The 230686-nt window shown below is 61.4% G+C and carries 221 protein-coding genes (2 of these 221 cut by a window edge); 112 read left to right on the top strand and 109 right to left on the bottom strand.

Translation table 11 applies throughout. The features are described from left to right. Positions 1-171 carry the end of an alpha/beta fold hydrolase gene (locus tag AB7951_RS10820; protein WP_439062667.1) on the top strand. Its footprint begins 834 nt before the window's first position, so 171 of the gene's 1005 nt are visible here — the last part of the coding sequence; its start codon lies off the left edge, out of view; its stop codon occupies positions 169-171. 10 nt (positions 172-181) lie between these two features. Beyond that, positions 182-688, top strand: a complete 507-nt coding sequence (locus AB7951_RS10825) for a cytochrome P460 family protein (RefSeq protein WP_120292234.1) — start codon at positions 182-184, stop codon at positions 686-688. Between the two features lie 9 nt (positions 689-697). Here AB7951_RS10825 and AB7951_RS10830 read toward each other — a convergent pair whose 3' ends face one another. Continuing rightward, on the bottom strand, positions 698-1360 hold the full coding sequence (locus AB7951_RS10830; protein ID WP_120292236.1) for an HD domain-containing protein: 663 nt from the start codon (positions 1358-1360) through the stop codon (positions 698-700). A gap of 140 nt (positions 1361-1500) precedes the next feature. Here AB7951_RS10830 and AB7951_RS10835 point away from each other — a divergent pair, with 140 nt between their 5' ends. Beyond that, a complete protein-coding gene (locus tag AB7951_RS10835) occupies positions 1501-2415 on the top strand; it encodes a hypothetical protein (RefSeq protein WP_199712119.1) in 915 nt (304 codons plus the stop codon). Between the two features lie 56 nt (positions 2416-2471). On the opposite strand, the gene AB7951_RS10840 is transcribed toward AB7951_RS10835, so the two are convergent. The 3 genes from AB7951_RS10840 to AB7951_RS10850 all read right to left on the bottom strand — a co-directional run bounded on the left by AB7951_RS10840 (position 2472) and on the right by AB7951_RS10850 (position 3672). After that, the gene (locus AB7951_RS10840) at positions 2472-3020 is read right to left on the bottom strand and encodes a disulfide bond formation protein B (RefSeq protein WP_120292238.1); all 549 of its coding nucleotides are present in this window, start codon (positions 3018-3020) and stop codon (positions 2472-2474) included. 7 nt (positions 3021-3027) lie between these two features. Next, the gene (locus AB7951_RS10845; protein WP_176454532.1) at positions 3028-3186 is read right to left on the bottom strand and encodes a DUF5993 family protein; all 159 of its coding nucleotides are present in this window, start codon (positions 3184-3186) and stop codon (positions 3028-3030) included. A gap of 72 nt (positions 3187-3258) precedes the next feature. Then, a complete protein-coding gene (locus AB7951_RS10850) occupies positions 3259-3672 on the bottom strand; it encodes a MarR family winged helix-turn-helix transcriptional regulator (protein WP_439062666.1) in 414 nt (137 codons plus the stop codon). 238 nt (positions 3673-3910) lie between these two features. Between AB7951_RS10850 and AB7951_RS10855 the strand changes: the two genes are divergently transcribed. Both AB7951_RS10855 and AB7951_RS10860 read left to right on the top strand, forming a co-directional pair. Continuing rightward, entirely contained in the window at positions 3911-4486 is a 576-nt protein-coding gene (locus AB7951_RS10855; RefSeq protein ID WP_120292543.1) for a DUF308 domain-containing protein, read from the top strand. 143 nt (positions 4487-4629) lie between these two features. Then, positions 4630-4977 carry an ArsC family reductase gene (locus tag AB7951_RS10860; RefSeq protein WP_120292243.1) on the top strand — a complete coding sequence of 116 codons (348 nt, stop codon included), beginning with the start codon at positions 4630-4632 and terminating at the stop codon, positions 4975-4977. Positions 4978-4980: 3 nt separating this feature from the next. On the opposite strand, the gene AB7951_RS10865 is transcribed toward AB7951_RS10860, so the two are convergent. Then, complete coding sequence (locus tag AB7951_RS10865; RefSeq protein WP_120292245.1) at positions 4981-5583, bottom strand: hypothetical protein; 603 nt, start codon at positions 5581-5583, stop codon at positions 4981-4983. Positions 5584-5987: 404 nt separating this feature from the next. Between AB7951_RS10865 and AB7951_RS10870 the strand changes: the two genes are divergently transcribed. From AB7951_RS10870 to AB7951_RS10905, 8 genes are all read left to right on the top strand, one after another. Further along, positions 5988-6743, top strand: coding sequence for an ABC transporter ATP-binding protein (locus AB7951_RS10870; RefSeq protein WP_089263895.1), 756 nt, complete (start codon positions 5988-5990; stop codon positions 6741-6743). Then, positions 6736-7482, top strand: a complete 747-nt coding sequence (locus AB7951_RS10875) for an ABC transporter ATP-binding protein (protein WP_089263896.1) — start codon at positions 6736-6738, stop codon at positions 7480-7482. The genes AB7951_RS10870 and AB7951_RS10875 overlap by 8 nt, the downstream gene beginning before the upstream one ends. 69 nt (positions 7483-7551) lie before the next feature. Further along, positions 7552-8775, top strand: a complete 1224-nt coding sequence (locus AB7951_RS10880) for an ABC transporter substrate-binding protein (RefSeq protein ID WP_120292247.1) — start codon at positions 7552-7554, stop codon at positions 8773-8775. 37 nt (positions 8776-8812) lie between these two features. Then, positions 8813-10033 (top strand): ABC transporter substrate-binding protein, encoded by a 1221-nt coding sequence (locus AB7951_RS10885; protein ID WP_120292249.1) that lies wholly within the window; start codon positions 8813-8815, stop codon positions 10031-10033. A 66-nt stretch (positions 10034-10099) separates the two neighbouring features. Further along, positions 10100-10975, top strand: coding sequence for a branched-chain amino acid ABC transporter permease (locus tag AB7951_RS10890; RefSeq protein WP_089263899.1), 876 nt, complete (start codon positions 10100-10102; stop codon positions 10973-10975). A gap of 1 nt (position 10976) precedes the next feature. Further along, positions 10977-11945 carry a branched-chain amino acid ABC transporter permease gene (locus AB7951_RS10895; RefSeq protein ID WP_093758258.1) on the top strand — a complete coding sequence of 323 codons (969 nt, stop codon included), beginning with the start codon at positions 10977-10979 and terminating at the stop codon, positions 11943-11945. A gap of 198 nt (positions 11946-12143) precedes the next feature. Continuing rightward, positions 12144-12788, top strand: a complete 645-nt coding sequence (locus AB7951_RS10900; RefSeq protein ID WP_089264630.1) for a DUF47 domain-containing protein — start codon at positions 12144-12146, stop codon at positions 12786-12788. Between the two features lie 14 nt (positions 12789-12802). Next, positions 12803-13819, top strand: a complete 1017-nt coding sequence (locus tag AB7951_RS10905; protein ID WP_089263901.1) for an inorganic phosphate transporter — start codon at positions 12803-12805, stop codon at positions 13817-13819. Positions 13820-13825: 6 nt separating this feature from the next. Here AB7951_RS10905 and sugE read toward each other — a convergent pair whose 3' ends face one another. Beyond that, positions 13826-14140, bottom strand: a complete 315-nt coding sequence (gene sugE / locus AB7951_RS10910) for a quaternary ammonium compound efflux SMR transporter SugE (RefSeq protein WP_093758260.1) — start codon at positions 14138-14140, stop codon at positions 13826-13828. A 183-nt stretch (positions 14141-14323) separates the two neighbouring features. On the opposite strand from sugE, the gene AB7951_RS10915 reads away from it, so the two are divergent. Both AB7951_RS10915 and AB7951_RS10920 read left to right on the top strand, forming a co-directional pair. Continuing rightward, positions 14324-15943 carry a peptide chain release factor 3 gene (locus AB7951_RS10915; RefSeq protein WP_120292545.1) on the top strand — a complete coding sequence of 540 codons (1620 nt, stop codon included), beginning with the start codon at positions 14324-14326 and terminating at the stop codon, positions 15941-15943. 148 nt (positions 15944-16091) lie between these two features. Beyond that, positions 16092-17684: a reverse transcriptase domain-containing protein gene (locus AB7951_RS10920; protein WP_441255774.1), complete on the top strand. Its 1593-nt coding sequence runs from the start codon at positions 16092-16094 to the stop codon at positions 17682-17684. Positions 17685-18380: 696 nt separating this feature from the next. Here the strand turns inward: AB7951_RS10920 and AB7951_RS10925 are convergent. Further along, a complete protein-coding gene (locus AB7951_RS10925) occupies positions 18381-18839 on the bottom strand; it encodes an SRPBCC family protein (protein WP_120292253.1) in 459 nt (152 codons plus the stop codon). Between the two features lie 200 nt (positions 18840-19039). On the opposite strand from AB7951_RS10925, the gene AB7951_RS10930 reads away from it, so the two are divergent. After that, entirely contained in the window at positions 19040-20479 is a 1440-nt protein-coding gene (locus AB7951_RS10930; protein WP_439061688.1) for a GGDEF domain-containing protein, read from the top strand. A 98-nt stretch (positions 20480-20577) separates the two neighbouring features. Here AB7951_RS10930 and AB7951_RS10935 read toward each other — a convergent pair whose 3' ends face one another. Then, positions 20578-21243, bottom strand: a complete 666-nt coding sequence (locus tag AB7951_RS10935; RefSeq protein ID WP_120292257.1) for a VOC family protein — start codon at positions 21241-21243, stop codon at positions 20578-20580. 195 nt (positions 21244-21438) lie between these two features. Here AB7951_RS10935 and AB7951_RS10940 point away from each other — a divergent pair, with 195 nt between their 5' ends. Both AB7951_RS10940 and AB7951_RS10945 read left to right on the top strand, forming a co-directional pair. After that, positions 21439-22044, top strand: a complete 606-nt coding sequence (locus AB7951_RS10940; protein ID WP_120292259.1) for a hypothetical protein — start codon at positions 21439-21441, stop codon at positions 22042-22044. A gap of 288 nt (positions 22045-22332) precedes the next feature. Then, positions 22333-22710, top strand: coding sequence for a hypothetical protein (locus AB7951_RS10945; protein ID WP_120292261.1), 378 nt, complete (start codon positions 22333-22335; stop codon positions 22708-22710). A 225-nt stretch (positions 22711-22935) separates the two neighbouring features. Here AB7951_RS10945 and AB7951_RS10950 read toward each other — a convergent pair whose 3' ends face one another. After that, positions 22936-23931: a Bug family tripartite tricarboxylate transporter substrate binding protein gene (locus AB7951_RS10950; protein ID WP_120292263.1), complete on the bottom strand. Its 996-nt coding sequence runs from the start codon at positions 23929-23931 to the stop codon at positions 22936-22938. A gap of 150 nt (positions 23932-24081) precedes the next feature. Between AB7951_RS10950 and AB7951_RS10955 the strand changes: the two genes are divergently transcribed. From AB7951_RS10955 to der, 6 genes are all read left to right on the top strand, one after another. Continuing rightward, positions 24082-24666 carry an NnrU family protein gene (locus tag AB7951_RS10955; protein ID WP_441255775.1) on the top strand — a complete coding sequence of 195 codons (585 nt, stop codon included), beginning with the start codon at positions 24082-24084 and terminating at the stop codon, positions 24664-24666. Between the two features lie 4 nt (positions 24667-24670). Beyond that, on the top strand, positions 24671-25519 hold the full coding sequence (panB, locus tag AB7951_RS10960; protein WP_120292267.1) for a 3-methyl-2-oxobutanoate hydroxymethyltransferase: 849 nt from the start codon (positions 24671-24673) through the stop codon (positions 25517-25519). Between the two features lie 95 nt (positions 25520-25614). Further along, positions 25615-25869, top strand: a complete 255-nt coding sequence (locus tag AB7951_RS10965; protein WP_147421720.1) for a hypothetical protein — start codon at positions 25615-25617, stop codon at positions 25867-25869. A 167-nt stretch (positions 25870-26036) separates the two neighbouring features. After that, complete coding sequence (locus tag AB7951_RS10970) at positions 26037-26690, top strand: tetratricopeptide repeat protein (protein ID WP_120292271.1); 654 nt, start codon at positions 26037-26039, stop codon at positions 26688-26690. Positions 26691-26762: 72 nt separating this feature from the next. Further along, positions 26763-27314 (top strand): hypothetical protein, encoded by a 552-nt coding sequence (locus AB7951_RS10975; RefSeq protein ID WP_120292273.1) that lies wholly within the window; start codon positions 26763-26765, stop codon positions 27312-27314. Positions 27315-27367: 53 nt separating this feature from the next. Continuing rightward, on the top strand, positions 27368-28753 hold the full coding sequence (gene der / locus AB7951_RS10980; RefSeq protein ID WP_089263911.1) for a ribosome biogenesis GTPase Der: 1386 nt from the start codon (positions 27368-27370) through the stop codon (positions 28751-28753). Positions 28754-28816: 63 nt separating this feature from the next. On the opposite strand, the gene mddA is transcribed toward der, so the two are convergent. Together mddA and AB7951_RS10990 are read right to left on the bottom strand one after the other, a co-directional pair. After that, positions 28817-29599 (bottom strand): methanethiol S-methyltransferase, encoded by a 783-nt coding sequence (mddA, locus tag AB7951_RS10985; RefSeq protein WP_120292275.1) that lies wholly within the window; start codon positions 29597-29599, stop codon positions 28817-28819. A gap of 54 nt (positions 29600-29653) precedes the next feature. After that, positions 29654-30289: a hypothetical protein gene (locus tag AB7951_RS10990; protein WP_147421721.1), complete on the bottom strand. Its 636-nt coding sequence runs from the start codon at positions 30287-30289 to the stop codon at positions 29654-29656. Between the two features lie 81 nt (positions 30290-30370). On the opposite strand from AB7951_RS10990, the gene AB7951_RS10995 reads away from it, so the two are divergent. Further along, complete coding sequence (locus tag AB7951_RS10995) at positions 30371-31411, top strand: AraC family transcriptional regulator (protein ID WP_158596850.1); 1041 nt, start codon at positions 30371-30373, stop codon at positions 31409-31411. Between the two features lie 16 nt (positions 31412-31427). Here the strand turns inward: AB7951_RS10995 and AB7951_RS11000 are convergent, their stop codons facing one another. The 15 genes from AB7951_RS11000 to radA form a co-directional block, all read right to left on the bottom strand. Continuing rightward, entirely contained in the window at positions 31428-32738 is a 1311-nt protein-coding gene (locus AB7951_RS11000) for an HlyD family type I secretion periplasmic adaptor subunit (RefSeq protein WP_120292281.1), read from the bottom strand. Beyond that, entirely contained in the window at positions 32728-34572 is a 1845-nt protein-coding gene (locus tag AB7951_RS11005; RefSeq protein WP_439062665.1) for a type I secretion system permease/ATPase, read from the bottom strand. The genes AB7951_RS11000 and AB7951_RS11005 overlap by 11 nt, the downstream gene beginning before the upstream one ends. A 14-nt stretch (positions 34573-34586) precedes the next feature. Further along, on the bottom strand, positions 34587-35342 hold the full coding sequence (locus tag AB7951_RS11010) for a hypothetical protein (RefSeq protein WP_120292285.1): 756 nt from the start codon (positions 35340-35342) through the stop codon (positions 34587-34589). 145 nt (positions 35343-35487) lie between these two features. Next, positions 35488-36303: a hypothetical protein gene (locus AB7951_RS11015; protein WP_089263918.1), complete on the bottom strand. Its 816-nt coding sequence runs from the start codon at positions 36301-36303 to the stop codon at positions 35488-35490. Positions 36304-36376: 73 nt separating this feature from the next. Next, positions 36377-38959: a TonB-dependent hemoglobin/transferrin/lactoferrin family receptor gene (locus AB7951_RS11020; protein ID WP_441255776.1), complete on the bottom strand. Its 2583-nt coding sequence runs from the start codon at positions 38957-38959 to the stop codon at positions 36377-36379. Positions 38960-39179: 220 nt separating this feature from the next. Then, complete coding sequence (locus tag AB7951_RS11025) at positions 39180-40124, bottom strand: FecR domain-containing protein (protein WP_158596854.1); 945 nt, start codon at positions 40122-40124, stop codon at positions 39180-39182. A 112-nt stretch (positions 40125-40236) separates the two neighbouring features. Continuing rightward, positions 40237-40767: an RNA polymerase sigma factor gene (locus tag AB7951_RS11030; protein ID WP_120292291.1), complete on the bottom strand. Its 531-nt coding sequence runs from the start codon at positions 40765-40767 to the stop codon at positions 40237-40239. Between the two features lie 4 nt (positions 40768-40771). After that, the gene (locus AB7951_RS11035) at positions 40772-40924 is read right to left on the bottom strand and encodes a hypothetical protein (RefSeq protein WP_176454537.1); all 153 of its coding nucleotides are present in this window, start codon (positions 40922-40924) and stop codon (positions 40772-40774) included. A 154-nt stretch (positions 40925-41078) separates the two neighbouring features. After that, positions 41079-41891 (bottom strand): methyltransferase domain-containing protein, encoded by an 813-nt coding sequence (locus AB7951_RS11040; RefSeq protein ID WP_120292293.1) that lies wholly within the window; start codon positions 41889-41891, stop codon positions 41079-41081. Positions 41892-42140: 249 nt separating this feature from the next. Continuing rightward, on the bottom strand, positions 42141-43274 hold the full coding sequence (locus AB7951_RS11045) for a hypothetical protein (RefSeq protein ID WP_120292295.1): 1134 nt from the start codon (positions 43272-43274) through the stop codon (positions 42141-42143). 124 nt (positions 43275-43398) lie between these two features. Then, positions 43399-44040: an HAD family hydrolase gene (locus AB7951_RS11050; protein WP_120292297.1), complete on the bottom strand. Its 642-nt coding sequence runs from the start codon at positions 44038-44040 to the stop codon at positions 43399-43401. Positions 44041-44143: 103 nt separating this feature from the next. After that, positions 44144-44887 (bottom strand): SDR family NAD(P)-dependent oxidoreductase, encoded by a 744-nt coding sequence (locus AB7951_RS11055; RefSeq protein WP_439061686.1) that lies wholly within the window; start codon positions 44885-44887, stop codon positions 44144-44146. Positions 44888-45050: 163 nt separating this feature from the next. Beyond that, on the bottom strand, positions 45051-46544 hold the full coding sequence (purF, locus tag AB7951_RS11060) for an amidophosphoribosyltransferase (RefSeq protein WP_081421779.1): 1494 nt from the start codon (positions 46542-46544) through the stop codon (positions 45051-45053). Positions 46545-46579: 35 nt separating this feature from the next. Beyond that, complete coding sequence (locus tag AB7951_RS11065; protein ID WP_093758276.1) at positions 46580-47212, bottom strand: CvpA family protein; 633 nt, start codon at positions 47210-47212, stop codon at positions 46580-46582. Positions 47213-47450: 238 nt separating this feature from the next. Beyond that, positions 47451-48911 carry a DNA repair protein RadA gene (gene radA / locus AB7951_RS11070; RefSeq protein WP_120292301.1) on the bottom strand — a complete coding sequence of 487 codons (1461 nt, stop codon included), beginning with the start codon at positions 48909-48911 and terminating at the stop codon, positions 47451-47453. 129 nt (positions 48912-49040) lie between these two features. On the opposite strand from radA, the gene AB7951_RS11075 reads away from it, so the two are divergent. From AB7951_RS11075 to map, 5 genes are all read left to right on the top strand, one after another. Beyond that, positions 49041-49298: a hypothetical protein gene (locus AB7951_RS11075; protein WP_120292303.1), complete on the top strand. Its 258-nt coding sequence runs from the start codon at positions 49041-49043 to the stop codon at positions 49296-49298. An 85-nt stretch (positions 49299-49383) separates the two neighbouring features. Beyond that, entirely contained in the window at positions 49384-49650 is a 267-nt protein-coding gene (locus AB7951_RS11080; RefSeq protein ID WP_147421723.1) for a hypothetical protein, read from the top strand. Positions 49651-49926: 276 nt separating this feature from the next. Continuing rightward, positions 49927-50265, top strand: a complete 339-nt coding sequence (locus AB7951_RS11085) for a hypothetical protein (RefSeq protein WP_120292547.1) — start codon at positions 49927-49929, stop codon at positions 50263-50265. Positions 50266-50423: 158 nt separating this feature from the next. Further along, complete coding sequence (locus tag AB7951_RS11090; protein WP_120292307.1) at positions 50424-50636, top strand: ParD-like family protein; 213 nt, start codon at positions 50424-50426, stop codon at positions 50634-50636. After that, positions 50633-51412 carry a type I methionyl aminopeptidase gene (gene map / locus AB7951_RS11095; protein ID WP_120292309.1) on the top strand — a complete coding sequence of 260 codons (780 nt, stop codon included), beginning with the start codon at positions 50633-50635 and terminating at the stop codon, positions 51410-51412. The genes AB7951_RS11090 and map overlap by 4 nt, the downstream gene beginning before the upstream one ends. Before the next feature lie 94 nt (positions 51413-51506). On the opposite strand, the gene AB7951_RS11100 is transcribed toward map, so the two are convergent. Together AB7951_RS11100 and AB7951_RS11105 are read right to left on the bottom strand one after the other, a co-directional pair. Then, positions 51507-54983, bottom strand: a complete 3477-nt coding sequence (locus AB7951_RS11100; RefSeq protein WP_120292311.1) for a PAS-domain containing protein — start codon at positions 54981-54983, stop codon at positions 51507-51509. A gap of 369 nt (positions 54984-55352) precedes the next feature. Further along, positions 55353-56081 carry a sulfite exporter TauE/SafE family protein gene (locus tag AB7951_RS11105; protein WP_120292313.1) on the bottom strand — a complete coding sequence of 243 codons (729 nt, stop codon included), beginning with the start codon at positions 56079-56081 and terminating at the stop codon, positions 55353-55355. Between the two features lie 77 nt (positions 56082-56158). On the opposite strand from AB7951_RS11105, the gene AB7951_RS11110 reads away from it, so the two are divergent. Continuing rightward, a complete protein-coding gene (locus tag AB7951_RS11110; protein ID WP_120292315.1) occupies positions 56159-56545 on the top strand; it encodes a tautomerase family protein in 387 nt (128 codons plus the stop codon). On the opposite strand, the gene alr is transcribed toward AB7951_RS11110, so the two are convergent. Beyond that, the gene (alr, locus tag AB7951_RS11115) at positions 56542-57717 is read right to left on the bottom strand and encodes an alanine racemase (RefSeq protein ID WP_120292317.1); all 1176 of its coding nucleotides are present in this window, start codon (positions 57715-57717) and stop codon (positions 56542-56544) included. The genes AB7951_RS11110 and alr overlap by 4 nt on opposite strands. Before the next feature lie 98 nt (positions 57718-57815). Beyond that, entirely contained in the window at positions 57816-59315 is a 1500-nt protein-coding gene (locus AB7951_RS11120; protein WP_068731048.1) for a replicative DNA helicase, read from the bottom strand. Positions 59316-59672: 357 nt separating this feature from the next. On the opposite strand from AB7951_RS11120, the gene AB7951_RS11125 reads away from it, so the two are divergent. After that, positions 59673-59903, top strand: a complete 231-nt coding sequence (locus AB7951_RS11125; protein ID WP_120292319.1) for a hypothetical protein — start codon at positions 59673-59675, stop codon at positions 59901-59903. A 6-nt stretch (positions 59904-59909) separates the two neighbouring features. Here AB7951_RS11125 and AB7951_RS11130 read toward each other — a convergent pair whose 3' ends face one another. Further along, positions 59910-61160, bottom strand: a complete 1251-nt coding sequence (locus AB7951_RS11130) for an SAM-dependent methyltransferase (RefSeq protein ID WP_120292321.1) — start codon at positions 61158-61160, stop codon at positions 59910-59912. Between the two features lie 289 nt (positions 61161-61449). On the opposite strand from AB7951_RS11130, the gene AB7951_RS11135 reads away from it, so the two are divergent. Next, positions 61450-62541, top strand: coding sequence for a hypothetical protein (locus AB7951_RS11135; protein ID WP_439067362.1), 1092 nt, complete (start codon positions 61450-61452; stop codon positions 62539-62541). An 89-nt stretch (positions 62542-62630) separates the two neighbouring features. Here AB7951_RS11135 and rplI read toward each other — a convergent pair whose 3' ends face one another. From rplI to rpsF, 4 genes are all read right to left on the bottom strand, one after another. Further along, the gene (rplI, locus tag AB7951_RS11140; protein WP_089263933.1) at positions 62631-63215 is read right to left on the bottom strand and encodes a 50S ribosomal protein L9; all 585 of its coding nucleotides are present in this window, start codon (positions 63213-63215) and stop codon (positions 62631-62633) included. A 49-nt stretch (positions 63216-63264) separates the two neighbouring features. Next, the gene (locus AB7951_RS11145; protein WP_120292325.1) at positions 63265-64233 is read right to left on the bottom strand and encodes a hypothetical protein; all 969 of its coding nucleotides are present in this window, start codon (positions 64231-64233) and stop codon (positions 63265-63267) included. 124 nt (positions 64234-64357) lie between these two features. After that, positions 64358-64597 carry a 30S ribosomal protein S18 gene (rpsR, locus tag AB7951_RS11150; RefSeq protein WP_002711478.1) on the bottom strand — a complete coding sequence of 80 codons (240 nt, stop codon included), beginning with the start codon at positions 64595-64597 and terminating at the stop codon, positions 64358-64360. Positions 64598-64602: 5 nt separating this feature from the next. Beyond that, the gene (gene rpsF, locus AB7951_RS11155; protein WP_068731054.1) at positions 64603-65076 is read right to left on the bottom strand and encodes a 30S ribosomal protein S6; all 474 of its coding nucleotides are present in this window, start codon (positions 65074-65076) and stop codon (positions 64603-64605) included. 369 nt (positions 65077-65445) lie between these two features. Between rpsF and fabD the strand changes: the two genes are divergently transcribed. From fabD to AB7951_RS11215, 12 genes are all read left to right on the top strand, one after another. Further along, complete coding sequence (fabD, locus tag AB7951_RS11160; protein WP_120292327.1) at positions 65446-66405, top strand: ACP S-malonyltransferase; 960 nt, start codon at positions 65446-65448, stop codon at positions 66403-66405. Positions 66406-66426: 21 nt separating this feature from the next. After that, on the top strand, positions 66427-67164 hold the full coding sequence (gene fabG / locus AB7951_RS11165) for a 3-oxoacyl-[acyl-carrier-protein] reductase (RefSeq protein ID WP_120292329.1): 738 nt from the start codon (positions 66427-66429) through the stop codon (positions 67162-67164). Between the two features lie 297 nt (positions 67165-67461). After that, a complete protein-coding gene (locus AB7951_RS11170) occupies positions 67462-67701 on the top strand; it encodes an acyl carrier protein (protein ID WP_006020277.1) in 240 nt (79 codons plus the stop codon). A 124-nt stretch (positions 67702-67825) separates the two neighbouring features. Next, entirely contained in the window at positions 67826-69091 is a 1266-nt protein-coding gene (fabF, locus tag AB7951_RS11175; RefSeq protein WP_120292331.1) for a beta-ketoacyl-ACP synthase II, read from the top strand. Positions 69092-69205: 114 nt separating this feature from the next. Beyond that, positions 69206-70489 carry an endolytic transglycosylase MltG gene (gene mltG / locus AB7951_RS11180; protein ID WP_120292333.1) on the top strand — a complete coding sequence of 428 codons (1284 nt, stop codon included), beginning with the start codon at positions 69206-69208 and terminating at the stop codon, positions 70487-70489. A gap of 120 nt (positions 70490-70609) precedes the next feature. Beyond that, positions 70610-71497 (top strand): YicC/YloC family endoribonuclease, encoded by an 888-nt coding sequence (locus AB7951_RS11185; RefSeq protein ID WP_120292335.1) that lies wholly within the window; start codon positions 70610-70612, stop codon positions 71495-71497. A gap of 2 nt (positions 71498-71499) precedes the next feature. Further along, positions 71500-72174 (top strand): guanylate kinase, encoded by a 675-nt coding sequence (gmk, locus tag AB7951_RS11190; RefSeq protein WP_093758293.1) that lies wholly within the window; start codon positions 71500-71502, stop codon positions 72172-72174. A gap of 4 nt (positions 72175-72178) precedes the next feature. Next, positions 72179-72802 carry a TIGR00725 family protein gene (locus tag AB7951_RS11195; RefSeq protein WP_120292337.1) on the top strand — a complete coding sequence of 208 codons (624 nt, stop codon included), beginning with the start codon at positions 72179-72181 and terminating at the stop codon, positions 72800-72802. Between the two features lie 85 nt (positions 72803-72887). Further along, positions 72888-73676: an ABC transporter permease gene (locus AB7951_RS11200; RefSeq protein WP_089263942.1), complete on the top strand. Its 789-nt coding sequence runs from the start codon at positions 72888-72890 to the stop codon at positions 73674-73676. Continuing rightward, a complete protein-coding gene (locus AB7951_RS11205) occupies positions 73673-74713 on the top strand; it encodes an ABC transporter ATP-binding protein (RefSeq protein WP_120292339.1) in 1041 nt (346 codons plus the stop codon). Before AB7951_RS11200 ends, AB7951_RS11205 begins: the two co-directional genes overlap by 4 nt. An 11-nt stretch (positions 74714-74724) precedes the next feature. Then, positions 74725-75804: an extracellular solute-binding protein gene (locus AB7951_RS11210; RefSeq protein WP_120292341.1), complete on the top strand. Its 1080-nt coding sequence runs from the start codon at positions 74725-74727 to the stop codon at positions 75802-75804. Between the two features lie 72 nt (positions 75805-75876). Continuing rightward, positions 75877-76701: an ABC transporter permease gene (locus AB7951_RS11215; RefSeq protein WP_439061682.1), complete on the top strand. Its 825-nt coding sequence runs from the start codon at positions 75877-75879 to the stop codon at positions 76699-76701. A gap of 13 nt (positions 76702-76714) precedes the next feature. Here the strand turns inward: AB7951_RS11215 and AB7951_RS11220 are convergent, their stop codons facing one another. From AB7951_RS11220 to lptF, 11 genes are all read right to left on the bottom strand, one after another. Further along, positions 76715-77191: a hypothetical protein gene (locus tag AB7951_RS11220; RefSeq protein ID WP_147421725.1), complete on the bottom strand. Its 477-nt coding sequence runs from the start codon at positions 77189-77191 to the stop codon at positions 76715-76717. 27 nt (positions 77192-77218) lie between these two features. Then, entirely contained in the window at positions 77219-77716 is a 498-nt protein-coding gene (locus AB7951_RS11225) for a hypothetical protein (protein WP_120292355.1), read from the bottom strand. 29 nt (positions 77717-77745) lie between these two features. Then, entirely contained in the window at positions 77746-79125 is a 1380-nt protein-coding gene (locus tag AB7951_RS11230; RefSeq protein WP_120292551.1) for a caspase family protein, read from the bottom strand. Positions 79126-79206: 81 nt separating this feature from the next. Then, positions 79207-80265: an alcohol dehydrogenase gene (locus AB7951_RS11235; protein ID WP_120292357.1), complete on the bottom strand. Its 1059-nt coding sequence runs from the start codon at positions 80263-80265 to the stop codon at positions 79207-79209. 106 nt (positions 80266-80371) lie between these two features. Continuing rightward, positions 80372-81685 carry a DUF308 domain-containing protein gene (locus AB7951_RS11240; protein WP_120292359.1) on the bottom strand — a complete coding sequence of 438 codons (1314 nt, stop codon included), beginning with the start codon at positions 81683-81685 and terminating at the stop codon, positions 80372-80374. A gap of 246 nt (positions 81686-81931) precedes the next feature. Continuing rightward, entirely contained in the window at positions 81932-82804 is an 873-nt protein-coding gene (rsmA, locus tag AB7951_RS11245) for a 16S rRNA (adenine(1518)-N(6)/adenine(1519)-N(6))-dimethyltransferase RsmA (RefSeq protein ID WP_089263949.1), read from the bottom strand. Beyond that, positions 82801-83805: a 4-hydroxythreonine-4-phosphate dehydrogenase PdxA gene (gene pdxA / locus AB7951_RS11250; protein ID WP_441255777.1), complete on the bottom strand. Its 1005-nt coding sequence runs from the start codon at positions 83803-83805 to the stop codon at positions 82801-82803. Before pdxA ends, rsmA begins: the two co-directional genes overlap by 4 nt. A 42-nt stretch (positions 83806-83847) precedes the next feature. Continuing rightward, complete coding sequence (locus tag AB7951_RS11255) at positions 83848-84777, bottom strand: SurA N-terminal domain-containing protein (protein WP_439062664.1); 930 nt, start codon at positions 84775-84777, stop codon at positions 83848-83850. Positions 84778-84871: 94 nt separating this feature from the next. Further along, complete coding sequence (locus AB7951_RS11260) at positions 84872-87313, bottom strand: LPS-assembly protein LptD (RefSeq protein ID WP_120292556.1); 2442 nt, start codon at positions 87311-87313, stop codon at positions 84872-84874. A 50-nt stretch (positions 87314-87363) separates the two neighbouring features. Further along, positions 87364-88461: an LPS export ABC transporter permease LptG gene (lptG, locus tag AB7951_RS11265; RefSeq protein ID WP_093758303.1), complete on the bottom strand. Its 1098-nt coding sequence runs from the start codon at positions 88459-88461 to the stop codon at positions 87364-87366. Further along, complete coding sequence (gene lptF / locus AB7951_RS11270; protein ID WP_089263952.1) at positions 88458-89627, bottom strand: LPS export ABC transporter permease LptF; 1170 nt, start codon at positions 89625-89627, stop codon at positions 88458-88460. The genes lptG and lptF overlap by 4 nt, the downstream gene beginning before the upstream one ends. Positions 89628-90125: 498 nt before the next feature. Here lptF and AB7951_RS11275 point away from each other — a divergent pair, with 498 nt between their 5' ends. The 3 genes from AB7951_RS11275 (at position 90126) to AB7951_RS11285 (ending at position 92768) form a co-directional block, all read left to right on the top strand. Continuing rightward, the gene (locus tag AB7951_RS11275) at positions 90126-91628 is read left to right on the top strand and encodes a leucyl aminopeptidase (RefSeq protein ID WP_120292558.1); all 1503 of its coding nucleotides are present in this window, start codon (positions 90126-90128) and stop codon (positions 91626-91628) included. A gap of 9 nt (positions 91629-91637) precedes the next feature. Continuing rightward, positions 91638-92090, top strand: a complete 453-nt coding sequence (locus AB7951_RS11280) for a DNA polymerase III subunit chi (protein ID WP_120292365.1) — start codon at positions 91638-91640, stop codon at positions 92088-92090. An 84-nt stretch (positions 92091-92174) separates the two neighbouring features. After that, positions 92175-92768, top strand: coding sequence for a hypothetical protein (locus AB7951_RS11285; protein ID WP_439061680.1), 594 nt, complete (start codon positions 92175-92177; stop codon positions 92766-92768). Between the two features lie 40 nt (positions 92769-92808). On the opposite strand, the gene AB7951_RS11290 is transcribed toward AB7951_RS11285, so the two are convergent. From AB7951_RS11290 to AB7951_RS11300, 3 genes are all read right to left on the bottom strand, one after another. After that, positions 92809-94671 (bottom strand): ABC-F family ATP-binding cassette domain-containing protein, encoded by a 1863-nt coding sequence (locus AB7951_RS11290; protein WP_120292367.1) that lies wholly within the window; start codon positions 94669-94671, stop codon positions 92809-92811. Between the two features lie 85 nt (positions 94672-94756). Continuing rightward, entirely contained in the window at positions 94757-94933 is a 177-nt protein-coding gene (locus tag AB7951_RS11295; protein ID WP_175366131.1) for a hypothetical protein, read from the bottom strand. A 179-nt stretch (positions 94934-95112) separates the two neighbouring features. Further along, a complete protein-coding gene (locus tag AB7951_RS11300) occupies positions 95113-95376 on the bottom strand; it encodes a sulfur globule protein precursor (protein ID WP_068731077.1) in 264 nt (87 codons plus the stop codon). 279 nt (positions 95377-95655) lie between these two features. Between AB7951_RS11300 and ndk the strand changes: the two genes are divergently transcribed. Both ndk and AB7951_RS11310 read left to right on the top strand, forming a co-directional pair. Next, positions 95656-96078, top strand: a complete 423-nt coding sequence (gene ndk / locus AB7951_RS11305; RefSeq protein ID WP_068731078.1) for a nucleoside-diphosphate kinase — start codon at positions 95656-95658, stop codon at positions 96076-96078. Positions 96079-96161: 83 nt separating this feature from the next. Continuing rightward, positions 96162-96995, top strand: a complete 834-nt coding sequence (locus tag AB7951_RS11310) for a TerC family protein (RefSeq protein WP_093758307.1) — start codon at positions 96162-96164, stop codon at positions 96993-96995. A 74-nt stretch (positions 96996-97069) separates the two neighbouring features. Here the strand turns inward: AB7951_RS11310 and AB7951_RS11315 are convergent, their stop codons facing one another. Beyond that, complete coding sequence (locus AB7951_RS11315) at positions 97070-98236, bottom strand: autotransporter domain-containing protein (protein ID WP_441255778.1); 1167 nt, start codon at positions 98234-98236, stop codon at positions 97070-97072. Between the two features lie 463 nt (positions 98237-98699). Between AB7951_RS11315 and AB7951_RS11320 the strand changes: the two genes are divergently transcribed. Next, positions 98700-98903 carry a cold-shock protein gene (locus AB7951_RS11320; protein ID WP_089263958.1) on the top strand — a complete coding sequence of 68 codons (204 nt, stop codon included), beginning with the start codon at positions 98700-98702 and terminating at the stop codon, positions 98901-98903. Between the two features lie 124 nt (positions 98904-99027). On the opposite strand, the gene AB7951_RS11325 is transcribed toward AB7951_RS11320, so the two are convergent. Beyond that, entirely contained in the window at positions 99028-99411 is a 384-nt protein-coding gene (locus tag AB7951_RS11325; RefSeq protein ID WP_093758309.1) for a hypothetical protein, read from the bottom strand. Positions 99412-99696: 285 nt separating this feature from the next. Here AB7951_RS11325 and AB7951_RS11330 point away from each other — a divergent pair, with 285 nt between their 5' ends. Together AB7951_RS11330 and AB7951_RS11335 are read left to right on the top strand one after the other, a co-directional pair. Next, positions 99697-101664 (top strand): adenylate/guanylate cyclase domain-containing protein, encoded by a 1968-nt coding sequence (locus AB7951_RS11330; RefSeq protein ID WP_120292369.1) that lies wholly within the window; start codon positions 99697-99699, stop codon positions 101662-101664. A gap of 57 nt (positions 101665-101721) precedes the next feature. Continuing rightward, positions 101722-102303: a TetR/AcrR family transcriptional regulator gene (locus AB7951_RS11335; protein ID WP_120292371.1), complete on the top strand. Its 582-nt coding sequence runs from the start codon at positions 101722-101724 to the stop codon at positions 102301-102303. Here AB7951_RS11335 and AB7951_RS11340 read toward each other — a convergent pair whose 3' ends face one another. After that, positions 102304-103254 carry a fatty acid desaturase gene (locus AB7951_RS11340; RefSeq protein WP_309945689.1) on the bottom strand — a complete coding sequence of 317 codons (951 nt, stop codon included), beginning with the start codon at positions 103252-103254 and terminating at the stop codon, positions 102304-102306. A gap of 20 nt (positions 103255-103274) precedes the next feature. Further along, positions 103275-104312 carry an alpha/beta fold hydrolase gene (locus AB7951_RS11345; protein ID WP_120292375.1) on the bottom strand — a complete coding sequence of 346 codons (1038 nt, stop codon included), beginning with the start codon at positions 104310-104312 and terminating at the stop codon, positions 103275-103277. Between the two features lie 337 nt (positions 104313-104649). Between AB7951_RS11345 and AB7951_RS11350 the strand changes: the two genes are divergently transcribed. After that, complete coding sequence (locus AB7951_RS11350) at positions 104650-105474, top strand: alpha/beta fold hydrolase (protein WP_120292377.1); 825 nt, start codon at positions 104650-104652, stop codon at positions 105472-105474. Between the two features lie 195 nt (positions 105475-105669). Here AB7951_RS11350 and purN read toward each other — a convergent pair whose 3' ends face one another. Next, positions 105670-106323, bottom strand: coding sequence for a phosphoribosylglycinamide formyltransferase (gene purN, locus AB7951_RS11355; protein WP_199712126.1), 654 nt, complete (start codon positions 106321-106323; stop codon positions 105670-105672). A 4-nt stretch (positions 106324-106327) separates the two neighbouring features. Further along, positions 106328-107401, bottom strand: coding sequence for a phosphoribosylformylglycinamidine cyclo-ligase (gene purM, locus AB7951_RS11360; protein ID WP_120292381.1), 1074 nt, complete (start codon positions 107399-107401; stop codon positions 106328-106330). A gap of 168 nt (positions 107402-107569) precedes the next feature. On the opposite strand from purM, the gene AB7951_RS11365 reads away from it, so the two are divergent. The 5 genes from AB7951_RS11365 to AB7951_RS11385 all read left to right on the top strand — a co-directional run bounded on the left by AB7951_RS11365 (position 107570) and on the right by AB7951_RS11385 (position 113156). Continuing rightward, a complete protein-coding gene (locus AB7951_RS11365; protein ID WP_068731090.1) occupies positions 107570-108124 on the top strand; it encodes a CDP-alcohol phosphatidyltransferase family protein in 555 nt (184 codons plus the stop codon). A gap of 46 nt (positions 108125-108170) precedes the next feature. After that, positions 108171-108848, top strand: coding sequence for a DnaA ATPase domain-containing protein (locus AB7951_RS11370; protein WP_089263968.1), 678 nt, complete (start codon positions 108171-108173; stop codon positions 108846-108848). Positions 108849-109004: 156 nt separating this feature from the next. Beyond that, entirely contained in the window at positions 109005-111206 is a 2202-nt protein-coding gene (locus tag AB7951_RS11375) for an RNA degradosome polyphosphate kinase (RefSeq protein ID WP_120292383.1), read from the top strand. A gap of 12 nt (positions 111207-111218) precedes the next feature. Then, a complete protein-coding gene (ppx, locus tag AB7951_RS11380; protein WP_120292385.1) occupies positions 111219-112724 on the top strand; it encodes an exopolyphosphatase in 1506 nt (501 codons plus the stop codon). 138 nt (positions 112725-112862) lie between these two features. Further along, positions 112863-113156 (top strand): hypothetical protein, encoded by a 294-nt coding sequence (locus AB7951_RS11385; RefSeq protein ID WP_089263970.1) that lies wholly within the window; start codon positions 112863-112865, stop codon positions 113154-113156. A gap of 87 nt (positions 113157-113243) precedes the next feature. Here AB7951_RS11385 and rnd read toward each other — a convergent pair whose 3' ends face one another. From rnd to AB7951_RS11400, 3 genes are all read right to left on the bottom strand, one after another. Continuing rightward, positions 113244-114392, bottom strand: coding sequence for a ribonuclease D (gene rnd, locus AB7951_RS11390; protein ID WP_120292387.1), 1149 nt, complete (start codon positions 114390-114392; stop codon positions 113244-113246). Positions 114393-114493: 101 nt separating this feature from the next. Then, positions 114494-115969: a protein adenylyltransferase SelO gene (locus tag AB7951_RS11395; protein ID WP_120292389.1), complete on the bottom strand. Its 1476-nt coding sequence runs from the start codon at positions 115967-115969 to the stop codon at positions 114494-114496. Between the two features lie 50 nt (positions 115970-116019). Beyond that, entirely contained in the window at positions 116020-117699 is a 1680-nt protein-coding gene (locus AB7951_RS11400; RefSeq protein WP_120292564.1) for a methyl-accepting chemotaxis protein, read from the bottom strand. On the opposite strand from AB7951_RS11400, the gene AB7951_RS11405 reads away from it, so the two are divergent. The 4 genes from AB7951_RS11405 (at position 117671) to AB7951_RS11420 (ending at position 123010) form a co-directional block, all read left to right on the top strand. Next, positions 117671-117898 carry a hypothetical protein gene (locus tag AB7951_RS11405; RefSeq protein WP_158596856.1) on the top strand — a complete coding sequence of 76 codons (228 nt, stop codon included), beginning with the start codon at positions 117671-117673 and terminating at the stop codon, positions 117896-117898. The two genes, AB7951_RS11400 and AB7951_RS11405, sit on opposite strands and share 29 nt — an antisense overlap. A 309-nt stretch (positions 117899-118207) precedes the next feature. Then, positions 118208-119980: an aspartate--tRNA ligase gene (gene aspS / locus AB7951_RS11410; RefSeq protein WP_120292391.1), complete on the top strand. Its 1773-nt coding sequence runs from the start codon at positions 118208-118210 to the stop codon at positions 119978-119980. A 67-nt stretch (positions 119981-120047) separates the two neighbouring features. Then, on the top strand, positions 120048-122357 hold the full coding sequence (locus AB7951_RS11415) for an NADP-dependent malic enzyme (RefSeq protein WP_089263974.1): 2310 nt from the start codon (positions 120048-120050) through the stop codon (positions 122355-122357). 197 nt (positions 122358-122554) lie between these two features. Then, a complete protein-coding gene (locus AB7951_RS11420) occupies positions 122555-123010 on the top strand; it encodes a DoxX family protein (RefSeq protein ID WP_089263975.1) in 456 nt (151 codons plus the stop codon). Between the two features lie 7 nt (positions 123011-123017). Here AB7951_RS11420 and AB7951_RS11425 read toward each other — a convergent pair whose 3' ends face one another. The 4 genes from AB7951_RS11425 to AB7951_RS11440 all read right to left on the bottom strand — a co-directional run bounded on the left by AB7951_RS11425 (position 123018) and on the right by AB7951_RS11440 (position 126982). Next, a complete protein-coding gene (locus tag AB7951_RS11425) occupies positions 123018-123575 on the bottom strand; it encodes a dihydrofolate reductase (RefSeq protein ID WP_120292393.1) in 558 nt (185 codons plus the stop codon). Between the two features lie 22 nt (positions 123576-123597). Further along, on the bottom strand, positions 123598-124542 hold the full coding sequence (locus AB7951_RS11430) for a polysaccharide deacetylase family protein (protein WP_068731103.1): 945 nt from the start codon (positions 124540-124542) through the stop codon (positions 123598-123600). A gap of 150 nt (positions 124543-124692) precedes the next feature. Continuing rightward, positions 124693-125268 (bottom strand): glutathione peroxidase, encoded by a 576-nt coding sequence (locus AB7951_RS11435; protein WP_120292566.1) that lies wholly within the window; start codon positions 125266-125268, stop codon positions 124693-124695. 97 nt (positions 125269-125365) lie between these two features. Then, the gene (locus tag AB7951_RS11440) at positions 125366-126982 is read right to left on the bottom strand and encodes a L,D-transpeptidase (protein WP_439061679.1); all 1617 of its coding nucleotides are present in this window, start codon (positions 126980-126982) and stop codon (positions 125366-125368) included. Positions 126983-127211: 229 nt separating this feature from the next. Here AB7951_RS11440 and AB7951_RS11445 point away from each other — a divergent pair, with 229 nt between their 5' ends. From AB7951_RS11445 to AB7951_RS11465, 5 genes are all read left to right on the top strand, one after another. Continuing rightward, entirely contained in the window at positions 127212-127727 is a 516-nt protein-coding gene (locus AB7951_RS11445; protein WP_120292570.1) for a CreA family protein, read from the top strand. A 615-nt stretch (positions 127728-128342) separates the two neighbouring features. Continuing rightward, positions 128343-128504, top strand: a complete 162-nt coding sequence (locus AB7951_RS11450; protein WP_175366113.1) for a hypothetical protein — start codon at positions 128343-128345, stop codon at positions 128502-128504. A 47-nt stretch (positions 128505-128551) separates the two neighbouring features. Continuing rightward, entirely contained in the window at positions 128552-128938 is a 387-nt protein-coding gene (locus AB7951_RS11455) for a hypothetical protein (protein ID WP_120292397.1), read from the top strand. Positions 128939-129113: 175 nt separating this feature from the next. Beyond that, positions 129114-129563, top strand: coding sequence for a nuclear transport factor 2 family protein (locus AB7951_RS11460; protein ID WP_120292399.1), 450 nt, complete (start codon positions 129114-129116; stop codon positions 129561-129563). Further along, positions 129563-130399 (top strand): SDR family NAD(P)-dependent oxidoreductase, encoded by an 837-nt coding sequence (locus AB7951_RS11465; RefSeq protein WP_244558278.1) that lies wholly within the window; start codon positions 129563-129565, stop codon positions 130397-130399. The genes AB7951_RS11460 and AB7951_RS11465 overlap by 1 nt, the downstream gene beginning before the upstream one ends. Positions 130400-130414: 15 nt before the next feature. Here AB7951_RS11465 and AB7951_RS11470 read toward each other — a convergent pair whose 3' ends face one another. The 3 genes from AB7951_RS11470 to pdxR all read right to left on the bottom strand — a co-directional run bounded on the left by AB7951_RS11470 (position 130415) and on the right by pdxR (position 132441). Continuing rightward, complete coding sequence (locus AB7951_RS11470; RefSeq protein WP_089263984.1) at positions 130415-130660, bottom strand: DUF6719 family protein; 246 nt, start codon at positions 130658-130660, stop codon at positions 130415-130417. A 13-nt stretch (positions 130661-130673) separates the two neighbouring features. Then, a complete protein-coding gene (locus AB7951_RS11475; RefSeq protein ID WP_165826841.1) occupies positions 130674-130826 on the bottom strand; it encodes a hypothetical protein in 153 nt (50 codons plus the stop codon). A gap of 121 nt (positions 130827-130947) precedes the next feature. Then, positions 130948-132441 carry a MocR-like pyridoxine biosynthesis transcription factor PdxR gene (pdxR, locus tag AB7951_RS11480; protein ID WP_120292401.1) on the bottom strand — a complete coding sequence of 498 codons (1494 nt, stop codon included), beginning with the start codon at positions 132439-132441 and terminating at the stop codon, positions 130948-130950. A 118-nt stretch (positions 132442-132559) separates the two neighbouring features. Between pdxR and AB7951_RS11485 the strand changes: the two genes are divergently transcribed. Then, positions 132560-133267 (top strand): pyridoxamine 5'-phosphate oxidase family protein, encoded by a 708-nt coding sequence (locus AB7951_RS11485; RefSeq protein WP_441256114.1) that lies wholly within the window; start codon positions 132560-132562, stop codon positions 133265-133267. A 41-nt stretch (positions 133268-133308) separates the two neighbouring features. Here the strand turns inward: AB7951_RS11485 and AB7951_RS11490 are convergent, their stop codons facing one another. Continuing rightward, positions 133309-134091 (bottom strand): cobalamin-binding protein, encoded by a 783-nt coding sequence (locus AB7951_RS11490; RefSeq protein WP_120292403.1) that lies wholly within the window; start codon positions 134089-134091, stop codon positions 133309-133311. A 113-nt stretch (positions 134092-134204) separates the two neighbouring features. Between AB7951_RS11490 and AB7951_RS11495 the strand changes: the two genes are divergently transcribed. Both AB7951_RS11495 and AB7951_RS11500 read left to right on the top strand, forming a co-directional pair. Next, positions 134205-134603: a PaaI family thioesterase gene (locus tag AB7951_RS11495; protein ID WP_093759062.1), complete on the top strand. Its 399-nt coding sequence runs from the start codon at positions 134205-134207 to the stop codon at positions 134601-134603. Positions 134604-134776: 173 nt separating this feature from the next. Then, positions 134777-135409, top strand: a complete 633-nt coding sequence (locus AB7951_RS11500; protein ID WP_120292405.1) for a GNAT family N-acetyltransferase — start codon at positions 134777-134779, stop codon at positions 135407-135409. Between the two features lie 89 nt (positions 135410-135498). Here AB7951_RS11500 and AB7951_RS11505 read toward each other — a convergent pair whose 3' ends face one another. Both AB7951_RS11505 and AB7951_RS11510 read right to left on the bottom strand, forming a co-directional pair. Next, positions 135499-135798, bottom strand: coding sequence for a hypothetical protein (locus AB7951_RS11505; RefSeq protein ID WP_089263988.1), 300 nt, complete (start codon positions 135796-135798; stop codon positions 135499-135501). Positions 135799-135924: 126 nt separating this feature from the next. After that, positions 135925-136608 carry a DUF2161 family putative PD-(D/E)XK-type phosphodiesterase gene (locus AB7951_RS11510; protein ID WP_120292574.1) on the bottom strand — a complete coding sequence of 228 codons (684 nt, stop codon included), beginning with the start codon at positions 136606-136608 and terminating at the stop codon, positions 135925-135927. A 126-nt stretch (positions 136609-136734) separates the two neighbouring features. Between AB7951_RS11510 and AB7951_RS11515 the strand changes: the two genes are divergently transcribed. Beyond that, positions 136735-137214 (top strand): MgtC/SapB family protein, encoded by a 480-nt coding sequence (locus AB7951_RS11515; RefSeq protein WP_093758331.1) that lies wholly within the window; start codon positions 136735-136737, stop codon positions 137212-137214. Between the two features lie 264 nt (positions 137215-137478). Next, positions 137479-139584 (top strand): DEAD/DEAH box helicase, encoded by a 2106-nt coding sequence (locus AB7951_RS11520; protein WP_093758332.1) that lies wholly within the window; start codon positions 137479-137481, stop codon positions 139582-139584. A 141-nt stretch (positions 139585-139725) separates the two neighbouring features. Here AB7951_RS11520 and fabG (AB7951_RS11525) read toward each other — a convergent pair whose 3' ends face one another. The 3 genes from fabG (AB7951_RS11525) to AB7951_RS11535 form a co-directional block, all read right to left on the bottom strand. After that, positions 139726-140406 (bottom strand): 3-oxoacyl-ACP reductase FabG, encoded by a 681-nt coding sequence (gene fabG / locus AB7951_RS11525; RefSeq protein ID WP_120292407.1) that lies wholly within the window; start codon positions 140404-140406, stop codon positions 139726-139728. 12 nt (positions 140407-140418) lie between these two features. After that, a complete protein-coding gene (locus tag AB7951_RS11530; RefSeq protein WP_158596858.1) occupies positions 140419-141636 on the bottom strand; it encodes a multidrug effflux MFS transporter in 1218 nt (405 codons plus the stop codon). Between the two features lie 223 nt (positions 141637-141859). Further along, positions 141860-142447 (bottom strand): TetR/AcrR family transcriptional regulator, encoded by a 588-nt coding sequence (locus AB7951_RS11535; RefSeq protein ID WP_068736841.1) that lies wholly within the window; start codon positions 142445-142447, stop codon positions 141860-141862. Positions 142448-142646: 199 nt separating this feature from the next. Here AB7951_RS11535 and AB7951_RS11540 point away from each other — a divergent pair, with 199 nt between their 5' ends. The 4 genes from AB7951_RS11540 to AB7951_RS11555 all read left to right on the top strand — a co-directional run bounded on the left by AB7951_RS11540 (position 142647) and on the right by AB7951_RS11555 (position 149047). Next, positions 142647-143855 carry an efflux RND transporter periplasmic adaptor subunit gene (locus tag AB7951_RS11540; protein ID WP_093758336.1) on the top strand — a complete coding sequence of 403 codons (1209 nt, stop codon included), beginning with the start codon at positions 142647-142649 and terminating at the stop codon, positions 143853-143855. Between the two features lie 126 nt (positions 143856-143981). Then, a complete protein-coding gene (locus AB7951_RS11545; protein WP_120292411.1) occupies positions 143982-147212 on the top strand; it encodes a multidrug efflux RND transporter permease subunit in 3231 nt (1076 codons plus the stop codon). Positions 147213-147406: 194 nt separating this feature from the next. Continuing rightward, positions 147407-148114 carry a GrlR family regulatory protein gene (locus AB7951_RS11550; RefSeq protein WP_199712121.1) on the top strand — a complete coding sequence of 236 codons (708 nt, stop codon included), beginning with the start codon at positions 147407-147409 and terminating at the stop codon, positions 148112-148114. Positions 148115-148195: 81 nt separating this feature from the next. Beyond that, positions 148196-149047: a tetratricopeptide repeat protein gene (locus AB7951_RS11555; protein WP_120292576.1), complete on the top strand. Its 852-nt coding sequence runs from the start codon at positions 148196-148198 to the stop codon at positions 149045-149047. A gap of 5 nt (positions 149048-149052) precedes the next feature. Here the strand turns inward: AB7951_RS11555 and AB7951_RS11560 are convergent, their stop codons facing one another. Then, positions 149053-149526 carry a ClpXP protease specificity-enhancing factor SspB gene (locus AB7951_RS11560; RefSeq protein WP_120292415.1) on the bottom strand — a complete coding sequence of 158 codons (474 nt, stop codon included), beginning with the start codon at positions 149524-149526 and terminating at the stop codon, positions 149053-149055. Between the two features lie 148 nt (positions 149527-149674). Between AB7951_RS11560 and AB7951_RS11565 the strand changes: the two genes are divergently transcribed. Then, positions 149675-149956, top strand: coding sequence for a hypothetical protein (locus AB7951_RS11565; protein ID WP_089263998.1), 282 nt, complete (start codon positions 149675-149677; stop codon positions 149954-149956). A gap of 17 nt (positions 149957-149973) precedes the next feature. On the opposite strand, the gene AB7951_RS11570 is transcribed toward AB7951_RS11565, so the two are convergent. The 7 genes from AB7951_RS11570 to AB7951_RS11600 all read right to left on the bottom strand — a co-directional run bounded on the left by AB7951_RS11570 (position 149974) and on the right by AB7951_RS11600 (position 156970). Continuing rightward, positions 149974-150591, bottom strand: coding sequence for a CPBP family intramembrane glutamic endopeptidase (locus AB7951_RS11570; protein WP_120292417.1), 618 nt, complete (start codon positions 150589-150591; stop codon positions 149974-149976). Positions 150592-150753: 162 nt separating this feature from the next. Next, on the bottom strand, positions 150754-151782 hold the full coding sequence (locus AB7951_RS11575) for a tripartite tricarboxylate transporter substrate binding protein (protein ID WP_120292419.1): 1029 nt from the start codon (positions 151780-151782) through the stop codon (positions 150754-150756). Further along, positions 151775-152914, bottom strand: coding sequence for a mandelate racemase/muconate lactonizing enzyme family protein (locus AB7951_RS11580; protein ID WP_120292421.1), 1140 nt, complete (start codon positions 152912-152914; stop codon positions 151775-151777). Before AB7951_RS11580 ends, AB7951_RS11575 begins: the two co-directional genes overlap by 8 nt. A 7-nt stretch (positions 152915-152921) precedes the next feature. Next, on the bottom strand, positions 152922-153875 hold the full coding sequence (locus AB7951_RS11585; protein WP_309945745.1) for a hydroxyacid dehydrogenase: 954 nt from the start codon (positions 153873-153875) through the stop codon (positions 152922-152924). A 1-nt stretch (position 153876) separates the two neighbouring features. Beyond that, complete coding sequence (locus AB7951_RS11590; protein ID WP_120292425.1) at positions 153877-154782, bottom strand: fumarylacetoacetate hydrolase family protein; 906 nt, start codon at positions 154780-154782, stop codon at positions 153877-153879. Between the two features lie 16 nt (positions 154783-154798). Further along, positions 154799-155938 (bottom strand): mandelate racemase/muconate lactonizing enzyme family protein, encoded by a 1140-nt coding sequence (locus AB7951_RS11595; protein WP_120292427.1) that lies wholly within the window; start codon positions 155936-155938, stop codon positions 154799-154801. Positions 155939-155995: 57 nt separating this feature from the next. After that, on the bottom strand, positions 155996-156970 hold the full coding sequence (locus AB7951_RS11600; protein ID WP_120292429.1) for a tripartite tricarboxylate transporter substrate binding protein: 975 nt from the start codon (positions 156968-156970) through the stop codon (positions 155996-155998). A gap of 121 nt (positions 156971-157091) precedes the next feature. On the opposite strand from AB7951_RS11600, the gene AB7951_RS11605 reads away from it, so the two are divergent. After that, on the top strand, positions 157092-157796 hold the full coding sequence (locus AB7951_RS11605) for a GntR family transcriptional regulator (protein ID WP_439061677.1): 705 nt from the start codon (positions 157092-157094) through the stop codon (positions 157794-157796). 9 nt (positions 157797-157805) lie between these two features. On the opposite strand, the gene AB7951_RS11610 is transcribed toward AB7951_RS11605, so the two are convergent. Next, entirely contained in the window at positions 157806-158267 is a 462-nt protein-coding gene (locus tag AB7951_RS11610; protein ID WP_120292431.1) for an MEKHLA domain-containing protein, read from the bottom strand. A gap of 328 nt (positions 158268-158595) precedes the next feature. Here AB7951_RS11610 and AB7951_RS11615 point away from each other — a divergent pair, with 328 nt between their 5' ends. Together AB7951_RS11615 and AB7951_RS11620 are read left to right on the top strand one after the other, a co-directional pair. Then, positions 158596-159579 (top strand): tripartite tricarboxylate transporter substrate binding protein, encoded by a 984-nt coding sequence (locus tag AB7951_RS11615; RefSeq protein WP_199712122.1) that lies wholly within the window; start codon positions 158596-158598, stop codon positions 159577-159579. 30 nt (positions 159580-159609) lie between these two features. Further along, positions 159610-160404 (top strand): class II aldolase/adducin family protein, encoded by a 795-nt coding sequence (locus AB7951_RS11620; RefSeq protein ID WP_120292435.1) that lies wholly within the window; start codon positions 159610-159612, stop codon positions 160402-160404. A gap of 232 nt (positions 160405-160636) precedes the next feature. On the opposite strand, the gene AB7951_RS11625 is transcribed toward AB7951_RS11620, so the two are convergent. The 3 genes from AB7951_RS11625 to AB7951_RS11635 all read right to left on the bottom strand — a co-directional run bounded on the left by AB7951_RS11625 (position 160637) and on the right by AB7951_RS11635 (position 163080). Further along, a complete protein-coding gene (locus tag AB7951_RS11625; protein ID WP_120292437.1) occupies positions 160637-160954 on the bottom strand; it encodes an NIPSNAP family protein in 318 nt (105 codons plus the stop codon). Positions 160955-160987: 33 nt separating this feature from the next. Then, positions 160988-161962: a tripartite tricarboxylate transporter substrate binding protein gene (locus tag AB7951_RS11630; protein ID WP_120292439.1), complete on the bottom strand. Its 975-nt coding sequence runs from the start codon at positions 161960-161962 to the stop codon at positions 160988-160990. Positions 161963-162180: 218 nt separating this feature from the next. Then, positions 162181-163080 carry a helix-turn-helix domain-containing protein gene (locus AB7951_RS11635; protein WP_089264011.1) on the bottom strand — a complete coding sequence of 300 codons (900 nt, stop codon included), beginning with the start codon at positions 163078-163080 and terminating at the stop codon, positions 162181-162183. A gap of 334 nt (positions 163081-163414) precedes the next feature. On the opposite strand from AB7951_RS11635, the gene AB7951_RS11640 reads away from it, so the two are divergent. Together AB7951_RS11640 and AB7951_RS11645 are read left to right on the top strand one after the other, a co-directional pair. After that, on the top strand, positions 163415-163837 hold the full coding sequence (locus tag AB7951_RS11640; protein ID WP_120292443.1) for a group III truncated hemoglobin: 423 nt from the start codon (positions 163415-163417) through the stop codon (positions 163835-163837). Between the two features lie 85 nt (positions 163838-163922). Next, positions 163923-164144, top strand: coding sequence for a hypothetical protein (locus AB7951_RS11645; protein ID WP_120292445.1), 222 nt, complete (start codon positions 163923-163925; stop codon positions 164142-164144). 94 nt (positions 164145-164238) lie between these two features. Here the strand turns inward: AB7951_RS11645 and yghU are convergent, their stop codons facing one another. After that, positions 164239-165111, bottom strand: a complete 873-nt coding sequence (yghU, locus tag AB7951_RS11650) for a glutathione-dependent disulfide-bond oxidoreductase (protein WP_120292447.1) — start codon at positions 165109-165111, stop codon at positions 164239-164241. A gap of 197 nt (positions 165112-165308) precedes the next feature. Between yghU and AB7951_RS11655 the strand changes: the two genes are divergently transcribed. Further along, a complete protein-coding gene (locus tag AB7951_RS11655; RefSeq protein WP_120292449.1) occupies positions 165309-166556 on the top strand; it encodes an MFS transporter in 1248 nt (415 codons plus the stop codon). A gap of 20 nt (positions 166557-166576) precedes the next feature. Here the strand turns inward: AB7951_RS11655 and AB7951_RS11660 are convergent, their stop codons facing one another. Both AB7951_RS11660 and blaBJP read right to left on the bottom strand, forming a co-directional pair. After that, on the bottom strand, positions 166577-166981 hold the full coding sequence (locus tag AB7951_RS11660) for a GFA family protein (protein ID WP_120292451.1): 405 nt from the start codon (positions 166979-166981) through the stop codon (positions 166577-166579). Between the two features lie 96 nt (positions 166982-167077). Then, positions 167078-167965 (bottom strand): BJP family subclass B3 metallo-beta-lactamase, encoded by an 888-nt coding sequence (gene blaBJP, locus AB7951_RS11665; protein WP_120292453.1) that lies wholly within the window; start codon positions 167963-167965, stop codon positions 167078-167080. Positions 167966-168142: 177 nt separating this feature from the next. Between blaBJP and AB7951_RS11670 the strand changes: the two genes are divergently transcribed. Further along, positions 168143-169126 (top strand): putative zinc-binding metallopeptidase, encoded by a 984-nt coding sequence (locus AB7951_RS11670; protein WP_120292455.1) that lies wholly within the window; start codon positions 168143-168145, stop codon positions 169124-169126. 75 nt (positions 169127-169201) lie between these two features. On the opposite strand, the gene AB7951_RS11675 is transcribed toward AB7951_RS11670, so the two are convergent. Further along, positions 169202-170182, bottom strand: coding sequence for a tripartite tricarboxylate transporter substrate binding protein (locus AB7951_RS11675; RefSeq protein WP_120292580.1), 981 nt, complete (start codon positions 170180-170182; stop codon positions 169202-169204). A gap of 826 nt (positions 170183-171008) precedes the next feature. Next, complete coding sequence (locus AB7951_RS11680) at positions 171009-171758, bottom strand: cation transporter (protein ID WP_120292457.1); 750 nt, start codon at positions 171756-171758, stop codon at positions 171009-171011. Between the two features lie 61 nt (positions 171759-171819). Between AB7951_RS11680 and AB7951_RS11685 the strand changes: the two genes are divergently transcribed. Next, positions 171820-172212 (top strand): MerR family transcriptional regulator, encoded by a 393-nt coding sequence (locus AB7951_RS11685; RefSeq protein ID WP_120292459.1) that lies wholly within the window; start codon positions 171820-171822, stop codon positions 172210-172212. A 459-nt stretch (positions 172213-172671) separates the two neighbouring features. On the opposite strand, the gene fabA is transcribed toward AB7951_RS11685, so the two are convergent. Further along, positions 172672-173205 carry a bifunctional 3-hydroxydecanoyl-ACP dehydratase/trans-2-decenoyl-ACP isomerase gene (gene fabA / locus AB7951_RS11690; protein WP_120292461.1) on the bottom strand — a complete coding sequence of 178 codons (534 nt, stop codon included), beginning with the start codon at positions 173203-173205 and terminating at the stop codon, positions 172672-172674. A 407-nt stretch (positions 173206-173612) separates the two neighbouring features. Here fabA and AB7951_RS11695 point away from each other — a divergent pair, with 407 nt between their 5' ends. Beyond that, positions 173613-173903 carry a hypothetical protein gene (locus AB7951_RS11695; RefSeq protein ID WP_089264020.1) on the top strand — a complete coding sequence of 97 codons (291 nt, stop codon included), beginning with the start codon at positions 173613-173615 and terminating at the stop codon, positions 173901-173903. Between the two features lie 84 nt (positions 173904-173987). Here AB7951_RS11695 and AB7951_RS11700 read toward each other — a convergent pair whose 3' ends face one another. Then, positions 173988-175319: an aspartate aminotransferase family protein gene (locus AB7951_RS11700; protein WP_439061675.1), complete on the bottom strand. Its 1332-nt coding sequence runs from the start codon at positions 175317-175319 to the stop codon at positions 173988-173990. A 147-nt stretch (positions 175320-175466) separates the two neighbouring features. On the opposite strand from AB7951_RS11700, the gene AB7951_RS11705 reads away from it, so the two are divergent. Continuing rightward, positions 175467-176015, top strand: a complete 549-nt coding sequence (locus AB7951_RS11705) for a cupin domain-containing protein (protein ID WP_089264656.1) — start codon at positions 175467-175469, stop codon at positions 176013-176015. A 20-nt stretch (positions 176016-176035) separates the two neighbouring features. Here AB7951_RS11705 and AB7951_RS11710 read toward each other — a convergent pair whose 3' ends face one another. After that, on the bottom strand, positions 176036-176662 hold the full coding sequence (locus tag AB7951_RS11710) for a TetR/AcrR family transcriptional regulator (protein ID WP_120292463.1): 627 nt from the start codon (positions 176660-176662) through the stop codon (positions 176036-176038). 236 nt (positions 176663-176898) lie between these two features. Between AB7951_RS11710 and AB7951_RS11715 the strand changes: the two genes are divergently transcribed. The 3 genes from AB7951_RS11715 to AB7951_RS11725 are packed head-to-tail and all read left to right on the top strand — an operon-like array spanning position 176899 to position 178967. Further along, positions 176899-177177, top strand: coding sequence for a hypothetical protein (locus AB7951_RS11715; protein ID WP_439061674.1), 279 nt, complete (start codon positions 176899-176901; stop codon positions 177175-177177). 23 nt (positions 177178-177200) lie between these two features. Next, a complete protein-coding gene (locus AB7951_RS11720) occupies positions 177201-178412 on the top strand; it encodes a patatin-like phospholipase family protein (protein WP_120292585.1) in 1212 nt (403 codons plus the stop codon). Between the two features lie 54 nt (positions 178413-178466). Beyond that, positions 178467-178967 (top strand): hypothetical protein, encoded by a 501-nt coding sequence (locus AB7951_RS11725; RefSeq protein WP_244558284.1) that lies wholly within the window; start codon positions 178467-178469, stop codon positions 178965-178967. A 36-nt stretch (positions 178968-179003) separates the two neighbouring features. Here AB7951_RS11725 and AB7951_RS11730 read toward each other — a convergent pair whose 3' ends face one another. Together AB7951_RS11730 and AB7951_RS11735 are read right to left on the bottom strand one after the other, a co-directional pair. Further along, entirely contained in the window at positions 179004-179300 is a 297-nt protein-coding gene (locus AB7951_RS11730) for a type II toxin-antitoxin system RelE/ParE family toxin (RefSeq protein ID WP_120292466.1), read from the bottom strand. Continuing rightward, positions 179300-179533, bottom strand: coding sequence for a hypothetical protein (locus AB7951_RS11735; RefSeq protein WP_089264025.1), 234 nt, complete (start codon positions 179531-179533; stop codon positions 179300-179302). Before AB7951_RS11735 ends, AB7951_RS11730 begins: the two co-directional genes overlap by 1 nt. 112 nt (positions 179534-179645) lie before the next feature. Between AB7951_RS11735 and AB7951_RS11740 the strand changes: the two genes are divergently transcribed. From AB7951_RS11740 to AB7951_RS11760, 5 genes are all read left to right on the top strand, one after another. Next, the gene (locus tag AB7951_RS11740) at positions 179646-180005 is read left to right on the top strand and encodes a hypothetical protein (RefSeq protein ID WP_089264657.1); all 360 of its coding nucleotides are present in this window, start codon (positions 179646-179648) and stop codon (positions 180003-180005) included. 215 nt (positions 180006-180220) lie between these two features. Beyond that, on the top strand, positions 180221-181477 hold the full coding sequence (locus AB7951_RS11745; RefSeq protein ID WP_120292468.1) for an amidohydrolase/deacetylase family metallohydrolase: 1257 nt from the start codon (positions 180221-180223) through the stop codon (positions 181475-181477). Positions 181478-181722: 245 nt separating this feature from the next. Further along, positions 181723-183195: an amidase gene (locus AB7951_RS11750; RefSeq protein ID WP_120292470.1), complete on the top strand. Its 1473-nt coding sequence runs from the start codon at positions 181723-181725 to the stop codon at positions 183193-183195. Between the two features lie 69 nt (positions 183196-183264). Then, positions 183265-184212, top strand: coding sequence for a Dyp-type peroxidase (locus AB7951_RS11755; protein ID WP_120292472.1), 948 nt, complete (start codon positions 183265-183267; stop codon positions 184210-184212). Between the two features lie 48 nt (positions 184213-184260). After that, positions 184261-184662 (top strand): DUF1330 domain-containing protein, encoded by a 402-nt coding sequence (locus AB7951_RS11760; protein ID WP_120292474.1) that lies wholly within the window; start codon positions 184261-184263, stop codon positions 184660-184662. Between the two features lie 49 nt (positions 184663-184711). On the opposite strand, the gene AB7951_RS11765 is transcribed toward AB7951_RS11760, so the two are convergent. After that, a complete protein-coding gene (locus tag AB7951_RS11765; protein WP_120292476.1) occupies positions 184712-186175 on the bottom strand; it encodes an L-lactate permease in 1464 nt (487 codons plus the stop codon). Positions 186176-186371: 196 nt separating this feature from the next. Between AB7951_RS11765 and AB7951_RS11770 the strand changes: the two genes are divergently transcribed. Continuing rightward, on the top strand, positions 186372-186710 hold the full coding sequence (locus AB7951_RS11770; protein ID WP_147421730.1) for a hypothetical protein: 339 nt from the start codon (positions 186372-186374) through the stop codon (positions 186708-186710). 8 nt (positions 186711-186718) lie between these two features. On the opposite strand, the gene AB7951_RS11775 is transcribed toward AB7951_RS11770, so the two are convergent. Then, a complete protein-coding gene (locus AB7951_RS11775; RefSeq protein WP_120292480.1) occupies positions 186719-187396 on the bottom strand; it encodes a nitroreductase in 678 nt (225 codons plus the stop codon). A gap of 265 nt (positions 187397-187661) precedes the next feature. Here AB7951_RS11775 and AB7951_RS11780 point away from each other — a divergent pair, with 265 nt between their 5' ends. The 6 genes from AB7951_RS11780 to AB7951_RS11805 all read left to right on the top strand — a co-directional run bounded on the left by AB7951_RS11780 (position 187662) and on the right by AB7951_RS11805 (position 194668). Then, on the top strand, positions 187662-188120 hold the full coding sequence (locus AB7951_RS11780; RefSeq protein WP_120292587.1) for an ester cyclase: 459 nt from the start codon (positions 187662-187664) through the stop codon (positions 188118-188120). 172 nt (positions 188121-188292) lie between these two features. Beyond that, positions 188293-188721: a hypothetical protein gene (locus tag AB7951_RS11785; protein WP_439068461.1), complete on the top strand. Its 429-nt coding sequence runs from the start codon at positions 188293-188295 to the stop codon at positions 188719-188721. Positions 188722-188775: 54 nt separating this feature from the next. Then, a complete protein-coding gene (ihpA, locus tag AB7951_RS11790) occupies positions 188776-190047 on the top strand; it encodes a divalent metal ion exporter subunit IhpA (RefSeq protein WP_120292482.1) in 1272 nt (423 codons plus the stop codon). Further along, on the top strand, positions 190044-191054 hold the full coding sequence (gene ihpB, locus AB7951_RS11795; RefSeq protein ID WP_120292484.1) for a divalent metal ion exporter adaptor subunit IhpB: 1011 nt from the start codon (positions 190044-190046) through the stop codon (positions 191052-191054). The genes ihpA and ihpB overlap by 4 nt, the downstream gene beginning before the upstream one ends. A 21-nt stretch (positions 191055-191075) precedes the next feature. Further along, positions 191076-194300, top strand: coding sequence for a CusA/CzcA family heavy metal efflux RND transporter (locus AB7951_RS11800; protein WP_120292486.1), 3225 nt, complete (start codon positions 191076-191078; stop codon positions 194298-194300). Then, a complete protein-coding gene (locus tag AB7951_RS11805) occupies positions 194300-194668 on the top strand; it encodes a hypothetical protein (protein WP_120292488.1) in 369 nt (122 codons plus the stop codon). The genes AB7951_RS11800 and AB7951_RS11805 overlap by 1 nt, the downstream gene beginning before the upstream one ends. Before the next feature lie 65 nt (positions 194669-194733). Here AB7951_RS11805 and AB7951_RS11810 read toward each other — a convergent pair whose 3' ends face one another. The 3 genes from AB7951_RS11810 to AB7951_RS11820 all read right to left on the bottom strand — a co-directional run bounded on the left by AB7951_RS11810 (position 194734) and on the right by AB7951_RS11820 (position 196381). Continuing rightward, positions 194734-195531: a lytic transglycosylase domain-containing protein gene (locus AB7951_RS11810; RefSeq protein WP_439066557.1), complete on the bottom strand. Its 798-nt coding sequence runs from the start codon at positions 195529-195531 to the stop codon at positions 194734-194736. 16 nt (positions 195532-195547) lie between these two features. Continuing rightward, a complete protein-coding gene (locus AB7951_RS11815; RefSeq protein WP_158596860.1) occupies positions 195548-195724 on the bottom strand; it encodes a hypothetical protein in 177 nt (58 codons plus the stop codon). A gap of 210 nt (positions 195725-195934) precedes the next feature. Beyond that, positions 195935-196381 carry a hypothetical protein gene (locus tag AB7951_RS11820; protein WP_089264036.1) on the bottom strand — a complete coding sequence of 149 codons (447 nt, stop codon included), beginning with the start codon at positions 196379-196381 and terminating at the stop codon, positions 195935-195937. A gap of 447 nt (positions 196382-196828) precedes the next feature. Between AB7951_RS11820 and AB7951_RS11825 the strand changes: the two genes are divergently transcribed. From AB7951_RS11825 to AB7951_RS11850, 6 genes are all read left to right on the top strand, one after another. Then, positions 196829-198097 (top strand): alpha-hydroxy acid oxidase, encoded by a 1269-nt coding sequence (locus AB7951_RS11825; RefSeq protein ID WP_120292593.1) that lies wholly within the window; start codon positions 196829-196831, stop codon positions 198095-198097. Positions 198098-198243: 146 nt separating this feature from the next. Beyond that, positions 198244-198498 (top strand): ester cyclase, encoded by a 255-nt coding sequence (locus AB7951_RS11830; protein ID WP_147421732.1) that lies wholly within the window; start codon positions 198244-198246, stop codon positions 198496-198498. A 114-nt stretch (positions 198499-198612) separates the two neighbouring features. Beyond that, positions 198613-198753 carry a helix-turn-helix domain-containing protein gene (locus AB7951_RS11835; RefSeq protein ID WP_309946277.1) on the top strand — a complete coding sequence of 47 codons (141 nt, stop codon included), beginning with the start codon at positions 198613-198615 and terminating at the stop codon, positions 198751-198753. A 255-nt stretch (positions 198754-199008) separates the two neighbouring features. Continuing rightward, positions 199009-199839, top strand: coding sequence for an alpha/beta fold hydrolase (locus tag AB7951_RS11840; protein WP_120292494.1), 831 nt, complete (start codon positions 199009-199011; stop codon positions 199837-199839). A 149-nt stretch (positions 199840-199988) separates the two neighbouring features. Further along, positions 199989-201644, top strand: a complete 1656-nt coding sequence (locus tag AB7951_RS11845; protein ID WP_439068460.1) for an acetolactate synthase large subunit — start codon at positions 199989-199991, stop codon at positions 201642-201644. Positions 201645-202350: 706 nt separating this feature from the next. Next, complete coding sequence (locus AB7951_RS11850; protein ID WP_244528224.1) at positions 202351-202458, top strand: alpha-hydroxy-acid oxidizing protein; 108 nt, start codon at positions 202351-202353, stop codon at positions 202456-202458. Between the two features lie 242 nt (positions 202459-202700). Here AB7951_RS11850 and AB7951_RS11855 read toward each other — a convergent pair whose 3' ends face one another. The 9 genes from AB7951_RS11855 to AB7951_RS11895 form a co-directional block, all read right to left on the bottom strand. Beyond that, positions 202701-203738: a hypothetical protein gene (locus AB7951_RS11855; protein WP_120289320.1), complete on the bottom strand. Its 1038-nt coding sequence runs from the start codon at positions 203736-203738 to the stop codon at positions 202701-202703. Between the two features lie 260 nt (positions 203739-203998). Beyond that, positions 203999-205060: a hypothetical protein gene (locus AB7951_RS11860; protein ID WP_120289322.1), complete on the bottom strand. Its 1062-nt coding sequence runs from the start codon at positions 205058-205060 to the stop codon at positions 203999-204001. 309 nt (positions 205061-205369) lie between these two features. Further along, on the bottom strand, positions 205370-207187 hold the full coding sequence (locus tag AB7951_RS11865; RefSeq protein ID WP_441255779.1) for a TniQ family protein: 1818 nt from the start codon (positions 207185-207187) through the stop codon (positions 205370-205372). Then, positions 207184-208245: a TniB family NTP-binding protein gene (locus AB7951_RS11870; RefSeq protein ID WP_441255780.1), complete on the bottom strand. Its 1062-nt coding sequence runs from the start codon at positions 208243-208245 to the stop codon at positions 207184-207186. Before AB7951_RS11870 ends, AB7951_RS11865 begins: the two co-directional genes overlap by 4 nt. A gap of 2 nt (positions 208246-208247) precedes the next feature. After that, positions 208248-210440 (bottom strand): Mu transposase C-terminal domain-containing protein, encoded by a 2193-nt coding sequence (locus AB7951_RS11875; protein WP_441255781.1) that lies wholly within the window; start codon positions 210438-210440, stop codon positions 208248-208250. A 220-nt stretch (positions 210441-210660) separates the two neighbouring features. After that, on the bottom strand, positions 210661-211407 hold the full coding sequence (locus tag AB7951_RS11880; RefSeq protein ID WP_441255782.1) for a hypothetical protein: 747 nt from the start codon (positions 211405-211407) through the stop codon (positions 210661-210663). A gap of 626 nt (positions 211408-212033) precedes the next feature. Further along, positions 212034-212300, bottom strand: coding sequence for a hypothetical protein (locus AB7951_RS11885; protein WP_441255783.1), 267 nt, complete (start codon positions 212298-212300; stop codon positions 212034-212036). Further along, positions 212297-212878, bottom strand: a complete 582-nt coding sequence (locus AB7951_RS11890; protein ID WP_441255784.1) for a hypothetical protein — start codon at positions 212876-212878, stop codon at positions 212297-212299. The genes AB7951_RS11885 and AB7951_RS11890 overlap by 4 nt, the downstream gene beginning before the upstream one ends. A 150-nt stretch (positions 212879-213028) precedes the next feature. Continuing rightward, positions 213029-213475, bottom strand: a complete 447-nt coding sequence (locus tag AB7951_RS11895; RefSeq protein ID WP_441255785.1) for a hypothetical protein — start codon at positions 213473-213475, stop codon at positions 213029-213031. Positions 213476-213851: 376 nt separating this feature from the next. Between AB7951_RS11895 and AB7951_RS11900 the strand changes: the two genes are divergently transcribed. After that, positions 213852-214100 (top strand): helix-turn-helix domain-containing protein, encoded by a 249-nt coding sequence (locus tag AB7951_RS11900; RefSeq protein WP_441255786.1) that lies wholly within the window; start codon positions 213852-213854, stop codon positions 214098-214100. 2 nt (positions 214101-214102) lie between these two features. On the opposite strand, the gene AB7951_RS11905 is transcribed toward AB7951_RS11900, so the two are convergent. After that, positions 214103-214273, bottom strand: coding sequence for a hypothetical protein (locus AB7951_RS11905; protein WP_441255787.1), 171 nt, complete (start codon positions 214271-214273; stop codon positions 214103-214105). Positions 214274-214764: 491 nt separating this feature from the next. Further along, a complete protein-coding gene (locus AB7951_RS11910; protein WP_441255788.1) occupies positions 214765-215058 on the bottom strand; it encodes a hypothetical protein in 294 nt (97 codons plus the stop codon). Between the two features lie 347 nt (positions 215059-215405). Between AB7951_RS11910 and AB7951_RS11915 the strand changes: the two genes are divergently transcribed. Beyond that, positions 215406-216539 (top strand): hypothetical protein, encoded by a 1134-nt coding sequence (locus AB7951_RS11915; protein ID WP_441255789.1) that lies wholly within the window; start codon positions 215406-215408, stop codon positions 216537-216539. Continuing rightward, positions 216536-230686: the 5' portion of a calcium-binding protein gene (locus tag AB7951_RS11920; protein ID WP_441255790.1), read on the top strand. The gene runs 2205 nt beyond the window's last position; 14151 of the gene's 16356 nt are visible here — the first part of the coding sequence; its start codon is at positions 216536-216538; the stop codon falls past the right edge of the window. Before AB7951_RS11915 ends, AB7951_RS11920 begins: the two co-directional genes overlap by 4 nt.

Consider the following 230686-nt stretch of genomic DNA (forward strand, 5'->3'; position numbering starts at 1 on the left):
GAAGGCGACGCCAATGGCGCGCCGCATCCCGATCCCAAGGCCTATGCGAAGAAGTTCACCGGCAAGTACGAGCATCGCACGGTGAATGGTGGCATCGGTCACAACCTGCCGCAGGAAGCACCGCGTGAATTCGCCCAGGCCGTCATCGACGCCGACGCGATGGCACGCTGAGGGATCCGCGATGCGATGGATTCTTGCAGCGAGCCTCGCGGCAGGTGTGGTGTCATCCGGGGTGGTGGCGGCCCTTGCCGCCAATACCGCCAATCCGGAAAACCTGTCGCCGATCTATGGCATCGCGCTTCCGGATGACTACCGCAAATGGGAGCTGATCGCGCCGGCGCAGGAGGCCGAGCCTCTGAATGAATTGCGCGCGGTGGTCGGCAACGACATCGCGGTCAAGGCCTATCGGGATAGCAAGCTGCCGTTCCCCGATGGCACGGTGCTGGTGAAACTCGCCTGGAAGCACACCCAATCGCCTGAATTCGAATCTGCCTCGATCCCCGGCGCCGCGACCACGGTTCAGGTCATGGCGAAGGATTCGAAGAAATACCCCGCGTCAGGCGGCTGGGGCTTCGGCCGCTTCATCGACGGCAAGCCGGTGGATCAGGCGCAGCACGAAACCTGCTTTGCGTGTCACGAGGCACGCGTGAAGGAGCGGGATTACGTGTTCACGAAGTGGGCGCCGTAAGCGCCCATTTCACGAAACGCCGACCTCGGCCAGAAACGCCGTGAGGAAAGCCTCGGTCCGCGCGTGGCGTTCTTGTGCCATGCGTCGGCCGGTGGCGGTGTTGAAGCCTTCCGCGAGCGTCAGCAGTTTGGCCGGCAGATGGTCGATCGCATAGTTGCGATCGTCGAATGGGCGATGGCGCGCAGCGGGATCTTCCGGATCGTACAGAAAGGACTGCATCCGCCCGGCGGTGTAAAAACAGCGCGCGATGCCGATGGCGCCCATGGCGTCCAGCCGGTCCGCGTCCTGCAGGATCTGCGCTTCGATCGTTTCAGGTGTGATCTTCGCCGAGAAACTATGCGCCGCGATGGCATGGGCAACACGCTCGAGCCGCTCGGTCGTCCAGCCGAACGGGGCGAGCAGGGTCACCGCGTGTTCGGCAGCGAGGCGCGAGGCGCTGGCGCGGAGCGGTGAGCTCTTCTCGACGGCGACGCAGTCGTGCAGCAGCGTCGCTGCCGCCAAGATCTCGGGATGGCCGCCTTCGGCTTGCTGGATGGTGCGGACGTTGGACCAGACGCGCGCCAGATGCGCGACGTCATGCGATCCGTCATCGGTCTTGACGTGATGTAGAAGTGAAGAGGCCAGCGTTTCGAACGGAGCGAAGGCGGCAGCGATACCGGTGATCTCAGTCATGGCGTCGTTGTTAGATTGGCCGCCGGGCGTTGCCAAGCGTGTTTTGATGTCATTAGATTCGGATTGCGAACGGGTAGAACTCAGGCGGCAAGGCTGAGTGTGTATGCCGTTTTATCGCCGAAGCAGCATCATGAGGAATTGTGGCCAATAACCCCGTCAACAGCCTTAGCGCCTTGCTTGAGCAGAGCAGCGATAATTTGGCTCTGATCATCGGAAACGGCATCCACCGATACGTAGAATCGAAACGTGTAAATTCCTGGGATCAGCTGCTCGTCGAGATTGCTCAAGAGTGCTCGCCCGGGCTTGTCGAGGTACCACCTGGCACGACGCTTACAGAATTTTATGATGTGCTAGAGCTCTTGTCCGGGAGTAAGATCGGTGCTCTGCAGGAGCAATTTTGTGCGCTCCTGGACGGTTGGGATGTACTCCCACATCACCGGAAGATCATGAACTGGGCAGTACGACACTGCACTCCAGTGCTCACGACGAACTTCGATCAAGTGTTGAGCGATGCCGTCAATGCACAGTTCTGGCGTCCGCAAAATCCGAAATTTACGAGCTACTACCCGTGGGAGTGTCACTTTAGCCAAACAGCTATCACTGATCCGTGCGCTTCTTTCGGCGTTTGGCACATTAACGGAATGGTAAAATACAAGCGAAGCATTCGCTTGGGACTTAGCCACTATATGGGGTCGGTTCAGCGAGCCCGGACTTGGCTTCATCGCAGCGGCGCCGCCCCTCTCTTTGGAGCAAAGGATCGTCGCATTTGGGCAGGTGCGAATACCTGGATTCATGTTGTATTCAATAAGCCCTTGCTCATCTTTGGTTTGGCTCTTGAAGAAAACGAAGTCTTTCTGCGCTGGCTTCTGATTGAGCGTGCCAAGTACTTCAAGAAGTTTCGCGAGCGCTTTCATCCAGCTTGGTATGTTTACAAAAACGACATGTCTGACGACAGGCAGGCCGGAAAGCTCTTTTTCTTGGAGTCGATGGGAGTCAACTGTATCGCGGTTCAGACGTTCGGAGAGATCTACGACAATACAGGTTGGTTGTCCTGACGTGCCAGCTCTCAACCGCACTTGTAAGGTCGCTCGCTCCCGGGGAACGAGTGCCGCTATCGCTTCAATAGCTCATACACTACCGGATCATCCGCGCAGGCCTTGAAGCCGCATTCGAGCAAGGTCGAGGCGATGTTCGCAGCCGTCAGGCCGATCACGAGCCAGACGGCAACATGCGCGATCACGCTGGGCGCCGAGTGAGCAGCGGGGTCCTTCTCGAATTGCCGGTCGAACAGCAGCACCAGCGACAGCAGCACGATCGCCGCGACGAAGCCGATCAGTGCCCAGGTGTAATAGTGATAGCCGAACAGCGCGGTGCCGAAGCCGGGATCGCCGGGCGTGATGTGCAGCAGCACCTGCCGCGTTGAGACGGCGGCGCCGACCACGGCGGCGAGCAGTGATAGCGCATAGTGGCTGGGGCGCGGGCCGAAGCGAATGTTGAGGATCGGGCCGATGGCGAGCAGCGCGAACATGATCCGCTGCAGCAGGCATAGCGGGCAGGGCAGTTCGCCCAAAATGAACTGTGCGGCAAAGGCGGCCGCGAGCAGCGCGGCGAGGGCGTAGAGTGCGAGGACGTTGAGGGCGATAGCGCGCTGTGAGGTCATGATGGCCTCAGAACGACAGTTTCAGCGCGTCGGTGGCGTGGTGCAGGAAGGTCGCCACGCAGGCAATCAGCACAACGGCGAACAGAGAGAATGCGAGCGTGCGGCTGCCATACCATGCGACGAGCATGGTGATGGCGATCGCCAGGAAAAGTGCGGTGAACTCCATGGTCGCTCCGGCGCTGAATGTGTCCGGTATCTTACGACAGATTCGCTGGCGCCCTGTCGCGTGTCATCTGCGTCAGTCGGCGGTCTCCGCCACGGTCGCACCTGTCTTGCCGGTGTAGTTGGTCACGGCATCCCGAAAGGCATGGACCTCGCTGTTCAGGGCGATCAGCCGTTCCGGCGTCATGCCGGCCGCGGCGAACAACGTCTCGCCGAGGCAGCGTGCCTTCTCGCGCAGCGCCGTGCCTTTGGCTGTGAGGCTGACGACGACCTGCCGCTCATCGTCCGGATTTCGCCTGCGCGCGACGAAGCCGGCCTGTTCGAGCCGCTTCACCAGCGGCGTGACCGTGCTCGATTCCAGCGCCAGCCGGTCGGCGATGCCGCCGACGCTCTGTGCGCCGCCCTCCCACAATGTGCTCAGCACGAGATATTGCGGGTAGGTGATCTTGAGCGCGTCGAGCAGCGGCTTGTAGGCCCGGCCGATGGCCATGCTGGCGCTGTAGAGCGAAAAACAGAGCTGGTGATCCAGCGGAATGTCGGCGGGCACCACGGCAACTCTCCTCACGTCGATATCACAATAATGTATATCGCGATAAATAAATATGGACAAGGCGGTGATCGAGCCAATAAACATATCGCGATATTAGTTATCGTAATATGTAATTTGACCAAGGTTCTTCCGCCAGCCCGGTGGAGAGCGCCCGGTCCAAGCTTCGATGGAGACCAGCATGACCGTCCCACAGGGAACCGCCAGCCTGCCGGCCGTAGCGAGCGGAGACCTCGCACGTTATTACCTCGTCCGCGGCATCGTCGCGGCGGCCTGGGTGGCCGCCGCCTTCACCGTTGGCGTCTCGTCGCCCGGGGCCGCCGCCATCCTGCTGGTCAGCTATCCCGCCTGGGATGCACTTGCGAACTGGTTCGATGCCCAGGGCAGCGGCGGCTTGCTGGCCAATCCCTCGCAGGCGCTGAATGTGGGGGTGAGCCTCATTGCCGCACTGGCCGTGGCCATCGCCTTGCGCACGGGGATGAATGCCGTACTCGCGGTGTTCGGCGTCTGGGCGGCATTGGCGGGCCTCGCGCAACTGGTCACCGGCGTTCGACGCTGGCGCGCATTCGGTGCGCAGTGGGCGATGATCCTGAGCGGAGCGCAGTCGACCGCGGCCGGCCTGTTCTTTGTCAAGCAGGCGGGCGGCGCCACAGTGCCGACGATCGTGGATATCGCGCCCTATGCCGGTTTCGGCGCCTTCTATTTCCTGGTGTCGGCGCTGTGGTTGATCTTCGCGAACCGCGGGCGTACGGCCTGAGATCTGAGGACAAACCGATGATGTCGGCCCCAGCATCATCGGTGGCCTCTGTGGATGATCGCGGATTTGCTGTCAGCCGCTGCTGCCTGATCTGCTAGTCAGGTGAGAACGACGATCACTCTTGGCAGGCACGGCGACATCTCATGGCCATCACCATCTACGGTATCAAGAATTGCGATACGATGAAGAAAGCGCGCGTCTGGCTCGACAGCCATGGCGTCGCCTACAGCTTCCATGACTACAAGGCCGAAGGCATCGACAAGGCGCGGCTGCAGCGCTGGGCCAAGGAGGTCGGCTGGGAGACGCTGCTCAATCGCGCCGGCACCACGTTTCGCAAGCTCGATGACGCTGCCAAGGAAGGTCTGAACGAGAGCAAGGCAATCGCGCTGATGCTCGAGCAGCCCTCGATGATCAAGCGGCCTGTGCTCGATCTTGGCGGCAAGCTTGTGGTTGGTTTCAAGCCGGAGATTTACGCAAAAGACGTAAAATAGCGATCAGTCGATCTCGACGACGTCGCCGGCTGCGAGCCGGTGCGGCGCACGATAGGACAGGCTGCGATCGATCACCGCGCGGAGTTTCGGCACCGGCACGCTGTGATGGCCGCGCATCAGATTTTTGATTTCGAATCCACCGTCCTCGCTGATCGTCTTGAGCGACGCGATGATATGGGTGACGCCATTGCCTGATGAGAACGGCATCAGCATCCGCTCATAGGCGACAACACGACCGTTGACATCGTCGATCATCGAGACGGTGTAAGTCGGCAACTCGCGTGCGATACATTCATGATAGGCCGGCAGCACGACAGGACCGAGGATCGGACCGAGATAGTCGTCGAGATAGCGGCCCTTGCCGGTGGTACCATAGGCGCTCGCCATGCGGGTGCCGTTGCTGTCGATGATGAGCCGCGGCGGTGCCGTGCTGTGATTAACAATGTAGTCGACGAGATCAGGACGTTCGTCGTCCATCCGATCCGGGCGATAGTTGGCGATATCGGGCAGGGCCTGTTGCGGCGCATAGAGCCGTAGCCAGCAGTTCAGCAGATCGCGCTGCCGAATGGACTTCACCACGGACGCGTCGGCGCTCTGGAAGTCCACGGCAACGATCCCCCTGATATCGATCGAGGGTAGTATGAGTACAGTGAGCAAATAATCAATGAACGCGGGAAGTCGCCTCGCAATACAATTAACGAGCGATTTTCAAAGCTCCTTGCGGCGCAAACAGATGGTGCGTTCTGCACGGTGGACCGATCGCAGGCGGACTCTGCTTTTTGCATGCGCAGGGGGCTAACTGCCTACGACTAAGGGCGAAGTCAGTGCGACAGGCAGTCCACCCAATTCTGCCGCATTGCACCTTGCGTTCGCCGTCGCGTTGACGGCATATTCGCGCCACTCGATGTGGCCGCGCGGGGATGACTTTCAGTTTTCCCCGAAATGCGGCTGCGCAAAAAGTTGGCCACTGGCGGAGACACACGCCGGGAAGGTCGATGGGGGAAATTTGCTTGACCGATGAGTTCATTCTCGAAACCAACGGATTGACCAAGGAATTTGCGGGCTTTTTCGCAGTCCGCGATGTCAGTCTCAAAGTTCGCCGCGGCACCATTCACGCATTGATCGGCCCTAACGGCGCCGGCAAGACGACGTGTTTCAATCTGCTGACCAAGTTCATGCAGCCGTCCGCCGGCCAGATTTTCTACAAGGGCAAGGACATCACCGCGACGGCGCCCGCCGACGTGGCGCGCCTTGGCCTCGTACGTTCGTTCCAGATTTCCGCAGTGTTTCCGCATCTGACGGCGCTGGAGAATGTCCGTGTTGCACTGCAGCGTCAGCATGGATCGTCGTTTGACTTCTGGCGGTCCAAGAGCGTGCTGGATCAGTACAATCAACGCGCCGCTGAACTGCTCGACGACGTCGGCCTCAGCGAATTTGCCAATACGCCCGCCGTGGAAATGCCCTATGGCCGCAAGCGGGCATTAGAGATCGCCACTACGCTGGCGCTCGATCCCGAGATGATGCTGCTCGACGAGCCGATGGCCGGCATGGGCCACGAGGACATCGACAAGATCGCAGCGCTGATCAAGCGCATCTCGGCGAAGTATACCATCCTGATGGTCGAACATAACCTCAGCGTCGTGTCCAATCTGTCGGACATCATTACCGTTCTGACTCGCGGAAAGGTTCTTGCGGAAGGCAGCTACGCCGATCTGACCAAGGACGAGCGCGTCAAGGAAGCTTATCTGGGAGCCGGGCATGGCTGAGATCACAATGGCCGCACCGGCAACGACTGCAGCAACCGGCAATCCAATTCTCAGCATTGAGAATCTCGAAGCCTGGTATGGCGAGTCGCACATTCTTCACGGCATCAATTTCAACGTGAAGCCGGGCGAAGTCGTCACGCTGCTCGGTCGCAACGGCGCCGGCAAGACTACGACGCTGAAGTCCATCATGGGCATCATCGGCAAGCGCACCGGCTCGATAAAGTTCGAAGGCAACGAGATCATCAAGACCTCGTCGGACAAGATCGCGAAGCAGGGCATCGCATTCTGTCCGGAAGAACGCGGCATCTTCTCCAGCCTCGACGTGAAAGAGAATCTGATGCTGCCGCCGACGATCCGGCCGGGCGGGTTGTCTCTGGATCAGATCTTCGAGCTGTTTCCAAATCTGAAAGAGCGTCTCAACAGCCAAGGGACAAAACTCTCCGGCGGTGAGCAACAAATGCTGGCGATCGGCCGCATCCTGCGCACCGGCGCGCGCTTCCTGATGCTGGACGAGCCGACCGAAGGTCTCGCACCTGTCATCATCCAGCAGATCGGCCACACCATTGCGCGGCTGAAGTCGGAGGGCTTCACCATCCTGCTGGTCGAGCAGAACTTCCGTTTCGCTGCCACGGTGGCGGATCGTTACTACATCGTCGAGCACGGCAAGATCATCGATGGCTTCGCCAATTCCGAGCTCTCGGCGAATATGGACAAGCTGCATACGTATCTCGGCGTCTAATATCGAATAACGGACCGAGCCAACGGTCCGACGATAGACACAACCATCAATACGGGTAGGGAGCACAGAATGAATAAAGTCGTTTCGACGTCGCTGCTGGGTTTTGCGCTGATGATGAGCGCAAGCTCGCTTGCGTTCGCCCAGGACAAGACCGCCAAGATCGGCGTGCTGAACGACCAGTCCGGCCTCTATGCCGATATCACCGGACAGGGCTCGGTGCTTGCCGCGCAGATGGCGGTCGAGGACTCCGGTCTGGTCGCCAAGGGCTGGAAGATCGACGTGCTGGTCGGAGATCACCAGAACAAGCCCGATATCGGCGTCAACATCGTGCGTCAGTGGTACGATCGCGACAAGCTCGACGTCGTCGTCGACGTGCCGACCTCGTCGGTCGGTCTCGCCGTCAACAACGTGGTCAAGGAAAAGAACGGCGTCTACCTGAATTCGGGTTCGGGAACGTCGGACCTGTCCAACGCACAGTGCTCGCCGAACACCATTCACTGGGCTTACGATACCTATCAGCTCGCCAACGGCACCGGCACGGCGCTGACCAAGTCCGGCGGCGATACCTGGTTCTTCCTGACCGCGGACTACGCCTTCGGGACGGCGCTCGAGCGCGACACCACCAACGCCGTCAACGCTGTCGGCGGCAAGGTGCTGGGCAGCGTTCGTCCGCCGCTCAACACCGCCGACTTCTCGTCGTTCCTGCTGCAGGCACAGACATCCAAGGCCAAGGTCATTGGCCTCGCCAATGCCGGCGGCGACACCATCAATTCGATCAAGCAGGCGTCAGAATTCGGCATCGTTAAGGGTGGCCAGAAGCTGGCCGGCCTTCTGATGTTCATCACCGACGTCCATTCGCTCGGTCTGCCGGTTGCCAACGGCCTGAACCTGACCGAGACCTTCTATTGGGATCTCAACGACGGTACCCGTGCATTCTCCAAGCGATTCCAGGACCGCGCGAAGAACAAGGCCATGCCGACCACGGTGCAGGCTGGCGTCTACTCATCGCTGATCCACTACTTCAAGACCCTCGACGCGATGGGCGGCAACTCCCATGACGGATTGAAGATCGTCGACAAGATGAAGGCGACCCCGACCGACGACATCATCTTCGGCAAGGGCACGATCCAGCCGAACGGTCGCAAGCTGCACCCGGCCTATCTGTTCGAGGTGAAGAAGCCCGAGGAGTCAAAGGGGCCCTGGGATTACTACAAGCTGGTGGCGACGATCCCTGCCGATCAGGCCTTCACGCCGCTCGACAAGAGTGCTTGTCCGCTTTTGAAGAAGACCTAATTTAGAAGCCCGTCGTCCAAATCATTGAGAGGAAGCCATGAAAAACAAGATTTCAACCGCACTTCTTGGCACGGCGCTTTCGCTGGCCATGGCGGGCATCGCCATGGCCCAGGACAAGACCGTCAAGATCGGCGCACTCAGCGATCAGTCCGGTCTCTATGCCGATCTCGGCGGCCCGGGTTCGACCCTGGCTGCGCAGATGGCGGCGGAGGACTCCGGTCTGATGGCCAAGGGCTGGAAGATCGACATCATCTCCGGCGATCACCAGAACAAGCCGGACATCGGCTCCAACATCGCGCGGCAGTGGTTCGACGTCGACAAGGTCGACACCATCGTCGACGTACCGAATTCCGGCGTGGCACTGGCGGTGAACAACATCGTCAAGGAGAAGAACGGCGTCTACATCAATTCGGGCGCCGCGACGTCGGATCTCACCAATGCGCAGTGTTCGCCGAACACCGTGCACTGGACCTACGACACCTACATGCTCGCCCATTCGACCGGGCAGGCGATGGTCAAAGCCGGCGGTGACAGCTGGTTCTTCCTCACCGCCGACTACGCCTTCGGTGCCGCGCTGGAGCGCGATACCTCGGAAGTCGTCAAATCCTCGGGCGGCAAGGTGGTCGGCGGCGTCAAGCATCCGCTCAACACCGCGGACTTCTCCTCCTTCCTGCTGCAGGCGCAGTCGTCGAAGGCCAAGGTCATCGGCCTGGCCAATGCCGGCGGCGACACCACCAACTCGATCAAGCAGGCGGCTGAATTCGGCATCGCCAAGGGCGGTCAGAAGCTCGCGGCGTTGCTGCTGTTCATCACCGACGTCAAGGCGATCGGTCTTGAAACCGCACAGGGCCTCAGCTTCACCGAGACTTTCTACTGGGACCTGAACGACAAGACCCGCGACTTCTCCAAGAAGTTCGCAGCGCGCATGAAGAACGGCGCTCCGCCGTCGATGGTGCAGGCGGGCGTGTATGCCGGCTTGATCCACTACTTCAAGGCGCTGGAAGCGCTCGGCAGCAATCCACATGATGGCGCGAAGATCGTTGCCAAGATGAAGGAATTGCCGACCGATGATCCGCTGTTCGGGCAGGGCAAGATCGAAGCCAATGGCCGCAAGATTCACCCGGGCTATCTGTTCGAAGTGAAGAAGCCGTCGGAATCGAAGGCGCCGTGGGATTTCTACAAGCTTGCCGGTACAGTGCCAGCCGATCAGGCCTTTACACCGATCGAGAAGAGCACCTGTGCGCTGCTGAAGAAATAAGATCGTTGGCCCGGCGGCGCCGCGCTGCCGGGCCAAGACTTTCCTGCGATAAGAGTTGAGAACAACATGTCGATCAATCTACAGGCCCTGTCTGCGCAATTGCTGGTCGGACTCATCAACGGCTCGTTCTATGCGCTGTTAAGTCTCGGCCTCGCCGTGATCTTCGGCATGCTGAACATCATTAATTTCGCCCATGGCGCCGTCTATATGATGGGCGCGTTTGCGGCATACTTCCTGCTCAATCTGGCTGGCATCGGCTACTGGCCGGCGCTGATCCTGGCGCCGCTGGCGGTCGGCCTGTTCGGCATGGTGATGGAACGCACCATGCTGAAATGGATCGCCAATCTCGACCATCTCTATGGCCTGTTGCTGACATTCGGTCTGGCGCTGATCATCCAGGGCGTGTTCCAGAATTATTTCGGCTCGTCGGGTCTGCCTTACGCGATCCCGGATGCGCTCAAGGGCGGCATGAATCTCGGCTTCATGTTCCTGCCAATCTATCGCGGCTGGGTCGTTATCTTCTCGCTGGTGGTCTGTATCGCGACCTGGTTCCTGATCGAGCGTACGCGGCTCGGCGCCTATCTGCGCGCCGCGACGGAAAACCCCACGCTGGTCCGCGCCTTCGGCATCAACGTGCCGCTGATGATCACGCTGACCTACGGGCTCGGCGTCGGTCTGGCGGCACTCGCGGGCGTGCTGTCGGCGCCGATCAACCAGGTTCGCCCGCTGATGGGTGCGGACCTGATCATCGTCGTGTTCGCGGTCGTCGTGATCGGCGGCATGGGCTCGATCATGGGCTCCATCATCACCGGTTTCGCCCTCGGCATCATCGAGGGTCTGACCAAGTATTTTTACCCCGAGGCCTCCAACACTGTCGTCTTCGTGCTGATGGTGCTGGTGCTCCTTGTGAAACCTTCCGGACTGACGGGACGGGCTGCCTGATATGACAACGATCACTGAAAACGCCATTCCGTCACCCCGCCGCACCGTCAAAGACGAGATGGTCGCCTTTGCGATCATGACCGCGCTGTTGCTGGTCGTGCCGCTCACTGGCGTCTATCCGTTCTTCGTGATGCAGGCGCTCTGCTTCGCGCTACTCGCCTGTGCCTTCAACCTTTTGATCGGCTATGGCGGTCTGCTGTCCTTCGGCCACGCGATGTTCCTGGGCACCGCCGGCTACTGCACGGCGCATGCGCTGAAAGTGTGGGGCCTGACGCCCGAACTCGGCATCGTCGTCGGTGTCGTCGCGGCCGCTGCGCTCAGCGTCGTCACCGGCCTGATCGCCATTCGTCGTCAGGGCATCTACTTCGCCATGATCACGCTGGCGCTGTCGCAGCTCCTGTACTTCGTTTATCTGCAGACGCCGTTCACCCACGGTGAAGACGGTATCCAGGGCATTCCGCAGGGCACGCTGTTCGGCCTGTTCAATCTCTCGAAGCCGATCACGCTGTATTACGTGATCCTCGCCGGCTTCACGCTGGGCTTCCTGATCATCTACCGCGCCATCAACTCGCCGTTCGGCGAGGTGCTCAAGGCGATCCGTGAGAACGAGCCGCGTGCGGTGTCGCTCGGCTACAAGACCGACCAGTACAAGCTCTTGGCCTATATCCTGTCCGGCACGCTGGCCGGTTTCGCCGGCGCGCTGAAGGTGTTTGTGGCGCAGAACGCTTCGCTCACCGACGTGCACTGGAGCATGTCCGGTGAAATCGTGCTGATCACCCTGGTCGGCGGCCTCGGTACGCTGTTCGGTCCCGTGGTCGGCGCCTTCGTGATCATCGCCATGCAGCAATACCTCGCCGGCTTCGGCCAGTGGGTAACGGTGATCCAGGGCGTGATCTTTGTGGTCTGCGTGCTGACCTTCCGCCGCGGCGTCATCGGCGAAATCGCGCATTACTTCAAGCGGTCGCTCTAAATCCAGGCACTGCCTCAGGAAAAGCAGGCTGTCATAAAGCGGTGGATGATCGGGCCTAAAAGGTGCGCGATTGCCCGTCTTGGCCGGAAATGCTTTATGACATCCGTGTGACACAGGGCCGCCGGCGGTGGCCCCGCGGGACCATGTCCGCCATCTGGCGGTCCGGTCGCTGCGTTTTCCTGACAGTTGGATGAGATGATGCTGCGTTGGTTCCGGTCCTTTCTGCCCCGGGAGGAAAGGTTTTTCGACCTGTTCGCCCGCCATTCAGTGACCGTGGTCGAGGGCTCCAAGGCGCTTGCGGGGATGCTGGAAGGCGGCGACGAGACGCCGGTCTACTGTCAGCGCGTCAACCAGTTCGAGAACGACGCCGACGCCATCACCCGCGAGGTGCTGACCGCCGTTCGCCGCACTTTCATCACGCCGTTCGATCGCGTCGACATCAAGAACCTCATCACGGCGATGGATGATTCCATCGACCAGATGCAGCAGACGGCGAAAGCGGTGATGCTGTTCGAGGTACGCCAGTTCGAGCCGCCGATGCGCGAAATCGGCACGCTGCTGGTGGAATGCGCCAACCTTGTCGGTCGCGCCGTGCCGCTGATGAGCGCCATCGGCGATAATGTCGGCCTGCTCACGGCGATCACCGAGGAAGTCGGCAAGCTCGAAGGCCGCGTCGACGATCTGCACGACATCGGGCTCAAGGAGCTCTTTCTCAAGCATCGTGACGCCAACACCATGGATTTCGTGGTCGGCGCCGAGATCTACAAGCACCTTGAAAAGGTGGCCGACCGCTTCGACGACGTCGCGAACGAGATCAACAGCATCGTCATCGAACAAGTATAAGGCAGGGCCATCAGGTGGACGCCACGCTCGCCTTTCCGGTGCTGATCGGCCTCATCGCCATCGCATTGCTGTTCGACTTTCTCAACGGCTTGCATGACGCTGCCAATTCGATCGCGACGATCGTCTCGACGCGCGTGCTGCGGCCGCAATATGCCGTGCTGTGGGCGGCATTCTTCAACTTCATCGCCTTCCTGGTATTCGGTCTGCATGTCGCCAACACCATCGGCACCGGGATCATCGAGCCCAGCGTCATCGATCCCGCGGTGATCTTTGCGGCCCTGATGGGCGCCATCGTCTGGAACGTGATCACCTGGGGCCTCGGCATTCCCTCAAGCTCGTCGCATGCGTTGATCGGTGGCTTGCTCGGGGCAGGTGTCGCCAAGGCAGGACTCTCGGCAGCCTTGTGGACCGGGCTGTCCAAGGCGCTGCTGGCCATTGTGCTGTCGCCGCTGGTGGGCTTCCTGCTGGCGCTGGTGCTGGTGGCCATCGTGTCATGGGCCTCGGTGCGCTCGACGCCCTTCGCCGTGGACCGCGCCTTCCGCATCCTGCAATTCGTCTCGGCTTCGCTGTATTCGCTCGGCCATGGCGGCAATGATGCGCAGAAGACCATGGGCATCATCGCTGTGCTGCTGTACTCGCAGGGCCATCTCGGGACGGAGTTTTCCGTGCCGTTCTGGGTCGTGCTGTCATGTCAGGCGGCGATGGCGCTGGGCACGCTGATGGGCGGCTGGCGCATTGTCCGCACCATGGGCCTGCGCATCACCAAGCTCACGCCGATGCAGGGCTTCTGCGCCGAGACCGGCGGTGCCGCGACGCTATTTGCGGCGACGTTCCTCGGCGTTCCCGTCTCGACCACGCACACCATCACCGGCGCGATCGTCGGTGTCGGCGCGGCACGTCGTGTGTCAGCGGTGCGCTGGAACGTGGCGAGTTCGATCGTCTATGCCTGGGTGATCACGATCCCGGCCGCGGCGATCGTTGCCGCCGCGACCTGGTGGATCGTGAAGCTGCTGCATCTGAGCTTTATCTGACGCAGGTCATGACACCAGCTTCAGCCCGGCAATGCCTGCCACGATCAGCCCGATACAGGTGATCCGCGCGACGGTGGCCGGGTCGCCGAATAGGTACATGCCCAGCGCTGCGGTGCCGACCGCGCCGATGCCGGTCCACACCGCATAGGCGGTTCCCATCGGCAGTTCCTTGAGGGCGAGGGCAAGCATGCCGACTGACGCGGTCATGCTGATGAGGGTGAGGACGGAGGGAACGAGGCGGGTGAAGCCTTCGGTATATTTGAGCCCGACGGCCCAGCCGACTTCAAGCAGACCCGCAACGAACAACAATAGCCAAGCCATGGGATGACCCCTGTAAACAGGCAGGGCCGTCCCTGCGGATGATGATGATTTGGAGGTCGTCCTCGCAGGGGTTATATGGGACCCACGCAGCCGGATCGCAACGCGGCCGATGGTCGCCACTTCGGCCAGTTTCCCGCCCAAAATCCCTTGATTGCGCCCGTTTTCCCTGCCACAGGCACGTTTATGTCCGATATCGCCCTTTCCGCCGACTCAGCCGCGCGTTCCCCGCTTGCCAATGAGGTCGCCCGCCGCCGCACTTTCGCGATCATCTCGCATCCTGACGCCGGCAAGACCACGCTGACCGAAAAGCTGCTGCTGTTCGGCGGCGCCATCAATCTGGCGGGCCAGGTCAAGGCCAAGGGCGAGCGCCGCAACACGCGCTCCGACTGGATGAAGATCGAGCGCGACCGCGGCATCTCCGTCGTCACCTCGGTGATGACCTTCGAATTCCAGGGCCACGTCTTCAACCTGCTCGACACGCCGGGCCATGAAGACTTCTCGGAAGACACCTATCGCACGCTCACCGCGGTCGACAGCGCCGTCATGGTGATCGACGCCGCCAAAGGTATCGAGGCGCGCACGCTGAAGCTGATCGAGGTTTGTCGTCTCCGCGACATCCCGATCATCACCTTCATCAACAAGATGGACCGCGAGAGCCGCGATGTGTTCGATCTCCTGGACGAGATCGAGAAGACGCTGGCGCTCGACACCACGCCAATCAACTGGCCGGTCGGCCGCGGCCGCGATTTCATGGGCACCTATGACATCGAGACCGGTGGCATCCGCCTGCTCGAGGGCGGCGGCGCCAAGACCGGCGCAGCCGAGAAGATCAAGATTGCCGATCTGGCCGGCCGCAACCCCAATCTCGATGCCAGCGAGGTCGCCGACGAACTCGAACTGGTGAAGGAAGCCTCGAAGCCGTTCGACCTGCAGTCGTTCCGCGAAGGCCATATGACGCCAGTCTATTTCGGCAGTGCGCTGCGCAATTTCGGCGTCGGCGATCTGCTCGAAGGTCTCGGCCGTTTTGCGCCATCGCCGCGCGCGCAGGAATCTAATTTGCGCAAGGTCGAGGCCGACGAGCCCCGGATGTCGGCCTTCGTGTTCAAGATCCAGGCGAACATGGACCCCAACCATCGCGACCGTATCGCCTTTGCGCGGCTGTGCTCCGGCAAGCTGACAAGGGGCATGAAGGCCAAGCTGGTGCGCACCGGCAAGAACATGTCGCTGTCGTCGCCGCAATTCTTCTTCGCGCAGGACCGCGCCATCGCGGACGAAGCCTATGCCGGCGACGTGGTCGGCATCCCCAATCACGGCACGTTGCGCATCGGCGATACGCTGACCGATGGCGAGGACATCACCTTTATCGGCGTGCCGTCCTTCGCGCCGGAAATCGTGCGCCGCGTGCGTCTCGGCGATGCGATGAAGGCGAAGAAGCTGAAGGAAGCCTTGCAGCAGATGTCGGAAGAGGGCGTCGTTCAGGTGTTCCGCCCGCGCGACGGCGCGCCGGCGCTGGTCGGCGTCGTCGGCCCGCTGCAGCTCGATGTGCTGAAGGCGCGGCTCGATGCGGAATATCAGTTGCCCGTGAGTTTCGAAGTCTCGGAATTCTCGCTGGCGCGCTGGATCTCGTCGGAGGACAAGAAGAAGCTCGAGACCTTCATGTCGAACAACAATTCCGGCGTCGCGGATGACGTCGACGGCGATCCGGTATTCCTGGCGAAGAACGATTTCTATCTGAACTACACCAAGGAACGCGCCGAGGGGATTGTGTTCTCTGATATCAAGGACGTGAAGAAGCAGGGGTGAGGGGTGGTGAGGTCGAGATTGCTGTAAGGCCCGGATTCAATCGAAGACTGTCGTCGGCAGTCGATTAAAAATTAAGAATAGAACTTCGGTTGAATTCTACTTTTAGGTGTGAATAAGTAGTCGCACCCAAAAATGTGGCTCTGCTGATATGGCGACCAAACTTTCCATAAAATCTCTAAGAAGAGCAGTTGCTCACATTTGTAAGTTTGGGGATACCGATGTTTTTCCTCATTTGTGCGAATTGTCATTTCTAGAAGAGTGTGCGGAAGACATTGTTGCAGAACTAGCCTCGCTCGATCTTGATACATTTCAACCTGCGCAGGCTATCGAGGCTCTATCCCCTAAGAGTCGGTACGGATTCCGCATCGTTCATCAGCTTCAGCTACTTGAAGCGCTACTGCTCACAGCATCGGCTATCGAGATTGGCGCCGATCTGGAGAAGTCTAAAGCATCCGCTGATGGCTTTGGGCCATTCGCTTATAGATTTGAGGATTCTGCGGAGGCGTCACTCTTCGTTGCGGAGCACACCTATCGTGATTGGCTTGACTGGCAGGTCAATGTTGATGAACAGGACTATAAAGCCGTTATTTTCACCGACATCGCCGATTTCTATCAGCGAATTTATATACACCGCGTTGAGAACATGCTCGATTCTGTGTGTTCAAATAAAGGAGTAACCCGCTTCGTAGTTAAGTCGATCAACAATATACGTTCCAAGCAGTCATACGGCATTCCCGTAGGATGTTCTGCGTCACGGATATTGGCGGAGGCAGTCTTGGCAGATTCCGACGCTGCTTTGCTCAACGAAAGCATCGAATTTACTCGCTTCGTGGATGACTACCGAATTTTTGTACGGCTTGATCAAGATCCGTATGAGATCCTATCGCTACTCGCTGAACAGTTGTTTCTTAGTGAGGGATTGACACTCAATGGTCAGAAGACCCGCGTCCTTACGATAAAGAGCTATCGCGAAGACCTCGAAGACAAGCTGCCCCAAGCCTTCGACAAAGCTGACGGAATGGCTCTTCAGGCTTTGTCGAATTCAATCTATTTTGATGAGGATCCCGATCCCGACGAGTTGGAACAGCTAAGAAGCATGAATTTAGTCGGAATGCTTGAGGGCGCGGTTGAGAAGGAGGTATGGGATTTCGGCTACATAAAATCTCTCTTCAGGGCGCTTAGATTAGCGTCCTCAAGTGGTGCCACCGACTACATCATGGAGAATCTTGAAATATTGCTCCCTTTTGCGAAGGAGATACTTCTATATTTCCACGGCCTCAAGGAGGTGGGGGAGCAGATTGATGCTTCTCACAAGGAGCGAGTGCTGGCTGTACTAAAAACAGGTGCCGCTCGAGCTGTGCCGACGATTCACGCATGGTTACTCGAATTCTTCGTTCGTGGAGTCTTTGTGATCGACCATAGAGAATTAAAGACGGTCGGTTTGGAAAATCCCGTGTCAGAAAGGCAAATAAGTCTTATTCGCGGATTGAACGCGGATATAAACCACTTCAGGCGAAACAAAACCAAGTTCGATGGAATAGGTGTGTTCTCCAAATTGCCTTTTATCCTCGGGGCCTCCTGTCTTCCAAAGGACGAATACGAGACATGGATTAATGCTATTAAGGGGCGCATGAATCGGCCGCTGGATTCTTTGTTTTGTCAGTGGGCGAAGTCAAAGGCCGGTAAGCTTGACAAGCTGTTGGTAGCTAGCGTTCCGAAAGTCGATGAAGCTGCCGATTGATTAGCTATTCTTTGCGACGTGCGTTTTTCTTCTCCACAATCCTCTTGATATTCGCCAGCCCCAACTCCGCCTCCGCATCGATCCTCGCAATGATCTCCGCGGTCGGAGCCTCCGGCCGCGCCGGGTTGCGCACCGTGCGGGTGAATTCGTCCCGCCATCGACGACGGCGCAGACATATTGCACCATGATCGGGCCGGTGACGCTCATATGGGTCAGGCCAATCCAGAGCCGCGGGCGCTCGCAAGCGATCACCAGCCAGTCCAGCGCGACCGGGCCCGACCGCGTCGACCAGTGTTCGTGAAACGTGTCGCCGAAGCGCATCGGGCGGTCCTCGCACTTGATGTCGTGCGAGGAGGGCAGCCATTGCGGCCATGACTGGGGATTGGTGACGTAATCGAACACCGGCAGGGGGTGAGGGGACGCGTTGGATCTCGGCCTTTCGTAGGCCGACGCAGCCGTCTCCCGACAGAGCCAGGACGATCCGCCGGGTCGCTCCGGCGGATCTTGACCTGCTAGCGGTACGCAATACATGAACCGCTTGAGAAGACCGTATCGCTGAATTCTTAAAGAAAGATTCCTGACCGCGAAGCGTGTCCGCAACTATCGTCAGTCAAGGCAACAGAGAATCGGCCGCTGGTCCTACATAGTTAAGTCGTGGAATGGATATGAAGTTTGTGCGGCCTTCAGGCCACGGCCTTAGGCACGAGATTCCACGATCCTCTTGATATTCGCCAGACCCAACTCCGCTTCTTCATCGATCCGCGCAATCATCTCCGGCGTCGGCGCCTTCGGCCGCGCCGGGTTGCGCACGGTGCGGGTGAACTTCGTTCCGCCTTCGACCTCGGCGCAGACATATTGCACCACGATCGGGCCGGTGACGCTCATATGTGTCAGGCCGATCCAGAGTCGCGGACGCTCGCAGGCGATCACCAGCCAGTCCAGCGCGACTGGGCCCGACCGCGTCGACCAGTGTTCGTGAAACGTGTCGCCGAACCGCATCGGGCGATCCTCGCAGTCGATGTCGTGCGAGGAGGGCAGCCATTGCGGCCATGTTTTCGGATTGGTGACGTAGTCGAACACAGCTTCGGGCGCAGCCGCAATCACGATGGAGTGGCTGCGCTCGAACGGATGCGTCGGTGTCTTGGGTGTGGTCATGGCTGGCAGTTCCTCCGCGGTCTGTTCGCGCAGTTGTGAACGGTCTTGTTCTTGATGAGTGCGCAACGGCGCTGCGTATTGTGTGGAGGCTTTGTCGGGGAAGATGGGTACGTGGGTCAAGCCCGTGTATGACGTATGAGTTGGGCGGTAGACTCTCCCCACGTCTTGGCTGTGCAAAGCGCGAAGCGCGGCTTCGCGAGATGACCGGCCATCCATCTGCCCTTGTGAGCCGGGCGGCTGACGATGTATTCGCGGCCTTTGACGTCGGGCGTGACGAACCCAGTTCCCGTCATCGACTCGCATTTGAGGCATTTCCGGTCAAATTTGATAGTGTTCTCTGGCTACGAGGTACCGGTGCCCAAGCCGTGCGTCACGACGACCTGGGCCTATTGGAAAGTTTGAGCGAGATGGATGGGGTCATCGTCAGGACTACGCTCCAACTGATCACGCCCGGAATACTGTTCGTCTTCGGGGCTGCCTTCGTCTGCGCGTGGCTCGTCGAGAAGAAGCGCAACTACCTGCTTTTGCTGGCCGGCGCGTGCGTTCTGTTTGCCCTCGGCGCGACGTCGCAGATCTTGGGTTTGCCGCCCGGCGCGGGGCCCAATGCCATCGTCTCGGGCGCGCTCTACACGTCGGCGGTTATCGCCGCCGTGGAGGGCATCCTGGTGCGTTCGGGGAAGGGGCTCGGTCCGGTCATCGATATGGCGATCCTTGCCGGCTTCGTTCTTCTGCTCGCCTATTTCTTTTATATCGATCGCAGTCTCATCGCCCGGGTCTACATCCAGAATTTCGGCTACGGCCTCCTGATGCTGATCGCAGCGGGGCGGCTCACCGCATTGGCGCGCGGGCCCTATATCGATCGGGCTCTGTTCTGGGTGCTGTTGCTGTTTGGTTTGCATTTTTTTCCGCGAACCCTGCTCACGGTCGGATTTTCCGCGCCGGTCGACAGAAGCGCGTTCAGCAATTCGATGTTTTGGCAAGCACTCCAGCTTTCGCTCGCCGTGCTCGGCGCCGGCCTGGCGCTGGCCATCCTCGCCGCGGCGGTGTCCGACATGATCGACGATCTTCGTCGCGAACGCGATCTCGATCTGTTGACCGGCATCCTGAACCGGCGCGGCTTTCAAGAACGGGTATCCGCCCATCTGCGCAAACACGGACCGAGCCGTGCTGCGCTCGCTCTGTGCGACATCGACAACTTCAAGAGCATCAATGACACCCTCGGCCATGACGTCGGGGACGATGTCCTCGGAGAGGTGGGGCGCATGCTGCGCAACGCGTCGCGCAAACGCGACATCGTCGGGCGGCTGGGCGGCGAGGAATTTGCGGTGTTCCTTCCGGATACGGACGAACAGGAAGCGGTTGATTATGCCGAACGGTTGAGGATCGCGATCGAGCAGAACAGCTTTGCCGTCCCGGGTGGAGCGAGGCAGGTCACTGCGAGCTTCGGCGTGGGGACGTTGCAGCCGGGAGATAGCTGGCCGAGCCTGTACAAGCGGGTCGATGGGCGACTTTACGAAGCGAAGCGGACCGGCCGCAACCGCACAATTTCCCGCACGCTAAGCGCCTCTGCCGACGCGCCAGTCGCTGGATCCGGATACGCGCTTCCGCAGCTGCAGAGCCAGGACGGCGCCCGGCTCTGACGTCGAATTCGGTTTCGCAAAGATGGGTGCGCGAGTCATCCAGCTTTGCGTCAGACGATTCAGTTGCAACGTATTCCATGTGCAGCGCGATGGCGTCACTATGTGGGTAACGGCTCGCCGGTCTGCTCACGCACCAGGTAATCGGCATACCAGTCCGGCCAGTTCTCGTCATGCTGGCCGCCAGTGCGCTTCTCGTGCGCGCCATGGGCGATCGCCGCCCGCCGCAATGCGGCTGCGAGGTCAGTGGATGAGTTGAAAGTCGTGGCGCTGGCATCGATGCGTCCGGGCAGTCGCGCGGTGATCTCCTGAAACAGCCAGCCGTTGCCGTCCGGGTCGCTGAATGATGCGAAGGAGCGATAGCTGGCCCGCGCGGGATCCGGGCCATTCACCCGAAGCCGTCCAAACAAATAGGGCTCGTCCGGCCCGACATTGACATCTCCGGCGTGGAAGGCGTCGCTCACCTTGATGCCGCGGCCGAGCAGGTCTGCACGGGCGGCCTCGATGTCGGAGACGATCAGATACAGGCCCTGTGCCGAGCCGGGCGTTGCGGCAGTGACGTTCTTGCCGAAGATGACCGAGCAATCCGAACCCGGCGGCGTGAACTGGATCACGCGATAGTCGTCGCCGACCACGAAGTCGGCGTCGAGTCTCCAGCCGAGGCTTGCGTAAAAGCTCTTGGCTGTGTCGACATTCGACACGGGAATGACGACGATTTCGAGCTTCATGGTGACGGACGTATCACGATGCACCTGGGGACTGCTCATGTCGGTCTCCTGAGGTTGGGGTGTGACGACGACGTGTGGTGCCGGGCTGCGCACAGGCGCAACAATGTCTGCAATCGGTCGTTCGGCCGGCGTTCCGTTTGTTGGTCTGCTCGTGCGGTTGTGACCCATCCCGATCTTGATGACGCCACACGCCTGTATCATTTCAGGTGAGGGAGCATTTGCAAAGGTGTCCGGATGACACGGAACCTCACGTTGCTGTTGATCGTCGGCGTGTTGGCGGCATTCGCCGGGCAGGCGGAGGCGCGGCGGCTACGCGCCGGCGATGCAGTGCCGTTTTCGCACAGGCCGTGCAGCGTGCTCGATGGCGAGCCGTGCACGCCGTCCACCTGCAGCGTGTTCGATCACGGGCCGTGCATTCCCGAGATCGATTATCCGATCGGGCAAAACCTGCAGGTCACGGTGCTAAGCGTGCCGCCGGGTGATCAGCAGGCTCTCTACCGCCGGCCTGATCATGATCTCGATACGATCGGTGACCTGTTCGCCACCTTGCGGTCGTGCTGGTCGCCGCCCGCGGTGGAGAGTGCGCGTGCGGGCATGCAGATGTCGGTGATGTTTTCGTTCAACACGGCCGGCACGCCGATCGCGCCGCCGCGCGTGACCTTTGCCAGCAAGGATGCGCCGCAGGACACGCGCGACACCTATCTCAAGGCCATCAATGCCTCGCTCCATAGCTGCCTGCCGCTAAAACTCACCAAGGGTCTTGGCGGCGCGGTCGCCGGGCGGCCGATCATGATCCGCTATGTCGATAACCGGGAGTTGGAGAAGCAGTCCGGGAAGTAAGCTGCTTCCTAACCTCGCCCCGCATTTGCGGGGAGAGGTCGGAGTCGGCGCGTAGCGACGGCTCCGGGTGAGGGGCCTTGAATGGCGGGGGGAGGACGCGGAATCTCGGGTCTGCAGTATCGAGATCCGAGGGTGCTTCTTGGTGGCTGGCTTTGTGGCATGCCCCTCACCCGAAACACGCGCTGCGCACGCGTTTCGACCTCTCCCCGCGCAGAGCGGGGAGAGGTTAAGAGAGTGAACCGCTGCGCCACCCGCTGCGACGAAGGGGAAACCACTCCGGAGGCGGCGATGTTTGGACGCAGGTTCGTGTTGATTGCGACGATTGTTTGCGCTGTCGGCGCGCTCACCGGCGGCAGCGCGCTGTTGTTCTGGCCGGAGGCCGACAACTGGACCGAGGAAGCCAAGGCCTGCATCGGCGACAAGTATGTCGGGTTCTGGCAGGACAACGGCAAGTATTCGTTCAAGATGGATTTCGAGAACAATTGCGCCCGCAAGATCGCCTGCGGTATCGACGTCACGGTAACCAACGCCAAGGGCTCGGTGAAGGACCACGGCACGGTGATCATCCCCGCACGCGGCCAAACGCCGAGCGAGGCGAGCTACAGCATTCCGACCTCGTCGTCGTCCGGCATGGCGCAAACCGCGCGAAACTGCCGGTTCGTGTGAGGGTCTTTCTTACCTCGCCCCGCATTTGCGGGGAGAGGTCGACCGGCGAAGCCGGGCGGGTGAGGGGCCTTGTCTGGTGGTGAGGCAAACGCGGATTCTCGGGTTGGTCACGCGAGATCCCGGGGGCAGCATATATATGTGGCTGGTATCGTGCCATGCCCCTCACCCGCCGCGAAGACGCGGCGACCTCTCCCCGTAAAGAACGGGGAGAGGTTAGGAAGTCCCTCAATCGATCCTGATCTTCGCGGCCTTGATCACCTCGGCCCACAGCGCTTTCTCGTCGGCCATGCGCTTGCGGAGTTGATCCGGCGTGGTCGGTGACGGCGTGATGAGCTGCAGCTTCAGTTTCTCGATCACGGCGGGCTCGGCCAGCGTCTGCGTCACTTCGGCATTGATCGTCGCCACCACTTCCTTCGACAGCCCGCCCGGGCCGACCAGCGCATTCCAGGCGTCGGACTGCACGTCGATGCCGCTCTCGGTAAGCGTCGGCACATCCGGCAGGAACGGCGAGCGTTTCGCGGTGGTGACGGCGAGGATTTTTACGGCGCCCGTCGCAAGCTGCGGCGTAACGCCGATGGCGGGCAGGCACGCGACCTGCACATCGCCGCGGATCAGCGCGGTGGTCGCCGCGGGGGACGACGGATAGGGGATGTGCACCATATTGGCGCCGGCCTTCTGCGCGATCGCTTCCATGCAGAGCTGCGACAGCGTGCCGACGCCGATCGAGCCGTAGCCGAGGCCCTTCGGATCGGCTTTGGCCTTGGCGAGGAATTCCGCGACCGTATTGACGCCGAGGCTGGTCGGCACTGCGAGCACGCTGGGGAGCTGCGTCAGCAAAGTGATCGGTGCGATGTCGGTGTCGGGATTGTAGGGCAGCTTGGCAAACAGCAGCGTGTTGATGGCGAGCGGGCCGCCGAGCGAGATGCCGATGGTCGAACCATCCGGCGTGGATTTGGCGATGGCGTCGGTGCCGATATTGCCGGAGGCGCCGGGCTTATTCTCCACCACGAAATTGGTGCCGGGATGCCGCGTCTGCAGACTGTCGGCGAGCACGCGGCCCACGATGTCCGGGCTCGCGCCTGCGCCGAACGGCACGATGATGCGAACAAGCTTGGGCGGCCAGACGGGCGCCTGCGCGTGCGCTGCGAAGGGCAGCGTCGCGAACAACAGCGCTGCGAGCGCAAGGTGAAGGCGGGTAGGTGTCGTGTCGTTTCGCAGCATTGCGTGCGTCCCCTGAAAAGTGATACCCGGAAACCCTCTGACCGGCGCCAAAGGCGGTTAAAATCCGCTGGCCGGGCGGGACCATAGTGGGAATTTCAGGGCGGGCAACCCATCCGGCACGCAACCGCCCGGGCGAGAGGACTGAACATCATGGGACTGAGTGTGATGATCCTCGGCCTCGTGCTGTTTCTCGGCATTCACCTGTTCATTGTCAGGCGCGAGGCGCGCGCGCAGTTGATCGCGCGTCTGGGCGAGAGCGTCTACAAGCTCGGCTTTGCGCTGATCTCCGCCGTCGGCCTCGCGCTGATCATCTGGGGCTTCGCGCAATATCGCGCGACCGGCTGGATCAATGTCTGGACGCCGCCGCTGGCGATGAAGCACATCACCGTCGCCCTGATGCTGCCGGCGGTGATCATGGTCACCGCGTCCTATATCCGCGGCCGCATTTACACGACGCTGAAACATCCGATGCTTGCCGGCATCAAATTGTGGGCCGCGGCGCATCTGCTCGCCAATGGCGATCTCGGCTCGATCATCCTGTTCGGATCGTTCCTGGCCTGGGCGGTGGTCGATCGTATCTCGATGAAACATCGCACTGACGCCGGCGGTCCACCGATCCCGGTGGGCGGTCCGATGAATGACGCGATTGCGGTGGCGGTCGGCCTCGTCGCGTATCTCGCTTTGGGTTTCGCCTTCCACCCGGTGGTGATCGGCGTTCCCGTGTTCGGAGCTTAAGTTCATGTCAGTTCAGTCAGCCATCAAGCGCAAGACCGCACCGGATATTCTTGCGCGCAAGAACGGCGAGCCGATCGTGATGCTCACCTCGTATCATGCGCACACGGCCTCATTGGTCGATCGCTATTGCGACGTCATCCTTGTCGGGGACTCGCTTGGCAATGTGATGCACGGTTTCGAGACCACGATCCCCGTGACGCTCGAGATGATGATCCTGCAGGGCCATGCGGTGATGCGCGGCTCCAAGCAGTCGCTGGTCGTCGTCGATATGCCGTTCGGCTCCTATGAAGCCTCGAAAGAGCAGGCGTTTCATTCTGCCGCGCGCATCCTGAAAGAGACTCATTGCGGCGCCGTGAAGCTGGAAGGCGGCGCGCGGATGGCCGAGACCATCGCCTTCCTCACCGAGCGCGGCATCCCGGTGATGGCGCATATCGGCCTGACGCCGCAGTCGATCGCAGCGCTCGGTTCGTTCCGTTCGCAAGGTAAGGCCGAGGCCGAGGCACTGGCGCGGGGCGATAACGCGCCGGGTCCGATTCAGAACGATGCGATTGCTATCGCGCAAGCCGGCGCGTTCTCCGTCGTCATTGAAGCAGTCGCCGAACCACTCGCGCGAAAGATCACCGAGACGATTCCGATCCCGACCATCGGCATCGGCGCGAGCCCGGCTTGTGACGGTCAGGTGCTGGTGCTCGAAGACATGCTCGGCCTGTCGGCGCGGGTGCCGAAATTCGTCAAGCGCTACGGCAATCTTGGACCGATGATCGAGGCCGCCATCGAGGGCTACGCAACCGATGTGCGTTCGCGCGCGTTTCCGGGGCCGGAACATGTCTATGGCGGCAAGCCGAAGGGCTGACGCAGGTTTGACGCAAGACGAACGCAGGATTTCCGCAGGAATTTTGCGGCCCGGCCGGGGTTGAAAGAGCAGGGGCAATGCGAAGGATGTTGATGATGAAGGCCTTGAAATTCCTGAGCTTTGTCGCCGTTTTGGCGCTGCTTCCCGCGGTTTCGCACGCGGATCCGGCCAAAAAGGAGCGCAAGCCCCATTATCGCGTCGAGGAGCCGCGCCCGATCGTCGGCCCGCTCAACGACACGCGCGGCAATGCGGCGCTGGGTGGCAACAACGCCAATTCGGCCTTCGGCGACAACAGCGCCGGGTCCAATGCCAATGGCCGCACCAGCGGCGGCGCCGGCGGTATGAACTGACGCCTTCAGGCGCCAGCCAAATTAAGCATTTCGGGATAACGCTTTGATCGCGCTGGCTTTGCCTTGCCAGCGCCATAACGCTAGGGTATCGCCGCCGCCATGCCGGAGCGTATATGCCCGGCGCCGCTCGGGGTGAGCGCGGCCCATCGGGGACAGGATACCTTTAAGTGTCTGAATTATTTAATGAAGTCGACGAAGACCTGCGTCGCGAGCAGCTCAAGAAGATCTGGGAGAAGTATTCGCTCCTGATCATCGCAGTCGCGATTCTGATCGTGGTCGGCGTCGGCGGCTGGCGTGGCTACAGCTATCTCGAGGCCAAGAAGGCCGCCGTGGCCGGTGCGGCGTTCGACCGCGCGGTCGAGCTTGCCGAGCAGAACAAGCATGCCGAGGCAGAAGCCGCCTTTACGAAGCTCGCTGTCGAGGCGCCGTCCGGCTATCGCACGCTGGCGCGCCTGCGCGCTGCTGCCGAGGCTGCTTCGCGCGACCCGCAGGCTGCCGTGAAGCTCTATGACGACATCATCGCCGACCGCACCGTTCCAGCACCCGAGCAGGATCTCGCGCGTATCCGCGCCGGCAGCCTGCTGCTGGAGACCACGCCTTATGAGGCGATGCAGACCCGCCTGGAGCCGGCGACGACCAATACCAGCACCTATCGTCATTCGGCGCGTGAACTGCTGGCGCTGTCGGCATGGAAGGCCAACAACGCCGTGGCGACGCGGCAGTGGCTGGACATGATGTCCAACGATGCGGAGACGCCGGCGAGCCTGCGCACCCGTGCCGAAGCACTGCAGGCGCTGCTGCCGCCCGCGGCGAAAAGCTGAGCAAGACAAGAGCCGAATTAAAGCTGACCTGAAGCCGATCGTTCAGATCACGAGTTGAGTGAGAAGTCGTCCATGCGCCCGATGCAACGCCTCGTTTCCGCCGCCGTCCTGATCGCGCTGTCCAGCGCGCTCTCGGGCTGCGGCAGTATGACCGGCTGGGACCCGTCCGACATGCTCGACTTCCTGGACACCAAGAAGAAGCTGCCCGGCGACCGCAAGCCGGTGTTCCCGGACGGCGTCCCCGGTCTTGAGCAGGGCGTGCCGCGCGATCTCTACAAGGAGAATGTCGAGCGCCAGCGCGCGCAGGAGGCTGCGCCCGTCGCAGCCGCCCCACTGCAGCCGCCGCCGGGCGCGCCAGAGCCGAAGGGCCGCAAGGCGAAGAGCCGCGGCTCTGTTCAGGTCGGCACCGTCCGTCAGGACGGCGCAGCTCCCGCCGATCCCGATGCCGCGCCGACAGAGGAAGGCAGCACGGCTGCCGCACCGCCTCCGCCGCAAGGCAAGAAAGTCGCCCGCCGCCGCAGCACCACCGCGCCGCCGCCGGATGAGCCGGCAGCAGCCGCGCCGGCCCAGCAGGCCACCACACCATTCCCGGCACCAGTGCCGTCGGGTAGTTTCTCGCGCTGAGTTCGCGCGCCCTCTCATTGACAGGCTGTCCGTAAAGGGCGCACGGATCACCTATGTCTTATACCATTGCCATCATCGGCCGACCCAATGTCGGCAAGTCCACGCTGTTCAACCGTCTGGTCGGGCAGAAGCTTGCGCTGGTCGATGACACCCCGGGCGTCACCCGCGACCGCCGCGAGGGCGAGGGCAAGCTTGGCGATCTCGAATTCACTTTGGTCGACACCGCCGGTCTCGATGAAGGCCCGAAGGGCTCGCTGACCGCACGCATGCAGGAACAGACCGAGACGGCGATTGCGCTGGCCGATGCGCTGTTCTTCGTCATCGATGCGCGCATGGGCCTGACGCCGAACGACCGCGCCTTTGCGGATTTCGCGCGCCGCGCCAACAAGCCGGTGCTGTTGCTCGCCAACAAGAGCGAGGGCAAGCACGGCGAAGTCGGCGCGATGGAATCCTATGCGCTGGGTCTCGGTGATCCCATCCAGGTCTCCGCCGAACACGGCGAAGGCCTTGGCGAGCTCTATGACGCGCTGCGCGTGCTGATGCCGGAGCCGGTCGAAGAGCCTGAAGAATTCGACGATGACGACGTCATCATTCCCGAAGAAGAGATCGAGACGCGGCCGATCCGCGTCGCTATCGTCGGCCGCCCCAATGCCGGCAAGTCGACGACCATCAACTATCTGCTCGGCGAAGAGCGCCTGCTGACCTCGCCGGAAGCCGGCACCACACGCGACAGCATTTCGGTCGAGCTCAACTACAAGGGCCGCGACTTCCGCATCTTCGATACCGCGGGTCTACGCCGCCGTTCGCGCATCGAGGAGAAGCTGGAGAAGCTCTCCGTCGCCGATACGCTGCGCGCGGTGCGTTTCGCCGAAGTCGTCGTGCTGATGATGGACTCGCAGAACAAGTTCGAGGAACAGGATCTGCGCATCGCCGATCTGGTCGAGCGTGAGGGACGCGCGCTGGTGCTTGCGGTCAACAAATGGGATCTGGTCGAGAAGCAGGGCGGCCAGATTGGCGCGCTGCGCACCGATGCCGATCACTTGTTGCCGCAGATCAGGGGGGTGCCGGTCGTAGCGATCTCCGGGCTGATGGGAGAGGGTGTAGAACGGCTGATGAAGGCGATACAGGATGCCTACGCGGTCTGGAATCGCCGTATTCCCACCGCAGGCCTCAATCGCTGGTTCGAGGATGCGATCGACAAGAATCCGCCGCCGTCGGTATCGGGTCGCCGGCTGAAACTGAACTACGTCACCCAGAACAAGGCACGGCCGCCAAGCTTCGTGGTGTTCTGCTCGCGCGCCGATGCGGTGCCGACGAGCTATCTGCGCTATCTCACCAATACGCTGCGCGAAGCCTTCGACCTGCCGGGCACGCCGATCCGCATCACGTTGCGCGAGAAGGCGAACCCGTTCGCGCACAAGCGCAAGCGGCCGAACTGATCGACCAGCAGGAAAAAAACGCCGGATCGCGGTGCACGCGATCCGGCGTTTTTATTTTGTGTCCTATCGCTCGCCGGTGAGTCCGAACGGATTGGCGTGCCTCTGCGTCGGCAGACGCTCTGATTTGCGCCACGGCAGGATCATCGACACCCGATCGCGGTAGCGGCGATAGTCATCGCCGAACAGCTCGACCAGATCGCGCTCTTCCAGAAAGATCCCGACGAAGATGTAGGCGGTGGTGACGGCCGCAAACAACAGATGTCCGACCGTCATGAGCGGCGTCGCCCAGAAGGCGATGATGAAGCCGAGATAGATCGGGTGGCGCACAAAGTTGTAGTAGAGCGGCGTGCGAAACGCCGGCGCAGACGGCTTCTGGTCAGACAAATTCTGCACTACCTGCTGCACGCCGAACAACTCGAAATGGTTGATCAGGAACGTGCTGGTGAAGACGAGGACCCATCCGAACAGGGAAAGCCCTGTCATCGTCATGGCCAATTGTGGATTGTTGATCTGCCAGACGACCGCCGGCATTGGGCGCCACTGCCAGAACAGCAGCAGAAGGCTCAGGCTCGCGAACAGCACATAGGTGCTGCGCTCGACCGAAGCCGGGACATATTGCGTCCACCACTGCTTGAACGACTTCCGCGCCATGACGCTGTGCTGGATTGCAAACAGCGACATCAGAGCGAGATTGACGAGCCCAGCTTCCAGCCACGGAACCTGCGTTCCGGTGTTGATGTCTTTTGGTACCATCATTCCGTCGACGAAACCGATGGCATAGAGGATCGTGATGAAGAAGATCGCGTAGGACGCGAGCCCGTAGAGGAGTGCAATGATGCGGGTCATGGAACTATCCTTTGCTGGTTGTCTTGTCGATTTGAACCAAGCGTAAGCGTTGTCTCAGCTGGCCCGTCCGGGAGGACCCGCGCGCGCTTCGGGTTGCTTGGCGCGGGGCTTCCCGGGGAGAAGGGATGCCTCGGCCACGCGCACGATCGGCCGCATGATCGGCGCTAACGGAATGGCATCGGGCTGCAGCCGACAACGCGCGGGGTGATCACGGCGGATTTGTGCCGCATTGTGATCGGGCAGGCTGCCGGAGCAGGCACTCAGGGCGCCGACGGCGACGAGCACGCCAGCTGTAAGTATCCGAATGCGGAAGCTCACCATTTGTCGGATCGCACGCATGATGGTTTCCCGGTGCAGCGTATCGATCTGCGCGCGATGGCTGTCGAAAGCGATCGATTCATCTGCGAGATTTTGAGTCGGGTCCGGTTGGGGCAGCGACACTTGACCCGACTCAAGAGCGGTATCGACGTCTTGCACATCGCGCTGCGCATGCTTGCTACCAAAGAAGCGGTGCGGGTCGGTTTGAAGCGGACTCTCGAGGAACTCGGCCACCGCGGCGCGTGATAATCCTGCCTTGGATAGCGATCTGTCGTCGATGCTGATCAGCCGCGCAATGGCGCGCCGCATCAACAGTGCTGCAATCAACCGGAAGCTACGATCGGCGGCTTTGGACAGCCGTTTCTTGATCATCATCGTCTCCATCGGATACAATGCGCCACATGCCGCGCATGGTTGGGGCTGCGGACGATGATCGGAGGTTCAGGACCTCGCATGATCGAGACACCGCCATCATTTGCAGCGACGCCGGATATCGATCGCGGTGGGGATTTGCTCGCAGATATGCTGCGGTCGATCCGGCTCAGCGGATCGGTATTTCTGAACGCCAGCCTGACCGAGCCCTTCGGCCTCATTAGTCCGAAACATTTCGACGAACGCACTCCGATGGCGCATTTGCGCCATGTCAGCATTTTTCATTTGATCGCGGCGGGCGAATGCACCGTCGAACTCGCCAGTGGCGAGCGAGGCACCATTGCCGCGGGCGACGTTCTGCTGATGCCGTTCGCCGACACGCACAGGTTCTACAGCGGCGATGGCGCGGAGTTGTGTTCCGCGATGGAACTGGTGCGGGCCGGTCCACTATCCGGCATGTGGACGATCGAGCATGGCGGCGGAGGGCGGGAGACCCGCATGGTCTGCGGCTTCATCGAATCGTCGGAGCTGCTGCATTCTCCGGTCTTTCGGACCCTGCCGCCGATGCTCATCGATCGCGCCGGCGACGACAAGGTGAGCGCGATTCTCGCCACGACGGTGCGCGAAATTCTCTCACTGACCGAAGATGCGACGCCCGGCAGCGAGATCATGCTCGGCCGACTGATGGAGCTGCTATTCGTCGAGGTGCTGCGTCGCTACGCTGCGGGATTGCCGCCCAGCGCGCATGGCTGGTTCGCAGCACTGAACGATCCCGTGCTCGGACGTGCGATGTGGCATGTCCACGGAAATCCCGGTCATCGCTGGACGGTTGACGATCTGGCCCGCGAATGCGGCACGTCGCGCACGGTGCTCGCCGAGCGCTTCAACGAGGTGTTGGGCCAAGCTCCGATCGAATATGTGACCAGCTGGCGGATGCAGTTGGCAGCGGAGCGCATGCGAACGGGTGGCGACAGTCTTGCTGTCATCGCCAGCGATGTCGGCTACGACTCCGAGGCGGCCTTCAATCGCGCCTTCAAGCGCGTGACCGGAATAGCACCGGGTCGCTGGCGTGACGGCGCGAAGTCGGCGAAGCCGTATCCGAGCCCCATGCGCAGAGGCTGACCTCGACTTAAACTGGCTATTCCTCGCGAAATGATCGTGCGATCTGGTCACCGATCGGCTTGATCAGAAAAGACAGGACTGTGCGTTCGCCGGTCTGAATGAAGGCTTCCGCAGGCATTCCGGGAACGAGGGCGAGTTTGCCGAGGCGCGCCAGTTGCTGCGGCGGGATGGTGATCCGCACGATGTAATGGGAAAGCCCGGACTTCTGATCCAGCGTCAGGTCGGCGGCGATGCGGCTGACGCTGCCGTTCAGTTCGGGCGTGGTGCGCTGGTTGAAGGCCGACATGCGCAGCACGGCCGGCTGGCCGAGCCGTATCTGGTCGATGTCCTGCGGGTTGATCTGTACTTCGAGTGCCAGCCTGTCGCTGTCGGGCACGATCAGCATGACGGTGTCGGCTGGCGAAATCACGCCGCCAACGGTGTGCACCGCGAGCTCGTGGACCAGTCCGCTTTGCGGAGCGATAATATCGATCCGCTTGAGCTGATCTTCTGCAGTCACCTTCCGTTCGACATATTCCGCCGTCTGGCCCTCGATGTCGCGCAGGCTGCTGGCGACTTCGCTGCGGAGGTCCTGGTCGACCTGAATCATCTGCAACTGTGTTTCGGAAATCTTGCCGCCCGATTGCGCCTGGGCTTCAACGAGCCGGCCGCGTTCGCCGTCGAGGTTTGCCGCTTCGCGTTCCAGCGCCATCATCCGCTGAATGGGCACCAGCCCTTTCTCCCAGAGTTCGCGCACGCCTGTCAGTTCGCGTTGGATCAGGCCGATGCCGCGAATTTTCGCTTCCTCCTGAGCCACCAGGCCGCGCACTTCCTTGCCGTATTGAAGGGCGCGTTCGCGAAGCTGCGCTTTCTGGCCGAGGCGGGCGTCGCGGCGCAGTTCAAACAGTCTGTTCTCGCCGGCCGTGAGCTGTGCGATTTCCGGATCGGCGGCGCGTGATACTAGTTCGTCGGGGAAGGCGATGACGCCAGCCTCGTCGCGCTCGGCGCGGAGTCGCGCACGTCGCACTGCGAATTCGTCGAGCCGTTTGGTAACGATGGCGAGATTGGCGCGCGTCTGCGTCGCGTCGAGGCGCATTATAATGTCGCCCGCGGCAACGCGTTGCCCTTCGCGGACCAGAATTTCGCCGACCACACCGCCGGTCGGGTGCTGGACCTTCTTGACGTTGGTATCCACGACGAAGTGTCCCGCGGCGACGACCGCACCGGCCAGATTGGTCGCCGCGGCCCATCCGCCGATGCCGCCGACCAGCACAACACCCGCCAGCGTGGCGATGCCGAGGTGGCGCAGGATCGAGTGGGAGACCGCCGAGACATTGCTATCGGGCATCGCGATCTTCCATATCGTCATGAGGATGGGTGCTCACTCCCGACTTGTCGGCGGGATTGGCGATCACCCGCAGCGGCGTCAGAGACCGCGCGGTGGCCGTATGGCCGGTCGTCGTGCCGCTGCCATGTGCTGCGGGGGCGGGAGCCTTCAGCGCTTTGCTGAGGACGTCCGCGCGCGGACCGAATGCCTTGGCGCGACCGCCTTCCATCACCATGACGAGGTCGACGGCGCCGATCGCACTCGGACGATGCGCGATGACGATGGCAATGCCCTTGCGCTCGCGGATGGCAGCGATGGCACGGATGACCGCCGCTTCGCCCTCGACGTCGAGATTGGCGTTGGGCTCGTCGAGAACGACCAGGAACGGATCGCCATACAGCGCGCGTGCCAGCCCGACGCGCTGGCGCTGGCCGGCGGACAGGGCGGAGCCGGCTTCGCCGATCCGCGTCTGGTAGCCATGTTCCAGCCGCAGGATGAGATCGTGCACGCCGGCAGCCTTGGCGGCAGCGACGATGGCCTCAGAGTCCGGGTCATCTTCGAAGCGGGAGATATTCTCGGCAATGGTGCCATCGAACAGTTCGACGCCCTGCGGCAGATAACCGATATCGCGACCGAGCATCTCGCGGTCCCACTGGTCGAAGCTGGCGCCGTCGATGCGTACCTTGCCGCTGGCGGGTCGCCAGGCGCCGACCAGTGCGCGTGCCAGTGTGGACTTGCCGCTGCCGCTATGGCCGATGATGCCAAGAGCGCTTCCGGCGGAGACGGTAAAGCTCAGCCCCGTGACGCTCGGCCGTTTCTCTCCGGGCGGCGCGATGGTCATCGCTTCGACGCGCAGATCGATATGGGCACGCGGCAGTGCCATCGTCTTGGTGGCTTCCGGCATGCGCGTCAGCAATTCATCGAGCCGTGCCCAGCTCTGCCGTGCCATCAGGAACGGCTTCCATGTCGAGATGGCCAGATCCACGGGAGCAAGCGCGCGGCCCATCATGATCGAACTCGCCACCATCACGCCGGCGCTGGCTTCCTGCCTGATCACGAGATAGGTGCCGACGCCGAGCATGGTCGACTGCAGCAGCGCACGCAGCGCGCGGGCTACGCCACCGAGGCCTCCTGCCACATCGCCAGCTCGTCGATTGGCCGCCAGATAATCCGAGTTGGTGCGATGCCAGCGCGCGGCCATCCGGCCGCCGAGGCCCATCGCGCGCACCACTTCGGCATTGCGACGGCTGGCCTCCATCAGCGCGTTGCGAAACATGCCGTGTTGCACGGTGTCGCGGGCGGGTCCCCTGGAGCTGGTATTGGTGAGAAGGGTGAGGGATACGAGGATGACGGCGCCCACGAGGGCCGTGATGCCGATCCAGAAGTGAAACACGAAGCAGATGGCGAGGTAGAATGGCATCCACGGCAGGTCGAAAAAGGCGGTCGGGCCGGGGCCGGACAGGAAGCCGCGCACATTGTCGAGATCGCGCAAGGGCTGCAGGCCATCGCCCGGCAAAGGCATCTCAAGCGGCAGGCCGACAACGGCATCATGCACACGGCCGGACAACTGATGATCGAAGCGCTCGCCGATGCGCAGCAGAATGCGCGATCGAATGATGTCGAAAAGGGACTGAAAAGCGTAGAGCGTGGCCGCCAGCACACCTAGGCCGATCAACGTCGAAACGCTGCGGCTGGCCAGCACACGGTCATAGACCTGCAGCATGAACAGCGGCGCAGTCAGCGCGAGCACGTTCACGATGCCGCTGATCACGGCGATCCCCGCGATGGCGGGCTTGAGTGGCGAGATGGCCGCCGCAGCCAATGGCTGCGACGGACTTCGCTGCGGAGCTTTCACCACGACAGCTCTGCTCAGACGGTGAAGTGGCCGTCCAGGATCAGACCAAGCATGTCTGTCCCGACATAGCCATCGAGCTGGATCGAGTTGGCGCCATCGGTGATGGTGAGCACGTTGCTCTGATCCCACCAGTTGCTGTGGTTGAAGAACAGATCGACATAGTTCGAGATGTTGGTCACGCCCTGCAGGTCGAGGACGTCGAAATCGCCGGTGGCCGCGTGAAAATCCAGCACGACGTCATTGGCCCATCCGTCGGCGAAAACGAGCGTATCGTTGCCAAGGCCGCCAGTGAAGCTGTCATTGCCACCGAAGCTCAGCATGACATCGTCGCCGGCGGTGCCGGTCTGGATGGTGCCTTGTTCGGCAAAATAGCCGTAGAGGCCGTTCAGGCTGCCATTCTGCGACAGATCAGTGATCGCAGCATCGAAGGCCGGCGTCAGCGTTGCGCCGCTGAATCCAATCGACAGACCGGGATCCTGGACCCACAGGTCGGTCGATGAGACATAAGCCAGATTGCTGCCGAGTGTCAGGTTGGTGACCGTGCCATCGATGACGCCCGGCGTATAGGAGAAGTCATCGCCGTTCGCGATGACCGACGATTTGTCATTGTCGACGCCGCCGACGATGCGTGTGCCGGCATACCATTGGTCGGTGGTGTTCTTCACGGCGTTGAAATTTCCGGTGCCGCGATATTCGAAATTGTCGATCCAGTTGTCCAGATAAGCGGGCAGGTTGCTGCTTGCTTCGCTGTAGGTGATAGTCAGTGCCATTGTCGTTCCTCAGGATTTGGGTTGTCGGGACGTCGTGATCCGGCGGCGCGTCGTGATCACTGCAGGCGATCCCGATGCAGGGAGCTGACGCGACATCAGCGTCGCGTCAGCAGGTTGCGTGGCCGCCAGTTCGCAGCGAAGTCTGTTAGACGAAGGCGATATCGCTCCAGTCCAGCGTGCCGCCGCCGTCGAAGTTCACGGTGATGGTGCTGGTCAGTCCGTTGGTTGCATCGGCATAGGTGATGACATTGCCGGACAGGCTGCCGCCCGCACTCTGGAATGCCGCGGCATTTGCCCAGCCGAAACCTGCGAACTGAATCTGGTCGGCGTCGTCGAAGAAGTCGGTGATGACGTCGTTGCCCCAGCCCTGGGCAGCGGTGCCCGCGGCGGTGTCGTAATAGTCAGCGCTCCAGAGGAACGTATCGACCAGCACGGCTCCATTTCCGCTCAGCACGTCGTTGCCCGCGAAGCTGAGGAGAACGTCGTCGCTCGTCGTGCCGGTCTGGTTCGTCCCCTGTTCGGCGAAGTAGTCGGTCAGACCCGCGAACGACTGACCGAAGAACGTCCCGCCATCGACCAGCCCGCCATGCGACAGCGAATAGATCGCCTGATTGAAGGTGGTGGTGACGGGCATGTAGCCGCTGCTATTGGTGATGATCAGTTCCTGATCCTGCACCCACAGATCCGTGGCTGGCACATATTCAAGATTATGGCCGAGCGTGAGCGATTCCACGTCGCCGTTGAAGGTGCCTGGCGTGTAGGTGTAGTCATGGATGTTCATGATGACGGAAGGCAGATTGTTGTCGGTGCCTTCGGTATCGACACCGGCCGACCATTGATCCTGGCCAGTGAACGAGGTGGAGAACCAGCCGTTTCCGTTGTAGGTGAAGTTGGCGTCATACGACGCCAGATATGTGGCGAGGTCGCTGCTTGCTGCCGTAAGCTGAAGATTGAGTGCCATTCTCGAAACCCTTCTCTGCTTGTTTTGCCCGCCTTGTGGTGGGCCTCCATCCACGCCAATGGGCGGGGAATTTCTAGAACTTGTAGTTCAGCGACACCGTCGCTGTACGGCCCGGCGCGGCGTAGAAATTGGCACCGACCGCCGGCGCATAAGCGAGATCGGTGACATTGTTCACGGCGAAGCGTAGCTTGGTCGTTTCGTCGAAGCTGTAGGATCCGTAGATGTCGTAGACGCGGTAGCCCGACATCTCGTAGCCGCTGCGCAGCGAGCCGAGGGCAGGGACGGTCTTCGACACGTCGACGATGCGTGTGCCCAGCGTCAGTTTCTCGTCGAGCAGCCGGATGCCGGCATCGAGCGTCACGCGCAGCTTCGGCTGCTCGAAGATGACGGCGGCGCCACGGCCGGCATTGATAGGCATGTTCCTGCCTGACGGGGTCGTAAAGCTGTCGGCGAAGTCGGTGTCGATGCGCGTCACCGTGCCGCCGATATAGAAGAATCGCGCGTCGTAATTGGCCTCGATCTCGACGCCCTTCATGCGCGTGATGCCATCGAGATTTACGAATGAATCATATTGCCTGGTGTTCACCGCCGGGTTCAGGATGTAGCCGAAGCTGATGTAATCGGTGATCTCCCGATAGAAACCGACGGCCTTGAAGCGGATGGCGTCGCGCTCGGTCAGGATGCCGTTGGCCAAAACATTGAAGCCGGCTTCGTAGGTGTCGCCGCGCTCCGGACGCAGGAACGGGTTCGGCGCGTAGCCATTGATTTCATTTGCATCGTGGCCGCCGTTCAGGAACGATTCCATCACGGTCGGTGGCCGATAGCTCTTGGAATATTTGGCAAAGGGTTGCAGCCACTCGACCGGCTGGAAGGCGACCGTGAAGCTTGGCAGCCACGCGCCGCCGGACTTGTCGATATCGACATCATAGGGGGTGTAATAAGCCGGACCGTAGATCGGCTCCGTTACAGCAGCCGACCCGAGGGAGCAGCCGCGCCGATTGCAGAATGGCGCCACTGCGGCCTTGATGATTCTCACGCCGATCTGGTCGTACTGCGGGTCACCAATGACCGTGGTCTTGCCATAGAGATGATGCCAGTCGTAGCGGATGCCGCCGGTCAGCGTGACCCATTCCGCTGGCTTGAGAGTTGCGCTGCCGAAGCCGCTGACCACATCGCGGTTTCCGCTCGGCGTGCCGCCGGTCAGCAGGCTGGAATAATCGACACCGTTGGGGCCGAGGAATCCGCGCTGCAGCGTCGTCTTGCCGTCGTCGGTGAAGGCCTCCAGCCCGTAATTGAGCGCCAGCGCGCCGATGCCGGTCTCGAAACGGCTGGTATTCTCGACGCTGCCGCCCAGCGTCGAGAATACGAAGTTCGATGGTCCGGTCAGCGCAACGGCGCCGTCGGAGACCGTGTCGTTCTTGAGGTGGTTGTAGTAGAGCTTGGCCTTCAGATCGACGATGTCATTGCCCGGATTCCAGTCGAGCGCTGATGTGAACGTATCGTTGGCGACCTGCTCACTGGACTTCAGGATGCCGCCGCGAGCGATCGTGTTGTCATAGTTTCCGGTATTGTACCGGGAATCGTTATGCAGCCAGCCGATCGTGATCTTCACGTCTTCGGTCGTCAGCGCCTCGGCCTTGAGGATCGTCGAGAACACCTCCTGGCCGGAGAACAGGAAGACATTGCCATCATAGGCCGTCGTGCCGCCGCCGATGGTGCCGTTCTTGCCGATATCGTAGGCTCCGATGTTCTTGTAGCTGACGCCGCCGAGCACCGAGAAGCGCTCCGACACGCGGACGGCTGCCGCCGTCGAGCCATCGAAATTGTACGCATTGGTACCCGTAGTGGCATTCACCACGCCGCCATATTGATTGCCGGGCTTGATCAGGTCGTCGGCGATGAAGGTGCGGAAATTGACAAGGCCGCCGAGTGCGCCGGCGCTTCCAACGCCCGACTTCGTACTTTTCTCCACGTCGATCTGGCGCAGGAAGGCGGTGTCGACATAGGTCCGCTGCGTCGCACCGTGGCCGCTGCGCTGGAAGTTCTGCCGCGCGCCATCGATCATGGTGGCAATGCGGTCCTGGTCCTGCAGGCCGCGGATATTGACGCTGATGCCAGGGTTCTGCGCCGCCGAGCGATTGGCATAGACGCCGGCTACATTGTCCAGGAGATCGCGCGCGTTGCGCGTCGGGCTGCTCTCGATCGCCTCGCGGGAAATCACGCTGACCGCGGCCGGTCGCTGATAGACCCAGTCCGGCGTTCCCTGATAGCCGGAGCCCGTCGTATTATCGCTCCTGGCCGCATCGACGACGATCGTATCGAGCTGGACGCCGTCGCCCGAAGGGACGGGCCCCGCGCGGCTCTGCGACGGATCGATCAGTAACGCGGCTTTCGGGCCGGTGATGCGATACGTAATTCCCGTGCCGGCCAGCAGTTGTCCCAGCGCTTGCGCGACCGTGTAATTGCCGTGCAACGGCTGGCTGCGGATGTCTGGCGCGAGCTGGATCGTGTAGAGGATGCGCCATCCGCTGCTGGCGCCGAGATCGGCAATTGCTGCTGCAAGAGGTTTGGCGGAAATGTTGAGCGGGTAGGTCGTAGGGGTGGTCGCTGTTGCTTCGACATTGTTTTGGCCAAAGGCCGGTACTGTCGTGATCAACGGCAATATGCCGATCAGCCCGCTCGCCACATGGCGAGCGACGCTCCGTCTACCCCCGAACCGCATTACGCACGAACTCCGCTGTCTCGTTGTTTGCTGTGCGCCGCCCCAGCGCCGCGAAGAGCTTCTGCTCTTCACCCAGTTCAACGAGTCACGAAATCAAACCCACATCAGGTCGGTACGTGTTGCGGTTTAGAATTCCGGTAAACAGCGGAGGAATTCAGTAGATAACGGTCACCCAGGGGGTGATCTGGGCGACGTTGCCCTCGATCATGCCGGCAATGGCTGTGAGGCTTTCATCGACATTGGTGGTCGGAAACGTGCCGGAGACGAGCAGATCGCTGAAGCGACCGCGGATGACGATGCGGCTCGATGTCTGACGCTGCAGCGCTTCGACGACCCGATGCAGCGGGACACGGTCGAAGACCAGACGGCCGGATATCCACGCGAGCCTCGCCTCAATGTCTCCGGTTTCGACGGTGCCGAGTTTTCCGTCGGACACGCGCATATGCTGGTTTGCGGATAGCTTGACGGTCGCATCGCGGTCATGGCCGGCGACCGACACCAGTCCGCGCTGAACTGTCACCTCGACACCATCAGCCGTGCGGTCGATATTGAAGGCAGTCCCGAGCACGCGGATTTCGCCTGCGCCGCTGTCGACCGTAAAGGCGGTCTGGTCGGGCTTTACATCGAAAAAGGCCTGGCCATGGCGCAGGACGACCCGGCGTCGACCATCCTTGAAGTCCAGGTCCAGCGCAGTGTCGGCACCGATGTTGAGGCGGGAGCCGTCCGGCAGGTCGCGGGCGACCACCTGACCACGCGCCGTGACAATATCTGCCTGCCAGTTCTCGAGCATCGATGGATTGATGAACCAGATGACGCAGGCTGCAGCGATCGCTGCGGGCAATGCCGGCCACCATCTCATCTGGCGCCGGGCAGCGATGTTGCCGAGACGATGGCCGGATGCAGCCAGCCGAATGGCAGGCTCCTCAAGCTGCTGCCAGATCGCCGCTGCTTCGCGATAGGCAAGTTGATGACGATGATCCTCATTGAGCCATTGCCGAAAGGACGCTTCGTCGGCCTCGGTTGTCGTCCCGTCGCGTCGGATGAGCCAGAGATCAGCGGCGGCGCACTGTGCTTTCGTTGGCCGGTCGCCAGGTTTCATCAGCAATTCCTTCGATCGATCGAAAAGGCGACGCGGGAATGCTCCTGCCGTTAGAAGCGTTCCAGCTACTCCTACCTTTACAACGAGCGACGAGAAAGAACCCACATCCATTTTAGCGGAAATCTTTGCTGGCGAGGTTGAGATGATCGTTCACAGCGGCGCGGCAGTGTTGCATGGCGCGTAGCAGATGTTTTTCGACGGCACTCACGGAAATGCCGAACCGCTGTCCGATCTCGGCATTGGATTCGCCATTGACACGTCGGCGAATGAAGATCTCGCGGGTTCGGGCGGGAAGCTGCGCGAGCGTGCGATCCAGCGCGGCAACGGCCTCGCGCGCCTGCAGTGCTGCGTCTTCCGATGGCTGCCCGGGACTGAGCTGTTCAGGCAATACATCGGCGAGCATATGATGCCGCCGCGATGCCGTCAGGTTATGATCGATCGCGGCGTTCCGGGCTGCAGCGTAGAGAACGCGCTTGTTGTCTTCGTCCGAGCCATTGGTGCCGGCGGCAAGTACCCGGGCGAAGACGTCCTGGACGATCTCCGAAGCCGCTTCACGATCGCGGACCCGGCGACGTACCAGCGTTTCGAGATGAGCGCGATGTGACGTAAAGAGCCTCGCGATCGTGCTCTTCCAGAGGGTCATGATGTCACGCGTTCGAACAAGACGGGATTCGATGCGTTGCGGTGATCATTGAGAACGGGACGATAGCTGACCCATACAGACGATAGGTTGTCTGCATGACGAGATCGTCGACCATGTCACCGACGGCGCCAATGTCGCTATCGGAAATCTCGCTCATCACCGGTTCCTGTGGTCAGGATGCTCCTGATCTTCCGGCAGAGATAGACGGTACCACCGTCCAGCTCAAGTTGTTGATGAGGACGTGATATAGAACGGTTCGAAATTCACGGAAGCCTGGCCCCGCGAAGTGCCGGTACGGGATATTCCGACACTCAGGCCACAGCCACAATCACGTGCGCCTGAATTTTAGCAGCAACCTCGCCGTTGCCATGTCTGCGCGCAATTTCAGATGCGGCGTAGTCGGTTGCAGCTTCCAGTTTTCCCGCGTCTCTGGCTTCGATTTCGGTGCGAAGAACAGTTCCCTGACAATAAGCAACGGCCGGAAGGCACGGCGAGGATGCGCGGCTTTGTTCGGCTCTCGTCTCGATCATCACATGGGAGAAACCTGCGTCCTCCAGCTCGCGACGGATCAGTGCCGTATCGTGGTAGCCGTGCGGCGTGCGCGCCAGAAAGCGCGGCGGATCGTCCGGGAAAATCTTTGCGAGAGCATTCGTCACATCGTCAGCAAATACATTGTCCTCGATGCGATCCCATACATTGAATAAAAGATGTCCTCCGGGCTTCAGAACTCGCTTCGCTTCGCGGTAGGCAGATGGGCGATTAGGAAAGAACATCGCACCGAACTGACAACACACGAGATCGAAGGCCGCATTTTCAAACGGGAGCGCCAGAGCGTCCGCTTGTCGCCATGTGATGCGATTGTCTGGAGCTTGTCGCGACGCGGCGTAGTCGAGCATCGGCTGGTTGAGGTCGGTGACAATATAGCTTGCGCCGGGGGGCAATCTTGGCACCAACGCGCGGGTGACGACTCCGGTGCCCGCGGCGATTTCCAGAACGGAGCCCGGCGCGAAAGACGCTGCGCGTTGTGCAAGATCTGCGGCGTAGGGCTCGAAAATCAACGGCACCATATAGCGGTCGTAGTTTTCCGGAATCGAGCCAGCGAATAACTTGTCCGTTTCCAGCATTGCTATCACCCGTCGTCCGTTTGATGGCGCGCGAGACTAGCATGGATTGTCGGCTTCGTCCCGAAGGGCGAGAGCCGGGCCAAGGGCCATTGCGTTTGGCCGGACGTCAGCGATTCAAATTCCCAGACCGGGAGCGCGAACGATGCGGCTGTCCAGATGATGGACGGCTCCATTGTTCGCATGCATCAGCATGGGGCGTGCATCGTCGGGACCGGAAACAGACGATCTGGCTATAACTCTTAGCGACAGCTACTTCAGCGCATCCGAGACCAGCCTGAATTTCTGGATGCGCTTTCCGGTGTCGACTTCGGCTGTGTAGACATTGCCCTTGGCATCGACAGCCATGGCGTGAATCCAGTGGAACTGGCCGGCTTGGCGGCCATTCCGGCCGAAGGTGCCGACGACCTTGCCGTCGTCGCGATTGATGACGCGGATCTCGTTGTTCTCGCCGTCGGCGGTCAAGAGCCAGCTCTGTTTCGGGTCGGGCCACACCGCGAGATCCCACACCGCGCCATTTCCGAGCGTGGCCTTCTCGTAGAACCACTCCTTCACGAAGCTGCCGTCCTTCTTGAACACCTGCACGCGGTTGTTGATGCGGTCGCAGACATAGACAAGGCCGTCGTTGGCGAGCTTCACGCAATGCACGGGATTGCCGAATTGTTGTGCCACCGGCGCGTTCGGATCATAGGCCGCCTGCTTGTCGTCATTCGGCTTGTTGCCGTAGGCACCCCAGTGCCGCTTGTAGGCGCCGGTGGTGGCGTCGAACACGATGACGCGGCGATTGCCGTAGCCGTCTGCGACATAGATCTCGTTGGCATCCTTGTCGATGGCGGTCTCGGCGGGCTTGCCGAGCTGGGTGGTGTCGTTGCTGCCCTTGCTCGGCGCGATCTTGCCGATCTGCATCACGAATTTGCCGTCGGTGGTGAATTTCAGGATCGCATTGTCGTTGTCGAGATTGCCACCGACCCAGACGAAGCCTTTCTCGTCGACTTCGATGCCATGTTCGCGGCCGACCCATTCGTAGCCTTCGCCGGGACCGCCCCATGAGCGCAATAGATTGCCGGCGGCATCGAACTCCAGCACCGGCGGCGCTGAGACGCAGCATTTCGAGCGCGGCGGATTGAGCGCTGCGCCTTTCTCGTCATCGGTGAGCGAGCGCGGGCGGTGGATCACCCAGACATGGCCGTCCTTGTCGGTCGTGATGCCGCCGACCTGGCCGAGGATCCAGTTGTTCGGCAGCGGCTTCGGCCAGGACGCGTCGACCTCGAAGCGGGGGATATCGGCGGCGCGGGAGGAGGGAGGTGCGAGGGACAGCGCGGCGAAAGCGAGGGCTGCTGTTGCAAGTGCACGCAGTGACCGCGCGCGATGAGTTGGCGACGCCATGACGACCTCCCTGATTGTCGGTGCGGGTTGTCCCGCTTGGGAGGGAGTGAATAACGCGGCTAGCTATGAGTCAACCGAGAGGCAGTGATTGCTGGTGTCTCAGTTCGAATTCCCCAAAAGGACGCTAGCCTACCAGCAGGGCCGGAAGCTCGCTCATGCTATCGAACAGTTCGGAGCAATCTGTACCCAGTTCCAACGCCACTTCGGCGTCACCAGCTGTAAAGCCGAGCACGCGCATTCCGGCGGCCTTGGCCGCCCAAATTCCGGGCAGTGAATCTTCAACGACGATGCAGCGCGACGGGTTGACCCCCAGCGATCGTGCGGAGTGCAGAAAAAGCCCAGGGTCCGGCTTCCATGAACCAACCTCATAGGCGCTGAATATGCGTCCCTCGAAGTGTGGAAGAAGCTTGGTCAATCCGAGAGTGTGCGTAAGTTTGGACATTGGCCCGTTTGATGCGACGCAGACTGGAAGCGTGATTGATGCTAATGCCGCGTGAATCCCTTCCACAGCCTGCAAATTTGCCTCGAACGCAATCGCTATGGCTTCCCTCAAGTCCGCGACAAAGTGATTGCGAACGCGGCGCCCCGATCTGCGTTCAATTTCGGCGACGCAGTCTGCCATTTTCATTCCGCGAAACAGCCGAATTGCTTCTTCCGCACTAATCGCAGCCCCCTCAGCAGTAGCTGCTTGAGCGAGTACCGCAAGAGCGATCCTCTCGCTATCGACCAGAACACCGTCGCAATCAAAGATCACTAGTTCGATCATAAGCGATGATCCATGTCGTCTCAGTTTGCGGGGTCTCTCGCCTTATAGGTTCTACGCATCTTTGAGGAAATGCGAGCGCCCGGTCCTCGATCGCAGCAAGCAGTTATGGGGCAGGTGCGTGGAAGCCCATCACCTTGCCGGTCTTGTAGTCGACGAACTTCCCGGTCTCCGTCCATGACGGCAGGCAAAGCGGCACGATGGTCTCTGCAACTTGCGCCGGCGTGTCGAGCGTTTCGGGATCCTCGCCGGGCATCACGATGGCGCGCATATGCGTGCGCACCGGGCCGGGATTGAACAGGTTGACGCGGATATTGGTTGTGGCGGTCTCATTGGCCCAGACGCGCACCAGCGTTTCCAGCGCAGCCTTGGAGACGGCATAGGGGCCGCGATAGGCGGAGGCCTTGCTGGCGGTGCCGGATGTGACGAACACGGCGCGGCCCGCATCGGACTGCTGCAGCAGCGGTTCCATGCAGCGAATGAGCTGGAAGTTGGCGGTGAGGTTGGTGGCCATGGTGTCGTTCCAGGCCTTCAGCTCGATATGGCCGAGCGGCGACGAGGGGCCTGCGACGCCGGCATTGCCGACCAGAATGTCGAGCTTGCCATGGCGCTCATGCAGCGCGGCGCCGAGGCGCGACAGGCCGTCGAGGTCGGTGATGTTCAGCGGCACCAGCGTGGCGCTGCTGCCCTCGGCACGGATCGCGTCGTCGAGTTCTTCAAGGCCACCCTGGGTGCGCGCCACGGCGACGATGTGCGCGCCGGCCTTGGCCAGCGCCAGCGCAGTGGCATAGCCGATGCCGCGCGAGGCGCCGGTGACGAGGGCGATGCGGGAGGCGAGGGGTTTGGTCATAGCGCGGCTCATAAATCTCAGGCGTCATCCCCGCGAAGGCGGGGATCCATACACGGGAGGGTTATGATGCGGAAAGGTGGTCGTGTCTAATCCAGAGCGAAACAAATTAGATCGTCGCTATGGATCCCCGCTTTCGCGGGGATGACACCCGATAAGACTGCGATCAGCTCGCCTCGGCCAGCAGCGAGAGCTGCCGCGGGGCATCGATTTCGCTCATGTCGGTGAGCGGGGTCGGATAGTCGCCGGTGAAGCAGTGGTCGGCGAATTTCGGATGGGCGGGATCTCGGCCGGGTTCGCCCATGGCGCGGTAGATGCCGTCGACGGAAACGAAGGCCAGCGAGTCCGCGCCGATCAGGTCGCGCATTTCTTCCAGCGTGTGCGTGGCGGCGAGGAGACCGGCGCGGTCCGGCGTGTCGATGCCATAATAGTCGGGATGGGTGATCGGCGGCGAGGCGATGCGGAAATGGACTTCCCTGGCGCCGGCGTCGCGCATCATCTTGACGATCTTCTTCGACGTGGTGCCGCGCACCAGACTGTCGTCGATCAGCACAATGCGCTTGCCTTCGATGGCGGCGCGGTTGGCCGAATGTTTCATGCGCACGCCGAGTTCGCGCACGCTCTGGGTCGGCTGGATGAAGGTGCGGCCGACATAGTGATTACGGATGATGCCGAGTTCGAACGGCACGCCCGAAGCGCGGGAGTAGCCGATCGCGGCAGGCACGCCGGAGTCCGGCACCGGCACGATCACGTCGGCTTCCACATGGGTCTCGCGGGCGAGCTGTTCGCCCATCGCCTTGCGGGTGTCGTAGACCGAGCGGCCGCCGACGATCGAGTCGGGGCGCGCGAAGTAGATATATTCGAAGATGCAGGGGCGCGGCGCTTGCGGCGCGAACGGCTTGTGGCTCTGCGCGCCGTTCTCATCGAACACGATGACTTCGCCAGGCTCGATGTCGCGGATGTACTTGGCGCCGATGATGTCGAGCGCGCAGGTTTCCGAGGCGAGGATCGGCGAGCCGTCAAGTTCACCCAGCACCAGCGGGCGGATGCCGAGCGGATCACGGGCGCCGACCAGCTTCTTGTTGGTCAGCGACACCAGCGCATAGGCGCCTTCGATGGCGCGGAGTGCTTCAATATAGCGGTCGATGAAACGGTTGCGCTTGGAATGCGCGACGAGGTGCAGGATGACCTCGGTGTCGGTGGTCGACTGCATCATCGCGCCGTTCTTCACGAGCTCGCGGCGCAGGGTCAGACCGTTGGTGAGGTTGCCGTTATGGGCCACTGCAAAACCGCCGGCATTGAGTTCGGCGAATAGCGGCTGGACGTTGCGGAGAATGGTTTCGCCCGTGGTGGAGTAGCGGGTATGGCCGACGGCGGCGGTGCCGGGCAGGCGCTCGATCACTTCGCGGCGGGAGAAGGTGTCGCCGACGAGGCCGAGGCGACGTTCGGAATGGAAGCGCTTGCCGTCGAAGGCGACGATGCCGGCCGCTTCCTGGCCGCGATGCTGGAGGGCGTGGAGACCGAGCGCGGTGATCGCCGCCGCATCGGGATGGCCGTAGATACCAAATACACCGCATTTTTCGCGGAGCATGTCGCCGTCTAGATCGGGATTTCGCATGGTGGTGCTCGCGTCGTCGGAAGGGCTCTGCATCGGATCCATCGCGCCTTTCAGGTGTCGCGAGAAACTAAGAACGCCTAGCGTCCCGCCGGTTTGCCATCGATCAGCTTTTTCAGGCTGTCGCGGGCAGGTTTGGAATAGCCATCCGCGGCGCCGGGCGTTGCGGGCTCGGCGTCGGTCGTATCCTCATCAGGTTTGTTTTTCTTGAACCTCTTCAAGATGGTGTTTTCAGGGTCATCCGGCAAGAGTGCCATCAGCCAATCGCCGGTTCCCTGCAGAACGACGCGCGATTTGGCACCCGTGACCCAGTCCGGACGCTGCTTGTCCGGGACCAGCCATGAGAAGAACAGGAAGGCGACGACCACGATCAGGAGGCCGCGGGCGAGGCCGAACAGGAAGCCGAGCGTGCGGTCCAGCGCGCCGATGCGCGAATCCAGGATCATGTCGGAGATGCGGACGGTGATGATCGAGACCACGATCAGCGTGCCGATGAACACGCCGGCCACCACCACGATGCTGGCGACGGTATCGTTGTTGAAATAAGTTTTAGCGGTCGGGAGCAGCTTCTGGAAAGCAAACAGGGTGACCAGCGCCGCCGCGCCCCAGGCCGCGATCGACAGGATCTCGCGCATGAAGCCGCGGACCATGGCCAGCAGGCCGGAGATCAGCATGACGCCGAGCAGGACAAGGTCGAGAATCGTGATCGGCATCGGCTGGTCAGGTCCGCTCGTGAATCAGAAACCGCGAATCGGCACAGGCTGCCGCTTCAGGTGACGGTGATATGGCACGTCTCGCAAGGCCGGAAAACCGCTATCGGCCGTAAGAGCACACCTGATCACACCATTGTTCCGCTTTCGGCAGAGGGCCTTAACGGAGCGTGTTGCACATCTGCGCAGTCTGTCGCGCGCGCATTCTATAGCGGCCGCGGCAGCGCAGGTCACGTCGCTGTCAGCCGTCCTGGCGCTTGAATCGCGCCGGTACGGTATTTTTCTCGGCATCTGTGCTTTTGCTGTTGTCGCGCGTGGGTTTGACGCCGCGCGCAGCGATATCGGCGACCAGCGAGGTCAGGCCGCCGATGGTATTCAGCGACAGTCCGGCATCGCCGCCGGGATCGCCGCGCGCCGATTCCGGCAGCACTGCGCGGCCGAAGCCGAGTTTTGCCGCTTCTTTCAGCCGCGCCGAGGTCTGCGCCACTGGGCGCACCGCGCCGGACAGCGAGATTTCGCCGAAATAGACCGCGTCGGTGGGCAGCGGCGCATTGCAGAGCGACGACACCAGCGCTGCGGCCGCGGCCATGTCGGCGGCGGGCTCGTTGATGCGCAATCCGCCGGCGACATTGAAATAGACGTCGTAGCCCGACAGCTTGACCCCGCAATGGGCCTCCAGCACTGCCAGCACCATGGACAGCCGGGAGGAATCCCAACCCACCACGGCGCGGCGCGGCGTGCCCAAAGTCGTCGGCGCAACCAGAGCCTGCAGTTCCACCAGCACCGGGCGGGTGCCCTCCATGCCGGCGAAGACGGCGGTGCCCGGCGAGCCGAGATCGCGATCGGACAGGAACAGCTCGGACGGGTTGGAGACCTCGCGCAGGCCAAGCCCGGTCATCTCGAATACGCCGATCTCGTCGGTCGGGCCGAAGCGGTTCTTCACCGCGCGCAGGATGCGGAACTGCTGCGAGCCTTCGCCCTCGAAGGACATCACGGCATCGACCATATGCTCGACCACACGGGGCCCGGCGATCTGGCCGTCCTTGGTGACATGGCCGACCAGGATGATAGTGGCCCCGGATTTCTTGGCGAAGCGAATGAGCGCCTGCGCCGAGGCGCGGACCTGAGTCACTGTGCCCGGCGCGGATTCCACGGTGTCGGTCCACATGGTCTGGATCGAGTCGATCACGATCAGCCGCGGCACCGTGCCTTCGGACAGCGTGGCGATGATATCTTCGACCGAGGTCTCGGACGCGAGCTGCACCGAGGCGTCTGCAAGGCCCAACCGCGACGCGCGCAGCCGCACCTGTGCCACGGCTTCTTCGCCGGAGATGTAAACCACGCGATGGCCCGCCCGCGCCATCAGGCTGGTGGCCTGCGTCAGCAAGGTCGATTTACCGATACCGGGATCGCCGCCGATCAAGAGCACCGAGCCGCGCACGAAACCGCCGCCCGTGACGCGGTCGAGCTCGCCCATCCCCGAGGCAATGCGCGGCGCATCGTTGCTCTGGCCGGTCAGGCTTTCGAGATTGAAGGTGCGCCCCTTGCGCTTGGAGCGCGCGCTGACCGGAATCGTGGTGACGCCGGTGGTGTCCTCCTCGGCCAGCGAATTCCACTCGCCGCAGGCGTCGCACTTGCCCTGCCACTTGTTATAGGCGGCACCGCAATTCTGGCAGACGAAGGAGAGGAGGTTTTTGGCCATTGGCGGAAGGAATCGCGGCTGTAGGTGTTTTTGGTTTGTTCTCTTGGTCTACGCGGTTGAACGGGGCATTTGCAAGTTTCTTCTCGAAGGGTTTGCCAGCCTCGCCAAGTGGGACGCATCGACCGGCACATGGGCAAGGTCTGTTCGGTTGCCAAAATTCCGACGCGCGAGAACTGGTCGGCAATGTCGGCCTGGATCGCCTTTGCCGCAGCGATGCCGGAGGTGCAGCCTCTGCAGCGGTCCTTCTTCAACTTGGCGATTGCTTACGCTCGGTGGACGCGCCGCGAGCAGAATCCAGATGCAAGCAGTGGTGAGCAATCGAGGCTGCTCGACCAACCAGCTGAGCCGAGTCCAGCGCTTCGCGAGTCCATTCATTCTGCGCAGTAGCTCGTGTGGAACTGCACGTGCGACGAATCCTTCATTAACCTCCGCTCGATAGCCTCACCGCAGTGTCGTCAGCGTGAGGTGTGCCGTGCGTATTTTGATGATTGTGCTGGGTGCAGCGATGCTGGCGACGCCGGTACTTGCCTCTGACTACCGTGATGCGCGCTATCGCGCCGGCACCGCGCGCTATCCCATCACGATGGATACCGGCATTCGCGCGCCGCCGCCGCTTTACTATGTGGAAGCGCCGCCACGTTATGTGCGGGATCTGAGAACGGGCGAACCGGGCCAATGGGTGGTTCGCCAACCGAGTGTGTTCGAGCAACTCTTCGGGCTGCCCCGCGACGGTTATTAAGATAGTCCGCAGGGACCGGTTGATCTCACGCTGCGCTGGGCTGTGAATCCAGACGCAGTGCAGCTGTGTCTGCGTTGGCATCCTGATAGTTGCCGTCATCAAATCTTAAGCACGTTCATCAAGGTAAATATCAGGACCGCGTTGACCGGTGGTGGTGCTTGGCTAAGTGTCGCGCATCAAAGCGATACGAACCCATTTCAAACAAGCTCGCCACGGGGTCTCATCATGACAAAATTGATTGCTGCTGCGCTGTTCGCCACTGTCGCCGGAATGGCGATGCCCGGTGTTGCCTCGGCTGGCTGCTATAATTGCTACGCGCCACCGCCGCCGTGCCAGACTTGCTATCAGCAGCAGGTGGTGCCGCCGCAGTATCGCACGGTCGAAGAGACGGTAATGGTCGCTCCCGGTCGCACCGTCGCGCGCCGCACGCCAGCGCAGTACGAGACGGTGATGGTGCCGAAGACCGTGATGGTCGCGCCTGCGCGCGTCGATTACGAGCGCATTCCGGCGCAATACGCCACGCAGCAGCGTGTGCAGATGGTCGCTCCGGCGCAGGTCTATTACGCACCGGTGCAGCAGGGCTGCTCGACCTGCAACCGCGGATACGGCTACTAAGCCGCGGGTAGCTCAGATTTTCAGGACTGCGATCGGCCGCCTCAGGGCGGCCGATTTGCGTTTGGGGAGGGCGGTGCAGGCAGTCAGGACAAACCGCTCTTGGCTTTCTCGCATGCGGGGAATATATGATTCATGTACGAATCATATAGGAGGCGCCCATGGGTATTGTGAACATTGACGACGATCTGCACGATCAGGTGCGCAAAGCGAGCACAGTCTCGCTTCGTTCGATCAATGCGCAGGCCGCCTATTGGATCAAGATCGGCATGCTGTGCGAGACCAATCCGACGCTCAGTTTCAATGAGATCATGGCGCGTGAACTCAGCTCCGCAGGCGTTTCGGCTCAGCCGCTGGCTGTCGGTGCAGCATGACGAAGCGGCCTGAGGAACTGGCCTTGCTGGCCGAATCCGGGCGGCTCCTGGCGTCCGTCTTCGCGCTGCTGGATCGCAGCTCGCTCGCCGGCCTATCGACGCTTCACGTGAATGAAATGGTCGAGCGGTTCATCGTCGACGATCTCCAGGCCCGACCCGCAAGCAAGGGCCAATATGGCTATGGTTTCGTGTTGAATGCGTCGGTGAACGATGTGGTCTGCCATGGCATTCCATCGCAATCGCATGTGCTTCGCGACGGCGACATCGTCAATTTCGACATCACGCTCGAGAAGAACGGTTACATCGCGGATTCCAGCAAGACCTATCTCGTTGGCGAGGTGAATCCGGCCGCCAAAAGGCTAGTCGAGACCACCTATGAGGCGATGTGGATGGGCATCCGGGCGGTTCGCCCGGGCGTGCGGCTCGGAGACATCGGCTGGGCGATCGAACGACATGCCAGGCGCAACGGCTATTCCGTGGTGCGTGAATATTGCGGTCACGGCATCGGCCGGGAGATGCATGAGGAACCGCAGGTTCGGCACTTCGGAAAGCCGGGGACGGGCCTCGCCCTGCGTGAGGGGATGGTTTTCACGATCGAGCCGATGCTCAATCGCGGCCGGCGGAATGTGAGAACCATGGATGACGGTTGGACTGTTGTGACGAGAGATGGGTCGCTGTCCGCGCAATTCGAGCACACCGTTGCCGTGACAGCGTCCGGCGTGTCGGTGCTGACGCTGCGTCCCGACGAACCAGGGCGTGGACTCCTAAGCGCGTAGCCAAATCCTAATGGCGCTTCCGGAGCCGTGGCCGATATCGCGCTTCGTTGCAGCAGCGGCGCGGCTCACCTGACCGCCGTTTGAAACGCGGCGGTCATCTCCCTGCGGTGATGACCTCTCCGCACAACTCGCCGTCAGCAGCACCATTTCCAAATGAAACTGCGGCATCGAGGTCGAATTCGGAGAGCGGGACGGGCCGACCGAACAGAAAGCCCTGGACGAGGTCCACGCCTGCAGCCTGCAGATATTCAAATTGCTCTTCGGTCTCGACACCCTCGGCCGTCGTTGCGATGCCAAGACCACGGGCCAGCGCAAGCACCGAGGACACTACCGCTGCGCAATCGCGGCGATTGGGAGCGCCTTGTGCGAAGGATTTGTCGATCTTGATCCTGTCGAACGGGAAATTGGTCAAATAACTCGCCGTTGAATAACCAGTGCCAAAATCATCGAGCGCTATGGAGATGCCGAGATTCTTCAGCTGCCGTATCGTCCCCAGATGCGCCGTCGCGTTCTCAAGAAGAGCCGTCTCCGTAATTTCCAACTCCAGCCGTTCAGGCGAAAGACCCGTCTCCATCAGAGTATCCAGCATGACGTCGAGCAGCTTTCCCTTACTGACTTGAACCGCAGAGATGTTGACCATGATCTTGAGGTGAGCCGGCCACGACGCTGCATCCGTGCAAGCCTGGTGCAGGATCCACTCGCCAAGAGGAAGGATCAGCCCCGTCGCTTCCGCGAGCGGAATAAATTGATCGGGAGCGACGAGCCCTTTCGACGGATGCCGCCAGCGGACCAGCGCCTCGGCGCCGCGGATCTGCCGTGTCTTGGCGTCAACCACCGGCTGATAGTGCACTTCGAATTCATTTCGCGCGATCGCGTCCCGCAGTTCGTTTGCCAATATCTTCTGCGAGTGGGCAGCCTCAATCATTTCGGACTGGAACAGGCGGAAATCGTTTCGCCCGCCCGTCTTGGCGTCGTAGAGCGCGAGATCTGCTTTTCTCAACAGGTCCTCGGGATCGACGCCCTGTTCCGGAGCGAGGGCAATTCCAATGCTGATCCCGATGCTGGCCTGGTGGCCGTTGAGATCAAATGGCTGAGCAATGGCATCGATGATCCTGAGGGCAAGCACGATTGCACCCTCCTGCGGATTGGGGCCGCCGTCCTGGATGATCGCAAACTCGTCACCGCCAAGGCGGGCCACCACATCGGTTTCGCGAGTCGACGATTTCAGTCGTTGTGCGAACTCAACAAGCAAACGATCCCCAGCGGGATGTCCCAGCGTGTCGTTAACGGTCTTGAATCTATCGAGGTCGAGCATGACCACGGCAAAGCCATCGTCATGGCGGCTAAGACGCTGGCTCGCCTCCTCAAGTTTCTCGGTAAACAGTGTTCGGTTCGCAAGTCCCGTGAGCGCATCGTGACGCGCCAGGTGAACGATCTCGGCCTCTGCGCGCCGCCGTTCGGTGATGTCTTCGTGCGTTGCAACCCAACCGCCGTCCTTCATCGGCTGTCGGGTGACGAGCATCAATCGCCCATCCGCAAATTCATCGACCCTGGCCGAGCTTGAATCGGTCGAGTGCTGGCCCAATTCAGCTATCTTTTTCCTGATGGCTGGTTCGCTCGTCCCGCCCTTGAGAATGCCACGGGAGACGCGATCGGCGATGATAGCCTCATGAGGCGTCCCGACTTTCAACAAAGCCGCAGGCAACTGGTATAGTTCCGCATAACGATCATTCCAGACAACGAGCCGTTTCGCTCCGTCGAACATGCAGAGACCCTGCGACATGTTGCTCAGCGCAATGTCGAAGCGTTCGTTGGTCTGCTCCAGCTCCACGGCTTTCGTGGCCAGCAACTGCTCCCTGTGTTTTTGCGCCGTGACATCTTCATGAGTCGCCAGCCACCCTTCGGTCGGCATCAGATGGCGCGTCATCGAAATGAGGCGCCCGTCGACAAGCTCCTGGACCTCTTTCTCCAGTTTCAGTTTGGCGTCGACAAGGACATCCGCAGCCATTTCGCAATTTGTTCTCTTCGCCCGGCGATATTCAATGATTTGCCGCAGCGTAGTCCCTGGCTTCACCTGTTCCTCGCTGAGGTGATAGATTTCCGCATAGCGCGCATTTGAAAGAATGATCCTCTGCTCACCATCAAATAGCGAAAGACCCTGCGACATGTTGTTCATCGCGGCGTCGAAGCGCATGTTGATCCGCTCGAGTTCAGCAGCTTTATCAGTCAACAAGCGCTGTGCGCGTTTCTGCTCGGTGATGTCTTCATGGGTTGCGACCCATCCGCCATCCGCAATCGACCTGCGTTGAATTAAAATCACGCGACCGTCGGCAGTCATAAAAATCTGTCTTTGCTTCGTCGGAATCTCCTGAACATCCCCCTCGATGGACAAATCGTGCTTTCCGCGATCTTTGAGGGCCTGCAGCATGAGAGACAAAGGTGTTCCGGGCCTGACGAGTTCTTCCGGGAAACCGTACATCTCGCGGAAGCGGCCATTCGAAACCACCAGATTCTTGTTCGCGTCAAACAGGCAGAGCCCTAGCGACATGTTGCTCAAGGCAGCATCGAACTGCATGTTCGTTCGTTCCAGAATCCTAGTTTTCACGGCAAGACTATTCGTCTGGCGCAAAATCCTAAACGTGCCGAACAAGATGACGGCAACGATCATGGCGACGAGCGGGCCCACCATGTAAAGGTGCTGGCGCCATGGTCCCAGCACCTCACTGCGGGCGTATGTGATGACCAAGACCAGCGGCAGTCCGGGCACAGCCTTGTACCCCGCGAGGCGCGCGATGCCGTCGATAACGCCTATCGTCTCGTAGGTGCCCGCTTCCGATTTTGGCAGATATTCGGAGACGAGCGGGCTATCCGCGAAAGATTTTCCGATGGCTCCTTTTCTCGCGGGCTCTCGCGCAAGAACCCGCCCCGTGCCCGCGCGATGCAGCAACAGCACGGATCCGCCCTTGCCGACATCGATCGCGCGATAGACCTGCGTGAAATGTGTCGGGTCGAGCGGCGCAGTTACGACCCCTGCAAAGCTGCCGTCGGCGTTGCTTAACCGGCGCGAGGCCGCCGTCAACCATTTGTCGGTGACAGCCGAGGGATAGGGGGGCGCAATAAACAGCCGGCCGTCGGCCTGATCGCGTTGAGCGGTGAAGTGCAACATGTCGGAGATGTTGCTTCGCGGCGGCGTGCGATCGTAGGAATGCGCAAGAAGGTTACCGGCTGCATCTGTCCAGCCGACGGCAACGACGATCGATGAGGCCTTCTTGAGAAGACGCAAGGCGGTATTGGCGGCTTCGGGCGTTGCATACTTTCCCGAAAGGTTATCTTCGCGAATTCTCTCGGCTTCGAGCAGTGTTCGATCGATCCCCTCAAAGGTCAGCGCCGTGTGTTCGGCGAGAATCTCGGCGATGTTCAGTGCTGCCTTTCTTGCCTCAGAGAGCGCCGCATGATGGCGCGCCTGCAGATCCACCAAAAACACAACGATGATCGACGTCGCAAAGAAGACGCCGAGCACCACCAATGAAAATCCTGGCAGCCGGGCCAGTCTTCCATAGAACGCGCGCATGAAGCGTCCAGTAGTCGTTACAAATGAAACAAATGAAATTCCGGATTTCAGCGTGGATGACGAACCTTAATAATAGGTTGGAAATATTGGCATTACTGTAGGCGGCGAGGCAAAGCATTATGTTGCACTGCGCACGTCGGAATGCGGCTTCGCGAGATACTAATACCTGTTGCTGGTTGATCGCCTTCTATGAACGTCAGTCGCGCGTACTTGTAAGTAATAGATACAACTTTAAACAGCGCTGGTTCCCAATGGCCTGCCGTTTGGGAATCTCCTGTTGGCGCTTTTCGGACCCGAGACGATGTCCTGTTTGAGCCTGCAATTCGCGGGGATAGCGGACATACTTACCGCGACTTGTGAGTACACGCCCTAGATCAGCGCCATGCCCGACAGCACCATGCTTACGCCCGCCAGAAGCATGATCCCGTCCATGACCAGGCGGAACGTCTCGACGCTCAGTTTCAGTACGTAGCGTTTGGCGATGAACGCGCCGGCCATCAGCGAGGCGCCGGCGATCAGGCCTTTCACAAGCACGTCGAGATCGAGCGCGCCAAACCGCTGGAAGGTGACAGACTTGCTGAGATACAGGCCGAGCGAACTCGCGGCTTCGGTGGCGAGGAAGGCGCCCTTGGCGAGGCCGTAAAACAGAAACAGCGGCACGCTGAGTGGGCCGCTGGAGACGACGATGCCGGTGAGATAGCCAATGATCGCGCCGCCAAGCGCGAGTTGCCACAGGCTGATGGTGAAGGAGCGCCGCGCCAGCCAGTGGCGCAGCGGCACCATGGCAATGAAGAACAGTCCGATGGTGAGATCGACCACATGCGACGGCAGCACCAGCAGCGTGCGTGCGCCCAGGGCTGCAGCTGGAATGCCGGTGAGCGAATAGGCGGCGGTGGCGCGCCAGTCGACCTCGCGCCACCAGGCGAGGATGCGCGACAGGTTGGCCATCACGGCGGCGACGGCCATGATCGGCACGGCTTCCTTCGGGCCGAACTGCCACACCAGCACCGGCATCAGCATGATCGATGAGCCGGTGCCGACGATCCCGGAAATGGTGCCGGCGATCAGGCCGACTGTGCAGACGAAGATGAAGTTCAAGGCGCGACTCTCCAAGCGCGGGACGTTACAAGAGCGCTCCAGTCGTGTAGGTGCAACCGATCCGATGGAAGAGGGCGATGCCAGTCACAAGAATTGTCACCGGAGAATGGGCGCGGGGCCGCGAGATCGAGGTCATCGAGGCCGTGCAGTCGGCGATGCTGGCAGCGCTCAAAATTCCGGACTGGGACCGCGACGTCACGGTGGACACCTATAGCGAGACGCAGCGCATCGTGCCGACCGGGCGCTCGCAGCGTTTCACGCGGGTCGAGATAACGATGTTCGCCGGCCGCTCCATCGAGACCAAGCGCAGCCTCTACAAGACGCTCGTGCAGAATCTTGCGGCGCTCGGCGTTCCGGAACTCGAGATCAAGATTGTCCTGAACGAGCAGCCTTTGGAGAACTGGGGCATGCGCGGCGGCCTGCCAGCCTCCGAGATCGAACTTAGCTTCAAAGTGGACGTCTAGGACGTCGCGGCGGTGCCGTCGCCACCCTTGTAGACCCGCAGGTAGCGCCGGCCGAGGCTGGTCAGCACCTCATAGGCGATGGTGCCGTAGTGATGCGCGAGTTCGTCGACAGTGATGCCGTCGCCGATCAGCGTTGCCAGATGGCCACGGCGGGCAGCGTTGTGGGGCAGGTCGGTGATATCCACCGCGAGCAGATCCATGGAGATACGGCCGGCGATCTGGCAGCGCTGGCCGGCGATGATGACCTCGGCGCCGCGGGTGCCGTCGCTGCTGCCGGCAGCGCGGAAGTAGCCGTCGGCATAGCCAGCCGCGATGATCGCAAGTCTGGTCGGACGACGCGCGGTCCAGGTGGCGCCGTAGCCGACGCTGTCACCGCGCTCGACGCTGCGGGTCTGCAGGATGCGCACCTTGAGATCGACCACGGGTGCCATCGGATTGTCGGCTTCCGGCGTCGGATTGACGCCGTAGAGCGCTGCGCCCGGACGCATCAGATCGAACTGATAGGCCGCGCCGAGATAGATGCCTGACGAATTCGCGAGGGATGCAGGCACGCCGGAGAACAGCGAGGACGCCTCGCGGAAACTGGAATATTGCCGGGCGTTCATCGGATTATGCAGTTGTTCGGCGCAGGCGAGATGGCTCATCACCAGCGTGAAGCCGTGATCGCCCGAGCCGAGGCGCGGGATCAGGCCCTGGACGTCAACCAGGCCGAGGCCGAGCCGGTTCATGCCGGTGTCGATATGCACCGCCGCGCCGCCCTTCCAGCCTGTGCGGCGGCAGAACATGTCCCATTCGGCGAGTTCGTTGAGATCGCCGATCACCGGCTGCACATTGATGGCGGCCAGCGCATCGCCGGAATTCGGCGGGAAACCGTTCAGCAGATAGATCGCCGCATCCCGTGCAGCGGCGCGCGCGGCACGGGCTTCGTCGAAGGTCGCGACAAAGAAGGTCTTGCAGCCCGCCTTCGCCAGCGCGCGCACCACGGGGGTGATGCCGCAGCCATAGGCGTCTGCTTTCACCGCCGCGCCGCATTCGGCGGGCACGCCATGCTTTTCGAGCTTGCGCCAATTGGCGACGATGGCGTCGAGATCGATGGTCAGGCTGCCGCTGGCGTCTGCGGGCAACTCCATGTCGGCGGGAGTTGTTGGTTTTGGGTCGGAGACGCTGTTCATCGAAATGTCCTGGCACAGGGATCGTGTGATGGGGTCACACGATCGAATTTTGCGCCGCACAATATGCGCGCGTCAGAGACGGTTCAACCGCACGCACGTCACTCCTGCGGGGCGCGGAACTGGGCGCCACCGGCGAGATCGCTGAAGCGGGTGAACTGGCCTTCGAACTGCAGGTCGACGGTGCCTGTGGGGCCGTGACGCTGCTTGGCGATGATGACTTCGGCCTTGCCGTGCGCAAGATCCATCTCGAGCTGCCATTTCTCGTGTTCGGGAGTGCCGAGTCGCGGCTCCTTGGCCTGCAGATAGTATTCCTCGCGATACACGAAGACCACCACGTCGGCGTCCTGCTCGATCGATCCGGATTCACGCAAGTCGGACAGCTGCGGATGCTTGTCTTCACGATTTTCGACCTGACGCGAGAGCTGCGACAGCGCGACTACCGGGCAGTTCAATTCCTTCGCCAGCGCCTTGAGGCTGGTGGTGATCTCGGTGACTTCCTGCACGCGGTTGTCGGAGCGCTTGCCCGAGCCCTGCAGCAGCTGGATGTAGTCCACCATGATGACGTCGAGGCCCTTTTGCCGCTTCAGGCGGCGGGCGCGGGCGGTGAGCTGCGAGATCGACAGGCCGCCGGTTTCGTCGACGTAAAGCGGCAGGTTCTGCAGCTTGATGGTGTAGTCGCGGATCTTGTCGAATTCGGCTTGGGTGATGCCGCCGCGGCGGATCGCGCTGGAGGAAATCTCGGTCTGCTCTGCTAGAATACGCGTGGCGAGCTGTTCGGCCGACATTTCGCACGAGAAGAAGCCGACGACGCCGCCATTGATGGTCTTCATGCTGCCGTCGGGCTGCACTTCGGACTGATAGGCGGCGGCGATGTTGTAGGCGATGTTGGTGGCGAGCGAGGTCTTGCCCATGCCGGGACGTCCGGCGAGCACGATCAAGTCGGAGCGTTGCAATCCGCCCATGCGGGCGTCGAGGTCGCGCAATCCGCTGGAGATGCCCGAAAGCTTGCCGTCGCGCTGATAGGCGTTGGCCGCCATGTCGAGCGCGGTGGTCATCGCCTGGGAGAAGCGCTGGAAGCCGCCGTCATAGCGGCCGGCTTCGGCCAGCTCATACAGCCGGCGCTCGGCATCCTCGATCTGGGCGCGGGGAGCGAAGTCCACCGGCGCGTCATAGGCGACGTTGACCATGTCCTCGCCGACATTGATCAGCTGGCGGCGGATCGCCAGTTCATAGATCGTGCGGCCGTAATCCTGCGCATTGATGATGGTGGTGGCTTCGGCGGCGAGGCGGGCGAGATATTGGCCCACGGTCATGCCGCCGAGATCCGTGTCGGTCGGCAGGAAGGTCTTCAGCGTCACGGGTGTGGCGATCTTGCCGGCGCGCACGATGGCAGCGGCCGTTTCGAAGATCGTCTGGTGGATCGGCTCGAAGAAATGCTCGGCCTTGAGGAAGTCCGAGACCCGGTAGAAGGCGTCGTTATTGACCAGGATCGCGCCCAGCACGCCCTGTTCCGCCTCGATATTGTGCGGCGCCGACCGATAGGCCGGGGTGCCCGCCTCGGGGGTGAGCTTGAGAACGTTCGAATCGAATGCGGCCATGGTCTCTATTGGGTCTTCCGAATTGGGCGGATGAACGGCGTGGTCACGCGGGCGTCGGCGACTAAGCGCCTGACGGTCTCCGAGTGGAAGGACGAAGCGGCCTTATGCACGATTCACACATCAAGGCGGGGGAATTCCGGCCGGTGGCGCGCATTGCGCTTGACGCTTCCACCGCAGCAAGGGGAGGGATCTGAATCATTGCTTAAGGAACCCGGAAAAATTGCGCCCCGCGCCTGAACCGGATGGCGATCTCTCGCACTTATAAGAGAGCCAGCGGCTGGCAGGCACGGCAATGCCGGAACCCCGCGGGGAGCCGGGCGTTGGCTTCAAAACGAATAAGAGGCGAAGGATAGATCCATGAGCCAGCGTCACCAGCATCCCGATGCCGGAACTCAGGCTGCCGGAACCGACGGTTCTGCGTGGTTGTCCACGCTGATCGACACGTTCGAGCGCACCGCGCAGCTTGAAAATGTCCCATGCGATACGAAAGCGCTCTCCGCCGCCAAAGCGCGCCTCCAGCGCCCCGCCATTCTGCGGCCACGGCCTGTCTTGCGCCGCCGGCATGCGACGCTCCTATTCCAGCACTAAACCAGCCTATTCGCCGGCAATCTGCAGACGCGGTTGCTGGCTACGTTCCCTGGCTCGAAGCCGAGCTTCCTCCTGCCCGATATAATCGCGCGTGAACGGCACAACGTCCTGACGTTTGGTGAGCTGGATCTGGAAGTTCATCACGTTCTGCATACGGAACGACATTTCCGACGCCGCCAGATAGAACTCCCACATCCGCGCAAAGCGCTCGTCATAGAGCCGCACGGCTTCCTCGCGTCGTGCCATGAAGCGCTCGCGCCATGCCTTGAGCGTCTCGGCATAATGCAGCCGCAGGATTTCGATGTCCGAGACCAGTAACCCGGCCCGTTCGATCGCCGGGAGAACTTCCGACAAAGCGGGGATGTAGCCGCCGGGGAAAATGTACTTGGCGACCCATGGATTGGTGATACCGGGTCCCTCAGGGCGGCCGATGGAGTGCAGCACCATGACGCCGTACTCGGTCAGGAGTTCTGCGCACCGCTTGAAGTAGGTGTCGTAATGGTCGACGCCGACATGTTCGAACATGCCGACGGAGACGATGCGGTGGAATGGACCGGGGATGTCGCGATAGTCCTCGAGCAGGAATTTTGCGCGGTCTTTGAGGTTTTTCTCGCCGGCCCGGGCATTGGCGACCTGCAGCTGTTCGGTGGACAGCGTAACGCCGGTGACATTGGCACCGGTCATCTCTGCCAGATAGAGCCCAAGCCCGCCCCAGCCGGAGCCGATGTCGAGTACGCGTTGGCCTTTTTCGATGAGCATCTTGGCCGCGAGGTGGCGCTTCTTGGCGAGTTGGGCGTCGTCCAGGGTCGCGTCCGGTCCTTCGAAATAGGCACAGCTATATTGCTTGTCGGCATCCAGAAACAATGAGTAGAGTCGGGCGTCCAGATCGTAGTGATGGGCAACGTTGTTGCGGGAGCGCGTGCGGGGATTGAACTGCTGGGCGTGGCGCAGGACGTAGCGGAGCCACCATTGCAGCTTGGCCCAGCGGGGCGCCATGTCGGGCTGGTTCAGGGCGATGGCGAGCAGGTCGGCAATGGTGCCACGCTCCATAACGAGGAGCCCGTCCATGAATATCTCGCCGAGTGCCAGTTCGGGATCGAGAAGTAGTCGGCGTTGGGCGGCTTTGGTGACGAAGCGGGCAGAGACGGGAGGCCCGGAGCCATCACCGAAGGTAAACTGTTGGCCGGAGGCCGTGGTGAAGGTTATTGCCCCTCGGCGAATGTACTGACTCAGGAAGAATCGCAACAGACGGTCCATCGAAATCACCCCAATGATCCGATCACGCGCAAACTGAAGCAACAGCGTAACTTCCCGCCGTGCACGAGATCAACTGTCTCCCTAGCTCTTGTGTAGAAGATAGTAGCGGTGCACCGCCTGTGCCAATGCGCACGCTGCAATGCCGCTATCCCGATTGTTCCGATCACATCGTTGCGATATGTCGATGCTTCCATTCACGTCACAATCGGATACAAGGTGATCCGCGTGATTAAGCTAGCCACATCAGGAGATTGAAATGTTGAGCCGAGCGCTCAGTTTAGCGACGGTGATGCTCCTGATTAGCTTCGCGGCAGTCCCGGCACAGGCCCAAAACCTCGAAGCCGGAAAGTCACCCTCCCAGATTTTCGCGGGCGGCTGTGCCGTCTGCCATAAAAGTCCGCGCGGGCTGCTGAAGACGGTGGCACCCGGTCAGTTGCCGGCCTTCCTGCGCCAGCACTACACCACAAGTACAGATATGGCGGCGTCCATGGCCGCTTATGTCGTGTCCAACGGGGCGGCCGACCGCCGTCCTGCCGGGGATAACCTGACGCGTCAGGGCCGTGAACTCACGACCGAGCAGAAGCCGGCCCCGGCCGATGCCAAGCCCGGTGCTGCGCCGCCGTCCGAGGCTCCGCCGCCGGGACGCCGGCTACGTCCGCAGGAGGCCGCCAAGCCCGATGCCGATGTTGCACCAGCTCAGGCCGAGCCCGGCACGCGCCAGGGCCGCAATGCCCGGCGACAGGCGCGCCCGGCGACAGACAATCCCGAAGCGAAGCCCGATGCGGCCAAGCCCGTAGACGCACAGTCGCCGGCTGCCGCCGAAGCAGAGCGTCCCGCGCAGAAGCAAAAGCTCGGTAAGAAGGGGCGCCGTCATCAGGAAGAGCCGCCGAAGGCCGAACCTGTGAAGGACGAGCCCAAGGTCGAACCCAAGACTGAGCCGAAGGCTGAACCCAAGTCTGAGCCACGGCCTGAGCCGGCCAAGACCGAGCCTGCGAAGCCCGCTGAAGAGAGCAAGCCTGAGGCGAAGCCCGAAGCCAAGCCTGAGACGCCGGCACTTCGTCCAGATCCCGTTCCGTCGGTCACGCCGGCTCCGAAGGCGCCTGAAGGGGAAAGCCGTCCGGCACCGGCAGCCCCTGCGTCTCCGCCCGCAGCAACGCCGGCCCCGGCACCTGTGGCTCCAACGCCTCCGCCAGCCGCAGCTCCGCCGCCAGCGGTCGCGCCTCCCGCAACTCCGCCAGTGCCCGCGCCGACTCCTGTGGCCCCGGCTCCAGCTGCGCCTTCGCCGGCACCGGCCGCGCCGCCACCACCGCCTCCGGCGTCGGCTGCACCACCGGCGCCTCCGGCCTCGTCAGGCTCGCCGGTGCCGCCGATCTCGCAGTAGTAGATCAGCCGTTTGAGTGACGATACAAAAAAGCCCGGCCAATCTGGCCGGGCTTTTCTCGTTTGAGCAGAAGCTCCGAGGTCCGTGACTTAGCCGTTGTCTTCTTCGGCGTTGCCCTGTGCGTCCGGATCGAAGAACTCGCCGGCGGCGGCGAGTGCTTCGGCGGCTGCGTCCTGATCTTCCTGACGGCTCGAGATGTCTTCGCCGCGGTTGATGCGCTCGGCTTCGTCGGCCGAACGGGCAACGGTGACGCTGACGCTGACTTCGACTTCCGGATGCACGGCGATCGAGATCTTGTGCTGGCCGATGGTCTTGATCGGCGCGTCGAGCAGCACCTGGCTGCGGGCGAAGGTGACGCCGTCAGCCTCGAAGGTGGCGATGATGTCGCGCACCGACACCGAACCGAACAGCTGACCGGTTTCCGACGCCTGACGGATGATGACGACGTTGCGGCCGTCGATCTTCTCGGCAACCGTGGTGGCTTCCGCCTTGGCCTTGATGTTGTTGGCTTCGAGGTCAGCCTTCATGCCGTCGTACTTGGCGCGGTTGTCGGCGGTGGCGCGCAGCGCCTTGCCACGCTTCAGTAGAAAGTTGCGGCCGTAGCCGTCCTTGACGCGGACGACTTCGCCCATCTGGCCGAGCTTAGCAACGCGTTCGAGCAAAATGACTTCCATGATCGTTCTCCTTTAAGTGGTGAGCAGGTGTTGAGTTGAGGTGAGTTGGTCAGGCCACCGTCGAAGAAGGCGGCTTGCGTGCGAGAAAACGTTGGCGAAATCCGAAGAAGGCATCGGCGAGGCCGAGGCCAACCATGGTGAGGATGGGCCAGCCGAGGACGAGCACCATGGCGTAGGTCAGGCCCAGCACCATCACGCGGCTTTTCATGCCCATGGTCAGCGTATGCAGCGCGGCGAAGCCGGTGAGGGCATAGGCCATCATCAGCGCCGAGGTGACGATCTGCGAAAAGATGCCGACGATGCCGCCCATGAAGGACAGCGCGATGGCCAGACACAGCGCGACCATCGTCATCGGCGGCAGTGCTGCGGATTTCAGCTCAGGCCACGGCCGATTCAGTCGGCCCGATGTCACGATGATGCGGCCGGCGAGCCAGAGATTGAGCGTCAGCGTCATGATCGCGACGATGGCGGCGGCTGCCGGAGCGATCGTCACCAGCGCATTGATGACCTGTTCGGAGTCGCTAGCGCCGCCGCGCGATCCCAGGATGCGGGTCAGAGCGCGGCGCAGCGCCGAGACGATAGTGTCGCCATCGGTGCCGAGCGTCAGCAGCGCGCCCATGGTTGTGAATGCGGCGAAACCCGCTGTCCACAGCAGCATACGGCCGACCGGATACCATTCGACCACGGGTGGTGTCGCGGCCGCGCCATTCACGCCAGGCACTTCTGCAGTCACTGGACGGCCGAGCAATGCGAGATGGCCGAGCCACCAGGCGGGCAGGGCCACGGTGAAGACGAAGGCGGCGAGATAGGGCATGCCGAACAGCAGGCCGAGCGAGGTGCCGGCTGCGATGCCGCCGATGGCAGCAGTCACCGGACCCCAGCCGAGAGCGGCCACCATCAAGGGCAGCGGCGCGAGATAGAACAGCAAAAGGGAAATCAACGCGCCCGAAATGATCGAGGCGAACATCAGCGCTGAGGCAGCGCCGGCGGCAAACGCGATGAGAAGACTTGCGATCATCAGCTGTCCCGCCCCCTTTGAGCGGTTAGAGGCACTTGCCCCAACCATCGGCGACCGGACGACCCGGAAGCCTTATGAGAAATAGAAGCGACCGGCGGCACGAGGCCGCCGGTCGAAAACCGCCTTAGCGGATAACGTAGGGCAGCAGACCGAGGAAACGCGAGCGCTTGATGGCGCGGGCGAGTTCACGCTGCTTCTTGGCGGAGACGGCCGTGATGCGGCTCGGCACGATCTTGCCGCGCTCGGAAACGTAACGCATCAGCAGCTTGGAATCCTTGTAGTCGATCTTCGGCGCGTTCGGACCCGTGAACGGGCAGGTCTTGCGACGGCGGAAAAACGGACGACGTGCACCAGCTTCAGCCATTATTCTTACTCCTCAACCGATGCTGCTTCGTCGTCGCGCGGACGACGCGGACCACGATCACCACGGAAGCCACCGCCTTCACGGTCGCCACGGAAACCGCCGCCTTCGCGGTCGCCACGGAAGCCACCGCCACGGTCGTCGCGTTCACGATCGCGATCAGCCTTGCGCATCATGGCGCTCGGGCCTTCCTCGTGCTCTTCGACACGGACGGTCAGATAACGAATGACGTCTTCGCTGATCCGCTCCTGGCGCTCGATCTCGGTGACCGCCGCGGACGGGGCATCGAGGTTCATCAGCACGAAGTGCGCCTTGCGATTCTTGTTCATGCGATAGGTCAGGGAGCGCACGCCCCAGTTTTCCATCTTCACGACCTTGCCGCCGAGACCTTCGACGATGCCGGTCATCTGGGTGGTGAGGTCTTCGACCTGCTGTGCGCTCGCATCCTGACGTGCGAGAAATACATGCTCATAAAGAGGCATGGCTGTCCTTTCCAAGGTTAGCGCGTTTCCCGGCGGCAAGCCCTTCGAACCCTTATGGAAAGGACTCGATATTGCTCAGAAGGCGGGAGCACGGGACGACGGACCAACTGGCCCTATCGCAACAAACCTGTGTGTGATTTTGCTGTGACCGTCCGTTCAGCTCCCGGCCGGGATCTGCGGATCGGGGCCTTATACGGATTTTCCCAGTAATGGCAAGCGAAACGGGGGCCAAATGAGCGGATTCCGGGAGCGGGCGGGAACCCGGATCGTGGTGCATCCTGGGCGCTGCGGCTTGACATTCCCCGTCGTGCCAGTGTCTTACGGCGCACGTTTGAACGAGTTTAAGCCAAAAAACATGACGGGGCGTCAATGACCGCAGCATTTACCTTTCCGGGGCAGGGTTCCCAGGCGGTCGGCATGGGCAAGGCGCTCGCGGATGCATTTCCCGCCGCCAGGGCCGTGTTCGACGAGGTCGATTCGGCGCTCAACGAGAAGCTCACGGGAATCATCTGGGATGGCCCGGCCGAGACGCTGCAATTGACCGAAAACGCCCAGCCCGCGCTGATGGCGGTGTCGCTGGCGACCATGCGGGTGCTTGAGGCCGAGGCCGGCATCTCGCTGGCCAGGGACGCTGCTTTTGTGGCCGGCCACTCGCTCGGCGAATATTCGGCGCTGGCAGCGGCCGGAAGCCTCTCAGTCACGGATGCGGCCCGCCTGCTGCGGACCCGCGGTCTGGCCATGCAGAAGGCCGTGCCGGTGGGTGTCGGCGCCATGGCGGCATTGCTCGGCCTCGATTACGAGACCGCCGTGGCCGTGGCTGAAGAAGCTGCACAGGGCGAAGTGTGCCACGCCGCCAACGACAATGGCGGCGGTCAGGTGGTGGTGTCCGGCAACAAGGCTGCGGTCGAACGCGCGCTGGAGATCGCCAAGACGAAGGGCGCCAAGCGTGCGATGTTGCTGCCGGTGTCGGCGCCGTTCCATTGCAGCCTGATGCAGCCCGCCGCCGACGTGATGGCGGAGGCGCTGGCCAAGGTCACGATCAACAAGCCGGTGGTGCCGCTGGTGTCCAACGTGCTGGCCGCGCCGATCTCGGATCCCGATGAAATCCGCCGCCGCCTGGTCGAGCAGGTCACCGGCACCGTGCGCTGGCGCGAATGCGTATCCTATATGGCAGGCCAGGGCGTGACGCGTTTCCTAGAGGTCGGCTCCGGCAAGGTGCTGAGCGGACTTGTCAAACGCATTGCCGAAGGCGCCGTCGGCGTCGCCGTCGGCGGACCCAATGACATTGCCGCCGCCAAGGATGCGCTCGCAGCAGCGCGTTCGGCGTAAGCGGCCAGAGGAGAAGACAAGATGTTCGATTTGACAGGCAAGACCGCGCTGGTGACCGGCGCGACCGGCGGCATCGGCGAAGCCATCGCCACAGCTCTGCATGCTCAGGGCGCGACGGTGGCGCTGTCCGGAACGCGCAAGGCGGTTCTCGAAACGCTGGCCGCGAAGCTCGGCGATCGCACGCATGTGCTGCCGTGCAATCTTTCCAACACCGCTGAGGTCGAAGAGTTGGTGCCGTCAGCCGAGAAAGCCATGGGCCAGCTCGACATCCTCGTCAGCAATGCCGGGATCACCCGCGATAATCTGTTCGTCCAGTTGAAGGACGAAGACTGGGATGACGTAATCAACGTCAATCTGACCGCGACCTTCCGCCTCGCACGCGCCGCAACCAAGCTGATGATGCGCAAGCGCTTCGGCCGCATCATCGCCATCACTTCGGTGGTCGGCGTCACTGGAAATCCCGGGCAGGGGAATTACACCGCAGCGAAAGCCGGCCTGATCGGCATGATGAAAACGCTGGGGGCGGAATACGCCAAGCGCAACGTGACGGCCAATTGCATTGCACCCGGTTTCATCGCAACGCCGATGACCGATGTGCTGAACGACAAGCAGCGCGAAACGATTCTGACCAAGGTGCCGGCAGGGCGTCTCGGCTCGCCGGAAGATATTGCGGCAGCTGCGGTCTATCTGAGCTCAAATGAGGCGGCTTACGTCACCGGACAGACGATTCATGTCAATGGCGGCATGGCGATGATCTAAGCGTCGGGGGAACCCCAACGTCGTGATTTAATTGAGGTTTGGACAGTCACCGGGCTATGTGGCCAAGCCAAACGAAGTATGGTAACCGAACCTCCAACGGTGGGGCAAAGAAGGCCATTGCAGGAATTTGAAACCCTGTATATTGGCGGGGACGAGCCTGCCGTTTTCGCGAGGCTCCGTCCGGGACGACGGGGTCAATCCAGAGACGCGCAACTGCGCAAGGTTTAACGAGTTAAACGCTCCACGATGGCTCGTATCGTCTGCGGACGGGCCCAATGTAACAAGCACGAGGTTGATATGAGCGAGATTGGCGAGCGAGTGAAGAAGATCGTGGTTGAACACCTTGGTGTTGAACCCGAGAAGGTGGTCGATGCCGCGAGCTTCATCGATGATCTCGGCGCTGACAGCCTCGACACGGTCGAGCTCGTGATGGCGTTCGAAGAAGAGTTCGGCTGCGAAATTCCGGACGATGCCGCCGAGACGATTCTGACCGTCGGCGACGCAACCAAGTTTCTCGAGAAGAACGCAAAGAGCTGACACCTTCGCGCGACACATTTTGAAGCCGGCCGGATCGCGTTTGTGCGATCCACCGGCTTCTTGCTGTGACGCGTAGGCATTGCTCAAAGGCATTGGCTCAAGGATGGGCCATGGAGGTACGACAATGAGGCGGGTGGTCGTCACAGGCCTTGGCATGGTGTCGCCACTTGGCTGCGGCGTCGAGCCGACCTGGAAGCGCATCCTCAACGGTGAGAGCGGCGCAAAGCGGATCGATACATTCGATGTATCTGATCTCACCAGCCAGATCGCCTGTGTGATTCCACGCGGCGACGGCACGGGCGGTACCTTCAATCCCGACCAGTGGATGGAGCCGAAAGACCAGCGCAAGGTCGACGACTTCATCATCTATGCGATGTGCGCCGCCAAGCAGGCGCTCGACGATGCCAACTGGCACCCCGACAATGAAGACGATCGCTGCGCCACCGGCGTGATGATCGGCTCCGGCATCGGCGGTCTGTCCGGCATTGCCGATACCGCATTGCTTCTGAAAGAGCGCGGCCCGCGCAAAGTGTCGCCGTTCTTCATTCCCGGCCGCCTGATCAATCTCGCTTCGGGATATGTCTCGATCGAGCACGGCCTTAAAGGCCCCAATCACTCCGTCGTCACCGCATGTTCGACCGGCGCACATGCGATCGGCGATGCCGGCCGTCTGATCGCGCTCGGCGACGCCGATGTCATGGTCGCCGGCGGTACCGAGTCGCCAATCAGCCGTTTGGCGATGGCCGGCTTCGCGGCAGCGCGCGCGCTGTCGACCAATTTCAACGAAGCGCCGGAGAAAGCGTCGCGGCCCTACGATAGGGATCGCGATGGTTTCGTCATGGGCGAGGGCGCCGGGGTCGTGGTGCTCGAAGAGTACGAGCACGCCAAAGCGCGCGGCGCACGCATCTATGCCGAGATCATCGGCTACGGTATGTCGGGCGATGCCTATCACATCACCTCACCGACGCCCGATGGCGATGGTGCGTTCCGCAGCATGAACGCTGCGATGAAGCGCGCCGGCATTGCCGCGGCCGACATCGACTACATCAATGCGCACGGCACCTCGACGCCACTCGGCGACGAGATCGAACTCGGCGCGGTTCAGCGCCTGCTCGGCAATGCCGCGTCAAAAGTGTCGATGTCATCGACGAAGTCCTCGATCGGCCACCTGCTCGGTGCGGCTGGTGCGGTCGAGGCCATCTTCTGTGTGCTTGCGATTCGGGATAACATCGCGCCGCCGACGATCAATCTCGACAATCCGTCGGTGGAAACTGCGATCGATCTCGTCGCATTGACCCCGCGCAAGCGCGAGATCAACATTGCCTTGTCGAATTCATTCGGTTTCGGCGGTACTAATGCGTCCGTGATCCTACAGCGCGTGGCTGGTTAGAGAACCTCCACCGTTTCGCCGTATTCCGCGCTAATTCCTACACTGGGCGTATGTTATTGACGGGGATCGTGTTTGTCCCCGTCACGATTGAACCGACAGGATCAGGTACTATCGATGAGTGAGAGGCCGCCCATTTCGCCGAGGAGTCCGCGTGCCGCGCTGGAGCCGGAGCAGGTTCCGCCGCCGCCGAAGCGTTCTGATCATGCGCGTAATCCGCTCGTGGTTGCCGGTAATGCCATCATCACCATCATTATCGTCGCCATGCTCGGTGCTGGCGGCGCGTATGTCTATGGTCGCCAGGCGCTGGAAGCGCCGGGGCCGCTGCAGGAAGAGAAGGTCGTCAATATCCCCGCGCGTGCGGGCAAAGGCGACATCGCCGAAGCGTTGCTGCGCGAAGGCGTGATCTCAGCCAATCGCTGGGTTTTCATCGGCGCCGTGTTTGCGTTGAAGGCCAGCTCGGAACTGAAGCCCGGCGAATATCTGTTCCAGAAGAACGCCAATCTGCGCGATGTCATCGGCACCATCGTCGAAGGCAAGGTCGTGCAACACTCCATCACGATTCCCGAGGGCCTGACCTCCGAGCAGATCGTCGCGCGTTTGACCGATAGCGACATCTTCACCGGCTCGATCCGTGAAATGCCGCGCGAAGGCACGTTGTTGCCCGAGACCTACAAATTCCCCCGTGGCACGCCGCGCGACCAGGTGATCCAGCGCATGCAGCAATTGCAGAAGCGCGTGCTGGCCGAAGTCTGGGAACGCCGTAACGCCGACATTCCGGCGAAGACGCCGGAACAACTGGTGACGCTCGCCTCGATCGTCGAGAAGGAAACCGGCCGCGCTGACGAGCGCAGCCGCGTGGCCGCCGTGTTCGCCAACCGTCTGCGCCAGAAGATGAAGCTGCAGTCGGATCCGACGATCATCTATGGCATCGTCGGCGGCAAGGGCACATTGGGACGTCCGATCAAGCGCAGCGAGATCCAGCAGCCGTCGCCCTACAATACCTATGTGGTGGAAGGCCTGCCGCCGGGCCCGATCGCCAATCCTGGCCGTGCGTCGCTTGAGGCGACTGCCAATCCGGCACGCACCCGCGACCTGTTCTTCGTTGCCGATGGCACCGGCGGTCACGCCTTTACCGAAACCTACGACGCGCACCAGAAGAACGTCAGCAAGCTGCGCGCGCTCGAGAAGGCCGTCCAGAACGACGCTGTCGAGCCGCCGGAAGAGGCTGCTGCTGCGCCTACCGGAGCGGCGACGGATCCTGCCGCCGCGACGGGTACAAGTCCGGTCAGGCCTGCCGCACCGGCCAAGCAGCGTGCCCGTACGGCTCCTGCGCCAGCCGCGCCGGCCCGTCAGGGCGCTGCGCAGTCGACGGGTACACCGCCGGTTGTCCAGCAATAGGCCGTACCACCAAGCCCTGCGCTGGCTTCTGCTTCGAATTCCCCTTGGCCTGAAAAGGCCCTAACCTGAGCCGGTTCGCGCCTTGCGAATCTTACTCGTATTCTTTGGAGACGTTCCGCGATGGCGTTGTCGAGCATGACCGGCTTTGCGCGAAGCCACGGCACCAGCGGGCCTTACAGCTTCGAGTGGGAGTTGAAATCCGTCAACGCCAAGGGCTTCGACCTGCGCTTCCGGATGCCCCCGGGTTTCGACGAAGTCGAGGCGGTCGCCCGCAAGCGCGCCACTGAAGTGCTGTCACGCGGCACGGTTTACGCGAACCTCACCGTTAAGCGCAGCAATGCGGCTTCGACCGTGCGGATCAACGAAGAGGTGCTGAATTCGGTGCTGCGTATTGCCGCCGAATTGGCCAGCAAGATCGACGCCGTCGCGCCGAGCGTCGATGGCCTGATGAATATCAAGGGCGTCATCGAAGTGGTCGAGCCCGAGGCTGACGAGGCCGAGGACAAGGCGGCGAAGGCTGCCGTGGCCGCCGCATTCGAAGAAGCGCTGACTGCGCTGGTCGCGATGCGTAAGCGTGAGGGTATGACGCTTGGTGACATCCTGTCCCAGCGTCTGAACGAGATCGAGGCATTGTCGCAGAAGGCCGAGGCCGCACCGGGCCGGAAGCCGGAAGCCATTCGTGCACGGCTTGCCGAACAGATCGCGACGTTGCTCGAGGCGTCGGATCGTTTCGATAGTGATCGGCTGAATCAGGAAGCGTTGATGATGGCGACCAAGGCCGACATCCGCGAAGAACTCGACCGCATCGCGTCGCACATTTCGCAGTCGCGCGAAATGATCAAGAAGGGCGGTCCCGTGGGGCGGCGGCTGGATTTCCTGTCGCAGGAGTTCAATCGCGAGGTCAACACCTGCTGCTCGAAATCCAACGATCTGGAATTGACCAGCACCGGCCTCGAGATGAAGAACGTGGTCGAGCAATTCCGTGAACAGGTACAAAATCTGGAGTGACCATGTCCGGAGGCAGCCGAAATTCTCAAGAAGCTGGCTTTGACGGAGTCGAACGGCGCGGGCTGATGTTCGTGCTGTCATCGCCATCCGGTGCCGGCAAGACAACGCTGACGCGGCTGCTGATCGACCGGATGCCGGGGCTGCAACTGTCGGTCTCGGCCACGACGCGCCCGATGCGGCCTGGCGAGGTTGACGGCAAGGACTACATCTTCGTCGACAAACCGCGCTTCGAAAAAATGGCCAAGGGCAATGAATTGCTCGAATGGGCCACGGTGTTCGACAACCGCTACGGCACGCCACGTGCACCGGTGGAAGCCGCGCTCTCAGCCGGCAATGACGTGCTGTTCGATATTGACTGGCAGGGTACGCAGCAACTGCGTGAGAAAGCCCGGGCCGACGTCGTCAGCGTTTTCATCCTGCCGCCCTCGGCGGCTGATCTCGAAAAGCGACTTCATACCCGCGCGCAGGATTCCGACGAAGTGATCCGCGGGCGCATGAGCCGTGCCAGCCACGAGATGAGCCACTGGGCTGAATACGACTATATTGTCATCAACCACAATGTGGAGGAGGCCTATAGCGAGGTGCAGTCGATTCTCAAGGCCGAGCGCCTGAAGCGCGAACGCCGCACCGGGCTGACATCTTTCGTGCGCGGATTGCAGCAAGAACTCGAAGGCTAATACCATGCAGGCATTGTTCTGGAATGAGCGCACGCAGCAGCTCAGCGATGGCGCACGGGTGTTCGATCCGCTGGCGCTCACGTGGCGTGATGATGCCGTGGAGCAGGGTGGAGAAGCTGTGACGGCTTCCGAGGCGTTGCTGCGGCTCGCAGCAACGCGCAAGCTGCGCCGTGTGCCCATCGGCATCATCGGGCCGCGAGACGCGACACAAGCGCAATACGATCTCGCCGAACAGATGGGCGTGGCATTGGCGCGCCATGGCCTGCAACTGTTGTGCGGCGGCAAGAACGGCGTGATGGAAGCTGCGTGCAAGGGCCACGCGCAGGAAGGCGGCATGCCCGTCGGCCTGTTGCCCGATGAGGAGTGGCACGCAGCCAATCCCTATGTTGCGATCCCCATCGCAACGGGCATCGGCCCTGCACGGAATGCCATCATCGCGCGCGCATGTCTCGTGCTGGTCGCAATCGGCGGGGGCGTCGGGACACTCTCGGAGATGGCGCTGGGACTACAGTTCAATCGTCTGGTGCTGGCGATGGCCGATGCGCCAGAGGTGAATACGGTCGAGCGCGTCGCCGATATCGACGGCGTCATCGCTCGCATCGCAGCACGCCTTCTCGCAAATGCATAACTTTGCCGCTCTGTCATAAAACTGATATGCCGCCGTTATACTGAGGCGCAGACTTCAGCATCACATTTGACAGGGGACATGGCTCGTGCCGTTCGTCGCGATCGCCTATCTGATTTTTCTCGCGGCGCCAGTCCTGTTGTTGTTCGTCGGCTCTTTTGGAGAAGTCTGGAGCGGGACGCTTCTGCCGTCAGGCTTCACCTGGCGCTGGTATCAGGAAGTCGCCGGTGATCCGAGCTTTCGCCGCGCTTTCATCACCAGCCTGAAGATCGTCGCGACCACCTGCATTCTCAACATCCTGATTGGACTCCCGCTCGCTTACGCCATTCATGCCGGCGCGCGGGGTGGTGTGCGGCTCGCGGCGCGGATCGTCACGCTGATGCCGATTGCCGTGCCCGAACTGGTTCTCGCTTTCGGTTTCATCCTTGTCTTCTCGTCGGACGCATTGCCGTGGCTCGGCAGTTTCTGGCTATTGGCGGCGGGGCACCTCGTATTGACGCTGCCCTATACGGTGACGGCTCTTGTTGCCGATATGGATCAGCTCGGGCTCGCCGAATATGAGCACGCAGCCGCAACGCTCGGCGCATCGTTTCCGGCACGTATGTGGGACGTCACACTGCCGCAGCTGCATACGAGTCTGCTGTCCTGCATGCTGACAGTGGCAGCGCTTTCGATCGGTGAATTTCAATTATCCAACCTGGTCTCTGGCTTTCTGTCGCGCACCTATCCTGTGGTGCTGTTGCAGGCGTTCTATGGCGCGACGGGCTTTGCCTGCGCGGCCACCGTCGTATTGCTTGGGCTGGCGATGATCGCATCGCTGACCAGCGGGCTGACGGCGCGGGTCACCGGCCGGCGTAAAGTGGGGGCAGGCGCGTGACGCTGCGATACGATCAAGTGAGCTACAGCTATCCCGGCACGAGCACTGGTGTGTTCGACATTGCCCTGGAGATCGGTCGCGGCGAATTGCTGGCAATCATCGGCGCGTCGGGGTCGGGCAAGTCGACGATTTTGAAATTGCTGGCGGGCTTCCTCAAGCCTGACACCGGGCGCATCCTGATCGATGGCAAGGACGTCGGCGCGTCACTGCCCGAGGCGCGTCGTCTGGGTGTCGTGTTTCAGAACTATGCGTTGTTCCCGCATATGCGGCTTTGGGAAAACATCGCCTATCCGCTGAAGGTGCGCGGTATCGCTAAACAGGCTCGGCGCGCGCGTGCCATCGAGATGCTGGGACGTGTCGGCATGGGTAAGCGGGCAGAGGACTATCCAGCGGAATTGTCGGGCGGCCAGCAGCAGCGCGTTGCGCTGGCCCGTGCGCTGGTGTTCGAGCCGCAGGGACTGCTGCTCGACGAGCCGCTGTCGGCGCTCGATGCGGGGTTGCGACTGGAAATGCGCGACGAAATTCTGCGCGTGCAGCGTCAGGCCGGCATTGCGACGCTACTGGTGACGCATGATCAGGAAGAGGCGCTGTCAATTGCCGACAAGGTCGTGATGATGCGCGATGGTCGCATCGTGCAGATCGGCACGCCGCGCGAACTGTACGAGACACCGGCCGATGCAAGTGTCGCGGCCTTTGTCGGTCAATCCAATCTGTGGTCCGGCAGCGTCTCCGGCGATGGCATGGTGACGACGCCGATTGGCGCGCTGGCCTGCGATACGCATGGCAAGAGCCTCGGCACAAAGGTCACCGTCTTCGTACGCCCCGAGCGGGTCGAGCCCATCACGGGTCCGGTCGACGCGAGCAATCCCTGCTGCTTCGCGGGCAGCATGTCGGCCGACCGCTATCTTGGTCCCGTCAGGCGGATCGATATGGCCGTCGCCGGCGGGGCCATCCGTCTCGAAACTCATCTGCGCGGGCCGATCACCGGCGTGACGATCCCGCACGATGCCATCCGCCTTCTTCCCCCGACCTCATAAAGGAGATCGACATGAACCGACGCAAGTTTCTGAGCGGCGTTGCCGCAGTTTCCCTCGCCATTGCCATCAGCCCAACCGCATGGGCCTTCGAAGGTGCCGAACTCTACGCCGGCGAGAAGACGCTGTACGAAGCCGCGCGCAAGGAGGGCCTCGTCGTGTCGTTCGATACCGGACCGACCTGGGCCAACTGGGCCAACCAGTTCAAGGCTTTCCAGAAACGCTATCCCGGCGTCGAGATGGTCTACAATGACCTTGGCTCGGCGGCGACCGTCGTTGCCCTCGACAAGGCGCGCAATCGTCCGCAGGCCGATACGGCCTATTACTTTGCAGCGTCCGCTCTGGACGCAGCCAAGGCCGGCGTCGTCGATGGCTTCAAGCCGGTGAATTTCGACAAGCTCGCCGATCCGCTGCGCGAGGCCGAAGGCCGCTGGTTCACCATCCATACGCTGAGCGTGGCGTTTCTCGTCAACACCAAGCTGGTCAAGACCGTGCCGCAGAGCTGGGCCGATTTGTTGAAGCCCGAATATAAGAACGCCATTGTGTATCAGGATCCGCGCTCGACCGGGCAGGGTCAGGTGGTTGCCTTCGCCGCAGCCTTCGGCAATGGCGGCAGCATGGACAATGTCGCGCCGGGTATCGACTATCTGGGCAAGCTGACCAAGGCCGGCAATGTGCTGCGCACGGTCGGCACCACGCCTTACGCGCAGTTCCTGAAGGGCGAGATCCCGATCTGGATCGGCTACGAGAACGACGGCCTGAAAGCCAAGTTCACCGACGGTCTCGGCGATGGCGTGTCCGTCGTCATTCCGAAGGAAGCGTCGGCAGCCGCGCCATACGCGATCTCGCTGGTGAAGAACGGCCCGAACCCGAATGCCGGCAAGCTCTGGCTCAACTTCATCATGAGCGATGAAGGCCAGAAGATCTTCGCCGAGGGTTATGTGCGTCCGGCTGTGCCCGGTGTCAGCCTGCCGCCGAGCGTTGCCGACAAGATGCCGGCCGCGCCGCAGGTGCAGGCGATGGATATCGCCAAGGCCACCGCGAAGAAGGCGGAGATCGACGCCGGCTGGGCCAAGGCCGTTCTCGGCCAGTAAGCCGAACTCACCAAAGCGATCTCCGCGATAGCGCGGGGATCGCGTTTTCGTCATTACGGAATAAAGATCACGATGAGCGCGCGCGTTCCGATATCCATGCTCGCTGCCTTTGCCGTTCCCGGCAGCGTGGTGCTGGGACTGTTCTTCCTGATCCCCGTCTGTGCGGTGCTCGTCGGCGCCTTCGCGGATGGCGGCAGCGCCTTCGGCCGCCTGGCTGGTGATCCGGTGTTCTGGAACGGCCTGCGCGGTACGATGGTGTTGGGCGCCGTCGCACCGCTGTTCTCGCTCGTTGTCGGCTTCTGCGTTGCACTTGCGTTGGCGCGGTTCGCGCCAGGCCTCCGTACGGCAGCCTTGATCGCGATCTCGCTACCGCTGACATTCTCCGGGCTGATCGTCGCTTACGGTTTCATTCTTCTGCTCGGCCGCGCCGGCTTCGTGACGCTGCTGCTCGCCAAACTGGACTTCGATCCCGCTGTCATCGGGGGCTTCATCTTTTCGCCGTTAGGGCTTGGGCTGGCTTATTCCTACTACCTGGTGCCGCGCGTTGTGCTGATCGTACTACCCGCGATCAGCAATTTCGATCGCAACCAGATGCTCGCTTCGCGCTCGCTCGGTGCAGGGAGCTTCCGCACGCTGACTGAAGTGATGCTGCCGCAGATATTGCCGAGCCTGATCGCAGCCTATTGCCTGACGGCAGCGGTCGCCGTCGGCGCCTATGGCACGGCGCTGGCGCTGGCCGGCACGCAGGTGAACATCCTACCGCTGGTACTCTACAGCAAAATCTCGGAGACGGGGACCGATCTGCCGGCCGCATCCGCAGCCTCGATCGTGCTGGTGGCGATCTGTGCGATCGTGGTGGCGATCGGCGAAGCGATGCGTCCGCAGCGCAAGTCGTAGGCGCTACCGCCGATCATTGCTTGCTGGCTGTCCAGCGGCCAGTGCAGCCATTCGACATTTGCATCGAGCCGCCACCACTGCGGCCGGACAGGCGGCCGGTCATGACCGCGCTTACACTGCCGCTGCTGCCGACCCCTTGCAATACGCCGCTCGGACTGATGCTGCCGCCTCCACCGACGCTCCCGCCGGAGATCGTCAATGTGCTGCTGGCGGTTTTGCCCGCGCACACCGCCGACTGACCGGTGAAAGTGATCTGCCACATGCCGTCGAATCTGGCGGCGCTGCCGCCCTCACCAGCGCCGCGGCGGGCTGGAGCTGCACGCTGCTCGGATCGCTCGCGGCGGGCTGGCTTGGCGGCAGGCGGCTCGGAAGACGAGCCGGACAGCGTCTTGTTGTCATTGCCGAGGCTGCCGCCGGTTGCGCCCTGACTCCATGCGTCGCTGCCGCCGAGTGCGATGATGAGCAGACAGGGGAGGATGACGGATTTCATGATGATCTGCGGGATTGTCATGGGCGGTTACTGCTTGCTTGCGACCCAGCGGCCCGAGCATCCATCGGATCGCTGGAAAACTCCCGAACCGGTACGGCCGGAGAGGCGACCCTGGCTGGTGACGCGGATGCCGCTGTAGTTTCCGCTTCCGCGCACTGTCCCGTTGGCGCTGACCGGGGCGCTGCCGTCTTTGCCGATCATCCTTCCGTTGGCCACGACGAAGCTTTCCGTGAATGTGTCGGAACAGCCGGAGGTGCCTACGCTCGATATCGACCAGGCGCCGTCGAAATTTCCGCCGCCTCCCGCGCCCTCGCCACGGTTGCGCGGCGCGGTCTGACGGCGCGGCGCGCGGCGTTCGGAGCTTTCGCGTTGGGCAGGCGCCGCTGATCGGGATTCGGGGGAGGAGCCCGACAGCGTCTTGCTGTCATTGCCAAGGCTGCCACCGGTTGCGCCCTGTGCCAGAGCTGTGTCTCCCGAAAATATCAGAATGGCCAAACCAATCAGAAGTCCAGATCGAAAAATCATGTTCAATAACTTTCAAAAAAAGATCGAACTTACAATTTCGCGTCAGGCCCCATCGTGGCGTTGGCGCAGATGGCGCCGACAATCGGACATGATTTTCCTGTTTTGGTGCATTGATCGATGGCCGCATCGCGCGCCTGTGCAAGCGTGGGCCGCGCGACAAGCGACCAGTTGCCGCCGAGAGCTGCGAAGGCGCCGCAATTCGCTCCGTAAAACGACAGTTCGAGCGGGCAGGGAGCCGTGCCGCATTGGGCGCGTGCCTTGGTCACGGCTGACTTGCGGGACGGTTGATCCCACGACATGCCCCATTTCTTGTTCTTGATGTCATAAACGATCGAGCCCCATTGTTTCTGGTCGCTCGCGCTGCGCAAACGCTGCAGCAGGCCCTCGGTCGCTTCTCCCGTTGGTGGCATGCCGCCCTTGACCTGGAAATCGCGGATCGCAACCGCGATTCCATTCTTGCTGTTCAGCGGTTCGGGATCGAAATTCAGCTCATAAAGCCGATCGCTGATTTCCGTAAGCTTGATTGGATCGGTGATCGGCAATTTGTCGAAGTCGATCCGTGGCGCATCGGGCAGGCGTGCTTCCTGCACGGCCTTCTGCGGCACGACGAGCGGCACGGTGGCGGTTGGTGCCACGAAGTAGAATGTGCCATCGATCGGCGATGACGACACCCAAGGCTGTTGCGAGCCGCCGGTGGCGCGCTTCACGGCAAGGCCGACCTGATTGAAGGTCTGGAAAATATCAAGCCCAGCCTGACGCACGGTACTCGCCAATGCCTTGGTATAGGGGCTGTTACCATCGCTGCCGTCCTGCGCCACGCTGCCGGGCTGGGTCGCATAGGAGATCAGGGTGCCTTCCGGTGCGCGCATCTGGGCAAGGCCGCCTTCCGAGGCGCGCAGGCCACGCGACCCGAACGGATTGTTCCGGCATGCGTCCAGGATAACCATGTTGAGCCGCGTGCCGGAGCCCTGCATCTGCCGCAGCACCAGATTGATATCGACCATCTGGAAATCGACATCCGCCTCGCGGGTCGGATTGGCGTTCACCGGCACGAGGTAATTGGAGCCGCTGACCTGCACGCCGTGGCCCGCGTAATAGAACAGGGCGACGTCAGCGCCCTGAACCTGCCGGCCGAAATTCTGCACGGCGAGATCAAGTGCGCTTTTGTCCAGGTCCAATTGCGCAGTGCCGCCGATCAACGTGAAGCCGAGACCGCTCAGCGTCTCTGCCATCAGCTTCGCGTCGTTCTTCGGGTTATCGAGGCGGGTGATGTTCTGGTAGCCGGAGTTGCCGACCACAAGCGCAATGCGCTTCTCGGCCAATGCAGCGCTGACCGAGAGCAGCAAAGTCAGGGCTATCAGCGCGGCAATTCGCGCAAGCGACCTGACCGGTTGGACGAAATGGTCCATGAATCCCATCCTGCAATGGGACATATCCTAGCCCGGATCGCATGAAGCGCAATCCGGGCCAGAGCCTGAGTGCAGTCTAATTCAGTTGGTCAGCATGATCCGGCCGACGACCTTCCCGGCGCGCAGTTCATCGATCCACTTCTGGGCATCGTCCATCGGCTCCGCCTTCATCGGCGTCGGCTTGAGCTTGCCTGCGCGGGCCAGCGCCATCAGCTCTTTGGCTTCCTCAAGCGTGCCAACCATGAAGCCCTCGATGGTCATGCGCTTATAGATCCATTGCACCATGGGCAGGCTGAATTCGCCACCCATCAGGCCGGACACCACGATCTTGCCACCCCGCGCCACCGTGGCCACCGCAAAGTTCATGGACTTGTCATTACCAGCAAAGTCGACCACGCCATCGAAGCCGCCATCGTTCTCCTTGACCATCCGCCTGGCGACGTCCGGCTCAGCCGGATCGTAAGCGAAGGCAGCACCGTTCTTCAGCGCGGCTTCGCGTGCGGCGGGGTTGAGGTCGGCCACCGAGATCGGCTGCTTGAACATCGCCTGCGCCAATGCGACGCCCGCCATGCCGACGCCGCCGAGACCGACCAGCAGCAGGTTGCGTTGCCGCGGACGATCGACGAGACGTTTGAGTGCGCCGTAAGCGGTGATGCCCGAGCACATCAGCGTCGCCGCCATGTTGATCGGTAGCGGATCGTAATCGAGCAGATACTTCTCGTCCGGCACGAGGACATGCGTTGCGAAACCGCCGTCGAGCGACACGCCGAGGAAGCGGTTCTTGGCGCAGAGGTTCTCATCGCCTGCCAGGCAGTCGCGGCATTTGCCGCAGCCGATCCACGGGAAGACGGCCTTCTTTTTGCCGATGAGCGATTGATCGCCATCGGGGCCGACTTCATCGACGATGCCGGCGATCTCGTGGCCGAGGGTGAAGGGAAGCGTCATGCCGCGCGTGGTGTCGAGCTTCTTGCCGCCGCCGAGATCCGCATAGCCGTCCTGGATGTGCAGGTCGGAATGACAGAGTCCGCAGCACTCGATGCGGACCAGCACTTCCTTGCCCTGCGGCTTCGGTGTGTCGACGATGGTTTCGCAGAGCGGAGCGTCGAATTTCACCAGCGACTGGCGTTTCAAAAGAGCCATTTTTGTTTTCCCTAGACTTCGTTGCATCCTAGCAATCACAGGATGGGGGCGAGTTCAAGGGTGCCCAAGAGCGCCAGGTTCGCACCTGCGCCACACGTGCGGAAGGTCATGCCGTGCGCGTGCGGGCCCGTGCTGCTCGGCGGATACTGAGCCGTCTGAGGCGCGACCAGTCCGGGGAGATCTGTTCCGGCGTGGGTTCGACCAACACCTGAAGCAGCCGCGCATAGTCGAGGACCAATCCGGGTGTCCAGGCCATTGCTTCGGCGCGCTGCCGCAAGACGCCCGCGACCCATAATTCGGGCGTGACCGCGGCCCGGAAAAATGCGCGCCACGGTCGCTCGGTGCGTCCGAGTACGCCTTCGAGTGCTGCATCGAGCGCGTGTGCCACGGCGGTCGAGCAGTTGCGGCTGGTGAGGTTGTAGGTCGTATCAACGCGGTAGGTGCGCCAGAAGTGGCGGACGCGAACGCGATCGATGCGCGTGAAACGGACATGTTCAGTGGCCTCGCACCATCCTTGTGCTTCCTCGGCATAGCTCGGCTGGAAACGGCCGGGCAGGTCGTTCTCGACGCCCGCGCGCAGCACGCGGCCGAACTCATCCGGTGCGCGATCGATTTCGACGGCGGGATAATGGCTGACATAGACATTGGGCATGAGCTCAAGTGCTGCATGTCCGGTGGAGACGATACCATTGGCGTCGACAGCCGCAATATAGCGGTCCACCAGCGGTCGGCGCCGCGCGCTGCGGCCGGGCCCTGCGGGTGTCCAGACATGCACGACGAGATCGTCCTTGCCGGCATCATCCGGCGTGGCGGGCACCCACAATGCGGTCGGAAACGCGCCGCCCACCAGCATCGAGATCGGTGCATCCGGTGGCAATCGCCGCAAGCGATTAGCCAGCAACATTGTGCTCAGTCCCGATACGATCAGCAACGCGCCGATGTTGAAGCCGATCGTGCCCTCGTACCAGGTCGGCCATGGTTCCAGCGTGGTGGCGGCCAGCGTCAGTTCGATCACGCCAGCACCGATTGCCATCCGCCAGTTCTCGAAGCGCACCAGCCAGGCGCTGACGATGCGCGCGCTGCCGTCGAGTAGCAGCACGCCGCCCAGCAGCATCGCGATCAACAGGTTGGAATGACGCGGCTGCGCGATGATGATAACGGCCGGTACGATCAGGATAACGGCCTTGGCGAACTGATAGGGCCGACGTGTGACGGCAAGCAGAGCAGCCAGCAGGCTGACAATACCTTCCAGCAGCAGCAGGTAGCCGAAATAGTGAGGGCGCACGATCGTGCTGCCATCGAACGCGTCGATCACGATAGCGAGGCCCAAGGCAGCCCACAGCACGCCGATCGCGAGCAGCAACCGCCAGCGCCGTTGCACCACTTCCGCGCCCAGCAGGAGGAGCAGCAGTCGTATCATCGGTTACCCATGATCCCGGTTTTCCAGGGCCAGATATAGCCAGCGGATGATTAATGTTTTTATGCGAGGAGCCGGCTCTGGTCGGCATCTATGCTACGATGGGACTGATGTGGGGCGCAGGCGCGCTGATCGGCCCGGTCTTCGCCGGCGTTGCGATGCAGGGACTGACGCACGGACTACCAATGTTCGTGGCGTTCGTTTGCGCCTGCTTCAGGTGCGCGGCAATCTGCAGTCCTGCGCGCGACATCAGGGCGCCGGCGTGATGCTCTTTGTCTTTCTGATCTCTGATAATTCGCGTGCCATTGCGACAAAACCTGACACCGGAACCGTCTCGGCACGCCGGGTAACATCGACATCGGCAGCTGCGGCGAGCCGCTCCGGATCGACGCCGAGGGACTTCAGGCTCTGCCGCAGCATCTTGCGGCGTTGGTTGAAGGCTGCGGCCGCCACCTGTTCCAGCAGGCGTCGTTCGCAGGCCTCTGGCTCCGCGCGGGGAACGAGGCGCACGACCGATGACGTCACCTTCGGGGGCGGCGTGAAGGCGGCCGGCGAGATGTCGAACAGGATTTTGGTGTCGGCGCGCCAGTTCGACAGCACGCCGAGCCGGCCATAGGCCTCGTCATCTTCGACCGCAACGATGCGTTCGGCGACCTCGCGCTGGAACATCAGCACCATCATGTCGTACCAGGGCGGCCACGGCTCGGTGCACAGCCAGTCGATCAGGAGCTGCGTACCGATATTATAGGGCAGGTTGGCGACGATCTTGGCGCGCTCGCCCGATAGCATCGGGCGCGGATCGAAGGTCTGGGCGTCGCCGATGACGATCTCGAGCCGACCAGGATAGTGCGCGGCGATTTCCTTGAGCGGGCCGAGCGCGCGCTCGTCACGCTCGACGGCGATGACGCGCCTGGCGCCCGTCGCCAGTAATGCACGGGTGAGGCCGCCGGGGCCGGGGCCGACTTCGATGACCGTGCAATCTTCCAGCGGGCCGGCGGCGCGGGCGATGCGTGCGGTGAGATTGAGATCGAGCAGAAAATTCTGGCCGAGCGATTTGCGCGCCTGCAGATCGAAACGTTTGATGACGTCACGCAGTGGCGGCAGATCGTCGATCCCGCTCATGCGGATTGCGTCGCGGCCATGCGAGCTGCGAGTTTGAGCGCGGCGATCAGGCTCGACGGATTGGCGCGTCCGGTGCCGGCAATATCGAAGGCCGTGCCGTGGTCCGGCGAGGTCCGGATGAAGGGAAGGCCGAGCGTGACGTTGACGCCCTCATCGAAGGCGATGGTCTTGATCGGGATCAAGGCCTGATCGTGATACATGCAGATCGCGCAGTCATAGGTCGCGCGGGCCGCGGGATGGAACATGGTGTCGGAGGGCAAAGGCCCGCGTGCGTCGATGCCTTCGTTCTGCAATACGGTGACCGCGTGCATGATGAAGGCCTGCTCCTCGTCGCCCATCGAACCATCTTCGCCGGCATGCGGATTGAGGCCAGCAATGGCTAGTCGTGGCCGCTTGATGCCGAAACGGGTCTTCATGTCGTTGACCACGATGCGCGCGGTGGCAGTGATCAGCGGGCCGCTCAGTTGGGCAATAACATCGCGCAGCGAGACATGGATCGTGACCGGCACCACGGCCAGTTCCGGCGACCACAACAGCATCACCGGCAGCGGGACCTTTCCGTCGCGGGCGGCAAGCTCGGCGAGAAATTCGGTGTGACCTGGGTGAGTGAAACCTGCGCGATAGAGCACACTCTTGGCGATCGGGTTGGTGACGACGGCGCTGGCGTGGCCGGCTTCCACGTCCACGACCGCCTGACGGATCGAGGCGATGGCTGCAGGCGCGCTGGAAGCGTCAGGACGACGGGGGCGCGCGGTGACCGTCTGCCCGATCGACACCACTGGTAACGCGTCAGCAAACGTCTCAGTGGCACTGGCGGGCGTTGCATCGGCCAGCCTGACGTCGAGGCCGAGCGTCCTGGCACGTTCCGCCATGAAGTCACGGTCACCAAGCAGATAGAACGGGGGCAGGTCGAGTTCGTGCCGACGCAGCCAGGCAGCGATGGCAATGTCCGGGCCGATGCCGGCCGGTTCGCCCAATGTCAGCGCAAGAGGTTTGGTCATGGTGCCGCCCTAAGCCAGTCGCGGCCTAAGCCGGATCGGAAACTACCGATATTCGATCATCGCCGCTTTGCGCACTTCCTGCAGGTAGGATTTCGACTTCGCTTCGAATTTGTCGGCAAACATCTTGTCGCGGACTTCTCGCTTCTTCGGGGTATCGACCTTGGTCGGCTTGCGCGCGCATAGAGCGACCATTTCGACACCCTGGCGGGTCACTTCCGGAGGCGTGAGACGTCCGATCGGGGTCTTGTCGAGCAGTTCTCGCAGCGACGGTGGCAGATCGGCAGAGGTCTTGACGACGGTATCGCGGATGGTCGCATTCTGCATCGACTTGAAGGTACGGTTGGCGTCTTCGCAGCTCTGGATACGCTCGCGCAGCCCTTCGGCTTCCTTGTGTCGCGCTTCCATCATGCCGGACGCCGCTCCGCGGGGCACGACCAGCACAACCGGTCGCATCTGATATTCGAACGCTTCGGTCATCGCGTCGCCGCCGGCTCCCTGAACCGCTGCATCGACTTCCTTTTCGCCGACCTGCAGGCTCTGCTTGAAGCGCCCGCGGACGATCGCGTTCCAGACCATGTCGGCCTTCAAACGGCTTTTCAACGTGTCGGGGCGGATGCCTTTGGACGCCAGCGACTGCACCAGCTGATCCGGCGTGAGGCGCATGCGCGAGCTCATGTTCTGAAATGCACCATCGACTTCCGAAGCACCGGGATCGACGCTGTATTTCTTGCCTTCCTTGATCTTCACCTTTTCGCTGATCAACTCCTCGATCACGTCCTGGCGGCTGTTCGTCTTCGCGCCGGACAGTGCATTCAACTTGGTGCGTTGCTCGATATCGAAATTGGTGATGGGCTCGCCATTGACCATAACGGCGACGGATTGGGCCCGAGCCGGCGATCCCGCGCAAATGAAAAGGGTAACTGCCGTCGCCAAAGTGGCTTGCAGAACGCGTCCGGAAATCATCGTACCCATCATTGTCTAAACCGCGGTGTCAAAGCTCTCTTGAAAGCAGAATTCGCATACATCGCGACGGAAAACGGAGATTTCACGGCACAAACGACCGATACTAGTAAGTGCCGCCGGTTCCGCTCGCAGACGTGGTATTGCCAATTGTCCGCAGGCCAATCTGGAACATGAATGAATGGCTCAGAACGGGCGGCGTGCTCAGGTTAGTCACGTAGTTGTAGGACGTGACATAATTGACGCCGAGCACGAAACAATCGTCCACATAGCCTGCGCCGACCGTGTACTGGTTGATCTTGTTGGCCTCGAGATCCCAGCGCGCGCCACCGGTGACTACCCAGTTCGATGCCAGTTTGATCGAGCCGGTGCCGAGGAGGCCTTCGCGGCGGGTGAGGTAGCCCAACTCCGCCTGCGGTGCGTAGTTGCCATACATCAGGCTGACCGACCAGCGGTCGAAGCTTGCGCGACCCTCCGCCTCAAAGCGCGACACGTTACCGGTCGCCTCGTCGATCCGCGCACGCGTGCTGACCGTGTAGGTCCGGTTCGGCGAATAAGCGAGGCTGGCGACATAGTCTGACCGTGAGGTAGCCAGTCCGGAGTCGACACCGGTGTTGGTGCTATCTGCAACTGCGAACGAGTTCAGGCCGAACAGTTGGTAGGACTGACCGAACAGGACTTTGACGGAGCCGCCACGGTCGAACTGCGTGGTGGCCTGCACGCCAACATTGGCGCGACCGCCGCCTTCGACACGGTCATAACCGGAGAACTTGTTGACGCTGAACAGATTGCTCGCATCGAAGCTCATGCTCTGCGCGTCTTCGTTCGGCAACTTACCGGCGTAGGTTTCGTTCGGACGAATGATCACTTGAGCGATGGGTTCGAGTGTCGTGGTGCCCCACGGCTGAACGTTGATGAACGGATAGCGATATTCGAGGCCCACGGTCGGCATTACCCGCAGCGCGGTCGTGTCGCCGGTCGGCAGGAAGTTGGAGACGCCGGGCTGGTTCGAGATCGAGGCATCGATCGCATCGACGCGCAGGATCGCGAACGGCGTGAATATCTGGCCGAACGAGTCCGTATAGGAACGGCGCCACTGAGCTTCACCGGTCACGCGGGTATAGGTGCCAGGAATGCCGTTCATCAGGCAATTGGTTGGCGTTCTCGCGAGCGGATCTGCGGAAGTCAGATTGCACAATCCGTTGGTATTGGCGAGGGATGTGATCGGCGTGAATGAGGCCTGATCACGGCTCAGACTGGTCATGTTGAACTTGTAACTGAACTCGCCGCCCAGAATGTTCTGGTTGAGCACATTATTGTAATCGATCACCGGGTGAATGACCGGGACCTGGCTCTGATTACCGGAGAAGCTCAGATAGTAGATCGTGCGTGCATCGAAGAAGCTACGCTTGCCGACGCCCGTCAGATAGAGTTGCGAAACGGCTTCCGTCTGCAGGTTCAGGAACGAGGCGTACGGATCCTTGTACATGGACAAGCGATAGTCCTGCAGGAAGTTGTAATCGCTGAGTGCGACCGCGTCCCAGCCCCAGACCCATTTGTCGTTCAGCGCGAACTGGCCTTTGGACTCGACTCCGCCGCGCCAGTCTTTGTCGCCGACCGTGTTGGCGAAGGCGCTGCGATCCTGCTGATTGATGCCATAGGCACGGATCTGGTAGGCGCCATCCATCAGTCGCTGCCGGAACTCGCCTTGCATCAACAGGCCCTGCTTGCTGGTGTAGCGTGGCGAGATGGTTGCATCGTAATCAGGCGCGATCGCCCAATAGAACGGCGTTTCAACGCCGAAGCCTGTATTGGTGTTCTGCGTGAAGCCCGGCATCAGGAAGCCGGTCTTGCGCTTCACCGTCGGATCGGGCGTCGAAAAATACGGGATATAGGCGAGGGGCACGCCGAAGAACTCGATCCGGGCGTCCTCGAAATACATCATCTTTTCGGTCTGGTCGTGGATGACGCGGGCACCCTTGACCTGCCACAGCGGCGGCTTTTTCGGATCTTCCTTACAGGCGGCGCAGGCCGTGTAGACACCGTTCTGGAACACGGTGTAGTTGCCGGCGGTGCGCTCGGCGCGCGTCGCGGCCATGCGGGTCGCATCCGCGGTATCGACACGCAGCGAATCCACGAAACCGTCGCGGTAGTCGTCGCTGAGATCGAGCAGGTTGGCGTAGGTGATCTTGCCGTCGGCGTCCGTCATGCGGACATTGCCTTCGGCGTGCAGGCGCTTGGTCTTCTGGTCGTAGATGACCTTGTCGGCCTCGACCGAGGTGCCGTTGTAATACATCTGCACGCTGCCGACTGCGGCGACGCGCGAGTTGTTATAGTCGTAATTGACCTCGGTGGCCTGGACCAGCATCTGCCCGGTCTGGGCGGCAGGCGGCGGCTTCGGCCGGGTGGCGGGGCGATTGTAGGTGAAACTCTGGGCAGCCACCGGCGTTGTCGTCGCGACGCCAAATGCAGTCGCGAAACCCAAAACGGTTGCGAGCACCGGGGCCAGTACGCCAGACGTGCAAGACCGCTCGCCGCGCGTGGTCATGCGCAGCTTCCAATCAAATGCCTGCTCACGGAGGGCGGCAAACACAGCCACTATCCGTCCTCCTGGTACAACAAGGCCAAAAAGCCGGTGAGGCCGCCCACACACACAGGCAGCCACGCCGCAGCAATCGGATGCATCAACTCAGCCTTGCTCAAATCTTCCGTAACTTTCGACAGGACGTAGAGCAGAAAGCCTGCGCCCACGCCACTCAAAACCATCTTCTGGACACCGCCCATCCGAAAGAACCTCAGGCTCACGGAAGCAGCCAGCATCACCATCGCAACCAGCAAAAACGGCTGTGCGATAAGCTTATGATACTGCAAGCGATACCCCGCCGTCGCGAAACCCGAACTCTCTGAGGATTTGATATACGAAGGAAGTTGCCAAAATGACACTGTTTCGGGGGTCGAAAAACTATTTCTGACCTGCAGCGGGGTCAGGGTCGTGGCCAGGTACATGCTGTCCTGCTCGACCACGGGCGAATCGAGGGTGTAGCGTCGCACCCCTTTGAACAACCAGCGGCCGGGCTCCAGCGATGCCTCGCGCGCTTCGATCCGTTCCTTGAACTGGGATTCGGTGTCGAACCGGAACACGGTCAGGCCGGTCAGGCGGACGCCCTGCTGCTCGCTGCGGGCGGCATTGATGATGGATTGGCCCTCGCGGTTGACCTGGTTGATCCAGAAGCCGGAGGCGTCCTGGACGCCGCCGCCCGGCGCATCGCCGAACATCTGGGCCTCCATCCGCTTCGATTCCTCGCGCAGGTTGGCCGACAGGGGATTGTAGCCCACGGTCGCCAGCACGCCCAGGACGAGGGCGCTGGCCAGCGCAGGGGAAATAAACTGCCAGGCCGAAACGCCGGCGGCGCGGGCGACCACCAGTTCGAGCCGCCGCGATAGCGCGAGATAACAGGTCATGGCGCCGATCAGGATGCAAAACGGCATCATCTTCTCGAGCAACTGGGGCACCCGGTACAGCGACGTCTGCGCCACCATCAGAGCGGAGGCCGAGGCCAGCCCGGAGGTGCGCCTGACCATCTCAATGTAGTCGACCAGCACCAGCAGCATGAAGATACTGATGAACACGCCCAAGGCTGCCACCAGGAAGCGACCGGCGAAATATCTGCCGATGGTGTTGGTGATCATGTTCATGCGGTGGCCGGCCGTCGGAAGAGGCGCAACAACCGCTCGTTGGATCTGTTGATTGCTTCCACCAGCTTCGCCGGTGGCTCCACCACAATCCCGGCTGAGATGATCCAGAAGCTGACGCCGATCGCTGTCGCCAGCAGGGCATATTGAAGCGGTGCGGCGAAGTCCGATTTCGCTGCCACGACCGAGCAGGCAAAGCCCGCCATGCGCAGGCCGAACACCGCGGCAATTGCGCTGCCCATCGAGAAGTTGCGGCTCTGCCGCGTCGTCCGTGGCGAGCCCAGGAATGCAAAGGTCAAGGCGGCAAAGGCCAGCGGATAGATCGGCGCCATCAAGCGGTCGTGCATCTCGGCGCTGAACTGCCGCGGCACCTGCTTGTAAAGCGGGTCATCCACTGGCGGCACCATCAATTCCCAGAGATATCGTTCACGAATTCCGTAGGTGACGTCCTGGCTGCGATTGGAGAACTTCGACATATCGAAAGCGTAGCGGCCGAACGCCACCATGGCGGGGTCGGTCTTGCCCGTCTCGAAACGCTGCAGATTGCCATCTTCCAGAATCAGGAACGAACCATCCTTGTTCTTCAGCACCGTGCCATGGTCGGCAATGATGGTGACGCGCTCTTTGGGATCGCGACGATCATCAACAAAAATCCCGACCAGTAATCCGCCGGGCTGACGCTCCCGGACGCGGATAGTCAGGTTCTGATCGAGCTGAGCGAAGCGGCCTGGCTGCAGGATATTCGCCAGAACGTCGGCCGTGATCTCGGCGTCCCAGCGCTTCAGCCGGCGCATACCATCCGGTGCCAGATATGAGCCAATGAATGCCACGAGCAGTGATACGACCATTGTCGCGAACAGGAAGGGACGAAACAGCCGTCGCGGCGACAGGCCGGCGGCATTCATCACGATGATTTCGGAGTCGGTCGCGAGCTTGGTCAGGGTGTGGGACACCGCGATCATCAGGGCGATTGGAGCAATGATCAGAACGAGAACGGGAATCGCCAGGCTGGTGACGCCGAGGAAGGTCAGAATGGTCTGACCCTGGCTCGTCATCAGGTCGATTCCGCGCAACGCTTGCGTGATCCAGATCACGCCCGTCAGGCTGACCAGAACCACCGCAAACGACGCCAGCGTCGTGCGGAAAATATACTTGTCGATAGACCCCATCGGTCCGATCAATCCCCATTCCGGCCGTTAAAGCCGCCCGCATGCCCAATCCCGCAAGGGGGACCCCCGAGGGCATGCCGCGATCCTCACTAGCCCATCATCTCACTTAGCATCCCTTTGATTGGTCAACAAAATGGCCGGGGGATGGCTCGCTCAAGATATGGTTAATTATGTGCCTGATGTGTCCCTTGGGCCACTGAAATGCTTCGCAACCCGCGTGGCGACGAGGGGGCGGATCCGTCGGTGGGGCCTATTCGTTGGCAAGACCGTCACCTGAGGCCAGAGTCGACACATTCGGACACAGGCAATGCCCGAATCGTGGGTTACGGGCGGTTTGGTTTCCCTCGGGGACAAGAAACTATCGATCCTTGGCGGTTTCGGTCAGAACCTGTCTTGACGGTTCACGCTGCGACGACAACAAAACACTTGAACCCCGCCGCACTGACCGGATTCCGCGCCGACCCCTGCGACAGCCCTGATCTTCTGGAGGAATTTGCCATGTCCGACGCCGTCAAGGTCGGCTTCGTCCCGTTTGCCACTGCTGTGCGCGGTGCTCTTGTGGTGTTCTGCGACGAAACGCTGAAATTCGGTCCTGCCGCGACCAAGGCTCTCGGGGATGCGGCAGCCACTGTGAAGCGCGCGGCTACAACCAGCAAGTTCAAGGGCAAGAGCGCGTCGACGCTCGACATCCTGGCCCCGGACGGCATCAAGGCGTCGCGTCTCATCGTGATCGGCACCGGCAAGCCGGCCGATCTGAAGGAGACCGATCTGCTGAAATTTGGCGGCGTGCTCGCCGGCAAGGTCGGCAGCAGCAATGAGGCGGTGACCGTCATCGCGGAGCTGGCTTCGGGTGCAATGACGCCGGAGCAGGCGGCATCGGTCGCCTCCGGCGTATTGCTGCGCGCTTACAAATTCGATCGCTACAAGACCAAGAACAAGGAAGCCGATGAGACGCCCGGCAGCGTCGCGGTTTCGCTGGCCGTGAGCGACGTTGCCGCGGCCAAGAAGGCTTTTGCGCCGGGCAATCATATCGTGAACGGCGTCGTGCTGGCCCGCGAGCTCGTAAATGAGCCGCCGAATGTGCTGTTTCCCGCTGAATTCGCGCGACGCGCCGGTGAGTTAAAGAAGCTCGGCGTCACGGTCGAAGTGCTCGACGTCAAGGCGATGACCAAGCTTGGCATGGGCGCGCTGCTCGGCGTGTCCCAGGGATCTGTGCGTCCCGGCCGTATGGTGGTGATGCGCTGGAACGGTGGCAAGAAGGGCGAGCAGCCCGTCGCCTTCATCGGCAAGGGCGTCACCTTTGATACCGGTGGCATCTCCATCAAGCCGGCCGGCAGCATGGAAGACATGAAGGGCGATATGGGCGGCGCAGCCTGCGTCGTTGGCCTGATGCATGCACTCGCGGGCCGCAAGGCCAAGGTTAACGTGGTTGGCGCCATCGGCATCGTCGAAAACATGCCGGATGGCAACGCGCAGCGTCCGGGCGACATCGTGACGTCGATGTCCGGTCAGACCATCGAAATCATCAACACCGACGCTGAAGGCCGCCTCGTACTGGCCGATGTGCTTTGGTATGTGGCGAAGAAGTTCAAGCCGAAATTCATGGTCGATCTGGCGACGCTGACCGGCGCGATCATGGTCGCACTCGGTACCGAATATGCCGGCATGTTCTCCAATAATGATGAACTCGCAGAGCGTCTGTCCACCGTCGGACAGGCCACCGGCGAACGTGTCTGGCGGATGCCGCTCGGTCCGGAATACGACAAGCAGATCGACTCGCAATTCGCCGACATGAAGAACACCGGCACGCGCAACGGCGGCTCGATCACTGCGGCGCAGTTCCTGCAGCGTTTCGTCGACGATACGCCGTGGGCGCATCTCGATATTGCCGGCACAGCCATGGGCGCGCCGAAGACCGAGATCAATCAGAGCTGGGGCTCGGGTTACGGCGTGCGGCTGCTGGATCGGCTTGTGGCCGACTATTACGAGGCGAAGAAGTAGTCTGACACGATGACCGAGGTCCTGTTCTATCACCTGCAGAAGATGACGCTGGAGAGCGTGCTGCCGCCGCTGCTTGAGAAGTCACTCGAGCGCGGTTGGCGTGTCGTCGTGCAATCCACATCAGAAGAACGCGCCGATGCGCTCGATGCGCATCTGTGGACCTATCGTGACGATTCATTTCTGCCGCACGCCACCTGGCGTGTGGCGGACGCTGCGGATCAGCCGATCATTCTCGCGATCGAAGAGGGGAATCCCAATCGTGCCCAGGTCCGGTTCCTTGTGGACAGCGCAGCAGTGCCGGCGGATGCCGACGGCTATGAGCGCATGGTGCTGGTATTTAACGGTGACGATTCCGATGCGCTCGCTGCAGCGCGAGCAGCCTGGACTGATTGTAAGGCGAGGGGCTTTACGGCCACTTACTGGCAGACCGATGAACGTGGCCGGTGGCAGCGCAAGAATTAGCTGCCGATTGGCGATCTGCTGCAATTAATGATAATTGTAGATTTCCTTACCGGTATCTGCCGCTGTGTCATGGTGGTGCCGCAAATGAATGATGTTACAGGCGCTTATCGCCTGTCTTGGGGTTGCGTAATCGTGCGACAAGAAAAGCTTCATCGAAACGGTCTGCTCGTGCTGCTGCTTGCTGCGCCATTGCTTGCTGGCTGCGCCGGCGTGGGCGGTGACGCATTCTCCACGGACCTGCTGTCCAAGGATGCCGACTGGTTCTCCAAGCCAGGTCGCGTGTTCATCAAGAATGTTTCGATTGAGACGCCGCCGCTGTCGCCTGAGCAGGCCGTCAGTCCGCAGGATCTCATCAGCGCTGACGGTGCGTGCCCGGGCATGGCGCCGCGTGATGCCAACGCGCTTGCCGATGGTACCGCAGGTGCGCCGGTTCAAACTGGCGTCGTGGCGCTCGGCCATACCGAATGCGACGTGGCGCGTGGTGCAGGCGCACCCGACAATGTCAGTCTATCGACCAGCCCGCGCGGCGATCGCGTTGCCGTGCTGACCTATCTGCGCGGTCCGCGCGCTGGCATCTATACGTTTACCGCCGGTCGTCTGACCGTGGTCGAACGCGGTCCGGAAGTTGAGCAGCCGAAGGCCGCGCGTCCGAAGGCGAAGAAGCGCGCCGCGACCTGATCTTTTCGTGATGATGTCGAAGTAAGCGACGGCTGCGTGATCAGCCGTTCGCTTCTTCATGCAGAGAACTCGCGCTAAGCCATTGCTCTTCAGCGCGTTGCAATGCGTCCGCCGCAGCGGCGCGCGCTTTGGTGAGTTGCGTGGCCTGCTTCGGATCTTTCTTGAACAGGTCAGGCAATGCGAGCGCAGTATCGATCTTGGCGATGATGGCGGTGATCCGCTCCATCTCGGATTCTGCTTCGGCGACCTGCTGCTTGAGCGGGACCTTCTTTTCTTTAGGCTTCGCCAGTTTTTCGCGGTCCGTGTTTGCGCGGTCGCGTGTCGGCGTGCGCATGCCGCGGGCTTGCATGACGACTTTGCGATAGTCGTCGAGATCGCCGTCAAAATTGGTGACGGTGCGGTCAGCCACGACCCAGAGCTGGTCTGCGCAGGCCTCGATCAGATAGCGATCATGGGAGACCATGATCACTGCGCCGGGGAATTCGTTGATCGCCTCGGCCAGCGCTGCGCGGCTGTCGATATCGAGATGGTTGGTCGGTTCGTCCAGAATGATCATGTTCGGACCGTAGAAAGTCGCGAGCCCCAGCAGTAGCCGCGCCTTTTCGCCGCCGGACAGGCTTTTTACGATCGTATCCGCGGCCTTGCCGGAAAAGCCGATATTGCCGGCACGCGCGCGGATTTTCGATTCCGGCATGTCGGGCATCAGCTTGCGCACGTGATCATAGACGGAGTTGTCCATCACCAGCTCGTCGAGCTGATGCTGGGCAAAGTAAGCAATCGACAGTTTGTCGGCGCGCGTAATCGATCCTGAAAATGGCTTCAGCTTGTTTGCCAGCAGCTTGACCAGCGTCGACTTACCGTTGCCGTTGGAGCCGAGCAGGGCAATGCGATCCTCGGTATCGATGCGGAGTGTCACCTGATTGAGCACCGGCTTGCCGGGCTCATAGCCGACCGACACATTGTCCACCGCGAGAATCGGCGGCGACAGGATCTTTTCGGGCGCAGGGAAGACGATCTCGCGCACGTCTTGCGTTACTAGCGCCGAGATTGGCTTCATGCGCTCAAGCATCTTTACGCGCGATTGTGCCTGACGTGCCTTGGAGGCCTTGGCCTTGAAGCGATCGACGAAGTCCTGCAGCCGCTTGCGCTCGGCTTCCTGACGCTTGACGTTCTTGGCGTCGAGCGCCTCTTTGTTGGCGCGGAACTCTTCGTAATTTGAGTAAGTCCCGCGATAATGCACGAGCTTGCCACGGTCGAGATGCAGGATCTCGTTCACCGACGTATCGAGCAGGTCGCGGTCATGGCTGATGACGATGACCGTGCGCGGATAGTTGGCGAGATGATCCTCGAGCCACAGCGTGCCTTCGAGATCGAGATAGTTGGTCGGTTCGTCCAGCAGCAACAGGTCCGGTGCCGAGAACAACGTGGCCGCAAGCGCGACGCGCATGCGCCAGCCGCCGGAGAATTCGGAACAGGAGCGCAACTGGGCTTCAGCCGAAAAGCCAAGGCCGCTCAGAATCGCTGCGGCGCGAGCGGGCGCGGAATGCGCATCGATATCGACAAGGCGGGTCTGGATGTCGGAAATGCGCTCCGGATCGGAGGCGGTCTCGGCTTCCTTCAGTAGTGCGTCGCGCTCGATATCGGCTTTCAAGACGACGGAGATCAGGCTTTCGGGGCCGTCCGGCGCCTCCTGGGCGAGGCTGCCAATACGCCAGCGGGGCGGAATCGAGATACTTCCGGTTTCGGTGGCCAGATCGCCGCGAATGGCGTGAAAAAGCGTCGATTTACCGACGCCGTTGCGGCCCACGAAACCCACGCGGGCTCCCGGCGCAATCTGTACCGTGCTCTCGTCAATGAGCAGGCGTCCGGCGATCCGGATCGAAATGTCTGTGATGGAAAGCATGCGGGGTTGTCACCGCTGCGACGCACAAAGGCAACCCCGATTTGCTCGCTGCTGGTGCGCGGAAGGTCAATTATGCCGTCAGCGGCTACCGCTTTTCGTCCTGCTGCCGCATCCGGTCGATCAACGTCTGGAGATGGGAGGGGAGGGTGTCATCATCCGACCCGATATCACGGCGCAACCGCTCGCCGATGGCATTGCAGATCGCCACGCTGGTGGTGCGGTCGATGTGTTCTTCGCCATCATTGATGAACTGGTTCTGCATTGTCTTCCCGGCGCTCGTGGCAGTTGAATGACACTAAGGCAAGTCGTCCGGGCCGAAATTGTTTCAAGATTTATGGATTTGAGGCTGTTTGAGTCAAAATTCGATGAATCGTTGATGGATCTGCCAAGAAAAAGCCCGGCCGAGGAACGGCCGGGCGGTATTTCTCTGCTCGTGGAGCGTCAGTAGCAGCGATTGACCAGTCGCCAACGCGGTCCCCACGGGGTCGGAACGACCCGGCGGACGAGACATCCGCCGCCGCCATAGCCGTAAACCGGCCCGCCGACGAAGCGTGGTCCGCCCCAGCCGCGATGCCAGCCGCCGCCATGCCAGCCGCCGCCGTGCCATCCGCCGTGGCCGCCCCAGGCGGAAGCCGAGGTCGGAGCCAGCGCCGCGGCGCCCAATGAGGCCGCTGCAACCAAAGTCAGTGCGATCTTGCGGAACATTCTCATCTCCTCTGGTACGGCGCGTGTTGCGCCTGCGGTGAACATGGCACCGGGGGCAAATGCCGTTGGCCGGGGTCATTGCAGGCAGTCTAGGAGGAGGAAGCTGAACCGGATCGCGCCAGCCCTGTCAGGAATGGTTCATGTGGATGACATCTAGGTAATTTCGAGCGCCGGATCTGCCAAAATGGGGCCTGCGACATTTGGACGGATCGCTTGCCGTTCCCGGATAGCGTCGATATAAGCCGCCATCTTCCAGCGACTGTTATTCAAGGATAAATCATGGCTATCGAGCGTACCTTTTCGATTCTGAAGCCCGACGCGACCGAGCGCAATCTGACCGGTGCGATCAACGCGCTGATCGAAAAGGCCGGCCTGCGGATCGTCGCGCAGAAGCGCATCCGCATGACCCGCGAACAGGCCGGCACTTTCTACGCCGTTCACAAGGAACGCCCCTTCTTCGGCGAACTGGTGGACTTCATGACCTCGGGTCCGGTTGTCGTGCAGGTGCTGGAAGGCGAGAACGCCGTCCTCAAGCATCGCGATGTGATGGGCGCAACCGATCCGTCGAAGGCTGCTGATGGCACCATCCGCAAGCTTCACGCCAAGTCGATCGGCGAGAACTCGGTTCATGGTTCGGACGCTCCGGAAACTGCAGCGATCGAGATCGCGCAGTTCTTCTCGGGTAACGAGATCGTCGGCTAAACTTCCAGCCGAATTAACGACCGGTCGGCGCGCGGGGGCGCGCCGACCTTTCCAATCAAAACGAACAAACAAAGGGGCGCGCTGTGGACTGGTTGCTGCATATTCTCGATCCGGCGACGATCAAGTCGGTTTTCGTTCAGTTTCAGGTCGAAATGCAGCAGCCTGCATTCTGGGTAGCTGTCGGCAAGATCATCTGGATCAACGTTCTGCTGTCCGGCGACAACGCCCTCGTGATCGCACTGGCCTGCCGTGGTCTGGAACCGAAGCAGCGCATGTGGGGTATGATCCTCGGCGCCGCTGCCGCCGTGATCCTCCGTATCATCTTCACCGGCATCGTCGCCACATTGATGGAACTGCCCTACCTCAAGCTGGTGGGCGGTCTCGCGCTGATCGTGATCGCGGCCAAACTGCTGGTTCCCGAGCAGGAAGAAGAGGACGGCGTCAAGGCTGCCTCGCATCTGTGGGCCGCCGTGCAGATCGTCGTCGTCGCCGATATCGTGATGAGCCTCGACAACGTCATTGCAGTTGCTGCCGCAGCCAATGGCAGCGTGCCGTTGCTGATCCTCGGCCTGGCCATCAGCGTCCCGCTGATCGTCGCCGGCGCGGCGCTGATCATGGCGCTGCTGACCCGTCTGCCCGTTCTGGTCTGGCTCGGTGCGGCCCTGCTGGGCTGGGTCGCCGGCGAAGTGATCGCGACGGATCCTGCGGTTCTGCCGCTGATGCACAGCTTCTTCAGCGGTTCGGTCGGCACTGGCCTCGACAGCCTGATGTCATCGCTGGGCCTTGGCGTTCGTTTCACCAATGGGGGACATGGTGGCGAGATCGTCTGCGGTCTGATTGGTGTCGCTGTGGTGCTCGCTGTCGGAACGTTGTGGCGTCGTCGCAGCATGGCAGGGCACGCCGAGCAGGCGGCCTAACTCAATAAAAACGCAAAGCGGGCGAGGGGCATTTGCCTTTCGCCCGCTTTTTTGTTTCTGGAATCCGGTGGTTCCTAGAACTTGAATTCGACGCCCAGCGTTCCTTGGTGGGACTGCGAATAGGCGCGGAACTTGCCGTCATAATTGAGATAGAGACGCGCGGTGTTGCTGAGGCTCAGCGACGCCGATGCGCCGGCGTCTGCGCCGTACTGGCTTTCGCCGATCCCCTGAACGGTGATGCTCTCGGAACCCAGGCTAACCGTGACGTTGCTAAAGCGCTGATGCACGTTGTCGACGAATTTGGCATAGCCCGATAGATCAAGAATCTTCTGATCGAATATCCAGTAATGGCCGACTTCTGCGCCAATCAGGATACGCGCACGCTCGGCTGAGGCGCCGCTCGCGTTGAGAGGATTGAGGCCGCCAAGCTCCTGCATCGCGCCGGTTGTCGCGCGGGTGTATTCGAAGGCAGCCTTGGGCACGATCCGTGCCTGTTCGTAACTCCAGTAATAGCTCAGCTCGGTGAGCGCGCCGTCGATCCGCGCATCGTAGCCGGCGCTCGCGAGCCCTAGGCCGGTGTCGCGGCGCGAGGTGATGTCGCCGAAGCCGTGCACCAATGCGATTGCCCAGGTCCAGGCGCCTTGGTCGACCGAAGCGTTGACTCCGATCTGCGTGAGGTCGAGCGTTGCAGACTGCAGGGCGAGCGGAACATCGATCGTGGTGTGACTCTGGTCCACCGACAGTCCGACATTGACGCCCGGCATCAGCCGCGCGCCGATTCCGGCGACCCCGCCGACAGTCCGGCGCTTGTCGCCGACGAAATCCCCGATCGTGCCGGTATGGGCGCCGACACCATAGAACTCGGCCCAGCTACGGAAGCGCGGCGTCTCGGTGGTCTCCGACGCACCGCCGCCGCCGGGATTGGCGCGCGACGCGCGGTTGAAGCCGTAGCTCGCCTGATCGCCGAGGCGGCGCAGGAACTGGCTACCGAGATCGCTGATGGCGACGCCGGCGGATTGCCCGGCATTGAAGTCGGTCGATGGGGGCACCGGTGCGGCTGGCAGCGGCGGTGTCGGCGGAGGTGTGGTTGGGGGCGGCGTGGTAGGCGGCGGCGCGACCTGGGCGGATGCAAGCGAAGGCGCAACGACAAGCGCGACGGCAAGGCCGAGTACAATGGTCCGGCGTTGCCGACTGGCAGCCGGGCTCCTGTCCGTTTGGGCGTATCGCGATGGATCGCGCATTGTCACTCGTTTCGAAATTGTCGCTGCAGTGCCGTTCGACTGCGGCAGAGCATACGCGATCCAATGAGCATTGCCGCTGAGCATTGAGCGCCTCCGGTGGCGATTGACGCGTATTGTTGTGCGATTGCCACAGCGGATTCGTGTCGCTTTTCATCACGTTATGGCCATTCACGCAGAGCGGGCTGACGATGTTTCAATCCGGCGCGTCTGCTCATGGGGCCGGTCAGCGGCTTTCGATAGGTACGCTTGAACGCGGCCGGTGATATCAAAACCTCTGCCGTAAAAAGCCAAAGACTTGCGTAGCCAAAATTTTCATGTTGGAATTCTTGCGCAATCGGATTGAGGCCGTTCGACTGTGCGTTTTGCGAGCAGGACATTCAGCAGACACCGGGAAGCCCGCTTGTGGCGTGGTACGCATGATGCGTGGCCGCGTCTTTTTTGTATCTAGATCGGGAGACAGACGATGCAGAAGGGCACCGTCAAATGGTTCAACCCCACCAAGGGTTATGGCTTCATCAAGCCGACTGTCGGCGACAAGGATGTCTTCGTGCACATCTCCGCCGTGGAGCGCGCGGGCCTTAGTACCCTCAACGAAAACCAGACCATCGAATACGACCTGGTGGAAAATCGCGGCAAGGCGTCTGCCGAGAACCTCAAGGTCTCATAACTAAGTCTTGCTGTGCCGGTCCTGACATACATTATGGGCCGGCCGACTGATGTAACTCCGGCGCAAGCCGGGCCTTTTGTAGCTCCGGTGCGGATCGTGCCGAGCGGGCGAGGTTATGCCCGCATTATCGCTTCTTTGGCTTCTTCGCCTTTTTGGCCGTTTTCTTGGCGGGTACAGCCTTCTTTGCGGCCTTGTCCTTTTCGGCGTTCTGAGCCTTCATCGCTTGCGCTGCTTCTGCGATCTGAAGTGCTTCAACGGCCTTACGCATCGATCGCGCATAGCTATCGGCGGCATTATCGGCGGACATCTGAAGGCGCTTGGCAGCGGCCATGCCTTGCTCCGTCGCGTCCTTCGCTAGTTGCTTGAAACGGTCCTTGGCGGTCTTGTCCTTGGCCTTGGCGGCCAGGCCCGCATAGCGATCGCGTTGTGCCTTGACGGCTGCCATCAGTGTCTTGTTTTGCTGCTTAGCAGTCTGCCGGATGATCACACCCAGATCGGCGCCCGTCATTCTTCATTTCCTTAAGTGACAGCCAGAATAGTCAATTGTTTCAATTATGCAGTTGCCATTGAGGCATTGCAATCGTCGCAGCTCGTGGCACTGGCCAGCGTGCTGGGCGAGGTGAGTTCATTGTCCGATGTCGTAAGCACAGATCGGGTTTCTTTACCGTAAAGATACTCGGCAATTGCGCTTGCGTGACGGAATCATGATACCGCGAGACTTCCCGTCCGGCGCAGCCAGGTCTGGCCTGTCGATATGCGGTGCCAGATTGGCTGGCGTGTGGAGCATCCTGCGATGACGGTGCCGGCGAGATCGCGTTTCCGGATTGGCTTTAGGACGTCGATCATTGCGCTGTTCGTCGGCGTCGTCCTGACGGTCGGTCTGGCGCTGGTTTATCTCAGCTTCAGCAGGGTCAATACGATCATCCGGACGGCGGCTTCGTCGTATCTCAGCGTGGTCGCGCAGGCTGCGACCGATCGCATCGATGCGCAGCTCAAGAGCGTTCACGACAATCTGGATATCCTGCGCGGTATCACATCGGTCCAGTCCGCGGAGCTCAAGAATAACCCGCGGCTGAACATCCTGCTGGCGTCGATGCTCCGCAACAACAAGCAGCTCTTCAGCCTGTATATGGGGTATGAGGACGGCTCGTTCCTGGAAATGGACCTCATCGACCGAACGGGAGCTGGGGTGAAAGCGCGCTTCGGGGCGCCGGACGGGGCCAGATTTCGCCTGTTCACGATCGTGAAGGCAGGCGATTTTGGACCGCTTCAGACCACGACCGCCTATCTCGACGATGCGCTGCAGCCTTTGGCAAGTCTGCCCGGACCGGTCGATTTCGATCCTCGCGTTCGGCCGTGGTATCGCGGCGCCTTCGAGCCCAATGCCAGTCTGCTGACCGAGCCCTATATTTTCTATCAGACCGGTGACATCGGCTACACGCTGCGAATGCCCATTGTGGAGGGGCAGCGGGGTGTTGTGGCCGGCGATATCCTGCTCAGTGAAGCCGAGGCCATGCTGCGCAAGCAGCAGCTCGGGCATTCGGGCGTGGCCTACCTGTTTGATGATGCCGACCGGGTGCTGGCGCATCCCGAGATGTCCCGGTGGCTTGAAGCCACGAGTGTGCCGAACAAACTGTCGGAGCTGCCACGACTGAGCGATGTCGATACGATCGGCGCTACTGCGGCCATCAAGGCGTGGCGCCAGACCGGCGTTGAGCAACAGTTCTTCGATGACGGAACCGGGCGTGCCTATGCGGCGGCATTCAGGCCCGTGGAGATGGCCGGATCGGCCAATCTTCGTGTTGGCTTCTTCGCGCCGCTCGATGAGTTCTATGCCGAGATCGAGCAAGAAAAGCGCACGCTCTTCATTCTCGCATTTTGTTTCGTGCTCGCGGCCATACCGATTGCATTCTGGATCGGCAACAAGCTGTCGCTCTCCCTGCGGATTTTGGCGCGCGAGGTCGACCGCATCCAGAACTTCCGGTTCTCGTCGATGCCGCAACTGCGTTCGCCGATCCGCGAAATCGACGATCTCGGTCGATCGGTCTTCACCATGCGCACACTGGTGCAGACATTCTCGAATTTCGTCCCCAAGCGTCTGGTTCAGCAACTGGTCGAAACCGGCACGGCCATGCAATTGGGCGGCGAGCGCCGCGAAGCGACCATCCTATTCACGGATGTCGAGAATTTTACGGGAATGACGGAGAACGAAGATCCGACCCGGGTGATGCTCTACACGTCGCGCTATTTCGCTGCGATTTCGGACGTCATTGCTACGCATCAGGGCACGGTCGATAAATATATCGGCGATGCGGTTATGGGGCTGTGGAACGCACCCATCGAGCACACCGACCATGTCGCGCAGGCTTGCGCCGCTGTGCTCGATTGCGTCGAAGCCAATCGGAAGCTCAATGAGGAATTCGAGCGTGAGGGCTGGCCCGTCTACAAGACCCGGTTTGGCCTGCATGTGGGCGATGTCATGATCGGCAATATCGGGTCACCCGACCGCATGAACTACACGGCGCTCGGCGCGACCGTAAATCTCGCGTCACGGCTCGAGACGCTGAACAAGGACTACGGAACCAGCGTCCTGGTCAGCGAAGCCGTCAAGGAGCGGGTGGACTCCCTGTTCCTTTTCCGCAGCGTCGCCCGGATCAAGCCGAAAGGCTTTGCCGCGGAAGTGCAGATCTATGAGTTGCTCGGCGCGCGAGACCAACATTCCGTCGCCGTGTCTGATCGCCACGCCAATTTCCCTGTTTGATCGATGGGGGCCGCGCTATAGTAGGCGTATGGCAGCCCATAGAGTGAAGTTGCGACGATGACCGACGTGACCCCGGTGCGGCGAGGTCGTCCTCGATCGGTCGAGACCGAGGATGCGATCCTGGACAGCGCCTATCGCATGATGGCGGCTGAGGGGCTTGCTGCGACGACCATCGATGCGATTGCGCGGGATTCCGGCGTCTCCAAGATGACGATCTATAAATGGTGGCCGTCGCGCGAAGCAGTGCTGATCGACGCATTCCTGCGGCAGGCGTCCACCATGCTGCCGCTTTCCGAGAGCGGTGATCCGTTTACCCGCATCACGAAACATGCTGCCGCCTATGCCATGGCGCTGAACAGCGATTTCGGCAAGGTACAGCTCGCTGTCATTGCCGAATGCATCGCGCGCACCGGTTCAGCGAAAATCTTCTCCGAACGCTATCTTGGTATTCGCCGGGACATATCGCTGGCGATTATCAAGGACGGCCAGAAGGACGGCAGCATCGTTGCTTTGGAGCCAGCCGGCGATCTCTATGATCGGATCTATGGCACGCTATTTTATGAGTATGTCTTTGGATTTCGGCCGCTGACGGCCGATTATGCGCGCAAGCTCGTCAAATCCGTATTGTCGGCGCAATAGTCAGATGCCGCCTTGCCGCGCGCGGCGAAACCAGCGCCAGGTTTCGCGCGTGACGGCCCGGTAACCCCAACCGCGATGCGCGATGCGCTCGTCGATGATGGCATTGAGCTTGGGCAATGCGTGGAAGGGGACCGACGGATAGGCGTGATGTTCGACATGGAATGGCATGTTCCAGGTGAACCACTTCGTCAGCCTATCGGTATAGGTCGTGCGGGTGTTCTCATAGGCGCTGCGGGTACGCTCGCAGCCGGTGTGTTCGGCATAGAGATAGGGCCGCAGGAATAGCTGGCCGACATAGAGCGGGACGAGCCAGCACCACAGCAGCATCGTGCTGGAGAGCGCGATAGAAGCGATCAGCAGCGCGAGATAGATGAGGGCATAGATGCGGGTTTCGCGCACCACCATGCCCTGCTTGGATTCCGGGATCCACGGCGCCACGGCTTGTCCGGTCAGAGCACGGCGGACCAGCAGACGGATCCGATTGGTCAGTTGCACGATGCCGGTATAGGCGATGGCGAGTCTGGTGTCGGACGAGGGGATCGTTGCGGTGACGAGTTCAGGATCGCGGTCGGGATCCTGCGTGAAGCGGTGATGGTCCCAGTGAAATAGCGCATAGTGTTCATAGGGTAGAACGATCATCAGCGACGAGACATGGCCGAGGGCCTCGTTCAGCCGCCGGCTGGTGAACACAGTCTTGTGCGCGGCCTCGTGCACCGCCATGAACAGGAAGGCGATGAGATAACCCTGGATGATGATCAGCGGAATCGCCCACATCGCGCCGTAGCGGGTGGCGACCTGCCAGATCAGTGTTCCAACCAAAGCGATCAAGGCATAATGGCTGATCGAGCGAATGAGCCCCGGAAGATTGGCCCGAACCGACAGGTCCTTCAACTGTGCAGGCGTTAGGGCGCGGGTTTCGATCTTGCCATGGCCAACTGCATCCATCGTCATCGGTTCGTCCCGTTCTCGGTTCAGGCGTCGGCGGCGAGCAGCGCCGAGACTCTCGTGTTGATGAAGGCGGCATCGACCGGGTTCTTGACCGGGTTGCCGGCGCGGTGTCCGTGCAGCGAGGGGATAGGGCACAGTTCGGCCGCGCGTGCGTTCGTCAGCAGGGGGAGTTCGTCTTCGTTGTCGCCGACCTGAAAATAATTGTCCGTCTGCCCGGGCATCAGCAGAACGCGCGCGGTGATCGCAGCCATGGCCTTGCGGAAGTCGCCGCCGAAGGCGTCGCAGCGGCTGATGTCGCCATTCTGCCAGGTCCATAGTTGGGCCAGCAGATTGTTGGCATCACGATGCGCAAAGGCGACATCCCATGATCGTGTCAGATAGTCTTCCAGTGAGGTGAAACCGGCCTCACGCCAGATTTCATCGCGGTAGAAGCCATGTGACATCGCCCAGCCTGCATAGACGCGTCCCATGGCGCGAAGTCCGGCAGATGGTTTCGAAACGAAGCGGCCATCGACAAAGGCAGGATCGGTGGTCAAAGCGGCCCGCACACTTTCGAGGAATACGGCGTTGAACGGCGAACATCGGGCGCTGCCGCAGACCACTGCGGCGCGTGCCACCATGTCCGGATAGCGGGCGGCCCAGTGATAGGCCTGCATGCCGCCCATCGACCAGCCATAGACCAGTGCCAGACGGGCGATGCCGAATTGCTCGGTCAGCAGGCGATGCTGGATCGAAATAGCGTCATGATAGCTGATGTTCGGATAGGGGGCGCCAGCCAGAGCTTCCAGCGAATTCGATGGCGATGACGACAGCCCGTTTCCGAACAGATTGGGGATGACGATGAAGTAGCGGTCTGGATCGAGCGCGGCGCCCGGCGCGATCAGCCACTCGGTGTCGTAGTGTTGTGCGCCGAACGACGTCGGATAGAGGATGACGTTATCCTTGGCAGCATTGATTGTACCGTAGGTCTTGTAGGCAAGCTGCAGGCGCGGGTGCCGCTGGCCCGACTGCAGCAAGACGTCACCGGCCTCGAAGATCTGGTAGTCGCTCGGCGTATTCATGTTGCAGCTCCGGAAGGTCCGTTGACGCTTGCCGAGGGTGCGACAAGCGATCCGCTCGACAAAATTTAATAACTGTACTATTAGTATATTAATTTGCGAAGAGCGCAATGCCGAAACTTCGGCATTGCCGCCTGAATAGAATGCAGCTGGTCGTCGCCCGTTGGCGGCTCGGCGACATCTTGTTTTTGTATTCGAAACGTACAAGAGACTTGCGGCCCGTTAGTCTATTCACTGGCCTGTCATCGGCGCGGGGGCGGAAAGCGGCCAGGTTATCCGCATAAGCCGCTGCGAGTTCGAAGTCGCGCTTGCCCGCAACCCACTCAAAGGAGTCTGGATCATGGGAACCATCACCACCAAAGACGGCACCGAAATTTTCTACAAGGATTGGGGCACCGGGCAGCCGATCGTGTTTCATCACGGCTGGCCCCTGAGTGCGGACGACTGGGACAACCAGATGATGTTCTTCCTCAATCAGGGCTATCGCGTCATCGCCCATGACCGCCGTGGCCATGGCCGCTCCAGCCAGACCGCGACCGGCAACGAGATGGACACCTATGCCGCTGATGTCGCCGAACTCACCGATGCACTCGATCTCAAGGACGCCGTGCATATCGGTCACTCCACCGGCGGCGGCGAAGTTGCGCGTTACGTCGCGCGTGCCAAGAAGGGACGCGTCGCCAAGGCGGTGCTGGTCAGCGCCGTGCCGCCGATCATGCTCAAGACCGAGAACAATCCCGGCGGCCTGCCGCTCGAAGTGTTCGACGGCTTCCGTGCTGCGCTTGTTGCCAACCGCGCGCAGTTCTACGTCGATGTCCCGGCCGGGCCATTCTACGGCTTCAACCGGCCGGGCGTGAAAGTCTATCAGGGCGTGATCGACAACTGGTGGCGGCAGGGCATGATCGGCGGCGCCAAGGCGCACTATGATTGCATCAAGGCATTTTCGGAAACCGACTTCACCGAAGACCTGAAGGCGATCGATGTGCCGGTGCTCGTTTTGCACGGCGATGATGACCAGATCGTGCCTTATGCCGACGCTGCACCACTGACGGTGAAGCTGCTCAAGAACGGCACGCTGAAGACCTATCCGGGCTTCCCGCACGGGATGTTGACCACCCATGCCGACGTGATCAATCCGGATATTCTGGCATTTGTTCGCAGCTAAACGACGCAGTACGGACGACGCAGCACGTGTTGCGTCGTTCGCATTGTCTTTGATGGTCCTGCGACCGGTGCTCGCGAACTGAACAATCCCCATTGACGACGGACACACGACAGTCCGGGGCGCCTCCCGAACAATAAAATGCGTTGTCCTCGTTGCGGAAAAGTTACGATCGCGCGAATCTGCGGGCGCCTCGCCCTAGATCACTGTCGGCGAGATCAGCGTGTCGTCGCGGCTGGCGCCGGTACTGGTGGTGCAGGTGTCGCCGGTGATGCCGACGCTGTTGGCGGCCAACAGCCGTAACGCCTGCGGATAGATCTTGTGCTCGATGTCGAGCACGCGCGCGGCGAGGGTGTCGGGGGTGTCGTTATCGGCTACGGCCACGGCGCCCTGCATCACGATCGGGCCGGCATCGGTCTCTGGAATGACAAAATGCACCGTGGCGCCGGAAATCTTGACGCCGGCGCGCAATGCCTGGCCGTGCGGATCGAGGCCGGGGAAGGACGGCAGCAGCGACGGGTGGATGTTCAGCATCCGGCCGTACCAGTGTCGCACGAATTCCGCCGTGAACAGGCGCATGAAGCCGCCGAGGCAGATCAGCTCGATCTTGTGCTCGTCGAGAGCCGCCTGCAGCAGCTTCTCGAAGCCGGCGCGGTCCTTGCCGAACGGCTTGCTTTCGATCACCAGCGTCTTGACGCCATTGGCCTGCGCGATGGCGAGGCCCGGAGCGTCGGCCTTGTTCGAAATCACCAGCGCAATCTCGGCCGGGAAGCCATCTGCGGCAGCGGCCTCGATCAGCGCCGTCATGTTCGACCCGCGGCCGGAAATCAGGATGGCGACGCGACGCATCACGGCCTCACAGGTTGAGTTCGAGATGTCCGTCATAAACGACGCGCTCGTCGCCTGTGGCCTCGATGACGTCGCCGAGCAGCGACACGGTCTCGCCGCCCTCGCGCAGGATGTCCATCACCTGCTGCACGGCTTCGCGCTTGACGATGGCGATCATGCCGACGCCGCAATTGAAGGTGCGCAGCAGCTCGAGTTCGGCGATATCGCCTTCCTTTGCTAGCCACTTGAACACTGGCAGGACGGTGAGGGAGGGCAGGTCGATGCGAACGCCGAGGTTCTTTGGTAGCACGCGCGGGATGTTGTCGGTGAAGCCGCCGCCAGTGATATGGGCGAGCCCCTTCACAGCGCCGGTTTCGCGGATCGCGCGCAAGCAGGATTTCACATAAAGCCGGGTCGGGGTCAGCAGCGCACCGCCAAGCGTCATCACCGGCGAGAACGGCGCCTTGTCGGCGTAAGAGAGGCCCGTGCGCTCGACAATCTTGCGGACCAGCGAGAAGCCGTTGGAATGGACGCCAGACGAGGCCATGCCAATGACGGCATCGCCCACGCCGATATCCTTGGTCGGCAGCAGCGTGCCGCGCTCCGCAGCACCCACCGAGAATCCGGCGAGGTCGTAGTCGCCGTCCTTGTAGAGGCCGGGCATTTCGGCGGTTTCGCCGCCGATCAGCGCGCAGCCGGACTCGCGGCAGCCCTCTGCGATGCCAGCAACAATTGAGGCGGTGGCTTCTGGGTCGAGCTTGCCGCATGCGAAGTAGTCGAGAAAGAACAGGGGCTCGGCGCCCTGGACCACGAGGTCGTTGACCGACATGGCGACGAGATCGATGCCTATGCCGTTATGGATGCCGGCCTCGATGGCGATCTTGACCTTGGTGCCAACGCCGTCGGTGGCGGCGACGAGAACCGGATCCTTGAAGCCGGCGGCCTTGAGGTCGAACAGTCCGCCGAAGCCGCCGATCTCGGCGTCAGCGCCGGCACGGGCGGTTGCGCGAACCATTGGCTTGATGAGGTCCACCAGACGGTTGCCGGCATCGATATCGACGCCCGCGTCCGCGTAAGTGAGGCCTTTTTTCTGGTCGGTCATGCCGGGTATCCTGCCGGAGCTGCGAAACTGTGTATTTTCGGCTGGTTACGTCGGAATCCCCGCCTGCGCAATGGCTCGTAAACGCTATCCCGATTACTATGTAGGCGGTAAGCCGGTCGGAGCCCCCAAGCTCGGATTGCGAAACAGGCCGGAGCCGGGAAGCGCCGCGTGAGTATCCCCAATTTAATCACCCTCGGGCGTATCCTGCTGGTGCCCGTGATTGTCTGGGCGATTGCCTCGAACCAGATGGAAATCGCCTTTGCAATCTTCGTGATTGCAGGGGTCAGCGACGCCGTGGACGGCTTTCTCGCCAAGCGTTTCAACATGGCCAGCGAACTCGGTGCGCTGCTCGACCCCTTGGCCGATAAGGCGCTGCTGGTCTCGATCTATGTCTCCCTGGGGATATGGGGGGCAGTTCCGCGCTGGATCGTGATTCTCGTGGTGTCGCGGGATATCATGATCGTGGGCGCCGTCATTGTGTCGTGGTTGTTCGGCAAACCGATCCCGATGAAGCCGCTGATGGTATCGAAGCTCAATACGGTGGCGCAGGTGGCCTTCGCAGCCTTGGTTCTTGCTGCCCTCGGATTTGGTTTCAAATCCTCGCCTTACGATTTGATTTTAATGGGCTTTGTGACCGTCTTGACGCTGCTCTCTGTGTCCTTCTATCTCGTCGAGTGGATGCGACACATGAGCACCATCGAACCCGGTCAAGAGCCCCGGTAAACCGGTATTCGTGACGTTCGCCGGCGGAGCCGGCAGGAGTATTTGCGTGGTCGCCCGCGTCCAACCCCGTCAATTGGCGTTCGCGCTGCCCCATGCGGAGAGTCTGTCCCGCGACAACTTCCTTGAGGGCCCGGCCAATGCCGAGGCGCTGGGACTGATCGACTGCTGGCCGGACTGGCCGAACCGGGTCATGCTGCTTGTCGGCCCGGAGGGGTCCGGCAAGAGCCATCTGGCAGCGATCTGGGCCGAGGAGGCCGGGGCACGCTCCACCATGGCGCACAGCCTGACGGCTGCGACGGTTCCGGCTGAGTTGGTGACCAACGCACTGGTGGTGGAGGATCTCAATGCCGGTGCCTTCGACGAGCGGGCGCTGTTCCACCTTCTTAATCTGGCACGTCAGGACAACGCCTATGTGCTGATTACGGCGCGGGTCGCCCCGGCCGCCATGGAGGTCGAGTTGCGCGATCTGCGGTCGCGGCTCCGTGCGATCCCGGTAGTCAATCTGCTGCCGCCGGATGACGGGTTGTTTCGGGCGCTGATCGTGAAGTTTTGCGCCGACCGCCAGCTCAGCATCGACGAGAGCGTGGTCAGCTATGTGGCCAGCCGCATCGAGCGGTCATTCGCCGCCGCCCGCCATACGGTGGAATTGCTGGATAGCGAGGCGCTCCGGCTTGGGCGGCCGGTGACCCGTGCATTGGCTGCGGAACTGCTGCGCGACGCCTGACTTAGCCTTGGACGTCAAACGCGGCGCGTCGAACGGTGCCTTGACGGCGCGGCAGGCAGGTTCCTCAATGTCATCGAAGCGTCATGCAACTGACGCAATGTCCGCTGTGATTTGCCGGCACTATAGCGCTGCTTGAACTAGATGGATTGCTGTCTCATGGACTCCGCAGAAGAGATTGTTATTGAAGAGAAAAAGGGCGAAGCGAAGCCGGCAGAGGTGGTCGCGTCGGGTCCCGAGCGCTTCATCAATCGCGAGCTGTCCTGGCTGCATTTCAATCGCCGCGTCCTTGAGGAGTCCGTCAATCCGGGCCATCCGGCGCTGGAGCGCGTTCGCTTCCTGTCGATTTCCGCAAACAACCTTGATGAATTCTTCATGGTCCGCGTCGCCGGCATCAAGGCGCAGGTCCGTGAGGGAATCAGCGAGCGCAGCCCGGACGGCCTGACCCCGGCCGAGCAACTGGTGCTGATCAACAGCGCGGTCTCCAAGCTCGGCAGCGACCAGCAGGCGATCTGGCGCGACCAGCGCGGCATGCTGGCCGATGTCGGAATCGTGCTGCTCGACGGCAAGGAGGTCAGCAAGGCCGACCGGACCTGGATCGAGGACCACTTCCTCCACAACATTTTCCCGCTGCTGACGCCGCTGGCGATTGATCCGGCGCATCCGTTCCCGTTCATTCCGAGTCTGGGCTTCACCATCGCGCTGCATCTGTCGCGGGTGTCCGACGGCAAGACGATGAACGCGCTGATCCGCATGCCCGGCAAGATCGATCGCTTCATCCGCCTGCCGACCCCCGGCAAGGACGGCGCGGTCCGCCTGATCACGCTGGAACAGGCCACTGGCCTGTTCATCGCACGTCTATTCCCGGGCTACACCGTTCAGGGGCAGGGTGCCTTCCGCATCATCCGCGACAGTGAACTCGAAGTCGAAGAAGAGGCCGAGGATCTGGTCCGGCTGTTCGAGACTGCGCTGAAGCGTCGCCGCAGAGGGTCGGTGATCCGGCTCGAAATCGAAGCCAGCATGCCGGCAGAACTCCGCGCCTTCGTGCAGCGCGCGCTGGCGACCTCGGATGACGAAATCCTGCTGGTCGACGGCATCCTCGCCATGAACGAGGTTTCGCAGCTCACGCGGCTCGATCGGCCCGATCTCGAATTCGTGCCTTATGTGCCGCGTCATCCGGAACGTGTCCGCGATCATGGCGGCGATATCTTTGCCGCGATCCGTCAGAAGGACCTGATTGTCCATCATCCCTATGAATCCTTCGACGTCGTCGTGCAGTTCCTGCAGCAGGCTGCGCGCGATCCGGACGTGGTGGCGATCAAGCAGACGCTGTATCGCACCTCCAACAATTCGCCGATTGTCCGCACGCTGGTCGAGGCCGCCGAAGCCGGTAAGTCGGTAACGGCGCTCGTCGAGCTGCGTGCGCGGTTCGACGAAGAGGCCAATATCCGCTGGGCTCGCGATCTCGAACGCGCCGGTGTCCAGGTGGTCTATGGCTTCCTGGAATTGAAGACCCACGCCAAGCTGTCGCTGGTGGTGCGCCGCGAGGGCGGCTCGCTCACGACCTATGTGCACACCGGCACCGGCAACTATCATCCGGTCACAGCGCGCATTTACACTGATCTGTCATATTTCACATCCGACCCGATCATCGGTCGCGATGCCGCACGCGTGTTCAACTACATCACCGGCTATGCGGAGCCGAGCGACATCGAGAAGATGGCCGTGTCGCCGCTGACCTTGCGCGGTCGCATGCTCGAACACATCCGCGGCGAAGCGGCATTCGCCCGCAGTGGCAAGCCGGGTGCGATCTGGCTCAAGATGAATTCGCTGGTCGATCCGGAAATCATCGATGCGCTCTATGAGGCGTCGAATGCCGGTGTATCCGTTGAACTGATCGTGCGTGGCATCTGCTGCCTGCGGCCGGGCGTGCCCGGCCTGTCTGAAAACATTCGCGTCAAGTCGATCATCGGCCGCTTCCTTGAACATGGTCGAATCTATTGCTTCGGTATGGGCAATGGCCTGCCGAGCCCGAAGGCGGCGATATACATATCGTCGGCTGACATGATGCCGCGCAATCTGGATCGCCGCGTCGAGGTTCTGTGTCCGCTGCAGAATCCCACCGTGCATACCCAGGTGCTCGAGCAGATCATGGTGGCCAATCTCAAGGATACGGAACAGAGCTGGCAATTGTTGCCGGACGGGTCGTCAACGCGTATGAAGGCAGCGAAGGGCGAGGAACCCTTCAATGTGCACAATTACTTCATGACGAATCCGAGTCTGTCTGGCCGTGGAAAGTCGCTTGAGAAATCATCCCCGCGCCGGCTCACCCGCCGTTCGGAGCGTCACCAATCCTCGTAAGGAACCAGCAACGTGGTAGCGCGTGCCAATCAACGCGCGACCAGCGTCGCCGTCATCGATATTGGCTCCAACTCGGTGCGTCTCGTTGTCTACGAGTCGCTGACGCGAAGCCTTGTCACGCTCTTCAATGAAAAGGCGCTGTGCGGTCTCGGCCGCGAAGTGCAGAGCACCGGGTTGCTGGCCAAGGACGCCGTCGACAAGGCGCTGACGGCGCTTCGGCGCTTCCGTGCGCTGTGCAGGGTCATGAAGGTCGGTCGCGTCTACGCCATCGCGACCGCTGCGGCGCGCGATGCGAGCAATGGACCTGCCTTCATCGCAGCAGCCGAGAAAATCTGCGGCTGCGAGATCCAGATCATATCGGGGCCGCGCGAAGCGAAGCTCTCGGCGCTGGGCGTAATTTCAGGCGTGCACAAGCCGGATGGCCTGGTTGGCGATCTCGGGGGCGGTTCGCTCGAACTGATCGATGTCAAAGGCAATGCGGTCCGGCAGGGCGTGACGCTGCCGCTCGGCAGTCTCGCATTGCAGGATGCCTCACAGAAATCACCGAAGAAGGCGGAGCGCATCGTCAGGCTGGCGCTGGCTGACGTCGCGCAGCTCAAGGCGGGCGTAGGTCGCAATTTCTATGCGGTCGGCGGCACCTGGCGTGCATTGGCGCGGCTGCACATCATCCAGAGCGGCTATCCGCTACGTGTGATGCATGGCTATTCGATCCCGGCCACCGAAGCGCTCGATTTCGTGCGCCGCTTGCGCCGGCTCGCAACAGCCAACATTCTTGCCAACATCGAAGCCATAGCCGAACAGCGCCAGCCTCTGCTGGTCTACGCGGCTCTCGTGCTTGAATATGTCATTCGCACCGCCAAGCCGAAGACTATCGTGTTCTCGACCTATGGCGTCCGTGAAGGCTTGCTGTACGAAATGCTGCCGCAAGCGCAGCGCATGCAAGATGGTCTGGTCGGTGCCGCGCAGACGATGAACGAGTTACTGTCGCGTTCGGCCCGCCACGCACAGGAGCTGAGCGACTGGAGTGATCGGTTCGCCCGTGTCGCCAAGCTCAAAGAGACCGACGAGGATCGTCGGCTACGCCGGGTGGCGTGTCTGTTGTCCGATATCGGCTGGCGCGTCCATCCGGATCATCGCGGCGAGCAGACGCTCAGTCTGATCACGAACGGCAATTTCGGCTCGGTCGATCATCACGGTCGCGCATTCCTCGCGCTCTGTGTGTACTACCGCTACGCAGGATTCGGCGCCGAGAACGAGCCCCCGGAGCTGGTCCGTGCGCTTGTCTCGCCGGCACAGGTCGAACGCGCCCGTTTGCTCGGCGCGTTGTTCAGGGTCGCGCATCTCATTTCGGCGGCGCGCCCGGGCGTACTGCCCGCCACGCATTTCGCCACCAAGGATCGCAAGATGATGCTCGTCTTCGAGCATCGCATGGTCGATCTCGTCGCTGACCGCGTCGGCAGCCGCTTCAAGCAGCTGGCACGATTAGTGGGGAAGTCCGGGACGATCGTCAGGCGATAGCCACCGTCGCTCATTCTGAATGACACTACTGATTGCAGCGCGGCGTGACTCTCGGTTTCCGTGCGTATACTCTTTTCCGGTGCGGCCGTTTTGGTCCACGCGGCAAGTACATACGATTTCCGGACCGGGAGAGTCGAAATGTCAGCCCTTCTGATCAACCTTATCGTTCAACTGATTGGTGGCGCGATTGGCGGAAATGTTGCCGGCGGTGCATCGAAGTCTGTCGATCTTGGTACAATCGGCAACACGATCGCAGGTGCAATAGGTGGCGGCGTTGGCGGTCAAATTCTCGGAATGCTGATTCCTATGCTTTCAAACGCATCGGCAACCACCGATATCGGTTCGCTGATCGGTCAGGTGGCCGGAGGCGGTGTCGCAGGTGCGGTGCTGACGGCAATCGTCGGAGCCATCAAGAACAGATCGGCGGCGTAAAACGATCGTCATTACGTCTCGCAGGGCGGGATGCTGTACGCCTCGCCCTGCGGCAGGCAATTTGAGCGCTACCTTGGACGACGCAGCCTACGCGCGATCGACCCGGATCACCCGGCCTTTTTCCATCGCCAATGCAAGGCGGCCATGCTTGAGCGCCAGGGCGGCCTCGCCGAACAACTCGCGCCGCCAGCCGTGCAGGGCGCCGACGTCGGCATTGTCGTCGGTGGCGATCTGCTCGAGATCGTCGACGGTGGCGATGACCTTGCTGGCGACGGCGTGACGCTCAGAGGTCATGCGCAGCAACACCTTCAGCAGTTCGACGGTGGCTGCGCCGTTGGAATTGCCGCGTGGCTTCTCGATCTTCGGCAACGTGGCGGGATCGCGGGCGATGCCACGCTGGACGGCGGCGACAATGTCGCTGCCCCACTTGGAGCGATCAAAGCCCTTCGGCAGCGAACGCAGATTGGCGAGCTTCTCCAGCGAAGTCGGCGCATGGGTCGCGATATCGCCGACGGCATCGTCCTTCAGCACGCGCGAGCGCGGCACATCGCGGCTCTGCGCTTCCTGTTCGCGCCAGGCCGCGACTTCCATCAGCACTGCGAGCTCTTTCGGCTTGCGGACGCGGGTCTTCAGCCGTTCCCAGGCGCGCTCGGGATGGAAATCATAGGTCTTTGGCGAGGTGAGAATTTCCATTTCCTCGCTGACCCAATCGCTGCGGTCGCGCTTCTTCAGATCGGCATCGAGCTTGGCGAACACGTCGCGCAGATGGGTGACGTCGGAGACGGCGTAGTGCAACTGCTCTTCGGTCAGCGGACGGCGCGACCAATCGGTAAAGCGGTGGGTCTTGTCGGGGCGGTGGCCAGTGACGCGTTCGACGAGCTGGTCATAGGCAATGCTGTCACCGTAGCCGAGCACCATGGCTGCGACCTGGGTGTCGAAGATCGGATGCGGCACCACGCCAGCGCGATGCACGATGATTTCGATGTCCTGCCGCGCAGCATGGAAGACCTTCAGCACGGCCTCGTTGGCCATCAGGTCGAAGAACGACGTGAGGTCGATGCCCTCGGCAAGCGTGTCGATCACCAGCGCGTCTTCCGCGCTGGCCATCTGGACCACGCAGAGCAGCGGGTAATAAGTGGTCTCGCGGAGGAATTCCGTATCGACCGTAATGACGGGGTGCTTGGCAAGTCGCTCGCACGCGGCAGTCAGCTGGGCAGTGGTCGTGATCAGTTCCATGGACGGTCCATAACGCTTTTGCCAAGGCGTTCGGCCGAAAAACCTGTTGAGTCAAGGTGTTTCGGGCAGATTGGAGGTCTGCTCCGATAGAATGAGGGTGTTTAGGTGCCGCAGAAGGTCTTCAGTACGCGCTGATCCGGCTCCGGCGGCTCGGCGTAATCCGCCATCTCCGGTTGATCTTCATAGGGTTTCGCCAGTACGGCCAGCAATTTCTCGAACGGCGCGTAGTCGTCGGCCAGCGCCGCCTGGATCACCGCCTCGACGCGATGATTGCGGGGGATGAAGGCTGGATTGATCGTCTGCATGGCCTGATGGCGGGTACCGGCGTCCTGCGACTCCCGGCCGAGTCGTGCCCGCCAGTTCACGGCCCAGGCGTCAAACGCCGTCGGATCGATGAACAGTCCGCGGACGGCTTCGTCGCTGTCTGCGTCAACCGCGGCGGCGCCGAGGCGGCGGAAGGTCAGGGTGAAATCGGCCTGATTGGCGGTCATGGCGGTCAGCAGATCCTGCGCCAATGCGGCATCGTCCGGCTGGCTGGTGAACAGCCCGAGCTTTCGGCGGAGACCGGCCTGATAGGCCGTGTCGAAAATATCGGAGAATTCGCCCAATGCGGCCTGCGCGATTTCGATGGCGGTCTTCTCGTCGCTGTCGATCAGCGGCAGCAGCGTCTCGGCGAAGCGCGTCAGATTCCACAGCGCGATGCGCGGCTGGTTCGCATAGGCGTAGCGGCCCATCTCGTCGATCGAGCTGTACACCGTCGCGGGATCGTAGGCGTCCATGAAGGCGCAGGGGCCGTAATCGATGGTCTCGCCCGATACCGAGCAGTTGTCGGTGTTCATCACACCATGGATGAAGCCGACATGCAGCCAGCGTGCGACAAGTTCGGCCTGACGGCGGATCACTGCATCGAGCAAGGCGCGAATGGGATGTTCGGCTTCGGCTGCGTCGGGATAGTGCCTGTTGATCACATGATCGGCGAGTTGTTTGACGCCGGCGATATCCTCGCGCGCGGCGAAAAACTGAAACGTGCCGACGCGAATATGGCTTGAGGCGACGCGAGTCAGCACGGCGCCCGGCAGCATCGTCTCACGCTGAACCCGTTCGCCCGTGAGGACGGCGGCGAGGGAGCGCGTTGTGGGAATGCCCAGGGCCGCCATGGCTTCGCTGACGATATATTCCCGGATCACCGGACCAAGCGCAGCACGGCCATCGCCGCGGCGCGAGAACGGTGTCGGACCGGAACCCTTGAGCTGGATGTCGCGGCGCACGCCGTCGCGGTCAATGACCTCGCCGAGCAGGATCGCGCGCCCGTCGCCGAGCTGCGCCACGAAATGTCCGAACTGATGTCCGGCATAGGCCATCGCGAGGGGATCGGCGCCATCGGGCACGCGCTTGCCGGCGAGGACTTCGACGCCCTCGGGACTGGCTAGCCAGTCAGGATCGATGCGGAGTTGGTCGGCCAGTGCGCGGTTCAGCTTAATCAGCCGCGGCGCTGTCACCGGCGTCGGTGCAACGCGGGCGAAGAAATTCGCGGGCAGGGCGGCATAGCTGTTGTCGAACGGGAAGTGGACTGTCATGGCCCCAAGATGGGGGGCCATGACGTGTTAGGCAACCGCTGAAAGTGGTCTCAAGCGGCGCGAACCGTATCGAGGAACCGGTCGACTTCGTCCTTCAGGCGATTGCTTTCGAGCGATAGCGACTGCGCTGCAGCCAGCACCTGCGTGGAGGCTGAACCGGTCTCGCTGGCGCCGCGATTGACCTCGGTGACCTCGCTGGCGACCTGGGTGCTGAGCTGGGCCGACTGCTGGACATTGCGCGCGATTTCCTGTGTCGCTGCGCCCTGTTCCTCAACCGCCGCTGCGATGGCCGACGAGACTTCGGAAATCAGCGTGATGGTCGAGCCGATCTCCTTGATGGTCTCGACGGTCTCCGCACTGGCCGCCTGCATGCCGGCGATCTGCATGCTGATTTCGTCGGTGGCCTTGGCGGTCTGCGACGCCAGCGCCTTCACTTCGGCGGCGACGACTGCGAAGCCGCGGCCGGCGTCACCGGCGCGCGCCGCCTCGATGGTGGCGTTGAGCGCCAGCAGGTTGGTTTGTTCGGCAACGGCGGTGATGAGCTTCACGACGTCATCGATCCGTGCAGTGGCCTGCGTGAGTTTGGTAATGCTTTCATTGGTCTTCTCGGCCTGCAGCACGGCGGTCGAAGCGATACGATTCGATTCATGAACCTGGCGGCCGATTTCATTCACCGACGAGGTGATTTCTTCCGTTGCCGCGGCCACCGACTGAACGTTGCTCGACACCGTATGCGATGCAGACGCTGCCGAGCCCGACAGGGTCATGGTGATATCCGACGTGCGGGTCAGCGTGGTGGCGGAGGCTTCGAGCTCGGTCGAGGCGGATGAAAGCGAACCAACCAGCTCGCTGATCATCGACTCGAAGTTGCTGGTCGCCTTCGTAATGGTTTCCGCACGGGCGGCCTTGATTGCGGCTTCGGCACCGGCAGCCTGATCCGCAGCACGCTTGGCGATGAGGGCGTCCTTGAATATCTGCAACGCGCTGGCGATGCGGCCGATCTCGGTGCTCTCGCCCTGATGCGGGATAACGGCCTCCAGCTGCCCATCGGTTAGCTGGCCCATCGGCTTCAGGATCGAGGCGATGCCGCCGGAGATGTCGCGCACCAGATACATGGCAGCGCCGAGACCGAGCACGACCGAGGCGCCGAGAATGATAACCATCATCCAGATGGCGTTGGCATAGGTTGCGTTCGCATTGCTGCCGGCCACTTCGGCGCCCTTGTCGTTCAACTCAACGAGCTTGGCCAATGTGCCGTCCATGGCGCGGCCGGTCGGAACGACCTTCTTGGCGTTGATCTCTTTGGCTGCCGCCACATCGCCCTTGTTGGCGAGGGCCTGGACGTCGTTGCCCGCGGCGATGAAAGCCTTCCATTCTGCGTCGAGCTTGTCGGCCAATTCGCGCTCTGCCGGCGACGACACCAGCGGGGCATAGGCCTTTGCTGCCTTTTCAAAGTCCGATTTGCGGGCGGCGAGGTTCTTGTCGACATCCGGACGGTCGGCATCGGCCACGATCAGGTGGTCGCGCAGCACTGCGCGATACCGCGCCGACTGAACGCGCATTTCGCCGATCCAGCGGACGCTGGGGAGCCACTGCGTCTGGATATCCTGGGTTGCTGCGTTGATGGCTCGCATCTGCATGAAGGCGAGGGTGCCGATGCCCGCGATCACCACGAAGAGAAAAGCGACAATGACAAACAGCTTGGTACTGATCGAATATCTGGCGAGCACGAACATATTCCTCGGCGGTTCTAAGGCTGCGACGCCGGTCAGCCGAAATGGCGGCTGCCTTGGGTTGCGGCAGGGCAAGAAGCAGCAAGTTCCAGTTGAATCACCTGCCTTCAAAACGGGCTGGGTTCACGGCAAGACAGTGAATGGTGGTCGTCAACGTTCAGTAAATTTTGACACAAATACCGCTTTAAGTAGTTGAATCTGGTGCTGAAATACCGACGCGACGTATCCGGGTGCCGATGGTGCTTGACCCGAGGTAGCTGGTTATTGCGTGTGCAATCATGTAGTTCCCGCGTTGCGGGAGGTTTTCCGATCACTCGATTGCATTTGGAAATGGTAGTCCGAAATTCATCGGTCGGAGGCCTCCGGTGATGCAGTCGCGGCCCGCAAATTCGGGCGATCTGATCGCCGAGCTTTGGTTGCCGCGTCGGGTGCGGTCGGGTAAACCCTGCGCTTCGCGCTTGATCGCGAACCCGATTCCGCCCTCTGACGTATTTCCAGGATACCCATGCATCGCTACCGGTCTCACACCTGCGGCGCGCTCCGCGACAGCCATATCGACCAGACCGTTCGCCTGTCGGGGTGGTGCCATCGTATCCGCGACCATGGCGGCGTGCTCTTCATCGATTTGCGCGACCATTACGGCCTGACCCAATGCGTCGCCGACCCGGACTCGCCGGCGTTTAAGGTCGCCGAGACGCTGCGCTCGGAATGGGTTGTGAAGATCGACGGCAAGGTGCGTCGTCGTCCCGGCGGCACCGAGAATGCCGAACTGCCCACCGGCGATGTCGAGATCTATATCGATGCCATCGAGGTGCTCGGCCCCGCGGCCGAACTGCCGCTGCCGGTGTTTGGTGATCAGGACTATCCGGAAGACATCCGCCTGAAATATCGCTTCCTCGACCTGCGTCGCGAGAAGCTGCATGCGAACATCATGACCCGCGGCGCCATCGTCGACTCGATGCGCAAGCGGATGAAGGAGCAGGGCTTCTTCGAATTCCAGACGCCCATCCTCACCGCGTCGTCGCCGGAAGGCGCGCGCGACTTCCTGGTGCCGTCGCGCATCCATCCCGGCAAGTTCTACGCGCTGCCGCAGGCTCCGCAGCAGTACAAGCAGCTGCTGATGATGTCGGGCTTCGACCGCTACTTCCAGATCGCGCCATGTTTCCGCGACGAGGATCCGCGTGCCGATCGTCTGCCCGGCGAATTCTACCAGCTCGATCTCGAAATGAGCTTCGTCGAGCAGGAAGACGTGTTCGCGGCCGTGCAGCCGGTCATCACCGGCGTGTTCGAGGAATTCGCCAAGGGCAAGCCGGTCAACAAGGACTGGCCGAAGATTCCTTACGCAGAGTCGCTCCGCAAATACGGCACCGACAAGCCGGACCTGCGCAACCCGATCGAGATGCAGAACACGGCGGAGCACTTCCGCGGCTCCGGCTTCAAGGTGTTCGCGCGCATGCTCGAAGACGACAAGAATCAGGTCTGGGCGATCCCCGGTCCCGGTGGCGGCAGCCGTGCATTCTGCGACCGCATGAATTCCTGGGCGCAAGGCGAAGGCCAGCCGGGCCTCGGTTACATCATGTGGCGTGAAGGCGGTGAGGGCGCTGGTCCCTTGGCCAACAACATCGGACCGGAGCGCACTGAAGCGATCCGTCAGCAGCTCGGCCTGAAGGCCGGCGATGCCGCGTTCTTCGTCGCGGGCGATCCCGAGAAATTCTACAAGTTTGCTGGTCTCGCACGCACCAAGGTCGGCGAAGAGCTCAACCTGATCGATAAGGAGCGCTTCGCGCTGGCCTGGATCGTCGATTTCCCGATGTACGAGTACAACGAGGACGACAAGAAGGTCGACTTCTCGCACAACCCGTTCTCGATGCCGCAGGGTGGCATGGATGCGTTGACCGGTCAGGATCCGCTAACCATCAAGGCCTTCCAGTACGACATCACCTGCAACGGCTACGAGATCGCGTCGGGCGGCATCCGTAATCACAAGCCAGAAGCGATGGTGAAGGCGTTCGAGATCGCCGGCTATGGCGAGGAGACGGTGGTCGAGCGCTTTGGCGGCATGTATCGCGCCTTCCAGTACGGCGCGCCGCCCCATGGCGGTATGGCGGCAGGCGTCGATCGTATCGTGATGCTGCTCTGCGGTACGAACAACCTGCGCGAGATCTCACTCTTCCCGATGAACCAGCGTGCTGAAGATTTGTTGATGGGCGCACCGTCAGAGGCTTCGCCGAAGCAGTTGCGTGAAGCGCATATCCGTCTCAATCTGCAGGACAAGTAGTCCAGCAAGCCAACAAGAAGAAACGCCCTTCTACCTAACTTTTGTTTTATGACGCGCGGGAGCACGCATGTCTTCTTCATCCTCCGACGATCTTTCGCGCGCGGCGCTTGCCTATCACCGCCTTCCCAAGCCGGGTAAGCTCGAAATCCAGGCTACCAAGCCGCTCGCCAACCAGCGCGATCTGGCGCTGGCCTATTCGCCGGGCGTGGCGGCGCCGTGTCTCGCGATCGCAGCCGACCCCAATGAAGCGGCGTCGCTGACCTCGCGCGCCAATCTCGTGGCTGTCGTCTCCAACGGCACGGCCGTGCTTGGTCTCGGGAATATCGGCCCGCTGGCCTCGAAGCCGGTGATGGAAGGCAAGGCGGTCCTCTTCAAGAAATTCGCCGGCATCGACGTGTTCGACATCGAGATCGCCGCCGACACCATCGAGCGCGTGGTCGAGGTCGTCTCGGCACTGGAGCCGACCTTCGGTGGCATCAACCTTGAGGACATCAAGGGTCCGGAATGTTTCGAGATCGAGGCGCAGCTTAAAGAGCGCATGAAGATCCCGGTGTTTCACGACGATCAGCATGGCACCGCCATCATCGTCGGCGCCGCGATCAAGAATGCGCTGCTGCTCAACGGCAAGAACATAAAGAACGTCAAGATCGTCTGCTCGGGTGCTGGCGCTGCGGCGATCGCCTGTCTCAATCTTCTGGTGTCGCTGGGCGCGCAGAAGAAGAACATCTGGGTCTGCGATATCGACGGTGTCGTGCATGAGGGCCGCAACACCCTGATGGATCGCTGGAAGGCGGTCTATGCGCAGAAGACCGATGCGCGCGTGCTGGGCGATGTCATCGCCGGCGCCGATATTTTCTTGGGCGTCTCCGCTCCGGGCGTGCTGAAGCCCGAGATGGTCAAGGCGATGGCCGACAAGCCGCTGGTGATGGCGCTGGCCAATCCGACGCCGGAGATCATGCCGGACGAAGCGCGCAAGGCACGCCCGGACGCGATGATCTGCACCGGCCGGTCGGATTTTCCGAACCAGGTCAATAACGTCCTTTGTTTCCCGTTCATCTTCCGCGGTGCACTCGATTGTGGTGCGACGGCGATCAATGAGGCGATGAAGATCGCTGCCGTCGATGCCATCGCGCAGCTTGCGCAAGACCCGCCGTCGGATGCTGTGACCGCCGGCTTCGACAACGAGACCCAGGGCTTCGGTCCGGGGTCGCTGATCCCGAGCCCGTTCGATCCACGCCTGATCCTGCGCATCGCGCCGGCCGTCGCCAAGGCGGCGATGGAATCCGGCGTGGCCTCGCGCCCGATCGCCAATTTCGAGGAATACACCGCAGGTCTCGAGCGTTTCGCATTCCGCTCCGGTCTGGTGATGAAGCCGGTCTTCGCGAAGGCAAAGACCCAGCCGGTGCGCGTGATTTATGCCGAAGGCGAAGACGAGCGCGTGCTGCGCGCCGTGCAGGTGGTGCTGGAAGAGAAGCTGGCGCGTCCGATCCTCGTTGGCCGTCCGTCGGTCGTCGAAGCCCGCATCAAGCGGTTCGGTCTGGCGATCCAGGCCGGCCAGGATTTCGACCTGATCAATCCCGAGGACGATCCGCGTTATCGCTCTTACGTGCAGTCCTATATCGACGTGGCCGGCCGTCGCGGCGTGACGCCGGATGCTGCGCGCACGGTCGTCCGCACCAATGCGACGGTGATCGCCGCGCTCGCCGTGATCCGCGGCGAGGCGGATGCAATGATCTGCGGCGTCGAAGGCCGCTACATGAGCCATCTGCGCCATGTGCGCGAGATCATCGGCTTCCTGCCGGGCGTCAGCGATTTTGCAGCGCTGTCGCTGATGATCACCAGCAAGGGTGCGCACTTCATCGCTGATACGCAGGTGCGTCCGAATCCGAGCGCGGAAGAACTCGCGGAAATCGCGGCGCTCGCTGCCAACCACGTGCAGCGCTTCGCCATGAAGCCGAAGATCGCTTTCGTGTCGCATTCTGACTTTGGCAGCTACGATACGGACTCTTCGCGCAAGATGCGCCGCGCCGCAGCATTGCTGCGTGAGAAGCATCCGGAAATCGAGTCCGATGGCGAAATGCAGGGCGACACCGCGTTGTCGGAAGCGGCCCGCAAGATCGTGCTGCCGCATTCGAAACTCGAGGGCTCGGCGAATGTCCTCATCATGCCGACGCTCGATGCCGCCAATGTCGCTTATCAGATGATCAAGACGCTGGCGGATGCGCTCCCGGTCGGCCCGATCTTGATCGGCCCGGCGCGTCCGGCGCATATCCTGACGCCGGGGGTGACAGCGCGTGGTATCCTCAACATGACGGCGGTTGCGGCTGTCGAGGCGCAGGAGCGTGCAGGGCGTCCGCAGGCGAGCCTATTCGGCTAGCGCGTTCAGTCAGCCTCGCGCTGGCTGGATGCTGCCCGGCTATTGCGCTTTTGGATAGTTCGCCAATCTGAGAAGCATCGCGACAAATGGATGACGCCAACGAGGTCATCCATTTGTTCGTTTGAAAAATGTGATGGAATGATCATACTCGTCACGTATTTCGACAAGTATTTATTGCAGTCCAGCGAGGCCGACCAATGCCAGCGTTTATTACTTTCGGGCGCATTCTCTTTGCCGTGATCTTCATTGCGTCCGGCGCATCCAAGTTTCTCGACCTCAGCGCAACAGCAGATGCGATCGCGAACAAGGTTATCCCGACGATCCCTGCGGTCGTGACGCCCTATGCGACACAGCTCGAAGGGCTGGCGGGCATGGAATTGAAGCAGATTCTTGCAATCGCCGTTGCGACACTGGAACTGGTCGGCGGTATCCTCGTCGCGCTGAATCTGGGCGCGCGCTTCTTCGCCCTGGTGCTGGTGCTGTTCGTGATGGCCGCAACGTTCTACTTCCACGACTTCTGGAACCTGACCGGTCCTGAGGCCAAGAACCAGATGATCCACGCGCTGAAGAACCTGTCGCTGATCGGTGGCCTCTTCATGATCGCCGGTATCGGCCGCAGCGCGCGGCTGCCGGGCGGCTACAACGAAGTGTAGTTGTCGCTCAGGACACCCGCCGCCAGGCCGTTACTGTGACTTCATGTGTGGTGTCGAGGATCTGTACCTCGCTCGTTTGCATACCGTGACTGGAGAGAATGTCCTGCGGTGATCGTTCGGGGACGCCGGGGAAGCATCCCTCGCCGCCGGGCAGGCGGACATGCGGCGCCTGCGACAGCCAAAACACGTCGATGCGATCAAAGAACATCTCGAATACGCTGGGGCCGCCGATGACGGCGACGGTGCCGGCATGAACGCCCGCATGCGCGCAAGCGTCTTCGAAAGATGCGCCGGCCGGATTCCACAGCGTGGCTTTGTTGTTTTCGGGATCGGGGCCTATGGCAGCGATGCTGCGGCTGACGATGATGCGCTTGCGTTTCGGTGAATTCGGCTGATCCTCGAACGAATGCCTGCCGTGCACGATCAGGTCGGCACGGTCGAGACCTGCGGTGAAAAAGGCGAGGTCGCCGGGAAATTTGAGGGTATCGGGCATCACGCCACTGGCATCGGCGAGCATGCCGTCCGCCGAGACGATGACGTAGCCGTTGAAACGAAATGCGGGCATCAGGGGCGTCGACGAGTCCTCATTATTCCGAGATCGTCTGGACGACGCTGTTCACAGGACGGCTGCTGACCGTCGGCAGCTTGGCGTCCTTGACGATCGCTTCATCATAGGACGCGATGGTCTGTACGGGCGCCTTGGCCCGCATATGCACGACCTTGTAGCCACCGGCCTTGAGCTTGCGCAGCAGGGTCGGCAGCGCTTCGGCGGTGTGCTTCTGGAAGTCGTGCATCAGGATGATACCCTTACCGAGCTTGTCGAGCTTGGTCATCACATTGGTGATGACCTGTTCGGACTTGCGCGTCTTGAAGTCGAACGAGTCGATGTCACAGGAGAAGATCGCCATGTTGCGCGTGCCGAGATAGGTGACGATTTCCGGCGGGTGCTGCAGCGCCGGAGCGCGGAAGAACGGTGCGGGGGCTGAGCCGAGTGCCCACTTTACCGCGCTGAAGCCTTTCTCGATTTCATCAATGCGCTGCTGCTGGGTCAGTTTCTTGTTGGTCAGCGCGATATGAGCCCAGGTGTGTCCGCCGATGGTATGGCCGGCCGCAGCGACCTGCTTGAGCACCTCCGGATAATAGGTGGCGTGCTTGCCGATCGGGAAGAACACCGCCTTGACGCATTCGTCGGCGAGCGTCTTCAACACAGTCGGCGTCGTAGTCTGCCATGGACCATCGTCGAAGGTCAGCACCACTTCCTTGTCGCGCAGGAAGTCGAGCTGCTTGAAATGTTCGAAGCCGAAGCCCGGACCACCCGTCGTGTCGATCTCGACCACACGGCTGACGCCGAGCGCATCGGGATTGGCGCAGGTCGATTTGGCGGGGGCAGGTGCAGCCGCGGGCGCCGGTGGCGGCGCAGGCGTTGCCGCGGGGGCGGGGGCAGCAACACCGGCTTTGGGTGCCTGCGCCTGTGCGCCTGCTGCCCACAATGAAATAGCGCTCGCAAAAATCAGACCTGCCGCACTGCGCATCACGTCCCCCTTGACCTGCGACCAGCGTCGTCAGCGAGGTGGTCGGGCTGATCCAGATGGTCGTGGCCGCAATTCTAGCGCGATTTCAGGCGGTACCGCTATGGCAACGGCCTTTATCCCCAGTCAGCGCTTGGATCGATATTGAACCGCTCAAGCCGCGGTCAGGGCGCGTCCGACTGCGGTCTTGATGCGTGTATCGGTCGGTTCGAATTCGGAGGCAAATGAGTCGACGAGGTAGCCATCGCGTCCGACCAGATATTTGTGAAAGTTCCACCGCGGCAGGTCGCGCGGCCGTGCCTCTGCCGCCCATTTGTAGAAGGGGTGCGCGTTCGGTCCCTTCACGATTGTCTTGGCGGCCATCGGGAAACCGATGCCGAAATGTCCCTCGGTAATCTCGGCGATCTCCTTGGCGCTGCCCGGCTCCTGTCCGCCGAAGTCATTGGAGGGCACGCCGACGATCATCAAGCCGCGCTCGCGGAACTCGGTCCACAGTGTCTGAAGCCCGGCATATTGCGGGGTGAAGCCGCATTGCGAGGCGGTGTTGACCACCATGATCGGGCGGCCGGCATAGTCGGCAAGTTTGATGTCGCCACCCTTGAGGCCGGGAAACGCGAAGCCATAGGCGGTCATGCGGCTCACGGCGCCTTGCGCCGAGGCGTGACGCGCGACCGCCACAGCACTTGCCGCGCCCAATACCGTTGTCAGTATCTGCCTGCGATTGATCATCGCCATTCGTCGTAGCCCAGCCTGTGTCGCGAGCAGAGTAGCGTCATCTCCGAGATGACGCACTCAACAAGCTGTTACAGGGCCGGAGTGAACGAGGCTAGCGCAGCGGCACCACGAATTCGGTGCCCTGGCCGGTCTCGCCGCCGGCGGCAATGCCCTGATCGGACACCACGATGGAGCCGCCGCTCGCGAGCGCTTCGGTAATCTGTGCCATGGCGTCCGCAGGGATCGTCAGGCGGTCGAGCGCCTCTGCGGCGCTGTTTGGCAGAGGACGGGTTTTCACTTCAACCGCGCCAGTGGATTTGCGGCGACGCGAAACATTGTCGTCCTCGTCGGCGCGACGCGGGACGGCAGGCAGCGAGACTGCAGTCCAGTGAAACGCCTTGGTATCATCCTTGTCGGTGCGGGCGGTAAAGATGTGAGTGCCGAGCGGGCGATCGCTGGGCTTGATGGCGATCGGCGTCTCGAACAGCGGCGCGAAATTCTGCCGCACATAGAGCTTGCCGTCCTTGCCGCTGACCAGCACGGCAATCTGGCCGGACCGCTTTGGCGTCGCATCGGCGGCAGGTGCCGCAGGCATCTCGGCGTTGGCTGAATCGGCGGGGCGCGTTTCGTCCTTCTTGACGTCGGGCACACTGGCGACGGCCGGTGCGACGTCAGCTTTTGCGATTTCCGCCTTCGGTGCTTCCGTCTTGGCAGGTTCCAGCTTGGCTGGCGCTTCCGCGACGGTCTCTGCCGATTTGACCTCGGGGGTCGGCAATTCGACGACTTTGGCAATGGCGGCGTCGAGATCGCGGCGCGTCATGATCTCGGGCTCGGCGGTTTTGACGGTGCTTTCGACCTTTGCAGGTGTGGCGTCCGACATCACAGTCGCGGGCGCCGGTTTTGTCATCGCATTGCTGGCATCGGCGGTCTGAGTCTTGGCGCGGTCGGCGGCGGATGGCCTCAGACCGAGGTCTTGGGGCTTCGCATCTGTCGATGCCTTATCAGCCTTTGGCGACGCCTGGACGTCTTGAGGCGCCGCTGCCGCGACCGTACCCGGCGCGGCCTTCTGAGCGGCGAGCAGCGGATGCGAGATTTCCGCCGGGGAGATTTCGCCGGGCGCGATGATCACGCGGGCGCCCATGCGGGTCCAGCCCCAGATTTTGGTCGCAAAGGCCATCGGCATGCGGATGCAGCCGTGGGACGCCGGATAGCCTGGCAGCGCGCCGGCATGCAAAGCAATGCCCGACCAGGTGATACGCTGCATGTAGGGCATCGGCGCGCCGCTATAGATGTTGGAGCGGTGCCATTTGTTCTTCTGGATGATGCTGAACACGCCCATGGGCGTCGAATGGCCGCGCATACCGGTGGAGACCGGTGTTTCCGCGAACAGGCCGTTGGCGTCGAACACTCGCAGTGACTGTCGCTCGATCGAGATGGCGATCACCAGCGGGCCGACCGGCTTGGCGTGTTCCTTGACCTGTTTCTCAAGTTTGGCGCCAAGACGCTTCAGCTTCTTCTGGCGCTGCTGCGGTTGCGGCGCCGGCGGTTCGATCTCCCGCATGATCATTGGGTTTTCGTCGGTCCAGAACACCGCCGCATCGGCAGGCGCCGCCACGGTCATGCCGGCCATGGCGACGAGTGCGATCCGCAGGAAGCTGCCGGAAAAGAATGTGCTGCCCAGAAAGCGGCTCTTGTCCGTTGATCCCCACGACAACTGAAATACACCCACGTCCAATATCCTCGAATCCATCTGAAAACATTAGTCTCGCAGGCGCGAGATGGGTTCACCAGCATGAGTGATCTGGCTACCGCTGAGTCGGGATCAGCCTAGCAAAAAAGCCTCACATTGAATTAACAGAGGGGCATCCTGGCTTCCGAATCCGGTTGGAATGCCTACATATTCTGGATCGGTCACGGAGAGTTGCATGACGTTTAATGGATCTGGCGGGCTCACCAAGATGTTGCGGCGCGGCGTCCTGGCGCTTTCGGCATTCGCGGCGTTGGCAATTGTCCCGGCGCAGGCTGCGGATGAACCGGATCTGATCTTCCGGCGCTCGACCGTGTTCAAATGGCTCAGCCCGAACGACAAGCTGGCGACCTATGGCGTCGACGACCCCGAAGTCGACGGCGTCGCCTGCCACTTCACGGTGCCTGAAAAGGGCGGCTTCAAGGGCTGGCTCGGTCTGGCCGAAGAAGTTTCGGACATCTCGCTCGCGTGCCGGCAGATCGGTCCCATCACGTTCAAGGCCAAGAGCGATCAGGGCGAGGACATGTTCCGGCAGCGCCGCAGTCTTTTTTTCAAGAAAATGCAAATCGTCCGGGGCTGCGACGCCAAGCGAAACGTGCTGGTTTACATGGTCTATTCGGACCGGATCATCGAGGGTTCGCCGAAGAACTCGACGTCATCAGTTCCGATCATGCCCTGGGGGCAGTCAGACGTTGCCGTCCAGAAATGCGGCGACTTCATCAAATAAGCGATCTATCGGCCGCTAGAACTTAGCCGTGCTTCGCTATTCAGCGGAGTGGGTGACGACGCGTTTCGTGCGCAAGCGGTCCCATGACTGCTGCGGCTGCGGGTCACGATAGCCCACGAGCTGGACTAGCTGCTGCGGATAGCACTCGTTGCCGTGCGAGCCGTAGCCCTGCTGCGACATGGCGCCTTGGCATTTGGCGCGCGCGTGTACCGTGGAGATCAGTGGCCGTCCGGGGGCGCTGATCGGGGTATCCTTGCCAACGTCGTTGTTGCCAGTTCCCACGACTGCATTCCTTCTCTTCCAAGTGAACAGAAACGCGCAGTCGCCTGAAAAGGTTGCATACGCTCTCCTGAAGTCGCTTTAGCCGCGTTTAGGTTCAGTTTTGTTAAGGGCGTGCGACAGCCAGACGAACTTTCGAGACATCCTTTCCAAGGCGTTCTTTTCGAGCCGTTCGCATAGTAACCGCCCGGATTGTGTCGTCGGATGGGCGCGACGAAACAATTGAGCAGGCAGACGAAACCATTTTCCTCTTGGGTCGCAGACGTGCCGAAACCGCCATTGGTTATCCATTTGCCAACGACGCGGCGGGAAGCGCTGCCGAACTGGAGACGTCAGATGCGCACCATCAGCTTCATCCTCGCTTTCGCCTTCATCCTGGCCGGCCCGTCGATGGCCGGTTCCACCGATGGTAACCTACCCGGTATCGGTACGTTCGCCTTTACCGGTTCGCCCGCGATCAGTGCTGCTGCGCCGATGGTTGTGGCCTACGTACGCTGATTTCGATCGCGGGTAGACAACCGAGAAACAACAAGAAAAGTTTTGAAATGACCCGACCACGTGTTCTGACCGCCATTGTTGTCGCTGCCACCCTTGCAAGTTCCATCACGGGAAGTGCAGCGCAGGCGCAGATCTGGTCGTGGCGGAAATTGCCGGACCAGCGCGGCGAATTCGTCCGCCTGTGCTCGCCGCATATGGTCGGGCGATGGGCGCATCCAGAAGAAGTGTGCGGCTGCCTGCATGACCATGCTGTAGCAACGGTGGAAGACGTCGATTTGCGCGAGGCACTGCTGCGGGGCATTAGCGAGCGCGGCGTGCCTACCATCGAGAAGGACTGGATCCCGGCATCCAAGCAGTCGATGATCAGCGCGACCTTCACGCAGATCGCGAAGCCGACCCTGCAATGCATGTATGATCCGGCGCCGCTGGATTGAACCACTCAGTTAGTTCGCGTGATCTTTTTGCGCTGCGTCGTCGCGCCAAAATGATAGCGGATTTCTGTCTTTCCCTCTCGTCATCCCGTTACTGCCGATGATAGCGTTTTGCTACACCACCGTTAGGTGGGTGGATTCGCTACTAATTGAATTGGTGGGAACCGAGGGATTTTTTATGCGATTTGTTTCGATCGGCTTGACGTGTGTCTCGATATTTCTGACCGGCGCGGCGTTAGCTGCAGATGCCAGCACCCAGGAAGCCAACAAGAAAGCCGTCGTTGAATTCTATGAGAAGGGCCTCAACCAAAAGGACTTCGAGGCGGCATCCAAATATTTCGGTCCGCGTTATGTTCAGCACAATCCCAACGCGGCTGATGGTGTCGAGGGCTTCAAAGGCTTTATCGGTTTCCTGCGGGAGAAATTCCCGGACTCGCATAGCGAGATCAAGCAGGCCTTCGCCGACGGCGACTATGTGATCCTGCATGTGCATGCCGTGCGCGAAAAGGGCACGCGCGGTAACGCGATCATCGACATCTTCAAGCTTGAGAACGGCAAGATCGTCGAACATTGGGATGCCGTTCAGCCGATCCCAGAAAAATCCGCTAACACCAACGGCATGTTCTGATGGATATGGCGCAGCCCCAGCGTGACGATCGATTGAAAGGCAAGGTCGCCATTATCACCGGTGCGGGTTCCCGCGGCGATGGCATTGGCAACGGGCGTGCCGCAGCGGTGTTGTTGGCGCGGCATGGCGCGCGCGTCGCGTTGGTCGACACCGACGTAGACGCTGCCGAAGAAACCGCGCGATTGATCGCTGTGGAGGGCGGCATCACGCAGATCTATGACGGCGATGTCAGTGATCGCGCGTCATGCGAGGCGATCGTCGAACGCACCGTCGAAGGCTTTGGCCGTCTTGATATCCTCGTCAACAATGTTGGCCTCACCGGGCCGCGCGGCGACGCCATCGAGGTCGACGACCGCGCCTGGGACGGCGCCATGCGTATCAACGTTGCCTCAATGATGCTGATGGCGAAGTATGCGATTCCGGAAATGATGAAATCCGGCGGCGGCTCGATCATCAACCTGACGTCGATCGCCGGCCTGCGTGGTGGCCATCCGAGCTTGTTGTATCCAACGTCGAAATCGGCGGTGATCGGCCTCACCAGAGCGATGGCGGCACATCACGGCCGCGACGGCATTCGCGTCAACTGCATCGCTCCCGGCACGGTCTATACGCCGATGGTGGCGTCGCGTGGCATGAGTGATGAGATGCGCAAGGCGCGCGCAGCGGGCACACTGCTGGGCACCGAAGGGACCGGCTGGGATATCGGCTATGGTGTTCTGTTTCTTGCCAGCGACGAGGCCCGCTGGATCACAGGGATTACGCTAGCGATCGATGGCGGTGCGAGTGTGGGCCAGACCGGTTCACCGGTGCCGCCAAGCGAGCCGCTGCGACATTGATGAGCATGTCTTGGACTAGCGCGTCTTGGTGCCCGCGCGGGGAACGCATTTGCGAACACGCGTCACACCGGACGTGGTCAGCGTCGTGCCGGACACTTCCTTGATCTGGCCGGTGGGGCAAGAGCCGTCATCGACCAGAATGCGCTGGCCGAGGCGGACATCAACAATGTCCTGTTCGCGGTTGACCTGATCGATCGCAAGCGCCGGCGTCGCTAACGCAAGCGAAGCCAGAATTCCTGATAGCCAAATTGCCGAGCGCATTGTGCGACCTTTATTACTTGTTCTGGATCTTGAGGCCGTCGGGGCCGACATTGATCTGCAGCCCGCTGGGTTCTTTCTTGGTCTGGTAGAGATTGTAGCCGAGCACGCCGATGCCGACGATCAGCGCGCCGATGATCAGGTAGAGCACGTTGCGATTGCCGGACATGAGGTCTCCGTTGGGGGCAGATCTGCCTGCTGGGCATTTTGTCTGCCTGGATTGTAGGGATGCGCATCCGATTCTAGAAGCGCAGCGGTTGCCGGCATTGAGTGCCAGCCAGCCTCAAGTTTTAGCCCCCCGCGCGGGTTCCACGCGTCTTTGCTGCAGGCTTGCGGTGGGCGCGCAAACTCGCCGCTGAGGCTTTCGCCAGTTTTTCCGCCGATGCGACAAGTTGACGAATGGGATGGCCGGCGAAGCCGAGCACGAAGCCCGGCGCAGGGCGAGCGCGCAGATAGGTGTCAGCCAGCAACCAGCCCTCGACGCCGGCTGCAGCCTTGGCCTTTGCGGCGATCTCAAGCGACGTCGCGGGCGCGAACTTCGCCACCAGATGCAGGCCCTGTGACGGCACCGGCACGGTCAGTTGCCCGTCCGACGCATCCGTCAACGTCGTCGCCAGAGCGTCGCGCGCCTCGCGATAGATGTTCCGCATCTTGCGCAGGTTGGCCGCGAAGGCGCCGGAGTTCAACATGTCGGCGACGGCGCCTTCCATCAATGTGCCGGGAAAGCGGTCCATCGCCGCGCGCGCCGTCGTGACCGGGCCAATCAGGCGTTCGGGCAGGGCGCAGTAGCCGATGCGCAGACCGGGAAACAGAGTCTTGGCAAACGTGCCCATATAGATCACGCGTTGCAGGTGATCGATGCCGGCGAGCGACAGCAACGGCGCGCCGTCATAGCGAAACTCGCTGTCGTAATCGTCTTCGAATATCCATGCGCCGGCGTCCTTCGCCCAGTCGAGCAATTCAAGACGCCGCGGCATCGCCATTTGCACGCCGAGTGGAAATTGATGCGAGGGCGTGACATAGGCCGCGCGCGCAGATGGCGCCGTGGCACGGCCCCTGGCGACGATCAGGCCGAAGTCATCGACCGGCACCGACACCGGCCGGGCGCCGCAATGTTCGATCGATTTTCGTGCGGCGGGGTAACCGGGGTCCTCGCACCAGATCTGTTCGCCTGGCTTGAGAATGGCTGACAGCACGATGCGCAGCCCGTGCTGTGTGCCCGATGTCAGCATGATCTGATCGGGATCGCAGCGTAGCCCACGCGCCGACAGAAGATGATTGGCGATGGCGGTGCGTAGTTCATGACTGCCGCGGGGATCGCCGTAGTGCAGATGCTCGGCGCCGAAAGCGCGCAGGCGGCGGCCGGCGAAAGCGCGAAAACGGCGCAGCGCCTGTTCGTCGATATGCGTGCAGCCGAGCGCGAGCGTGCCCCGCTGCGGTGCGTCGATGGCGATGGTCTTTGTCGGCTTGCTGCTGCTCCGCGTCGGGATACGCGCGGCGACGAAAGTGCCGGAGCCGACGCGTGCAATGGCAAAGCCATCGGCGATCAGCCGCTCATAGGCATTGGTGACGGCGTTGCGCTGAATGCCGGTTTGCTTGGCGAGAATACGGGACGGCGGCAAAGCTTCGCCGGGCTTGGCGACGCCGCCGGTGATGGCATGACACAGCGCCTGATAGAGCCGATCCTGCGAGGACGATCCTTCGGTGATATGCGCGCCCGTGAGATCGAGCGGCAGCTCGGGCTTCGAAATTGGCTTCGCCGAATTGGTCGGAATTTTTCGCATGGAATTGGCACTATCGCAGACCAAATGTGGCGGTACAACACATTCGAACGCTTCCAATTGACGGGGAATTGCCGTGACCACAGCCGAACTGAAGACCGATGAACCGACGAACGCAGACATCGCGTCATATCCGCTCACGGCGCGCAATCGCGTGAAGCGACGCCATGACCGCGGCTTCTACGACCACGAGACCGTCCATAAAATTCTGGACGCATCGATGATGTGCCATGCGTCCTACGTGATCGACGGGCAGCCCTATTGCACGCCGACCTTCTTCTGGCGCGAAGGCACGAAACTGTACTGGCATGGCAGTAGCGCCAGCCGCATGCTGAAGAACCAGACCGCGCAGCAACGCGTCTGTCTCACGGTGGCCTTTCTCGACAGCCTCGTGCTGGCACGTTGCGGCTTCAATCATTCAGCGGACTACCGTGCGGTGATGGCATTCGGAAACGCTTATCTCGTCACCGATCCCGACGAGAAGGAGCAGGCTGGCATCGCGATGGTCGACCGTTTCTTTCCGGATCGCACCGCCAGTCTGCGCGAGACCACGGCACAGGAGATGAAGGCGACGTCCTTCATCGCCATGGAGATCGAGGAGGCGTCGGCAAAAATTCGCGCCAAGGGCGTGGCTGACGATGACGAGGATTACGAACTGCCGATCTATGCCGAGCGCATTCCGGTGAGGACGGTGATCGGTGCGCCGGAGCCGTGTCCGCGGTTGTTGCCCGGTGTCGAACGGCCGGCATCCTTAAAAGCATATTCGGAAGGCCGGCTGCTCGAAGATGCACTGACCGATGCCTATTTTCTGCAGTACCCGAAGGGGTAAGGGGCGAGCATCTCAGATGACGGCGTCGGTGCTCGTGCCGGTTACGGCCACAGCGCCGCGACGATCGCGTCGAGTCCGTCCGTCAACGCTGCTGGTCCTGGCTGCAGGATCAGCGGCGATTTGATCTCATAGATGCGATTGTCGCGCACGGCAGGAATCGCGTTCCAGCCCGGTCGCTGCCGGATTTTATCGGGCACGACTTTCTTGCCGCACCACGAGGCGAGGATCACATCGGGGGCCGTGGCAATCACGTCGGCTGGCATGACGATGCGATCCTTCGCTGCCTTCTGATGTCGAAGCTGCGGAAAAGCGTCTTCGCCGCCGGCGATCTCGATCAGTTCGGACACCCAGCCGATCCCGGTAATCAGCGGCTCGTCCCATTCCTCGAAATAGACGCGCGGCTTGTTCTGCCGCAAGTTTGCTGCAGCATTGACGCTGGAAAGTCGCAGCTCCAAGCGCGTTGCGAGCTGATTTGCGCGTTCGCTGGCGTCCACCATCGCGCCGAGCGTGCGGACCATCGCCAGAATGCCGGCCATGTCGCGCTGGTTGAATACATGAACGGCGATGCCAGCGCGCGTCAGGTCTGCGGCGATTTCAGCCTGCAGATCGGAGAAGCACAGCACCAAGTCAGGATCGAGTGCGAGGATCTTCGGCAGGTCGGCCGAGATGAACGCGGACACCCGCGGCTTTTCGTGCCGAACCTGCGGGGGCCGCACCGCATAGCCGGAAACGCCGACGATGCGATCCTGTTCGCCGAGCAGATAAAGCGTCTCTACGGTCTCTTCCGTAAGGCAGACGATCCGGCGTGGCGGGAAGTGGCGCATGATGCCGATATGCCTGTTAACAAAGGGCTTGTCACGGCATGGTGTTGTGTCGTGAAATTTCATCAAGCCCGCACAACGATGGGTAAGACAAACCGCAGGGAGTTGAGGCCAGTATGACGCCGCTCGACAAGATCCACAGCCTCGCGATGCCGTTTTCGGTCTCGATGGGCGTGACCTTTACCGACGCCGACCTGGAACGCGTCGTTGCCACGATGCTGGTGCGCGAGGACCTGTGCACACTCGGCCATACGATCCATGGCGGCGCGGTGATGGCGCTCGCCGATGCGGTTGGTGCGGCGGCGACGGTCATCAATCTGCCGGAGGGCGCCAAGGGAACGACGACCATCGAGAGTAAGACCAATTTCACAGGCGGGGCGAAAGCAGGAAGCACCGTGCGCGCCATCGCAACGCCGGTTCATCGGGGGCGGAGGACGCAGGTATGGCAGACCCGAATCGAGACCGAAGAGGGCAAGCTGGTGGGCGTCGTGACGCAGACCCAACTGGTGCTGTAAGGCGGTGGTGTGTCGCGCTTAAGGTTTTATTAATGCTGGATAATTGCATGGCTCACTTGCAGTGGGCGCTGGCAGGTGCGGCATCTACGCCCTTGAATTTCATGGTGCGTCGCACAATATAGGGTGTCTAGGGAATCGACGCTTTCCTCGAGGGCAACTTGAGGATTTTGACCATGTTAGACGCAGCCACCACCATTGCCATTTCGACTCGGGCTCCGGCCCGCGGACATGTGCGTGTCCTTGCAGCCCGCGAGCTGCCGCTGTTCCGCGAACATCTCTTGAGACTGGATCGCGAGAGCCGCCGCGATCGTTTCAACGGTTCGCTCGACGACGAATGGGTTGCACGTTACGCCGAGAAGTCCGTCAATACCGGCACCGTCATTCTCGTTTACTTCGAGGATGGCATCGTGCGCGGCGCCGCCGAATTGCATCAAGCCGACCTGTCGCCGGACTCGCTGCCCGAGATTGCCTTCAGCGTTGAAGCCATCGTGCGCCGCAAGGGCGTTGGCAGCATCCTGTTCACGAAGCTGATCGCCAAGGCGCGGTCGATGGGCTACGCGAGGCTGCGTATCACCACCGGCGCGCAGAACGATGCGATGCGTGCACTGGCCAACAAGTTCGGTGCGCACCTGTCGTTCCGGCACGGCGAATCCACGGGAGTTATAGACCTGCGCGATCCCATGGGCGCTGGTGTCGCGCCGCAGCCCAAGACCTCGGCGCTCGATGTGGCGCGCGCGGTGGCCGACTATAACCGGGCTTACTGGGGTCTGTGGTTGAAGCTCGCCGGCTGGGGCAAATCGTCCTGAGCCAAGAAACTATCGCGACAAAGAAAAAGGCCTCGTGGTGAACGAGGCCTTTTTTGCGACTGCGGGGAGGGCTGTGAGCGCCCTCAAAATCAGATGCGCTTGTCGTTACCGAATTTGCGCGTCACGCGACGTTCCACGACCACCGAACGCTGAGCACCTTGCTCGCCTGCGATAACGCGGGTCACGCGCAGCGTGCCGGTCGAACGATTGGCCTTCTTCACTTCAGCCTGCACGGCGTCGAACGGCATGCCCATCAGCGAGGCGGCGATCTCCGCCTGCTGATCGAGATCCTCGGTGATACCCATCGCGGCGAAGATGGCTTCTTCCAGGGTCGGGGGATCGCGCCGTACGCGCCGCGTTCCATATTTCGTGTTCCAGTCTTCGCTCATCGCTCGCCTCAGTGTTGATTTGCGATACCTAAGCGAGCAGTTGTTGCATTGCAATATGGAATTACCGCGACAAAGCAGCCATGCAAACTTGTTCCCGGAAAACGAGAAAGAGTTTGGTCAGTAGCTTTACGACAAAGCGGATGGCGGGGCGGTATCCCGTTGGGGTTGCGGCCAACGTTTCAGCGCCGCGTAACCCGCATCGGTGAGCGCGTAGGTGCCGCGCGCCGGACTTTCGAACCAGCCATAGACATTGCGATGCAGGATCTTCTGCGCATCCGGATAATCCGGCGTGAGCTCACGCACCTTGCGCGGACCGACGACGAGCATCGCAGCGCAAGCGAGCGCCTGCTGGCGATAGGCCGTCATGATCGGCGCACGCGTGCTGCCGCCGAGCGCAGGATCGCCTTGGCGCTTCTTGTGCTCGGTGATCAGGCGCGAACGTTTCTTCGGATTGCGCCGCGGCGCAACTGTGGCCGGTGCAACGAGAACCTCGACGCCGCCAGCTTCGGTAATTCCCAGCATGCCGAAGCCGAGTCTGCGGCAGAGGTTGCGGTAGCGCGCATCGCTCTCGCGCCCCTTGCCGCGAATGGAGAGTTTGGCGGCGACCCAGACTTCATCACAGGCGCCGGCGCGATCGACAGCCTGCAGGATCAGTTCGAGATTGAAGCTGAGCTTGAGCTCGCCGATCACAACGATTGGTGGATCATCGCCATTCAGCGCCACGAGATCGCAACCGCCAATCTCGCCTTTGACCGTAAAGCCAAGGCCTTCGAGGAAGTGTTTCACCGGAAGGTAGAGCGAGGTTTCCAAATCGAACGTCCAAGCCGAGGTCCATGAGACGATGCGTCGCTGCAACCGCGACTCACCGGCGGAGTTTATCCGGGTTGGCCCGCGGCGACACCCGAGGGGCTTTATCCCTGTGCGATCGGAGACCCGGTGAAGACCCTTCTGGAAATGTCGGACAGCTTTCGTCTGTTGCCGCATCTGATCGCCATGTCGATCGCCTATGTTCTGGCGCTGCCCATCGGCTGGAATCGCGAGCGTGCCGAGCGCAGCGCCGGGCTGCGCACCTTTCCGCTGGTCGCGCTCGCCACTTGCGGCATCGTCCAGGCCACTGAGGGGTTTCTGAACGGTCATCCCGAAGGCACGGCGCGCATCATCGAAGGTCTGATGACCGGCATGGGGTTTATCGGCGGCGGCGCCATTTTAAAAGACAACGGCTCGGTGCGTGGTACCGCCACTGCAGCCAGTCTGTGGGCAACCGGCGCAACTGGCGCTGCCGTGGGCCTCGGCGCCTATGACGTGGCGGTCGTCATCTCGCTGTTCACCTTCCTGACTCTTTGGCTCCTGGTACCTTTCAAGCAGGAGGGGCCAAAGACGGAAGAGGACGTTAAAAAGCCTCCCAGCGAAATTTGAGCGACAAAATACCGGTGCTGGCGCAATTCTGTGAGGGTTAACCTCAATTCGCCCGATTTCGCCGGCACATGGCAGCAATGATTGGCCTTTTGCTGCGAAGCAGCGTAAAGCTCCGTCGATCCCGATACGCACCGGACTCCTGGACCCGACGTGACCGCCAACTGAAGGGCGGCAGATTCGTTTCCGTTTGGTCCCAAGTATTGATCCCGTGGATCTCAATGAGTCCGACCGCGACGCGGTCCGCTGCAACCAAGGTTTACATCTGTGTCATTTCTCTCGACTGGTCCGTCGCTCGCCCGCGCGTTGGCTGAGCGCAACTACAATGAATCCACCCCCGTCCAGGCCGCTGTCCTCGCTGACGATGCTGTCGGTCGTGATCTTCTCGTGTCTGCGCAGACTGGCTCCGGCAAGACCGTCGCTTATGGTCTGGCGATCGCCGAAAATCTGCTCGAAGGTGCGGAGAAGCTGCCGAAGGCTGGATCGCCGCTGGCGCTGATCGTCGCACCGACGCGCGAACTCGCGCTGCAGGTGCATGGCGAGCTGACCTGGCTCTATCAATATGCCGGAGCGCGTGTCGTTTCCTGCGTGGGCGGTATGGATCCGCGCAAGGAGCAGCGCGAACTGGCCGCAGGCGCGCATATCGTCGTCGGTACGCCCGGACGTCTATGCGACCATCTGCGTCGCAACCGCCTCGACGTCTCCGAACTGAAGGCCGTGGTGCTCGATGAAGCCGACGAAATGCTCGACATGGGCTTTCGCGAAGACATGGAGTTCATCCTCAAGACCACGCCGGCATCCCGCCGTACGCTGCTGTTCTCGGCAACGTTGCCGCGCGGCATCGCCAATCTGGCCAAGCAGTATCAGCAGCAGGCGTTCCGCGTCGAAGTCGCTGGCACCGAAGGTGGCCACTCCGACATCGAATATCGTGCGATCCGGATTTCGCCGAACGACGTCGAACACGCTGTCGTCAACGTGCTCCGCTATTTTGAATCGCCGAGCAGCATCGTGTTCTGCAACACCCGCAATGCGGTGAACCATCTGCAGACCGTTCTGCTGGAGCGCGGCTTCTCGGTCGTCGCTCTGTCGGGCGAACTGTCGCAGAACGAGCGTACTCACGCGCTGCAGGCGCTGCGCGATGGTCGCGCACGGGTTTGCGTCGCCACCGACGTGGCTGCGCGCGGTATCGATTTGCCCAATCTCGGTCTCGTCATTCACTCCGACCTGCCGAACGATCCGGAAGTGATGCAGCATCGCTCGGGTCGTACTGGCCGTGCCGGCCGCAAGGGCGTCAGTGTTCTCTTGGTGCCACCATCGCGCCGTCGCCGCGCCGAGATGCTGCTCAATCTCGCTGGCACGGATGCCGTCTGGGGATCAGCGCCGACCGTCGAGGAAATCCGCGTGCTCGATCAGCAGCGCATGCTGCAGGATACGTTGTTCACTGAAGAGTCCACCGAGGACGATCTGACGCTGGCGCGCGCGATGCTCGCCGAGCGTTCGGCCGAGGAGATCGCAGCGGCGCTGGCGCGGCTGTATCGTTCGCGTCTGCCGTCGCCGGAAGATGTGCAGGATCCCGGCACGTTCCGCGGTCGCGAGGATCGCCCCGGCAGCCGTCGCCGGGACGAAGAAGGCGCTCCGGTCCGCAAGACCCCGAAGAAGAGCGAACCGATGGGCGAGGGCGCCAAGTGGTTCCGCGTCGCCATCGGCCGGCAGAAGAATGCCGAAGCGCGTTGGTTGCTGCCGATGATCTGCCGTCGCGGCGGCATCGAGAAGGCCGATATCGGCGCGATCAAGATCTATGACGGCAATTCGGAATTCGAGATTTCGGCAGCCGCGGCTGAGAAGTTCGCGACCATGATCAAGCGTCCGGACAAGGAAGACAATATCCACATCGAGCCGCTAGCTAACGGTCCGGAAGGCGCGGTCGCATCGAGCCGCACGGCGCCGGAAGATCGCGACTATTCCAACAAGCGCCCGCGCAAGCCCAGCTTCAGATCCGATGGCGACCGTCCGGACTTCAAGGACAAGGGTGCCTATAAGGAGAAGTCCTGGAAGGACAAGCCGAAGAGCGACAAGCCTTACCAGGGCGACAAGCCGCGCTACGAGGGCAAACCGCGTTTCGACGACAAGCCGAAGTATGAAGGCAAGCCCAAGTTCGACGGCAAGCCGAAATACGATCCGGTGCGCGCCGACAAGCCGGCTTATGCAAAGCCCCGCAGCGAAGACACGCGTTACGAAGGCAAGCCGAAGTTCGACAAGAAACCACGCGCGGACAAGCCGCCCTACGTCGCCAAGGCCAAGCGCGATGGCGGTGCGCCAGCTGCCAAGCCGGCTTTCGGCAAGAAGAAAAAGATCTGGGGCAACGCCGGGTAGTCTGGGCTCCGACCTCATGGTGAGGAGCGCGCTACTTTAGCGCGCGTCTCGAACCATGAGTTGGTGATATGCAATCATCCTTCGAGACGCGGCCAAGCGGCCGCTCCTCAGGATGAGGGCGGAGCGTGGGACAAATAGTGGCTAAACCCGTCCGCTTACCGGCAGCAGCGCGCCGGTCAACGCACTCGCCGCATCGCTCGCCAGGAACAGGATCACGCTGGCGAGTTCGTCCGGCGTGACCCACTTTGAAAAATCGGCATTGGGCATATCGCGGCGGTTCGCGACTGTGTCGATCGTCGACGGCAATACGGCATTGACCGTGACCTTGCCCTTCAGCTCGGCGGCGAGCGTTTCCGTCAGCCGATGCACGCCAGCCTTCGAGGCGGCGTAAGGCCCCATGCCGGCGCCGGCCTGTAGCGCACCCATCGCACCGATATTGATGATCCGTCCGGCCTTCGACGACGTCAGATGCGGGATTGCCGCGCGCGAGGCATTGAGAGCCGTGAGCAAGTTGAGCCGATGCATCGTCTCCCAGCTCTTGTTGTTACCGTCGGCAATATTCTCGAAGGTGAATGCGCCGGCGATATTGATCAGCACGTCGATCTTGCCGAATTGTTTGACCACTGCAGCGATGGCGGCGTCGGCTTGCGCGGCATCGGAGAGGTCGACGCCGCCGATCTGCAAGCGATCTGGCGTTGAGGCCGGCGTCCTGGCGGAATGGTCGATGGCGGCAATGGTTGCACCGCTCTTAACGGCGCGTTCGAGCACGACCTGACCCAGCGCACCGGACGCTCCGGTGATGACGACGATCTTTCCGTTCATGGGGTACTCCTGTTACGCGCGATGATCCTGCCCGGAATTGGCCTTGGGTAATAGCCACAGATAGATCGCACCGGCGGCGAGCGCCATGCCGGCCATCAGGCCGGTCATCACCAGCGCCGGATGCCCGAACGGTTCGAACACCGCGATCATGGCGCTGGCGAAGGCGCCCATGACCATCTGCATACATCGCATCACGCCGGCTGCCGCACCTGCCACATGCGGCAGGTTCTGCAAGGCTTCGTGGTTGGTGCTCGGTGCAAGCAGGCCGAAGGAAAAGATCGTGAGCGCCATCAGCGGCATCAACGACAGCGTCGTGATGGCGCCGGCAGGCACCAAAGCGACGGCTACAACAGCGCTGGCGATCATCAGCAGCAGACCGGCCATGATGATCTTGCGTGAGGCCACATGGCGGCGGCTCAGGCTTCCGCTGATCAGCGAGGCAACCAGCACGCCGCAGGAGGTCAACCCGAACAGCAGCGCAAACATCGTGGTGGAGAGACCGAGGCTGCCGATCAACACGGATGGCGCGCCCGAGATGAAGGCGAACATGCAGGCGAAGGCGAAGGCGTAGAGCAGGGAGAAGCCGACGAAGATGCGATCGGACAGCACCATGCGGTAGCTCTCGAGCAATTGCGCGGGATTGAGCGAACGGCGTTTCTCGACGGGCTGGGATTCCTCAAGACTGATCGCGCCGACGATCAGCAGGATCAGGCCGACGGCGGCCTGCACCGCATAGATCGTTCGCCAGTCACTGACGGTCATCACCCAGCCGCCCAGCACCGGCGCGATCATCGGCGCGATGCCGAGTACGGCGGCGATCTGCGACAGCTTGTGGCGCGCCGTGCCGTGTTCGAACAGGTCGCGCACGATGGCGAAGGGCAGGATGGCGCAAGCGCCTGCGGCGAGGCCCTGCAGCAATCGAAACGCGAGCAGCACGGTGAAGGACGGCGCGAGCGCGCAGGCGCCTGCCGCGATCGAGAACAGCAGCAGTCCATCCAGCAAGGTAGCGCGTCGGCCGAAGCGGTCTGCGAGGGGGCCGCAGATCAGCGGCGAAATCGCAAAGCCCGCCAGGAACAGGCTGAGCGTCAGCGGGCCGCGTCCTGCGGCGTCGGCGAAACTCGCCTCGATCGCCGGAAGACCCGGCAATCCCATGTCGATCGACAGCGGTGGCAATGCGGTCAATGTGCCCAGAAAGGCGGTGAAGGCGAAACTGTCGCGCCTGAGGGCCAAAATCGATTCCTTGAAAATGCGAAAAAGTGTTTATGCGGTCGCGGCGCTATTCTGCCGGACTGATTTGCGCCGGCAAGATCCGGCGGTCAATGAGACTGCTCAGCGTGAGCCCAAGCCCGACCATGGCAACGAGCGCTGCGAGCAGCGGAAGCTGCGCGTAGTGCATGCCGGCATTCAGCGGACAATAGGCCGGCTGTGCGATCTCAAAATGCAGGCGGACGGCTCAGACCGGAGGCCAGCTGCGCATGGCCATGTCGGCGAGTTTTCGCAGTTGCTCGCGCGGTGCGCCGCCTGCGGCTTGCACGGCCATGCCCTGCAAGATGGCAGACACGTAGCGCGCGAGATCGCCGGCATCCGCGTCGGCTGGCAGATCGCCTTCGGCGAGGGCGCGTGTGAAGCGAAGGCGCAGATCGTCCTCGCTCTTCGAGCGACGCGCCATCAGTTCCTGCTTGATCGTCTCCGCGGCATCACCGCAGCAGAGGGCGCCCTGGACCGCGAGACAACCGGGATTCCTGGGATCAGTCACCGCCTCAACGGATTCGTAGAGGATATGTTCGACCGCTTCGCGGGCCGTGGCCTTCTCCAAGCCGGTGCGGAAATAGCCGCCGGGGCCATCGACGTAGCGATCCAGCGCCTTGCGGAACAGATCTTCCTTGTTGCCAAACGCTGCATAGAGACTGGGCTTGGTGATGCCCATGGCTTCGGTGAGGTCGGCCATCGACGCGCCTTCGTAACCCTTGCGCCAGAACACATGCAGCGCGAGGTCGAGGGCCGTGTCGGTATCGAATTCACGAGGACGTCCCAGTGCCACGACGGGCCCTCCAAAGTTTTCTACCGTTCAGTAGATAAGTCTCTTGACAGTGGATGTCGATAGTCCATCTATACCGGACGTTACGAATGTGTGCGTTGCAGCGAGATGCCCGGCGGGACCGGCCAGACGCGGAATGTACAGCTTAGCTACTGAAATGACAGGGCTTTACAAGGCCCACGCAGATTAAATGGGGTTCACAATGGCACATAATCTCCCTCGCAAGATCGCTTTTGGCGCCGGAATCGCGTTGGTAGCGGTCGCCGTTGGCGGCGGTGCGGCGCTGATGAATCTGTCCAGCGTTGCAGCTCAAGCCGAGTCCGGTGCGGTTGTTCCCGCTGCTGTTCAGGCTTCGGTTGCCCTGGTGGAAGCCAAGGCCACGGCGCCTTCGGACGAGTTCTCGGGCCGCCTTGAGGCAATTGAGCGCGTGGAGATTCGCTCCCGCGTCGCAGGCGCCGTTCAGGAGATCCACTTTCGCGAAGGCGCGCTGGTCAAGAAGGACGACCTTCTGGTGCTGATCGATCCGGCGCTCTACGCCGCCGACGTCGATCGTGCCCAGGGACAGGTGTCCGCGTCGCGGGCGCGCCTGATCCTGACTAAGGCCGATTTCGACCGCGGTCAGCAACTGACCAGCTCCAGCATCACCCAGCGCGACCTCGACAATCGTATCAATGCGTATCGTGAGGCCGAAGCCAACCTCAAGGCTGCAGAAGCCGCGCTCAAGACCGCCGAGCTCAATCTCAGCTACACTGAAGTGCGCGCGCCGGTCGCGGGCCGGGTCGGCAAGGTGGAGATCACCGTCGGCAACCTGATTTCGGCCGGCCCGTCCGCGCCGCTGCTGACGACGCTGGTCTCGGTCAATCCGATCTATGCAAGCTTCAATGCCGACGAACAGGTGGTGTCGCGCGCGCTGAAGACGCTGGCAGACGAGAAGACGCCGGGCGATATCGACCGCATCCCGGTTCACATGACCACCGTCACTGATAGCGCACCGGTGAAGGGCCGCATGCAGTTCATCGATAATCAGGTCGATCCGCGCAGCGGCACGGTGCGGGTGCGTGCGATGTTCGACAATGCCGATGGTCGCTTGATGCCCGGCCAGTTCGCGCGGCTCACAATGGGCCAGCCGAAGGCAGAACAGACGCTGCTGATTAGCGAGCGGGCAGTTGGCACCGACCAGAATAAGAAGTTCGTCATGGTGGTCGATGCCAAGGACAAGGCGCAATATCGCGAAGTGATCCTGGGGCCCTCGGTTGATGGCATGCGCGTGATCCTCAACGGCCTCAAAGCCGGTGAACGGATCGTCGTCAACGGACTTCAGCGCGTGCGGCCGGGTGTGACCATCAAGCCGGAGATGGTGGCGATGAACGCCGCGTCTCTCGTCTCGATTAAGGCCGTCGCGCAGAACTGATAACGACCGCCCTGTCCGCAGGCGGGCAGGGCGCTCTTCCTAATACACAGCACGTCATCGAGGTCGAGCGATCGGCCGCGCGGGGCCCTTGTACCCCGCAGGTCTGGATCATCACGGAATAGCGCCATGAACTTTTCAAAATTCTTTATTGATCGTCCGATCTTTGCCGGCGTGTTGTCGACGGTGATTTTTCTCGCCGGCCTGTTGTCGATGCCGGTGCTGCCGATCTCCGAATATCCGGAAGTCGCGCCGCCGACCGTGGTGGTGACAGCGAATTATCCCGGCGCCAATCCAAAGGTGATTGCGGAAACGGTCTCGACGCCTATCGAAGAGCAGATCAATGGCGTCGAGAACATGCTTTATATGAGCAGCCAGGCGACCACCGACGGCAGGATGACGCTCAACGTCACCTTCCGCCTTGGCACCGATCCCGACAAGGCGCAGCAACTGGTGCAGAACCGCGTCTCGCAGGCCGAGCCGCGCTTGCCGGCGGAAGTGCGCGCGCTGGGCGTGACGACGATCAAGAGCGCGCCAGACCTCACCATGGTCGTGCATCTGCTGTCGCCGAATGACCGCTATGACATGACCTATCTGCGCAACTACGCGGTGCTCAACGTGAAGGACCGCCTCGCGCGCATCGAAGGCGTCGGTCAGGTGCAGCTGTTCGGCTCGGGCGACTACTCCATGCGCGTCTGGCTCGATCCGCAGAAGGTCGCCGAGCGCGGCCTGTCGCCGAGCGATGTCGTGCGTGAGATCCGCGCGCAGAACGTGCAGGCAGCAGCGGGGCAGGTGGGCGGTTCGCCCAATGAGCCGGGCCTCGACCTGCAGCTCTCGATCAATGCGCAGGGGCGCCTGCAGACCGAAGAGGAATTCGGCGAGATCATCGTCAAGAACGGCGACAATGGCGAGGTGACGCGGCTGCGCGACATCGCCCGTATCGAACTCGGCGCCGCCGACTATGCACTGCGCTCGCTGCTGAACAACAAGTCCGCAGTGGCAGTTCCGATCTTCCAGTCGCCGGGCTCCAATGCGATCCAGATCTCCGACAATGTCCGCAAGACCATGAAGGAGCTGAAGGAGAATATGCCGGACGGTGTCACCTACGACATCGTCTACGACCCCACGCAATTCGTTCGCGCCTCGATCGAGGCGGTGATCCATACGCTGCTCGAGGCCATCGCACTGGTGGTGCTCGTCGTCATCCTGTTCCTGCAGACATGGCGAGCCTCGATCATCCCGCTGATCGCTGTGCCGGTGTCGGTGGTCGGCACTTTCGCCGTGATGCATGTGTTCGGCTTCTCGGTGAATGCGCTGACGCTGTTCGGCCTCGTTCTGGCGATCGGCATTGTGGTCGACGACGCCATCGTCGTGGTGGAAAACGTTGAGCGCAATATCGAGCGCGGGCTCGATCCGAAGAGCGCGGCCTATCAGGCCATGCGCGAAGTGACCGGCCCGATCATCGCCATCGCGCTGGTGCTGGTCGCCGTGTTCGTGCCGTTGGCCTTCATCACCGGCTTGACCGGGCAGTTCTACAAACAGTTCGCACTGACGGTGGCGATCTCGACGGTGATCTCCGCCTTCAACTCACTGACACTGTCGCCAGCACTCGCCGCGCTGCTTCTGAAGGGCCATGACGCGCCGAAGGATGCGTTGACGCGCTTCATGGACAAGACGCTCGGCTGGTTTTTCGTCCGCTTCAACCGCTTCTTTGCCAGAAGCTCTGACGCGTATAGCGGCGGCGTGAAGCGCGTCGTCTCGCGCCGCGCGGCGGTGATGGGAATCTACGTTCTGCTGATTGGCGTCACCGGTTATCTGTTCCACGCAGTCCCGGGCGGTTTCGTGCCCGGTCAGGACAAGCAGTACCTGGTCGGGTTTGCGCAGCTCCCCGACGGCGCTACGCTGGATCGTACCGAAGAGGTGATCCGTCGCATGGGCGAGATTGCGCAGAAGGAGCCCGGCGTCGAGAATTCGATCCAGTTTCCGGGCCTGTCGATCAACGGCTTCACAAACTCGTCCAACTCCGGCATCGTCTTCATCGGTCTGGATGCGTTTGACAAACGCAAGGATCCGAGCCTGAGCGGAAATGCCATTGCGTTGTCTCTGAACAAGAAGTTTGCCGGCATTCAGGACGCCTTTATTGCCATGTTCCCGCCGCCGCCTGTGTCGGGTCTTGGCACGATCGGTGGCTTCAAGCTGCAGATCGAGGATCGCGCCGGTCTCGGCTATGAGGCGCTGAACGACGCTACCAAGGCTTTTATCGGCAAGGCAATGCAGCAGAAGGAGCTGGCCGGTCTGTTCTCAAGCTATCAGATCAATGTGCCGCAGCTCTATGCGGATGTCGATCGCACCAAAGCGCGGCAGCTCAACGTGCCGGTTACCTCGGTGTTCGACACGATGCAGATCTATCTCGGCTCGCTCTATGTGAACGACTTCAACAAATTCGGTCGCACCTATTCGGTGCGCGTCCAGGCTGACGCCAAATTCCGGGCGCGGGCCGACGATATTGGCCAGTTGAAAGTTCGCTCCGACAGCAACGAGATGATCCCGCTCTCGACGCTGCTGCGCGTTAAGGAAAGTGCAGGGCCGGAGCGCGCCATGCGCTACAACGGTTTCCTGTCGGCCGACATCAATGGCGGCGCGGCGCCCGGCTATTCCACCGGCCAGGCGCAGGACGCCGTGGCGCGTGTCGCCAAGGAGACGCTGCCCAAGGGCATCGACTTCGAATGGACTGAACTGACCTATCAGGAAATCATCGCCGGCAATTCGTCGCTGATCGTGTTCCCGGTGGCGATGCTGCTGGTGTTCCTGGTGCTCGCCGCGCAATACGAAAGCCTGACACTGCCATTGTCGATCATCATGATTGTGCCGATGGGCTTGCTGGCGGCGATGTTCGGCGTCTGGTTGACCAAGGGCGACAACAACGTCTTCACCCAGATTGGTTTGATCGTGTTGGTGGGTCTGTCGGCGAAGAACGCCATCCTGATCGTGGAGTTTGCCCGCGAGCTGGAATTTGCCGGGCGGACACCGATCCAGGCCGCGATCGAGGCCAGCCGTCTGCGGTTGCGGCCGATCCTGATGACGTCGCTGGCCTTCATCATGGGCGTCGTGCCGCTGGTGACGTCCACTGGCGCAGGCTCGGAGATGCGTCATGCCATGGGTGTCGCGGTGTTCGCCGGCATGATTGGCGTCACGGCCTTCGGCATCTTCTTCACGCCGATGTTCTATGTGCTGCTGCGCGCCATGGCAGGCAACCGTCCGCTGACCCGGCATGGCGAAGCGACGGTCGATCAGGCGGCGCCGCTGGCACCGGGATCGCACGAAGCACAATCGCGCCCGCACGCCACGTCGCATTCGTAACACCCGGGACCGGGGAAGGAGACGCCTGATGAGGGCTGCTGGTCCACGAATGCGCCGTTTCGACCCATTCTAAGGCGAGGAATTGCGTAGCCTGCGTCCAAGGCTGTTGGAATCGCCCCCAATTGGCCGGGTGCGCTTTCCTCCACTGCACATCTTCCGCTACAATGCGAAAGGCACTGCAGGGGAATGACGGGTTGCGGACGGGCTTCTACAAATGCGAATACCGGGTTGATGAGGCGGTCGGTCGCAGTGTGATGTTTGTCGAGCATGGCAGCATGCTCGGCGGCAATTCCGCTTTTGCCCATATCGGCAGCTATGAGCTCCGGGGTGACGAGGTGGTGGCGGAGATCGAGAGCCGCCGCCACATGAACGATCCCAACTATCCCTCGCTGCTCGGCCAGGATGTGGCGACCATCAGCGTCATCGGCCGGCCCTATGGCGACACCTATCGTTTTCAGGGGTCGTCGCCGCAGATGCCGGGCGCGAAATTCGAGTCGGTCATGACGACGATCGATGACGGCGAGATGCCTCCGGCCGGACCGATCGGTGCGGGTGGCATCGCCAACGGGCTTTATTCGATTCATCTGCGCACACTCGACGGCATCGATGGCGGGCTCAACGGCGTGATGCTGCTGCATGACGGCCGCATCCTCGGCGGAGACGCGTTCTTCTATTATCTCGGCGCCTATTCCTCCGCCGACGGACGCTGGAAGGGCGAGATGCTCAATCAGGAACACACGCCGGCAAAAGGCGAGAACCCGGTCTTCGGCGGCCATGAAATCGGTATCGGCTTTTCCGGCACTTGCGACGAAACCGGTGCCGAACTGGAAGCCACGGCGCTGGCGGGGAAGCGGAGCCTGCGGTTGCAGGCAGTGCTGAAGCTGATCCGCAAGGCCGTGTAAGTTCCAGGCTGGCGCACGGCTTGATGGGGTGCGCGCCTGTCCGTAATGTCACCGGCGAATGACACAGGTGGCGACAAATCCATGACCCAGCGTATCGGCGCGACGCCTCTGATCTGTTTGCTCGGTATCGCCGTCGGACTGGCTGTGCTGTGCGCGCCGGTGCGCATGCAGGCCCAGTCCGCCGATCTGGTTCTGTGCGATCGCCTCGCGGCCGATCCTGCCGATCCCGACAAGCCTGCCGATGTGAAGGGCGTGGCCGATATTGCCAAAGCCGATATTGCCACCGCCATCAAATTCTGCCGGACCGCGTCCGGCGGGTCGCGCCGTGCGATGTTCCAGCTCGGGCGTGCTTACGCGGCCAATGCGCAGGCAGCTGAGGCGCTCGCGGCATGGCGCAAGGCGGCTGACAAAGGCAGTACCTCCGCCATGGTCGAACTCGGCGTCGCCTATGGCAACGGAACCGGCGTCGCGCGCGACGAGGCGCAGGCGCGCAAACTGTTCGAGCGTGCGGCTGAAGCCGGCAATCCGCGCGGCGTAAGCAATCTTGCGGCACTATCCGGAGGCGCAGGCGCGGGTTCAGACCCGGTGCGTGCACGGCAATTGCTGGCGAAATCCGCGGAGACCAATGCCGAGGCGCAATATCAGCTAGGCATGATGCTGTCGGAAGGCATCGGCGGCGCGAAAGACGATGTTGCGGCACGCAGCCTGTTCGAGAAGGCGGCAGCACAGAACCATGCGGGCGCGTTGGAGCGCATGGGCGCGTTCGCGCAAAGCGGCCGCGGTGGTGCGTCGGATAAGGATGCCGCGAAGGCCTATTATGAGAAGGCCGCAGCGCTCGGCGACGACGATGCGAAGAAGGCGCTAGAACGCATCAAGTGCCCTTATGTGCTCAAGGACAAGCGCGGCAACGTGGTCAGCAATATGTGCTTCTGATCAGCCTAGCCTGACTGCGGTCTGTCGCAGGCGCGCGCCGGCGTACCCACGTCGAATTCGCGCCGGTCATTCACCGACGGATCAACGAAATAGGTGACGGCGTTGAACGGCACCGTGAGGCGCGACTTGATCCCCTTGAACCACAGGTTGACGCTGAAGCGATCCGCGGTGACGTTCAGTCGCTCGAACTGGTGCTGCAGCACGAACGTCATGTCTTCAAGATATTTGGCGCGCTGGGCATCGGGCACGATGACGCCGTCGAACGCGGTTTTGAAAGTGATTTCGTAATAATGACGGCCCCGCAGACCGCGTCTAGCGACGTCGGCAAGCGTGAATCTCACCTCGGCATATTGGGCGAGCGGGTCGGTGGTGCAGGGCTGCTGTGCTGCCGCGTGTGATGTGAGCGCGGCCAGCATCATCATGGCAGCGGCGAGTGATGCGGCGAGTGTGCGGATGTCGCGAGGCAAGGACGGGGTCATGATCCTTTGTCGCGGCGGGAGTGAGCGGGTTCATGACGCTCGACCATGGCAGCGATTTTCTGCCGCATGCGTCCGCAACCATTTGTTTGAAATTGGCAGCCTAAACTCCCGGCTCTGAGTCGCCTTTTGCGTTTCCCTGGAGCCGCCTGTGAACGAGAGCCTGATTGCCATCTGCCAGTTGTTTCTGGTGCCGCTGACCATCCTGTTTGCCGCGGTAGGTGTGGCCAATGCGCGCTTCGTCAAACTGCTGGTGTGCTTATTGGGCGTCGGTCTTGCCGGCCTCTGGCTCTATCGCATCTATCTCTGGACCGGCCTGTCGGTGATCGATCGCCGCACGGCTTACGGGCTCGCGGGAGCCTTCGCGCTATGCTGGGTGCTGACGCTGCTGCATCAGATCAAGAGCAGCTTCGGCGGCGGATACGATCGCTAGGCTCAGGCAAATCTGAATCAGGCCAGCCCGAGCGAGAAGGCCAGCGTGCCGATCGCGGCATGCGACAGGATCACCGGCCAGATGTTGCGCATTCGCAGATAGGCGAAACCCCAGACGATGCCGACCAGGAACGTGTTGAGCAGCAGCACGCTGTCGCCATAGGCGATGTGGATCAGCGAGAATACCGCCGAGGAGTAGATCACATAGGTCCATGGCCTGACCTGCAATCGGTCGGTCATCAGTTTCGGAATCGATCGGCACACGACTTCCTGGCAGGGGCTCGAGACCAGGACATAGAACGGCGCGAAACTGAGCCAGACCGGCGGTTTGTGGTCGAAGGCCAGAAAGCGGGTCTGTGCCACCATGATTGCCGCGATGCCCGCCGTGATCGCGGCACAGAACAGCCAGTGGCTGATGTCAGAGGGGCGGCTGAGGCCGAGTTCTGCGACAGAGAAGCCGGCCAGAAGGCACAGCGCGATACACAACACGGAGACGAGCAGCAAGGCGGGGATGCGATATTCGAACGGCAGAAAGCCCCAGTGAATGGCGAGACCAGGCGCCAGCAGCAGCGCGGCAAATCCCGGCAGTGGAGCGATCAATCGCCATTGGAATCGTTGCTGTCGTAAAACCGTCATGATGTTCTATAGCTGAAATCATGTGGTGGTTTAAGGGCGGAGTGGCCACGCAGGCTGAGAGCGACGAAAGCGTGATCGGCAACATGGCGAAACGCGTCGGCCGAAGCGGCGCATCTTGAACGTCGGTCAATGGCAACGCGGGCGGCGGATCACCGCAGTCGTCTATTCCGGTTTGATGCCTGCGTCCTTCACGACCCGGGCCCATTTCTGGATCTCGGTCTTGATCTGATCGGCGAATTGCGCGGGCGTGCCACCAACGGGTTCGACGCCCTGGTCGATGAAGCGACGCCTGACGTCGTCCTGTTTCAGGATCGCATTCATTTCGGTATTGAGCTTGCGCACGATCTGGTCGGGCATGCCCGCGGGACCGACGACGCCGAACCAGACATTGACCTCGTAGCCGGGCACGCCGGCATCGGAGACGGTGGGAACGTCGGGCGCGAGTGTCGATCGTATCTTGCTGCTCACTCCAAGGGCACGAAGCTTTCCGCCGTTCACCTGCGGCAGCACATTGGGCGTGTTGTCGAAGGCAACATCGATATGGCCGCCAAGCATGTCGTTCACCATCGGCGCGCTGCCCTTGTAGGGAACGTGCACGATGTCGATGCCTGCGAGGCTCTTGAACAGTTCCATCGACAGATGGTTCGAGGAGCCGATGCCGGTCGAGCCGTAGGTCACCTTGCCGGGATTCTGACGTGCGTAATCGATCAGCTCCTTGATGGAGTTGATTAGCAGGGACGGTTTGACGACCAGCAGATTCGGCGTCTGCCCTGCAAAGACCAGCGGCGTGAAGTCCTTCACGGTGTCATAGGGCAGGTTCTTGTAGATGCTCGGATTGGAGCCGAACGGGAAGGCGATACCGAGTAGCGTGTAGCCATCGGGTGCGGACTTGGCGACCGCTTCGGTGCCGATCAGCGTGCCGCCGCCGGGCCTGTTCTCGACCACGACGGGAACGCCGAAGGCGTCCTGCAGTTTCTGCGCGAAGATCCGCCCGAGCGTGTCGTTGAAGCCGCCGGGCGGATAGGGGACGATATATTTGATGGTTTTGCTGGGATAGGTCTCGCCCGCTGGTGCTGTCGCTTGCGCATGAACGCAGGCGGTGCCGGCCAGCAGGAGAATGAGCGCGCGGCAGGCGAAGTGAACGAGACGCGAGGCGCGCACTACAACTTCAGCCCGTCGCGGATCAGACATAGCAGGGACCCTCGATCAGCGGATGTGCATTGATGAAGGCTTCGTCGATCTCGACGCCGAGGCCTGGGATCTCCGACGGAGCGACGCAGCCATTGGCGTCGAGTTTGCAGGGAATGCCACCAACTTCATCCCGGAACGGATTGTGCTTGGCGACGTCGCCTTCGAAATAGCCGGGGTCTTCGACAGCGGCGAGCACGTTGATGGTCGCCGCCATGTTGATGCCAGTCGCCGAGGTGTGCGGATTGAAGGAGAGCTTCCACGCCTGGGTCATGCCGGCGATGCGCATGGACTCGGTGACTCCGCCGGTCTTCGACAGGTCAGGCTGCACGAAACTCACGGCGCGGTCCTCGATCAGGCGATTGAACTCGTAGCGCGTGAAGTGGTTCTCGCCGGCGGCGAGCGGCGTCGAGCCCATCGCGGCGGCGGCCTGATAGGAGCGATAGTCGAGTGCGGGGAACGGTTCCTCGAGCCAGCCGATCTGCAGATCGTCATAGGCCGGCATCACGCGGCGCACATCGTCGAGCGTGTAGCCGGTATTGGCGTCGACGAGGATCTCGATGCTGTCGCCAACAGCCTTGCGCACGGCCGTGGCGCGGGCGACGTCATCGCGCGGATTATCGCCGACACGCAGCTTCACCGCGCGGTATCCTTTCGCGACGTAACCCTGCGCTTCCTCGGCGAGCGACTCCGGCGCCTGCCAGCCGAGCGAGATGCCGCCGGCATAGGCCTTGATCGGCTTCGACGCGCCGCCGAGCAGTCTGTAGAGCGGCCAGCCGGCTGCCTTGGCGCGGATATCCCACAGCGCGAGATCGAGACCGCTTAGCGCCATGGCCGCGGCATAGCCCATGCCATGGCTCGACAACTGCATCTGATAGACGCGGTGCCACACTCCGACGACATTCATCGCGTCCATCCCGATGACGAGTTCGGCGATAGTCGTGTCGATGAGTTTGGCGATCGCACCCGGGCAGCGGCCGTGATGCGCTTCGCCCCAGCCGGTGATGCCCTCGTCGGTCGTGACCTTCACCAGCACTGCGTCACGCTTGACAGCGCGGCCAATGCCGAGACGGACGTTTTGTCCCTGTGGGACGCGATAGGAAATCGGAACGGCTTTGATCGCACTAATCTTCATGGGAGCCTCACGCTGCCTTGTGATCGGGATTGACGAGATTGAGCGGTTGTTCGCCGCGCAGAATGCGCAGCATTTCTTCGGCAGCACCGACTGCCATGCCGCGGCTGCTGCTCGCGGTGATCGCTGCCGAATGCGGCGTCAGCAGCACGTTCGGACAATCGAACAGAGTGTCATCCGCAGGCAGGGGCTGGATGTCGAACACATCGAGCGCCGCGCCGCCGAGTTTGCTCGCCTTGAGCGCGGCGATCAGCGGGGCGTTCTCGACGACGGCGCCGCGCGAAACGTTGACCAGAACCGCATCGGGCTTCATCTGGCCGATGCGCGCGGCATTGACGAGGCCGCGCGTTTCATCGGTCAGTGAACAGCAGATCACGAGGGCATCGCTGCGCGCGAACAATTGATCCAGCGAGACTTCCTCGACATCGGCGGGAAGCGATCCCTTGCGCCGCGATGTGCCAATCACCTTCATGCCAAAACCTTGCCTGGCAATCTGCGCGACGCGGCGGCCGATCGTGCCGACGCCAAGAATGCCGAGTGTCGAGCCGTTCAGTTCAGTGAAGGTCTCGGCTGTCGCGCGCGACGCGCCCCAGCCTTTATCGCGTATCAGTCCGTTCATGAGATGGATCGGACGCCGCAGATGCAGCAGCGCCGACATCGCATATTCCGCGACTGCGCTCGTGTTGCTGCCGGGCAGGTTGGCGACGGCGACACCGTGCGCCGTGGCCGCATCGACGGGGATGAAATCGAGGCCGACGCCGTGACGGACCATGCCCTTCAGGCGCGGCGCGTGATCGACGATGTCGTCGGGCAGTTTTGCGCGTACGATGATGCCGTTGGCGTCTTTCGCCCATGCGCGCAGCGTGTCCGGCTTGGTATCGGGCGCCGTGATCAGCCGCGCATGCGGCGACAGGATCGCTTCGCCATCGGCATGCATCGGGTTAGTCAGGAGAACGGTGGGCATGTCAGGCATCGAAAGCCGGTCCTTCGGTAATGGGATTGGCGAGCTGGCCAAGTCGCTCGACACTGGCGGTCACGGTCGAGCCGGGTTTCAGCCAGGCTGGTGGCTTGTGCATGGCCGCGACGCCAGCCGGCGTTCCGGTCGCAATAACGTCGCCAGGCTCAAGCGGCCCGCGATGCGACAGCCAGGACACGAGGTCGGCAACGCCGAAGATCATGTCCTTGGTCGATCCCTTCTGCAGTACCTTGCCGTCGATGGTCAGCGACACCTGCAGCGCCTGCGGATCGGCGATCTCGTCAGATGAGGCGAGGAACGGTCCGAACGGGCCGAAACTCGAAATGTTCTTGCCGCGGTCGAAATGGCCGTCGGCCTTGATCATTTCGCTGGCGCTGATGTCGTTGAAGCAACCATAGGCCGCGACGCATTCGAGTGCTTGTTCCTTCGAGACATTCACGGCGCGCTTGCCGATCACGGCGGCGAGTTCGGCCTCATAGGTGACGCCGCCGATCCCTGCGGGCAGGATGATCGACCGGCCGGCGGCAATGACCGTGCGCGCAGCTTTCATGAACAGGACCGGTTCGGATGGCGGGACGATGCCACGTTCGGCAACCGCGTCGCGATAGTTGTGAGCGATCCCGAAGATGCGCCGCGGCGCGGGGAGCGGCGCCAGCAACGTCACTCGGTCCGCAGTCAACCGCGCGGCATCGGCCAGCCCGTGAGCCGTGATGATGCTGACGACCTTGCCAAGACCTGCGTCGAGAAACGCCTGAATTTGTGGTGCTATGCCGTTGAGGCCCACCCGCATCGCCGGGTGAGCCAGATCGATGACAATATCAGTCGGACGCGTGGCGTCGCCCACAAGGACGCCGGCGCGCGTCAGGCCGGACTCGACGAAGGTGACAAACTTCATGCGTGCGTCCTCGTCATCACGCTACGCGATACTTGTCGATCACCGCGCGGTCGACCTCGACGCCGAGGCCTGCGCCGGTCGGGACAGCGATGACGCCGTTGACCTGCTGGATCGGTGTTTTCGCGAGATGGTCGCGGAACGGGTTTTCTTCCTGTTCAAATTCGAGCATCGGCGGCATCGGGAACAAGCTGGGCGGCTGGTTCGGGATCGAGGCGAGGAAGTGGATCGTGGCGGCGAGGCCGACCACCGAGCCCCAGGCATGCGGCACGCATTCGACGCCATGGGTGCTGGCGAGCGCTGCGATCTTCTTGCATTCGGTGATGCCGCCGGCGGCGCAGACATCCGGCTGCACGATGTCCATCGCCTTGCGCACGATGGCGTCGCGAAATCCCCAGCGGGTGAATTCGTTCTCGCCGCCGGCAACCGCCATGTCGAGTGCGCGGGTGACTTCGATATAGCCGTCGATATCCTCCGGCGAAATCGGCTCCTCGAACCATTCGATATCGAGCTCTTCGAGGTTGCGGCCGAGCTTGATCGCTGCTGGCACCGTGAGGCAGTGATTGGCGTCGACCATCAGCTTGATGTCGGAGCCGATGGCTTCGCGCACGGCCTTGACGCGCTCATAGTCGCGCTTGATGGAGCCGAGGCCGATCTTCATCTTGATCGCCTTGAAGCCGGCCTTCTTGTAACCGACGGCTTCCTCGACTGCTTCATCGACAAGACGTTCCATGTCGGTGAAGTATAGGCCCGTCGCATAGCAATCGACTTCGGTGCGGAAGGCGCCGCCGATCAGCTTGTGCACCGGCTTATTGCAGGCCTTGCCGATGATGTCCCAGAGCGCGATGTCGATGCCGCTGATGGCGGCGATCGACATGCCCTTCGGGCCATAGTCCTTGATGCGGTTGTAGAGATCTTCCCAGATCACCTCGACATCGAAGGGATCGCGGCCGATGACGCGCGGCGCCAGCTGGGTGTCGATGAAGGCCTTGGCGACAGCGGAGGGGCCGTAGCATTCGCCCCAGCCGACGATGCCGTCGCTCGTTTCGATTTCAACGAGGCAGGTGCCACGCGTCTTGTAGAGCCAGCCGCGTGACGACGTGAACGGACGCTGCACGGGAGCGGCGACGACATGGCAGGTGATCTTCTTGATATTCAATGTGGTGTCCTCGTCGAGATCGATCAGGTGGATGCGGCCGGCGGGTGCCGGCAGCGGTTATTCTTTCGGGAAGGTCTGCGCCGCGACCTTGCCGATCGCGGCGGCAACGCTGTCGACTTCCTTGGCGAGCGCGTCGCCGGTCACGTCGTCGACCAGGAAGACGTTCTTCTTGGCGAATTCCTTGAATCGCGGATCCTGGATGGCGGCGCGGAAGGCGGTGGTCAGCTTGGTGCGGACATCGTCCGGCAGGTTCGCAGGGCCGACCACATAGGCCATCTGCACGACGGGCCCGTACGGGAAGACGTCGATGCCCTTTTCCTTGAAGGTCGGGACATCTGGAAACAGCTCAAGCCGCTCATTGGCGAAGATGCCAATGGGCTTAAGCAGGTTGTCCTGAATCTGGCCGAGCGTTTCGGACGGTTTGAGCACGCCGGAGTCGACATGCTGTCCGATCAGATCGGCAACGACTTTCGAGCCGCCGGTATAGGGAACATTGACATAGTCGACGCCGGCTGCGCGTGCGGTCATGGAGGCGAAGATGTGGTTGAGATTGTAGTTGCCGGGCGTGCCGATAGTGACCTTGCCGGGCTTCGCCTTCATGTTGGCGATGTAGTCGGGGAGGGTCTTGATCGTGCCGGTGGAAGGCACAAGCAGCATCAGAGGATCGGTGGAGACGCGCGCGACGTGGGTGAAATTGCTGTTGGTGAGTCCGTTCGCCTTGTTCTGGGCTATCAGCGCCAGCGTCGAACTGGTCCCCATGCCGATGGTGTAGCCATCCGGCGTGGAGCTCGCGACGCGTTTCATGCCGATGACGCCGGTGGCGCCGACGACATTCTCGATCACGATCTTGATGCCATGCTCGCGCAGGATCGGGTCCAGCGCACGTGCGGCGACGTCGTTGGAGCCGCCTGCATTCCACGGCACGATGAAGGTGATGTCCTTCTGCGGAAAGTTGGATTGTGCGTGAGCAGGCAGGGACCAGCATACCAATACCAATCCGAGCGCGGCAAAGCTGACGCGTTGAACAAACATTGTTTTCCTCCCATTTTTGGTGTTTGTTATAACAAACATCTTAATGGGTCAATGGAACATTTCACCGCGGTTGCGGGACATGAATTTGCGGGACTCAATGGGGTGAGGTAGCGAGCACAGAATGACCGCACTGAAACGGATCGAACGCGAACCGCTCTGGGACTTGGCGCATGCGCAGCTCCGGGACGCGCTGCTGGCTGGCCGTTTCGCGCCGGGCACGGTGCTGACCTTGCGCGCGCTCGCGGAGAGCTTCGGCACGTCGATCACGCCTGTACGTGATGCAGTCACCCGGCTCGTCGCACAGGGTGTGTTGCAGCAGGGACCGCGCAATGCGGCGATCGTCCCGCATCTGACGGCGCGTGAACTCGCCGATCTGACCGTGGTGCGCTGTGCGCTGGAGGGACAGGCGGCGCGGGAAGCCGCGACCCGGCGCAACGCGGCGGGACTCGAACGTCTGAAGTCACTGCTGGCGACGATGCAGTCGCTGATTGCGGCAAAAAATCTCGAAAGCTATCTCGATTATCATCGCGAGTTTCACTTCGAGATCTATGCGATGTCGGGCGTCCCGATCCTCGTGGAGACCATCGAGAATATGTGGCTGCGCTGCGGCCCGGTGCTGTCCTTCGTGATCCCCGAATATGTCGTGCTGCTGAAGGGCTGGGATCACCACACGGCAGCGCTCAAGGCCATCGTCGCAGGCGATGCCGATGCCGCGGAGCGCGAGATCGTCGCCGATATCACCGAGGCCGCCGACTATCTCGCAAGCCTTGCCGATGCCAATGGACAGTTGCGCCGGCCGCTGCGCGAGGCGCTGGCGACGTCGTAGCTGCTGCGCTCACACATCCGTCCATGACGTGAACAGCGCCGCCTGACCGCGTCGCTCGCCGTTCTCGTCTCTCAGTTCCCAGACGATGCCGCCTTCGATCCAGAAGCGCCGGCCGGATTTTGCGATCCGCAACCCGCGATAATTGTCGATGAAGCCGTTACGCGCGACGGCATCCAGCAGGCGCTGGCGCTCGTCGCGGTTCGGCGCTTCCGCCGACAGCCGCGACGGGATGGTGACGAATTCGTCCCACTTATATTCGAAGCAGCGCTGTGCGGTTCTGTTGGCATAGACGAAGACCGGATCGGCGGCAGTATTATGTGCGAGCACCGCAAATGGTGCGTCGCTGTAGAGCCACGCTGCATCTTGCCCAGGCGCCAACAGGGGCTTCCCGACAGTGCGGAGATAGCTCCCGGTGAGGAGTTTGAAGAAGGGTGCATCGAGTGCGAAAGCAGGGGGCGTCGGAGCGGTCACGGGACTCTCTCGGGGATAGGCTATGAGGACATAGCCCGCATGGCTCTATACGACATCGGCAGCGAAAGCGGTGCTGACTGCCCCGGAATGCATGGAGCAGCCGCTATCGGTCGGCAGGAAGGATCAGGTCGTGATCAACCTGTTTTCGAACGCCACGGTGCTTTGATTCACCGAGACGGCAGCGTCCCGTTCGTCGATTGCGCGTCCCATGTAATCCGATAGCTGCCCGGCTTATTTAGTCGTCGCATCGGCTGGGCTCTTGTTTTAGCCTTTCCCGATAATGTCGTTCCAGGCGAAAGCCCAATGGACCGGCGCAAAGGGAGAAAACGTGAGCAACAACAAGAAGGGGCGATGGTTTGCCATCGCCGCGGTCCTTGCCGCATCGCTGTTCGCCGTAGCGCCAGGGCAGGCGCAGCAATATCCCGAGCGCAACATCACCATGGTCGTGCCATTTCCGCCCGGCGGAACGACCGATATTGTCGCGCGTATCCTCACCGAACAGCTCAGCACCGAACTCGGCAAACAGGTGGTGATCGAGAATCGCGGCGGGGCGAGTACGTCGATCGGTGCGCAAGTCGTGGCCGGTGCCGACAAGGATGGTTACACGCTGTTATTCGCCAGCGCGACGACCTTCACGACCAACCCGCATCTGCTGGCCTCCATCAAATACAGGCTCGAGGATTTCGCGCCGGTCGCGATGGTGGTGAAGGTGCCGTTCGCCTTCGTCGTGAAGAAGGACTTTCCGGCTGCCGACGTCGCGGCGTTTCGTGCCTATGCGCTGGCCAATCCAAGCAAGGTCAACAATGCCACCAACGGGCCGGGCAGCACCGTGCATCTGATGGGCGAGATCGTGGCCCGCGGGCTCGGCGTGAAGCTGCAGCATGTTCATTATCGCGGTGCTGCGCCGGCGATGAACGACATGCTTGCGGGCATCGTCGACAGCAATGTGGAGGCGCTGACCAATACCGTGCCAAACCACAAGGCGGGCATGTACCGCGCGCTGGCGGTCTTGTCCGAGGAGCGCCTTCCGCAATTGCCTAATGTGCCGACCTTCAAGGAGCTCGGATTCCACTCGATCGTCGGCGCGACATGGTTCGCGGTCTTCGCCCCGGCGGGCACGCCGCAGCCGGTGCTGAACAGGCTTAGCGCCGCCATCACCCGCATCGTCAAGACGCCGGAATTTGCAAAGAAGATGGAGCCGATCGGCAATCAGCCGTGGCCGATGACGCCGGCAGAACTCGAAACTCATGTGAAGAGCGAGCGCGACCGCTTGGGCAAACTCATTCGCGAAGCCAACATCACGGTCGACTGACCGCGAGAACAAGATCAAGGGAGAACATCAATGAATGCAGTCGTCAGCTCACCCGCCGTGAAAGTCGTCCGTTCGGTGCAGGATCAGGTCAGCCCCGAGGAATGGCAGTCGCGTGTCAATCTCGCGGCCTGCTACCGCCTCACGGCGATGTACGGCATGACCGAGATGATCGCCAACCACATCTCCTGCCGCGTGCCGGGAACGGAAGACCAGTTCCTGATCAATCCCTATGGCATGCTCTATGAGGAGATCGATGCGTCGAGCCTCGTCAAGATCGACCTCGACGGCAACACGCTGTTCAACGCGTCTGACTACGCTGTGAATGCTGCGGGCTTTGTGATCCACAGTGCCATCCACATGGCGCGTCACGATGTCGATTGCGTCGCGCATACCCATACGGTGGCCGGCATGGCTGTATCGGCGATGGAATGCGGGTTGCTGCCGGTGGCGCAGACCTGCATGCGCTTCCTTCATGTCGCCTATCACGACTTCGAGGGCATCGCGGACAATCCAGAAGAGCGGGAACGACTGATCGCGCATCTCGGCAATCACGAGGCGATGGTGCTGCGCAATCACGGCCTGCTGGTGGTCGGCAAGACCATCGCCGCGGCTTTCAACGTACTGTTCCGGATGGAGCGGGCCTGTCAGGTTCAGGTTGCAGCGCTGTCGTGCAACACCAAGCTGATCACGCCGCCACAGAAGGTCCTGCAGGATACCTATGACCGCATGAAGCCACGCGACAATGTTCCAGGCCTCAGCGGCGAACTGGCCTGGCCGGCGCTGCTCCGCAAGCTCGACCGGGTCGATCCGTCCTATCGCAACTGAGCTTGCGCTAGAGTCTGATCCATCTTCGATGGATCAGACTCTAGCTATTTTCTCTATGAGAGCATGATCTTGTCCGAAAACCGGTGTCCACTTTTCGGGATCATGCTCTAGCAGGCTCCGCGGCTGCCGGGCCCGCAGGCGTGGCATCCACCTGATGAACGGAAGGGATGCGCGGCATCAAGAATGCGGCGCATCATAGGTTCGGCAGTCAGATGCGCGACTGCAGGTCCGCCTACGGCTTGAAGAAGGACACCGGCGTCATCAACTGGTTTTCCTGGCTGATGAGATAGGCGGCCTCGGCGCTGATCTTCAGGTAGTCGGCCCAGGTCGGGTCCTTCTGCAGCGCCTGGCGCTTGGCCTCGCGATCGGCTGGGCTGTCATAGACCCAGATGTGCATGTAGCTGTTGACGTTGCCGGTCTCGGTTTGCATGTAGGCCAGCGGCTTGCCCAGATGGCGGCTCTGGATCTCGTAACCGTGCTCAGCATACAGCGCCAAGTGTTTCTTGATCGTGCCGGGGCGGCAGGTGTAGGTGCGAACGTCAAGCAGCATGGGGTTTCCTCGAGCGGTGGCGGATCAATAGGGTCATTCGGCGGTGGCGCCGGACTGCGCGACAAGCACGGCCCAGCGCGCCACCTCGTCGTTCACGTATTTCTGGAATGTCGCCCGATCGTCGCCGACGGGGTCGGCGCCGAGCCCTTTGAGCCGCTCCTGGACAGCGGGGTCAGCCACGCTCCGAACAATGGTCTGCGCAAGCTTCTCGACGATAGCGGGGGGCGTGCCGGCCGGTGCGAACAGGCCGAACCACGAGCGCGCGTTCATGCCGGGGAACGGCGTTTCTGAGAAAGCGGGCACGTAGGGCAAGGCGGCGTGACGCGTGCTGCCCGTCACCGCCAGCGCCTTGAGCTTGCCACTCTGCACCAGAGAGAGAACTTCGGGCAGGTTGGCGAACATGATCTGCACTTGGCCGCCGATCATATCGTTGAGCGCCTGCGCGCCGCCCTTGTAAGCGACGTGCGTGATCTTCGCACCAGCCAGTGTGCTGAACTGCTCGCCGGACAGATGGGACGCGGTGCCCACGCCGCCCGATGCATAGTTGACGCTCGCGGCATTGGCCTTGGCGTAAGCGGCGAGTTCGCTCACCGAATTGACTGGCACCGACGGGTGCACCACCAGCAGCAGGGGCACCGACGCCAGGTTTGACAAGGCCGCGAAATCGCGCGTGAGGCTGTAGCTGAGCTTCTGGTAGAGCGATGCATTGATCGCGTGGCTCGATGTGGCCATCAGCAGCGTATAGCCGTCGGGCTCCGAGCGCGCCGCCGCGGCACCGCCGATATTGCCGTTGGCGCCGGCCTTGTTTTCCACCACGATCGACTGGCCGAGCCGTACCGACATGGCTTGCGCCACGGTGCGCGCGATCACGTCGGTGGCACCACCGGCGGCGAACGGCACGATCACGCGCAGGGGACGTTCTGGATAATCGGCCATCGCGCTGACTGAGGTGAGGGCCAATGCTGCGGCCACGACGAGGCTCCGCAACGGGATGATTGCTTTGTGCATTTTGTTTCCTCTGCCTCTTGTTTTTATGTCCTGCCGACGGCGCGCTCCGCAGATGCGGGGCGGTCGTGGCGGTGGGCGTCATGCCATGCCGACCTGCGCATACAAACGCGCAGGTGGCGATGGCAGCGCCCGGTCAGGCGTCCATGCGGGACACTCTATGCAGCCGCGCGGCGACGGCGCTAGGACGGATCAGACGTTGTGTTGGACTTTTTCGCGTGTCAGTCCAGTGGACGGCAATGCTTCCTCCGGAAGTCGCCCGGCGTGAGGCCGGTCTGCTTCTTGAAGAAGCGCGCGAAGTAGGCCGGATCCTCGATATTGAGGCGGAACGCGATCTCGGCGATGCCCGTTTCGGTGTTGCTGAGCCAGCGCTTGGCTTCGAGGACCACGCGCTCCTGCACCACCTGGCTGGCCGTGCGCGCCACAGTGCGCTTGACCGCATCGTTGAGCTGGCGCTCGCTCACGCCAAGCGCCTCGGCGTACTGGCCGATGGTACCGAAGCGCAGGTAGTGCGTTTCCACCAGCATCGCGAAACGGCGCGCGAGCGCCTGGTGTGGACCAACGCCACCGGCGGGCTCGTTGTCGGGGCACACACGGCGCAGGCGCGTGAGCAGGATCAGCAGGCTGGCCCGCACCACATCGGGAAATCCCGGCTGGCGATCGCGTGCCTCACGCTCCATCTCGCAGAGCAGTGGCAGCATGCCGTCATGCTGGGCCTGCGTGAGATAGAGCGCGCTGTTGCCGCGCGCAGGATGGAAGAACGGAAGTTTCGCGACATCTTCGGCGCGCGGAAACATCCGCGCGAAGAAGTCGGTGCTGAAGTTCAGCACGTAGCCGTGAGGCTTGACCGATGACGTCCAGGCATGGACCTGGCCCGGCGAAAGAAAGAACACTGAGTGGTCGCGCACGTCGAAATGCGCGAAGTCGAGTGTGTGCGTGCCGCTCGCCCGGGTCATCCAGAGCAGATGGTAGTAGTTGTGCCGGTGCAGGAAACCGCGCGGGATGTCGTCGCGGTCCTCCAGTCGTACGAGGTCGAAGTAGAACGAGCCTTCGCCCGCGAAATCCGAGGTTTCAAAGGTCGGAAACTCGCCGGAGCGGGCGGAGAGGAGAGCTTCGGGCAAGTGAAGGTGTCCTTGCGGTTTCGGGGCACGGTTATCAGCGTCATCCTATCGCAAAAAGCCGGAGAGTACCGCGTGTTGGCGAATGCGACACCGGACGGTCTCTCCGAGGAGTTCGGCAGCTCTATAAGAATTCTGGGTGCCGCTCCATCACACCCGGGAAGTTGCGTCGGGGGATGCTCCTGCAGGCATTTTATGGCGTTCGCTCGGAAGGGGACCTGATGGAACGGACGCAGACGGCGGGTCGTCGCAACTGAGCTTGCGCTGGATCAATTGCAGAACGGATTTCGGGCGATGGCGGTTGCCGAGCTGGCCGCCGTCGCCTACATGAGGGCGCATGACGCAGACCTCCGAAATCGGCTTCACCAGCTTCCAGCCCTCCCTGAATGAAGAAAATATCGCGCTTCTGGTGCAGACCTTTTACGGCCGTGCCCGCGAGGATGATTTGCTGGGGCCGATCTTCAACAGCGCCGTGACCGACTGGGATCATCACATCGCGCAGATCAGCGATTTCTGGTCGTCGATGATGCTGAAGACCGGCCGCTACAATGGCCGGCCTATGCGTCCACATCTCGTGCTGCCGCTGAAGGGTGAACATTTCGATCGCTGGCTTTTGTTGTTCGAACAGACCGCGCGCGAGATATTTCCGGCTGAGGTCACCGAGGCCTTCATGACCCGCGCGCGCCGTATCGCTGACAGTTTCGAGATGGGCGTTGCCTCGGTGCGCGGCGAGATCGCTGCGCCGCGACATAGCGTTTAAGGCGGTAGGCCCGTGATGCAACGCCGGTCTTGCGAGAGCCGGCCGTTGCGCTAGGCTGCGACTCCAGCAAACCGGGAGTCGGTCCATGAAACGTCTGTCTGTCCTCGTTCTCTTGAGCCTGTTCAGTGCTGCGCCCGCAATGGCGCAATCCTGCAACGCCGTCAGCGGCGACGGCAAGCCGCTCGCGGGCGCTGCCAAGAAGAGCTTCATGAAGAAGTGCTGCGAGGACAACGCCAAGAGCGCCGAGGGCAAGGCACTGGCCGGCGCCGCCAAGACCTCATCGGTCAACAAGTGCATGAAGGGCTGAGGCTGCTGCCTCACGCATCCAGACGTGCAAAAGCCCCGCTCGCGCGGGGCTTTTCGATTCCGGGCTGAAGCGACGTCAACTCGAAGTCTTCGTCTCAGCTCTTCGCTTCGACCTTGTCCTGCGTGTTCGTGTCGAAGTCGCTGGCGTCATGGCGTTCGCGCAACTGGCCGGCCGGGTCGCCCGAGGTGCGATTGACCATGCGACCGCGCTTCACGGCAGGACGTGCTGCGATCGCCTTGGTCCAGCGCTGCAGGTTCTTGTAGCTCTGCACATCGAGGAACGTGCCGGCATCGCCATAGATCGCGCTCTCCGCGAGGCCGCCATACCAGGGGAAAATAGCCATGTCGGCGATGCTGTATTCCTTGCCGGCGATGAACTCGTTGTTGGCGAGTTGGCGATCGAGCACGTCAAGCTGGCGCTTGGTTTCCATCGCGTAGCGGTCGATGGCGTATTCGATCTTGGTCGGCGCATAGGCATAGAAATGGCCGAAGCCGCCGCCGAGGAAGGGCGCGCTGCCCATCTGCCAGAACAGCCAGGACAGGGTTTCGGCGCGCGCCTCGCCGCCCTTTGAAAGGAAGGCGCCGAATTTCTCGGCGAGATGCACCAGGATCGCGCCGGATTCGAACACGCGAAACGGCTTGTCGCCGCTGCGGTCGATGAGAGCTGGAATCTTGGAATTAGGGTTCACATCGACGAAACCCGAACCGAACTGGTTGCCGTCGATCCGGATCAGCCATGCATCGTATTCCGCGCCTGTATGGCCGGCAGCGAGCAGTTCCTCGAACATGATCGTGACCTTCTGGCCGTTCGGCGTCGCCAGCGAATAGAGCTGGAACGGATGTTTGCCGGTCGGGAGCTCCTTCTCATGGGTGGGGCCGGCGATGGGCCGGTTGGTCGAGGCAAATTTGCCGCCGTTTTCCTTGTCCCAGGTCCAGACTTTGGGAGGCGTGTAGGGGGCGTCGGTCATGTCAGGCTGGCTCCGGAAAAGGGGCAGGGTTGATGGTTGCCGGGGACAGGTAGGGATGAATGCAATTGCATGCAAGATGGCGAGGCGTCCTATGCCGGAAGCCGCCTTGTGCCGGGCGAAGACATGCGATGTAACGACTCCGCACCGCCGTCGCTGCCGATGGCGGGATTCTCCTGCTTGCGAAGATTCCCCTCCCGATGAGCGACACCCCAGCGCAGACCGTCGGCGCATCGCCCACCAAACGATCCTTCGCGGCGCTTCATCACCCGGGATTCCGCGCCCAATTCATCACCTATGTGCTGGCCATGATGGCCGACAATATCGAGCATGTGATCAGCTACTGGGTGGTGTTTCAGAAATTCCAGTCGCCTGCGCTGGGTGGTTTCGCCATCGTCTCGCACTGGCTGCCGTTCCTGCTGTTCTCGGTCACGTCTGGCGCGCTGGCGGAGCGGTTCGACCCTCGGCGCGTGATCCAGTGCGGCATGGCGCTGTTCATTCTGGCATCGCTGGGCTGGGGCTATTTCTTCATCACTGACACACTGCAGATGTGGCAGGCGATGGTGCTGTTGGTGATTCATGGCTGTGCCGGCGTGCTCTGGCAGACGCCGAACCAGATGCTGCTCTACGACGTCGTCGGTTCCGCCGACCTGCCGAGCGCGGTGCGTCTGAACGCCATGGCGCGCTATCTCGGCGTCATGGTCGGGCCTGCGGTCGGCGGCGTGATCCTGCTCGCGCTAGGGCCGGCCTATGGCATCATGCTCAACACCATTTTCTATCTGCCGCTGGTGCTGTGGCTGATCAAGGCGCCCTATGGTCCGCGCTTTCGCACCGGCGCGCCCGCGCCTCAGCGCGCCGTGCGGGGCTTTGCGGACATCGTCCAGACCATGCGCGACGTTCGCCACCGGCCGGTGATCGTCTCCATGATCGCACTGGCCGGCGCGGCCTCGTTCTTCGTCGGCAACGCCTATAGTTCGCAGATGCCGGGCTTCGCCAGTGATCTCGGCCATGGCGATCCCGGCATGTCCTACAGCATGCTGCTGGCGGCTGACGCAGCTGGTGGCCTGCTTGCCGGCCTGGCGCTGGAGGGCAGGCAATTGCTGGCGCCGAAGCCGCGTACGGCGATCATACTGGCGCTGCTCTGGTGCGGCGCGCTGGCGATCTTCGCGCTGACCGGTCATTACGCCATCGCGCTGTTGTTCCTGTTTGCGGCGGGATTCCTCGAATTGTCGTTCAACGCCATGGCACAGAGCCTTGTGCAGCTCGATGCACCCCTGGACAAGCGCGGTCGCGTCATCGGTCTGTTCAATATGGCGAGCCTGGGCTTGCGCGCCTTCAGCGGCATCTCGGTCGGCGTCGTCGGCAGCATGATCGGAATCCATTGGTCGCTGGCGCTGTCGGCGCTGGCGACCATGATTGTTGCTGGAGGCCTGCTGGCGCTGCCCTAGCGAGGAAAAACCTCGGCGTCCTACCAGTCGACCAGCCGGTCGTCGCCGCCGAACGCCGCCGGCATGGCGGCGTAATGTGGCAGGCCGTCGCGGACCGGAGCGATCGCCTCGCTGCAATTGATATGCAGGCTCGGCTTGAACGCGTCCCCGAGCAGATAGCCGTTGATGCTGCGCATGCCGATCCCGTCGAGTTCGATAATCAGCCGCGTGGCACACATTGCGCAACTGAGGCGCGGGGTCGTCTTCAGCGCGAACGATGTCGTGTCGCCCTGAACGACTTCAACACCGTCAGCCGGATAGACGGCCTCGGCCACATAAGCCGCGCCGTGGACGGTCTGGCAGTCGGCGCAGTGGCACCAGAAATGGGCGATGGGGTCGGCTGAAATCCTGAGCTTCACGGCGTTGCAGGGGCAGGCGAGTTCCATGGGCGCACCTCATCTGATGCGCAAAACTACCAGCCGACCGCAATCGCCGACAACTGCCGCGGCTTGCGACAAATCGCTCGCCGCGGCTGGCAGTCGCTATTTGCCGCTTTGCAGCGCAGCCGTTTGCTTGGCGAGCTGCTTGTCGAAATCCTGTTCGAGCACTGCAGCGTAAGCGGCAAGCTCGCCCGGTTTCACGAACGGATTCGGCGCGCCGTCCTTCATCGCAGCACGCTTGGCCTGCATGCCATAGACTTCCGGATGCGGCCCGAGCAGCACTTCGATCTTCATGGCCTTGGCCTTGGCATAGGTCGACCGATAATCGTCGACGATGCCGGCATGGGTTGGATTGCCGACCAGCCGGTTCAGCGCCACGGTGCCGCTGCAGAAGAACAGGACCTCACGGTTCTCGCTGCCGTCCTTCACGGTCATCTCCCAGCTCGTGCAGCCCGGCGAATGGCCGGGTGTCGCATGCGCCGTCAGCGTGGTGCCGCCGAGCGTGACCTTATCGCCCTCGGTGACGGTGCGATCCACCTTGACCGGCGGGAAACCAATATCGGTGTTCTTTTCATCGCCCGGGTAGGTGCCGCTTTCGAGCAATGGCTTGTCCCGTCGGCCTGCGATCAGTTGCGCGCCGGTGTCCTTCTTGATCTCCGCAAAACCGCCGGTGTGATCGAAATGGGCATGGCTGTTGAGGATGATCTTGATATCGGCTTCCTTGAAGCCGAGCTTTGCGATGTGCTCCTTGATCATCCCGGTCGATTGCGGGACGCCCGTATCCATCAGGATCAGGCCGTCGGATGTCTTGATGAGATAGACCGCGATGCCGTCGGTGCCGACGTAATAGATGTTGTCGATCAGCTGAAAAGGCTCGAATGGCGCGGTCCACTTGACCATCACCTGCGCCAGAAAATCCTTGACGGTCTGCGCCTGCGCGTTGCCTGCAAATAGCGCCAGAGCGCAGATGGCTCCTGCGAGCGTCTTCATGATGGCCTCCCGGTCTGATTTTATTGGTTCTTCTGAACGCCAGGATTGAAGCGCGATTTGGGCGGATGGCTCAAGCGCCATTCCTGCATGCCGGCATCGCGCATGACTGGCACGGCCGGGCGGCGAATGTTGTGAGCGCGTTGAACCATCCCGGCCGTTTCGGGTTAGACTTCACCCATGAAACAACTGATCTGCCCCAATTGCCAGACACGCGTCTTCTTCGAGCAGAGCGATTGCGTGCAATGCGGCGAGGCGCTGATCTTCGACACCGCGCAGTCCAATGTCGTCAGCGCTGCGTCGGCCATGTCCTGTGCCAATCGCGATCTGATCGCCTGCAACTGGGCCACGGATGACAGCGATCCGTTCTGTCCGTCCTGCCGGCTTACGCGAACAATTCCCAATCTGGTATCCGATCGCAATGTCGCGCTCTGGAAGCGGGTTGAGCAAGCCAAGCGACGTCTGACCTATGACCTGATGCGGCTCAGACTGCCCCTTGCCGTGTCGAGCGGCGCGCATATCGCGTTCGACATTCTCTCGGACGAGACCGCCGGACATCCGATCATGACCGGGCATTTGTCGGGGCTGATCACGATGAACCTCTCGGAAGCTGACGATGCCGAGCGCGAGGCGCGGCGCGCGGCGTTTCGCGAACCGTATCGAACGCTGCTCGGGCATTTCCGCCACGAGGTCGGGCATTTCTACTGGGAAGCGCTGGTCGATCAGTCGCAGCTCATCGGTCCGTTCCGTCTGATCTTCGGCGATGAAACCCGCGACTACGGTGAAGCACTCGCGGCCTATCACAATCGCGCCGATCGCTCGTGGAATAGCGATGCCTTCATCAGCGAATATGCGACATCGCATCCGTGGGAAGACTGGGCCGAGACCTTCGCGCATTTCCTGCATATCGTCTCGACGCTGGACACCGCGTCGTCGCTGCCGCTGTCACTGGACGAACGCTCGCGCCATACGCTGGACGATCCCTATCTCGAGCGTGACTTCGAAGCGTTGCTGTCGCTGTGGGATGCTGTGTCCTACAGCATGAACGAACTCAATCGTTCGATGGGCATGAGCGACGCTTATCCGTTTCACCTGACGCAAGCGGTGAGGGGAAAGCTACATTTCGTGCATCTGGCGATTTTGAAAACGCGCAGCGAAGGGTGAGGGCGGCTCTGTCATTCCGGGTTCGCGCCGGTCTGCTTCGCAGATCAGCGCGCCCCGGAATGACGAGCTATGTACTTACTGCTCCATCTTGATCCCGGCGTCCGTGATCACCTTTTTCCAGCGCGCGATTTCGTCGGTGAGGAAGGCGCGGAATTCATCCGGGGTGGTGCCCATGGGGACGATACCCTGATCGTCGAGCTTCTTCTTCAGGTCGGGATCGGTGAGCGCCTTCTTTGCCTCCGCGGCTACGCGATCCACGATCTCCTTCGGCGTGCCCGCCGGCGCGATGATGCCGGACCAGGTGCCGGAGACGAAATCCGGCACGCCGGCTTCCGCCATGGTCGGCACGTCGCCGGCCGCCGGTACGCGCTCCTTGGCAGCCACGGCGAGCGCCTTGGCATTGCCGGACTTCACCTGCGACATCAGCGGGCCGATGACGTCGAACATCACATTGATCTGGCCGCCGACCGTATCCTGCAGCGCGCCGGACGTGCCCTTGTAGGGAATGTGCTGCAGATTGATGCCTTCGCGGCTCTTCAGCATTTCCATGGTCAGATGCGCCGCCGAGCCGATGCCGCTGGAGGCAAAATTGAGCGAGCCGGGCTTCGCCTTGGCGAGCGCGATGAATTCCTTCATGTCCTTGGCGGGCAGGGACGGCGTCGCAATCAAAATCAGCGGCGCGACCGAGGTCAGCGACACGTAAGTGAAGTCCTTCATCGCATCATAGGGCAGCTTCGGATTGAGCGTCGGATTCACTGAATGCGCCGCGATCACGGTGCCGAAGGTGTAGCCGTCGGGGGCTGCCTTGGCGACGGCGTCGGTGCCGATGGCGGCATTGGCGCCCGGCTTGTTCTCGATGACGATCGGCTGGCCCAGCGCCGCCGACATCTTTTCGGAAACGAGGCGCGCCATCAGGTCGGTATAGCCGCCCGGCGTATAGGGCACGACCATGCGGATCGGCCGGTTCGGCCAGCTCTGCGCAAAGGCAGTCTCGGCGCTGCCGGCGCCGGCTGCCATCACGGCGATCACGCTCACGGCGCGGACGAAGCTCTTCATCATTTCATTTCCTCGACTGCCGGCGCGCTCCAGAGCGGCGGGAGCGCCGTAGCGCTCGCTCTGGATCGCAGACCGTTCTTCTTGTTGTCTGCCCGTTCTGCGCCGTGACGGATGTCGCGGAATGCAGAGTCCCGCAGGCAGGCTACCGCATCGCACGGTAACGGGGAAAGTAGACGAAAGGCCGCTAACGTCTGCTGCCGCAGCGTGGAATTTGTCGATGTGAGACGCGGATACTTGTGACCAAGGAGCATGTGACCTCCCGTGATGATGTTGTTGATCGCTGTGATGCAGGTGAGGGACGGGCGTGAGCCATCCTTGCCCGCGCCTGTGCGCGTGAGTGGCCGTCCCGGTGGCCTCCCTCGCAAATGAGGGAGATGAAGCGCCGAAAGGCGCGACTTGGGTACAGTGCCGCAGCGTAGTGTCCGGATCGCCGGACAGCAGAGGCCGCGGAAACGCCTTTCGACGCTCCATCGTGGCGATTTCTGTCCCCGGGACCGTTCTTCCGGGCAAAGGCGCAGACCTCCGCAGTCCGCTTATCCCGACGGTTTCCCGCCGTTCACCAATGCCACGTCCAGCCAGCATGAGTGGCAGACCCCCGTAGTGGGGCCGGACGGTGACCCAAGGCCTCCCGAGTGCGTGAGGAAACGTCTTCCTCCCGCCCGCAGGCGCCACATCCCGCCCCGCGCTAACAAGCGTCCCTGGCAACGCCCCTCAAAGTGGGACGGGATGCAATGGAATATAATCTCTCCGAAAACAACGTCAAGGATTATTTTCAAGGCCATCGCCGCGGGCGAGCACGTCAGCAATAGAGGGCAGCATGTTAGGCTCAGGAACGCTGGGACAGGCCAACGGGCGCGGGCTGTTCGGAATATTCAGTCCGGGCCTGACGGAGTATCTGCACCGAGGAGGAGAGAAATATGAAGGCCATCACGGCGGCAACCGCCAGATCCGGCCACGCGCTCGACGAGCCCCAGACTCCCAGGGCTGCGAACATGACAATAACGTTGCCGATGGCATCGTTGCGGGAACACAGCCAGACAGAGCGCACATTGGCGTCGCCGTCCTTGTAACGCATCAGGAGCAGCACCGAGGCGAGGTTGGCTGCCAGCGCCAGGAAGCCGATCGCGCCCATGACCTCGGCACTTGGAACGCCCAGGATAAGCGTGTGGTAGACGGTCGAACCGAACACCCATAGAGCCATGACGCTGAGCGAAAGGCCCTTGAACAAAGCCGCCGTTGCCCGCGTCCTGATGCCGGTGCCGATGACCGCGAGGCTCAGCCCGTAAGTGACGGTATCGCCGAGGAAGTCGAGCGCATCCGCTTTCAGCGCCTGCGATCCCGCGATTTGTCCCGCGATCATCTCGACAAGAAACATGATGCCGTTGATGGCAATGACCGTCCACAGCACGCGCTTGTAGCGGGGATCGACGCCGTCGAAGACCGGAACGCCGCCGGAGCAACCACATGCCTCGGTCTCGCAGGCCGCCGGGGAGACAGGCTTCGCGTTCGCCTTCGAAAAATCGATGGGCGTCGGCTCGCAGCAGGTGTCGGTGGTGCAACAGGTCTTGTCGGACATCGGCTTCCTCTCAATGTGAGACAAGCGTACAATCTCTAGCGACTAGAGGTTCAAGGGAAAAATGGATTACGCAATCGGAGAAGCGTCGCGTCTGACGGGCATCAAGGTGCCGACGATCCGTTACTACGAGGGGATTGGCCTTCTGGCCGCGCCCACGAGGACGGAGGGAAAGCAGCGCCGCTATCGGCCGGAGGATGTCGCCCGCCTGAATTTCATCCGGCACGCCCGCGAGCTCGGCTTCGAGATCGCCGACATCGCCGAATTGCTGACCCTGAGCGAGGGACCAGATCAGTCTTGCGCAGAGGTCGACCGGATCACGCGCCGGCACCTGTCGGACGTCGAGCGCCGGATTGCGCAACTCACCGCTTTACGCGAAGAATTGAAGCGCATGGTGGAAGAGTGCAGTCACGGCAGAGTCTGTGAGTGTCGTGTCATCGAGACGCTGTCCGGATGACACGAAGCATGGCGATTGCTCGCCGTGTCGAGGTGCTCGTCCTCGTGAAGATGTGATGACCGATATGCGGCGATCATCTGGGTGCGCCGGGCGCGGGAAACCAGGGAGCGCAAGGCGAGGGGCTGCTGGGTCAGCCTCAGGGCGCGAAGCTCGACCCGCACGGGGCCTATCTGCAAGGCTTGATCGACGCCGACCGCGACATCACGCTGGCCGAAATGCAGGCGAGCTGCCTGAGGAGCGCGGCGTGAAGGCCGCCATCGGCACGCTCTGGAAGTTCCTCGACCGGCGTGGCCTGACCATCAAAAAAAGACCGCGCTCGCGTCGAGTTTGGTCCCCCCGAATTCGACGACCAATTTCGAGAGCGCATAGGATGGCAGGAGCGAAGCGGCGCCATCACTGTCGCGTGACGCGCCGTGATGAATTTCGCGAAGGGCTCAACCCGTCCTACGCTTGCTCAGCTCAGTCCGCGGGCGTCACCAGACTAACGCGCATATCCTTCGCGACGTAGACACATGTGTCATCGGCAAGCACGCGGCCATTCGCAATTCCGAGAGTCAGTTTGCCGCGTCTCACCTGACGCATATCCACCTCATAGCGCACGCGTTTGATGTCTGGCGTGACATGCCCGCTGAGCGTCACCTCGCCAACGCCGATGGCTCGCCCTTTGCCTGGCGAGCCCGACCAGCCAAGCCAATAGCCGATCATCTGCCACATGGCGTCTAGACCGAGAGATGCTGGCATCACCGGGTCGCCGAGGGCATGGCACGTGAAGAACCAAAGGCTCGGGGTGATGTCCAGCTGGCCGACGATCTGGCCCTTGCCGAATTCGCCGCCATTCAGGGTGATTTCTGTGATCCGATCCATCATCAGCATCGGCGGCGCGGGCAATTGTGCATTGCCCGGACCGAAATAGCCGCCCTCGCTCGACCTGAGCAGATCATCCTTTGTGTAGGATGTTTGCGGTGTGTGAAACGCATGCGGCGGGCTGGGCAAGACGACAAGACCTCATGGTGGACGCTCGGCAGTTGGCCGGTAGGCAACCTCGCTGAAGTTGTATGGTGTTGTGTATGCATGCTTTGGTCAAGGTGCGAGATGCCGCGCACCTGTTCGAGTATGGGCGACCGGAGCCGTAGTTCAGAGTAGCCTTGCAAAGCTCCCGGATTTCGCAACGGCTCTATCCGGGCCACGCCGGGTCAGCTTCTCCTATGTAGCTTGCCCGTCCTCATGAAGATGTGATGACCGATATTGGGCGACTCTTCGCGACGTGATCGGTTGCGAGCTTTGTTGTTCGCGGCATCAGACCGGATAGTCACAGTTGATCGCTAAAATGGCGCGCGACGTCGACCCGTCGGCGCGCTCCCACCTTGGTGCGTGCGCATCCTCAAGCCAATGAGCCCGCGATGCCGATCCAATTCCGCAAGACCTCAATCAGATCTCGCAAGCGAACACTGGGACTGGCCGCCTTCGGCCTGATCGTGGACGCGATCGTCAGCCATCCCCGCGTCGACGTGCCGGCGATGGTGAATGTCGCGATGATGTCGCGCTTTGCCATAGCGCCTGTCATGGCGTCGCTCGGCGGTCTCTCATGGACGACCAGCACAGGTTCGAGCGACACCGTTGCGCCGACGCCGGTGATGAGCGTGGATCATGTGACACGGATGTGCGCACGGGCGCATGGCAGCGCCAGCTGATCGACAGCCGGATCTCTTGAACAACAAGGCCCGGATGAAGCAGGGGCTTCATCCGGGCCTTGTTGGATCAGATCGTGTGTGGACTCAGGCGACGCGCTTGATGGCGTCGCTCAGGATCGAAACGATCTCGTCGATCTGGTTCTTCTCGACGATGAGGGGCGGCGACATCGCGAAGGCGTCGCCGCTCTGGCGCAGATAGAGTCCGCGGTTGAAGCAGTCGACCATGACGTCATAGCCGCGCGCAGCCGGTGCATCCTTGCGGGGTGCAAGTTCGACGGCGCCCATCAGGCCGCAATTGCGGATGTCGATGACATTGGGCAGGTCCTTGAGCGCGTGCAGGCTATCGCGCCAGTAGTCGGAGAGCGAGGCACCGCGCGTCAGCAGTCCCTCGCTCTTGTAGATGTCCAGCGTCGCGATGCCCGCGGCGCAGGCGACCGGATGCGCCGAATAGGTGTAGCCATGGAACAGCTCGATCTGGCTTTCCGGCCCGGTCATCAGCCCGTCGTAGATCTTGCGGCTGGCGAACACGGCGCCGCAGGGCACGGTACCGTTGGTGATGCCCTTCGCGGTGGTCATCAGGTCCGGCGTCACGCCGAAATAATCTGCGGCGAACGGCGTGCCGAGGCGGCCGAAGCCGGTGATGACTTCGTCGAAGATCAGCAGGATGCCGTGCTTGGTGCAGAGCTCGCGCAGGCGCTGCAGATAGTTCTTCGGCGGCGGCAGCACGCCGGTCGAACCGGGCACCGGCTCGACGATGACGGCGGCAATGGTGTCGGCGCCATGCAGCGCGACCAGACGCTCGACGTCGTCGGCGAGTTCGGCGCCGTGCTCCGGGAGGTCCTTGGAGAATGCGTTGCGTGCGAGATCGTGGGTGTGGCGGATGTGATCGGTGCCGGGCAGTTGGGCTGACGAGAAGGCGCGGCGGTTATTGACCATGCCGCCGACGGAGGTGCCGCCGAAGCCGACGCCGTGATAGCCGCGTTCCCTGCCGATCAGGCGCGTGCGCGAGGCCTGGCCGTTGGCGCGATGATAGGCCAGCGCGATCTTCAGCGCGGTATCGCCCGACTCCGAACCGGAATTGGTGAAGAAGATGCGGTCGAGGCCGGCGGGTGCGATCTCGGCCAGACGATTGGCGAATTCGAAGGCGAGCGGATGGCCCATCTGGAACGCGGGGGCGAAGTCGAGGGTGGTAAGCTGCTTCTCAACGGCGCTGGCGATCTCGCGGCGGCCGTGGCCGGCATTGGTGCACCAGAGGCCAGCCGATCCGTCGATCACCTTGCGGCCGTCTTCGGTGGTGTAATACATGCCCTGCGCGGATGCGAACATGCGCGGTGCCGCCTTGAACTGGCGGTTGGCCGTGAACGGCATCCAGAACGACTCGAGTTGTAGCGTGTTCGGAATCTGATGAACGGTCACGGCGCGGCTCCCTTGGCTGATTCAGCATCTGGATCATGTTCGCCCGAATGCAACAAGTCCTTTTCTCGATCTGATTAACCTGTTGATTTTATTGAATGGGCCGGGTCATATTTGTTCGATCCGAAACACTCGCAACAGGGATTTGGCGTGACCATCGATCTAGGCGAACGGCTGCGCTTCGTGCGTGGGCGTCACAAGCTGTCGCAGCGTGAGCTGGCCAAGCGCGCGGGCGTGACCAATTCGACGATCTCGCTGATCGAGTCCAACCAGATGAACCCGTCGGTCGGCGCGCTCAAGCGTATTCTCGATGGCATTCCGATGGGGCTCGCCGACTTCTTCGCCATCGAACCGGACCGGCCGCGCAAGGCGTTCTACCGCTCGGATGAGCTGACCGAAATCGGCAAGACGCCAATCTCCTATCGCCAGGTCGGCGACAATCTGTTCGGCCGCAGCCTGCAGATCCTGAAGGAGCGCTACGAGCCGGGCAGCGACACCGGACGGGTGCCGCTGGTGCATGACGGCGAGGAGGGTGGCATCGTGGTGTCAGGCCGGCTGGAAGTGACCGTCGATGAGGAGCGCCGCATCCTCGATCCCGGCGATGCCTATTATTTCGAAAGCCGCCGTCCGCATCGCTTCCGCTGCGTCGGCGCGAAACCCTGCGAAGTGATCAGCGCCTGCACGCCGCCGACGTTTTGAGGACCTAAACCGCGTCGGGGCTAACGGGAGGTATCGATCCCTCGCATCAACAGGTCGATACTGGCATCGGTGAAGACCGCGACGTCGATCTGCCTTCGCGTTCCAAACAACAGTGACCACACGGTCAACAGCAGCGCCGGGCTCATCACGATTTCGGTGAATGTGCTTGCCTGCGACGGGCGGAATTCGCCAGCCGCGACTCCCGCTTCGATCACCATTCGGAACTGGTCGATGACGGGCCGCATGAACTCGTCATAGTGCCGGTCCACGAGGTCGGGGAAGCGGGAGCCGTCGGCGATCAGGAAGCGGAGTGTTTCGCGGAAAGGTCTGTCCTCGGCAATCTTGCGATAGACGAAGACCATGAGCGCACGCAGGCGTGCGTTGTATGATCCTTCCAATGTCCCGGCATAGCTTTCCAGTTCGGGAAAGAACGCCTGGGACTTGTATCGGATCATCTCGTCGAACACGCGCTCCTTGGTTTCGAAATAGAAATAGATCGTGCCCTTGGTGACGGAGGCGCGGGCGGCGACATCCTCCAGCCGGGTGGCGGCATAGCCGTTTTTGGCGAATTCCTCGAAGGCCGCGTCGAGGATCTCGATCGGTCGTTCCGCTTTTCGTCGGGCGCGCTTCTTCAGCTCAGCATTCATGGGACCAGGATAATCGATCCCCGGCAGGGCTGCTATTGACTTTTGAGTCAGTCAATAATAGTGAGTGATTGCTCACTTAACACGCGCGGTCAAATGCATAGTGCTTTCAAAATGATGTCTCCGTTGCCAGCCGATGCGGCCGGCACCGCAGATCGGCGACGCAAGCTGATCGAAACCGTGGCCACAGCGAAAGCGACACTGATTGCCCATCAGGCGCCCGACCGGGCGAGGGCTGCATGATGAATGCGGATAGTGACGCATCGCCGCCGCGGCTGTTCCGCGGTGCCCGTGTCCGGATGAGCGTTCTCGGTCGTGAGCGGCATCCCAAATACGGCGATCGCCAGGGAGTCATCGTGGGCCGCGGCTCGCCGAGCAGTTGGCGGGTGAAGTTCGACGAGCGCACGACCGTCCAGGCGATCCACCGGGACTACCTCGAACTCGTCGCTCAACCCGCGGCGGCATCCCTTCAGGTCGCCCTGCGACGCGGTTCTATGGACGGGGCGTCGAACCCGTGAGCGCTCTCCTGACCGAACATGTCATGCATGGCTACCATTGGCGGCCGTCGGTTTCGTTGCTTGTCGCTGCGGCGCTGAGCCTTCTGGTGGCCGGATGTTCGTCGCTGCCACGGACGCCGCATAGCGCCGCGGATGCATCCAGTGCGCGCGTCCTCGATCTTACGGACCTGCGCCGTTATGCGGACGAACCGGCCTCGACGTTCCGAAGCGGTCAGAACCAGGTCGTGTTGCGGGGGCCTCGAACCTATCTGGCGCTGTCCGGAGGCGGGGCGGACGGCGCCTATGGCGCCGGCGTGCTCAATGGCTGGACCGAGGCAGGGACGCGCCCGTCGTTCTCGATGGTCTCCGGTGTGAGCACCGGCGCACTGATCGCGCCCTTCGCGTTTCTCGGTTCCGACTATGACGCGACCTTGCGTGACGTCTACACCAGCGGCGTTGCCGCGAGCCTGCTCGATGCACCCAATCCGTTCAATGCGATCTTTGGTTCGGGCCTGTTCGGCAACACGCGGCTACGCGAGCTGGTGGCGAAGTATATCGACGAGACCTTCGTCGCGGCTGTCGCAGCCGAACACGCGAAGGGGCGGATGCTGTTCGTCGTCACGACCAACCTGGACTCCCAGCGGACCGCCATGTGGGACATGGGACGGATCGCTTCGCTGCGTACGCCCGAAGCACTGAACTTGTTCCGGGATGTTGTCGCGGCTTCGGCGAGTCTGCCCGTGGTGTTTCCGCCGATGCTGGTGACCGCGGAGGCGAACGGCAAGCGCTTCGAGGAGATGCATGTCGATGGCGGCGTCACTGCGCCTGTCCTGACATTGCCGGAGGCTTTCCTGCTGCGCGACGCCACATTCGCCAGGGCAGAGAAGCTGCAGCTCTACGTCCTGATCAACAACAAGATCGAACGGGAATTTCAGGTCATTCCCAATTCCACCATCGAAATCGCTGCGCGGGCGTCATCGACCGTGACGAAGATTCAGACACGGTCCATCCTTTACAACACCTATGCCTTCGCCCGCCGCAACAAGTTCGGATTCAATCTGACCTATATCGAGGGCGATCGACCGCCATCGCCGATGTCCGGCTTCGACACCGCCTATATGCGCGCGCTGTTCCAATACGGTTATGAGAGGGCGCGGGGCAACCGTCTCTGGTCGAAATCCCCGCCCTCCGACGATCAGGATGCCGTGGCGGCGTCACACACAGCAATCACGCGGCAAGTCGCAAGCGGCAACTGATGCGCGATGCGACTTTCAAACCCGGCACATGCGTGCTGAAACAGGAGTGACCTCATGAGACTTTCCATGCTTCGCAAGATCGTTTCGCCCCGCCGGCTTGCCCTGGTGTCGATCCTGCTCGTCGCCGCCTCGGGTTCGGCGGCGGCGCAGTCGCCGCCGTTCACAGGCCTTACCGGATCCTGGGCAGGCGCGGGAGCGATCTCGCTGTCCGACGGATCGAAGGAGCGGCTTCGCTGCAAGGCGACATACCAGGTCAGCAATGGCGAAAGGCGGCTTCTGCAGAGCTTGCGTTGCGCGAGCGACAGCTACCGCTTCGATCTCAACAGCGACGTGGTCAGCCAGGATGGCACCATCGCCGGAACATGGAGCGAAACCAGTCGCGGAATCAGCGGAAGCATCGCGGGCAGGGAGTCCGGAGGCCTCATCTCGGCCGTCATCGACGCGCCGGGATTCTCGGCCAGCCTGTCGCTCTCGACGCGCGGCAACAAGCAGTCTTTCTCGATATCGTCCGAAGGCGACATCCGGAACGTCACCATCAATATGAGCAGAAACTGATCGGGGGATCGCGTCGCAGCGATCGCAGGCGTTTCGCTATGTTTTCTCGTTATCGTCCGGCGATTGTCGCGCTGCATGGTGGACGTGGAGGATTTCAATCGTGTCTGCTGTCACGCGATAGAAGACGACATAAGGATAGCGGCCGAGCGGTGCGGCGCGAACATGCGGGCGATCGGGAACGAGGCGGGCACTGTCTGGCCATCGTGCGATGCGCGCGACGACAGCCTGGATACGCCGTCCGACAGTGGGGGCGATCGCCGGATAATGGGCGATAAGCCAGTCAGCAATCTGATCGATGTCTGTGAGAGCTTCGTCGGTATAGACGACCTTCATCAGCGGCGGAATTTGGCGAAGGCGGCTTCGACATCAGTCACGGTGGCAAACCGGCCAGCATCGGCAGCCCGCAATCCGCGATCGATGCCGGCAAGTTCTTCCGGCGTTGGCTGATACGCGTCCCCCTTCACGCCGGCTTCAAGCTCGCGGGCATAGGCCGCCAGCTCGTCCTGCACATGTGGCGGCCACGTCTCGACGCGTTCCAGGATATCGGCAAGGGGCTTGGTTTTCATGGCGTCAAGGTATCACGACGGAGACACAACGTCACGGGGATGCCCTGAGGAATCCACCCGACCCACCTGAATTTGAATGGCTGCCCGCGTGCCAAATCTCTATGCTGTGGGCATGTCGCGATTCATGTGTCTATCGATTGCTCTCGTCCTGTCGCTCACCTCCGCCGCTGCGCTGGCGGCGCCGGTGAAGAAGAAGCCGCAGCAATGGAAGGGCTACGGCTTCCTGCCGGGCTATCACCAGCCGCTGAACAACAGCGTTCCGCTGTTCATGCAGAAGCGCGCGGACCTGCGCATGGCCAAACGCGATCGGCGCCATTGGTACATCGACCGTACCCCGGTCTATTATCGCTGGTCCGACGGCGAGAAGTATTATTTCGGCCGGCCCGGCTTCTATCGCGGCCAGTACAATGGCGGCAGCATGGGCCCATGCTGGACGCGAACCCCGATCGGACCGATCTGGAATTGCGGCTAGGCGAGGCGGCGCATGTCGCAGCGCCGGATTCCTGTGAAAGCTTTCGGTCGACATTGTCGCGACCCTCATTAAATCATCGCTGCGACTATCTGTTGCTCCGGTTTGATCGCGGCGGAGCTCAAAAGCGCCGCGAAATCAAAATCAACGAAAGCACATTTCGAGTTCCGGCCACTATCTTCGCCTGACAGGACTTTGGTTCAGGGGCGGAGATATCAGTGGCTAAGATTTCACGACGTGATGTGTTGGCAGGTGGCGCGGCCATGCTTGGGTCGCTTGGCGCATCCGGGGGGACGTTCGGCCAGCAGCCCACTGAGAGTTTCGATCTCGTAATCCGGGGCGGCGAGGTCATCGACCCCAGCCAGAATCTGCGCGGCATTCGCGATATCGGCATCAAGTTCGGGCAGGTCGCCGCCGTTGAGCCGAGCATTCCAGCGGAGCGCGCAAAGCAGAGCATCGATGCCAAGGGCAAACTGGTGACGCCCGGCCTCGTCGATCTTCACACCCATGTCTATCCCTATGGGTCGGCGATCGGCATTCCGCCGGATGAGCTAGTGCCGTTCTCGGCGACGACGACCTATGTGAGTGCCGGAGATGCCGGCGCCAACACATTTGCCGGATTCAAGCGCGATGTCGTCGGGCATTCGCGCAGCCGGCTGTTTGCCTTCGTGCACATCTCGACCATCGGCCTTGCGGGCTTTCCCGTCGGCGAGTTGCTGAATATCGATTACGCCAATGTCGATGCCGCGGCGCGCACGATTGCGGAAAATCCCGATCTCGTGCTCGGCGCCAAGGTGCGCGAGACGCTGGCATTCGTCGGCAATAACGGTATCGAACCGCTGAAGCGCGCCATTCTGGCCGTCGAACGCTCGGGCACCAAGGGGCGGGTGATGTGCCACATCGGCAATGCGCCGGGCGATCTGTCGGTGCTGGTCGATACGCTGCGTCCCGGCGATATCCTGACTCACCCATATAGCGCGCTCGGCAACAACACGGTGCAGAACGGCAAGGTGCTTCCCGCGCTGCTGGAGGCGAAGAAGCGCGGCGTCATCATCGATGTCGGTCATGGCGCCGGCAGCTTCGACTATGACATTGCCGAAGAGGCGATCCAGCAGGGGCTCGTGTTCGATACGATTTCCAGCGACGTCCATGTGGCCGCGGCGAATACACCGAGCCGGCCGTATCTGCCCTGGGTGCTCAGCAAGTTTCTCGCGCTCGGTTTCTCGCTCGATCAGGTGATCGCGGCCGCCACGATCAAGCCGGCCAATGTCATCAACCGTGTGCCCAAGCTCGGCACGCTGCAGGTCGGTGCGCCCGCGGACGTGGCCATTCTCGAACTCGTCGAAGGCCCGGTCGAACTGCTCGACACGTCGAACAAGCCCCGCACCGGCAAAGCCTATCTGAAGGCGGTCCAGACCGTGCGCGGCGGGGTCCCGTTCGGACGGCCGTATTCTCTGCCGTTCTCGGCAAACTGACGAAAGCGCCGCGTAGCCGGGTGAGCGAAGCGACACCCGGGGTACCGGCGGCCCGGTTGTGCAGTCCCACGGCGGCATCCAATCGGAATTTGCCACCGCCGCCGGGGGCGGGTGACGGCTATCGCGCTTCGGCACGCTGGTCTGCCCTGCGTCTGCCGCGCGCTCAAGGCACCTGCCACGGCTTTCGAAAAAACCGCCATCCGGTCTAGGCTCGCACCAACCGAATCTCGAATTGGACGTGCGACATGACATTGGCGATGGGCTGGGACGAATGGGCCAAACACGACGCAGTGGCGCTGGCCGCGCGCGTGCGCAAGGGCGACCTGACGCCGGCCGATCTGGCGGCGCAGGCCGCGGCCGGCATCGCCAGCACCAATCCTGCGCTCGATGCCGTCGTCGAAGTGTTCGATGACGTGGTCGCCGATCCGCTGAAGGACGGCATGAATGCGGACGGCGCGTTCGCTGGCGTTCCGTACCTGATGAAGGACCTCGGCCCGACCCTGAAGGGACGGCTGCAGGAATTCGGCTCCATGATCATGCAGGGGCATCGCCCGGCGCAGGACAGCTTCCTGACCGGCAAGATCCGCGGCGCCGGGCTCAACATCATTGGCCGCAGCACCACGCCGGAATTCGGCGTCTGCAGTTCGGCCGAGAACAAGCTCTATGTCACCCGCAATCCCTGGGACACCGACTACACCACCTGTGGCTCCTCCGCTGGCTCTGCGGCGATGGTCGCGGCCGGCGTGCTGCCGATCTCCCATGCCACAGATGGCGGTGGTTCGATCCGCATTCCCGCGGGTGTGAACGGCCTGATCGGCCTGAAGGTCTCGCGCGGCGTCTATTCGCTGGCGCCCGCGCTGTCAGATCTCTCCGGGTTGGTCTCGATCCAGGGCTGCGTCAGCCGCAGCGTGCGCGACACCGCAGCCTTCGTCGACAACTGCCGCGGCGGCGCACCCGGCGAATTCATGCCGTTCTGGTCACCGGCCGAACCCTATAGCGATCTCATCAAGCGCGACCCGGGCAAGCTGCGCATCGCGCTGTCGCATGAGTGGGGCGACTACAAAGCACCGCCGCATTTCGTTGCGGAGCTGGAGCGTGTCGGCAAAATGCTCGAAGGGCTCGGCCATCACGTGGAATGGGCGCTGCCGGAGGTGGATTTCCGTAACGCATTTGCGGCGCAGACGACCTGCTACATCAGCAATTTCGCGCAGGTGATCGCCGGTCATCTGGCGCGGCTCGGTTTGGATAAACCGACCACCGATCTGCTGGAGCCGATCAATATCAAGATCTGGGAGAGCGGGCTGAACACGTCCTATACCGAGCGCAACGCGATGCAAGCCGTGTTCAATACGACGTCGCGGGCTTTTGGCTCGTTCTTCGAGCGCTACGACGTCATCCTGACGCCGATTACCGCCAAGCCGACGCCGAAGGTCGGCACATCGGAATATCTCACCACCAGCACCAATCCGTCGGTGCATGACTGGTTCGCCAATCTCTGGAAGAATTTCGCCTATACGCCGCTCGCCAATCTGTGCGGCATCCCTGGCATCTCGCTGCCGCTCGCGGCGCAGGAAAACGGATTGCCGCTCGGCATCCAGGCGCAGACGCGTCAGGCCAATGACGGCCTGCTGCTGCAACTGGCCGCGCAGATCGAGCGGGCGATCGATGGTAAGTGGAATGCGGGCAGGTTGCCCGGGACGCATGTCAGCCGGCAGTAAGGCGACGGTGCATCTTGTCTTTCGTCGTGCGAAAGATGCGTGACGCAACGGATATCGGATGGGTCGAACATGGTTTCAAGCTTGCCGGCTCCCGTGTCCCAGTCGGTCGCTGCCAGGCTGACGCGGGCGGCGATATTCCTGGTCGTGACGATCAATCCCGGACCGGCCCCCGAGAAGGCGGTTCGTGGCTTGTGCGGCGACCTGTCGAGCCTGCTGCGCGGCGTGGGATTCCGCAATCTCAATGGGCAGTTGTCGTGCATCATGGGGTTCGGCTCTGACGCCTGGAGTCGGGTGTTCGGAGCGCCGAGTCCGAAAGACTTGCATCCGTTTCGCGAAATTCGCGGCGTGCATACCGCCGTTTCAACACCCGGCGACATCCTCTTTCACATCCGCGCGGCGAGCATGGATCTCTGTTTCGAGCTGGCGACGCACATCATGTCGCGGCTCGCCGACGCGGTTTCGGCCGTGGACGAGGTGCACGGTTTCAAATTCTTCGACGACCGCGATCTGATCGGCTTTGTTGACGGAACTGAAAACCCTGTCGGTCAGGCCGCTGACGCGGCCACCCTTGTCGGCGATGAAGACCCCGGCTTTGCCGGAGGCAGCTACGTGATCGTGCAAAAATATCTGCACGACGTCGCGCGGTGGAACAAGGTGCCCGTCGAGGAACAGGAGAACATCATCGGCCGGCACAAGCTGTCCGATATCGAACAGCGCGATTCCGAGAAGAAGCCGTATGCGCACAACGTCCTGACGTCGATTGAAGAGAACGGCGAGCAGCTTCAAATCCTGCGCGACAACATGCCGTTCGGCGAGGTAGGCAAAGGTGAGTTCGGTACCTATTTCATCGGTTATGCCCGTTCCCCGCAGCGCATTGAGAAGATGCTGGAGAACATGTTCATCGGCAACCCGCCTGGCACTTACGACCATCTGCTGGATTTCAGCCGCGCGGTGACGGGGACGCTGTTCTTCGTTCCCACAGCGACGTTCCTGGACGATGTCGATCCCGAGGCGTAACCGGTGTTCGCTTATCTGCCCGCGGCTTGCTGAAACAGGAGATTGTGCATGGGTGTCGATCTCTTGAACGTCAAGGGTCTCACAGAGCTCGCGCATCAGGGGCCGGTCGTGATGGTCAATCTGATGCGATTCCGCGAGCGCTCGCTCGACGGCGATGGGTCGGGCTGGGACGCCTATCTGCGTTACAGCGCGCTGACCGTGCCGATGATCAAGGCACGCGGCGGCACCTTGCTGTGGACCGGCGACGCCAAGGCCGTCGCGCTCGGCGAACCGGATCACCAGCAGTGGGACTATCTGGCGCTGGTGTATTATCCCTCCGTTGCAGCCTTCATCGAGATGATGACGTCACCCGACTATGAAAATCTCTGCGACCCGCACCGGACTAGCGGCTGTGCCGAGCATGTGATCATTTGCACGAGCGAGGCTTACAGCAAGCTCAAGATCGGGTGAGGGTGATCACCCCCGGCTTTCAGCCAACCGGCGGCATCGATCCAGAACCTCAGATGAGCCGGGTGGCGATGAGGACGGAGATGACGAGCAGAACCGCGACGATGACCACGACGAAGGGGAGCATCGCGCGATAGGCGTCCCGCTCGTGGCCGGGCGTGCCGGCGAGATTGCAGACGATCGACATCCGCACCGGCGAGACCATGTTGAGCGACAGCGCGGCGGCATGCTGAAGCGCGACGACGGCGGCGACGTCGAGGCCGGCTTCGGTCGCAAGGCTGAGCTGCGACGGCATGAACAATCCGTTGGCCGCATTGCCGCTATTGGCCAGCGCGCCGAACACGGCCGAGATCATCGGCGTCACCGTCACCGACCAGACGCCGAACGTGTCGTACATGCCGCGGGCGAGGCCGCCGGCGATCCCCGAGCGCGACAGCAGTTCGGCCATCATCGAGAACACGATGACGGTAAGCACCGCGAGCCGGCCGGTCTTCCAGGCGGCTGCGATCTCCGCAGGGAAGGCCCGCTGATGGCCGTGCAGCAGGGCGGTCAACACGGCCGCCGCGACGAGCCAGGTGCCGGCGTGAAACAACGGCGCCCAGATAGGCACGCCTGCGAAAGGCTGGATGCTCCAAGACGACTGCAGGAGGTGATTGAGCGGCGGCACGAGGCGTGTCAGTGCGAGCCAGCCGATCAGCAGCGTGAATGGCAGCATGCGCCGTGCCGCAGCGGCGATCGCCGCGCGGTCCGGCTTCTCGTCGATCAGATAACGCAGCACGATGGCCGGCCCGAACGCCGCCAGCATCGCCGGCTCGGGTCCGAGAAACGCCGTCGCGACGATGGCGAGGCCGAGACTGCCGAGCAGCCAGAGCGCTTCGCTGGCGCGCTCGCGCCAGTCTGCTCCGATGCCGGCGCGCTCCGCCATGCGCCAGTAGATGGGCAGCCACAGGATGTTGAACACGAGATAGATGAGACTGGTGCGCAGCGCGAGCGCGGTGGGATCGGTTCGCGCGAAGGCGGCGCCGACCACCGCGCCGCTGCCCATGGCGCCCCACACGATCATGGTCTGGCTGATCAGCGAGAAGGCGAGGAGCTCGATCGGCTTCAGGCCGAGGCGGCGGATCAGCACCATCGTCCCCATGATGCCGATGCCGAAGCCCGTCGCCGATTCCGCGAACGGCCCGATCAGATAGCAGGCGGTGAACAGCAGGCGGCGCCGCGCATGCGCATCCGGCAGTGACGTCTCGACCGGCATCGCCGCGTCGCCGGGGCGGATTGCCATTTGCCAGAACAGCAAGCCGCCGAGAATGTAGGGCACGACGATCCAGCCGATCCATGCGCCGCGCAGCAGCGCCGTTCCAGCGTCAGCGATCCCGAACAGTTGCGGGGCGGTGGCCAGCGCGACTGCAAGCGCCGTGGCGAGACCGATGAGCGAGGCGGGGAGCGTGCCGGCGAGCCCGCTCGCGATGGCGCCGATCACCGCCAGCGCGGGCAGCGCCCAGATCAGGTAAAGCACGTTCCGTCCCCAGGTTTCTCGTTGGAGGCTGGATGCGCGGGAAAGGCAGGGACGTCAACCGCGCTGCGCGCATAGGGCGCGTGCAACGTCGATCCGCCCAGCGCTTGCTGAACCGCAATGCGTTTTGCCCGACCAACCCAGGGTGAGAGCTGATACCGAGACGCGGCCTCGCTCAATCAGCCCCGGGAGAATGCACGTGACGTCGAAAGCATTGGTGATCGCGCTGGCGCTCCTGGCGTCTCCGGCAGTCGCCGCCTGCAACGAGCCCGGCACCGGCACCAAAGACACGCCGATCTTTTTGCCGCCGCTCGGCGCCGTCGTCACCGGTACAGGGCGCCTGCAATTCCATTCGGTGCCAAGCGCGCATTGCGCGATGGCCGGTGTGTTTGTCATCCCCAGGGATCATCTGGTCGCTTATGCTGAAACGCGCGACGGGTGGACCTCGGTGATGTATGCGCGTGCAACGGGCGGCGGCGTCACAGGCTGGGTCAGATCATCCCGCCTGAAACACACCGGCGCAGTCGGACCGCAATAGGCGACGCGTTAGTTGTCGAAGCCGACGAACACCGTGGCTTCCTCGACCGACTTGCGTTCGGACACCACCGCATTGGCGGGAAAGCTGTCATCCGGCCATCCGAGCGCAATGCTTTTCATGATGACCTGATCGTCGGCAATGCCAGCATGCTCGCGCACCACCGGTGACTGCATGATGCCCTGGCTGTTGATCACGGCGCCAAGGCCGCGCGACCAGGCCGCATTGACGAGGGCGGTTGCCACGGCGCCGCAATCGAACGGTGTATCGTCGCTGCCATCCAGCACGCGGTCATAGGTCACGATCACGCAGACCGGCGCGTCGAACTGACGGAAGCCGCGCAGCACCCAGTCCTGCCGCATCTCCTTGTCGTCCCTGGCGATCCCCATGGCCGAGAACAACTGCTTGGCGACGCCGACCTGCCGGTCGCGGTGATGACCCCCGAAAGCCTGACCGGTGCGAAATTCGCGTGACTGCGGGATACCTGCGATCATCCGTTCGGTATTGCCGGCGCGGATCCTGTCGAGCGGCTCGCCGGTCACGACATAGAAATTCCATGGCTGGGTGTTCATCGACGACGGCGCGCGCATCGCAAGGTTGATGATTTCCTCGATCAGCTTTTTGGGGACCGGATCTGGCTTGTAGCCGCGGATGCTGCGGCGGCCGAGAATGACGTCATCGAACTTCATAGGCCTGGAATCTCCCGGGGGCGTTTCTGAATTGGGCGGGATATTCCCGGTTTCCTGGGCCGTGTGCAAGATTGACGTGAGGGGCAGGAGGCGGTCGCCGTTCAGTTGCAGGGCGGAACAGCGAAGCGTATTCCGCTGCGCAAACATCTCGATGGCGGCGGATTACGCTTCGCCAATCCGCCCTGCGATTGCTAGTGTTGTTGTTCAATCCCATCATGCCGGGCCGAGGGCGATGAACACACGCAGCGATCATCTTGAAAAGCCAATGACGTTCGATGGCGTGACGCTCACGCCGCAGAAGGAAGTGGTCCGCGCCTTCTACAAGGATATGTGGGACCATGCGGACGTGACTTTGATCCCGCAAATTTTCCATGAGGATTTCACCTTCAGGGGATCGCTCGGACCGGTGCTGGTCGGACATGCCCAGTTCGCCGACTATGTCCGCTGGGTCACCGGCGTGCTGCAGAATTATACGACGGACATTCTCCTGATGATCGAGGAGGGCAATCGCGTTTCCGGCAAGGTCTACTTCCATGGCGTTCAACGCGAAGCGATGTTCGGCAATCCGCCGACAGGAAAGCTCGTTGGCTGGCTTGGAGCGCCTATCTTTTCGTTCGACGGGCCGAAGGTGCGCGACCTCTGGGTGCTCGGTGACATCTACGGCCTGCTCGGGCAGATCAGGACAGATGGCATGCAGGGCAACGAATTTTCCACGTCTCGGTGAGACTGGCCGAAGCGCACTCAACCCGTCCGATTGAGTTCCTCTCCTGCAGCTACCTCCCGCGATCATGACCATGTGGTCAGACGTCGCGCTTGCCACATTTGCGATCTGGTTACTCGTTAACATGGTAACACGCAGGCAATGCGTACCCTGCGCATAACCATACGTTGTTACATTGTTGCGGATCGACATGAATCGCCGATCCGTGCTACCTCGCTCGCAGAGTTTGAAAGAGACGCTCAAAGTGACGATTTTCGCCCGCATCTTCCGCCATGGCCTGCTGCGCATCTCGCGCAGGGCGTTGGTGATGGTTGTGCTGGCGACGTACGTCTTTGCCGGCGCCATGCACGGTCTCTGCGAATGCGATGTGACCAATCCGTCCGGAGCGACGACCGTCTCGCTCGCGGAGAAGGCGACCGGCCATTCCGACAAGGGAGTCGTCGCGGACAATCACTGCCACGGCTGCTTCTCTGTGACGGCACAGCCGCTAGTCTTCGCGGCGATGCCCGTCTCCATCGAGACCCGCACTGCGGTTTTCCACGATGTCGAGCGTCGCAGCCTGCCGCGCGGGATCGATCCTCCCCCACCCAAATTCCTGACCTGACCGTCATCGCCGGGCGCTTGGCGCCCAGACTCCGTCATTCGTCAGGTTTCCATCATGTTCTCGAAGATCGCCACGCGTTTCGCATGCGCGGCTGTGCTCTTCGTCAGTTCGTCGCTGACGGGGGTAGCTCATTCGCAAACCCTCACCATGGGTGCTGCGCTTCAACGCGCGCTCGCCGCCAGCCCGCGTCTGACTGCCGCCGAGCGTGACGTCGGAATCGCGCGTGGCCAGCGCATCCAGTCCGGCGCGCTGATCAATCCGGAGATTTCGTACGAACAGGACAATTCGTTCGGTTCGGGCGCCTACAGGGGAACCCGCTCGGCGGAGACCACGCTGCAGGTCAGCCAGATGTTCGAGCTGTGGGGCAAGCGCGATGCGCGCGTCGCAGCGGGTCAGGCAGGTCTCGATGCCGCGGGCATCGGACGCCAGGCCGTCCGGCTTGAAGTGCTGTCCGAGACCGCGATCGCCTTCGTGAGCGTGCTCGGCCTGCAGCGACGGATTCAGATTCTCGACGAACAGATCGAGGCGATCGACAAGATCTCGCCGCTGCTGCAGCGGCGCGTCGAGGCTGGCGCATCATCCATTGCGGAGACCGGACGCGCCGAGGTCGCGTCGGCACTGGTCAAGGCCGACCGTGAGCGCACGAGGTCGTCGCTCGCGAGCGCGCGCCGTGAACTGGCGATCCTGATGGGCGATAGCGCGGCGAAATTCGCGGCCGTCTCCGGACGGCTGGAGGCGACCGGCAGGCCGCCGACCTTTCAGTCGGTGGTCGCGGCGATTGATGCGAATCCGCAGCTCGTCCGCTGGAAGGCGATCTATGCGCAGCGCAACGCCGAACTGCTGCTCGCCCGGTTGAAGCCCTATCCGGACGTCACGGTCTCCGCCGGATGGCGCCGCTTCAGTGAGACCGGCGACAACGCCGTTCGGCTTTCGCTGTCGGTGCCGATCCCGGTGTTCGACCAGAACCAGGGCAACATCCTCTCCGCGCAGGAAAGCCTCGCCAAGACCGCCGCAGAACGCCAGGGCAACCGCAACATGCTGATCGTGGTGGCGGGCCGCGCCTACGACTCGCTGCAGGGCTCGCTGCGCGAACTCGCCATCCTGCGCGAGACCGCTATCCCCAAGTCCAGGGACGCGGCCGACGCGATTTCCGAAGGCTACGGGCAGGGACGCTATTCGCTGCTCGAAGTGCTCGACGCCCAGGCCAGTGTCGCGCAAGCGCGCCTGCGCGAACAGGAAGCCCAGCAGAATTTCCACGTTGCCGTCGCCACCATCGAGGGGCTGGTCGGCAATCCGTTTGCACTGGCGCGGGGGAGCGCACGATGAACAAGCCAATCATGGTCCTGGTGAGCGCCGCTGCGATCTTCGCGCTCGGCGCCGGGGTTTACGCCACCGCACCGAGCAAGTCCGACACGCAGACCGCGGCTACTTCCAAGGCTGCCAGGCAGGGCGACAAGACTAAAGGTGAAAAGACCAAGGGTGAGAAGGGGCACGACGAGAAAGGTCACGGTGAAGAGGGCGTCGTGGAAATGAGCGATGCGCGCGTCGCCTCGTCGAACATCGAGATCCTCACCGCCAGAACCGAAACGCTGCACGACTCTCTGGTGCTGAACGGCATCCTGCAGCCCAATCAGGAGACGCTGGTGCAGGTGACCCCGCGCTTCCCGGGCGTCGTGCGCGAGATCAAGAAGCGCATCGGCGACACCGTCGAGAAGGGCGAACTCCTCGCGAAGATCGAGAGCAACCAGAGCCTGAGCGTCTATGAGATGCGGGCGCCGATCTCGGGGACGGTGATCGACCGCCAGATCTCGCTCGGCGAATATGCCTCCGAGCAGAAGCCGGCCTTCATCGTCGCCGACATCTCGACGGTCTGGGTGGATCTGTCCGTTTACCGTCGCAACCTGCCGCGCGTCCGGATCGGCGACAAGATCCTGATCGATGTCGGCGATGGTGGAAAACCGATCGAGGCCAGCCTGTCCTATATCTCGCCGGTCGGTAGCAGCGACACGCAGAGCGCGCTCGCGCGCGCCGTTGTGCCGAATATCGACATGCGCCTGCGCACGGGCCTGTTCGTCTCGGCACGGCTGATCCTGTCAGCCAAGCCGGTCGCGATCGCCGTTCGGGCGTCGGCGATCCAGACGGTCGAGAACCGCAGCGTCGTCTTCGTCCGCAACGGCGACAAGTTCGAGGCGCGCGACGTCGAACTCGGCGCGCGCGACTCCGACAATGTCGAGATCCTGTTCGGACTGCTCGACGGCGACAGATACGCGGCGAAGAACAGCTTCATCGTGAAAGCGGAGCTCGGAAAGGGATCGGCGTCCCATGAACACTGAGCTCGCTCCGGGAATTCAACCATGATCGACAGGCTTCTCGCATTCTCCGTGCACCAGCGCTGGCTGGTCATGATCGCCGTGTTGATGATGGGCGCCTTCGGCGTCTGGAACTTCACACGCCTGCCGATCGACGCCGTCCCTGACATCACGAATGTCCAGGTTCAGATCAATACCAACGCGCCGGGCTTCTCGCCACTGGAGGTGGAGCAGCGCATCACATTCCCGATCGAGACGGGGATGGCCGGCCTGCCGAACCTCGTGAACACGCGATCGCTGTCGCGCTACGGCCTCAGTCAGGTCACCATCGTGTTCAAGGACGGCACGGACATCTATTTCGCGCGTCAGCTCGTCAACGAACGCGTCCAGCGGGTGAAGGACTCGCTGCCGACCGGCATCGAGACGGCGATGGGACCGGTGTCGACCGGCCTCGGCGAGATCTACATGTACACGGTCGAGGCGAAGGAGGGGGCGAAGAACGCCGAAGGCAAGCCCTACACGCCGAGCGATCTGCGGACCGTGCAGGACTGGATCATCAAGCCCCAGCTCCGCAACGTGCAGGGGGTCAACGAGGTCAACACCATCGGCGGCTTCGAGAAGCAGTTCCACGTGCTTCCGGATCCGGCCAGGCTGATGGCCTACCGTCTGAGCTTCCGCGACGTGATGACGTCGCTCGCCAACAACAATGCCAATGTCGGCGCCGGCTATATCGAGAAGAACGGCGAGCAGTATCTGGTGCGCACGCCCGGACAGGTCGCTGACGTCGAGGAGATCCGGCAGATCGTCATCGGCTCCCGGAACGGCGTCCCGGTCCGCATCCTCGACGTCGCGGAGGTCAAGGAAGGCACCGACCTGCGCACCGGCGCGGCGACCGTCGACGGCAAGGAAGTCGTGCTCGGCACGGCGATGCTGCTGATCGGCGAGAACGGCCGGACCGTCGCGCAGCGTGTCGGGCAGAAGCTGGAGCAGATCCAGAAGTCGCTGCCGGAGGGCATCTCTCTGCGCGCGATCTACGATCGGACCCATCTGATCGATGCGACCATCGCGACCGTCGAGAAGAACCTGGTCGAGGGCGCGCTGCTCGTCATCGCGATCCTCTTCCTCATCCTCGGGAACTTCAAGGCGGCCTTCGCCACCGCGCTCGTCATTCCGCTGTCCATGCTGTTCACCATTACGGGCATGTTCGAGAACAAGGTCAGCGCCAACCTGATGAGCCTCGGCGCAATCGATTTCGGCATCATCATCGATGGCGCCGTCATCATCGTGGAGAACTGCCTGCGTCTGCTCGCCCATGAACAGGCAAAGCGAGGGCGCCTGCTCAGCCGCGAGGAACGCTTCGAGACGATCATCGAAGCGTCGCGCGAGGTCATCAAGCCCAGCCTGTTCGGCACGCTGATCATCGCCGTGGTCTATCTGCCGGTGCTCACGCTGACCGGCGTCGAAGGCAAGATGTTCACGCCGATGGCGCTGACCGTGCTGATGGCGTTGCTGGGTGCCAGCATCCTGTCGATGACCTTCGTTCCAGCCGCTGTCGCGCTGTTCGTGACCGGCAAGGTCTCGGAGAAGGAGAACTGGTTCATGCGCGCCGCGCGCCGGACCTATGTGCCGTTGCTCGATATCGCGATCCGTCTGCGCGTCATCGTGGCGGCCGCGGCCGTGGCGCTGGTCGTCGTGAGCGGATACGCCGCGACGCGGATGGGCGGCGAGTTCATCCCGAGCCTCGACGAGGGCGACGTCGCGATCCAGGCGATGCGCATCCCCGGAACCAGCCTCACGCAATCGCTCGAGATGCAGATGGCGCTCGAGAGGCGGCTGGCCAGGATTCCAGAGGTGAAGGAATCCTTCGCTCGCACCGGCACCGCGGAGGTGGCAACGGATCCGATGCCGCCGTCGATCTCGGACGGCTATGTCATGCTCAAGCCGCGCGACCAGTGGCCGGATCCGAAGAAGTCGAAGCTCGATCTGATGAAGGAGATCGAGGCCGCATCCGAGGAGGTCGCCGGCAGCCTGTACGAACTCTCGCAGCCGATCCAGCTTCGCTTCAACGAACTGATCTCGGGCGTGCGCAGCGACGTCGGCGTCAAGATCTTCGGCGACGATCTCGGCGTGCTGGCAGGGATCGCGGGGCAGGTGCAGTCGGCGCTGCAGAACATCCAGGGCGCTGCGGACGTCAAGACCGAGCAGGTCGCCGGGCTTCCGGTGCTGACGGTCAAGCTGGACCGCAAGGCGCTGGCGCGCTTCGGCATCAGCGTGTCGGACGTGCAGAACCTGGTCGAGATTGCGGTGGGCGGCAAGACCGCGGGCCTGGTGTTCGAGGGCGACCGCCGCTTCGACCTCGTCGTACGCCTTCCGGACGACCTCCGGACGGATATCGAGGCGATCAAGGCGCTGCCGATCCCGCTGCCGCCGCTGGAGGGCCAGCCGAGCCAGAGCAAGGCGATGCCGGCGGCGTTCGGGACCTCGCCGCTGGCCCAGATGCGCTATGCGCCGCTGTCGGAACTGGCGGAGATCTCGGTCGCACCGGGCCCGAACCAGATCAGCCGCGAGGACGGCAAGCGCCGCATCGTCGTCTCCGCCAATGTGCGCGGACGCGATCTCGGCTCCTTCGTGGGCGAGGCGCAGCAGCAGATCGCCCAGAAGGTCAAGTTGCCGGCGGGCTACTGGATCGGCTGGGGCGGTCAGTTCGAGCAGCTCGTCTCGGCGACGCAGCGCCTGACCATCGTGGTCCCCATCGCGCTACTGCTGATCTTCCTGCTGCTGTTCATCAGCCTCGGCTCCGTGGCCGACGCGCTGCTGGTGTTCAGCGGCGTGCCGCTGGCGCTGACGGGCGGCATCTTCGCGCTGCTGCTGCGTGACATTCCGCTGTCGATCAGCGCGGGCATCGGATTCGTCGCGCTCTCGGGCGTTGCGGTGCTCAACGGTCTCGTCATCATCACCTTCATCGCGCGGCTTCGCCTTGAAGGAAAGAAGGTGGTGGAGGAGGCCGTGCGCGAAGGCGCGCTGACGCGCCTGCGGCCTGTGCTGATGACGGCGCTGGTGGCCTCGCTCGGCTTCGTGCCGATGGCGATCGCGACGGGGGCGGGAGCCGAGGTGCAGCGCCCGCTCGCAACGGTCGTGATCGGCGGCATCGTCTCGTCGACCATCCTCACACTGCTCGTTCTTCCCGCGCTCTACATCCTGTTCCGCCGGGAATCGTCGCCTGTCCATGTGGAGGCGATGTCTGCCCACGCCACCCACGGAGACCATTGATGAAGACAATCCTGCTCGTCCTATCCGCGCTGTTGCTGGCGGCTCCAGCGATGGCGCAGCACGCCCATCAGAAGGGGCCGAACGGTGGACCCATGGAGGATGTCGCCGGCGTGCATGTCGAGATGATCGCTGCGGGGAAGGTGCTGACCTTCAACATCCTCGACGAGGCCAATAAGCCGCTCCCGGCCAGCGGCTTTTCCGGCGCCGTGCTGCTGACGTCCGGAAGCGACCGCGAGACGCTGCCGCTCGTCACCGCCGGGACGGCATTGAAGGCCGAAGCGAAGGGCGACATCGCCAAGGGCGCGTCGGTGAGCGTCACGCTGAAGACCGCCGACGGCAAGTCCGGGCAGGCGAGGTTCAAGAACTGAGGGGATCAATCCCGGATGACGCAAGAGCTTCATCCCGGCTGCGCTTGCTCGACCCAAACTACGCGCTATTTATCGCTATCGGATGCCATCAGCAGGAACTTGCGCTTCAGCGCGTTGACCCTGGAGACGTAACCCGCAACGGAATGGTCGCCGCATCGCTCATTGGCCGTCATCTGGAAGCGACGGCGTGCATAAGCGGTGGCGGGTCCTCCACCGCACAGATGGATGAAGGCGGCGAGATCCTGCACCTGTTGCGGGGTCGGCGCCACGCCGCCGGCGCGCGCGAGGACCGCGGCGACATTGCGGTCCAGATAGATCGATGCGAGCTCGGTGGCATGGCTCGGGATGGCACGAATATAGGGGCCGAAGCCGCAGCCCGTATCCTGAACCGCGTTCGCCCGGATGCAGAAGCGCGAAACTTCGGCATAGGCCGGATCGGTCATTTGAAAGAGACCGACGGCGCTGGATGCCGGCCGATAGATCGCGAACGGATTGAAGCTGAGCCGCCAGCGCCAATAGGTACGGTCCAGGGGATTGCCGGAACTCTCGACCTGCGCCAGCGCAGCGAGCAATTCGGGCGTGATCGACCGCGTCGAAAAGGCGCGAAACAGCGGCCCGTAATGCCGCCACGTCTCGGCCGGCTCCTTGTCCAGCCTGTGGCCGACAAAGAAGAACAACTCGGTCGGCTTGTGGATCACGTGATAGATGAGGTTGGACAGCACGAGGGTGACAAGCACGATTGCGACGGCGCCAGTGATTTGAATGGCGCGCGGCAGTTTCGCGAGCGTCCGTTGCGCCGAGCGCAGGCTGCGCCGCCAGCGGCGACGGCGTTTGGCGCTGAAGATGAATGGGCCCTTCGTCATGGCTGATGGCAGCGCGCTAATCCGCTTGCAGCTGGCTGATGCCGAGCTTCTTGACGCGGGTGCGGACTGATAGCGGTGACCGCTTCAACCGGATCGCGATCTCGTTGACGCTGCGACCGACCGACAATTGCCGCCGCAATTCTTCGTCCTGCTGTGAGGTCCAGACAGCGTCGGATTTCTGGCTTAGTTTCATGAGAACTTATAATAGTCTGTAGCCCGGATGAAGCCAACGGGTCGCGCGTAGCGCGCCCGATGATAAACTCCGCGTAATCCGGGCTACGCTTGCTTTCGCGATACGCAGTCGCCCCGCTTCACAGCGCCGGACGGCGAGCGGCCGGGTTTCGTGATGCGCGGGTCACGATGGTTTCACCGGCAGCAAACATCTCGACGTTGGTGCATCCGATTACTGGTTCTGGATGGAGACGCTCATACCGCTCAGGTCGAAATCGAACTGGAGGCCCAGTTGCTCGCCTTCCAGCGTCAGGACGACGCCCTTGGCGTTGCGCATCTGGATGGCGCGCCTGCCTGCGCCGACCGCCACACCTGCACCGAGCGCCGTATAAATGCCTTCGATGTCCGAAGCCTGATGCATATTTTGCGCCGCGCCGACCAGATCGGTCGAGGAGCCCCCAAACGTCAGGCCCGCGCTCACGCCGCCGATGCGAAACGGATACATCTCCCCACGGAAACTGAGGATTCCGCTCCCTGCCTGCGCTCCGATGAACCATCCGGCCTTGAAGAACTTGAAGCGGACTTTGCCGGTGTCCGCGTGAGCGGGCAGCGACAGTGCGGCGGACAGCAGAGTTGCGACGGTGAGACGCGTGAGGCAGCGAGCTATTTGAAAGCGCATATGGATATTCCGGTCATCGGGCTGCCGCGTGGCGGCACTGCGGCAACTAGATAGAGCATCGCAGGACTCGTCAATGACGGAGGTCGACGCGCGGTCGCCTCCCAACGGGCGCAACGTCCGACATCAACGCGTGGGGCGCAAGTGCGACCTGTCCGCCGTAGCTCGCAGAGCGAAGGCGGAAGCGTATTGCGCCGATACGACAATGGCGGATTACGCTGCGCTCATCCGGCCACCGCTTGCCGATGGACATGCGACCAGAATTGTCATTATATCGCCGGAATGTCATCGCCTACCTGATGACACTGACGTGACGACGATACAGACCAATCCGCCTAACCTGCAGCACTCATTCGCATTCGAAAGAACACGATGACAGGTCTCTCGCGCAGGACGACGCTGGCGAAGGCGACAAGTGCAGCCGGGGCGCCGGACGTTACAGAGCGCACCATGATCGCGCGCCGCCAACTCCTGCGTTTTTTCGCCGCCAGTCCTCTTCTCACGGCGACCTCTCTCGGTACGATCACCACCCTGTTGACGGCTAACTCGCATCAAGCCCTCGCGCAGAGCTACGACGTGCTGCGCGGCTCGCGAAGAGCGTTCGGTCCGGACGGCATCATCACCGCTCCAACCGATGCGCTGGACGTGTTTGAGTTCGAGCCGGCGGCGAAGAAGGCCGTGCTCAGCCAGGACGCGCCGGCGCACTGGGGCTACCTCCAGAGCGGCGTCGACGGCGACGTGACGCGCGACGCCAATCACACGGCCTTCGCGAAGTACAATATCCGCGTTCAGCGTCTCATCGATGCCCGGAAAATCGACACCAGCGTGAAGATCTTTGGCGAGACCTGGGCCAGCCCCATCTTCATGTGCCCGGTCAGCAGCCTCGGCGCCTACGATCCCGAGGCGGGGGTCACCGTGGCGCGCGCCGCTGCCAAGCGCAACCATCAGATGATTCTCTCGACGGTCGATAATGCGAGCATCGTCGACGTCAACAAGGCGCACGGACGGCCCGCCTGGTTCATGTTGTATCCGACCGACGACTGGAACGTGACGCGGGCGCTGGTGCAGCGCGCCGAGAGTGCAGGCTCTCCGGCGATCGTTCTCACGGTCGACCGCCAGGGCGGCCGCAACACCGAAACCCTGTTCCGCGAGCGACGCCAGGACCTGCGCGAGTGCTCGGGCTGTCACACGCCGGGCTTCACCAATGAGGTCAGCCGCAAGGCCAACTTCGCGGACATCGATGTTTCCAAGGTCACGAACCTCTACGGCACCGGGATGACGTGGGAATTCGTCGATCGCCTGCGCGGGATCGTCAAGGGCAAGCTCGTGCTGAAGGGAATCATGACGGGCGAGGACGCCAAGGAGGCGTTGCGCCATGGCGTGGACGGCCTGATCGTCTCCAACCACGGCGGGCGCGCGGAAGAGAGCGGGCAGTCGACGATCGGTGTGTTGGCAGAGGTCGTGGATTCGGTGGGCGGCCGCATCCCGGTGCTGATCGACGGGGGTGTACGCCGCGGCACCGATGTCCTGAAGGCGCTCGCTCTGGGTGCCACGGCCGTCGGCATTGGCCGGCCATACGTGTGGGGCCTGGCGTCGTTCGGCGAGGCGGGCGTGGACCGGGTGCTGCAGATCCTGGACGATGAGTTCATTACTATCATGCGGCAGGTGGGTGCGCTCGACATCAACCACATCACGCGGCGCTGCGTCACCAGCGCCTAGCCGTGCCCGACCTCTGATGAATGAACAGCGCCTCGTGCATCGAGCATGACCGTCGGCGGCGTGACCGGGCACTGGAAGACATCCAAGGGACTAGGGAAAACGCAGCGCGTGGGGTGCAAGTGCGAAGCGTATTCCGCCGAGAAACAGTGGCGGCGGATTACGCTGCGCTAATCCGCCCTCGCTTGGCGCAGCACTACGCGACGGACATTTTGGTAGTGATCGAGGAGGGGCACCGCGTTTCCGGCGAGGTGTTCTTCCACGACATCCAGCGCGAAGCGATGTTCGGCCATCCGCCGACTGGCAAGCATATCGACTGGCTGGGCGCGCCGATCTTCACCTTCGATGGTCCCAAAGTGCGCAACCTCTGGGTGCTCGGCTTCCGGTGCGTCGCGAGGTCTTGAGCGAAGCAGCAGACGGCATTGTAGCTGTAGATCGCTGAATGTCCGCATCTGTCGCCCACGGGGTGGATTGCGGCTTTCTGAACCGGAGGTCGACAGTTCGATCTCTCCGGCACCATCCGACCAATTACTTCGTCCTCGCGGTCTCCGGGCGCCATCGCTGCAGCGCTGGGCTATTCGTCCCAAACCGCGTTCGCCCCGGCGTTCCGGAAGCTGACGGGCGAAACTCCGACCGATTGGCGCCGACGCGTTGTCTGACGGCAATCGCTCTGCAGGTCGAGCAATCGCTCTGGCGCAGAAGGACGCCTGCTTCACTAGAAATCATCGTGCCACGTCAACGACAGGAGACGAACGATGAACTCGAAACGCGTCGTCAGTGGGCTTGCGAATGCTTCCCGACGGAGGGGGCTTGCGACCACGCTTACGTATGCGATTTCGCTAGTCGTCAACTTCACGTCGGCCGCCGGCATCCAAACAATACCCCCCATATATCCAACGCAGAGGAACGATCCCATGACCTCCATCACCACCAAGGACGGCGTACAGATTTTCTACAAGGACTGGGGCACGAAATCGGCCCAACCGATTGTCTTCCATCATGGTTGGCCGTTGAGCTCAGATGACTGGGATAACCAGATGCTGCACTTCGTCGGCAAAGGCTTCCGCGTCATCGCCCATGATCGACGCGGTCACGGTCGATCGAGCCAGGTAAGCGACGGCCACGATATGGATCACTACGCGGCCGATGTCGCTGCGTTGGTCGAACATCTCGATCTGCGCAATGCGATTCACATCGGACATTCAACCGGCGGCGGCGAAGCGACACGGTACGTCGCTCGTCACGGTAACGGCCGCGTAGCCAAGCTCGTGATCATCGGCGCAGTGCCGCCGTTGATGCTGAAAACCGCTGCCAATCCCGGAGGCTTGCCCATCGAGGCGTTCGATAACCTGCGCAACCAGCTTGCAGCCAACAGGTCGCAGTTCTACCTCGATTTCTCGGGCGGTCCGTTCTACGGATACAATCGTCCTGGAGCAGAACCGTCGCAGGCGATCATTCAAAACTGGTGGCGCCAAGGCATGATGGGCAGCGCAAAAGCGCACCACGACGGCATCAAGGCCTTCTCGGAGACGGATTTCAGCGAGGACCTGAAGAGCATCGCTGTGCCAACGCTCGTTCTGCACGGCGACGATGATCAGATCGTCCCTATCGCGGATTCCGCTCTTCTGTCCGCGAAACTTCTGAAAAACAGCACACTCAAAATCTACGAGAAGCTACCTCACGGCATGTGTACGACCCACGCCGACATCATCAATGCCGAGATTTTGTCCTTCATAAAGGCGTAGATTTTTCGCTTCACGCGACCGCGTCACCGAAAGCCAAGCTCAGTCGCTCTCAAAGTGCGGCAACGGTGACGCGCGTCTGTTCCACCAAACGTTTCATTAAATGGGCCTGTTTGTCTGATACGGTACTGGGCAAATGGAGGAGCTTGACGATGAACAACGAGGACCGGGAAATGAAAGGCTCCGATCTGCTAGTGGCGGCCCTCGAAAACGAGGGCGTCGACCGCATCTTTGGCGTCCCCGGCGAGGAGAACCTCGACGTCGTCGAGAGCTTGCGCAAGTCTTCCATCGAACTGGTCGTCACGCGTCACGAGCAGCCCGCCGCCTTCATGGCAGCGACCCACGGGCGCCTCACAGGGAGGCCTGGTGTCGCCCTCAGCACTTTGGGGCCCGGAGCCCTGAATCTCTCGACAGGGGCTGCCTATGGGCTCCTGGGAGGCATGCCGATGGTCCTGATCACTGGCCAGAAGGCGATCCACGCCAGCCGGCAGGCGCACTTCCAGATCGTGGACGTCGTCGCGAGCATGAAGCCGCTCACGAAATTGTCGCAGCAGATCGTAAGTGCGTCTTCGATTGCGACCGTCGTCCGGAATGCTTTCCGGATTGCGATGGAGGAGCGTCCCGGACCCGTGCACCTGGAGCTTCCGGAAGATGTCGCGGCGGAGAAGGTTTCTGGCGTTTCGGTGGTCCCGGTCCACCCGACCGATCTCCCGGCGCCCTCGACGGACGCCGTCCGGAAGGCGGCCGAGCTCATCCTCTCGGCGAAATGCCCGTTGCTCATGTTCGGTGCCGGTGCCAGTAGGCCCATGCTCGCGCCCGCGCTCTCTGAATTCGTCCGCCGGGTGAAGATCCCATTCTTCAACACGCAGATGGGGAAGGGGGCCGTCGGCGGGGCGTCCGACTACTATGTCGGCACGGCGGCGCTGAGCGAACGCGACTACGTCCATCGCGCGATCGACTGCGCCGACCTGATCGTCACCATCGGCCACGACACCATCGAAAAGCCGCCATTCATCATGGGGCGTGGCCGCCATCAGGTGCTCCACATCGGCTTTACGCCGGCGACGGTCGAGGAGGTTTACTACCCGCAAGCTGAACTTATCGGCGACATTGCGAAAGGTCTCGACATGCTGGCGGCCGAGCTCGATGGGAAGCTCAAGCAGACCACGCGGTGGGACGGCGTGCGCGCGGACATCCTGCGCCACATCGGCGACCGGGCCAACGAAGACCGCTTTCCGCTGACCCCGCAGCGGATCGTCCACGACGTTCGCCAGGTCATGCCACCCGACGGCATCGTCGCGTTGGACAACGGGATGTACAAGATATGGTTCGCGCGCAACTACCGCACGGACGTCGCCAACACGCTGCTGCTCGACAACGCGCTTGCGACGATGGGAGCGGGGCTTCCGTCGGGCATGATGGCGGCACTGCTGAATCCGAAGCGCCGTGTGCTCGTTGTCGCCGGCGACGGCGGTTTTATGATGAATTCGCAGGAACTGGAGACCGCGCAGCGTCTGAAGCTCGATCTCGTCGTGCTCGTAATCGAGGATCACGCCTACGGGATGATCAGGTGGAAGCAGGCCGTCGACGGTTTCGCCGATGCGGGGATGACTTTCGGCAATCCGGATTTCGTTGCCTACGCGCAGTCCTACGGTGCCCAGGGTCATCGCGTGACCGAGGCGGGCGGTCTGGCACCCACACTGGAGAAGGCCTTTGCAGCCGGTGGCCTCCACCTCGTGGTGGTGCCGGTGGACTACAGCGAGAATGTTCGCGTGCTCGTGGAGGAACTGGCCGATATGCAGCACTAATCCGAAAAGGATTTGCCGATACGCGAGGTCGCCTTCCTCGTCACGGTGACGACGCGAAGATTGACCCAGGACGGACTTGGTCAGCCGGTCGATGAGGCGACGAAAACCGCCAACTGAGCATCGAAAGCGCGCTTGTATATCGGCAACAAAAGCTACGATCTCGCGATCGAGCGCCGCGCAGCCGGCAAGATCGATGCTGGGGCCTTCGGGCGCCCGTTCATCGCCAATCCAGACCTGGTCGAGCGACTACGAAGAGGTGTGCCGCTGACCCATGCGCCGCGCGAGTCCTACTACGGCGGCACGCATCGCCAATTATGCTGCCGTCCCGCCGGCGTTGCGTACCAAACACTGGCTTTTCGGAGACACAGGCGGGGTTCGCCGGAGGCGTTTTCTTTCTTGCTTATGCCGTCGGTTCGCCGATCTTCGCCGGCGTGCATGTCGAGATGATCGCTGCGGGGAAGGTGCTGATCTTCAACATCCTCAACGAGGCCAACAAGCCGCTCCCCGCCAGCGGCGTTTCCGGCGCCGTGCTCCTGACGTCCGGAAGCGACCGCGAGACGCTGCCGCTCGTCATCTCCGGGACTGCATTGAAAGCCGAAGCGAAGGGCGACATCGTCAAGGGCGCTTCGGTGACCGTCACGCTGAAAACGGCCGCCGGCAAGTCCGGCCATACGTGTGGGGCCTTGCGTCGTTCGGCGAGGCCGGCGTGGACCGGGTGCTGCAGATCCTGGACGATGAGTTCATCACGATCATGCGGCAGGTGGGGGCGCTGGACATCAACCACATCACGCGACGCTGCGTCACCAGCGCCTAGCCGTGTCCGACCTCAGATGAATGAATAGCGCCCCGTGCCTCGACCATGGCCGTGGACGGTTTGACCGCGCACTGCAAGACATCCAAGGGACTAGGGAAACGCAGCGGGTAGGGCGCAATAGCGAAGCGTATTGCGCCGAGAAACGGTTGTGGCGGATTACGCTGCGCTAATCCGCCCTACGCTTACTATCGGCATCCCGGACAAGGCGGCTGGGCTCCGTGGCAGGCGACAGCGTTCTGACGTTAAGAGCCGCCAAGACGGGATGCATTCATTGCATCCCGAAATGCTAAAGTGACTGGATCGCGGCCGTCTTTCGAAGGCGTGCCTGTCTCCGACATGACCGCTCTCATTTCATTATTTATTGCAAAAAGTTTGGCCATGTCTCGTGCATATTCCACGGCTTTTGGGCTTCCAACGAATTTACCTCCTTGCTCCGCAAGATAGTTTTGGAAGCGATAGACTTGAGCAATGATGTCCTTAAGAGCGCCATTCGTATCAGCGTCTACGTTTTCAAATGGAAGCGGATAATTAAATTGAAAGATTGGAGAGACTCCGTCGTCGAGTTGTTGAAACACAACGCCAGCCCCTTTCTCGACATCCGATATGTGGGTCAAGTGGAAGCTTTCGTTTTGTCCCAGTGGTCCAAAGAAACTTCCATCGTCCCTCCGTTGCGCGATGGGTTGAACTATCCTTAGCGCAGCCTTGATAAGAGGGAACTTAACAATCGGATGACTAGTTTTGCGATGCATGGCGTATCCAACGAATTGAACTTTCCCTGCGTTTTCTCCGTCGACAAGGTTTTCCATGCGCTCCGGATGCCAGAAGCCACAGCGCTTGGAGAAGGCATAATCTGTTGATGCATTGAATAAAACAACGTCGTTAATCTTCAGAGCGAAGCAACTTGGCTGATGCTGAAATATAAGACTTTCAATACCGAATGCGTTCAAGCCCTTGCCTCGTCCGTCGAGTGTGTAGAGGTACAAGAGGCGATCCTTCGCGCCGATCCTGTTGTTGACGTAGAGGTGAGGGTCGATTGTTCCGATCGCATTTTGTAGTATGAGCTGATGTAGCCAAAGCCCAATGCGCACTTTGTCGAGCCAATCAAGAAGCGTAAATGCTTGGCTTGAGGTAATGGGAAGCCGTTGAAGAAGATCAAGAATGATCGGCTTTACCGTTGATTCTAGTGCGCTATACTGGTCGTTGCACGCTTCACAAGCAGGCATGACCAGTGCAGACCACGCGAACTGTATCGGCAATCCGGTCGTGGGCGAAAAAGCCATCGTGACTACACGATTGGGGTCGCCTGTGAGTTCTAGCAGCCACTGTGGCAGAACGTGCTCTCGGTTCTTATTGGTCGGATGACGCCCACAAAAGATGCACTGTCGTCTTTTGACGTTCATAGTTTTTCTATTGGCTGATAGTGGCTTCGTTCTACGGAATGAAGTTGCAATCGAGAATGCTACCCAAAACGTTATGCCTTCTTCCAAAGGTGCTGGTTCTGGATTCTAACTAATGGTGAGCGCGTCGACTGGCGCAAAGGTCACCAAGAAAATTTAGTTACCCAACTTGGCATGTATTCTCCCTTTAGGATGCCGTAGACGATCGATGCTACGACTGCTGACGTTGCTGCGATGAGCCATGAAAGAATCTGAGGCCACGCGCGTTCAATCTTAGTTGGCGTTTTCGATGAGAGATAAACGATTACGTTTGGAATGAAGCGGGTGTGAACTTGTAAAATGCCCCATCCGATTAAAGCCATTGCGAATACAAAGGGTACCCTTCGTGTTAACGAAAGCTCGGGAAGAAATACGAGAGTGCCAATGGCTAAAAGCCCGTTGATATTAAGGCCAAACGTGCGAAAGGTTGTTGATAGGGTTTTCTGGGAGCGTTTTAGCGCAGCTGCGATGGTTTCAGCTTTGCCAACAACCCAAGATTCTTGAATGCCTTGCACTCGCACTTCGTTGATGCCGGCGGCATTGAGTTCAATAAGCGCGAATTTATTAATGCCATGAGCATCGGGGCATTGAATGTATAACTTCAAATACCGAAGCTCTCCCAAGCGACCGAGGTCGGTCTGCATATCAGATGCGTACCGTGAGACCTCGTGCCCACGTTCTCGGTAAGTGAGGACCACGCGGCCCTGAGCGAAGTCTCGGCTCACGAGATCGATGAGTTCTTGTATGTCATCGGCGTAGAGGCGAAGGGCGCCGATATTCCTTGACGCTGTATGTAGTTGCTCTGCCGTTAGTCCGGTGGCGGCCTCTGTGGGAGTCGCCGCATCATGCGGCAATAAAACGTATGTGCCCCCGGTGCCAATGGTAGTTGACCATTGACCTCTGATTTGGCCCTCGGGGCCTAGTGAACCCGTGGCATTGAGTACGCCGAGTTCTTGCCCCTCTGCGGACTGAGAGGGGGTGCCTTGGATTGTTATTGAAACGCCATCAAACGTTCCAGTGACGGAATAGATCGCAACGCCAAATCTGTCGTCTAAAAGGCGAAGTGTTCCATTGAATGCACCATCGCTAGGCTCAAGTTCGGCAAATAGGTTGCCTGTGTTAGTGCCGTAAATCTTTCCAGCCCAAAGCCGCCCAATGCCCGTCATTTAGTAAGTCACCTTGCTCGGCGTTTTCCCGTTCGATTGTTCATGATTTGTTTGATGTCAGAATGAAAGCGACGCAATGCGCCGCTTTCATTTATTATTTATTGTGAAAATCAGACAAAGTTGCCCATCGGAAATGCAGAAATAGCTTGTTTTATAGGGGGTATGAAATCGGAATGACGACGGCGATGGCCGTCAGTGATGGACTAACTTGTCCGCGAAAGACGCTCTAAGCGGTTAGCGCTGGTTCGGGCACAAAAAAATGCTCCCGCCAGCGGGAGCATTTTCGCAGTCGGATCGATCCGGAAGCGATCAAGGCACTTCGCTGCGCCTGAAAAAGGTGGCTCCAACGCTCTCGAACTCATGTACCGGCCGCACACCAATCGCTCGAAGATCGTGAAGCACAGCGGGCATGTGCTTGCGGCGTTCCCGGGCGAGCATGAAGAGGGAGACGAACTCTTCGCTGAACTTGCTGAGTTCGTCGTACGTTATGATGGTCACCATGTTCCGCGAGACCGGGTTGCGTTGCCTTTCTGTCCGAATAGCACCCAGCCTAATCAGGCCCTTCATCACTCGGTGATGTATGTGAAGCTTAGAGGTCGTTTTTCCAATGGGCAGCCCTCGAAGCTCTTCGCCAGCGACGAACGGACGGATTTCGTCTACCTTGACAAGCACAGAGAGGAAGCCGCGCACGTCCGGTCGGCGACCGATCCAGGATAGCCTTCCATCTTGGATCAATCGCACAACACTAACCGCCGAACAGCGCGCGCGTCTAGCGGCCGCCGGAATGTGATGTCCAGACAAGTCCCCGGCGGGTACTTCTCGGGAGTTCTTGAGGATGCTTGTCAAGAATTCGTCTAACTCCCTCCTGTAAAACACTTCGTTCAGTTCTCCCTCTCCGAGCGAGTGACGTCTTATAAGTCCCGCCTGAAACAGCACCCGGAACGTTCCAGTCGGAACGTTGAGATACTGGGGCACTTTGTTCAACGTCATCGAGGTGCGTTCGCGTTCGATCAGTTGCTTTGCGGCCTCGACTTCGAATACAATTTTTCGGTCTGGAAGACTGGGATCTGGCGCCAGGCCGCTGGCGATTACAAGCTTTCGAAGCCTTTTTGGATGCATGGCGTGTTCGATGCTTGCACTGCGGATGGAATGGAGAACGCGGCGTCCGACGGGCTTCCCGAAAATGTGTTGTTCCGGTCCGAGTGGGAGAGAGACCTTAACAAAACGGGAGATGACATCTCGTACGGGGTCGTAGGCTTTATCTGGCAGACCTTGGCCGAATGTAGTGTAGACCCGTCCGAGCAAGGCTTGCGGGCCTTCCGATCCGAACCGTCTCACTTGGTAGGTTTTGTGCAACCCAGCCAGAAACTCAGTAAATCCGGCCTCGCCTTGGTGTAGAATCTCGAAGCCAGCCCCACCTGCCGTATAGCGCTGGTTCTCCGATAACTTTTTTAAATTCACTGTGCGGCCGTACTCGGCGACCGCACCTATCGTTTCCGCGGTTTTTGCTACAGCAAAGAACGGCATCTTATCCAGCCATGGGCTTGATGCGCATCCGTCAACGCGGTCCAGCAAGTACCTTTCCAGGCCTGAGGGCGGTCGATGAATTGCCCTATCAAGTATTCGGGGAATGCGTGGAATAGCGCTGGCAATATTGCGAACGAAGTCGTGACGAACCCCGGGCTTGAGATCGCGAGCCACCTCGACCAGTGCGATCGAATGCCGTGAGCAGGTCCGGACCGGCGAGAGCGTCCATGCGAGACGTCCGTATGCGGTCAGTCCAGGTGCTTGCACAGAGGTGGCGATGTCCTGCGCTACGCAGGCCGGGCAGATCAAGACGCGAACGCGTCTAATTGAGTCCTTCGCGAGCTCCTCAGATCGCAACGCAAAGGCGGGCCCGGTTCTTCGGACGGTATTTTTCATCAGATCGTGGAAGGTCGTTCCACCCAGCTCACATAGTTTCCGGATCTCTCGGCTGCAGCCATCGACAATGGATTGGAATGACAAATCAAAATCCTTGGCAAACTCACGTGCACTTACGAAATTGGTTGCTGCTAACCTGGACAGATAGGACGCCGGCGTCTCGTCAACGCCGGCGATGGGAGCGAGGTCGAGTTTGTTCCTCATGTTCGTCGATCCGCATTCAGCCGCTTCCGGCCGCGCTCGGTGGCCGAGGTCGGGCCGACGGCGTCGGCTTTCGCGACGTGGGTTCGGCAAATTACTTCATTCCAGCGCTCAGCAAGGAAGGGATTGTTCGGCGCATCCTGACTAGTCTTGGCGGCATAGACTGCCGCGAAGTGGTCGCGGGTTAGTGCCGGGTCGCGATTCCGCATGCAGTGAGCAATGGCCTCGATCGTCATCTCGATCGCGAGGCCCAGCGCGTATAGCGACGCGTGAGTGAGACGCGCGAACAGACTCTCGTGGTCAGAATAGGCGACCGAAATGCCGGCTTCCTCCGTGTATGCATGGACCATATCCGCAAGCAATTCCTGGTCTTCGGGCACTAGCGTTCGGAAGTGAACCTTCGTAAGGCGCCGATCGAGCTGGGGATCCAAGGCGATAAACGGGGTTAGCGTCTCGACGCCGGAAAGGATCAAGGAGATCCGCTCCGTTTCCATGAGGTTCTTTAACGTGTCGGCGACGATCTCCTGATCCCTCAGCGGAACGTTATGCACGACATGTTGAAACTCCTCGATGAAGAGGAATATCTTGCCCATTGAGTTGAGGCGCTGGCCCACCAGCTCAAAGAGGCGGTGAGCCGGCAACTCGCGTTCGAGGGGGTATCCGCTCTTGACGAGGATGCGGCGCCCCAATTGTACGATGTTGCACGGGGATGGGGCACTAATCCACAACAAGGGCGAAGCACCGGCTGGTTCGCGGTAGCCCGCGAATGCCGCGTGATTGTCAAAGAAATGACGCAACGAGGTGGTCTTTCCAACACCGGTAGGACCGATCACGACTAGTCCCTTGCCCTCTGAACGGTTTTCGAGCGAGACCGGCAGATCAGGGTTCTTGGACTGAACGGCGTTGTGGATGAGAAGGTTCATCGCATGCGCGAGCTCGGCTTCGCGCGTCGTCGGCAGGAAAATGGCCTTCATGCGTTCCAGCGCGTCGAATTGCGTGGTGAGTTCGGCTGGCAGGGTGTCGCGCAGGCGTGCCATCGCATTGATAGGTTTGGTGGTCATATTCACTTCTCCAGTTTGATGTTAGATTTGCGGGTACGCACGATCGGCGTTTCAGTTGGTTCAGAAGGCGTCGGTTCGTTGCTTGAGGCCGTGCTATCGGCATCTGAAGCAGGACGGTCGAGGATGGGGATTGCGTTGGCGAAACGATCACGCCTGCCGTCCTTGTTACGGTTCGCTGTAACCGGACCATCTGCCGAGTCTTCACCAACAATATCGAACCCGTAAAGGAGTTCGCGTTCGTGACGTTCCAGATCGCCCTTGGAGACGGTCGGGGCGGCGATATCGGCGCGGGCCATCGCAAGATTGCCCATTGCGGATATCGCCCGGATGGCATCGTCCACGTAGTGCTGCGACAATGAAGACTTCACCAAATTGCGACGGCGCAGGTCGCGCATGGCCTCAGTCCAGACCTCGAGGTGCACGCCATCGAAGTTTCCACGCATCGCTGGTACCGGAAGCCAGCCCTCGTTTACCCAGACGCTAACGCGACCTAGATCCTCATGATCGAACTTAACGGCAACGCGACTGTCACCGATCTTGCGGCGATACTCTTGCAGCTTTGCCGACTGGTAGTGGATGCCGGCGACGCGTACTCCGCGATGATCGAGCGCGCGTTCGATCGTGGGGCCAAAGATGTTTCGGAGCTCATCCCTGCCGGGTGGTGGAAGAATGCCGTACTTATCGACGAGTTCGTGCCACTTGTCGTACGGCGTCATGTTGTTGAGCGCGACGTGCGGCGTGTGATGGTATTTGTCGACGATGTATCTGACAAAAGCGAAGCCCATACGTTCCGAGAACATGCTTGCGTTCTTCCCGGAGTCGTAATCTCCCTTAGCGACCACATTGCCGAAAGTTCGACCGGAAAAATGAGGAAGAAATCCGCGGTCAAACGTTCCGAAGGCACGTTCCTTATGTCCGCGCATCTGCGGGAGTCCAACCGGAGCCGTCTCCAGCGTAGCGCGCAGGTCGGCAACTGATGACCGAAATTCATCGGCAATCCACGCGCTGCCGGTGTCGGTGCTCACTGAGCCGGGCCGCGCGGCCATTGGCCAATCGCTTTTGCATCCGGCCGCTATAGCGTATTGCGCCTTGTCGCTAACTGACATGCGCAGTATTGCTTTCGACGCTTCCTTGTTCTCGGTCTTGGCGAAACGAAGGCCCGTGATCGCCCGCGAGGCCGTGCAGAGCGAGGCGTGTAGCACTAGCCGTTCGCGCTCAGCTTCCCTCTTCTCATTCTCTGACAGAAAATCCCATTCGCCAATCTTGATAGCGATAGTGCTTGCCTGAAACTTGTGACCGTCCATGATGAGCCGCTGGAAAGCGCGTACGGATTCCATCCCACCGCCAACGATTGTGAACTTAAGCTTGGCGGCTTTGACGCCATGCCTGCCCGCGTAAGCTTCGAATGCCGGTATCGACTTTACGGCCTTGCGGAATGTCGCTTTCGCAGGAATCGAGAGCGGGTTGTCCGGCCGGTTCACGTTAAGCTGCCGGATATCGGCAGCGAGCTTTTCATGCTGACCTGCCATGGTGGGGCGGCGAATATCGGCCCAAGCGTTGGCGTGCTTGGTGACGAGGTTGAGAACCTCGGGATCCAAGCTGCTGAAGGTGTTACCCGAGCGGTGATGGCCGTCGCGGAGAGCCATCACATCCAGGCCGCCGGATTCGTATGCCCGCAGCCATCGCCGAATGGTTCGCGCTGAGGGACGCTTCGTCGCTTCGAACTTCTGGTCGCACCGTGGAGTCTTGTCTTGCGCTGCGCGCGCTACGTTACGGGCGCAGATTGTCGCGTAAATGCCGTCCATCGCTGCGTCGATGCCGGCGTCCGTACGAACAAAGGCCGGATCGTCGGCTTCCACCCGCAACAGGAGGTCGAGCGTCTCCTGCCGTTCGAGCAGCTTCTTCTGCTCTTTGGGGGCGAGCTGAAACAGTGAGAGCGCGCGGGTCCTTAGGCGCGTCCTTGCTTTTACCTCATCATAGAAGCGGACCTCGTGCTGAAGTTGATCATTTCTTGAGAGCTCGTCGAGATCCTTGTGCGAAAATCCCTCGACGACAGGTTGCCCGAGCGTAATGACCGGTGTCAACGAATGCCCGTAGTCATCGCTTTCGAGCCAGCGGTAGTCGCGACCTTTGATTGTGATCCGGTCTAGTGGGTCGAAAACGAAGCGGCGGGGTTTTTCCTTGAAGGCGTGCATGGTGTTGGTCTTCTTTGGTTGGATGTTGTGTTGGGGTCAGCGGGTGCGCGACGTCGATTTCATCGAACTCCGCGTTCGATCATTCGCCCGGTCGCGGAAGCGAATTGCCTCCGGAAAGAGCCCATGACGAAACTGGCGGCAGAGTCCGTGATGATGTGGTCAGGAACGCCCATAGCTCTGGAGCGGTCGCGGGCAGCGGGGATCGGGCGGCGGTAGCTGGTCATGTGAGTATCTCCTTAGGTTGGACGGTAGCGTTGAAGGGGCAGCGGCGGCGGATGGGCGCGTTGAGCTCGATCCGGTTTTCACGATCTGCGAGCTGGAAAAACCGGTCGGCGATTAGACGCACGACGGCTCGGAATCCTGAACCGCCCAATCCGCTAAGCGCGACGACGTCGCGAATGGTCACGATGCCGTTGATTGCCGCGGTTGCTTGGCGGACGCGCTCGTCGTGCTCTGGAACGCAGTAACGGCGCGTCTCATGAACGAGCTCCGCGTTGAATCTTTCGCTCGGCGAGAAGTCGAGTTCGGTCATCAATGCGATCTCGTCGGCGGACTTGCGACCAGCCTGCTCGGAGATAAGCTTGAGGATGCGCCGGATTCCGCTTTGCTCGACCTGCGACGAGTGTTTGATAGCGGTGAGGGTCCGGATGGCGGATGTCCTGACCGTGAAGTAATCGAACGTGTGATGGTGGTATCGGTTATCGTCCCAATAACCAATTTTGGGGGGCTGCTCGAGAAAGAATGAAATATCCGGATCCATCGAGAACGCTTCACCCGCGAAACGCTCGGGGCGGCTTTCAAAGTTCACGACGCGGCCGTCTTCGACGATGAAGCCAGTCGAGGAGTACCGCGAGCGCAGCGCCGGGTGGCGGCTTCCGAGACTGGGTCTCGCCGGCGTCCAGATATGTTCGTCGATCTGCAGCGGTGTACCGACGCCGGGAATTTCATCTTGAGCACGCAATTGCATCGTAGACCTCCGGACAAGGGAGGAGCGTTCGCGGAATCGATGTCCGACGTGTTTCGCTCCGAAAGGTGTTGGGGGAGGTCGACAAGAGGCCAAAGGCCAAGACTTCATGCTTGCGCCATTCCGCGCGACATGCGAATCTTTAGGTGTCCCGCTAGGACATGGGCTTGGCTTTATCGTCGACCCGCGAGCGCGCGCCCCTGCGAAGGGCGCGCGTTTTGCTTTAAGACGTATCAATCGACATGCGAAAGCTCCAACTTTGGTGACGCCGTATTCGACGTCTGGAGCGAAGATTGACTCGGGAAGCTGCAAGAGACCATCGCGCGTCAAGTGAAATGTTGAGTCCCCGGAATCGGTTAGGTAGATGACTTCAGAAAAAGATTCTGGATGGCGTCATCCGTGCTGACCACGAATACGATTCCAACAATCCGAATGGCTGGATTCGTTCGATGGTGATTGAGGATTCTGCATTTTCGCTTGAGCCGAACGAAGACGTCGATTGTCCGCTCCCCAGCAGCTATCGCGTACTCACGAGAAGCCGTCTCATGTGCTTGCACGCGGCACTACAGCGTCGATTTAAAACATATCTCACAAAAAAGTGATTGAGCGTCTTTCGTAGTGGTTGCCGCCTAGAGGTCCGTAAAATTTACGCCCTTTGCGCTTTCGAGTGCCGACGCAATCAGCCGCCAGATGCTCTGGAAACGATCGTGATCGAGGACGTAAGTGGTGGAGGCGCGCGCGCTCGTCCCGGCGAGGGGATTGGCTCCCTCGATAATGTCGACCCTGTAGTCGCTCCGCCGTGCAAGGTCACTGATGTTTGCGATGTACATGCGCCCGATGGTATGTCGAGCGTCGGCATACCCGCCGGGAAGGATTTCGACGGTGACCATGATCATCGGTGATCTCCATTATCTTTCCCGAGTCCTGGTGCTGAAGTGTCCGCGTCTTGCACCGGACATCTCGTCAGAATCTCTTCGATTGCGGCACGGTCTAGGTACCCGATTTCTTCCAAACGAAGCGCGACCGCCTCGACCGTGCCTCGGTTCTTGGCGATCAGATCACGCGCACGCGAGTGGGAGCGATCCAGACGCTGCTTGATCAAGCGGACGATCGACGGATCGTGCAGGAACATCTCGGTGGTCCGATCCGAAAATTGGGCGACACCGATCGCTCCAAAGCCGAGGCGCAATTCGAGGTCGATTGCTGCACTTGTGGCACGCGAAAAGTCGTTATCCTCACCAACACCTGCACCGGCCATCGCTACGCCTAGTAAAACCTCCTCGGCAGCGCGACCGCCTAGAAGCGACGTGATGTAGTTCTCAGTTCCACTTTCGGTCTGCGCATTGGCCCGCGAAGATTCAACGTGCGTCGCGCCGCCAGTATCTAAGATCGTTAGCGCCTGGAGGGCTCCGTCGATTGACGATCTACAGAGGCATTTGCCGACGGCGCATGGAGCATCAGAAATGTGCAGCATGCCAGAGCAGGCAGTGTTTAGGGCAGAAGGGATTGAATTTCTTTCGGCGACCTGGCGCCTCAGAAATCAGGCTCGTACGGCGTGAGCCGTTTCATCGATGTTGTTCGCGAGTGCAATAAATTGTTGGCCTGGTGTCAAAGGCGCAACTTCTCAGAGGCGAGCAACAAGCCAAAGTGAGCTCAGCGAAAGGCAGGCCGGATCTATCTTTGACCTGCGACGCAAGGCGCTGGCTATCAAGATCGAAGACGCGGCGTTGCCTTCGATCGCGCAACACACGACAGCCGAAAGAACATCGTCAATCACCGGAGCTGTTATCCGATGGTTCTTGAGCTGCTCGACGGCAATTCGAATCGCGGTCGGAGAGCTTCCCGTAATTGCGCGCATCCAGTCGAAATCGACAGGATCTGCCAACAGTAACGCCTGACGTATGACCATAACGTCTTTGCCACGAAAGGCATGCGGTGTGCGGCTGCGCCACCAATGTAGAGGGTTGGGCGAATTGGCAAATGGCAGGATATTAGTTGTTGATGGCGCGGCTACATTGGAGACATTTGTCTCGATTTTGTCGGTTGCAATTCGCTTGTACTTGGCGGGCATGCGTCACTCCCGGAAGTATTGCATTGATGGGCTTGGTTTGATTGCGACGCGTTCTGCGCATAATTTGGCACATGTGCACGAACTTAAACTTGACCGCGCGAGCGGACCGCAAAGCATGCAGTTCTAAAACACTATGTGGTCGAATTCGGCTTTCGAATCCTTGGGAGCTTGAGAGCTTTGCTCGTAGGCTTTTCTCTGAACCAAGGATTCGTACTTCTCGACGAGCCGGCGCAATCTTCCCTAAAATTCTTGGCAAGGATTGAAGGGTACAATCCGTTCTCGTCGCTCGCTCGGTGCTTTCTTGCCACGAGGTGGCGTTTAATGATTTGTTAACACTAGCACGCAGTGTGACATTCGTCACTCTTGGGTTCGTTTTATGGTTAATTTGCGTGACCCCGCTATCACCTCTGCGCAACTGCGCGCGGCGCGCGCCTGGCTGGATTGGAGCCAGGAAGAGCTGGCCGCCAAGGCGGGTATTTCGAAGCGTGCTGTCGTTCGCTATGAGAGTGGTACGTCCGTTTCGCACGCCGAGACGTCTACGAGCCTACGAACTGCGCTCGAGGCTGAAGGACTTCGGTTTCTGTTCAATGGGATGAAGGGGACGGGCCTTAGCGTTGTGGAGTGAACTCAATTGATACCGATATCGTGGTCGGCTGCAACGTCCGGCAGACCAGCGACATGGACGGTGGAAGGACTCTCGAGGTTAGGCTGATCCCCAGCTTGTTTGGCCGTCGCATGAACGATGGCCGCGGGCTCGTCGTGCGCCTGCGCCGGCGAGACGACGGAAAATGCCGGCATCCCGCCCGATCTCCTGCCTGTCGTCGTTGTTTATAACGATGCCGAAATCTTGGCATTGTCCAACCTCGCCATCACGAATGCTCTGCCCCGTATCCAGGACATGGCGCAGGACGACCGCCTTTTCGTCGACAGCCTAATGGCAGCATTCACTCAGACAAGTTCCGAAGCTGCGAGGCGGTTGAATGAATTCATGGAGAAGAAGGCAACGCGGATCGCACCAAGCCCAGCGGTGTCTAGCGCTCGGCTCCATCCTGGCGCTGCACGACGTCCATTTTCTGGATTCGACAAAGGGCCGTTCTGTTTTCGATGGCGCGAAATATGACAAGCCGAATTGGCGCAACGGCCGAAGCAAGCCATCGCTCTCATAAAGTGGCTGATCAACAAACCTGACAAACACAACGGAAAAATTGAAACTGACATCCGTGGCTAACCGACACAGCAACTCAACGGGCAGCTTCGCGATCTTGCGCAGCAGGAAGCGCAATAAAGCATCAAATCCGGAAATGAGCACACTGCAAGATGGCTGGCCGCTCGATGACGACGGCTTCGCGAAGCTCGGCGAGCGGCACTATGTCGCAGTATTGGCTGATGACGGCAATGTGGGCAGGTGGGTATTTGGAACTGAGATTTAGCAAGTCGAACTGGCTCCGCGCGCCAAAGGAAGCCGCGTTGATAAAAGGGCTGGACATCCAACCAGAAGTACAAAGTGAGAAAATCGTAATCGATATCAGTGGGGGATAACCGAGGCGCTTGTCACCAACGTCTGTCACAAACGAATCGCTCATCTCCGCTCTCTACTCACGCCGCATGGGCTTCTCTGAAAGTGGGACGCTCTAACTTTCCCGAAGGGAGAGTCCGTACATTCATTCTAGAATAAATTGGATAGCTGCGTCTTTACAATCTTAGAGGGATTGTTACTGTTCGCGTCTGGGCATGAAGTGAACTAACGAAACAGTTAGACGGCGGCCCTTGAGGCACTTCCTCAATGGCGGCAATACATTCTTCGGTAGCACCAACGTGTTCTGCCGCTGCGCGTATCTTACTGATAGTCGTCCTAGCTGGCCTCGCTCTCGTTACTACCGGATGCGAGCCGACCGGGCGAGACACGGTCAAATTCGGTTGGTTCTACCGGATGGTCGTTGAGCTATCCCATGCAGGCCAGCCGCTCACGATCGATGTTGTGATCGGATGCGGGTCTGAGGTTCGGCAGATTCTCGGCGAGGCGCGAAGCGCGCGCTCCATCTGGGCTCCCTACATTTTCGGAATCCGCGCCGGCAATGGCGAGGGCGTGCTCGTGCAGAGCCCGAACATCTGCGGCCGCAAACTCGACCAGCAGCCGATGCCCGCAGATTTCCTGCCGGTCGTGTTCTGGACTCCTGATGCCGGCAATCTCGAATTTATGGTGGCCTATCTGAACGAGCAGGCCTATCTGCAGCCCGTTTCGAAGCTCGCCTTTCACAAGGCGACATTCACTGAAGCGACAAAGTCCGACTACGAGGCCTGGCGCCTGTCCAGATGGAAAGACAACATCGTCCCACTAAATAATCGTGACGATGAGTATGGCAAGAAAGGCGAATTCTTCCATGGTGAAGGGTTTTTCCCAAAGGGAGATCCCCGAACTGAACTAATGCGTGAGATATCATGCCATGCCGTGCTGCGCGTGCCAATTCCGGTCGCTGCGCAGGCGGCAATACATGAGCGCTGGCCGGCCGAGAAGCCGCACTACTGGCTGCTCGATTGGCCGACAGTCAACGCACTGCGTGAGAAATATCCGGAGGAGATGGGTCGAGCTCGAAACAATCCGCAATGGGACCGTGAAATACCCGGTGCCCAGCCGAATTTCTCGCAAGCACTCGGCGTCAACCGGGCATCCGGTATCGGCCATATCGTTGCACTGTCGTCGGATATCGCGTCAGGGCGGGGTCTGCGGATTCCTTATCGTGTCGACACAGGCTATCCTTGGGCCAGCGACCGGCTGCGGACCCAACAGACGCTCGACATCAACTTCGACACAGCGAACGGGGCCGATCACGGCTTTGCCTACTGCTACCGCGACATGTGGAGCTACTACTTCAAAAGCTCGGGTCCTGCCCGCGAGGTTCGCCCCGTCGATCAACGTTTCTTCATCGACGGCCAACTTGTCGGGACCTTGCCCGGCGCAATCTGGACCGCGCCTGGCGCGATGATCGTCGATCGCGATCAATATCTCTGGCTGCCAGACTACTTTCCTTTTCCACTGACCCATGAGCTTGCGAGGATGCAATGAAGCAAGAAACGATCTATGCGCTGCTCAGTGATCGAGTCTATTCGCGAACGACGGACAATATTGACATCAAGTTCAGTAGTCTGCCGAAGGTCGAATTCCTGACGTCGGTGAACTCCGAAACGGGAATGTATGCCGAGGCGTGGAAGGTCGACGGAAAGCTCGTTATCGCCTTTCGAGGCACGGATTTCTCAGCATCAGATAGCAAAGATTGGTTCCAAGGCAATCTTCCGCTCGGTCTTCTCGGAGACCCGCAAGCGACGCAATTGCAGGCGGCTCTCTCTTTCGTGGAGTCGTTCAGAAACGATCCTGCGTTCGGAAGCGTTGTTTTCACTGGTCATTCACTCGGAGGCGGGCTGGCGGGCCTGATGGCTGCGAAATACGACAAGGACGCCTATGTATTCGCGTCGGCGCCATTTAAGGCAACGAGCGACAGGGGGAGCTTCATTCCGGAGGGACTGGCGTCAGACAAAGCCAGTGTGCTACTCGCCGGTCCACCAAATCCGCCAACGGGTGCGAACGGTCTTCCGGACTTCAACGATCCCGCTTATCAAGCCCAACGTCAAACTTATGATGTTGCAAAAGCGGCACGTGACGCACTCGTTGCGAATGGTTATGCGAAGATCCACTCTTACGCCCTAAACGATGAGATACTACAAAAGTTCACTCAGACCGGCGCCTCGGCATCGTCCTTCGTATCGGGCCTTATTGGCGTCAATCATTTTGATCCATCGCCGGAAGTGCCATTCACAATAGGTGGTGGGTCTGGCTTCAACGAGTCTCTGGCCAAGCACAGCATTAGTTTGCATGCGCTTCTAGCACGTACTGATGCACTCACGAATGACGAATCGGGTTGGACGTCAAAGCCGATCGGTGGTGAGCAAGGACTTCTCACAAACGACGCCACATTGCGGAACGCGTTTCTTGTCAATCAGGGAATAACCGGTCGGATGAACACGCCGACAACGGACAACACGTCGACAGGTCCTGACTCCGGGGCGATGTTGAGGGCGTTGGTATCGGATTTGAATTTCTATTCAGAATTTCACGCTCGATTCGGCAAATGGCTGTCAACGGGAGCTGTAGGGGACGGTAAGTCGCCAACAGCCGCCGACGCGCTCTCCGTTCATTCTGGCGTGATTAAACTGGGACTGCAAGTCGTCCGCGATGCATTGAGCACCGCAGCAGGTTCGGTGGTTAGCAGTACTGGCTTGAATGTCTTTGGTGCTGGCGATGCCAACGGACCCACGGCGCCGTATGTTCGCGTGGACCTCACGAATATCTCGGCCCCCGGTGGGGCGGCACAGAAGGAGAAGCTCGACGCCAATTCGCTGGCGCAGCTCTTCGGAGTTCGCGATATCAATTTCATTATCGCCGATTCTGCTGAGAAAGCCCTAATATCGACTCTTGGTGCTAATATTACGCTCGGTGATTTCGCTGCGCTCGCTAATCTGCTTGGTGCGAGTACGCGACAGGTTAAAGATGGAATAAAGGCGCTGTCGGACTGGCAGGTGCTCGTTGTTCAGGCCGGAGGCGGAGGGGCGGCCGATCGAGCATTGATCTACGACGCAGCCGCCGTCACCGGCGACGCGACGCGCGCCCACGTCATAATTGGTGGCGGCGGAGCCGACACGATCAAAGGCTCGTCGCAGCGTGACTTCATGCTCGGTGGTGACGGCAAGGACGTGTTCGAGGGCGGAGGCGGGAAGGATTTCATCATCGGCGGTGCCGGCGACGATCGCTACGTTGCACGCACCGGGCCGACAGACAACGACTCTGTGACGTTCCTCGGTGGCGAAGGTATCGACACAGCGGTCTACGGCAGCAACTTTGCAAACATCGGCCTCAGCCTGAACGGCTCGCGCATCGCCAACGTATCCAACGGATTTGGAGTCCAAGTGTCCTATGCCGCGGCGGGCAACCGAGCGGATACGTTGATCGGCATCGAGCGAATCGAACTGCGAAGCGGCGATGACTTCGTGAAGATGTCGGAAGCCGCGAAAGGTTACAATATCACCGTCGTCCTCGCGCAGGGGAATAACAACGTCGAGAGAGTGATAGAGGCGGCGCCGCCACCGTCTGCGCCGGAGACACTGAAGAAGGGAGCTTTCCTCAAACTCGAATTTTTGACTAAGGATGCCACCGGCGCTCCGACTGGGACGCAGGTGCAGACGTTGACGACCGCCTCCGATTTCGACCAGAAGGAGCGCGGCAATGCCATCATTATCGTCAACGGCCATCAGCTCGTCGGCGGCGCGACGTTCGATCTTGACAAGTTCGACTATCGCAATAACGGCGACGTGAAGGCCGTCTGGGCGGCAAACAGCAAGCAGATATTTCCGACCGAGGCCAGCGCCGACCAAGTCCAGCGGTGGATCGATGCGCAATTTGCAGCGACCATGAAATTCTTCAGCGGCATCAGCGGTAGCCTGGCCGGATTTGCATTCGTCCCGATCCTTTACACGCAGTTCGCAAGCTTCGTCGACAAGTGGATCAGCGCTTATACGCAGACGATCGTCGGCGCGTATGGCGAGCGCTATGACCTCGGGCCGCTGGCTGGAGATGGATCGCGCAAGCTCACCATCACGCTCAATCCGTCGGTTGACGGTGCGAACCAGACGATCGTCATCAATAATTGGAAGCAGGGCGACTACGGCATCCAGATCAACCAGTACGCCTATGGTCAGGGACTAGACAGCGGCACGAACAAGAACGGAAAGGTGGATTCTTGGCAAACCTTGTCGCTGGACGTGATACGTGCGCGTCTTGCCGAGGTCGGTATCGTGGCAAAAGACCAGCCGGTCCCGCCCGTTGTGGCGCGTGCAGTCGAGGCGAACGACGACGGTGAGGGCGACGGGCCGATCTCACTGGTGCGCGTCGGGAACGAGGCGGACAACGACATCGCTGGCGGTGCGGGCGCGGATCTGCTGCGCGGATACGCCGGCGATGACTATCTGCTCGGGGAGGAGGGCGTCGACATTTATGTCTTCGCGGTGGGCGACGGCCACGATACCATTGAAGACCTGTCCCCTGAGGGCGGCGTAATCCGATTTGTCGAAGGTCTCGACGTGTCGTTGATCACGAAACAGCTGGTGGCCGGAAGCGGCGGCAATCAGGATCTTCTGATCACCTATGGACAGGGCGATACGATCCTGATCAAGGACTGGTCCGCGCTCTCCCCGGAACAACAGGCGCTCTGGACGTTCGAAAGCGTGATCGGAAAGTTCACGCCTGCCAATTCAGCCGATGAGCCAGATCTGTCAGTGGTGCCGGAAGAAGTCGGTGGGGTGGCGCTGACGCTTATAGAAGGTACCGCGGGAGCAGACGTTCTCGATGGTATTGATATAAACGAGCGGATTAATGGGCAGGGTGGGGACGACGTCATCAATGCGTACGGCGGTGCCGATACCATTGATGCGGGCGATGGCAATGATATCGTCGATGGTGGTGCGGGTAGCGACACTATACGTGGCGGCCTCGGGGACGATCACATCGCCGGCGGCGATGGCGACGACATCATTGTCGACGAGGCCGGCGACGACGTCTTCATCGGCGGTCGCGGCAATGATCAATTCTACATCGAGAACAAGAACAACGGCAACGATACCTTCATCTTCAATCGCGGGGATGGCCAGGACATTATTGCGTCGGCGTTCAATTCCGACACCTTGAGGCTCGGACCGGGCATCTTGCCGTCCGACATCATGATCTTGCGGCCGATGCTGCGTATCGACCCTATGTATCCAAACAAGGGCCTCGTCGGCGACATGGTGATCAGGATCGCGGGGACGGACGATCAGATCACCTTCCGCAACAGCTATGTGCAGTTCTTCGGAGATCCCATTGAGGACATGAATTCAATAGGGCCGCTGCGCATTGTGTTCGACAACGGGGTAATCTGGAGTCGCGAAGATCTGCTGCGCATGTACGCGGCGCAGGCCGCCACCAGCTCCGCCGACGAGATATTGGGTTCGCCGAATGACGAGACATTCCAGGGCGGCCTTGGCGACGATGTCGTCTACGGCAATGGGGGCAACGACACCTTCGTATGGAACCGGGGTGATGGCGACGACGGCTTCGCCTATCGTTCTCTGGAGGACAAGAACCTTACCCAAATCGCGTTCGGGTCGGGAATAGCGACGTCGGACGTCAGCCTCACGATGTCGCAGGCTTTGGTCATCACCGTGGACGGCGCCAATGGCGGCACCATCACGATTAGTTCGCCGAACGTCGGAGTCGATCTGGGCCTCAGGATCGTGTTCGCCGACGGCACGGTCTGGACCCAAGCGGATATCAATCAGCGCTATTTGAATCCGCTGATGACCGGCGGAAACGACAACATCGTGGGAACCATTGCGGCCGACGTCATCAATGGCGGTAACGGAAACGATACGATTGAAGGAAACGGCGGCAGGGATATTCTGGACGGCGGAGCCGGCAACGACACGCTTACTGGTCGCGGCACCGTGATCTACCGGTTTGGTTCGGCGTTTGGCCAGGACGTCGTGCACGACGCGACCAACGAGTTCAACTATCCCCCCGAGGACGTTGATTCGCATCGCGATCGCATCGAGTTCACGGCTTATAATCTCGCTGACTTCACGATCGCTCGCACCGGATCCAACGATCTGCTGATTTCCCGCATAGGATCGACCGATCAGGTGACGATCACCAGATACAGCGTCCCGCCGGGTGGCAGTATCGAAAACGTCCTGTTCCAGGACGGCACCATGCTCGCCTACAACCAGATCAATGCGATTGCCGACCGGATGGCGATCGCAACCAATGTGATCAATGGAACGGCTTCGGCAGATTCGATGACCGGTACGGCCACCGGCGACAGAATCATGGCCGGGGCGGGGGTGGATACGGTTCAAGCAGGCGATGGCGACGATCTGGTCTATGCCGGCGACGGCGATGATATCGTCGCCGGCGGTGCCGGCAATGATATTCTCCTCGGCGGCGCGGGCGTCGACAATCTCGGCGGCGGTGGTGGGAACGACATCGTCTATGCTGGTACGGGCAATGACACGGTCACCGGTGATGCCGGCGCCGATACGCTCTACGGCGAAAGTGGCGATGATCAGCTCAACGGCGGCGCCGACAACGACACGCTCAACGGTAACCTCGGCAACGATACGCTGACCGGCGGTGCCGGTGCGGATGTGTTGATCGGTGGCATCGGCAATGACTCCTATGTCTTCAACCGCGGTGACGGTCAGGACACGGTACGTGCCAGCGTCGACAGGCTTTCAGGCGAGACCGAGACGTTAGTGCTGGGCGGTGGCATTACGGCGGCAGATGTCCAATATTCCTTGAACGGCACCGATCTCGTTCTTAATTTTGTCGCAACACCGTCCGACCAGATCACCATCAAGGACTTCCTGGGCGCCGGCATTCTCAACAGCATCGTGATCGGTTCAGTCACGGTGACGGCTGCTCAGATTCTGGACGGGCTATCGGGCGCCACGGCAGGCGTGGACAACGTGGTGCCTAGCCCGGTCACCAACAATACCAGTCTTGTGTATGGCGGGCGAGGGAATGACACCCTGACGGGCAGCGACCAAGGCAACACCTATGTCTTCTTCAAGGGGGACGGACAGGATCGCGTCAACAGTCCAAGACCTTTCTTCAAGTCGGGGACCGACGATCTTGTGCTGAACGGATATACGCCAGCAGAGGTGATCCTGTCCCGTGCCGGGACGGGCGGTGTCGATCTGAGGATCGCATTTACCTCGGGCACCGATCGTATCGATGTGACCGAACAGTTCGGCAATGGCTTCAACGGCCTCGACAGCATTCGGTTCGAGGATGGGACTGTCTGGTCGTCAGCAGATCTGAAAATCAGGGTGATGTCCCAGGCTGGCAGCGTCGGCAACGATACTATTGCGGGCTTCGAGGATACCGACGACGTCGTCATCGGCGGCGCCGGCAACGATACGCTCAATGGCGGCTCCGGCAATGACCGCTACATCTTCAACACGGGGGATGGCCAGGACGTCATCTCGGATTCTGCCGGCACAACCGATTGGTTGGAATTCGGTGCAGGCATTCGCCCGGCCAATGTTGTCGTAACCCGATCCGCCACCGATGCGAATGATGCGATCCTTACCCTGTCTGCCACAGACATTGTCACGCTCAAAGGTGTGTTTGCCGGCGCCAACGGCGGCGTCGACGGCGTGGTGTTCGCGGATGGAACGGTCTGGAGGAAAGCCGATCTCGCGAACAAGGCTCTGGCGGCGAAAGCCACGAGCGGTGCCGACACGATCGTGGGCACATTCCTCGACGACGCACTTTCCGGTGGCCTTGGCAACGATACCCTGACCGGTGGTGCCGGTGCGGACAGTTATATCTTCAACCGCGGCGATGGACAGGAAACGATTGTCGAACTTGCAACGGGCGGTGCGGATAAACTGAAGCTCGGCACTGGTATCACGACCTCGCAGGTGAGTTTGCGGAAGGGCTCGGTCGATGCGACCGACCTGGTCGTTGATATCGGAGCGGGCGAGACGGTCACGATCAAGGGCCAACTGGCGGGAGGTTCGAACGGGATCGAAGCGATCCAATTTGTGGACGGCACGATGTGGGGGCGTGTCGATATCGATCAGAAGATCATGGTGCTCTCGCAGACGACAGGTGCTGACACTATTAAGGGGTCGAGCGCCGCCGATCGCATCGTCGGCAATACTGGAAACGATACGATCGACGGCAAAGACGGTGCCGACGTCTATGTCTTCAATCGCGGCGACGGTCAGGACACGATCGCGGACACCGGGGCTGGATTCGGGCTCGACCGCATCGAATTCGGAGCTGGCATTACGATTGCCGATCTCGATTTCGCCCATGGCAGCAATCCGAACGATCTGGTCATCGGAATCCGCGGCACCACCGACCGCATAACGGTAAAGGATCATTTTGCAGCCGGCGGGGCGAAGATCGGCGAGATTGTCCTGACCGATCATACCGTGCTGTTCCTGGCGGATATCGAGGCGATGGCCGCGAACCATGCGCCGACGCTGGTGACGTCGATCGGCAGCAAGACCGTCGCGCAGAATGCCCTGTTCACCTTTGCCGTGCCGGCCAATACCTTTGCCGACAGCGATGTCGGAGACACTCTGGTCCTGAAAGCGACGCGCGCGGACGGGACGGCATTGCCGACCTGGCTTCGTTTCGATGGAACTACTTTTACGGGAACGCCGGCCAACGCCGATGTTGGCACGCCAATCCAGGTGCGACTCGCCGCGATCGACGGCACTGGCGATACCGCGAGCGCGGACTTCACTATCAACGTCACCAATGTCAATGATGCGCCGGTGTTGGCGACCTTGATCACCAACAAAACGGCCACGGTCGGATCGGCCTTCTCGTTCCAGTTCGCAGCCAACCAGTTTGTCGACCCGGACAATGGTTTGCCCGGGGTGTCAACGCAAACGCTGACCTACACGGCGACGTTGGGAAGCGGCGCCGCGCTGCCCTCCTGGCTGACGTTCAATGCTGCAACGCGGACATTCTCGGGCACGCCGACAACGACCAACCGAGGCGCACTCGATATCGCCATTACCGCGTCGGACGGGACCGCCACGACGACGACACGTTTCGGGATATTCGTCGGCACGACGGGAAACACCGCGCCGACCGTCGGCACTGCCATCGGAACGCGGACGGCAACCGAAGATACTGCATTTACGTTCCAGATCCCCACGAATGCCTTCTCGGACAGTACCTCGGGCGACCGGCTGCGATACACCGCCAAGCTTCTGAGCGGCGCGGCGCTCCCGACCTGGCTCACGCTCGACCCCGTGACGGGGCTGTTCTCCGGCACACCGGCGAATGGCGACGTCGCTCAGTATACGATACGCATCACTGCGACCGACATTTTGGGATCGTCGGTCGCAGCAAACTTCACGCTGAACGTCGGGAACGTCAATGACGCTCCGCAAGCCAATGGCGCGCTGGAAAGCTTCGTCGCCCATGAGGACAGCGCCTTCAGCTATACGATTCCCCAAAACCTCTTCACTGACATCGATGTTGGCGATACGCTGACCCTCACGGCGACACTGGCCAATGGCGCGCCGCTGCCGGCTTGGCTGACCTTCAATGCTGCGACGCGCACATTCTCCGGGACACCTGACGATCCGGATGTGGGAATGCTCAATATCCGAGTTGTTGCGAAGGACAGTTCGGGTGCCAGCGTCCAGCGTGACATGTACATCATCGTTGATGGCGTCAACGATGCGCCCGTCGTACGGCACCCGCTCGCGGGAATTGCAGTCGATCCCCTCCAGCATTTCACTTTCTCGGTTCCCGCCGAAACCTTCTCGGATGACCGTGGTGGCGTCAGCCTTACGGCGCGCATGGAGAACGGATCGGCTCTTCCGACTTGGATGACCTTCGATCCGTTAACACGAACTTTCTCGGGTACGCCGGATCAGTACTCTGTCGGTGAGAACGAAGGCGTTCATATCTATCGCGTCGCCTTGACTGCCACGGATTCTGACGGCGCCATCACCACTACGATTCTGAACATCGCCGTTAGAGGCCCGAATCCGGGGACGCTTGTGCTTGGAACGGAGGGCGCCGACAGCCTGAGAGGGACAGCCGGGCCGGACACGGTCTTGGGTCTCGGTGGCGACGACATTTTGCAGGGGCGGGAAGGGATCGACACCTACATGTTTGATCGTGGCTTCGGCCACGATACAATATCCGGAAGCTACACCGATCAGCCGGGTCGTCCCGTCTCTACGAGGGATGACATCATCCGCTTTGGCGCGGGGATCGCTCCATCGGACATCTCGGTACAATTGGTATATTCATTCCCGGAGTTCGGAGGTAGCGGGATATATTACTACTCCAGAGATCAAACTATCATAGAGAGCTATTCCAAGTTCGATCTCCTGCTGACCGTAGCCGGATCCAACGACTCGGTATTGCTACAGTACCAGCAACTCAATAATCCGAGCCAGAATGCCGGCCATACCATTTCGGAAGTGCGCTTCGCGGACGGGACGGTCTGGAGCGCTGCCTATCTCACGGGATTTTTCACCAGCGGCGGTAATGGGGCGGACCTTCTCGTCGGTGATGGGTCGGGCAACGTCTTGTCGGGCGGGAGCGGAAATGACCGGTTGCTCGGTCTGGATGGCGACGACACGCTCATTGGCGGCACCGGCGACGACGACCTTTATGGCTGGGAAGGCAACGATACATATGTCTTCAATCTCGGCGATGGCCGTGATCGGATCATCGACAGCAGCGATCCGTCCGGCGGCAACGGATTCGACACACTGAAGTTCGGTGCCGGCATCAGGCCGAGCGACTTGTTGTTCACGCGAAATACCGAAGATCCCTATTCATTTTCTGGCTCGGCCGAGGCTGGAAGCTTGCTGATCGAGATCGCAGGGACTAGCGACAGCATCAGGTTGTATCGCCAGTACACGATCTTCAACGATCAATCCGGCGGTATCGATCGTTTCGAATTCGCGGACGGGACGGTCATGACCCGTGCGCAGATCGATGAACTGGTCAATCCCGGCAACCTGATCCAAGGCACAGATGCGAGCGAGACCCTGACCGGTACCGCGGCGAACGAGCGCGTTATCGGCCGAAAAGGAAATGACCTCCTGCAGGGGATGGACGGCAATGACACCTATGTGTGGAATCTGGGCGATGGCAACGACGTCATCTCTGAATACACGATCACCAGTTTCGATGTCGTCGAGTTCGGAGCGGGCATTCGTGCACAAGACGTAACATTGTCGCATATCGGCCCGTACGGAAACGAGGCGGCCGGTTACCAGCTTTATCTGACCTTCACGACGACGGGCGAAGTCCTGACAGTCCAGTGGGAGTTCAACACGAGTGCCGATGGCATTTTCTACCCGACCATCGAGGAGTTCCGTTTCGTGGACGGTACGGTCTGGACACCGACGTCATTGATCACGACCTTCCTGACCTCGACCCCAGGAAACGATGTTCTCCACGGCTTCCCGAACCGTGCGGATATTCTGGATGGCGGTGCCGGTGATGACCAACTTTATGGCCACTCTGGCGCGGACACCTATGTGTTTGGTCGCGGCTACGGAATAGACACTATCTACGACAGGCTTGACGGCATCTTCCAGAACGTCGTTGACCGGATCGCGTTCAACAGCAGCGTCTCATCAACCGACATCCGGCTGTCAAGGTCGAGCTATTTCGACGCCAATAATCACAGGGTCATCGACACCGTCTTCTCGATTGCGGGAACCACGGACAAGCTGATTGTCGCAGGCGCCGAATTCGGCTTCGAAGCCGACGAATTTGTCTCGATTCAGTTCGACGGTGATTTCGCCTCATGGTCAGGTGCCAGCCTTGGCGCGCGCTATCTGGAGCAGAATTCGACTAGCGGCAACGATAGCGTCATCGGCTTCATGGCCCGTGAAACCATCAGCACCGGTCTCGGCAACGATACACTCGATGGCGGACGCGGCAACGACACACTGATTGGCGGTGCCGGCAACGACACCTATGTTTTCTGGCGGGCGCCCGACATCAAAATCATCCAGGACGCGGGTCTTGTTGGGGATGTCGATACGCTTCAGCTTGCTGATATCTCAGCCGCCGATGTAAGGATCGTCCGGGCGGGGAATGAAAACGACCTCATCATTACGACCGCATCCAGCAGCACCGACGGCAAGGTGGTGCTGGAGGGACGGCTGATCGGTGCCCAATACAGTGCAGACCAGATCCGTTTCTCCGATAATACGGTTTGGAACTACGCCACGATTCTAGCTAATGCGCAGGCAGCCGCTGCCGACGCACGCTTGGTGAGCGGAACGACCGCATCCGAAACGATAACCGGTACCGAATTCGCCGAGACGTTCGATTCGAAGGCTGGAAACGACACCATATCAGGCGGATATGGCGAGGACATCTACATCTACCATGCGGGGGACGGCAACGATGTCATCACCGAGGTCAATAGCGAGAGCGATACGGACACACTGAAACTGCGCGACTTCACGGCGTCGCAGATCAGCCTGCGGAAGTCGGGCAACGATCTCATCGTCCACGTCAATGCGAGCGGCGCGGAAATCACCATTACCGACCAGTTCAGTAACAACGGCAGTTTAGGTATCGAGGAGATACTGTTCAGTGATCGTACGGTCTGGGACCGGACGGCCATCGCAAACCGTGCCGGCAATCACGCGCCGACGGGAGGAACACTGTTTGCCGCCGTTTACGAGAACGCTGCGAATGGCACCGCCGTCGGCACGGTTTACGGCATCGATCCCGATGCCGGTGCGACATTCACCTATACGTTGCTCGATAGTGCAGGCGGGCGGTTCATCATCAACGCCGCCACCGGCCTGATCACGGTCGCCAATGGCGCCCTACTCAATTATGAGAGTGCTGTAGCGCATGATCTCTCAGTTCGTATCACGGACCAGGGTGGGCTGAGCATTGATAAGACGTTCAGCGTCACAGTTTACAACGTCAACGAAGCTCCCACTAATGCGGTGCTCACGGGGGGCGCCGTTGCTGAGAATTCGGCAAACGGGACGGTGGTCGGAACACTGGGCGGTGTCGATCCCGACGCGGGAACAACGTTCAGCTATTCGCTGGTCGACAATGCCGGGGGGCGTTTCGCAATCAATGCGACGACCGGCCAGATCACGGTGGCCAATGGGGCGCTGCTGGACTTTGAGACGGCGACCTCGCACACGATCACTGCCCGGGTCACGGATCAGGGCGGTCTGACTATCGACAAAACCTATTCGATCGCGGTCTCGGATGTGAGCGACAGCGGCAATCACGCGCCGAGCAATGCGACGTTGACTGGCGGGACGATTGCGGAGAACGCGGCGAATGGTACGGTGGTCGGTATGGTGACCGGCGTCGATCCGGATGCCGGTGCGGTGCTTTCCTACGCACTGACCGACAATGCAGGCGGGCGGTTTGCGATCAATGCATCGACCGGGCAGATCACGGTCGCAAACGGCACACTGCTGAATTACGAGGGTGCGACCTCCCATGGCGTGACGGTACGGGTGGTGGATCAGGGCGGCTTGAGCTTCGATAAGACGTTCACGCTGACCGTGACCAATGTCAACGAAGCGCCGACCAATACGACGCTGACCGGAGGATCGGTTGCGGAGAATGCGGCAAACGGCACGGTGGTCGGAACGGCGGCAGGTATAGATCCGGATGCGGGGGCGACGCTCACTTACTCGCTGAGCGACGATGCGGGTGGACGGTTCGCAATCAATTCCGCCAGCGGCCAGATTACAGTGGCGAACAGCGGGCTGTTGAATTACGAGAGCGCGACGTCGCACGCGGTGACGGTACGTGTGACGGATCAGAGCGGTCTGACCTTCGATAAATCCCTCACACTCAATGTGACAAACCTCAACGAGGCGCCGACCAACGCGACATTGACCGGTGGGGCCGTTGGGGAGAATGCAGCCAATGGCACAGCGGTCGGAACCGTGGCAGGCATCGATCCGGATACCGGAGCGACATTTACTTATGCGTTGACCGACAATGCGGGCGGTCGTTTTGCGATCAATTCGGCAACGGGGCAGATCACCGTGGCCAATGGAACGCTGCTGGATTACGAGACGGCGACATCGCATGGCATCGTCGTTCGCGTCACCGACCAAGGCGGTTTGATCTTCGACAAGACGTTTACCGTCGCCGTGACCAACGTCAACGAGGCGCCCAGCAATGCGACGCTGACCGGCGGCTCGGTGGCCGAGAATGCGGCGAATGGCACAGTGGTGGGGACGGTAGCCGGCGCGGATCCGGATGCCGGCGCAATACTGACCTATTCGCTGATCGACAATGCCGGGGGGCGGTTCGCGATTGATGCAAGCACTGGTGCTATCACCGTCGCCAACGGCTCGCTGCTCGATTATGGGACCGCGACCTCGCATGCGATCACGGTACGCGTCGTCGATCAGGGCGGGCTGACCTTCGACAAGACGCTGACGATGGCGCTGACAGAGGGTGGCGAAGGTGAGAGCTACCTGTTCGCTCGTGGTGATGGACAGGTCAACATACAAGGGGATTTCAGTTCCATAAGCTTTGATTCATCGATTGCTGCCAGCGATATCCTGCTGCAATCCGATGGATCGGATCTAGTGATCCTCGTGCGGGGGACCGCAGACAGCATCCGCATAGGTGGTGATCTGACGATTAACGACTGGGGAACGTCGAGCGCAATCCAACAACTCAAGTTCAGCGATGGCAGCACGATGAATATCGGGCAGCCTGCGCCAGGCGTCGGGTCGCCAATTACGTTTACGTGGGTTGGAACGGACACTTCAGTCTATAACGGCAGTATCTATGGTGACGACGTCTTCGAGATGGTCTCAGGGTCAGGCTGGGGCTTCGACACGTCCGGCCAGACCACTGTTCTATACGGCGGGGGGCAGAGCTATATCTGGGCAAATGGTGGCACCGGTGTCATCAAGTTTGCGCCAGGAATATCAGCCGACGATATAATACTCCAGTCGGTCGGTTCGAACCTCATAATCCTCATAAGAGATACTGACGACCAAATTCTGGTCTATGAAGGTTTGGCGCTAAATGACTGGGGAGCATCGAGCGCAATCCAGCAATTCCAGTTCAGTGACGGCAGCACGATGGACATCGGGCAGCCTGCGCCAGGCGTCGGATCACCAATCACGTTCACCTGGCTTGAGGCTGGTAACGGAAGCACCTACGGGAACAACGTTTTTGAGATAGCTTCGGGTGCGAGCCTTACATTCAACAGCGCTAACACTGGCCAGAACACCGTTGTATTCGGCGGAGGTCAAAATGACATCAATGCAAATGGAGCAACAGGCGTCATCCAGTTCGGTGCTGGAATATCCGCCAGTGACATCATCCTTCAATCTGAAGGCTCGGATCTTGTAATTCGCGTGAGAGGTACGGACGATCGCATCCAAATCTATGGTGGTGGCTTGACGATCAATGATTGGGGGGTGTCCAGCGCGATTCAGCAGCTGCGCTTCAGCGACGGCAGCACGATGGATATCGGGCAGCCTGCGCCAGGGCTTGGATCACCAATCACGTTTACGTGGGTTGGAACGGACACCTCAGTTTATAATGGAAGCATCTACGGGAATGACATCTTCGAGATCGTGTCGGGATCAGGCTGGGGCTTCGAC

The organism is Tardiphaga sp. 285_C5_N1_2 (assembly GCF_052076065.1).
Taxonomy (GTDB): Bacteria; Pseudomonadota; Alphaproteobacteria; order Rhizobiales; family Xanthobacteraceae; genus Tardiphaga; species Tardiphaga robiniae.

Coding starts and splice junctions, on each gene's coding strand:
- AB7951_RS10825 (WP_120292234.1), top strand. CDS start 182: ATGCGATGGATTCTTGCAGCGAGCCTCGCGGCAGGTGTGGTGTCATCC.
- AB7951_RS10830 (WP_120292236.1), bottom strand. CDS start 1,360: ATGACTGAGATCACCGGTATCGCTGCCGCCTTCGCTCCGTTCGAAACG.
- AB7951_RS10840 (WP_120292238.1), bottom strand. CDS start 3,020: ATGACCTCACAGCGCGCTATCGCCCTCAACGTCCTCGCACTCTACGCC.
- AB7951_RS10845 (WP_176454532.1), bottom strand. CDS start 3,186: ATGGAGTTCACCGCACTTTTCCTGGCGATCGCCATCACCATGCTCGTC.
- AB7951_RS10850 (WP_439062666.1), bottom strand. CDS start 3,672: ATGGCCATCGGCCGGGCCTACAAGCCGCTGCTCGACGCGCTCAAGATC.
- AB7951_RS10855 (WP_120292543.1), top strand. CDS start 3,911: ATGACCGTCCCACAGGGAACCGCCAGCCTGCCGGCCGTAGCGAGCGGA.
- AB7951_RS10860 (WP_120292243.1), top strand. CDS start 4,630: ATGGCCATCACCATCTACGGTATCAAGAATTGCGATACGATGAAGAAA.
- AB7951_RS10875 (WP_089263896.1), top strand. CDS start 6,736: ATGGCTGAGATCACAATGGCCGCACCGGCAACGACTGCAGCAACCGGC.
- AB7951_RS10880 (WP_120292247.1), top strand. CDS start 7,552: ATGAATAAAGTCGTTTCGACGTCGCTGCTGGGTTTTGCGCTGATGATG.
- AB7951_RS10885 (WP_120292249.1), top strand. CDS start 8,813: ATGAAAAACAAGATTTCAACCGCACTTCTTGGCACGGCGCTTTCGCTG.
- AB7951_RS10890 (WP_089263899.1), top strand. CDS start 10,100: ATGTCGATCAATCTACAGGCCCTGTCTGCGCAATTGCTGGTCGGACTC.
- AB7951_RS10895 (WP_093758258.1), top strand. CDS start 10,977: ATGACAACGATCACTGAAAACGCCATTCCGTCACCCCGCCGCACCGTC.
- AB7951_RS10900 (WP_089264630.1), top strand. CDS start 12,144: ATGCTGCGTTGGTTCCGGTCCTTTCTGCCCCGGGAGGAAAGGTTTTTC.
- sugE (WP_093758260.1), bottom strand. CDS start 14,140: ATGGCTTGGCTATTGTTGTTCGTTGCGGGTCTGCTTGAAGTCGGCTGG.
- AB7951_RS10915 (WP_120292545.1), top strand. CDS start 14,324: ATGTCCGATATCGCCCTTTCCGCCGACTCAGCCGCGCGTTCCCCGCTT.
- AB7951_RS10920 (WP_441255774.1), top strand. CDS start 16,092: ATGGCGACCAAACTTTCCATAAAATCTCTAAGAAGAGCAGTTGCTCAC.
- AB7951_RS10925 (WP_120292253.1), bottom strand. CDS start 18,839: ATGACCACACCCAAGACACCGACGCATCCGTTCGAGCGCAGCCACTCC.
- AB7951_RS10930 (WP_439061688.1), top strand. CDS start 19,040: ATGACCGGCCATCCATCTGCCCTTGTGAGCCGGGCGGCTGACGATGTA.
- AB7951_RS10935 (WP_120292257.1), bottom strand. CDS start 21,243: ATGAGCAGTCCCCAGGTGCATCGTGATACGTCCGTCACCATGAAGCTC.
- AB7951_RS10940 (WP_120292259.1), top strand. CDS start 21,439: ATGACACGGAACCTCACGTTGCTGTTGATCGTCGGCGTGTTGGCGGCA.
- AB7951_RS10945 (WP_120292261.1), top strand. CDS start 22,333: ATGTTTGGACGCAGGTTCGTGTTGATTGCGACGATTGTTTGCGCTGTC.
- AB7951_RS10950 (WP_120292263.1), bottom strand. CDS start 23,931: ATGCTGCGAAACGACACGACACCTACCCGCCTTCACCTTGCGCTCGCA.
- AB7951_RS10955 (WP_441255775.1), top strand. CDS start 24,082: ATGGGACTGAGTGTGATGATCCTCGGCCTCGTGCTGTTTCTCGGCATT.
- panB (WP_120292267.1), top strand. CDS start 24,671: ATGTCAGTTCAGTCAGCCATCAAGCGCAAGACCGCACCGGATATTCTT.
- AB7951_RS10965 (WP_147421720.1), top strand. CDS start 25,615: ATGAAGGCCTTGAAATTCCTGAGCTTTGTCGCCGTTTTGGCGCTGCTT.
- AB7951_RS10975 (WP_120292273.1), top strand. CDS start 26,763: ATGCGCCCGATGCAACGCCTCGTTTCCGCCGCCGTCCTGATCGCGCTG.
- der (WP_089263911.1), top strand. CDS start 27,368: ATGTCTTATACCATTGCCATCATCGGCCGACCCAATGTCGGCAAGTCC.
- mddA (WP_120292275.1), bottom strand. CDS start 29,599: ATGACCCGCATCATTGCACTCCTCTACGGGCTCGCGTCCTACGCGATC.
- AB7951_RS10990 (WP_147421721.1), bottom strand. CDS start 30,289: ATGATCAAGAAACGGCTGTCCAAAGCCGCCGATCGTAGCTTCCGGTTG.
- AB7951_RS10995 (WP_158596850.1), top strand. CDS start 30,371: ATGATCGAGACACCGCCATCATTTGCAGCGACGCCGGATATCGATCGC.
- AB7951_RS11000 (WP_120292281.1), bottom strand. CDS start 32,738: ATGCCCGATAGCAATGTCTCGGCGGTCTCCCACTCGATCCTGCGCCAC.
- AB7951_RS11010 (WP_120292285.1), bottom strand. CDS start 35,342: ATGGCACTGACTATCACCTACAGCGAAGCAAGCAGCAACCTGCCCGCT.
- AB7951_RS11015 (WP_089263918.1), bottom strand. CDS start 36,303: ATGGCACTCAATCTTCAGCTTACGGCAGCAAGCAGCGACCTCGCCACA.
- AB7951_RS11025 (WP_158596854.1), bottom strand. CDS start 40,124: ATGAAACCTGGCGACCGGCCAACGAAAGCACAGTGCGCCGCCGCTGAT.
- AB7951_RS11030 (WP_120292291.1), bottom strand. CDS start 40,767: ATGACCCTCTGGAAGAGCACGATCGCGAGGCTCTTTACGTCACATCGC.
- AB7951_RS11035 (WP_176454537.1), bottom strand. CDS start 40,924: ATGAGCGAGATTTCCGATAGCGACATTGGCGCCGTCGGTGACATGGTC.
- AB7951_RS11040 (WP_120292293.1), bottom strand. CDS start 41,891: ATGCTGGAAACGGACAAGTTATTCGCTGGCTCGATTCCGGAAAACTAC.
- AB7951_RS11045 (WP_120292295.1), bottom strand. CDS start 43,274: ATGGCGTCGCCAACTCATCGCGCGCGGTCACTGCGTGCACTTGCAACA.
- AB7951_RS11050 (WP_120292297.1), bottom strand. CDS start 44,040: ATGATCGAACTAGTGATCTTTGATTGCGACGGTGTTCTGGTCGATAGC.
- AB7951_RS11055 (WP_439061686.1), bottom strand. CDS start 44,887: ATGACCAAACCCCTCGCCTCCCGCATCGCCCTCGTCACCGGCGCCTCG.
- purF (WP_081421779.1), bottom strand. CDS start 46,544: ATGGATCCGATGCAGAGCCCTTCCGACGACGCGAGCACCACCATGCGA.
- AB7951_RS11065 (WP_093758276.1), bottom strand. CDS start 47,212: ATGCCGATCACGATTCTCGACCTTGTCCTGCTCGGCGTCATGCTGATC.
- radA (WP_120292301.1), bottom strand. CDS start 48,911: ATGGCCAAAAACCTCCTCTCCTTCGTCTGCCAGAATTGCGGTGCCGCC.
- AB7951_RS11075 (WP_120292303.1), top strand. CDS start 49,041: ATGGGCAAGGTCTGTTCGGTTGCCAAAATTCCGACGCGCGAGAACTGG.
- AB7951_RS11085 (WP_120292547.1), top strand. CDS start 49,927: ATGCCCGGTGTTGCCTCGGCTGGCTGCTATAATTGCTACGCGCCACCG.
- AB7951_RS11090 (WP_120292307.1), top strand. CDS start 50,424: ATGGGTATTGTGAACATTGACGACGATCTGCACGATCAGGTGCGCAAA.
- map (WP_120292309.1), top strand. CDS start 50,633: ATGACGAAGCGGCCTGAGGAACTGGCCTTGCTGGCCGAATCCGGGCGG.
- AB7951_RS11100 (WP_120292311.1), bottom strand. CDS start 54,983: ATGCGCGCGTTCTATGGAAGACTGGCCCGGCTGCCAGGATTTTCATTG.
- AB7951_RS11110 (WP_120292315.1), top strand. CDS start 56,159: ATGCCAGTCACAAGAATTGTCACCGGAGAATGGGCGCGGGGCCGCGAG.
- alr (WP_120292317.1), bottom strand. CDS start 57,717: ATGAACAGCGTCTCCGACCCAAAACCAACAACTCCCGCCGACATGGAG.
- AB7951_RS11120 (WP_068731048.1), bottom strand. CDS start 59,315: ATGGCCGCATTCGATTCGAACGTTCTCAAGCTCACCCCCGAGGCGGGC.
- AB7951_RS11125 (WP_120292319.1), top strand. CDS start 59,673: ATGAGCCAGCGTCACCAGCATCCCGATGCCGGAACTCAGGCTGCCGGA.
- AB7951_RS11130 (WP_120292321.1), bottom strand. CDS start 61,160: ATGGACCGTCTGTTGCGATTCTTCCTGAGTCAGTACATTCGCCGAGGG.
- AB7951_RS11135 (WP_439067362.1), top strand. CDS start 61,450: ATGCTCCTGATTAGCTTCGCGGCAGTCCCGGCACAGGCCCAAAACCTC.
- rplI (WP_089263933.1), bottom strand. CDS start 63,215: ATGGAAGTCATTTTGCTCGAACGCGTTGCTAAGCTCGGCCAGATGGGC.
- AB7951_RS11145 (WP_120292325.1), bottom strand. CDS start 64,233: ATGATCGCAAGTCTTCTCATCGCGTTTGCCGCCGGCGCTGCCTCAGCG.
- rpsR (WP_002711478.1), bottom strand. CDS start 64,597: ATGGCTGAAGCTGGTGCACGTCGTCCGTTTTTCCGCCGTCGCAAGACC.
- rpsF (WP_068731054.1), bottom strand. CDS start 65,076: ATGCCTCTTTATGAGCATGTATTTCTCGCACGTCAGGATGCGAGCGCA.
- fabD (WP_120292327.1), top strand. CDS start 65,446: ATGACCGCAGCATTTACCTTTCCGGGGCAGGGTTCCCAGGCGGTCGGC.
- fabG (WP_120292329.1), top strand. CDS start 66,427: ATGTTCGATTTGACAGGCAAGACCGCGCTGGTGACCGGCGCGACCGGC.
- AB7951_RS11170 (WP_006020277.1), top strand. CDS start 67,462: ATGAGCGAGATTGGCGAGCGAGTGAAGAAGATCGTGGTTGAACACCTT.
- fabF (WP_120292331.1), top strand. CDS start 67,826: ATGAGGCGGGTGGTCGTCACAGGCCTTGGCATGGTGTCGCCACTTGGC.
- mltG (WP_120292333.1), top strand. CDS start 69,206: ATGAGTGAGAGGCCGCCCATTTCGCCGAGGAGTCCGCGTGCCGCGCTG.
- AB7951_RS11185 (WP_120292335.1), top strand. CDS start 70,610: ATGGCGTTGTCGAGCATGACCGGCTTTGCGCGAAGCCACGGCACCAGC.
- gmk (WP_093758293.1), top strand. CDS start 71,500: ATGTCCGGAGGCAGCCGAAATTCTCAAGAAGCTGGCTTTGACGGAGTC.
- AB7951_RS11195 (WP_120292337.1), top strand. CDS start 72,179: ATGCAGGCATTGTTCTGGAATGAGCGCACGCAGCAGCTCAGCGATGGC.
- AB7951_RS11210 (WP_120292341.1), top strand. CDS start 74,725: ATGAACCGACGCAAGTTTCTGAGCGGCGTTGCCGCAGTTTCCCTCGCC.
- AB7951_RS11215 (WP_439061682.1), top strand. CDS start 75,877: ATGAGCGCGCGCGTTCCGATATCCATGCTCGCTGCCTTTGCCGTTCCC.
- AB7951_RS11220 (WP_147421725.1), bottom strand. CDS start 77,191: ATGAAATCCGTCATCCTCCCCTGTCTGCTCATCATCGCACTCGGCGGC.
- AB7951_RS11225 (WP_120292355.1), bottom strand. CDS start 77,716: ATGATTTTTCGATCTGGACTTCTGATTGGTTTGGCCATTCTGATATTT.
- AB7951_RS11230 (WP_120292551.1), bottom strand. CDS start 79,125: ATGGACCATTTCGTCCAACCGGTCAGGTCGCTTGCGCGAATTGCCGCG.
- AB7951_RS11235 (WP_120292357.1), bottom strand. CDS start 80,265: ATGGCTCTTTTGAAACGCCAGTCGCTGGTGAAATTCGACGCTCCGCTC.
- AB7951_RS11240 (WP_120292359.1), bottom strand. CDS start 81,685: ATGATACGACTGCTGCTCCTCCTGCTGGGCGCGGAAGTGGTGCAACGG.
- rsmA (WP_089263949.1), bottom strand. CDS start 82,804: ATGAGCGGGATCGACGATCTGCCGCCACTGCGTGACGTCATCAAACGT.
- pdxA (WP_441255777.1), bottom strand. CDS start 83,805: ATGACCAAACCTCTTGCGCTGACATTGGGCGAACCGGCCGGCATCGGC.
- AB7951_RS11255 (WP_439062664.1), bottom strand. CDS start 84,777: ATGGGTACGATGATTTCCGGACGCGTTCTGCAAGCCACTTTGGCGACG.
- AB7951_RS11260 (WP_120292556.1), bottom strand. CDS start 87,313: ATGACCACGCGCGGCGAGCGGTCTTGCACGTCTGGCGTACTGGCCCCG.
- lptG (WP_093758303.1), bottom strand. CDS start 88,461: ATGAACATGATCACCAACACCATCGGCAGATATTTCGCCGGTCGCTTC.
- lptF (WP_089263952.1), bottom strand. CDS start 89,627: ATGGGGTCTATCGACAAGTATATTTTCCGCACGACGCTGGCGTCGTTT.
- AB7951_RS11275 (WP_120292558.1), top strand. CDS start 90,126: ATGTCCGACGCCGTCAAGGTCGGCTTCGTCCCGTTTGCCACTGCTGTG.
- AB7951_RS11280 (WP_120292365.1), top strand. CDS start 91,638: ATGACCGAGGTCCTGTTCTATCACCTGCAGAAGATGACGCTGGAGAGC.
- AB7951_RS11285 (WP_439061680.1), top strand. CDS start 92,175: ATGAATGATGTTACAGGCGCTTATCGCCTGTCTTGGGGTTGCGTAATC.
- AB7951_RS11290 (WP_120292367.1), bottom strand. CDS start 94,671: ATGCTTTCCATCACAGACATTTCGATCCGGATCGCCGGACGCCTGCTC.
- AB7951_RS11295 (WP_175366131.1), bottom strand. CDS start 94,933: ATGCAGAACCAGTTCATCAATGATGGCGAAGAACACATCGACCGCACC.
- AB7951_RS11300 (WP_068731077.1), bottom strand. CDS start 95,376: ATGTTCCGCAAGATCGCACTGACTTTGGTTGCAGCGGCCTCATTGGGC.
- ndk (WP_068731078.1), top strand. CDS start 95,656: ATGGCTATCGAGCGTACCTTTTCGATTCTGAAGCCCGACGCGACCGAG.
- AB7951_RS11315 (WP_441255778.1), bottom strand. CDS start 98,236: ATGCGCGATCCATCGCGATACGCCCAAACGGACAGGAGCCCGGCTGCC.
- AB7951_RS11320 (WP_089263958.1), top strand. CDS start 98,700: ATGCAGAAGGGCACCGTCAAATGGTTCAACCCCACCAAGGGTTATGGC.
- AB7951_RS11325 (WP_093758309.1), bottom strand. CDS start 99,411: ATGACGGGCGCCGATCTGGGTGTGATCATCCGGCAGACTGCTAAGCAG.
- AB7951_RS11330 (WP_120292369.1), top strand. CDS start 99,697: ATGACGGTGCCGGCGAGATCGCGTTTCCGGATTGGCTTTAGGACGTCG.
- AB7951_RS11335 (WP_120292371.1), top strand. CDS start 101,722: ATGACCGACGTGACCCCGGTGCGGCGAGGTCGTCCTCGATCGGTCGAG.
- AB7951_RS11340 (WP_309945689.1), bottom strand. CDS start 103,254: ATGACGATGGATGCAGTTGGCCATGGCAAGATCGAAACCCGCGCCCTA.
- AB7951_RS11345 (WP_120292375.1), bottom strand. CDS start 104,312: ATGAATACGCCGAGCGACTACCAGATCTTCGAGGCCGGTGACGTCTTG.
- AB7951_RS11350 (WP_120292377.1), top strand. CDS start 104,650: ATGGGAACCATCACCACCAAAGACGGCACCGAAATTTTCTACAAGGAT.
- purM (WP_120292381.1), bottom strand. CDS start 107,401: ATGACCGACCAGAAAAAAGGCCTCACTTACGCGGACGCGGGCGTCGAT.
- AB7951_RS11375 (WP_120292383.1), top strand. CDS start 109,005: ATGGACTCCGCAGAAGAGATTGTTATTGAAGAGAAAAAGGGCGAAGCG.
- AB7951_RS11385 (WP_089263970.1), top strand. CDS start 112,863: ATGTCAGCCCTTCTGATCAACCTTATCGTTCAACTGATTGGTGGCGCG.
- rnd (WP_120292387.1), bottom strand. CDS start 114,392: ATGGAACTGATCACGACCACTGCCCAGCTGACTGCCGCGTGCGAGCGA.
- AB7951_RS11395 (WP_120292389.1), bottom strand. CDS start 115,969: ATGACAGTCCACTTCCCGTTCGACAACAGCTATGCCGCCCTGCCCGCG.
- aspS (WP_120292391.1), top strand. CDS start 118,208: ATGCATCGCTACCGGTCTCACACCTGCGGCGCGCTCCGCGACAGCCAT.
- AB7951_RS11415 (WP_089263974.1), top strand. CDS start 120,048: ATGTCTTCTTCATCCTCCGACGATCTTTCGCGCGCGGCGCTTGCCTAT.
- AB7951_RS11420 (WP_089263975.1), top strand. CDS start 122,555: ATGCCAGCGTTTATTACTTTCGGGCGCATTCTCTTTGCCGTGATCTTC.
- AB7951_RS11425 (WP_120292393.1), bottom strand. CDS start 123,575: ATGCCCGCATTTCGTTTCAACGGCTACGTCATCGTCTCGGCGGACGGC.
- AB7951_RS11430 (WP_068731103.1), bottom strand. CDS start 124,542: ATGCGCAGTGCGGCAGGTCTGATTTTTGCGAGCGCTATTTCATTGTGG.
- AB7951_RS11435 (WP_120292566.1), bottom strand. CDS start 125,268: ATGATCAATCGCAGGCAGATACTGACAACGGTATTGGGCGCGGCAAGT.
- AB7951_RS11445 (WP_120292570.1), top strand. CDS start 127,212: ATGTTGCGGCGCGGCGTCCTGGCGCTTTCGGCATTCGCGGCGTTGGCA.
- AB7951_RS11450 (WP_175366113.1), top strand. CDS start 128,343: ATGCGCACCATCAGCTTCATCCTCGCTTTCGCCTTCATCCTGGCCGGC.
- AB7951_RS11455 (WP_120292397.1), top strand. CDS start 128,552: ATGACCCGACCACGTGTTCTGACCGCCATTGTTGTCGCTGCCACCCTT.
- AB7951_RS11460 (WP_120292399.1), top strand. CDS start 129,114: ATGCGATTTGTTTCGATCGGCTTGACGTGTGTCTCGATATTTCTGACC.
- AB7951_RS11465 (WP_244558278.1), top strand. CDS start 129,563: ATGGATATGGCGCAGCCCCAGCGTGACGATCGATTGAAAGGCAAGGTC.
- AB7951_RS11470 (WP_089263984.1), bottom strand. CDS start 130,660: ATGCGCTCGGCAATTTGGCTATCAGGAATTCTGGCTTCGCTTGCGTTA.
- AB7951_RS11475 (WP_165826841.1), bottom strand. CDS start 130,826: ATGTCCGGCAATCGCAACGTGCTCTACCTGATCATCGGCGCGCTGATC.
- pdxR (WP_120292401.1), bottom strand. CDS start 132,441: ATGCGAAAAATTCCGACCAATTCGGCGAAGCCAATTTCGAAGCCCGAG.
- AB7951_RS11490 (WP_120292403.1), bottom strand. CDS start 134,091: ATGCGCCACTTCCCGCCACGCCGGATCGTCTGCCTTACGGAAGAGACC.
- AB7951_RS11495 (WP_093759062.1), top strand. CDS start 134,205: ATGACGCCGCTCGACAAGATCCACAGCCTCGCGATGCCGTTTTCGGTC.
- AB7951_RS11500 (WP_120292405.1), top strand. CDS start 134,777: ATGTTAGACGCAGCCACCACCATTGCCATTTCGACTCGGGCTCCGGCC.
- AB7951_RS11505 (WP_089263988.1), bottom strand. CDS start 135,798: ATGAGCGAAGACTGGAACACGAAATATGGAACGCGGCGCGTACGGCGC.
- fabG (WP_120292407.1), bottom strand. CDS start 140,406: ATGAACGGAAAGATCGTCGTCATCACCGGAGCGTCCGGTGCGCTGGGT.
- AB7951_RS11540 (WP_093758336.1), top strand. CDS start 142,647: ATGGCACATAATCTCCCTCGCAAGATCGCTTTTGGCGCCGGAATCGCG.
- AB7951_RS11545 (WP_120292411.1), top strand. CDS start 143,982: ATGAACTTTTCAAAATTCTTTATTGATCGTCCGATCTTTGCCGGCGTG.
- AB7951_RS11555 (WP_120292576.1), top strand. CDS start 148,196: ATGACCCAGCGTATCGGCGCGACGCCTCTGATCTGTTTGCTCGGTATC.
- AB7951_RS11560 (WP_120292415.1), bottom strand. CDS start 149,526: ATGACCCCGTCCTTGCCTCGCGACATCCGCACACTCGCCGCATCACTC.
- AB7951_RS11570 (WP_120292417.1), bottom strand. CDS start 150,591: ATGACGGTTTTACGACAGCAACGATTCCAATGGCGATTGATCGCTCCA.
- AB7951_RS11575 (WP_120292419.1), bottom strand. CDS start 151,782: ATGTCTGATCCGCGACGGGCTGAAGTTGTAGTGCGCGCCTCGCGTCTC.
- AB7951_RS11580 (WP_120292421.1), bottom strand. CDS start 152,914: ATGAAGATTAGTGCGATCAAAGCCGTTCCGATTTCCTATCGCGTCCCA.
- AB7951_RS11585 (WP_309945745.1), bottom strand. CDS start 153,875: ATGCCCACCGTTCTCCTGACTAACCCGATGCATGCCGATGGCGAAGCG.
- AB7951_RS11590 (WP_120292425.1), bottom strand. CDS start 154,782: ATGAAGTTTGTCACCTTCGTCGAGTCCGGCCTGACGCGCGCCGGCGTC.
- AB7951_RS11600 (WP_120292429.1), bottom strand. CDS start 156,970: ATGTTTGTTCAACGCGTCAGCTTTGCCGCGCTCGGATTGGTATTGGTA.
- AB7951_RS11605 (WP_439061677.1), top strand. CDS start 157,092: ATGACCGCACTGAAACGGATCGAACGCGAACCGCTCTGGGACTTGGCG.
- AB7951_RS11620 (WP_120292435.1), top strand. CDS start 159,610: ATGAATGCAGTCGTCAGCTCACCCGCCGTGAAAGTCGTCCGTTCGGTG.
- AB7951_RS11625 (WP_120292437.1), bottom strand. CDS start 160,954: ATGCTGCTTGACGTTCGCACCTACACCTGCCGCCCCGGCACGATCAAG.
- AB7951_RS11630 (WP_120292439.1), bottom strand. CDS start 161,962: ATGCACAAAGCAATCATCCCGTTGCGGAGCCTCGTCGTGGCCGCAGCA.
- AB7951_RS11640 (WP_120292443.1), top strand. CDS start 163,415: ATGACGCAGACCTCCGAAATCGGCTTCACCAGCTTCCAGCCCTCCCTG.
- AB7951_RS11645 (WP_120292445.1), top strand. CDS start 163,923: ATGAAACGTCTGTCTGTCCTCGTTCTCTTGAGCCTGTTCAGTGCTGCG.
- yghU (WP_120292447.1), bottom strand. CDS start 165,111: ATGACCGACGCCCCCTACACGCCTCCCAAAGTCTGGACCTGGGACAAG.
- AB7951_RS11655 (WP_120292449.1), top strand. CDS start 165,309: ATGAGCGACACCCCAGCGCAGACCGTCGGCGCATCGCCCACCAAACGA.
- AB7951_RS11660 (WP_120292451.1), bottom strand. CDS start 166,981: ATGGAACTCGCCTGCCCCTGCAACGCCGTGAAGCTCAGGATTTCAGCC.
- blaBJP (WP_120292453.1), bottom strand. CDS start 167,965: ATGAAGACGCTCGCAGGAGCCATCTGCGCTCTGGCGCTATTTGCAGGC.
- AB7951_RS11670 (WP_120292455.1), top strand. CDS start 168,143: ATGAAACAACTGATCTGCCCCAATTGCCAGACACGCGTCTTCTTCGAG.
- AB7951_RS11675 (WP_120292580.1), bottom strand. CDS start 170,182: ATGAAGAGCTTCGTCCGCGCCGTGAGCGTGATCGCCGTGATGGCAGCC.
- AB7951_RS11680 (WP_120292457.1), bottom strand. CDS start 171,758: ATGTCCGACAAGACCTGTTGCACCACCGACACCTGCTGCGAGCCGACG.
- AB7951_RS11685 (WP_120292459.1), top strand. CDS start 171,820: ATGGATTACGCAATCGGAGAAGCGTCGCGTCTGACGGGCATCAAGGTG.
- AB7951_RS11695 (WP_089264020.1), top strand. CDS start 173,613: ATGCCGATCCAATTCCGCAAGACCTCAATCAGATCTCGCAAGCGAACA.
- AB7951_RS11710 (WP_120292463.1), bottom strand. CDS start 176,662: ATGAATGCTGAGCTGAAGAAGCGCGCCCGACGAAAAGCGGAACGACCG.
- AB7951_RS11715 (WP_439061674.1), top strand. CDS start 176,899: ATGATGAATGCGGATAGTGACGCATCGCCGCCGCGGCTGTTCCGCGGT.
- AB7951_RS11720 (WP_120292585.1), top strand. CDS start 177,201: ATGCATGGCTACCATTGGCGGCCGTCGGTTTCGTTGCTTGTCGCTGCG.
- AB7951_RS11725 (WP_244558284.1), top strand. CDS start 178,467: ATGAGACTTTCCATGCTTCGCAAGATCGTTTCGCCCCGCCGGCTTGCC.
- AB7951_RS11730 (WP_120292466.1), bottom strand. CDS start 179,300: ATGAAGGTCGTCTATACCGACGAAGCTCTCACAGACATCGATCAGATT.
- AB7951_RS11735 (WP_089264025.1), bottom strand. CDS start 179,533: ATGAAAACCAAGCCCCTTGCCGATATCCTGGAACGCGTCGAGACGTGG.
- AB7951_RS11740 (WP_089264657.1), top strand. CDS start 179,646: ATGTCGCGATTCATGTGTCTATCGATTGCTCTCGTCCTGTCGCTCACC.
- AB7951_RS11750 (WP_120292470.1), top strand. CDS start 181,723: ATGACATTGGCGATGGGCTGGGACGAATGGGCCAAACACGACGCAGTG.
- AB7951_RS11755 (WP_120292472.1), top strand. CDS start 183,265: ATGGTTTCAAGCTTGCCGGCTCCCGTGTCCCAGTCGGTCGCTGCCAGG.
- AB7951_RS11760 (WP_120292474.1), top strand. CDS start 184,261: ATGGGTGTCGATCTCTTGAACGTCAAGGGTCTCACAGAGCTCGCGCAT.
- AB7951_RS11775 (WP_120292480.1), bottom strand. CDS start 187,396: ATGAAGTTCGATGACGTCATTCTCGGCCGCCGCAGCATCCGCGGCTAC.
- AB7951_RS11780 (WP_120292587.1), top strand. CDS start 187,662: ATGACGTTCGATGGCGTGACGCTCACGCCGCAGAAGGAAGTGGTCCGC.
- ihpA (WP_120292482.1), top strand. CDS start 188,776: ATGTTCTCGAAGATCGCCACGCGTTTCGCATGCGCGGCTGTGCTCTTC.
- ihpB (WP_120292484.1), top strand. CDS start 190,044: ATGAACAAGCCAATCATGGTCCTGGTGAGCGCCGCTGCGATCTTCGCG.
- AB7951_RS11800 (WP_120292486.1), top strand. CDS start 191,076: ATGATCGACAGGCTTCTCGCATTCTCCGTGCACCAGCGCTGGCTGGTC.
- AB7951_RS11805 (WP_120292488.1), top strand. CDS start 194,300: ATGAAGACAATCCTGCTCGTCCTATCCGCGCTGTTGCTGGCGGCTCCA.
- AB7951_RS11810 (WP_439066557.1), bottom strand. CDS start 195,531: ATGACGAAGGGCCCATTCATCTTCAGCGCCAAACGCCGTCGCCGCTGG.
- AB7951_RS11815 (WP_158596860.1), bottom strand. CDS start 195,724: ATGAAACTAAGCCAGAAATCCGACGCTGTCTGGACCTCACAGCAGGAC.
- AB7951_RS11820 (WP_089264036.1), bottom strand. CDS start 196,381: ATGCGCTTTCAAATAGCTCGCTGCCTCACGCGTCTCACCGTCGCAACT.
- AB7951_RS11825 (WP_120292593.1), top strand. CDS start 196,829: ATGATCGCGCGCCGCCAACTCCTGCGTTTTTTCGCCGCCAGTCCTCTT.
- AB7951_RS11840 (WP_120292494.1), top strand. CDS start 199,009: ATGACCTCCATCACCACCAAGGACGGCGTACAGATTTTCTACAAGGAC.
- AB7951_RS11845 (WP_439068460.1), top strand. CDS start 199,989: ATGAACAACGAGGACCGGGAAATGAAAGGCTCCGATCTGCTAGTGGCG.
- AB7951_RS11855 (WP_120289320.1), bottom strand. CDS start 203,738: ATGGCTTTTTCGCCCACGACCGGATTGCCGATACAGTTCGCGTGGTCT.
- AB7951_RS11860 (WP_120289322.1), bottom strand. CDS start 205,060: ATGACGGGCATTGGGCGGCTTTGGGCTGGAAAGATTTACGGCACTAAC.
- AB7951_RS11865 (WP_441255779.1), bottom strand. CDS start 207,187: ATGAGGAACAAACTCGACCTCGCTCCCATCGCCGGCGTTGACGAGACG.
- AB7951_RS11870 (WP_441255780.1), bottom strand. CDS start 208,245: ATGACCACCAAACCTATCAATGCGATGGCACGCCTGCGCGACACCCTG.
- AB7951_RS11875 (WP_441255781.1), bottom strand. CDS start 210,440: ATGCACGCCTTCAAGGAAAAACCCCGCCGCTTCGTTTTCGACCCACTA.
- AB7951_RS11880 (WP_441255782.1), bottom strand. CDS start 211,407: ATGCAATTGCGTGCTCAAGATGAAATTCCCGGCGTCGGTACACCGCTG.
- AB7951_RS11885 (WP_441255783.1), bottom strand. CDS start 212,300: ATGATCATGGTCACCGTCGAAATCCTTCCCGGCGGGTATGCCGACGCT.
- AB7951_RS11890 (WP_441255784.1), bottom strand. CDS start 212,878: ATGCTGCACATTTCTGATGCTCCATGCGCCGTCGGCAAATGCCTCTGT.
- AB7951_RS11895 (WP_441255785.1), bottom strand. CDS start 213,475: ATGCCCGCCAAGTACAAGCGAATTGCAACCGACAAAATCGAGACAAAT.
- AB7951_RS11900 (WP_441255786.1), top strand. CDS start 213,852: ATGGTTAATTTGCGTGACCCCGCTATCACCTCTGCGCAACTGCGCGCG.
- AB7951_RS11905 (WP_441255787.1), bottom strand. CDS start 214,273: ATGCCGGCATTTTCCGTCGTCTCGCCGGCGCAGGCGCACGACGAGCCC.
- AB7951_RS11910 (WP_441255788.1), bottom strand. CDS start 215,058: ATGAGCGATTCGTTTGTGACAGACGTTGGTGACAAGCGCCTCGGTTAT.
- AB7951_RS11915 (WP_441255789.1), top strand. CDS start 215,406: ATGGTCGTTGAGCTATCCCATGCAGGCCAGCCGCTCACGATCGATGTT.